At 69.2% G+C, this 230,095-nt stretch carries 193 protein-coding genes and 7 pseudogenes (2 of these 200 running past the window's edge); 100 read left to right on the top strand and 100 right to left on the bottom strand.

Annotated elements, in window-relative coordinates; all coding sequences use genetic code 11:
* Both ACFYQQ_RS21165 and ACFYQQ_RS21160 read left to right on the top strand, forming a co-directional pair.
* Positions 1–968: the 3' portion of an FAD-binding oxidoreductase gene (locus tag ACFYQQ_RS21165; RefSeq protein ID WP_388904956.1), read on the top strand. The gene continues 286 nt to the left of window position 1, outside the view; 968 of the gene's 1,254 nt are visible here — the last part of the coding sequence; its start codon lies beyond the left edge, outside the window; the stop codon is at positions 966–968.
* The gene (locus tag ACFYQQ_RS21160; RefSeq protein WP_355793923.1) at positions 965–2,041 is read left to right on the top strand and encodes a (Fe-S)-binding protein; all 1,077 of its coding nucleotides are present in this window, start codon (positions 965–967) and stop codon (positions 2,039–2,041) included. The genes ACFYQQ_RS21165 and ACFYQQ_RS21160 overlap by 4 nt, the downstream gene beginning before the upstream one ends.
* Before the next feature lie 66 nt (positions 2,042–2,107).
* Here ACFYQQ_RS21160 and ACFYQQ_RS21155 read toward each other — a convergent pair whose 3' ends face one another.
* Positions 2,108–2,824, bottom strand: a complete 717-nt coding sequence (locus tag ACFYQQ_RS21155; protein ID WP_388904955.1) for a GntR family transcriptional regulator — start codon at positions 2,822–2,824, stop codon at positions 2,108–2,110.
* 477 nt (positions 2,825–3,301) lie between these two features.
* The gene (locus ACFYQQ_RS21150) at positions 3,302–4,930 is read right to left on the bottom strand and encodes a right-handed parallel beta-helix repeat-containing protein (protein ID WP_388904954.1); all 1,629 of its coding nucleotides are present in this window, start codon (positions 4,928–4,930) and stop codon (positions 3,302–3,304) included.
* A gap of 822 nt (positions 4,931–5,752) precedes the next feature.
* On the opposite strand from ACFYQQ_RS21150, the gene ACFYQQ_RS21145 reads away from it, so the two are divergent.
* Positions 5,753–7,738 carry a hypothetical protein gene (locus tag ACFYQQ_RS21145; RefSeq protein ID WP_355788066.1) on the top strand — a complete coding sequence of 662 codons (1,986 nt, stop codon included), beginning with the start codon at positions 5,753–5,755 and terminating at the stop codon, positions 7,736–7,738.
* 577 nt (positions 7,739–8,315) lie between these two features.
* Here the strand turns inward: ACFYQQ_RS21145 and ACFYQQ_RS21140 are convergent.
* Positions 8,316–9,239: an SDR family NAD(P)-dependent oxidoreductase gene (locus ACFYQQ_RS21140; RefSeq protein WP_388904953.1), complete on the bottom strand. Its 924-nt coding sequence runs from the start codon at positions 9,237–9,239 to the stop codon at positions 8,316–8,318.
* A 197-nt stretch (positions 9,240–9,436) separates the two neighbouring features.
* Here ACFYQQ_RS21140 and ACFYQQ_RS21135 point away from each other — a divergent pair, with 197 nt between their 5' ends.
* Positions 9,437–10,345: a helix-turn-helix domain-containing protein gene (locus tag ACFYQQ_RS21135; protein WP_388904952.1), complete on the top strand. Its 909-nt coding sequence runs from the start codon at positions 9,437–9,439 to the stop codon at positions 10,343–10,345.
* Positions 10,346–10,430: 85 nt separating this feature from the next.
* Here the strand turns inward: ACFYQQ_RS21135 and ACFYQQ_RS21130 are convergent.
* From ACFYQQ_RS21130 to ACFYQQ_RS21110, 5 genes and pseudogenes are all read right to left on the bottom strand, one after another.
* A pseudogene (locus ACFYQQ_RS21130) lies at positions 10,431–10,730 on the bottom strand (alpha/beta hydrolase); the annotation flags it as partial.
* 204 nt (positions 10,731–10,934) lie between these two features.
* A complete protein-coding gene (locus ACFYQQ_RS21125) occupies positions 10,935–11,387 on the bottom strand; it encodes a nuclear transport factor 2 family protein (protein WP_355793624.1) in 453 nt (150 codons plus the stop codon).
* A 320-nt stretch (positions 11,388–11,707) separates the two neighbouring features.
* Positions 11,708–12,331 carry a DoxX family membrane protein gene (locus ACFYQQ_RS21120; protein WP_355793626.1) on the bottom strand — a complete coding sequence of 208 codons (624 nt, stop codon included), beginning with the start codon at positions 12,329–12,331 and terminating at the stop codon, positions 11,708–11,710.
* Positions 12,332–13,187: 856 nt separating this feature from the next.
* Positions 13,188–14,147 (bottom strand): NADP-dependent oxidoreductase, encoded by a 960-nt coding sequence (locus ACFYQQ_RS21115; protein WP_388904951.1) that lies wholly within the window; start codon positions 14,145–14,147, stop codon positions 13,188–13,190.
* Positions 14,148–14,423: 276 nt separating this feature from the next.
* Positions 14,424–15,011 carry a TetR/AcrR family transcriptional regulator gene (locus tag ACFYQQ_RS21110; protein WP_355782478.1) on the bottom strand — a complete coding sequence of 196 codons (588 nt, stop codon included), beginning with the start codon at positions 15,009–15,011 and terminating at the stop codon, positions 14,424–14,426.
* Between the two features lie 544 nt (positions 15,012–15,555).
* Here ACFYQQ_RS21110 and ACFYQQ_RS21105 point away from each other — a divergent pair.
* The 10 genes and pseudogenes from ACFYQQ_RS21105 to ACFYQQ_RS21060 all read left to right on the top strand — a co-directional run.
* Complete coding sequence (locus ACFYQQ_RS21105) at positions 15,556–16,188, top strand: VOC family protein (RefSeq protein WP_388904950.1); 633 nt, start codon at positions 15,556–15,558, stop codon at positions 16,186–16,188.
* Positions 16,189–16,479: 291 nt separating this feature from the next.
* Positions 16,480–17,763, top strand: a complete 1,284-nt coding sequence (locus ACFYQQ_RS21100; protein ID WP_388904949.1) for an NAD(P)/FAD-dependent oxidoreductase — start codon at positions 16,480–16,482, stop codon at positions 17,761–17,763.
* Complete coding sequence (locus tag ACFYQQ_RS21095; RefSeq protein ID WP_355793365.1) at positions 17,763–18,230, top strand: nuclear transport factor 2 family protein; 468 nt, start codon at positions 17,763–17,765, stop codon at positions 18,228–18,230. The genes ACFYQQ_RS21100 and ACFYQQ_RS21095 overlap by 1 nt, the downstream gene beginning before the upstream one ends.
* Positions 18,227–19,087: a fumarylacetoacetate hydrolase family protein gene (locus ACFYQQ_RS21090; protein WP_388904948.1), complete on the top strand. Its 861-nt coding sequence runs from the start codon at positions 18,227–18,229 to the stop codon at positions 19,085–19,087. Before ACFYQQ_RS21095 ends, ACFYQQ_RS21090 begins: the two co-directional genes overlap by 4 nt.
* A 105-nt stretch (positions 19,088–19,192) precedes the next feature.
* Complete coding sequence (locus tag ACFYQQ_RS21085) at positions 19,193–19,951, top strand: CoA transferase subunit A (RefSeq protein ID WP_388904947.1); 759 nt, start codon at positions 19,193–19,195, stop codon at positions 19,949–19,951.
* A gap of 48 nt (positions 19,952–19,999) precedes the next feature.
* Positions 20,000–20,665, top strand: coding sequence for a CoA transferase subunit B (locus ACFYQQ_RS21080; RefSeq protein ID WP_388904946.1), 666 nt, complete (start codon positions 20,000–20,002; stop codon positions 20,663–20,665).
* 729 nt (positions 20,666–21,394) lie between these two features.
* Positions 21,395–22,351: an alpha/beta hydrolase gene (locus tag ACFYQQ_RS21075; RefSeq protein WP_355792600.1), complete on the top strand. Its 957-nt coding sequence runs from the start codon at positions 21,395–21,397 to the stop codon at positions 22,349–22,351.
* Between the two features lie 531 nt (positions 22,352–22,882).
* Positions 22,883–23,455 carry a TetR/AcrR family transcriptional regulator gene (locus ACFYQQ_RS21070; RefSeq protein WP_355792597.1) on the top strand — a complete coding sequence of 191 codons (573 nt, stop codon included), beginning with the start codon at positions 22,883–22,885 and terminating at the stop codon, positions 23,453–23,455.
* A gap of 124 nt (positions 23,456–23,579) precedes the next feature.
* Positions 23,580–24,563, top strand: coding sequence for a zinc-dependent alcohol dehydrogenase family protein (locus ACFYQQ_RS21065; RefSeq protein ID WP_355788162.1), 984 nt, complete (start codon positions 23,580–23,582; stop codon positions 24,561–24,563).
* A gap of 621 nt (positions 24,564–25,184) precedes the next feature.
* Positions 25,185–25,334, top strand: a pseudogene (locus tag ACFYQQ_RS21060) (CGNR zinc finger domain-containing protein); the annotation flags it as partial.
* A 6-nt stretch (positions 25,335–25,340) separates the two neighbouring features.
* Here the strand turns inward: ACFYQQ_RS21060 and ACFYQQ_RS21055 are convergent.
* From ACFYQQ_RS21055 to ACFYQQ_RS21045, 3 genes are all read right to left on the bottom strand, one after another.
* Positions 25,341–26,441, bottom strand: a complete 1,101-nt coding sequence (locus ACFYQQ_RS21055) for a Gfo/Idh/MocA family oxidoreductase (RefSeq protein WP_355788149.1) — start codon at positions 26,439–26,441, stop codon at positions 25,341–25,343.
* 50 nt (positions 26,442–26,491) lie between these two features.
* Positions 26,492–27,085 carry a nuclear transport factor 2 family protein gene (locus ACFYQQ_RS21050; RefSeq protein ID WP_388904945.1) on the bottom strand — a complete coding sequence of 198 codons (594 nt, stop codon included), beginning with the start codon at positions 27,083–27,085 and terminating at the stop codon, positions 26,492–26,494.
* 494 nt (positions 27,086–27,579) lie between these two features.
* Positions 27,580–27,927, bottom strand: coding sequence for a helix-turn-helix domain-containing protein (locus ACFYQQ_RS21045; RefSeq protein WP_355788154.1), 348 nt, complete (start codon positions 27,925–27,927; stop codon positions 27,580–27,582).
* A gap of 64 nt (positions 27,928–27,991) precedes the next feature.
* Here ACFYQQ_RS21045 and ACFYQQ_RS21040 point away from each other — a divergent pair, with 64 nt between their 5' ends.
* Together ACFYQQ_RS21040 and ACFYQQ_RS21035 are read left to right on the top strand one after the other, a co-directional pair.
* Entirely contained in the window at positions 27,992–28,891 is a 900-nt protein-coding gene (locus ACFYQQ_RS21040) for an LLM class flavin-dependent oxidoreductase (RefSeq protein WP_355788157.1), read from the top strand.
* Positions 28,888–30,204: an FAD-binding oxidoreductase gene (locus ACFYQQ_RS21035; protein ID WP_388904944.1), complete on the top strand. Its 1,317-nt coding sequence runs from the start codon at positions 28,888–28,890 to the stop codon at positions 30,202–30,204. Before ACFYQQ_RS21040 ends, ACFYQQ_RS21035 begins: the two co-directional genes overlap by 4 nt.
* Before the next feature lie 583 nt (positions 30,205–30,787).
* Here the strand turns inward: ACFYQQ_RS21035 and ACFYQQ_RS21030 are convergent.
* The 5 genes from ACFYQQ_RS21030 to ACFYQQ_RS21010 all read right to left on the bottom strand — a co-directional run bounded on the left by ACFYQQ_RS21030 (position 30,788) and on the right by ACFYQQ_RS21010 (position 40,393).
* Positions 30,788–32,746, bottom strand: a complete 1,959-nt coding sequence (locus ACFYQQ_RS21030) for a serine/threonine-protein kinase (protein ID WP_355791019.1) — start codon at positions 32,744–32,746, stop codon at positions 30,788–30,790.
* 71 nt (positions 32,747–32,817) lie between these two features.
* Positions 32,818–34,413, bottom strand: coding sequence for a VWA domain-containing protein (locus ACFYQQ_RS21025; protein WP_356242657.1), 1,596 nt, complete (start codon positions 34,411–34,413; stop codon positions 32,818–32,820).
* 69 nt (positions 34,414–34,482) lie between these two features.
* Positions 34,483–37,083, bottom strand: coding sequence for a hypothetical protein (locus tag ACFYQQ_RS21020; protein WP_388904943.1), 2,601 nt, complete (start codon positions 37,081–37,083; stop codon positions 34,483–34,485).
* Positions 37,084–37,121: 38 nt separating this feature from the next.
* The gene (locus ACFYQQ_RS21015) at positions 37,122–38,498 is read right to left on the bottom strand and encodes a hypothetical protein (protein ID WP_356242664.1); all 1,377 of its coding nucleotides are present in this window, start codon (positions 38,496–38,498) and stop codon (positions 37,122–37,124) included.
* A gap of 101 nt (positions 38,499–38,599) precedes the next feature.
* On the bottom strand, positions 38,600–40,393 hold the full coding sequence (locus tag ACFYQQ_RS21010; RefSeq protein WP_388904942.1) for a hypothetical protein: 1,794 nt from the start codon (positions 40,391–40,393) through the stop codon (positions 38,600–38,602).
* Between the two features lie 948 nt (positions 40,394–41,341).
* Here ACFYQQ_RS21010 and ACFYQQ_RS21005 point away from each other — a divergent pair.
* The 4 genes from ACFYQQ_RS21005 (at position 41,342) to ACFYQQ_RS20990 (ending at position 46,952) form a co-directional block, all read left to right on the top strand.
* On the top strand, positions 41,342–41,950 hold the full coding sequence (locus ACFYQQ_RS21005) for a hypothetical protein (RefSeq protein WP_355788025.1): 609 nt from the start codon (positions 41,342–41,344) through the stop codon (positions 41,948–41,950).
* On the top strand, positions 41,947–44,811 hold the full coding sequence (locus tag ACFYQQ_RS21000; protein WP_356242673.1) for a M48 family metalloprotease: 2,865 nt from the start codon (positions 41,947–41,949) through the stop codon (positions 44,809–44,811). The genes ACFYQQ_RS21005 and ACFYQQ_RS21000 overlap by 4 nt, the downstream gene beginning before the upstream one ends.
* 518 nt (positions 44,812–45,329) lie before the next feature.
* Entirely contained in the window at positions 45,330–46,265 is a 936-nt protein-coding gene (locus ACFYQQ_RS20995; protein WP_388904941.1) for a DUF1996 domain-containing protein, read from the top strand.
* 60 nt (positions 46,266–46,325) lie between these two features.
* Positions 46,326–46,952, top strand: coding sequence for a DUF305 domain-containing protein (locus ACFYQQ_RS20990; RefSeq protein ID WP_355785742.1), 627 nt, complete (start codon positions 46,326–46,328; stop codon positions 46,950–46,952).
* A gap of 175 nt (positions 46,953–47,127) precedes the next feature.
* Here ACFYQQ_RS20990 and ACFYQQ_RS20985 read toward each other — a convergent pair whose 3' ends face one another.
* A complete protein-coding gene (locus ACFYQQ_RS20985) occupies positions 47,128–47,721 on the bottom strand; it encodes a hypothetical protein (protein WP_356242675.1) in 594 nt (197 codons plus the stop codon).
* A gap of 797 nt (positions 47,722–48,518) precedes the next feature.
* A complete protein-coding gene (locus ACFYQQ_RS20980) occupies positions 48,519–48,722 on the bottom strand; it encodes a cold-shock protein (RefSeq protein WP_081220973.1) in 204 nt (67 codons plus the stop codon).
* Between the two features lie 600 nt (positions 48,723–49,322).
* On the opposite strand from ACFYQQ_RS20980, the gene ACFYQQ_RS20975 reads away from it, so the two are divergent.
* Together ACFYQQ_RS20975 and ACFYQQ_RS20970 are read left to right on the top strand one after the other, a co-directional pair.
* Positions 49,323–51,116 carry a GAF domain-containing SpoIIE family protein phosphatase gene (locus tag ACFYQQ_RS20975; RefSeq protein WP_356174907.1) on the top strand — a complete coding sequence of 598 codons (1,794 nt, stop codon included), beginning with the start codon at positions 49,323–49,325 and terminating at the stop codon, positions 51,114–51,116.
* Positions 51,113–51,583, top strand: coding sequence for a response regulator (locus ACFYQQ_RS20970; protein ID WP_355791882.1), 471 nt, complete (start codon positions 51,113–51,115; stop codon positions 51,581–51,583). The genes ACFYQQ_RS20975 and ACFYQQ_RS20970 overlap by 4 nt, the downstream gene beginning before the upstream one ends.
* Here the strand turns inward: ACFYQQ_RS20970 and ACFYQQ_RS20965 are convergent.
* The gene (locus ACFYQQ_RS20965; RefSeq protein ID WP_356242678.1) at positions 51,538–53,985 is read right to left on the bottom strand and encodes an ATP-binding protein; all 2,448 of its coding nucleotides are present in this window, start codon (positions 53,983–53,985) and stop codon (positions 51,538–51,540) included. The two genes, ACFYQQ_RS20970 and ACFYQQ_RS20965, sit on opposite strands and share 46 nt — an antisense overlap.
* A 261-nt stretch (positions 53,986–54,246) precedes the next feature.
* Here ACFYQQ_RS20965 and ACFYQQ_RS20960 point away from each other — a divergent pair, with 261 nt between their 5' ends.
* On the top strand, positions 54,247–54,858 hold the full coding sequence (locus ACFYQQ_RS20960) for a hypothetical protein (RefSeq protein WP_355787990.1): 612 nt from the start codon (positions 54,247–54,249) through the stop codon (positions 54,856–54,858).
* Positions 54,859–54,963: 105 nt separating this feature from the next.
* On the opposite strand, the gene ACFYQQ_RS20955 is transcribed toward ACFYQQ_RS20960, so the two are convergent.
* Positions 54,964–55,377: a MarR family winged helix-turn-helix transcriptional regulator gene (locus ACFYQQ_RS20955; RefSeq protein ID WP_355787988.1), complete on the bottom strand. Its 414-nt coding sequence runs from the start codon at positions 55,375–55,377 to the stop codon at positions 54,964–54,966.
* Positions 55,378–55,430: 53 nt separating this feature from the next.
* Here ACFYQQ_RS20955 and ACFYQQ_RS20950 point away from each other — a divergent pair, with 53 nt between their 5' ends.
* The 3 genes from ACFYQQ_RS20950 (at position 55,431) to ACFYQQ_RS20940 (ending at position 58,518) form a co-directional block, all read left to right on the top strand.
* A complete protein-coding gene (locus tag ACFYQQ_RS20950) occupies positions 55,431–56,207 on the top strand; it encodes an alpha/beta hydrolase (protein WP_355787985.1) in 777 nt (258 codons plus the stop codon).
* Between the two features lie 154 nt (positions 56,208–56,361).
* Positions 56,362–57,816, top strand: coding sequence for an alpha/beta fold hydrolase (locus tag ACFYQQ_RS20945; RefSeq protein ID WP_355787982.1), 1,455 nt, complete (start codon positions 56,362–56,364; stop codon positions 57,814–57,816).
* Positions 57,817–58,065: 249 nt separating this feature from the next.
* Positions 58,066–58,518, top strand: a complete 453-nt coding sequence (locus ACFYQQ_RS20940) for an NAD(P)H-dependent oxidoreductase (RefSeq protein ID WP_355787979.1) — start codon at positions 58,066–58,068, stop codon at positions 58,516–58,518.
* Between the two features lie 103 nt (positions 58,519–58,621).
* On the opposite strand, the gene ACFYQQ_RS20935 is transcribed toward ACFYQQ_RS20940, so the two are convergent.
* The 6 genes from ACFYQQ_RS20935 to ACFYQQ_RS20910 form a co-directional block, all read right to left on the bottom strand.
* Entirely contained in the window at positions 58,622–59,854 is a 1,233-nt protein-coding gene (locus tag ACFYQQ_RS20935) for a helix-turn-helix domain-containing protein (RefSeq protein ID WP_388904940.1), read from the bottom strand.
* Between the two features lie 917 nt (positions 59,855–60,771).
* A complete protein-coding gene (locus ACFYQQ_RS20930; RefSeq protein WP_355784124.1) occupies positions 60,772–61,635 on the bottom strand; it encodes a hypothetical protein in 864 nt (287 codons plus the stop codon).
* A gap of 327 nt (positions 61,636–61,962) precedes the next feature.
* Complete coding sequence (locus ACFYQQ_RS20925; protein ID WP_355784121.1) at positions 61,963–62,376, bottom strand: hypothetical protein; 414 nt, start codon at positions 62,374–62,376, stop codon at positions 61,963–61,965.
* A 256-nt stretch (positions 62,377–62,632) separates the two neighbouring features.
* Positions 62,633–63,607: a helix-turn-helix domain-containing protein gene (locus ACFYQQ_RS20920; RefSeq protein ID WP_355784118.1), complete on the bottom strand. Its 975-nt coding sequence runs from the start codon at positions 63,605–63,607 to the stop codon at positions 62,633–62,635.
* Positions 63,608–63,859: 252 nt separating this feature from the next.
* Positions 63,860–64,246 carry a DUF6221 family protein gene (locus ACFYQQ_RS20915; protein ID WP_355784115.1) on the bottom strand — a complete coding sequence of 129 codons (387 nt, stop codon included), beginning with the start codon at positions 64,244–64,246 and terminating at the stop codon, positions 63,860–63,862.
* A 566-nt stretch (positions 64,247–64,812) separates the two neighbouring features.
* Positions 64,813–65,928, bottom strand: a complete 1,116-nt coding sequence (locus tag ACFYQQ_RS20910) for a serine hydrolase domain-containing protein (RefSeq protein WP_355784129.1) — start codon at positions 65,926–65,928, stop codon at positions 64,813–64,815.
* 162 nt (positions 65,929–66,090) lie between these two features.
* On the opposite strand from ACFYQQ_RS20910, the gene ACFYQQ_RS20905 reads away from it, so the two are divergent.
* A complete protein-coding gene (locus tag ACFYQQ_RS20905; RefSeq protein ID WP_355784112.1) occupies positions 66,091–67,044 on the top strand; it encodes an AraC family transcriptional regulator in 954 nt (317 codons plus the stop codon).
* Between the two features lie 35 nt (positions 67,045–67,079).
* On the opposite strand, the gene ACFYQQ_RS20900 is transcribed toward ACFYQQ_RS20905, so the two are convergent.
* The 5 genes from ACFYQQ_RS20900 to ACFYQQ_RS20880 all read right to left on the bottom strand — a co-directional run bounded on the left by ACFYQQ_RS20900 (position 67,080) and on the right by ACFYQQ_RS20880 (position 70,832).
* Positions 67,080–68,516, bottom strand: a complete 1,437-nt coding sequence (locus tag ACFYQQ_RS20900) for an FG-GAP repeat protein (protein ID WP_356244551.1) — start codon at positions 68,514–68,516, stop codon at positions 67,080–67,082.
* A gap of 246 nt (positions 68,517–68,762) precedes the next feature.
* Positions 68,763–69,236: an N-acetyltransferase family protein gene (locus ACFYQQ_RS20895; RefSeq protein WP_355780835.1), complete on the bottom strand. Its 474-nt coding sequence runs from the start codon at positions 69,234–69,236 to the stop codon at positions 68,763–68,765.
* A 29-nt stretch (positions 69,237–69,265) separates the two neighbouring features.
* Positions 69,266–69,685: an arsenate reductase ArsC gene (locus tag ACFYQQ_RS20890; protein WP_355780824.1), complete on the bottom strand. Its 420-nt coding sequence runs from the start codon at positions 69,683–69,685 to the stop codon at positions 69,266–69,268.
* Positions 69,682–70,458, bottom strand: a complete 777-nt coding sequence (locus ACFYQQ_RS20885) for an MIP/aquaporin family protein (RefSeq protein ID WP_355780821.1) — start codon at positions 70,456–70,458, stop codon at positions 69,682–69,684. The genes ACFYQQ_RS20890 and ACFYQQ_RS20885 overlap by 4 nt, the downstream gene beginning before the upstream one ends.
* Positions 70,455–70,832 carry an ArsR/SmtB family transcription factor gene (locus tag ACFYQQ_RS20880; RefSeq protein ID WP_388904939.1) on the bottom strand — a complete coding sequence of 126 codons (378 nt, stop codon included), beginning with the start codon at positions 70,830–70,832 and terminating at the stop codon, positions 70,455–70,457. Before ACFYQQ_RS20880 ends, ACFYQQ_RS20885 begins: the two co-directional genes overlap by 4 nt.
* An 89-nt stretch (positions 70,833–70,921) precedes the next feature.
* Here ACFYQQ_RS20880 and ACFYQQ_RS20875 point away from each other — a divergent pair, with 89 nt between their 5' ends.
* Positions 70,922–71,428, top strand: a complete 507-nt coding sequence (locus ACFYQQ_RS20875; protein ID WP_355780818.1) for an ArsI/CadI family heavy metal resistance metalloenzyme — start codon at positions 70,922–70,924, stop codon at positions 71,426–71,428.
* Positions 71,429–71,665: 237 nt separating this feature from the next.
* Here ACFYQQ_RS20875 and ACFYQQ_RS20870 read toward each other — a convergent pair whose 3' ends face one another.
* Positions 71,666–74,032 carry a discoidin domain-containing protein gene (locus ACFYQQ_RS20870; RefSeq protein WP_388904938.1) on the bottom strand — a complete coding sequence of 789 codons (2,367 nt, stop codon included), beginning with the start codon at positions 74,030–74,032 and terminating at the stop codon, positions 71,666–71,668.
* Between the two features lie 65 nt (positions 74,033–74,097).
* Between ACFYQQ_RS20870 and ACFYQQ_RS20865 the strand changes: the two genes are divergently transcribed.
* On the top strand, positions 74,098–74,286 hold the full coding sequence (locus tag ACFYQQ_RS20865; protein WP_355780812.1) for a hypothetical protein: 189 nt from the start codon (positions 74,098–74,100) through the stop codon (positions 74,284–74,286).
* A gap of 54 nt (positions 74,287–74,340) precedes the next feature.
* Here the strand turns inward: ACFYQQ_RS20865 and ACFYQQ_RS20860 are convergent, their stop codons facing one another.
* Both ACFYQQ_RS20860 and ACFYQQ_RS20855 read right to left on the bottom strand, forming a co-directional pair.
* Positions 74,341–74,886 carry an AAA family ATPase gene (locus ACFYQQ_RS20860; protein ID WP_355780809.1) on the bottom strand — a complete coding sequence of 182 codons (546 nt, stop codon included), beginning with the start codon at positions 74,884–74,886 and terminating at the stop codon, positions 74,341–74,343.
* Between the two features lie 135 nt (positions 74,887–75,021).
* Positions 75,022–75,621 carry a helix-turn-helix domain-containing protein gene (locus tag ACFYQQ_RS20855; protein ID WP_356244554.1) on the bottom strand — a complete coding sequence of 200 codons (600 nt, stop codon included), beginning with the start codon at positions 75,619–75,621 and terminating at the stop codon, positions 75,022–75,024.
* A gap of 61 nt (positions 75,622–75,682) precedes the next feature.
* On the opposite strand from ACFYQQ_RS20855, the gene ACFYQQ_RS20850 reads away from it, so the two are divergent.
* Positions 75,683–76,513 (top strand): class I SAM-dependent methyltransferase, encoded by an 831-nt coding sequence (locus ACFYQQ_RS20850; RefSeq protein ID WP_355780806.1) that lies wholly within the window; start codon positions 75,683–75,685, stop codon positions 76,511–76,513.
* A 142-nt stretch (positions 76,514–76,655) separates the two neighbouring features.
* On the opposite strand, the gene ACFYQQ_RS20845 is transcribed toward ACFYQQ_RS20850, so the two are convergent.
* Complete coding sequence (locus ACFYQQ_RS20845; protein ID WP_388904937.1) at positions 76,656–77,972, bottom strand: helix-turn-helix domain-containing protein; 1,317 nt, start codon at positions 77,970–77,972, stop codon at positions 76,656–76,658.
* 584 nt (positions 77,973–78,556) lie between these two features.
* Here ACFYQQ_RS20845 and ACFYQQ_RS20840 point away from each other — a divergent pair.
* The 5 genes from ACFYQQ_RS20840 (at position 78,557) to ACFYQQ_RS20820 (ending at position 84,276) form a co-directional block, all read left to right on the top strand.
* On the top strand, positions 78,557–79,081 hold the full coding sequence (locus ACFYQQ_RS20840; protein WP_355794448.1) for a hypothetical protein: 525 nt from the start codon (positions 78,557–78,559) through the stop codon (positions 79,079–79,081).
* Between the two features lie 593 nt (positions 79,082–79,674).
* Positions 79,675–80,868, top strand: a complete 1,194-nt coding sequence (locus ACFYQQ_RS20835; protein ID WP_356175804.1) for an ROK family transcriptional regulator — start codon at positions 79,675–79,677, stop codon at positions 80,866–80,868.
* A gap of 371 nt (positions 80,869–81,239) precedes the next feature.
* On the top strand, positions 81,240–81,467 hold the full coding sequence (locus ACFYQQ_RS20830; RefSeq protein ID WP_388904936.1) for a lasso RiPP family leader peptide-containing protein: 228 nt from the start codon (positions 81,240–81,242) through the stop codon (positions 81,465–81,467).
* A gap of 17 nt (positions 81,468–81,484) precedes the next feature.
* Positions 81,485–83,386 (top strand): albusnodin/ikarugamycin family macrolactam cyclase, encoded by a 1,902-nt coding sequence (locus tag ACFYQQ_RS20825; protein ID WP_388904935.1) that lies wholly within the window; start codon positions 81,485–81,487, stop codon positions 83,384–83,386.
* A complete protein-coding gene (locus ACFYQQ_RS20820) occupies positions 83,383–84,276 on the top strand; it encodes a lasso peptide biosynthesis B2 protein (protein ID WP_356175810.1) in 894 nt (297 codons plus the stop codon). The genes ACFYQQ_RS20825 and ACFYQQ_RS20820 overlap by 4 nt, the downstream gene beginning before the upstream one ends.
* Positions 84,277–84,515: 239 nt before the next feature.
* Here ACFYQQ_RS20820 and ACFYQQ_RS20815 read toward each other — a convergent pair whose 3' ends face one another.
* Positions 84,516–84,674 (bottom strand): hypothetical protein, encoded by a 159-nt coding sequence (locus tag ACFYQQ_RS20815; RefSeq protein WP_355791174.1) that lies wholly within the window; start codon positions 84,672–84,674, stop codon positions 84,516–84,518.
* 628 nt (positions 84,675–85,302) lie between these two features.
* Between ACFYQQ_RS20815 and ACFYQQ_RS20810 the strand changes: the two genes are divergently transcribed.
* From ACFYQQ_RS20810 to ACFYQQ_RS20800, 3 genes are all read left to right on the top strand, one after another.
* Positions 85,303–85,464, top strand: a complete 162-nt coding sequence (locus ACFYQQ_RS20810; RefSeq protein WP_388904934.1) for a hypothetical protein — start codon at positions 85,303–85,305, stop codon at positions 85,462–85,464.
* Positions 85,465–85,621: 157 nt separating this feature from the next.
* Positions 85,622–86,833, top strand: a complete 1,212-nt coding sequence (locus ACFYQQ_RS20805) for a GNAT family N-acetyltransferase (protein ID WP_355791180.1) — start codon at positions 85,622–85,624, stop codon at positions 86,831–86,833.
* 277 nt (positions 86,834–87,110) lie between these two features.
* Positions 87,111–88,616 (top strand): cryptochrome/photolyase family protein, encoded by a 1,506-nt coding sequence (locus tag ACFYQQ_RS20800; RefSeq protein WP_356175816.1) that lies wholly within the window; start codon positions 87,111–87,113, stop codon positions 88,614–88,616.
* A 58-nt stretch (positions 88,617–88,674) separates the two neighbouring features.
* Here ACFYQQ_RS20800 and ACFYQQ_RS20795 read toward each other — a convergent pair whose 3' ends face one another.
* A complete protein-coding gene (locus ACFYQQ_RS20795; RefSeq protein ID WP_355789846.1) occupies positions 88,675–90,246 on the bottom strand; it encodes an alpha-L-arabinofuranosidase B in 1,572 nt (523 codons plus the stop codon).
* 404 nt (positions 90,247–90,650) lie between these two features.
* On the opposite strand from ACFYQQ_RS20795, the gene ACFYQQ_RS20790 reads away from it, so the two are divergent.
* Positions 90,651–91,073 (top strand): hypothetical protein, encoded by a 423-nt coding sequence (locus ACFYQQ_RS20790; protein ID WP_355789844.1) that lies wholly within the window; start codon positions 90,651–90,653, stop codon positions 91,071–91,073.
* Between the two features lie 125 nt (positions 91,074–91,198).
* Here the strand turns inward: ACFYQQ_RS20790 and ACFYQQ_RS20785 are convergent, their stop codons facing one another.
* Positions 91,199–91,645, bottom strand: a complete 447-nt coding sequence (locus ACFYQQ_RS20785) for a GNAT family N-acetyltransferase (RefSeq protein WP_355789841.1) — start codon at positions 91,643–91,645, stop codon at positions 91,199–91,201.
* A gap of 158 nt (positions 91,646–91,803) precedes the next feature.
* Positions 91,804–92,625: an AfsR/SARP family transcriptional regulator gene (locus ACFYQQ_RS20780; RefSeq protein WP_355789838.1), complete on the bottom strand. Its 822-nt coding sequence runs from the start codon at positions 92,623–92,625 to the stop codon at positions 91,804–91,806.
* Positions 92,626–92,962: 337 nt separating this feature from the next.
* Between ACFYQQ_RS20780 and ACFYQQ_RS20775 the strand changes: the two genes are divergently transcribed.
* The 3 genes from ACFYQQ_RS20775 (at position 92,963) to ACFYQQ_RS20765 (ending at position 96,338) form a co-directional block, all read left to right on the top strand.
* Positions 92,963–93,628 carry a hypothetical protein gene (locus ACFYQQ_RS20775; protein ID WP_355795850.1) on the top strand — a complete coding sequence of 222 codons (666 nt, stop codon included), beginning with the start codon at positions 92,963–92,965 and terminating at the stop codon, positions 93,626–93,628.
* Between the two features lie 355 nt (positions 93,629–93,983).
* Complete coding sequence (locus ACFYQQ_RS20770; protein WP_356175447.1) at positions 93,984–94,541, top strand: PadR family transcriptional regulator; 558 nt, start codon at positions 93,984–93,986, stop codon at positions 94,539–94,541.
* A gap of 72 nt (positions 94,542–94,613) precedes the next feature.
* Positions 94,614–96,338: an acyl-CoA dehydrogenase family protein gene (locus ACFYQQ_RS20765; protein WP_356175445.1), complete on the top strand. Its 1,725-nt coding sequence runs from the start codon at positions 94,614–94,616 to the stop codon at positions 96,336–96,338.
* 98 nt (positions 96,339–96,436) lie between these two features.
* On the opposite strand, the gene ACFYQQ_RS20760 is transcribed toward ACFYQQ_RS20765, so the two are convergent.
* The 3 genes from ACFYQQ_RS20760 to ACFYQQ_RS20750 all read right to left on the bottom strand — a co-directional run bounded on the left by ACFYQQ_RS20760 (position 96,437) and on the right by ACFYQQ_RS20750 (position 99,151).
* Positions 96,437–96,814, bottom strand: coding sequence for a fic family toxin-antitoxin system, toxin component (locus ACFYQQ_RS20760; protein ID WP_356175442.1), 378 nt, complete (start codon positions 96,812–96,814; stop codon positions 96,437–96,439).
* Complete coding sequence (locus ACFYQQ_RS20755) at positions 96,814–97,053, bottom strand: hypothetical protein (protein WP_356175439.1); 240 nt, start codon at positions 97,051–97,053, stop codon at positions 96,814–96,816. The genes ACFYQQ_RS20760 and ACFYQQ_RS20755 overlap by 1 nt, the downstream gene beginning before the upstream one ends.
* Before the next feature lie 154 nt (positions 97,054–97,207).
* Positions 97,208–99,151, bottom strand: coding sequence for an AfsR/SARP family transcriptional regulator (locus ACFYQQ_RS20750; RefSeq protein WP_356240903.1), 1,944 nt, complete (start codon positions 99,149–99,151; stop codon positions 97,208–97,210).
* Between the two features lie 147 nt (positions 99,152–99,298).
* Between ACFYQQ_RS20750 and ACFYQQ_RS20745 the strand changes: the two genes are divergently transcribed.
* The gene (locus ACFYQQ_RS20745) at positions 99,299–100,177 is read left to right on the top strand and encodes an alpha/beta hydrolase (RefSeq protein WP_356240906.1); all 879 of its coding nucleotides are present in this window, start codon (positions 99,299–99,301) and stop codon (positions 100,175–100,177) included.
* Between the two features lie 107 nt (positions 100,178–100,284).
* Here ACFYQQ_RS20745 and ACFYQQ_RS20740 read toward each other — a convergent pair whose 3' ends face one another.
* A complete protein-coding gene (locus tag ACFYQQ_RS20740) occupies positions 100,285–101,316 on the bottom strand; it encodes a DUF4331 family protein (RefSeq protein WP_355787615.1) in 1,032 nt (343 codons plus the stop codon).
* Positions 101,317–101,747: 431 nt separating this feature from the next.
* On the opposite strand from ACFYQQ_RS20740, the gene ACFYQQ_RS20735 reads away from it, so the two are divergent.
* Complete coding sequence (locus tag ACFYQQ_RS20735) at positions 101,748–102,857, top strand: PP2C family protein-serine/threonine phosphatase (RefSeq protein ID WP_388904933.1); 1,110 nt, start codon at positions 101,748–101,750, stop codon at positions 102,855–102,857.
* A gap of 759 nt (positions 102,858–103,616) precedes the next feature.
* Here the strand turns inward: ACFYQQ_RS20735 and ACFYQQ_RS20730 are convergent.
* Entirely contained in the window at positions 103,617–104,579 is a 963-nt protein-coding gene (locus ACFYQQ_RS20730; protein WP_355787609.1) for an AfsR/SARP family transcriptional regulator, read from the bottom strand.
* 385 nt (positions 104,580–104,964) lie between these two features.
* On the opposite strand from ACFYQQ_RS20730, the gene ACFYQQ_RS20725 reads away from it, so the two are divergent.
* Positions 104,965–105,414: a spore-associated protein gene (locus ACFYQQ_RS20725; RefSeq protein ID WP_355787606.1), complete on the top strand. Its 450-nt coding sequence runs from the start codon at positions 104,965–104,967 to the stop codon at positions 105,412–105,414.
* Between the two features lie 337 nt (positions 105,415–105,751).
* Here the strand turns inward: ACFYQQ_RS20725 and ACFYQQ_RS20720 are convergent, their stop codons facing one another.
* Positions 105,752–107,473 (bottom strand): MOSC and FAD-binding oxidoreductase domain-containing protein, encoded by a 1,722-nt coding sequence (locus tag ACFYQQ_RS20720; RefSeq protein ID WP_356240909.1) that lies wholly within the window; start codon positions 107,471–107,473, stop codon positions 105,752–105,754.
* Positions 107,474–107,618: 145 nt separating this feature from the next.
* The gene (locus tag ACFYQQ_RS20715) at positions 107,619–108,068 is read right to left on the bottom strand and encodes a MarR family winged helix-turn-helix transcriptional regulator (RefSeq protein ID WP_356175424.1); all 450 of its coding nucleotides are present in this window, start codon (positions 108,066–108,068) and stop codon (positions 107,619–107,621) included.
* Positions 108,069–108,354: 286 nt separating this feature from the next.
* Here ACFYQQ_RS20715 and ACFYQQ_RS20710 point away from each other — a divergent pair, with 286 nt between their 5' ends.
* Positions 108,355–111,186, top strand: a complete 2,832-nt coding sequence (locus ACFYQQ_RS20710; protein WP_388904932.1) for a multifunctional oxoglutarate decarboxylase/oxoglutarate dehydrogenase thiamine pyrophosphate-binding subunit/dihydrolipoyllysine-residue succinyltransferase subunit — start codon at positions 108,355–108,357, stop codon at positions 111,184–111,186.
* A 73-nt stretch (positions 111,187–111,259) separates the two neighbouring features.
* Positions 111,260–112,738 (top strand): DUF488 family protein, encoded by a 1,479-nt coding sequence (locus ACFYQQ_RS20705; protein ID WP_356240914.1) that lies wholly within the window; start codon positions 111,260–111,262, stop codon positions 112,736–112,738.
* A gap of 9 nt (positions 112,739–112,747) precedes the next feature.
* On the opposite strand, the gene ACFYQQ_RS20700 is transcribed toward ACFYQQ_RS20705, so the two are convergent.
* Positions 112,748–113,890, bottom strand: a complete 1,143-nt coding sequence (locus ACFYQQ_RS20700; protein WP_388904931.1) for a TDT family transporter — start codon at positions 113,888–113,890, stop codon at positions 112,748–112,750.
* A 425-nt stretch (positions 113,891–114,315) separates the two neighbouring features.
* Here ACFYQQ_RS20700 and ACFYQQ_RS20695 point away from each other — a divergent pair, with 425 nt between their 5' ends.
* Together ACFYQQ_RS20695 and ACFYQQ_RS20690 are read left to right on the top strand one after the other, a co-directional pair.
* Positions 114,316–115,320, top strand: coding sequence for a DJ-1/PfpI family protein (locus ACFYQQ_RS20695; protein WP_355786203.1), 1,005 nt, complete (start codon positions 114,316–114,318; stop codon positions 115,318–115,320).
* Positions 115,321–115,498: 178 nt separating this feature from the next.
* A pseudogene (locus ACFYQQ_RS20690) lies at positions 115,499–115,993 on the top strand (DUF4383 domain-containing protein); the annotation flags it as partial.
* 215 nt (positions 115,994–116,208) lie between these two features.
* On the opposite strand, the gene ACFYQQ_RS20685 reads toward ACFYQQ_RS20690, so the two are convergent.
* Together ACFYQQ_RS20685 and ACFYQQ_RS20680 are read right to left on the bottom strand one after the other, a co-directional pair.
* Positions 116,209–116,388, bottom strand: a complete 180-nt coding sequence (locus ACFYQQ_RS20685; protein WP_355786206.1) for a DUF6480 family protein — start codon at positions 116,386–116,388, stop codon at positions 116,209–116,211.
* 93 nt (positions 116,389–116,481) lie between these two features.
* Positions 116,482–117,906: a pre-peptidase C-terminal domain-containing protein gene (locus tag ACFYQQ_RS20680; protein WP_355786209.1), complete on the bottom strand. Its 1,425-nt coding sequence runs from the start codon at positions 117,904–117,906 to the stop codon at positions 116,482–116,484.
* A 332-nt stretch (positions 117,907–118,238) separates the two neighbouring features.
* On the opposite strand from ACFYQQ_RS20680, the gene ACFYQQ_RS20675 reads away from it, so the two are divergent.
* The 5 genes from ACFYQQ_RS20675 (at position 118,239) to ACFYQQ_RS20655 (ending at position 123,543) form a co-directional block, all read left to right on the top strand.
* Positions 118,239–119,186, top strand: coding sequence for an ABC transporter substrate-binding protein (locus tag ACFYQQ_RS20675; protein WP_355786212.1), 948 nt, complete (start codon positions 118,239–118,241; stop codon positions 119,184–119,186).
* Between the two features lie 2 nt (positions 119,187–119,188).
* Positions 119,189–120,151, top strand: coding sequence for an amino acid ABC transporter permease (locus ACFYQQ_RS20670; RefSeq protein WP_355786215.1), 963 nt, complete (start codon positions 119,189–119,191; stop codon positions 120,149–120,151).
* Positions 120,152–120,159: 8 nt separating this feature from the next.
* Positions 120,160–120,912 (top strand): amino acid ABC transporter ATP-binding protein, encoded by a 753-nt coding sequence (locus tag ACFYQQ_RS20665; protein ID WP_388904988.1) that lies wholly within the window; start codon positions 120,160–120,162, stop codon positions 120,910–120,912.
* Positions 120,909–122,129: a M20 family metallopeptidase gene (locus tag ACFYQQ_RS20660; RefSeq protein WP_388904930.1), complete on the top strand. Its 1,221-nt coding sequence runs from the start codon at positions 120,909–120,911 to the stop codon at positions 122,127–122,129. Before ACFYQQ_RS20665 ends, ACFYQQ_RS20660 begins: the two co-directional genes overlap by 4 nt.
* Before the next feature lie 124 nt (positions 122,130–122,253).
* Positions 122,254–123,543 carry a cyanophycinase gene (locus tag ACFYQQ_RS20655; RefSeq protein WP_356240924.1) on the top strand — a complete coding sequence of 430 codons (1,290 nt, stop codon included), beginning with the start codon at positions 122,254–122,256 and terminating at the stop codon, positions 123,541–123,543.
* A gap of 107 nt (positions 123,544–123,650) precedes the next feature.
* Here the strand turns inward: ACFYQQ_RS20655 and ACFYQQ_RS20650 are convergent, their stop codons facing one another.
* Positions 123,651–124,526: a MurR/RpiR family transcriptional regulator gene (locus tag ACFYQQ_RS20650; RefSeq protein WP_356175394.1), complete on the bottom strand. Its 876-nt coding sequence runs from the start codon at positions 124,524–124,526 to the stop codon at positions 123,651–123,653.
* Between the two features lie 344 nt (positions 124,527–124,870).
* Between ACFYQQ_RS20650 and ACFYQQ_RS20645 the strand changes: the two genes are divergently transcribed.
* On the top strand, positions 124,871–126,103 hold the full coding sequence (locus tag ACFYQQ_RS20645; protein WP_356175391.1) for a SpoIIE family protein phosphatase: 1,233 nt from the start codon (positions 124,871–124,873) through the stop codon (positions 126,101–126,103).
* A gap of 131 nt (positions 126,104–126,234) precedes the next feature.
* Here ACFYQQ_RS20645 and ACFYQQ_RS20640 read toward each other — a convergent pair whose 3' ends face one another.
* Both ACFYQQ_RS20640 and ACFYQQ_RS20635 read right to left on the bottom strand, forming a co-directional pair.
* A complete protein-coding gene (locus ACFYQQ_RS20640) occupies positions 126,235–126,480 on the bottom strand; it encodes a hypothetical protein (protein WP_356175389.1) in 246 nt (81 codons plus the stop codon).
* Positions 126,481–126,673: 193 nt separating this feature from the next.
* Positions 126,674–127,096: a transcriptional regulator gene (locus ACFYQQ_RS20635; protein WP_355785248.1), complete on the bottom strand. Its 423-nt coding sequence runs from the start codon at positions 127,094–127,096 to the stop codon at positions 126,674–126,676.
* A gap of 360 nt (positions 127,097–127,456) precedes the next feature.
* On the opposite strand from ACFYQQ_RS20635, the gene ACFYQQ_RS20630 reads away from it, so the two are divergent.
* Genes ACFYQQ_RS20630 through ACFYQQ_RS20615 form a run of 4 tightly spaced genes read left to right on the top strand, consistent with a single transcriptional unit; the run spans position 127,457 to position 130,222 of the window.
* On the top strand, positions 127,457–128,047 hold the full coding sequence (locus ACFYQQ_RS20630; protein ID WP_356175386.1) for a sigma-70 family RNA polymerase sigma factor: 591 nt from the start codon (positions 127,457–127,459) through the stop codon (positions 128,045–128,047).
* Positions 128,044–128,865, top strand: coding sequence for a BN159_2729 family protein (locus tag ACFYQQ_RS20625; protein ID WP_388904929.1), 822 nt, complete (start codon positions 128,044–128,046; stop codon positions 128,863–128,865). The genes ACFYQQ_RS20630 and ACFYQQ_RS20625 overlap by 4 nt, the downstream gene beginning before the upstream one ends.
* Complete coding sequence (locus tag ACFYQQ_RS20620; RefSeq protein WP_388904928.1) at positions 128,862–129,599, top strand: WhiB family transcriptional regulator; 738 nt, start codon at positions 128,862–128,864, stop codon at positions 129,597–129,599. Before ACFYQQ_RS20625 ends, ACFYQQ_RS20620 begins: the two co-directional genes overlap by 4 nt.
* Entirely contained in the window at positions 129,599–130,222 is a 624-nt protein-coding gene (locus ACFYQQ_RS20615; protein ID WP_388904927.1) for a hypothetical protein, read from the top strand. The genes ACFYQQ_RS20620 and ACFYQQ_RS20615 overlap by 1 nt, the downstream gene beginning before the upstream one ends.
* A 162-nt stretch (positions 130,223–130,384) precedes the next feature.
* On the opposite strand, the gene ACFYQQ_RS20610 is transcribed toward ACFYQQ_RS20615, so the two are convergent.
* Both ACFYQQ_RS20610 and ACFYQQ_RS20605 read right to left on the bottom strand, forming a co-directional pair.
* On the bottom strand, positions 130,385–131,752 hold the full coding sequence (locus tag ACFYQQ_RS20610; protein ID WP_355793526.1) for a HEAT repeat domain-containing protein: 1,368 nt from the start codon (positions 131,750–131,752) through the stop codon (positions 130,385–130,387).
* A 146-nt stretch (positions 131,753–131,898) separates the two neighbouring features.
* The gene (locus tag ACFYQQ_RS20605) at positions 131,899–132,228 is read right to left on the bottom strand and encodes a WhiB family transcriptional regulator (protein ID WP_355793528.1); all 330 of its coding nucleotides are present in this window, start codon (positions 132,226–132,228) and stop codon (positions 131,899–131,901) included.
* Between the two features lie 575 nt (positions 132,229–132,803).
* On the opposite strand from ACFYQQ_RS20605, the gene ACFYQQ_RS20600 reads away from it, so the two are divergent.
* Complete coding sequence (locus ACFYQQ_RS20600; protein ID WP_355793530.1) at positions 132,804–133,262, top strand: DUF4383 domain-containing protein; 459 nt, start codon at positions 132,804–132,806, stop codon at positions 133,260–133,262.
* Positions 133,263–133,425: 163 nt separating this feature from the next.
* On the opposite strand, the gene ACFYQQ_RS20595 is transcribed toward ACFYQQ_RS20600, so the two are convergent.
* The gene (locus tag ACFYQQ_RS20595; RefSeq protein WP_356170546.1) at positions 133,426–134,649 is read right to left on the bottom strand and encodes a saccharopine dehydrogenase C-terminal domain-containing protein; all 1,224 of its coding nucleotides are present in this window, start codon (positions 134,647–134,649) and stop codon (positions 133,426–133,428) included.
* 131 nt (positions 134,650–134,780) lie between these two features.
* Between ACFYQQ_RS20595 and ACFYQQ_RS20590 the strand changes: the two genes are divergently transcribed.
* Positions 134,781–135,494, top strand: a complete 714-nt coding sequence (locus ACFYQQ_RS20590) for a TetR/AcrR family transcriptional regulator (RefSeq protein ID WP_388904926.1) — start codon at positions 134,781–134,783, stop codon at positions 135,492–135,494.
* Positions 135,495–135,705: 211 nt separating this feature from the next.
* Here ACFYQQ_RS20590 and ACFYQQ_RS20585 read toward each other — a convergent pair whose 3' ends face one another.
* On the bottom strand, positions 135,706–136,428 hold the full coding sequence (locus ACFYQQ_RS20585; protein ID WP_355789535.1) for an SDR family NAD(P)-dependent oxidoreductase: 723 nt from the start codon (positions 136,426–136,428) through the stop codon (positions 135,706–135,708).
* A 364-nt stretch (positions 136,429–136,792) separates the two neighbouring features.
* Between ACFYQQ_RS20585 and ACFYQQ_RS20580 the strand changes: the two genes are divergently transcribed.
* From ACFYQQ_RS20580 to ACFYQQ_RS20565, 4 genes are all read left to right on the top strand, one after another.
* Positions 136,793–137,752, top strand: a complete 960-nt coding sequence (locus tag ACFYQQ_RS20580; protein ID WP_355789538.1) for a chlorophyllase — start codon at positions 136,793–136,795, stop codon at positions 137,750–137,752.
* Between the two features lie 391 nt (positions 137,753–138,143).
* Positions 138,144–138,566 carry a hypothetical protein gene (locus ACFYQQ_RS20575; RefSeq protein ID WP_355789541.1) on the top strand — a complete coding sequence of 141 codons (423 nt, stop codon included), beginning with the start codon at positions 138,144–138,146 and terminating at the stop codon, positions 138,564–138,566.
* Positions 138,567–139,021: 455 nt separating this feature from the next.
* On the top strand, positions 139,022–140,626 hold the full coding sequence (locus ACFYQQ_RS20570; RefSeq protein ID WP_388904925.1) for a right-handed parallel beta-helix repeat-containing protein: 1,605 nt from the start codon (positions 139,022–139,024) through the stop codon (positions 140,624–140,626).
* Positions 140,627–140,847: 221 nt separating this feature from the next.
* Complete coding sequence (locus ACFYQQ_RS20565) at positions 140,848–141,384, top strand: TetR family transcriptional regulator (protein WP_355781332.1); 537 nt, start codon at positions 140,848–140,850, stop codon at positions 141,382–141,384.
* Here ACFYQQ_RS20565 and ACFYQQ_RS20560 read toward each other — a convergent pair.
* Both ACFYQQ_RS20560 and ACFYQQ_RS20555 read right to left on the bottom strand, forming a co-directional pair.
* Entirely contained in the window at positions 141,302–141,625 is a 324-nt protein-coding gene (locus ACFYQQ_RS20560) for a helix-turn-helix transcriptional regulator (RefSeq protein WP_355781335.1), read from the bottom strand. The two genes, ACFYQQ_RS20565 and ACFYQQ_RS20560, sit on opposite strands and share 83 nt — an antisense overlap.
* 12 nt (positions 141,626–141,637) lie before the next feature.
* Positions 141,638–142,162, bottom strand: coding sequence for a cupin domain-containing protein (locus ACFYQQ_RS20555; protein WP_355781338.1), 525 nt, complete (start codon positions 142,160–142,162; stop codon positions 141,638–141,640).
* On the opposite strand from ACFYQQ_RS20555, the gene ACFYQQ_RS20550 reads away from it, so the two are divergent.
* On the top strand, positions 142,149–142,907 hold the full coding sequence (locus ACFYQQ_RS20550) for an SDR family NAD(P)-dependent oxidoreductase (protein ID WP_355781340.1): 759 nt from the start codon (positions 142,149–142,151) through the stop codon (positions 142,905–142,907). The two genes, ACFYQQ_RS20555 and ACFYQQ_RS20550, sit on opposite strands and share 14 nt — an antisense overlap.
* A gap of 27 nt (positions 142,908–142,934) precedes the next feature.
* On the opposite strand, the gene ACFYQQ_RS20545 is transcribed toward ACFYQQ_RS20550, so the two are convergent.
* Positions 142,935–143,696 carry an SDR family NAD(P)-dependent oxidoreductase gene (locus ACFYQQ_RS20545; protein WP_355781342.1) on the bottom strand — a complete coding sequence of 254 codons (762 nt, stop codon included), beginning with the start codon at positions 143,694–143,696 and terminating at the stop codon, positions 142,935–142,937.
* 130 nt (positions 143,697–143,826) lie between these two features.
* Here ACFYQQ_RS20545 and ACFYQQ_RS20540 point away from each other — a divergent pair, with 130 nt between their 5' ends.
* Positions 143,827–144,471: a CGNR zinc finger domain-containing protein gene (locus ACFYQQ_RS20540; protein WP_355781345.1), complete on the top strand. Its 645-nt coding sequence runs from the start codon at positions 143,827–143,829 to the stop codon at positions 144,469–144,471.
* A 207-nt stretch (positions 144,472–144,678) separates the two neighbouring features.
* Here ACFYQQ_RS20540 and ACFYQQ_RS20535 read toward each other — a convergent pair whose 3' ends face one another.
* The 5 genes from ACFYQQ_RS20535 to ACFYQQ_RS20515 form a co-directional block, all read right to left on the bottom strand.
* On the bottom strand, positions 144,679–145,746 hold the full coding sequence (locus ACFYQQ_RS20535; protein ID WP_355781347.1) for an aldehyde reductase: 1,068 nt from the start codon (positions 145,744–145,746) through the stop codon (positions 144,679–144,681).
* A gap of 5 nt (positions 145,747–145,751) precedes the next feature.
* Positions 145,752–146,165 carry a MerR family transcriptional regulator gene (locus tag ACFYQQ_RS20530; RefSeq protein WP_355781350.1) on the bottom strand — a complete coding sequence of 138 codons (414 nt, stop codon included), beginning with the start codon at positions 146,163–146,165 and terminating at the stop codon, positions 145,752–145,754.
* Positions 146,166–146,312: 147 nt separating this feature from the next.
* A complete protein-coding gene (locus ACFYQQ_RS20525) occupies positions 146,313–146,606 on the bottom strand; it encodes a hypothetical protein (protein WP_355781353.1) in 294 nt (97 codons plus the stop codon).
* A gap of 74 nt (positions 146,607–146,680) precedes the next feature.
* On the bottom strand, positions 146,681–148,831 hold the full coding sequence (locus ACFYQQ_RS20520; RefSeq protein ID WP_388904987.1) for a phosphotransferase family protein: 2,151 nt from the start codon (positions 148,829–148,831) through the stop codon (positions 146,681–146,683).
* 453 nt (positions 148,832–149,284) lie between these two features.
* Entirely contained in the window at positions 149,285–150,100 is an 816-nt protein-coding gene (locus ACFYQQ_RS20515) for an enoyl-CoA hydratase-related protein (protein ID WP_355789993.1), read from the bottom strand.
* A gap of 102 nt (positions 150,101–150,202) precedes the next feature.
* On the opposite strand from ACFYQQ_RS20515, the gene ACFYQQ_RS20510 reads away from it, so the two are divergent.
* Both ACFYQQ_RS20510 and ACFYQQ_RS20505 read left to right on the top strand, forming a co-directional pair.
* Complete coding sequence (locus ACFYQQ_RS20510; protein WP_355789990.1) at positions 150,203–151,537, top strand: PLP-dependent aminotransferase family protein; 1,335 nt, start codon at positions 150,203–150,205, stop codon at positions 151,535–151,537.
* A gap of 225 nt (positions 151,538–151,762) precedes the next feature.
* Entirely contained in the window at positions 151,763–152,215 is a 453-nt protein-coding gene (locus tag ACFYQQ_RS20505) for a phospholipase (RefSeq protein ID WP_356170505.1), read from the top strand.
* A 251-nt stretch (positions 152,216–152,466) separates the two neighbouring features.
* On the opposite strand, the gene ACFYQQ_RS20500 is transcribed toward ACFYQQ_RS20505, so the two are convergent.
* The 3 genes from ACFYQQ_RS20500 to ACFYQQ_RS20490 form a co-directional block, all read right to left on the bottom strand.
* Positions 152,467–152,880, bottom strand: coding sequence for a cupin domain-containing protein (locus ACFYQQ_RS20500; RefSeq protein WP_355792946.1), 414 nt, complete (start codon positions 152,878–152,880; stop codon positions 152,467–152,469).
* A 136-nt stretch (positions 152,881–153,016) separates the two neighbouring features.
* Complete coding sequence (locus tag ACFYQQ_RS20495; RefSeq protein WP_355792944.1) at positions 153,017–153,682, bottom strand: SDR family NAD(P)-dependent oxidoreductase; 666 nt, start codon at positions 153,680–153,682, stop codon at positions 153,017–153,019.
* Between the two features lie 74 nt (positions 153,683–153,756).
* Positions 153,757–154,773 (bottom strand): zinc-dependent alcohol dehydrogenase family protein, encoded by a 1,017-nt coding sequence (locus tag ACFYQQ_RS20490; RefSeq protein ID WP_355792942.1) that lies wholly within the window; start codon positions 154,771–154,773, stop codon positions 153,757–153,759.
* Positions 154,774–155,027: 254 nt separating this feature from the next.
* Between ACFYQQ_RS20490 and ACFYQQ_RS20485 the strand changes: the two genes are divergently transcribed.
* From ACFYQQ_RS20485 to ACFYQQ_RS20475, 3 genes are all read left to right on the top strand, one after another.
* Positions 155,028–155,918 carry a helix-turn-helix transcriptional regulator gene (locus tag ACFYQQ_RS20485; protein WP_356170497.1) on the top strand — a complete coding sequence of 297 codons (891 nt, stop codon included), beginning with the start codon at positions 155,028–155,030 and terminating at the stop codon, positions 155,916–155,918.
* Positions 155,919–156,050: 132 nt separating this feature from the next.
* On the top strand, positions 156,051–156,404 hold the full coding sequence (locus tag ACFYQQ_RS20480) for a VOC family protein (RefSeq protein ID WP_355794087.1): 354 nt from the start codon (positions 156,051–156,053) through the stop codon (positions 156,402–156,404).
* Positions 156,405–156,772: 368 nt separating this feature from the next.
* Complete coding sequence (locus ACFYQQ_RS20475; protein WP_355794086.1) at positions 156,773–157,207, top strand: VOC family protein; 435 nt, start codon at positions 156,773–156,775, stop codon at positions 157,205–157,207.
* Between the two features lie 207 nt (positions 157,208–157,414).
* Here ACFYQQ_RS20475 and ACFYQQ_RS20470 read toward each other — a convergent pair whose 3' ends face one another.
* The 5 genes from ACFYQQ_RS20470 to ACFYQQ_RS20450 form a co-directional block, all read right to left on the bottom strand.
* On the bottom strand, positions 157,415–158,815 hold the full coding sequence (locus tag ACFYQQ_RS20470) for an FAD-dependent monooxygenase (protein WP_356170492.1): 1,401 nt from the start codon (positions 158,813–158,815) through the stop codon (positions 157,415–157,417).
* The gene (locus tag ACFYQQ_RS20465; RefSeq protein ID WP_388904924.1) at positions 158,808–159,959 is read right to left on the bottom strand and encodes an MAB_1171c family putative transporter; all 1,152 of its coding nucleotides are present in this window, start codon (positions 159,957–159,959) and stop codon (positions 158,808–158,810) included. Before ACFYQQ_RS20465 ends, ACFYQQ_RS20470 begins: the two co-directional genes overlap by 8 nt.
* A 35-nt stretch (positions 159,960–159,994) precedes the next feature.
* Positions 159,995–160,585: a toxin gene (locus tag ACFYQQ_RS20460; protein ID WP_355793150.1), complete on the bottom strand. Its 591-nt coding sequence runs from the start codon at positions 160,583–160,585 to the stop codon at positions 159,995–159,997.
* Positions 160,586–160,596: 11 nt separating this feature from the next.
* Positions 160,597–161,211: a hypothetical protein gene (locus ACFYQQ_RS20455; protein ID WP_355793152.1), complete on the bottom strand. Its 615-nt coding sequence runs from the start codon at positions 161,209–161,211 to the stop codon at positions 160,597–160,599.
* 247 nt (positions 161,212–161,458) lie between these two features.
* A complete protein-coding gene (locus ACFYQQ_RS20450) occupies positions 161,459–162,469 on the bottom strand; it encodes an NADP-dependent oxidoreductase (protein ID WP_388904986.1) in 1,011 nt (336 codons plus the stop codon).
* A gap of 111 nt (positions 162,470–162,580) precedes the next feature.
* On the opposite strand from ACFYQQ_RS20450, the gene ACFYQQ_RS20445 reads away from it, so the two are divergent.
* Positions 162,581–163,171 carry a TetR/AcrR family transcriptional regulator gene (locus ACFYQQ_RS20445; protein WP_356170481.1) on the top strand — a complete coding sequence of 197 codons (591 nt, stop codon included), beginning with the start codon at positions 162,581–162,583 and terminating at the stop codon, positions 163,169–163,171.
* A gap of 156 nt (positions 163,172–163,327) precedes the next feature.
* Positions 163,328–164,197: a universal stress protein gene (locus ACFYQQ_RS20440; RefSeq protein ID WP_356170478.1), complete on the top strand. Its 870-nt coding sequence runs from the start codon at positions 163,328–163,330 to the stop codon at positions 164,195–164,197.
* A 358-nt stretch (positions 164,198–164,555) separates the two neighbouring features.
* Here ACFYQQ_RS20440 and ACFYQQ_RS20435 read toward each other — a convergent pair whose 3' ends face one another.
* The 6 genes from ACFYQQ_RS20435 to ACFYQQ_RS20410 all read right to left on the bottom strand — a co-directional run bounded on the left by ACFYQQ_RS20435 (position 164,556) and on the right by ACFYQQ_RS20410 (position 171,449).
* A complete protein-coding gene (locus ACFYQQ_RS20435) occupies positions 164,556–165,389 on the bottom strand; it encodes an MBL fold metallo-hydrolase (protein ID WP_355780643.1) in 834 nt (277 codons plus the stop codon).
* A gap of 171 nt (positions 165,390–165,560) precedes the next feature.
* Complete coding sequence (fxsT, locus tag ACFYQQ_RS20430; RefSeq protein ID WP_355780640.1) at positions 165,561–167,582, bottom strand: FxSxx-COOH system tetratricopeptide repeat protein; 2,022 nt, start codon at positions 167,580–167,582, stop codon at positions 165,561–165,563.
* A 253-nt stretch (positions 167,583–167,835) separates the two neighbouring features.
* Positions 167,836–168,579 carry an SOS response-associated peptidase gene (locus ACFYQQ_RS20425; protein ID WP_355780637.1) on the bottom strand — a complete coding sequence of 248 codons (744 nt, stop codon included), beginning with the start codon at positions 168,577–168,579 and terminating at the stop codon, positions 167,836–167,838.
* Between the two features lie 314 nt (positions 168,580–168,893).
* Complete coding sequence (locus ACFYQQ_RS20420) at positions 168,894–169,496, bottom strand: DUF998 domain-containing protein (protein WP_355780635.1); 603 nt, start codon at positions 169,494–169,496, stop codon at positions 168,894–168,896.
* 288 nt (positions 169,497–169,784) lie between these two features.
* Complete coding sequence (locus ACFYQQ_RS20415) at positions 169,785–170,498, bottom strand: SDR family oxidoreductase (RefSeq protein WP_355780650.1); 714 nt, start codon at positions 170,496–170,498, stop codon at positions 169,785–169,787.
* 255 nt (positions 170,499–170,753) lie between these two features.
* The gene (locus ACFYQQ_RS20410) at positions 170,754–171,449 is read right to left on the bottom strand and encodes a type 1 glutamine amidotransferase domain-containing protein (RefSeq protein WP_355780631.1); all 696 of its coding nucleotides are present in this window, start codon (positions 171,447–171,449) and stop codon (positions 170,754–170,756) included.
* A gap of 648 nt (positions 171,450–172,097) precedes the next feature.
* Here ACFYQQ_RS20410 and ACFYQQ_RS20405 point away from each other — a divergent pair.
* Positions 172,098–173,471, top strand: a complete 1,374-nt coding sequence (locus ACFYQQ_RS20405; RefSeq protein WP_355780628.1) for a vanadium-dependent haloperoxidase — start codon at positions 172,098–172,100, stop codon at positions 173,469–173,471.
* A 180-nt stretch (positions 173,472–173,651) separates the two neighbouring features.
* Here ACFYQQ_RS20405 and ACFYQQ_RS20400 read toward each other — a convergent pair whose 3' ends face one another.
* The 3 genes from ACFYQQ_RS20400 to ACFYQQ_RS20390 form a co-directional block, all read right to left on the bottom strand.
* Complete coding sequence (locus tag ACFYQQ_RS20400; RefSeq protein WP_355780625.1) at positions 173,652–174,446, bottom strand: helix-turn-helix transcriptional regulator; 795 nt, start codon at positions 174,444–174,446, stop codon at positions 173,652–173,654.
* Between the two features lie 582 nt (positions 174,447–175,028).
* Entirely contained in the window at positions 175,029–176,456 is a 1,428-nt protein-coding gene (gene rox / locus ACFYQQ_RS20395; protein ID WP_355793140.1) for a rifampin monooxygenase, read from the bottom strand.
* A 492-nt stretch (positions 176,457–176,948) separates the two neighbouring features.
* Positions 176,949–177,440: a hypothetical protein gene (locus ACFYQQ_RS20390; RefSeq protein ID WP_355793138.1), complete on the bottom strand. Its 492-nt coding sequence runs from the start codon at positions 177,438–177,440 to the stop codon at positions 176,949–176,951.
* Between the two features lie 319 nt (positions 177,441–177,759).
* Between ACFYQQ_RS20390 and ACFYQQ_RS20385 the strand changes: the two genes are divergently transcribed.
* Positions 177,760–178,953: a low temperature requirement protein A gene (locus ACFYQQ_RS20385; protein ID WP_388904923.1), complete on the top strand. Its 1,194-nt coding sequence runs from the start codon at positions 177,760–177,762 to the stop codon at positions 178,951–178,953.
* A 177-nt stretch (positions 178,954–179,130) separates the two neighbouring features.
* Here the strand turns inward: ACFYQQ_RS20385 and ACFYQQ_RS20380 are convergent, their stop codons facing one another.
* Both ACFYQQ_RS20380 and ACFYQQ_RS20375 read right to left on the bottom strand, forming a co-directional pair.
* Positions 179,131–180,225, bottom strand: coding sequence for a sensor histidine kinase (locus tag ACFYQQ_RS20380; protein ID WP_388904922.1), 1,095 nt, complete (start codon positions 180,223–180,225; stop codon positions 179,131–179,133).
* A complete protein-coding gene (locus ACFYQQ_RS20375) occupies positions 180,218–180,913 on the bottom strand; it encodes a response regulator transcription factor (protein ID WP_355787541.1) in 696 nt (231 codons plus the stop codon). Before ACFYQQ_RS20375 ends, ACFYQQ_RS20380 begins: the two co-directional genes overlap by 8 nt.
* A gap of 270 nt (positions 180,914–181,183) precedes the next feature.
* Here ACFYQQ_RS20375 and ACFYQQ_RS20370 point away from each other — a divergent pair, with 270 nt between their 5' ends.
* The 3 genes from ACFYQQ_RS20370 (at position 181,184) to ACFYQQ_RS20360 (ending at position 183,962) form a co-directional block, all read left to right on the top strand.
* Entirely contained in the window at positions 181,184–182,302 is a 1,119-nt protein-coding gene (locus ACFYQQ_RS20370) for an endonuclease/exonuclease/phosphatase family protein (protein WP_355787538.1), read from the top strand.
* A gap of 301 nt (positions 182,303–182,603) precedes the next feature.
* Positions 182,604–182,819: a hypothetical protein gene (locus ACFYQQ_RS20365; RefSeq protein WP_355787535.1), complete on the top strand. Its 216-nt coding sequence runs from the start codon at positions 182,604–182,606 to the stop codon at positions 182,817–182,819.
* Between the two features lie 168 nt (positions 182,820–182,987).
* Entirely contained in the window at positions 182,988–183,962 is a 975-nt protein-coding gene (locus tag ACFYQQ_RS20360) for a phosphotransferase (RefSeq protein ID WP_355787544.1), read from the top strand.
* 483 nt (positions 183,963–184,445) lie between these two features.
* Here ACFYQQ_RS20360 and ACFYQQ_RS20355 read toward each other — a convergent pair whose 3' ends face one another.
* Positions 184,446–185,435: an Acg family FMN-binding oxidoreductase gene (locus ACFYQQ_RS20355; protein ID WP_388904921.1), complete on the bottom strand. Its 990-nt coding sequence runs from the start codon at positions 185,433–185,435 to the stop codon at positions 184,446–184,448.
* Between the two features lie 300 nt (positions 185,436–185,735).
* On the opposite strand from ACFYQQ_RS20355, the pseudogene ACFYQQ_RS20350 reads away from it, so the two are divergent.
* Together ACFYQQ_RS20350 and ACFYQQ_RS20345 are read left to right on the top strand one after the other, a co-directional pair.
* A pseudogene (locus ACFYQQ_RS20350) lies at positions 185,736–186,424 on the top strand (STAS domain-containing protein); the annotation flags it as partial.
* 300 nt (positions 186,425–186,724) lie between these two features.
* Entirely contained in the window at positions 186,725–187,939 is a 1,215-nt protein-coding gene (locus ACFYQQ_RS20345) for a globin domain-containing protein (RefSeq protein ID WP_356170444.1), read from the top strand.
* A gap of 279 nt (positions 187,940–188,218) precedes the next feature.
* Here the strand turns inward: ACFYQQ_RS20345 and ACFYQQ_RS20340 are convergent, their stop codons facing one another.
* The 9 genes from ACFYQQ_RS20340 to rph all read right to left on the bottom strand — a co-directional run bounded on the left by ACFYQQ_RS20340 (position 188,219) and on the right by rph (position 200,116).
* Entirely contained in the window at positions 188,219–189,223 is a 1,005-nt protein-coding gene (locus ACFYQQ_RS20340) for a MerR family transcriptional regulator (RefSeq protein WP_355791779.1), read from the bottom strand.
* A gap of 3 nt (positions 189,224–189,226) precedes the next feature.
* Positions 189,227–189,898 carry a HEAT repeat domain-containing protein gene (locus tag ACFYQQ_RS20335; RefSeq protein ID WP_355791782.1) on the bottom strand — a complete coding sequence of 224 codons (672 nt, stop codon included), beginning with the start codon at positions 189,896–189,898 and terminating at the stop codon, positions 189,227–189,229.
* Between the two features lie 156 nt (positions 189,899–190,054).
* Positions 190,055–190,534, bottom strand: coding sequence for a MarR family winged helix-turn-helix transcriptional regulator (locus ACFYQQ_RS20330; protein ID WP_355791785.1), 480 nt, complete (start codon positions 190,532–190,534; stop codon positions 190,055–190,057).
* A 9-nt stretch (positions 190,535–190,543) separates the two neighbouring features.
* Positions 190,544–191,629: an alkene reductase gene (locus ACFYQQ_RS20325; protein WP_355791788.1), complete on the bottom strand. Its 1,086-nt coding sequence runs from the start codon at positions 191,627–191,629 to the stop codon at positions 190,544–190,546.
* Positions 191,630–191,785: 156 nt separating this feature from the next.
* Positions 191,786–192,700 (bottom strand): NADP-dependent oxidoreductase, encoded by a 915-nt coding sequence (locus ACFYQQ_RS20320; RefSeq protein WP_388904920.1) that lies wholly within the window; start codon positions 192,698–192,700, stop codon positions 191,786–191,788.
* A gap of 436 nt (positions 192,701–193,136) precedes the next feature.
* Positions 193,137–194,300 carry an HTTM domain-containing protein gene (locus ACFYQQ_RS20315; protein WP_356170436.1) on the bottom strand — a complete coding sequence of 388 codons (1,164 nt, stop codon included), beginning with the start codon at positions 194,298–194,300 and terminating at the stop codon, positions 193,137–193,139.
* Entirely contained in the window at positions 194,290–194,850 is a 561-nt protein-coding gene (locus ACFYQQ_RS20310) for a DUF5819 family protein (protein ID WP_356170549.1), read from the bottom strand. Before ACFYQQ_RS20310 ends, ACFYQQ_RS20315 begins: the two co-directional genes overlap by 11 nt.
* A 329-nt stretch (positions 194,851–195,179) precedes the next feature.
* Positions 195,180–196,442, bottom strand: a complete 1,263-nt coding sequence (locus tag ACFYQQ_RS20305) for an ice-binding family protein (RefSeq protein WP_388904919.1) — start codon at positions 196,440–196,442, stop codon at positions 195,180–195,182.
* 1,070 nt (positions 196,443–197,512) lie between these two features.
* Positions 197,513–200,116 carry a rifamycin-inactivating phosphotransferase gene (gene rph / locus ACFYQQ_RS20300; RefSeq protein ID WP_356170428.1) on the bottom strand — a complete coding sequence of 868 codons (2,604 nt, stop codon included), beginning with the start codon at positions 200,114–200,116 and terminating at the stop codon, positions 197,513–197,515.
* A gap of 572 nt (positions 200,117–200,688) precedes the next feature.
* Here rph and ACFYQQ_RS20295 point away from each other — a divergent pair.
* Complete coding sequence (locus ACFYQQ_RS20295; RefSeq protein ID WP_356170425.1) at positions 200,689–201,441, top strand: hypothetical protein; 753 nt, start codon at positions 200,689–200,691, stop codon at positions 201,439–201,441.
* Positions 201,442–201,523: 82 nt separating this feature from the next.
* Here ACFYQQ_RS20295 and ACFYQQ_RS20290 read toward each other — a convergent pair whose 3' ends face one another.
* Positions 201,524–204,643, bottom strand: a complete 3,120-nt coding sequence (locus ACFYQQ_RS20290; protein ID WP_388904918.1) for a glycosyl hydrolase 115 family protein — start codon at positions 204,641–204,643, stop codon at positions 201,524–201,526.
* 252 nt (positions 204,644–204,895) lie between these two features.
* Positions 204,896–205,966 (bottom strand): endo-1,4-beta-xylanase, encoded by a 1,071-nt coding sequence (locus tag ACFYQQ_RS20285; protein ID WP_388904985.1) that lies wholly within the window; start codon positions 205,964–205,966, stop codon positions 204,896–204,898.
* 717 nt (positions 205,967–206,683) lie between these two features.
* On the opposite strand from ACFYQQ_RS20285, the gene ACFYQQ_RS20280 reads away from it, so the two are divergent.
* From ACFYQQ_RS20280 to ACFYQQ_RS20235, 10 genes and pseudogenes are all read left to right on the top strand, one after another.
* Positions 206,684–208,006, top strand: a complete 1,323-nt coding sequence (locus ACFYQQ_RS20280; RefSeq protein WP_356170417.1) for an SGNH/GDSL hydrolase family protein — start codon at positions 206,684–206,686, stop codon at positions 208,004–208,006.
* A gap of 426 nt (positions 208,007–208,432) precedes the next feature.
* Positions 208,433–209,122 carry a glycoside hydrolase family 11 protein gene (locus ACFYQQ_RS20275; protein ID WP_388904917.1) on the top strand — a complete coding sequence of 230 codons (690 nt, stop codon included), beginning with the start codon at positions 208,433–208,435 and terminating at the stop codon, positions 209,120–209,122.
* A gap of 229 nt (positions 209,123–209,351) precedes the next feature.
* A pseudogene (locus ACFYQQ_RS20270) lies at positions 209,352–210,032 on the top strand (polysaccharide deacetylase family protein); the annotation flags it as partial.
* A 279-nt stretch (positions 210,033–210,311) separates the two neighbouring features.
* Complete coding sequence (locus ACFYQQ_RS20265) at positions 210,312–210,713, top strand: hypothetical protein (protein ID WP_356170411.1); 402 nt, start codon at positions 210,312–210,314, stop codon at positions 210,711–210,713.
* 239 nt (positions 210,714–210,952) lie between these two features.
* On the top strand, positions 210,953–211,810 hold the full coding sequence (locus tag ACFYQQ_RS20260) for a glycoside hydrolase family 16 protein (RefSeq protein ID WP_355786671.1): 858 nt from the start codon (positions 210,953–210,955) through the stop codon (positions 211,808–211,810).
* A gap of 94 nt (positions 211,811–211,904) precedes the next feature.
* Positions 211,905–212,105, top strand: coding sequence for a transposase (locus ACFYQQ_RS20255; RefSeq protein WP_388904916.1), 201 nt, complete (start codon positions 211,905–211,907; stop codon positions 212,103–212,105).
* Between the two features lie 106 nt (positions 212,106–212,211).
* Entirely contained in the window at positions 212,212–212,694 is a 483-nt protein-coding gene (locus ACFYQQ_RS20250) for a transposase (RefSeq protein WP_388904915.1), read from the top strand.
* 724 nt (positions 212,695–213,418) lie between these two features.
* Complete coding sequence (locus ACFYQQ_RS20245; protein ID WP_355786674.1) at positions 213,419–214,039, top strand: ATP-binding protein; 621 nt, start codon at positions 213,419–213,421, stop codon at positions 214,037–214,039.
* A gap of 388 nt (positions 214,040–214,427) precedes the next feature.
* Positions 214,428–215,540 carry an ABC transporter substrate-binding protein gene (locus ACFYQQ_RS20240; RefSeq protein WP_355786677.1) on the top strand — a complete coding sequence of 371 codons (1,113 nt, stop codon included), beginning with the start codon at positions 214,428–214,430 and terminating at the stop codon, positions 215,538–215,540.
* A gap of 575 nt (positions 215,541–216,115) precedes the next feature.
* A pseudogene (locus tag ACFYQQ_RS20235) lies at positions 216,116–216,428 on the top strand (transposase); the annotation flags it as partial.
* A gap of 38 nt (positions 216,429–216,466) precedes the next feature.
* Here the strand turns inward: ACFYQQ_RS20235 and ACFYQQ_RS20230 are convergent.
* Entirely contained in the window at positions 216,467–217,708 is a 1,242-nt protein-coding gene (locus tag ACFYQQ_RS20230; protein WP_356170407.1) for an MFS transporter, read from the bottom strand.
* Positions 217,709–218,416: 708 nt separating this feature from the next.
* Here ACFYQQ_RS20230 and ACFYQQ_RS20225 point away from each other — a divergent pair.
* The 6 genes and pseudogenes from ACFYQQ_RS20225 to ACFYQQ_RS20200 all read left to right on the top strand — a co-directional run bounded on the left by ACFYQQ_RS20225 (position 218,417) and on the right by ACFYQQ_RS20200 (position 224,674).
* Positions 218,417–219,187 (top strand): TIR domain-containing protein, encoded by a 771-nt coding sequence (locus ACFYQQ_RS20225; protein ID WP_355791385.1) that lies wholly within the window; start codon positions 218,417–218,419, stop codon positions 219,185–219,187.
* Positions 219,184–220,050, top strand: a complete 867-nt coding sequence (locus tag ACFYQQ_RS20220) for a macro domain-containing protein (protein ID WP_355791382.1) — start codon at positions 219,184–219,186, stop codon at positions 220,048–220,050. The genes ACFYQQ_RS20225 and ACFYQQ_RS20220 overlap by 4 nt, the downstream gene beginning before the upstream one ends.
* Positions 220,051–220,085: 35 nt before the next feature.
* Positions 220,086–221,375, top strand: coding sequence for a TIR-like protein FxsC (locus tag ACFYQQ_RS20215; protein WP_356170402.1), 1,290 nt, complete (start codon positions 220,086–220,088; stop codon positions 221,373–221,375).
* Positions 221,257–223,941 carry an FxSxx-COOH system tetratricopeptide repeat protein gene (fxsT, locus tag ACFYQQ_RS20210; RefSeq protein WP_388904914.1) on the top strand — a complete coding sequence of 895 codons (2,685 nt, stop codon included), beginning with the start codon at positions 221,257–221,259 and terminating at the stop codon, positions 223,939–223,941. The genes ACFYQQ_RS20215 and fxsT (ACFYQQ_RS20210) overlap by 119 nt, the downstream gene beginning before the upstream one ends.
* A 9-nt stretch (positions 223,942–223,950) precedes the next feature.
* Positions 223,951–224,043 (top strand): annotated as a pseudogene (locus ACFYQQ_RS20205) (hypothetical protein); the annotation flags it as partial.
* A 67-nt stretch (positions 224,044–224,110) separates the two neighbouring features.
* Positions 224,111–224,674, top strand: a complete 564-nt coding sequence (locus ACFYQQ_RS20200) for a Tn3 family transposase (RefSeq protein ID WP_388904913.1) — start codon at positions 224,111–224,113, stop codon at positions 224,672–224,674.
* Here the strand turns inward: ACFYQQ_RS20200 and ACFYQQ_RS20195 are convergent.
* The gene (locus ACFYQQ_RS20195; protein ID WP_356170393.1) at positions 224,592–225,359 is read right to left on the bottom strand and encodes a helix-turn-helix transcriptional regulator; all 768 of its coding nucleotides are present in this window, start codon (positions 225,357–225,359) and stop codon (positions 224,592–224,594) included. The genes ACFYQQ_RS20200 and ACFYQQ_RS20195 overlap by 83 nt on opposite strands.
* Before the next feature lie 54 nt (positions 225,360–225,413).
* Here ACFYQQ_RS20195 and ACFYQQ_RS20190 point away from each other — a divergent pair, with 54 nt between their 5' ends.
* Both ACFYQQ_RS20190 and ACFYQQ_RS20185 read left to right on the top strand, forming a co-directional pair.
* Entirely contained in the window at positions 225,414–226,625 is a 1,212-nt protein-coding gene (locus tag ACFYQQ_RS20190; RefSeq protein ID WP_356170390.1) for an MFS transporter, read from the top strand.
* A gap of 59 nt (positions 226,626–226,684) precedes the next feature.
* Complete coding sequence (locus ACFYQQ_RS20185) at positions 226,685–226,954, top strand: hypothetical protein (protein ID WP_356170387.1); 270 nt, start codon at positions 226,685–226,687, stop codon at positions 226,952–226,954.
* Here the strand turns inward: ACFYQQ_RS20185 and ACFYQQ_RS20180 are convergent.
* The 3 genes in view from ACFYQQ_RS20180 to ACFYQQ_RS20170 are tightly spaced (each overlapping or abutting the next) and all read right to left on the bottom strand, a layout consistent with a single transcriptional unit that may run on beyond the window.
* Positions 226,940–228,148, bottom strand: coding sequence for an FAD-dependent oxidoreductase (locus tag ACFYQQ_RS20180; protein WP_355793473.1), 1,209 nt, complete (start codon positions 228,146–228,148; stop codon positions 226,940–226,942). The genes ACFYQQ_RS20185 and ACFYQQ_RS20180 overlap by 15 nt on opposite strands.
* The gene (locus ACFYQQ_RS20175; protein ID WP_355793471.1) at positions 228,145–229,524 is read right to left on the bottom strand and encodes an FAD-dependent oxidoreductase; all 1,380 of its coding nucleotides are present in this window, start codon (positions 229,522–229,524) and stop codon (positions 228,145–228,147) included. The genes ACFYQQ_RS20180 and ACFYQQ_RS20175 overlap by 4 nt, the downstream gene beginning before the upstream one ends.
* Positions 229,521–230,095, bottom strand: partial view of a molybdopterin oxidoreductase family protein gene (locus tag ACFYQQ_RS20170; protein WP_388904912.1) — the end only. It continues 1,522 nt past the right edge of the window; the window shows 575 of its 2,097 coding nt (coding positions 1,523–2,097); the start codon falls outside the window, past its right edge — the gene reads right to left on this strand; the stop codon is at positions 229,521–229,523. Before ACFYQQ_RS20170 ends, ACFYQQ_RS20175 begins: the two co-directional genes overlap by 4 nt.

Here is a 230,095-nt window from a genome sequence, read left to right as displayed (position 1 = left end):
CCACGGTCGGCGGCACCATCGCCACCTGCGCCGGCGGGCTTCGGGGCCTCAAGTACGGCGTAACACGCAACTATGTACTCGGACTGGAGGCAGTTCTGCCTACCGGTGAGGTCATCCGCACGGGCGGGAGACTCAACAAGGACGTCGCCGGCTACGACCTCACGAGGCTGCTCACCGGATCCGAAGGGACCCTCGCCGTGATCACCGAGGCGACCGTGGCCCTACGTCCGGCGCCGGAGACCACTGGCACAGGCGTGGCCTACTTCCCCACCTTGGCCGACGCGGGACGGGCCGTCGCCGCCATCATCGCCGGCGGCCTCCTGCCGGCGACGCTCGAGTTCCTCGATCGCACATGTGTCAACGCGGTCGAAGACTTCGCGCATCTGGGACTGCGCACCGACGCCGGCGCACTGCTGCTCTTCGGCGATGACGGAGAGCCGGACGCGACCCAGGCGGCCCTGGCGCGCATGAGTGACGCGTGCGTCGTCGCCGGAGCCCTGGAAGTCACGACGGCGGCGCAGGTGACGGAGGCGGAAGCCCTCCTGGCGGCTCGCCGGTGCACGCTGCCCGCCCTGTCCCGGCTCGGTGCCCTGACGATCCTCGAGGATGCCACCGTGCCGCGGCCGCGCATCGCCGAGATGGTCGAGCGGATCGGCGGCATCGCCGACCGCTACAGCGTCCCCATCGCGACCTTCGGACACGCCGGTGACGGCAACCTGCACCCGACGTGCGTGCTGCAGTCGCCGGATGACACCGAAGCCGTACAGCGAGCCGAGTTGGCGTTCAAGGACATCTTCGCCGCGGCTCTGGAGCTGGACGGAACCATCACCGGCGAGCACGGAGTGGGCGCGGCCAAACTGCCCTATCTGGCCCAGCAGCTCGGCCAGGCCCAGATGTCACTCCTGCGCCGCCTCAAGGCGGCGTTCGATCCCGCCGGCATCCTCAACCCCGGAAAGCTTGGTTCATGAAGGACCCGATTTTCAACGCGGAACAGCTCTCCCGGTGCATCTCCTGCGGGTTCTGTCTGCCGGCCTGCCCCACCTATGCCCAGACAGGCGACGAGGCATCGTCTCCACGGGGCCGGATCACGCTCATGAGATCGCTCCAGGACGGCGAACTCCCCCTGGATGATCCCGTTCTGAAAGAGCAGGCATCGTTCTGTCTCGGCTGCCGTGCCTGCGAACCGGTCTGCCCGGCGGGGGTGGAGTACGGCAGTCTGCTGGAGCAGTGGCGGGATCACCAGTGGAAGGGCACCCGGCGTCCCTGGCTGGCCGCCGCGCTGAGCTTCATCGCCGCCCGCCGGGGCCTCATTCGCTTGCTGGGAACGGTTCGCGGGGCAGCACGCGGTCGGCGTCGCGCCCCGCACGGCGGCCGTGACGGGCAGGACGGCCAGGACTCACTCATGCTGGGGTGCTACGAGCGCATGCTGTTCCCGCGTGTCAGCAAGGCCGCGCAGTCCCTGGTTCCCGGGCTGTCCGTGCCCGCCCGACAGGGCTGCTGCGGCGCCCTGCACGCGCACAACGGGGATCTCGCCGCGGGCGAGCGGTTGGCAGAGCAATTGGGTCGCGACCTGCCGGGAACGATCGTGACGACGTCCGGCGGCTGCGCCGCGCACATCGCATCGGTCCTCGGGCGGGAACGGGTACGCGAGCTGTCCGCCTACCTGGAGGCGCAGACGGTGCAGGGAGACGTCCGTATCCAGGGCCGGCGCGCTCGAGTGACCCTGCAGGACTCGTGCCATCTGCGCAACGGGCTGGGTGTCGTCGCCGAGCCCAGGGCGCTGCTGTCGCAGGTGGCCGACTACGTGGAGCTGCCCTCGGCCGGTACGTGCTGCGGGGCCGCGGGGACCTACGCACTGCTGCGGCCCAAGGACTCGCGGACCATTCTGGACGCCAAGCTCGACGAGGTCGCGGCGGCGGAGGTGGACTACGTCGTGGCGGTCAACCCGGGCTGCCTGAGGCAGTTGCAGACGGGGCTCCGTCGTCGCCGCTCCACGGTGCAGGCCGTCCACATCGCGGACTTCCTCCTGCTGCGCGAGTGAGTGTGGGTGCTCTCACGCCGTGGGGACCGGCCGTCAACCCCACGGCGTGACGGGTCAGGGTCCGGGTCAGGGCCCGTCGGTCAGGGCCCCGGCCAGCGTGTTCTCCGCCTTGCGGATGTGTCGGCGCGTCAGCCGCTCCGCCAGCTCCGCGTCGCCCTGCTCGACCGCTTCCAGGATGGCGGCGTGCTCGGATGCCTCCTGCTCGAAGGTCGCGCGCAGACGCCAGCCGAGTCCCGCCACGAAGGCGGTGAGGTCCTGGAGCTGATCCAGGAAGTTGCACAGGAACGTGTTTCCACACGCGGTGTAGAGCTCGCGGTGGAAGCGACGGTTCGCCGCCCCGAGGCCGTGCGTCTCGCCGGCACCGACAAGCGATGCCGCTTCCGCGAAGGCTTTGCGGGCGCCCTCGTGGCGAGTGGCACCCAGACGCTCGGCTGTCATGCGCACCGCAGCAGGCTCGGTGGTGGCGCGCGCGGTGTACAGCTCGTGGACCAGCATGTCGTCCGGCGAGCGCACACTGACACCCTGGTAGGCGTTGATCACTACCAGTCCGGATGACTGCAGCTGCTTCAGCGCCTCCCTCACCGGGGTCTTCGACACGCCGTACATCTCGGCGATCTCCCGCTCCACCAGTGGCCGGCCCGGCTGCAGGGCACCCTCGAGGATGGCTTGTCGCAGGGCATCGCGTACCCGGTCGGTCCTGGATGCGGGCTGACGCAGGGGCGGGAGAACGACGGAGGCTGGGGGGCTGCCCGGGGCCTGCGGGGTGGCATCCATGTTCGACATATTGGAATCGTGGTATACCGCGACGCCAGGTGCAACCTACACGGACCATTTTTCTCAGTGGGCGAAAACAAGGGGGGCCATTTTGTACAGGTTCGCGGGTACGCGAGCCCTGGAGGACCGTTTCGCCGTCGACACGAGTTCGGCGGAGACCGGGCGCGAGGCTGCGGTTGCCCTGCGTGGCCGTCGAGACCACAGACCAGAGCAACTCCGACCGGCCCACCAAAGACGCCCAAGCACACGGCCGTGGCGAGATGCCGCGCTACGGCCGAGGCGGCGCGCGGCTCCGGTCTGCGACCTCCAGCCTTCGGCGCAGGCCTGCAGAACGCACGTCTGGCCCGGCATCGCCGGGCCAGACTGGGGTTGCACATTGCGACCGTGCCGCGAATCACGCGACACTCACTGCCCGCGGCTGGTGGCCGCGGTCAGGTTGCTATGACGCTGCGCATTACGCCGACAACCATGTCGCAGCTGCGGGCTCTAACGGCCCGAGTGGCGCGGGTTCTTGCGTCGCCTCGTGAAGAAGACCAACGCGGCACCGCCGAGAAGGATGACGACGCCTGCCGCAGCCGGCGCGAGGTCCGCACCGGTCGCCGCCAGGTCTTCGGACCCGTCGTCCTTGACCTCTTCCCCCGTCTTGCCCTGGGCCCCGGTCTGGACGCCGCCCTGCTCCTCGCCCTTGCCACCCTCCCGCACCGGGGCGGGCTCGGTCATGGGCCTGTCCGCGTGTGCTTCCGAGGTGTCGCCGTCCGAGGACTCCCGCTCATCGGTCGACGCCGAGCCGGCGAGCGCAAGGGCACCCCGGTCGGGCTTGGCGCTCGACCGCTGGACTCCGGCGAAGTCGGTGGCCGCCTGCGGGAAGGCCGTGCCCGAGCCCACGGCGGGTGAGCCCTTCTTCAGCCGGAAGTCCGCGGACGCGGGGTCGGTGCTCGCGTTCTCGAACTCGGGATCCGCGACGATGTCGTGGGGACCCTGCACCTCGGGCCTCTTGCCGTTGAAGTACAGGTTGTAGTCGTAGGTGACGTCGACGTTCTTGTGCTTGCTGTTGGTGGCCCCACCCGTGCGGTTGTAGGAGACGTTGTTCAGGATGCGCACGTCTCGGCTGTCCAGGGCGTAGATGCCGGCGTAGCTCTCCATGCGCGTGCTGCGCGCGTTCTTGTACGCCGTGTTGTTGACGATGTCGACGTGCTGGCTCTTGTAGGAGTGGATTCCCGAGCCGCCGTTGTCGAAGGTGACGTTGTTGGCGACCAGGACCCGTCCCTGGTAGTCAGTCCCCGTACCGGAGGGCTTGCCCTTCAAGGTGTCGATGATGATGCCATTGCCGTCGGAGTAGCAGCGGCACTCGGCCCACTTGACCTTGGTCTCATTGTCGTAGGCGACGTTCCCGGTGATCCGGATCTTGTACTGCTTGCCGTCACCCCGGTCCGAGTCCAGCGCTCGCAGGATGGATATGCCGCTGGCTCCGTACACCGTGTACCACGCGTTGGAGTGCACCCGGTTGCGGTCGATCACCACGTGGTCGGCGTCGATCGCCGAGATACCGGCGCCGGGGCAGTGGTGCACGTGGTTCCCGGTGATGGTGAGGTGGTGGGGCGCTGCTCCCGTCTTGGGGTTCTTCGACGCGTTCAGGCAGTTGGTGTTGAAGTCGGGTTCCTTCGGCTTCGAACGCCGTTCCGCGTCCGCCAGGGAAAGACTGGCGCTGTTGCCCTTGATCTCCAGCCCGGTCACATTGATGTAGGAGGCGCCGGAGATGTTGATGCCGTTCCACCCGCGGACCGGGTTGATCACCGGCTTCTGTCCGGGGGCCGCGCGGTAGGTGATGGGCTTGCCCGGACTGCCCGATCGAGTGATGTTCACGACGTCGAAGCCACGGGCGGTCTCGCGGAAGGTACCGCTCATGAGGAGCACTGTGTCACCCGGTCGTGTCAGGTCCGCAGCCTTCTGCAGGGTCCGGAAAGGACTCCCTGCGGACGTACCCGAGTTGCTGTCCGAACCGGACGGACTCACGTAGTACGTGTGGGCGGCGGCGCTTGCCGTTCCCGCACCCGCCAGAAGACCGGCCGGCAGTAAAGCGGCAGTCACGGCCAGGGGCAACTTAAGGGCGCGCATGCGGCGGTGGTTCATGGATGCCTTTCTCGGTTGGGAATGCACCTCGGCCACCCCGCGGGGCTAGGCCAAGGGTCCAGCCTCGACAACAAAGGTCGGGCGTGGGGTCACTATCACGTCGGGACTGGCACACCTGTCGACTGCGCGGACAGCCGTCCATGCTCACCCAGCTGTTTGCACAGCGAAATTCGCCGCAATCCAGGGCAAGCGGTGCGCCGGGGAAGAAACTACATGCGCCGATCTCGTCGACCAAGTCCCGTCCGCGCAACGCAAGTTACGCGTGTGACAGTTTCAGAAGCGGCCGGGGGCGACAAGAGGGGACAGTGCGTAAGCGTTTTGACGGCCCGTCAGGTCGACGCTTCACGGGTCCGGCCCGCTCCTCCCTCGTGGACAGCTCCCCTGATGTCCCCTATGCCTGGGCTCGCCGGGCGAACCACACCACCAGGCGATCGCCTTTGCCTGCCCGGTCCGGATGCGAAAACGTCCCCTGCTACGCCTGGCGCACCTGCCAAATCCAAGTAGATGCCGCCGGAGGGTTGTATCTGGCATCCTGATATACCAGCATGCCGCCATGCCACAAACGTCACTTCCAGTCGTTTGCTCTTTCGCACGTCACTCCTCCTCGATCACCCGCCGCCTCCCCGACCGGGTCGAACGCGTCGGCTCCCTCTGCGAGGAATGAGCGCGCAAGGCTTCCGGCAAGGTCGCGGCCCGCGACTCGCCATCGGCAGCGGCCCGAGAAGTGCGCTGCGCAGGACACCTACCACCGCAGACCGGCCTCAGGGCGACCGGCCTGCGGCCGAGCCCCAGAAAGAAGGCACGCACGTGATCACTCCTTCCCCTGCCCCCAGCAGGGCTCTCACGCTCATCGCCGCCGGCGCACTCGTGGGCGGCCTCATAACCGCCGCGGCATCCTCCACCGCGGTCGCGGCCGACATCACGGGCGACTTCCAGGCCGCATCCCCGGGCTCCGTACCCTCCGGGTGGTCCGTGGCGACGGCCGGCGGAGCGGCCACCGTGGAGGACGTCCCGAACACAGTGGACCGGAGCCTGCGCCTGCGGGACACCTCCACCAGCGCTCCTGTCACGGCGAGCGTCTCCTTCGGAGCCACCTCCTCGACGGTCATCGCGGGTTTCCGGCTGCGCGCGGACCAGTCCTCGGCCACCGTGGGCGTGCACCTCGACAGCGCGGGCGGGCACAGCGTCACCGTCGCCATGGGCGCGAACGGGCGCCTGTACACGTACAACGGCAGCACCAAGGTCGACCTGGGGACCTACGCGGCGAACCGCTGGTACGACATCCGAGTGGTGGCGCAGCCGTCGACAGCGACCGCGGACGTGTACGTCAACGGCGCCCGCAAGGCGACGGCCTTGGCCTTCCGAACGACGACGACAGCCCTGGGAAGCCTTCAGGCGAGCGTCTCCACCGCGGACACGGGCACCGCCTGGCTCGACGACGTGCGCACCGTCACCGAAAGCACACCACGAACCTGGCCGCACATCGGATCAGTCGCCCCGCGTACACCGCGGCAGATCGGTGACTCCAAACTGCTCATCGGCGCGGAGACACTGGACCGTGACTACACCAACTACCGGGCCTTCGCGCCCTACTTGGGAGAGCTGGGTGCCACGCGCACCAGGCTTCAGGCAGGCTGGGCAAAAACGGAGAAGACCAAGGGCGTCTACGACTGGGCCTGGCTGGACACGATCATCGATGACGCCGCCAGCCGTGGCATCAAGCCTTGGGTCCAGCTGTCGTACGGCAACGGCATCTACCCCGGTGGAGGCGGATCGGGACTCGGCGGCCATATCCCCGACTCGGCGGAAGCCCTCGCCGCGTGGGACGCCTGGGTGAGCGCCGCGGTGAAGCGCTACAAGGGCCGCGTCACCGAGTGGGAGATCTGGAACGAGCCGAATCTGGCAGGCATCCCGGTCAAGGACTACACCGACTTCTTCATCCGCACAGCGAAACTCATCCGCGCGGAACAGGCCGACTCCGTCATCTACGGGCCCGCTGAGGCCGGTATCGACGTGGCCTACGTGAAGGACTTCCTGGTCCGCCTCTCGGATCAGGGCAAGACCGGCCTCCTGGACGGCGTCAGCTACCACCCGTACAACCCGAACCCGGACGATGCCTGGACTTATGAGCAGGTCGACAAGGTCAAGGCACTGATCGAGCAGTACGACCCGGGAACGGTCCTGCGGCAGGGAGAGAACGGCGCACCGAGCAGGCCGGGCAGCTTCGGCGCCCTCGGCGATCTGGACTGGACCGAACTCAGCCAGACCAAGTGGGTCGTACGCCGAGTCCTGAACGATCTGGGGCGCGGTATCAGCAGCAGCGTCTTCAGCATCTCAGACCTCCACTACCCTTCGAAGATCAACAGCAAGGGGCTGCTCCAGACCAACAGCGACAAGAGCATCCGATACGCCAAGCCCTCCTTCTACGCGGTTCAGACCGTCGCCTCGATCATCGACAACACGGTGGAGCCCATTCCCTCCTACGGCTGGAGCGCCTCCCCCAGCGCACCGCTCACCGTGCAGGCATTCGCCAAGCGCACGGGCGGTCAGCAGATCGTCGGCGTGTGGTCCGGAACCGCCAAGCCCAGCGAGAGCAACACGCGTACGACGACGGACCTGACCTTCACGGCCGGAAAGTTCCAGGATCCCGTCTACGTCGACGTACGCACCGGCGCCGTCTACGACATCGCCGCCTCCGACTGGTCGCGGCAGGGCAACACCTACACGTTCAAGAACGTTCCTGTGTACGACTCTCCAGTGCTCATCGCAGACCGTTCCACGATCAAGCTCTGACTCTGGGGCCCCTGTCAACGGGCCGAGCCGTCCCGGCGCAACAACGGCCGGAGCGTCTCCGACCAATTCGGCCCGAGGTCGAAGCCGCCCGCGACGTCTCCCTGCGCAGGGGTCGCGCGCGTCGCCATGAGGGCCGCGCTCCCCTGTTGCGGGCGGCCACAGTGAGCCGTCCTGCGACGGGCGCGGTGCACAGCTCACGATGTGATGATTCGTCAGAACATTGACGACTTGTCATTCATTGTCAAGAAGTCGAATGATCGAAACAATAGACAAGCCGCCGGGCAGTGCATCGGAGCAGCAGTGGTCCCCCCGATTGCCCCTGCCCAGCACGCCCGGCGGCGCCTCAGGACGTCGATACCCACGTCATCCCAACCAGCGGCGCTTCCCGCCGTTCTTCGGCGCCCTGCACCTTTGCGTCCAGACGCTGCCCTGCTCACCGCGTCAGCGGGCAGTCGGAGCGTCCGGCATCCCTGGTGACCCCGTACTGGCCGCACCCTGCATGCCTCACCCGGGCACGGCCAGAACTCCCAACTGGTCGACTGAGGCCGCCAGATCCGCCATCGTGTCGTTGCTTACGTCAGTGCAGGACGGCGGCGCTGACATCCCACAGGCGCTCAGCATTCGCGGGGTCGAGTGCGTAGGAGGCGACCCCCGGCACACCCAGTTCCATAGGCCGCGCGTTCACCTGCGGAGCTTCGTTGACGTCTTCGAAGTAGCGGCCGCCGACACCCTCGACCAGCGGGGAGGCGGCGAGGAAGACAGAGGTGGCAGCACCCTGCTCGATGGTCTTGCGGTACGGCTCGGGCGTCTTCAGTCCCCCGGTGTGCCGCTGGAGTTTCGTCGCGATAGCCCCGGGGTGCAGTGCGTTCGCCCGGATCCCCTCACCGGACCAGCGCCGGTCCGCCTCGACGGCCAGAAGCACCTCGGCCGTCTTGGACTGGCCATAGGCGCCGAGCGCGTCATAGGGACGGAACCGGTAGTCGAGGTCGTCGAAGACAACCGGAGAAAAGAGGTGACCACTGGAAGCAACTGTCACCATGCGTGCACCACCGGCTTCCGTGAGTGCCCGGTGCAGCCCCAGGGCCAGGGCGAAGTGGCCCAGATAGTTGGTGGCGAACTGCTGCTCGTGCCCGCCGATACCTCGCTCGAGCTCGGGCAGCATCATGATGCCGGCGTTGTTGAGGAGGATGTGCAAGGGGCCGGCCCAGGCGGCGCAGAATGCAGTCACCGAGCCCAGATCCGCCACATCCAGCCGGGCGACGTGAATCGCCGGATTGCCGGTCTTGGCACGCAGGTCCGCCGCGACCTGCTCCCCGGCGTCGGGACGCCGGACCGCGAGAGTGACCTCGGCACCGGCCAGCGCCAGCGCACGGGCGGTCTCCACTCCGATACCGGAAGTGGCGCCGGTGATCACGGCCCGCTTGCCGGACAGGTCGACACCCTCGATCACCTGCGAGGCAGTCGAATGACGGTCAAAGGGACTACGAAAGAGTTCAGACATCAGTGCTCCTCGTGAAAGACGCGGGTACGGCAGCCGGTCCCGCCGCATCTCGCGGAAACTCACTCGTCGAGCGTTCCCGCCGGCTGTCGCCGTGCCCCGCCACTGTGCGGCACCCGCGGTAGAGCTGCCCAGGACCGGCTGAGACTGGGACTGGCAGGGCCACCCGGACGGGGCAACACCTGCCTACCCTGGAACGCATGACAACCACCGGCGATCCGGGCCCCATGGCCGCGTATCTGCGCGCCCGCAGGCAACTCGTCAAGCCTGCCTCCGTCGGCATTCCCGATACCGGCAACCGGCGCGTGGCGGGCCTGCGCCGGGAGGAAGTCGCTTTCCTCGCCGGCGTCAGCTCCGACTACTACGTGCGCCTGGAGCAGGGCCGCGACCGGCACCCTTCCGAGCAGGTCCTGGTCAGCATCGCAGGCGCACTGCAACTGGATGAAGAAGGCACCGCCTACCTTCTGCAGCTCGCGGCCTCCCCGAGCACCCGCCGTCCCGGTCACCGCCGGCCGGAGACGGTCGGCGAGGGAATCCGCACCCTGATGAACACCTGGCCACTGACTCCGGCATACGTGCACGGCACATACATGGATGTGCTGGCCGCGAATCCTCTGGCCATCGCGCTCTCCCCTTTCAACGGACCCGGCCACAACAGCATCCTCGCCGCCTTCCTGGAGCCGGAACTGCGCGCCCTGCACGCCGATTGGAAGGAGATGACCGCCCGCATCGTGCCCTATCTCCGGTCCGTCGCCGGCCCTGACGTCGCCGATCCACGACTCGTCGAGATCGTGGGCGAACTGTCCATACGCAGCGAGCGCTTCCGCAGGCTCTGGGCACGCCAGGACGTCAAACACAAGGCCACCGGCACCAGCAGACTGCAACACCCCCAGGTCGGCACCCTGGAACTGCACTACGAGAAGCTGCTGATTCCCGGCAGCCGAGGACAGACCCTCGTCACCTACCACGCTCAACCCGGCAGCGACTCCGAAGACCGTCTGCGTCTACTCGCTTCCCTGGGAAACCCGGCCCACGGCGCCGCAGACATCGACACGAACGGTCGAAGGCGGGACGGCACCGCCCGCACTGACGCTGACCGAACCACGTAGCGGAGCCCCTGGTGAGCAGGCGGGACCCGCGTCTTGCGGGTCCTTGCCCCGCTGGCGGGCAAGCTGCGCCGCCGTGCGGATAGTCGCGGTGACGGCGTCGTGGGAACGCCAACGGTCGGGTGGCGGCGGACTGGTAGTCCGCCTGCTTGCAGGGCGTTGCAGGGCGAGGCCGAGGCATCCCCGTCAACGCGGCGAGAGCGCAAGAGGGACCTACGCGGCCTGCGAGTTGAGCTGCGCTCTCGCCTTCATCCGGCGTGAACGCGCGGACGAATACCAGGGCCTTGACCCTGTCGTTGCCAGTGGCAGCGTTGGAGGTGAGGAAGCCTCCGTAGGAGTGCCCCACGCAGATGATGTCGCCATCGATCGCGGTGAGGACTCGGCGCAGATACTCTGCGTTGTACTTGACTCCGCGGAGGGGGTTCGCTGCAACCAGTACAGGAAAACCCTCCTCGATCAGGGGCGCGATGCCCCCGTTCCAGCTCGATGATTAGGCAGAAGCGCCATGAACGAGCACGACGGTTGGCTTGCCTGAGTTTCCTGTCGCGATAGCCGTAAAAGACCTGTCGCGAGCGAACGTGATGAGAATGGCTCAGGCGTCGGGGAAGCCGCCCGGGAGGGCGTCGAGCCGCAGGCGCGTCAAGGTCAGTCGGCGGATCAGCCAATGGCGGCCTTCCTTGCGGTACTCCTCGTGGTAGTGCCCCCACCCGTGAATCCCTTTGGGTGGCCGGTCACCCTCCGCTGGAAAGAAGACGATGTCCTCCATCCCCCAAATCACGGCCGCCTCGATGCCAGTGATCTCGATCTCCGGCATGCACACGCTGTGCACGCTCGTTGCATCGCCCAGCCATGCGCGGGCGACAGAGATGAACTCGTCGACCGACTGATCGTTACCGGCTATGGCGAAACGGCAGTCATCAGTGAACAGTCTCCCGAGCTGCTGCCAGTCACGCGTGTCGAGAAAGCGGCAGTAGCGGGCTTTGACCTTCTTTATTTCTTCGATGTCCGACAGAGTTTTCAGATCCGGCATTTCTTTCTCCGTCACCTCACCGCAGCGTACAACTACGCACACGCAGTAATCCGAGCGTCGGATGTCACGGCGCAGCAGCGCGAGGGCGCCCGCCCGGTCAGCACGACCGGCCGTGGAGTCTGCCGTCGGAGGCAGGGGCCCGGGGCACCACACGCCGGCAGGCCGGCGTATCGCGCGTCGACTCGGCCCACCGTTCGGAACGAGCGCTCTCGGCGGTGACGGCGCCGACCGTCGTCGACCTTCCGTGCAAGGCGACACTCCGGCACTCAGTACGGAGCAAGCGGACGAACACGGGAGGGCAGCCGAGTTGCTAACCGGACTACGCGAGACGGAGCCTACTCATCGCCCGCATCCTGCCCGCGGATCCTCTTGTTACGGGCCCCGACGACCAACGTGGTGACCGCCGCAGTGACACCCATCGTGAGGGGCACCATCCAATGCCGATTGAGCGCATGACCCAGCAGATGGTCGAGCGAGAACCGACCAGGACCCGCGATCGCCAGACCAGTGGCCGTCAGGCCGAGCGAGACCGCGTACTCGTACCCGCCTTCCTGGGCGAAAAAGCCATTCGGCGCGTGCACGGCTGCGGCACCCGCCATCGCGCCTGCCGCCGCTGCGCCGGCCGCTGGTGTCGCCAGGCCCAGTGCCAACAGGGCGCCGCCGCCCAATTCAGAGAGTCCGGCGGCCGCCGCCGACTGTTTGCCGGGGACATAGCCCATCGCCTCCATGGCAGCGCCCGTTTGCTCAAGGCCACCACCACCGAACCAACCGAACAGCTTCTGCGCCCCGTGAGCGGCGAGCACACCGCCCGCACCCAGCCGCAGGAGAAGCAGCCCCAGGTCAGGACGGTCTAGACAGGTGTTACAGGACACGTCGGCCTCCCGGTTCAGCGGAGTACTGGAGATTTCCGGTGTCAATCCCACCATTCCACCAAAGAGCGCGATCTTCCTGCCCGCCATCCACCGGAGAGCAACGACGTGAAAGGCGCACCTGCCTCCAGCGGCCGCCCGGGACGCCCGTACAGGAGGGGCGATGTCGAATGCGGCGTCCGAGGAGACCCCGACGGTGCGGTCGGCTACTGCGCGGATGGCGTGCCGAGAGGTACACCAAGCCTGCTCGCAGGTCCGAATCGACGTCGGGAATCTGTGCGTCAGAGTCAGGCAAGACACCTGGCGAACGGCGGGCATGAGGGCTGCGGCCGGCAACACCCTGATCGCACAGGATGTCTTCGCGTCGGCGCACCGCGTACTCTCGGTTCCTGCCGAGGGCCAGCACCCCGTGCGACACAGGACGGCGCTCTCTACACCTCCGCCTTCGGGCCGTTGCTCATCCTGGGCCAGGCGGGCTACGCGGCACAGCAGGTGCTCTCCTCCATCGCCATCTTGCTGAACGTCCATGGCGCGTCCGCGTTCGCGGAGGAACCGCTAGGCCTCGCCCTCCGTGGCTGAAAGTCCCATCAGGGCCCGCAAGCTGTCCATCCCTCACCAAGTGTGCAACGCGCCGGCCTTGCAACTGGGCTCTCGCCTCGGATGGTTGGCTTGTCCAGCACGCGTCTCCGGGGAGACACGTGTCATGGGTGGGCCCGCACACATCCGGCTCCGGGACACGTGACGCTCTCGCGTCTCGCGCCGTGGTGGCGACGGCGTGCCCGCCCCGTACCGGCGAACTCGGGTGCCCCGGCAACGCGGCGAGAGACCGCGGCCGCCGCATGCGCGCGTCACCCATCACCGGCCAGAAGGCGCCGACGGGGAGGTGCCTGCCGGCATGAGCGAGCCGAAAGCGCCCGGGAGAGGTCGACACCGCACCGATGCGGCCTCAGAACACGAGGATCAAGCGTCCGCGCACACCCCCGGCTTCGAGGAGGCGGTGAGCATGCGCCGCCTCCTCGGGCGGAAAGCGGTCTGCGACCCTCAGCGTCAGCTTCCCTTCGTCGGCGAGCCGGCGGAGAAGGTCGAGCTTGTCCCGACGGCCGTCGTAGTCGTGGACGAACGTTGCAAAGAGCTCCACGCCTTGCCTCTTGGCGGCCTCCTCGAACGCCCGCTGCCCCGTCACCCCGCGCACTGAGGCAAGCCGGCCCCCCTTGCGGATCGCGCCTAGCAGGTGAGCCCCGATGACCGCTGCGTCCACTACCGCATCGACGCCGTGTGGGGCCAGAGCCCGGAAACGCTCGGTCACGCCAGGGCCGCGAGGAACGACTTCGTCTGCGCCCAGCGCAGCGACCAGCTCTGCGTCTGCTGACGACGCATCGGCCAGAACGCGGTGCCCGGCAGCTTTGGCCAGTTGCACCGCGAAACCCCCCACTGCTCCAGCGGCACCCGTCACCGCGAGAGTGCTGCCCGTCGCCAAGTCCAGTTGGTCGAGAGCGCGCAGGGCGGTCAGTCCATTGAGCGGAAGCGTGGCTGCCTCGGCGTCATCGGTTCCCGCGGGCGCCGGTACGACCCAAGAGCCAGGCAGTACGACCTGTTCCGCGTATCCGCCGCCGCTGGGCGACGTCGGATTCACCATGGCCATCACCCTGTCTCCGACAGAGAAGCCGTGGTTGGGCCCGGCTCCGATCTCATCGATCGTGCCGGCTACGTCAAGCCCGGGAATGATGGGCTCGGGACCATGGAACCGCAGGGGTGAGGCACCGCTTCTGATCACAGTGTCCGCCGGGTTGACGGCTGCGGCCCCGACGCGGATGCGGACCTCGCCGGGGCCGGCATGCGGTGTATCTCGATCGACGACCTGCAGTACTTCCGGGCCGCCGAAGCTGAACAGTCCTACTGCCTTCATGGCGGATCCAAATCAATCGTAGGAGGCATGAGTTCTCTTTCGATGCTGTCAGTGCCTACAGCACTCCGCTGGCTGGGAGCCGAGCGACGGCATCGATGGATTTGTGGAGCGCCAGCCCCACGATGGAGTGTGGGGGCGCGCCAGAGCAGCGTTCGGGGCGCCGGGGCGCGTTGTCCGGGCACGCCGGACACCTGCCCGGCTGATGAACAGGCGTGGGAGGCAGAACGGTCAGGTCGGCTCGCGCCTGATGCGCGGAGCTACGTGCCTCTCTTCAGGTCAGGCCGGCTCGAGAGCCGTCAGGACGGTTTCCACGGTTTCCATCAGCGCCTGGCGGTCCGGGGTGATGGCACCCATGACGCGAATTCCCTGCATGAAGGTGAGGAGATAGCGGGCCAGCTCGCGAGCACCCCGGGCGTCGGAGATCTGCCCGTCCGCCTGGGCCTCGGCGATCACCTCATACAGGGCGTCCTCAAGGGAGGACGTCGTAGTGCGCACGTGGGCAGCGATCTGAGGATCATGAGCAATGCGTTCAGTCACCGCGCCGACGATCAGGCAGGCGTGCCGGCTGCCGTCACGCACCACTTCATCGACCGTACCGATCAGGACCGCACGCAGCAGTTCAAGAGCCGGGGCACCGCCGCGCAGGATGTCGATCAAAGGTGTGGAGTACTTCTCCCGGTATCGGTCCATCGCGGCCAGGTAGAGGCCGTCCTTGCTGCCGAACGCGGCGTAGAGCGACCCACGCCCGAGTCCGGTGGCATCCACCAGATCCTGGATCGACGTCCCTTCGTAGCCCTTGCGGCGAAACGCGTTCATCGACGCTTCCACCGCTGCCTGAGTGTCGAATTCCCTCAGTCGTGCCATATCCGCAGACTACGCAATCAGGAACGAACGGTCAAGTAATCGGTCCTGCCCTCCCTCACCCGCATGTACGGCCCCACCTGAGGCGACAGCCACACCGGACCACCGAGCCCCTGATCGGACAGGCGAAGGTGCGCCCGTCCCGGGTGTGAGCTGGGGGCGAGTACGGCCAGGCCAGGCTACTTACCTTTCATTAGTGACTAATGCCCTCATTGGCCGCCCCTGGCGACGGTCGCACCATGAGACGCATGACCGAGCACATCCGCCCCCTCACCGGACCGGCAGCACGACCGCCGTCGCCGATGTAACGGCTGATGACCGTGGTGGCCGTTCGTATGACGGCGGGCGCCGGCCGGCGCAGAGCGCATCCAGGCCGCGGTCAAGGGTCGGCCTGCGCAGGCCATCCCACAGGACCCCACCACACCTCGGCTGTGCGGCACCCGCGGGGAGCCGGTCTTCGCTGACAGGGTCCGATCGCGACCCTCGGCAGCAGTTTCGTCCCATGCGCAGCCGCGCCCGAGCGCGCGGTCAACGTCGGTCCGGCCCGATGGCCGTCTCTACACGAGGAGGAAAGTCGATGGCGTCTCCCGCCAAGCTCGCACACGTGGTCTTGCGAACGCAGCACCTGAAGGAAATGCGGGAATGGTACGTGACCGTGCTCGACGGCAAGGTCATGCACGAGGACCCGGCTTCGGCCTTCATCACGTATGACGATGAACACCACCGGATCGCGCTGGCCAACATGGCCGACCTGGAGGACCCCGACCATGCCGAGCCGCTCCGGCCCATCGTGAGGCGGGAGAAGCCCGCCCCCGTCACAGCGGACACCGACATCTTCCAGGCACTCGCCGGTCCTGCCACCGGGCTGTTCCACATCGCCTTCACGTACGACACGATCATGGAGCTGCTGGACACGTACGAGCGGCTGGCCGCCGCCGAGATCTGGCCGGTCCTGGCGATGAATCACGGCGTGACCACCTCGATGTACTACCGGGACCCCGAGGACAACCTGGTGGAACTGCAGATCGACAACTTCGCCACGGCGGAAGAGGCCGAGGACTTCATGCAGGGCGACGTCTGGCTCCGCCGCCCCGGCGGTGCCCCCATCGACCTCGACGCCCTGGTGGAGCGCTTCCGGGGCGGCGAGTCCTTCGACAACCTGGTCAAGCCGACCTGGTGACCTTCTGAATGCCCCTGCCTCTCGTCTTATGTGCGGGAACTCGAGAGGCAGGTGCCCGCGGCGACCCTCGCGCGGGTCCTGGCTGGTGCGGCGGACGATTCGGACGGACAGCCGCCCGCCGCACCAGCCTCCGTCTCCCCCGCCACCGACAGCACCGGCGGGATGTCGCGCCGGTCACTGCCGCCGCCCGCGGAGTTGCGCGGCGCGACATCACGCGGTGGATCCCGGTCGCGCCTGCTCCCAGAGCATGGCTGTCAACTCGTAACCGCAACAACCCAATTGGAGCACCTCATGCCTAAAGAATCCGAAAACCGCCCCAGTGTCGTTGTCATCGGAGGGGGCTATGCCGGCATCCGCGCGGCCCGGGAGCTCGACGACATCGCCGACGTCATCCTCGTCGAGCCACGCGACTCCTTCCGCCACAACGTCGCCGCACTGCGCGCAACGGTGCAGCCGGACTGGGCGCACAACATTTTCATGTCCTACGAACGTCTCCTCACCCGGGGCAAGGTGGTGCACGAGCGGGCCGCACGGGTCGAGCCCGGCTATGTCGAGCTTGCCTCGGGTCAGGTCCTGCGTCCGGACTTCCTGGTGCTGGCGACCGGATCGCGGTACCCCTTCCCGGCCAAGGACTGGGAGGAGAGCAGCGAGAAGTCCAAAGACAACTACATGAGAACTGCCAAGGAGTTGGAGCGTGCGCAGCACGCGGTGATCCTGGGTGCGGGGGCGGTCGGTATCGAGATGGCTGGTGAGATCCTGGCGCAGTGGCCGGGAAAGAAGGTCACCCTTGTCGATCCCTCCTCGGACGTGCTCGGCGGCAACTACCCGGAGAAGCTGCGGACGGCACTGCGAAAGATGATCACCGAGGCCGGAGTGGACCTGCGCCTGGGAGAGGGCTTGACGAAGCTGCCCGATGAACCGGCCGGGGTGGTGGCGCCGTTCACGGCGCAGACCACCACGGGCCGGACGATAGAGGCGGACCTCTGGGTGCGCTGTTTCGGAGGGGCGGTGCCGTCCGAGTATCTCGCCGGGAGCCTGACCGGAGCGCGAAACGACTCCGGGACGGTGCGGGTGGGCAGCGACATGCGGGTCGAGGGCCACAAGACCGTGTACGCGGTGGGCGACATCGCCGACCTCGGGCTGCCCACCGCGTTCCTCGCCGACATCCAGGCGGAGGTGGCTGCGAAGAACATCCGGCGTCACATCGGCGGCGAGGAGGAGGGTCAGGACGCCGTGTTCGCTGACCCCTTCCCGCACCTGGTAGTGCCCTTCGGCCCCGGCAAGGGAATCGGCTGGCTGGTCCACCAGGAGGACCTGCTCGACTATGCCTCGGTGGCACAGCTAGGGCGACCACCTGCTCGTGGACATGTACACGGACAAGCTGGGCCTGACCGAGGGCGCCTGGAACCTCGGCCACTGAGCCTATTTGGGAACGAACACCCATCGGGTGAGCCGGCATTCAGGAGGTGGAACCCCAACAGCGGGGACGTCACGCCCGGGCGTCACCCTCCCAGGTGGCCTTGTAGAGGCTCACCCAACCGACACCCCCCTTTATCCGAAGGTGAGGCTCAGTGATGGCTGATCCGGCAACGGCCGCGGAGCGGCGGCAGCCTGGTTCCGAACCCGACCTGATGGCACTGCGGGCCCGGGCGGCGTGCCTGGACGTGATCGACGCGTTCTTCAGACGGGTCGACGGCGGCGAGGCCGCGCGCACTGTGGAACTGTTCACCACGGACGGCGAACTGGTGATGGGCTCGTCGTCGTTCTCGGGAGTGGGGCTGGCCGCGGCCATGCGGACCCGGCAGGAGGACAGCGGCAAGCAGGGTGTCCACATCCCCGCCGCCTCCTCCTTCCGTCTGCTGTCGCCCATCGAGGCGGAGGTCCAGACGTACCTGCATCTCTACCGGCAGGCCGACCAGCGTGCGGGCACCTCTCCGAAACCTCGTGCGGTCACGCTGCTCAGGGACCGGTTCGTGAAGGGCGACGACGGCCGCTGGCGCATCGCCCGGCGAGTCGTCGACATCGTCGCCGGAGGCGAATGATCATGCGCCTGTACCGCACACCTGCGGGGCTGGCCCGTGGCGAGGGTGACGAACTCGCCCTCCTGGACCTCCCCCACCTCGATGTCGCCGATCTGCTGTCGGATGGCATCGAACAGGCCCGAAGCGCCCGCGTCCACAGCCGAATACCGTTCCACGGCGCGGTGCTCCTGCCACCGGTCGAGGTTCCGGGGACCGTGGTGATCGCCGGTGCCAACTACCGCGACCACGTGGCGGAGGCCGGCATGCCGACCCCCACCGCTCCGGTGTTCATCACGGTGCAAGGCATGAGCGCGAGTGGGCCGTACGATCCCATCTGGCTGCCGGCTGAGGCACCCTCGCAGGTCGACTACGAGGCGGAACTCGCCGTGGTGATCAGCCGGCCGGGGCGGGACATCCCGGTTCGACGGGTGTGGGATCACGTCGCGGGACTGATCGCGGTCAACGACGTCTCCGCCCGTGACGTGCAGTTGGCGGCGATGACCGACGGAGTCGTCACCGACATCGACGGAGTTCGGAGAGGGAAGTCCTTCCCGCACTTCAAGCCCATGGGTCCGGCCGTGGTCACCGTGGACGAGACCGGGACCGACTTGGACCTGGCGATCCGCACGTATGTCAACGGCGAGGTACGCCAGGACTCCCGTACCAGCCAGATGATCTTCTCCGTTCCGGAGATCATCTCCCATGTATCGGCCACCACTCCCCTGCTGCCCGGCGACGTGGTGCTGACCGGGACACCCGGCGGCGTCGCCCTGGCGAGCGGCGGATACCTGCGCTCCGGTGACGTGGTCACCGTGGAGATCGAAGGGCTGGGCAGACTCCACAACCCCGTGCGCACGGCTCCAACGGTCCACGCCTAGTCAGCGTGTCTGCCGCCGACCAGGTGCCGCCGGCAGACACGCAACCGTGCGCCGGCACGCTGGTGATCGCGCACGTGCGCCCAACTCGAAACGGAGGAAAGACAGATGGACAAGGTGGTCGGCTCGGCACACGACGCGGTGACCGACATCCCCGATGGCGCCACCCTCGCGGTCGGCGGCTTCGGGCTCTCGGGTATCCCCTCGACCCTGATCTCGGCTCTTGTCACCGCGGGTACTTCCGGCTTGGCAGTGGTGTCCAACAACTGCGGTGTCGACGACGGCGGCCTGGGACTACTGCTGCGGGCCGGCCGCATCGCCCGCATGACCTCGTCCTACGTCGGCGAGAACAAGGAGTTCGCCCGTCAGTACCTGGAAGGCGAGCTCGAGGTGGAGCTGGTACCCCAGGGCACCCTCGCCGAACGACTGCGCGCCGGCGGCACGGGCATCCCGGCCTTCTACACCCCCGCCGGCGCAGGCACCCTCGTGGAAGAGGGCGGACTGCCCTGGCGCTACGCCCCGGACGGCAGCACGGTGGTCGCCTCCCCACGCAAGGAAGTACGGGTATTCGGAGAGCGCCGCTACCTCCTCGAAGAGGCCATCACCACCGACTTCGCACTCGTCCGTGCGGCGGTGGCGGACCGGCACGGCAACCTCGTGTTCCACGCCGCAGCCCGCAACTTCAACCCGCTGTGCGCCATGGCGGGCCGGACGACCGTGGTGGAGGCCGACCGGATCGTCGAGCCCGGTGAGATTCCGCCCGACGCCGTCCACCTGCCGGGCGTCTACGTCGACCGAGTGGTGGCCGCCGACGCCGCCGACAAGCGCGTCGAGCGCCGCGCGGTACGCGAGCCGGGCGGCACCTGACTCAGCCCTCGACACGCCACCCCGCCACAACACGACGCAGGAGAGACAGTGACGACCACCGGGACCCACAGCGGCGACCTACGCGACGTGCTGGCCGCACGCGCGGCCAGGGAACTGACCGACGGCCAGTACGTGAACCTCGGCATCGGCCTGCCCACGCTGATCCCCAAGCACCTGCCTCCCAGCGTGCACGTGGTGCTGCACGCCGAGAACGGGATCCTCGGCGTCGGTCCCTACCCGTACGAGGGGGAGGTGGACCCGGACCTGATCAATGCCGGGAAGGAAACCGTCACCGTGCTGCCCGGCGCAGCGTACTTCGACTCGGCGGCGTCCTTCGGCATGGTCCGTTCCGGCCGCATCGACACGACGATCCTCGGCGCCATGCAGGTGTCCGCCCGCGGAGATCTGGCGAACTGGACGATTCCCGGGAAAATGGTCAAGGGCATGGGCGGCGCCATGGATCTCGTCCACGGCGCCCGCAGGGTCGTCGTCGTCATGGAACACACTGCCCGCGACGGCTCTTCGAAGATCGTTCCGGAATGCACCCTGCCTCTCACCGGCCGCGGTGTCGTCGACCGGATCATCACCGAGCTTGCGGTGTTCGACGTGACCTCCGACGGCCTGCATCTGGTGGAACTCGGTCACGGCGCCACCGTCGAGACGGTGCGCGCGGCAACCGAGGCGTCATTCTCCGTCGCTGACCTGCTTAGGTGACCGACATCCAAGTGACCGTCACCTGTAGACAGCCGACGCCCATGCGAGACAGATGCACGTCTTGTGCGTGGCAGCGGGTGCTTCCCGTTGCCGCAGTGGACGGGGTCTCTGCCTGTGATCACGAAGGACTTGAGCACCAGCGGCCCGACGTGTGACCCGCTCGGGAGTATGAGCCGTGCGGTCCAGGCGCACCCAGCCACGCCGCGCACCTCCGCACCACCTCTCGGAGGCCTCATGTCCAACCACCGCCCGCACCAGACGAGTTCTGGGCCTCTCTTCGCGGTGCTGGTGACCAGTGTCAAGGCCTACGCCCTGGTCCTGGCCCGTTGAAGGCGGCCCGCCCGCTCGACGGTCGCGTACTCACGGGTGTGAACCGCGGTGCTCCTTGCTCGTCTGTCGTGGTGTGGCGGATGACCTCCGAGGACGCGCGGCCGTCACGCATGGCGACAGTACGGTCGACGGAGTCGGCCACGGCCCTCAGCTGCATCGGCATGATGACGTTCTGCAGAGCTCCTGCCCTGAACAACGCGTGCCCGCCCTGGTCGACGGTTCGGGCAAGGGGGCCAGACCGGGGAGGGTCCTCCCGGCAGCAGAGCCTCTCCGGAGTCGGCATGCCGAGGGGATGGGGACCCCGGGGCCGAAGGCTCATGTCCACATGCCGTATCCGTCATCTGACTGGAAGATCGGCTGTAAGTGAGTGTGGAACTCCGCCGCTGAAAGGTGCCAGAAATGGGAGAGCACGTCCTTGAGCCGCAGGCCCAGGAAATCGCGGACGCGACAGCAAACCCGCCCTTCGTCTACGAACTCGGTCCGGAGGGCGCCCGCAAGGTGCTCGACGACATCCAGGCTGCCCCGGTCGACAAGCCTGAGGTGGCGGAGGACAAGTGGATCACCGTCCCCGCAGAGGTGGGAGACGTCCAGGTCCGCCTGCTCAAGCCGCTACGTGCCGAGGGCCCTCTGCCGGTCATCCTCTACATCCATGGGGGCGGATGGATCCTGGGCAACTCCGGTACACACGACAGACTTGTCCGAGAGCTGTGCGACGGCGCGAGGGCGGCGGTCGCGTTCGTCGAGTACGACCGCTCCCCGGAAGCCCGCTACCCGGTAGCGATCGAGCAGGCCTACGCGACAGCGCAGTGGATCACCAGGAACGGAGTGGACGAAGGACTCGACGCGAGCCGTATGGCGGTCGCCGGTGACTCGGTCGGCGGAAACATGACGGCTGCGGTCGCGATCATGGCCAAGCAGCGCGGCGACGTTGGTTTCGTCCATCAGTCGATGTACTACCCGGTGACAGATGCCGCGCAGGACACCGACAGCTACCGCGAGTTCGCGAACGGCCCCTTCCTCACGGCGAAGTCCATGGAATGGTTCTGGGACGCCTACATCCCCGGCGGCGGCGAACAACGCAGCGAGATCACGGCGTCGCCACTCCGTGCCACCACGGAAGAACTGGCGGGTCTGCCGCCGGCCCTCGTCATCGTCGACGAGAACGACGTACTCCGTGACGAAGGCGAAGCGTATGCACGCAAGTTGACCCAGGCCGGCGTCCCCACGACGAGCGTCCGCTACAACGGCGTCATCCACGACTTCATGATGCTCAACCCGGTACGACCGACGAACGCCACCACCGCCGCCATGGAGCAGGCGATCCGCGTCCTGCGAAAGGCGTTCACGAGCGGCTGAGCGCTTCTTGCCCGGGCGAGGCTTTCCGATGGTGTGTACGGCGTGCCCGCGCGGCTGAGGCTGTTGCCCTGGCAGAGGCCTTCGTGCTGCTAGTGCACGGCGGCCCAGCCTGGGCAGTGTCCAAGACCCGCACCCTGGAGCCGAGGCATCGGCCGGCTGCCGGGACTGGCGCCGCACCGGGGACCGTCCGGCCGTTCGGGCTGCGTAGCGGGCTGGACAGCAGCAGGAGCAGCCGGTGGCCGGATGAGCTGGACTCACCCCGTGCGGGGGTGCGGGCAGGTCATGAGCCCACCGCCCGGCACGGCCCGGATTCGCCGTACCGCTTCGCGAACCATTCGAGGCGCCACGACCGCTCGTGCCTCCGCAGGTGTCGCTCGCCACGGATGGAGCTGCGTCGACGTACGGGGTCTCCTCTGTGGGCGTGTGGCGGGGCGAACGCAGACCAGCCGCACCGTTGCTCCTCGGTCCACGCGGAGCCGCCTTGGCATCCTTAATCGAACGTACTAGTCTGTTTGATTAGGAGGTGCAGTCATGGCGACACAGATCAGGAAGACGAAGTCGGAGGAGCGGATCCTCACCGCGGCGGCCGATTTGTTCTACGCCCACGGGTTGCGCGGCGTCGGCATCGATCAGGTCCTGGAGATGTCGGGTGTCGCGAAGTCGACTCTGTACGCGCACTTTCGCACCAAGGAGGAACTGATCGCGGCGTATCTGCGCAGGACGGACGACTCGTGGATGGCGCAGCTACAGGCCGCCGCCGCACGAGCGGGTGACAAGCCTCAAGATCATCTGGTCGGGCTGTTCGACGCGCTGACCGATGCGTTCGACCGCCATGGGTTCTTCGGTTGCCCGTTCGTCAGTGCGGCGGTCGAAGCGGACCTCGATTCGGAGGCCCGCGCCATCACCATGCAGCACACACAGCGGCGACACGCGTGGCTGACCGAGCTGAGCGAACAGGCGGGTGCCGAGAGTCCCGGTGCACTCGCCCGGCACATAGGCCTCCTCATCGACGGCGCCCTGACCTCTGGGCGCCTGCTGCAGGACAGGGCCGTGGTGGACGAGGCGAAGTCCGCGGCACGGCGCCTGGTCACCGACCACGTCTGACGACACCGCATACCGGAGCAGCTCACCAGACGCCCGTTGCTCCGCCCGACACGGGGATGCCCCGCCTGCGACGCCCCCCCCCCCCCCCCACCACCAAGATCCGACAGACAGGAAAGGCACAGCCATGCGCGCACTGGTTCTCGAAGAGTTCGACACTCCCCTGGTCCTTCGAGAGATCGAAAAGCCCGCCCCGGGGCCTGGCCAGGTGCTGGTCAAGATCTCGGCCAGTGGCGTCAATCCGCTGGACGCCAAGATCCGGGCCGGCAAAGCACCTCACGCAAAGCGGACGCCTCCAGCCGTTCTGGGGCTGGACATGGCAGGCGTGGTCGAGGAGGTCGGGAGCGGCGTCCTCGACTTCGCCCCGGGCGACGAGGTCTTCGGACTGACCGGAGGCGTCGGAGATGTGCAGGGCTCGCTTGCCGAGTACGCGGCGGTGGACGCCCGTCTCCTTGCACGCAAGCCTGCGTCTCTCACTCTGCGCGAGGCGGCAGTCCTGCCTCTGGTGTTCATCACGTCGTGGGAAGGACTGGTGGACCGGGCGCAGGTTCACGCAGGACAGAAGGTCCTCATCCACGGCGGATCCGGCGGGATCGGCCATGTGGCGGTGCAGATCGCCCGAGCCCGCGGAGCCGAAGTCTTCGCCACCGCGTCCTCCTCACGGCTGGAGGCGGTCGAGCGGCTGGGAGCCACTCCCATCGACTACACGACCACTCCCGTGGAGGAGTACATGGCCAAGTACACCGGTGGAGAGGGATTCGATGTCATCTTCGACACCGTCGGCGGCGCTGTGCTGGACAACTCCTTCAAGGCTGCCCGCACCTACACCGGCCATGTGGTCAGTGCCCTGGGCTGGGGAACCCACGCTCTCGCACCGCTCTCCTTCCGCGGGGCGACCTATTCCGGCATCTTCACCCTGCTGCCCCTGCTCACCGGACGCGGACGGGAGCGGCACGGAGAGATCATGCGTGAGGCTGCCGCCCTCGCCGATGCGGGGAAGCTCAAGCCCATGCTCGACCCCAGGCGCTTCACCCTCACGGACATCGCCGCAGCCCACGAGGCCGTTGAAAGCGGCACCGCGCAGGGCAAGATCGTGGTCGACATCGACTGACCCGACTGACCCGACTGCCGATCGAAGCGTCGAGGGCACACAGGGCAAGCGGGGCTGCCGCAAGTCGTGATCAGGTCCGGGGTACGTGTGTCGGTCACCGAAAGGGCCACCACCGCCGATCGCGGGTTCCGCAGCCCCGCCTGGCGGCCCTCGGCTCTCGGCTCTCGGTTTGCGCATTCCCCCTTGCCAGTGCTGTCCTCAGGCCGACCCCCGGCAGCCCTTGTGGCCGCCCCGCACCTGCAGTAGCTGACATCCTGCGGCCCTGACAGCACGCGCACGGGATCCACAGCGTTGAAGTCCAGTCCCCCAGGCCGGACTGCTCGGCACACCTAACCGGACACACACGCCCTGCGGCGAAAGCGCCGTCCCGGAAAAGCCGTATACGCCCCCCTCCTCATATGGCCCCTGGCGCCAGACGCCGACGGTGCTGGGCGGAAAGCCCGCCGAGGTGCGCAAGGCCGCCCGGCCGCCAAGCCCACGGCACCGGATTTAGGAGCCCGGCCACCTGACGTGTTTCGGGAGTGACGAGGTCCCCGACGGTACGGCCCGGGTCGCCGTGCATCTGCAGGGCGGTGCCGCCTTCGCCCCCGCAAGGGAAACCACACCGGGGATTGCCGCACCCGCCTACTCGTGGACCCGTCGCAGTCCGCCAATCGGCGTTGGTGCGGCATGACAGAGTGCGGAAACCGCCATGAGGACGGCTGGTACAGAGCAGGCGGGCGTCCTCTGCCGTCAGGAAGAAGACGCCCGCCTGGTGGCAAAGCGCGGTAGGACTGCCTATGCGGGACTGTGGCCCACCCGCTCGGCGGAAGAGCGCTCCACCGCGTCCAGGAACCTGTGCCGGCGGAGAGCGTAGGTGAAGTCGGGGACGGTGTGCGTGCCATCCCTCAGATCCCGCGCCAGCTTCGTGTACAGAGCTGCCACGTTGCGGCTGGGCCCAGCGAGACCAGGCGGGATGTCGCTCGTGTACTCGGCAGGGATCTCGAGGGGCGCGACAGTCGCGTCCTCGCCGAAACCAGCCTCGACGGTCAGGTCGGTCACCTGCAGGTTGCCCCACGGCGCGGTCACCACGATGTCTCCGTCGGTGCCGTTGATCTCCCAGCGGAAGTTGTCACCGCGGGAGGCACCTCCGCGGTAGAAGACAGAAGCCGCGGCGCCACCTTCGAGAGTGCCGATGAGAGAGATCTGATCCGGAGTAGTCACCGGAATGACCCTGCCGCCGTCGTCACTGACGGCGACCTCCCTCCGGCCCAGGACGAGGTTGGACGACAGGTGCTCGAACTCGCCGAGGGTGACGTTGAGGGCATCGACGGCGTGGAGAGCGGCGGCGGTCAGCGGCGTTGCTCCCTGGCTGTTGTCGAACCAGTAAGTGTGGTTCTTGGTGGTCTGCGGACCCCACACCATGCCGGAGGCCACCATGGTCGTGCCGATGACTCGTCCGATGCGTCCCTCTTCGATGAGCCGTCGCGCGTATCGCAATTCCGGGTGGTAGCGACCTTGAAGGCCGATCACGGTGCGGACCCCAGCGGCCTCGGCACGGCGGGTCAGCTCGTCGGCCTCGGTGAGGTTCAGCGCCAGAGGCCATTCGGCGTAGACGGTCTTGCCGGCCTCGATGGCCGCCGTGATCAGTTCGCGGTGATACGGGACCTTCACCGCTACCACGACGACGTCAACTCCCGGGTGCGCCAGGAGATCAGCGTGGTTGTCGTAGGCTCCCTGCACCCCGAACTCCTGCGCCGCCGCCTGTGCGGACTCCCGACGCGAGGTGCTGACGGCCCGCAACTCGTAGTCGGGCAGCGCCTTGAGGGCAGGGATGTGGCTGATGGAGGCCCAGCCTCCTTGACTGCCGCCGATGATGCCGACGCCGATGGTGCTCACTGTCGTAACTCCTAGAAGAAGGCTCTGCTGAGCCGGGTGGATGGGGGTGGCTACTTGTCGGCCTTGGCAGGCGGAGTCCAGTTGGGGACGGAGTCCACTCGGAAGCGAGTCAGGACGCTGCTGTCGATGTACCAGTGGCCGTTGATACGGGCATACGTGTCGTGATACTCCCCGTAACCGTGGAAGCCCTCCTTGTAGCTGGAGCCGGGCGGGAAACTCACGTAGTCCTCCATGGCCCAAATCGCCGACGCATGCGTGCCCTTGACCGTGATTTCCGGCAGAAAGCCCTGGTGAGCAGTGGGTGCGGCACCCAACAGCTTCGCCGTGTTCTCGGCAAGCTCCTTGCCGCTGGTGTACTTCACGCCCACATCGATCGTGGGGTGTGCCGTGAAGAGGGCGGCCAGTTTCGACCACTCCTTGGTGTCGAGGTAGCGGAAGTAACGCGCTTTGAGCTGGCGGATCTCCTCCGTGTCTGCCAGTCGCTGCACGGTCGCCGAGTCGGACTTCTCGGCGTGCCTGGGCGCCGGCGCGGATGCCCAGGCGGTCGCCCCCAGCCCGCCTCCCGCCACCAGCACCACCGCGGCGAGCGCGCCACCGGCTCGAGAGCGCCACGCCAGCGGCTTACGAGACCTCTGCTCGTCCATGTTCCCTTCCTTCCACTCCCTGCGCACCAGGGCGAGCACCCTGACGTCCTCGCAGTGAACAGGATCTGGAACGCTTAGTCAAGAAATAGGTGCCACTACAGGCGCCCAGAAGGAAGGAAATCCTGAATGATCATTCCAATAAGTGCAGGTAGGACGCCACCGACCCAGGACTCGCGGCGACACGGACACGACCACCGCCCCATAGCCGCTGCATCGCCCCGCCGGCCTGACATGCCGGCCCGTCCCATCGCATCCATGAGGCGGGCGAGGCCCACCCCTCACCGGAGACGCGAGCGGCACCCAGCGACGGGTCCGGAACCGACCATGGCGCCACACGGTCGGCTTTGCCGATCCCTGTGCAGTGAAGCCTCACGGTGACCGGTCCAGGCGCCGCCGTCCCCACGTCTTACCGCCGCCGAAGATTGCGGCCGACCGGTCCGCGTGGCCGCTTCGTGAGATCCGATTCCGCACACGAGCCGAAACCGGGGGTCGGATTACGTGGCCGGGACTCGCTTCGAGCCCCTGGAGCCTGAACGTCGCATGCTCCACTGCGAGAGAGGCTGCAAGGCATCCACGAGAGCCTGCCCATCCGGCGTGAGCCCGTAAAAGATCTGCACAGGTGTACTGGGGACCACAACCCGGTCGATGAGCCCTGCGGCCTCGAGTTCTTTCAGTCTCTGAGAGAGCAGTCGATCAGAAATGCCTTCGATCATTGCCCGGTACTCGCCGAAGCGCCTGGCCCCTCGGGCGGCAGCCTGCAGTACCGAACCCGTCCAGCGGCGCCCGATCAACTCAAGGGTGCCTTCAAAGCTCGGACAAGTATCGTCATGAATGGAAGTCACTTACATAAGATTAGCGCCTTACTGGTCGCTTTGCCACGCCGGATGGGCCGCCCACCCTGAAGGCATGACCGACTACAAACGACCGCTTTCCTTCGGAGTGAGCTTGGACCCCTCAGACGCGGCCTGGGACCAGACCCGGCACCTCGCCCGTCTGGCGGAAGACCTCAATCTGGATTACCTGGCTGTTCAGGACCACCCCTACCAGCCTGGCCACCTGGACGCCTGGACTCTGATCTCTCATCTGTCCGCATTCACCGAACGTATCTCCTTCCTCACAGACGTCGCCGACCTGCAACTGCGCCCTCCGGTGATGCTGGCCAAGGCCGCCATGTCGCTCAGTGCACTGACCGGCGGACGAGTCCAGCTCGGTGTCGGAGGCGGCGGCATTCCTGACGCAATCGCGTCGATGGGAGGACCCGCACGGCGCGGACAGGACATGGTGGCATTCGCGGTCGAGTCGGTCACACTGATACGCACCGCCCTGGCAGGAGGGGTCGTACGGCTGCACAGCCCGTACCACTCCATCAACGGTTACCACGCGGGTCCGGCGACCCCCACACCCGTCAGCCTCTGGCTCGGTGCCCAAAAACCACGCATGCTCACCGCTGCCGGCCGCCTGGCCGACGGCTGGATCTCTCCGCTCAACATTTATGTCCCGCCTCTCGAGGTGCCGTCCCGGCAGCAGATCATCGACGAAGCAGCTGTGGAGGCAGGTCGCGACCCGAAGGAGCTTCGACGCGTCTACAACGTCCTTGGTGTGATCGGGGATCAGCTGGAAGGGCCCGGCCTCGTCGGCGACGCGCAGCGGTGGGTCGACACTCTCACGCAGTGGGTCGTGGAACTCGGATTCGATACGTTCATCTTCTGGCCCGCTGCTGAGCCGCAGCGTCAGCTCATGGTGTTCGCCGAAGAGATCGTCCCCGCGGTACGCGAACGGGTGGAGACCATCCGGAGCGGACGATGAACATCAGCCTCGGCTCCATACCGTCACAGCTCACAGGAAAAATGGTCACCCCGGATGACCGCCTGTACCCGAGACTCCGATCCACGTACACCACAGTGGGCAGCCCTGCGGCAATCGTCCTGCCCGAATCCGCCGACGATGTCGCGGCAGCCCTACGGTTTGCCACGGAGGCCGGGCTGAAGGTGGCTGTCCGCAGCGGTGGGCACGGTTTGTCCGGCAACGGCACCAACGACGGCGGCCTCGTGATCGATCTACGGGCTTTGAATCGAATCGAGATCATCGACCGCGGCTCCGGCCTGGTCCGCGTCGAAGCGGGAGCGCGTTGGGCGCACGTCGCTGAGGCGCTCACGCCTCATGGGCTCGCAATCAGCTCCGGAGATCACGGCAATGTCGGCGTCGGCGGCATCGCCACCGGCGGCGGCATCGGCTGGCTGGTCCGGCAGTACGGTCTCACCGTCGACCACGTCCGTGCCGTCGAGGTCGTGCTGCCAAACGGCGTCGTCGTGCACGCCGATGCCGAAACCGAGCCGGACCTCCTATGGGTCATGCGAGGCGCCGGCGCAGGTGCCGGAATCGCGATCGCCTTCGAGATCAAAGCAATGGAACTCAGCAACATCGGCTACGCCCAGTTGATGGCGCCGGTGGACCCGGCCGGGAGGACACTTCGGCGCTGGGCCGACGCCATCGCGCAGGCACCGCGGGAGCTGTCGACAGCCGTACTGCTCTCCTCCCGAGGGTCCACCGCCACCGCCTTCATCACGGCGGTCGTGGCGTCGGACGAGCCCTCAGTCATCCGCGAAGCCCTGCGGCCACTTCTCGGAATCACCGACGTGACGATGCGGCAGGCCCAGATCGTGCCTTACACGGAACTCGTTCCATGGCTTCATCTGCATGACAACACCGGGCAGATGCCAACCGACACGACCAACGGGCTCTTCACCGGGCTGAACTCCGAATCGGCGCGCGCTCTGGTGAACGTAGCCAGTGGCCCCCACCCGGCTTTCCTGCAACTGCGTTCTCTCGGCGGGGCCACCCAAGATCCTGCTCCCTCAAGCATGGCGTACAGCCACCGCCACCAGGACATCCTCGCTGTCGCGTCCACCTTCCCCCCGAACGGACGCTCCACGCTGGACGCCGCGTGGAAGCCCGTCACACCCCATGTCGACGGCGCTTACATCAACTTCGAGAGCTCCCAGGACGAGGCCGCGTTCACACGCGCCTACCCAGGCGCCACCGGAAGCCGAGTGATCAACCTGTGGCAGCGCTACGACCCAGAGCGTGTCCTGCGGCCCAAGGCGCTCCGGCGGACCTGAAACCACTGCCGATCAGGCGGACTTCACGGCTAGAGCCCACCCGCATGCCCACGATGAAGCCCGCGCCGGCGCAAGACCAAAGTCCGAGAAGAAAGGCGCCGTCGTCAGATCAACGTCCTGGCGGTGTGTCCGGAAGGGGCGCACGCGGCACCCGTTGACCCTGCATGGTCGGACTCAGTTGCACTTCACGGCAGCCTGACCGGATGAAGGGCACGCTCGAGAAGACCGCCGCCTCCAGGCGGTCACACAAACGACTCGCCGTCGACAGCCCCGGATCGAGCCACTCGGATCCGACGCCCATGCCTGACCGTCGCTGCGGCTGATGTGGAGACTTCGCCGCAAAGCCTGCTGTTGAGCCGATGCTTTGCCGAACGGCGCCGACCGTACGAGGCTGGCCATGAATCGGTCGAGGCTCGTCGTTCGCCACGAGGCGTTGCCGGGTGTCTACGCCTACGAATCCCGGATGGCGGGAGCGGTCTGGACGAGGGAATCCTTCACGGCGGCCTCCTCTGCCCCCACGGATGAAGGAGCGCCCGGCGGGCCGGCCCGGAGCGACGGAGAGCTCCCGCTGCCCCAGAGAACGTCAGAGGCCGGGCCCTTCCACGCCCGCGGCGGTCGGCACCGCGTGCAGCGCTCCGTGCGAGGCGGCGGCGTAGACGGTACGGCTCCCGGGTGCGTACGTCACCGCGAGGATCTGACCGCCGAGGTCGAGGCTCTGCAGGGACGCACCGTCCGTACCGTCGATCAGCTGGAGGCGCCCGTTCCACCCGCCTGCGTAGATGACCGACCCGTCGGTGCACAGCGCGAACAGCTCCTCCCCCTCGGCGTGCTCGATGCGCCACAGGACCTCACCGGTGCGTTCGGCGACGCAGTGGACCATGCCCGCGGTGTCGCCTACGACCACCCTGTCGCCGAGGCGGACGGGCGGGGTCACGACCGGGGCACCGAGGTCCGTCTCCCACCGCGTGGAGCCGTCGCCGGCGGCCAGGCGGCGCAGACCGCCGACCGCGTCGGCGACGACCAGTGCGTCGTTCAGCGCGAGCGGCGCGGCCAACAGGGCGGCCGGCAGTCGTACGGGCCGCTTCCATCGGATGCCGCCGTCCTCGTCGTCGACGGCGAGGAGCTCACGGCCCCCCGCGGCTGAGAGATACACCTGCCGGCCGTCGGCGGCCACCGGCTCGACAGGGCCTTCCTCCGCGCCGGTGAGCGGACCGGTGCGCCACCAGACGCGCCGGGTGACCGCGTCGAAATGGTGCAGGCAGCCGTTCGCGTCGCCGAGGAACACACTCTGCCCCCGCAGCAGCACCTTGATGCCGGAGAGACCGCCGGCGGGAACGGACCACCACGGGGCGCGGTTCCGGGTGTCCCACGACTCCAGGCGGCCCCCCGCGTCGCAGACGAGCAGCAAGGACCCCTCGGCGTGCAGGTCCACGGGGGCGGTGAACTCCCCCAGCAGGTCGTCCTGTTCGCCGGTCGCCGCGTCCAGCCAGCGCACGCCGTCGCCGTCCGCCACCACCACGTGTCCGTGCTCGGTGGCCACCGCCCGGTGCGGCCACTCCCCCACGTCCACGCGCCAGCTCCTGCGGCCCGGCCGGAACGGGACCGTGAGGTCCGCCGCGTTGCCCGCCTCGCCGAGGAACCGGCTGAGTTCGGAGCGGTGGTCCGCGAGGGTGCGGTTCACCCCCTCCGGGAGCCGCAGCGTGCCCGGCTCCCCGAAGCAGTCCGCCACCTCGTCGAGGGTCGGGCGGTCCGCCGGGTCCTCTGCGAGGCAGGCCCGGACGATCCGGCCTGTGGGGTCGTCGGGCAGCCGGGACAGGTCGGGCGCGGCCCCGGAGACCCGTCGCATCAGCATCGCCCGGGCGTCGCTCTCCCCTGTGTAGGGCGGATGCCCGGTGAGTGCGTGCAGGACGATCCCGCCAATGCCGAAGACGTCGGTCGCGGCGGTCGTCCGCGACAGGCCGAGGACCTGCTCGGGTGCGCAGAAGTGGGGATGTCCGATCACCGTGTCCAGGGAGACCGTCACCCGCTGGCCGCGGATGCGAGTCAGCCCGAAGTCGATGATCCAGGGCCCGTCGGGGGTGAGCAGGACGTTGCCGGGATGCAGGTCACGGTGCAACAGGCCCTTGCCGTGCGCCGTGTTGAGGATGGCGATCAGTTCGGCCGCGACCGCGTGGGCGGTGTCGCGGGGCAGGGCGCCGCCGTGCGAGGCGATGATCTGGTACAGCGACAGACCGGGGATGAAGCGGGTGGCGAGGGTGGGCCGGCGTCCGCTGCCGAAGTCGAAGACGAGCAGTTCGGGAATGCGGGCACCACGGCACCGGTCGAGGGCCTTGCTCTCCTGATGGAAGCGCTGGAGGTGCTGGGTGTCCTCCGCGAACTCCGGTTTGAGGAGTTTGACGGCACCGAGGGTTTCGAGACCGCGACCCTCCCCGACCGGGCGGCCTAGGTAGACCGTGCCGAACCCGCCCGTCCCCAGCTTGCCCAGCAGGCGGAACCCTGCGGCCTCCGGAGGATCGACGGCCGGGTCCAACGGCTTCACCATGACGGTTCCTCTCCCGGGGGGGGCGGCACTTGCGGGCGGCGACGGGTGGCACGGAGCGGGGGCACAGGGGGTCACTGCAGGACGACCGACGCCTGGTCCTCCGTTTCGTGGGAGAAGCCGATCCCGCACAGCACGGTCGACTTGCCGAGCTCGCAGGTACCGTTGTCGCGCAGCCGCTCGTCACCCGGTCGCGGCGCCTCGCGGACGCAGTGCAGCGCGAGCACGAGCCGTCCCCCTTCGTGGCGGCCGCGCACGGAGATCCGCGCCCGGACGTTTCCAGCGTCGGTGTCCTGGCTGACCTCCCGGCCGCGCAGCACGACGGTCTGCCGTTCACCCGACCTCAGGTCCGTCACCACGAGTACGCCGGACAGCCCCGGGTTGCGCCGCTTGTACGTCCGCCAGGCTGCCGCCGATCCCAGCAGGGCGACGAGCAGCACCAGCGGGTACAGCCACCCGGGGGTGCGGCCCGGGACCGTGCCCACCACGTCGACGTCGGTGACTGTGGGTCGGCCGGTGGAGAACTTGGCGTACCCCACCGAGCCGCGTACGGTCCGCGTCCACGGCGAGGAGACCTCGGCCCGGATCCGCACCCCGGCTCGGAAGTCGCGGGTACCCGGCAGCACGCTGAATTCGGGCTCTTGGGCCCAGGTGAGCCGCAGGTCGACAGTCCTGCTGCGCCCGGGTGCGAGCGTCACCGGGTCTGCGGGGCCGTCGGCGTGCACCGCCGCGTCGCCGGGAGCGGCCTCCGTGCGGAGCGCCACCCGCAACGGGACGTGGCGCGCGTGCGAGGTGAGGGTGACCCGCACCGTCCGGGAGCGCGGGCCCGTGCGATCACCGGCGGACAGCACCGCGGCGCCCGCGCCCCCCATGTCGACCCCTTGGCCCTTCACGGAGACGGTGACCCGCTCGCCCTGGTCGGCACGGAGCAGGCTCTGCGCCTTCTCCGCGCGTACCCGCTCCTTGGCGTCGTTGAGCTGGGAGCCTAGCGCCGCGGGGTCGACGGGCAGGATGCGCGGCGCGCCAAAGGCACTGCCGAGGACTTCGGACACCTGGGTGCCCTCGGCGAGCGGCAGGCCGTAGCCGACCACGTCGTGGGTGCTGCTCAGCGCGGTGTAGCGCTGTCTGAGCTGCTTCCAGGCTGGTGCGCCGAGCCGGGCGTACGGGCTGCCGGGCGCGTTGACCGCACCGTCGGTGAGCATCAGCACCGCGCCCACTGGCGCCGCGCTGCGGTCGAGCTGGTCGGCCGCGACGTCCAAGGCAGCCCCGTGGTCGCTGGCCAGTTCCTTGGCCTCGCGCGGGAGTTTCTTGCCGACGATGTCGTCCGTCCGGTCGGCCGGGGACATGGGGTGAACGACGCTGGTGGCGCGCCCGAAGGTGACGACCGCCACCTCGTCTGCCGGGGTGAGGGTCTTGAGGAACGCTGCAAGGCGCTTCTTCACGGTCCCGTAGAGCGGCTTCCCGTCCGGTCCCTCGTCCTGCATGGAGCTGGAGGTGTCGACGAGGACGACGTACGCCGCGGGCACGTCGTCGACCTTGAGCGCGCGGTAGATGCCGTCGCGGGGCAACGGCTTGCCGTCGGCCGCGGCGGGTGCCGCGCCGGAGACGGCCAGGGCGCCGGCCGCGGCGAGCAGCAGGACGTGGCGCGCTGTCTCCCTGATGGTGTGCATGAGGAGTCCCCCCTGGGACGTGCGTACGGATGGGAGGTCCCGGCGGAGGCCGGGACCTGGTGGCGGTGCCTACGGACGGGAGTGGGAGAGGCCGGCGTCGAGTCTTCGCAGCCTCCCGATCTCGTCCTCGTTGCGCCTCTGCTTGCCGATGAGCTCCTGCATCTGTCGGGCGTACGTGGCGCTGCGCCGTTTCAGGAAGCCGATCGCGTACAGCAGGTAGGCGTCCCAGAGCTCGGTGTCCGGCCCCCGCCTCAGGGCGCGTTCGAGCAGGCTGTGCTCGTCGTCGGCGCGGGAACGGCCGCCGTAGGACTCCCACACGTCGCGGTAGGCGAGGAGGACGTCCAGGACCCGTTCACCGGTCAGCCCCCGCCGCGCCCAGAAGCACAGCGGCACGTAGAGCTGGTCGTGGCCCGCGCCCTCGCGGCGGGCCGTGTAGAGCTGCGCGGCGAGCGCCTTGCAGTCCTCAGGTGTGTCCCCGGCCTGCCGGGCGGCGCGGTGCAGGGTGCGTAGGCTGAGGGCCGCCGCCAGCTCCGGCCGGCGCTCGGCGATCCGTGCGAGCCAGTGCGCGTCCTGCTCGGTCTCGTCCCAGTGAGGCTGCTGCGTCAGCCGTTCGACGGCCTCGATGACGGCCGGGACGTGCGGACCGGGCCGCTCCAACAGACGGACGGTGAGATCGCGTCCGGTGTCCGCGGGGCCTTTGCCGGTGTCCTCGTCGACCGCCAGGACCTCCTTCAGCAGTCCGTCCACGATCGTGTGCACGTGCCCCCGCAGGGCGGGTGCTTCGAGCTCCGCGTGCAGGGTGGAGGCGTAACCGGTGAGCCGGGTGCTGATGCCCGCGGAGCCCGGCAGTTCGGGTGCGCGGGCGAGTGCGACGAAGGCGGCGGGCAACCTGCCGGTGAGTGCGCACAGCACGTCCCAGCGAGCCGCGGTCTCGGCCCGTGCGCCGTACGGCGGCCGCTCCAGTGCGCGTTGCAGCAGCGTCCGGGCGCAGTCCCCGGACGGGCTGGCCGGACTGTTCCGCAGCGCGCAGGAGACGAGGCCGTGGAAATAGCCGTTGCCGAGGACATCGTCGGCGTGCCCGCACGCCCCCGCGGCCGCCAGCAGGCGGGTGGCGGATTGGGGATGGGCCTCGGTCCACTTCTTCGAGAGCTCGGACCTCGTGCTCCCGGACTCCAACAGGTGGTAGAGCAGCGCGAGTTCCGGGTTGCCGGCCAGCTCGGGGGCCGAGTCGTCGCCGAGCCAGCGCAGCCAGGCGAGGACGCGTGGCGCGGGGTCGGGTTCCGCGCACACGGCATCGACGAGTCGCGCTGCCAGCCCCGGCAGGGTGCGGAGCTGGGACTGGGTGAACTCCATCGTGCCCGGGGTGAACGGGTCGATGGTGGGCAGGAGTTGGTCGACCACCGGGTCCTGGGAGCCCGTCGCCGCATGTCGCCGCACCTCGTCGACGACCGAAGCCAGAGCCCGGTCCAGCGGGCGCCGGCCCTCCCGGGTGTCGGGGGTCTCCTGGCGAACGGACTCGAACCTGCTGCGCGCGCTGTCGACACTTCCCGCTAGGAGGTCGTCGACGATCTGGGTCCAGAACGCCTCGGAGACCTCGGGTTGCGGGAGGTGGCGGGCCATGCTGCCGAGATCGGTGGAGAGTCCGGCCAGTTTCGCCTGGGAGAGCACGGCGACCGAGGCGGGGTCGAACACGTCGTGGCGCAGAGCCTCGTCGATACGTTCGTTGTCCACCGCCCGGCCCTGGCGCACCTCCTGTGCCAGGGCCAGCCCGGGGTTGAGGCGGGACAGGATGTGCAGGGCGTCCGCGTGCACGTGTGCCGAGTCGATGTCGAGGAGCCCGCGGGAGCCGGCGAGGTGCGCGACGACGCGCTCACCGCCGTGCACTTGCCAGGCTCGGACCAGCAGGTCGAAGTAGGAGCGGGCCGCGGGTGACAGACCGTCCAGGTCGGGCAGTCCGCCGCCCCAGGCGAGGCACCTGACTCCCGGGCTCCCATCGTCGGCACCCCAGTACAGGCGCATCGGCACCTGCGATCCGGAGGAGCTGCCCGTGGCGGCGGACAGGGATCGCCGTACGCCGGCGGGCAGCATCGCGACGACACAGTCCAGGACGTGCAGCAGTTCGAGCGGTTTGTAATTGCGGTCCCCCGTCACCACCACCGTGCCGTCGAGCAGGTACGCCGCAGCCGCGGCGAGCCAGTCGCTGCCCGTGGTGATCCGGTCCGTGAAGACGCTGCGCGCACGCTCCAGGAACCGGCTGTTGTCCTCGACGAAGAGCTGCGCCGGTTCGCCGTGGGGCGTCGGCAGACTCGGCGCGGTCTCGAGTGCGGCTTCGGCCAACGCGTGCCAGCTCAGGCCGAGCTCACCGACGGTGGCCGCGTCCACGGCGAAATGGACGATTCGGTAGATGGGCCGGTTCGTCCGGTCCACGGTGCCGGTGCCGTCCAGGAGGAAGACGCCCACCGTGTCGGTCCCGTCCGGTGCCCTGCCCGGTCCGATGGTGATCCACGGGAGTTGGTCGCCGCGTGCGGGGGTGCCCGGTGACCAGTGGTGGACGGACGTGTTGAATTCGGCGCTGCGCTCGCGCGGACAGGCCGCGAGCACCTGGTAACCGCTGTTGGTCCCGGGCTCCTTGCCCCACAGTGCCCAGTCAGCCGTCAGTCCCGGTGGCATGGTGTGGTCTCCTCTCGTGCGGTCGTACGGTGCCGGAGTCAGGTCTGCCGGGGGCCGAGGCCCCGCAGGAACAGGAAGGGTTCGAGGATGTTCACGGGACGGGGCGGCGCGACGAGACGTACGGCGTCCTCCACGGGATTGACCAGCGAGGGGTTCTCGAAGTCGAAGCCACGCTCGGGGTCGATCCAGAAGCCGACGGCGGAGCACACGAAGTAGCCGACGCGCTCGGGGGCGAAGAACAACTCGATCTGCTGCTGGATCTCGCGCAGGCTGCCCTGGGGGAACGCCTGGCACAGCCCGTCGAACAGGCGCTTGGCGTCCATCACTTCGGGCTGGCCCGTGCGCGGATTGAGGCGGACGTTGCCCTGTTCGCAGGCGAAACGGAAGACCCGGTCGTCGTCGAACTTGGCGAGGCAGACGGCGATGCTGTGCGGCAGCTGGTTGCCGTGCCGTTCGCCGCGCATGTTTACCTCGGTGGCCACGCCGCCGAGGACGTCGGTGAAGAAGTCGGCGTTCTGGCGGGCGTCGTCGCCGAGCGGCCCCTCGTCGCCGTTGACCTGCCACTCACGTACGGGGTCCACGACGTACACCATGGCGCGGGCGGCACCCAGGTCCTTGATGAGCTTGCCGCCCAGCGCCGCCCCGGTCTGGGACCGCAGGTCGAAGGCCTCGCCCGGCAGGTCGCGGAGTGTCACCTTGAACTCCGTGGTCTCGCTCCGCTCGCCGCCGCGCCGCCACCGCCTGCGCCCACCGCGCGAGAACCGGGTCCCGGTGAGGTCGCCGGCCAACGTGAAGCGGACAGGGCGCTGCTCGGTAAGGGTGGCGTTCGGGAAGGTCCGCTCGCGGTACAGGATGTGCGCCAGGTCGCTGAGGAACTTCTGCGAAGCGTGGTCCTCGGGCCACATGCTCCATTTGCCGTACATGGGGTCCTGGACGGCGCGGGAGAGGGCTGCCAAGAGGGTCGACTTGCCGCTGCCCATGCCACCCCAGAGGGTGATCGTCGATTCCGGCGCGGACACCGGGTTCTCGGCGCCGGGCTGACCGGTCTCGTGGCGGACGGGCTGGTCCGCGAGCGCTCTCGTCTCGGCCTTGGCCCGCTTATCGCCGCGCGAGGGCTTGTCGAGCGCCTCCACGAAGACCGCGGGTGTGGCCTCCCTCCTGGGCCCCGTGTCCGCGGGCGGCGCGCCCGGTGCCCGCGCCTTGTCGTCCTGCGGGGTGGCAGGGGCCGGGACGGCCGGTGCGGCGGGCGCCCCGTTCGCCGTGATGGGAGGGGCGCCGGCGGCCGGTGGCAGCGCCGCCCGGCCACCGACCAGCGTCGACGGGTCCCAGACGGCGAACGGCCCCTCGTCCGCACTGTCGTGCTTCTTCCGCTGCGGCTTGTCGTCGCCGGTGCGCTCGGCTCGTTCGCCGTCCATGACCATGGTGGGCTCCCCCGGTGCGGGCGGCGGAACGGGATCCCGCCGCACGGTGGTTGTTGGGTACGCGCGCTCCTGGCGCGCGGTGGTGTTCCGGTCGCTCAGCCGGTCGCGGGCAGCCAGTCCCCGCCCGCACCGTCGGTCACGACCAGGCGGATCGGTGCGCCGTCCTCGGGCCGGCAGAGAGCGGGCGCGGCGACGGCGGAGGCGATGAAGCGGGGGTCGTGTCCCGCGGCGAAGCGCCCTTCGGCGCCGAACAGGTCCCAGGCCCGGTCCGCCCACTGCGCGAGGTGGGGCTCACCCGCCAGCCGGTCCATCCACGACGGCTCGTCGACGACCGCGACGCAGTGCACGCCGTCGTAGTGGCGCAGCGATTCCAGCGCTCTCTCCCACTCCACACGGTCCGGACAGATGCGCACGGCCGCGCCGCGCCGCAGGACCTGGGGCGGCCGGCTGTGCGGATGAGGGGGGCGGGAGCCCAGGACCAGGAGGACCCGATGACTCTCCGGCCTCCAGCCCGTGCTCCAGTGGGCGAGCTCGTGCGGTACGTGTTCCAGTCCCGTGGCGAAGTCGTGCCGCAGGGCGGTGCGCTGCCAGTCGGCGAGTTCCTTCGCGGCCGACGTGGCGGATGACAGGCCCACCCGGTGCACGAGTGGGTCGCTGTGGTGGCGCCGGTCGAGCGGCGCGTGGTCCCGGTAGCCGATCAGTCCCACGCGGAGGGCGGTGTCGTCTCCCACGGCATCCCGCACGGCCGCGACGACGGCTGTCGCCTCCTGCAGCCGCTCCTCCACGGCCACGCCCCCGTCGGCCTGCGGGCCGGCAGTCTCCACCGCGAGAACGAGGTCGACGGGGCGAGGCCGGGAGAGCCGTCGCGGCGTGTGTACGGCGAGGGCGGCCCAGGGCGAGGTCTCCGACTCGTGGCGGCCCTCGTAGTCGAACTCGACCCTGCCCGGGCGGGTGAGCCGGTAGCCCAGGGTCACGCGGGCACCGGGCGACAGCTCGAGCCGGTCCACCCGGACGGGCCGCCACCGGGACGGCGGCTCCCCCTCGCCCGCCGAGACGACGGCTGCCACGCTGTGCCCGGCGGTGGCGGCACCGGGCGGCGCCGCCACGGGCACACGGACGACGGGACCGGCGGCGGGTTCAGCGGGACGGCTGCCGGCGGGGAAGAGCAGCCGCCGAACCAGTCCCACGGTGCCGGACGTACCGTCGATGTGAGCGCCCGCGAGCCAGATCGGGTGCCGCAGGGGCAGCCCGGCGACGAGGTCGCCCGGTGTCTGCGGCCAGTGGACCGGCAGCCGCAGGCACAGAAGCGGTTCACCCTGCTCGTTCAGCGCCTCCGCCGCCCGCTCGACAGGTGACCACCCCGCCGCGCGGACGACGAGCACCAGTGGCGCCGAGCGGGCCGCCCACTGGCGCACGAAGGCTCGCAGATGCCGGCCGAGGCTCGCCGCGAGGTCTGCGGGCACCGCCCCCGGGCTCATGGCACCCGCGCCCGGACCGGCGGCCGTTCGGGCCAATGAGGACGTGACGTAGGCCGCCGTGCGGGGGGTGACGCAGGTGCCGTCGGTACCGCCCGCCAGCAGAAGCAGTCGTCGCAGCCGCCCGTCGGGGAGCCCGTCGGCTGGCGGCACGAGGTCGGTCCAGACGGTTTCGGCGACGGTATGGATCTCCGCCTCCGCTCCGTCCGAGCCGTACGACAGACGATTCAGCCGGATCCGCTCGCAGCCGATCTCAAGGAATTCCAGTGCCGGAAAAGCTCCGCGGGCCAAGGACGTGAGAATCCAGCTCAGTCCCGATGTCGTGACGCGGGCGCTTTCCGCGGTCAGCACCTCGTGCCATGCGCGTCGCCACACCTGGGGCGTGGGCAGTGCGCCGCTGAACAGATCGGTCACGGCGCCCCGTTCAGGTACCGCGGGAACCGATCCGTCCTGCGCCCGATCCCCGTCCAGCAGGTCCGCGACCCGTAGCGCGGCACGCAGATTTCCGTTTTCGCCGTCTCTGACCTGGTCCCCAAGCACGATTCCCCCCGCCCCCGCTGCGCTCTCCGGTACGTCGCCGACGCGGCCGGACCACGCGGTGCACCCCGCCTCGGACCCATGACGGCCCAATGCGCGAACACGCAGGTCTGATCAATGTTCCCCCGGAGTCCCCACTCCGCTTACGCGTCACACTATTCGCCGAGTGATGACCGGCGCAGGACTTTCGCCAGCCTTTCAACAACATTCGTCCAGACCACTGAAATATCCATTCTCATGCCGAACAATTGATCGGAATGCACGTCGAATTTCGATTCTTACGGCTTCGGTGCCCCGCAAATACGCCATCGAACACCGGCTCGCTCGGTCGCCGTCTTGGGCCAGCCCCCTTCCCGGGCGCCACTACTGGGTAGTCCTCAAGTCGCCCGCGCTGGACGGGGCGGCTTCCATGCCGTATCCATCCGGATGCACAACCACCGAACTCGCCCTACGGCTCGGCATCTCAGCCGCGTCGGCTTCGGAGCACAGTCGCGCCCTCCGGAAGGCCGGCTTGGTCAGCAGCAGCCGGGCAAACACGGCGTCGGCGCTCGGGCTGCAACTCTTCGAAAGCGCGCAGAATGTGCTCGCAAAGGGCCACGAGACAGTGGGCGCGAGGACGTGTCGTGTGACCGGGTAGCAGTGGGCCGGAGCCTCATGGCACGTATCCGAAACCTGCCCGTGCTCACGTAGCAGATCACATCACGTGATATCACCAGTGCTCCCACTGTGGGCCCTTATAGAAAAAAGCTCCCGAGTGGTGCGCCCGGCCTCCTACCGTGACGGCTTCACCAGCTGTCTCCCTGGGAGGGGTGAAGGTTGTCGACAGTGCTGCCGGAAAACGACCGACGCGTCGTCGGGGCGCTCGCGCACATAGTCGTCACAGACGGGGCGCCTGGCGAACTGCCGGCCTTCCGGGTGATGCGGGACGAGTACTTCAGGCGGGGCATCCGACTGGACCGCAAAGGCCGGGACACGCTGCTCGGCATCGGGGTCGAGACAGCGGTGGCACTGCTGAGCCCGGTGGCGCTGGAAGTCTGCCGACGCCTGTGGGACACGCTGTGCGCAGAGGCCGCGGGAGCCATGGTGCGAGCAGGGCGCGCACGGGCCGAGGAACTGCTGAACGGTCTGCGCGCACGCTTCGGCACGGACACCGGTGAGGATCCGACCGTGACGTTCAGCCCCGAACATCTGCGGGAAGTGCACCGGCGGATCCTGCAGCAGGCCGGAGCCATGGGCCTGCCCGAGGAGCAGCAGTGGCTCATGGCGAATGCCGTAGTCGGCGCCCTTCAGGGCCCTCAGGACACCACGGCCGCACCCGACGCCCCGACGGCGCAGGAGGCCACGCCGGCACCGAACCACGCTGACCAGGAGGGCGCCCCGGAGGGACCCTGCCAGCCGCTCGCCGACGAGGAAACTACGGGAGACGCGGCATGAGCGAGCAGGAAGGAGCCGCCACGGAGGACCCGACCGGCACGCCCGTGACGGTCATCTCGGAACCGGGGCCCATGCGCCGCCGACGCGGGTCCGGGCCGCCCGTAGAGACCACCTTCCTCTTCGTCCTGCTGCTCATCATGATCACGCTCTCCTGTTCGGTGTTCCTCTCCACGCTGCTCACTCCCAGCGCGGAGGCACGGCAGCACGGGCGGGTCCTGACCAGCTGCCTGGAGCGCATGGGCGAAAGCGGTGCGGCCAAGCCGCCGACCGGTCCACTCGATCTGCACACGGCCATCGACGCATCCCGGGGCGAAGCGCAACGAGCGGCTCAGTGGGGGCGGTGCATGGCACCGACGCAGCGTCGTCTGCTCTCGTACCAACTCGGCGGCCTGGGCTTGGTCTTCGGCGCAGGACTCTTGCTCTACCTGGTCCATCCCGCGTGGCACGAGCGGCGTCGCCGGCTGAGCTCCTTGTCCACCGCCGACGCGGCCGACCTGCTCGAGGAACTGGAGCGGCTGCGACGGCTCGCCGGCGTGAACCGTCTGCGTTTTCGCCTCGAACCCTTCAACGCGGTGCCCTGCGCCTTCGTCTTCGGACTGCCCCGAAGGCGCAGACTGGCCATCAGCACTGGCCTGGTGGTCCGCTACCAGACCGACCCGGCCGCCTTTCGCGCGGTCGTCCTTCACGAACTGGCTCACCTGCGGAACCGGGACGTCGAACCCACCTACCTCGCCCTCACCTTGACTGCGTCCTTCGGGATGGTGCTCGGGGCGGATTCGGTGAACCGCCTCGTCAACTCCGGTCCGCTGCGCCTCATTGTCCTCGGTCCCGTTGCGCAGGCTCTGCTACTGGGCGTCCTCACCCTGCTGCTCCTGGCCTCGCTCGTACGCTCGCGCGAGTTTCAGGCGGACGCGCGGGTCGCCGAGTGGGAAGGAAAAACCAGCGCGTTGCCCCGTGTGCTGCGAGACATGCCGGCGCCGCGCCACCGAGTGGGGGCCGGCTTGCGTACGCTGCACCCCACACCGGCCGAGCGAGCACGGCACTTTGCGGGGACGAGCCTGCCCTTCGGACTCGGATACTGGGGTGGCGTCGGCGCCGGGCTCACGGCCACCGTCACCCTGATGGGACTCCGGAATCTGTCCATCCTGAGCAACATCGTCTTCGTGCCGTTGTGGATGAGCGCGGTCCCGGGCGTCCTGGTGGCGGCGGTCGTCGTGGTGGGCCGCTGGCGGTACGAATCCGCCCACCCCCAAGCTGCTCCCCGCCGCATGTGGCCCTACGGTCTCGGGCTGGCCACCGGCACAGTGCTGGGCCCCCTCGCCTCGCCCGACTCGTTCATCGTCTGGACGGACGCGCATGATCTGCTGGCCTGGATTCCAGGATGGATCCTCCTCGTCCTCCTCGCTTCCGTGCCTGCACCCAGGCTGACCGCCGAGGCGGTGGCGTACTGGCACAGGATGACGGCGAGCAGGACGGTGCCGTACTCGGGACGGCACATGCCCGGTGCGCTCACGTGCGCGGTCGCCCTGGCCGCCGTGGGTTACACCTTCCTGACGCAAGCCGTCCTCGTAGGCCAGTCCGTGGTCGGCTTGGCGGACAACCCGGCACTGAACATGCTCAGGCTCTCGGCGTCCTACAACGCTCCGGTCACGCTGATCTCCCTCGTAGCGACGACCGGGCTGGCACCGTTGCTGCTGACCATGGCAGCCGTGATGGCGGCGCTGTCGGTCCCGGCCGTGCTGTGGCGCAAGTCGAGCACGCCCCCGTCGCCCTTGGTACGGCCTGGGCCACCGCCGACAGCGACAACAGCGGCTGGAGAGGTTCGCAGATCTCTACGTATCGGCGTGACCGGATTATCGCTACTGGTGGTGTTCCTGCTTCTGACCTCGGCGCTGGGCCACCGGCTGACTCTGGCGGAACGCTGGCACACCGAGTTCTTCACGCGGTTCTACCTCCTGCACATGGCCGCTGCCGTCGCCACCGTGGTGCTGACCGCTTTGGTGGCCACCGCACGGGCTGGACGACAGCCGCTCCTTCACGGGCTGTTGACAGCCGCGGCGTCCGTTGCCGCGGCGGCGGCGGTCGTCATCGCACAGCCGAGTCTCGGCAACTGCGTCGACGTCCTTGAGGGACCGGTGTCCGCCCGGCGATGTCTCGCACCACCCGTCGCAGCCGGGATGTGGGTAGTCGTCCAGGTCTTGCTCGGCTGGACCGCGGTGGCCACCGCGGTGCTGCTGCTGCCGTGCGCCGCGTTGCGTGAGCGGGCCCTTCGCGCCCGTGGTGCCCGGGCCGGCGCCGGTCCGGCCCGGGATCGGCCGCGGGAACGCCGACGGACATCTCCGTGGCACCGTGCCGCTCTGGCCCTCACCACGGCCGGCGCCTTGTCGGTGGGGGCGGTCACGCTCGTCGAGCACAGCCGGGTCGATCCGGCGTACTTGGCCGGGGTCAGCATCGGCGACCGGGGGTGGGTCGACGGCGGGGACTTCCGTATGCACCTGGCACCCGGCTGGTACGAGTTCACTGGCGCCGCGGCGCACCCGGTGACCGGGCAGAGGACGGTCCAGGCGCAGATGGGACTGCTCAGGCCGGGCTTCGGTCAACGAGGCAGGGTATGGATCGGCCGCACAACGCGCTGGCCGATCGACGACGTGACCGCCTCGATCCTGGCCGAGGGCGGACACCGCACCACGGTCGCCGGAGCACGGGCACTGGTCCTGGACGTGCCGGACAAGAACCTACACGTCGTCCTGATCGAGAAGGGAAGCGAGCAACTACGCCTCGAACTCACCGACCACGACAACAACTTCGCGGACACCACACACCACTTGGACGTCATGCTGTCCACTTGGCAGTGGACGTAAGGCGGCCCACGCCCCGTGGGCGACACGACGTGAGCGCGCCTTCGACTCGCCCGTGACCATGCCCCGCGGGTCACCCACCGTCCGGTCAGCCGAGGTTCGACCGTCGTGCAAGAGGTTCGAGCCTGGTGGTGACCTCGCCGGTCCGGGGCCAGTGGCGGGCGAGGCGCCGGATGGGGCTGCCTCGGCCGGTGGCGACGAGTTGCCGGTTTGCGGGGGAAGGAGCGGAACTGCACAGGCAGTGCCGGCACGTACCAAATTTCGCGCTCCCACCCGGGCGCTCAGGTGCAGGTGGGTACCCCTTCAGCCACGCGCCGTAGATGTTCCACCAGGACGACCGAGCCGACAGCCTTCCGTCCGGCTTGATTTGTTGAAGGCGCTCGGGAGTCGGACCGTACCAATCACTACGAGAAGTATTGACGCCTACATGACAGGTGCCCTTCACTCAGCCCAGGGCCGGAACCGGTACCGGAACCGGTCCCGGCAAACATCCCCCACCTCTTCTCACAAGGAGGAGTGCTGTGCTGAGGAATCCCCCACGCCCTCCCACGGACCGCCGCCGGAAGCACCGCGCCTGGTCGACGGCCCTGGCCGCACTCGGTCTTCTGTTCGCCGCTCTGTACAGCGGCGCCCCTTCGTCCGGTCCCCAGCCCAAGACCGGCGAACTCAACGCCACTCCCCAGGGCGCCCAGGTCATCCGGGTCGCAGAGTTCCTCGCCGAGTGCCCCTACAGCCACCGACTGCCCGACGACCCCATCGTTTTCCCCGGCCTTCCCGGCGCCTCCCACATGCACAGCTTCTTCGGGAGTCGGGTGACCAACGCTCACACGGACGTCACGGATCTACTCGGCTCGTCGTCCACCTGCAGTCCGGCGGTAGACACGTCCTCGTACTGGGTGCCGACGCTCTACCGAAACGATCAGCCGGTGGAACCCACCGGCACCACCTTCTACTACCTCGGTGAAGGTGTCCGGGACGACGTCATCCAGCGCATTCGCCCCTTCCCGCAGGGACTGCGGATCGTAGCCGGAAACGCCAAGGCCACGGGCACCAACGACCCCACCTCCATCGCCCGTTGGTCCTGCCTGCACCACGGCGAGGTCAACCCTTCCAAGGACTTCGTGACCTGCCCTGCGGGATCGATGATGGAGTCCTATCTGGACTTCCCTCAGTGCTGGAACGGCAGGGACCTGGACTCCGCCGACCACAAGAGTCACATGTCCTACCCAGTCAACGGCGAGTGCCCTGCCAGCCACCCCGTTCCCGTACCGAAGCTGCGCCAGGTCCTGCGCTACCCGGTATCAGGCTCCACACAGGGCCTGCGGCTGGCCTCGGGGCCCGGGTACACCATGCACGGTGACTTCTTCAACGCGTGGCCCGAGAACGAACTCGCCCGCAGGGTCACGAACTGCATCAACCCCATCGTCAAGTGCGGAGCCGACGGCAACCCCTCCTGATCGTCGAGCCAAGGCGCCCAGCCCCCGACACGTCAGAGCACGGAGAAGAGAGGAACAGCGATGACGACAAACATCGTCGCTGGAGCAGGTAAGGCCCTCGCCGCCGCTCTGTTCTGCTCGCTGAGCGTGTCGGGGTGTGCCCACTCCCCAGGACAACCCGTTCCCTCCAAGACCTCAACGCTTGACCCCGGACCGCCCTCCCCTGGCCTCGGCCGGCCCCAGGGCCATCCTGCCGCCACGGCGACGACCTTCAACGCCACCGATCTCGGTTGGATACAGCTCATGCTGGCGATGGACCGTCAGACGCAGCAGATCCTGGAACTGGTACCAGAGCAGGGCTCAAGCACTAACCTCAAAGCCTGGGCCGTCGGCACCTCGGACCGTAATAGAGCCGAGCTCTCCTCCCTGCGGGCTTTGCTCGCGGACAGAGGCGCAGCCGACAACAACCCGCACGAGGGCCACGACATGCCCGGCATGGTGGATGAACGCGAGCTGCAAGCCTTGGAGAGTGCCCGCGGAGCACATTTCGACCTCCTCGCGCGGTCCGCCCTGAACGACCACTACAGCCAGGTACGAAAGCTGGCCTCAAGCGTTCAAGGGGCTGAGGCAAGCGCAGGTGTGCGAGAAACCGCTCGTAAGGCGGGAGAGGACGCCGCAAGAGCCCTGCGCCACCTTGGCCGCCTCTGAAAGCGCTGCCGTGCCGTTCGAGGCCCCTGGCCAGGCCGGGCAATCTCCTCGGCGAAACGATCACTGCGGCCTGGAGACCGTAGGGCCTGGCCACGACCCAGCCTCCAGGCGGCCCATCCCCCACCGGCCGACTGTCCCGCCGCTCATCGGCGATCACGCCCCGGCGCGAACACGGTCACATCGTCCGGCGTCGCCATTGGGGCCCGACCTGTTCCCACTCCCGCGCCCAGAGGTCGTAGCGTCGGCGGTCCAGCCGCCACCGTACGGCCCGTCCGGCGGCGTACGTCAGGCCACTGAAGGCAACAGCCGCGCCGGCCCCCAGGAAGGCCGACTCCGCCGCCGCCTCACCCGCCGAAGGTGGTTCCCTGGTGAGCCGGCCCTGGCCGTCGGTCCATACGGGCACGGTCGCACCCGCCTTCCGACCGGCGTCGACCCAGGCTCGGGAGGTATGCGTGGCGCCGTCCGAGGTGGTCCAGCGGACCTGCGCCCGCACACTGATCCGCTGAGGTCCCTCCGCCATCGCGACGGCGTCCATCGTGCTCTCCAGGAGCACTCCCTGATCGGCGTGTAGCGCGGCCCGCCGCTCCGCGAAGGACTGGTCGATGCTGTCCGCCGTCAGCGTGCCGACGAACGCTCCGCCCAGCGAGACGGCCGCCCATACCGCCACGACGACCCTTGCCTCGACGACGTCGGCGTGCCGCCGCAGCGGATTGCTCCGCCACCGCCACATGAGGTGGCGCCTGGTCCTCGCGTACTCCGCCTCCGGCATCGGACTGCACCTCCCGGGTCGTCCCCCTTCAAGGTGCATCGGGCGGGCCGTCCCCGCATGTGCTGAGCGGTCCGGGCCCGAGTGCACGCGGCCTGCCGGCGAGGAGACTGAGGAGGCCGTTTCGTCCCGGCTCCCCCACGGAAGCACCGTGGCAGTCATGGGCAGGACGGGGACGCGCGTTCCGGCGCCCAGGTCAGGGCGGGTACAGACCGAGGAGGCCACAGACTCGTTCGTCCCAGCTGCGACGCCGACGGGGAGCGGGCGGCCTGCGAGCCGGTCACCCATGGTGACCAGGCGGCCGAACCCGGTGACCACAATGCCCCAGCCCGGGTGCGTCTGCGGGGCCATGGCAGCGGCTGTCCCCTACGGCGTCGAGCCGAGGGCGGCACTCGGCTGGGCGCTGACCGCTCGCCGTCGGAGCCGAACGAACAACCCGTCACGGCCGTCAGCAGGAGAGCCGCGGACGCGGCGGGCAGGGCGGACTTGCGGAGGCTGATAGGCATGACGGAGGAGCCTTTGCCACGGGTGCCCTGCACCCCACCGGATTTAGGTGGTCACAGGCAGAGGCTCGGGCGGTGCAGCCGTGAGCAGTGCGACGAGGTACCAGTGGATGGAACCGCGACAGGCGTCCTCGCGCGTCTCGGCCCCTTGAGGGTGCCAAAGTAGCCCGCATTCCGCCGATTTGAGTCACCGGACGCGAGAACGGTGGAGGGGCCCGGTTGCGCCGGGCCCCTCTTCACGCGTGGGGAGTCGACCCGCGGCCCTCGCAGGCTTCGGGCGTCGACGGACGGCTCAGGTCAGCCGCGGACGATGTTCTCGGCCTGGGGGCCCTTCTGGCCCTGCGTGACGTCGAACGTGACGTGCTCGCCTTCGACCAGCTCACGGTAGCCGTTGCCGGAGATGTTGGAGTAGTGGGCGAAGACGTCCGGGCCGCCGCCCTCCTGCTCGATGAAGCCGAAGCCCTTTTCGGAGTTGAACCACTTCACGGTGCCGCTGGCCATACTGCTGTCCTTCGAATTAGCGCCGGGTCCACCCCGGCTGATCTGTGGCGGGCGCCTCTCCGTCACCGGAGTGCACCCGACACCTGTTCTACCCCACACGGCGCACAGATCAACCACCGACTTCGGGTATGTCCTGGGAGCGGTGCGGGAGTTCGCGTATTTTGCCGCTTGGTGGGCTTTTCGCCCCTGCAGCGCCGACCACAGCAGACCCGGGATTCGTGCGCCTAGGCAACCGGTCGCCTAGCAACCTGTACGGCACCTCGCACACGGACGGCCAGAGCGCCAACCCCGTCGACGACGCCGTCCGCACGGGCGCCCGCAGCCAGGTCGAGCGGGTGATCAAGACGACCGCGAAGCTCAAGGCGGCGGCGGAGGCCGAGACGTGCGCCGAGGCCCAGTCCCACGCCGCGGAGGAGAGCCACCAAGGCGTCCCTCCCCCGAGTCGTTCACGGAGCCGGACACGGACGCCCTCCGGTCATCACTGGGCGCGCCCACTTGCTTCGTCCCCTTGATGCCGCATGCCGCCGGGCCGCCGGGCGTGCGCACAGGGGAGAATGCCGGGAAGGAGGCATCCGAACGGTGCGAGAAAGGGGGAGATCCGTGTCCGAGGACGACGCACGTGCCTCGTCCCGGCCTTCGGCCGGCGACGACTGGTCCGCGCGGCTGCACACCCTGTGGCGTGCGGCCGCACAGATCCAGGACGTCACCGCCCTTGCGGACGGCGTGTACCCGGCTCTGCTCGCCCACCCCGACGTGCTGGCCAGTGTGGGCAGCCGCTGGGACGCCCGGGACGTCCAGTACGTGCGCTACTCCAGCGACGTAACCGGGCCGACGATCACTCTGAGTCGTGCCGAGCTCGCGGCGCGCGACGAGCACGTATGCCGTGCCAGTCGAGCCGACGCTGTCCCCCACAGCCCGAAGATTCTGCGCCACGTTCCCCTTTCGGCCGAACCTGCGGCTCGCGGCCCGGAGAGCCGGCTGCTGGCCTCGGCAGGCGCCGTCCACGCTCTCGAATGCGTCATCCCGTTCGGCGGGGCCGACTGGGCGTCGCTGTGGGTGGGTCTCGCTTCGCCGCCGGCCGAGGACTGCGTCTTGGAAGAACGGCTGCTCCAGATCGCGGACGTCCTGATCGCGAGCAATAAGCGGATCGTGGAGTACCGCATACACGACCGGCTTCAGGTCGAGGACGCCTTTCTCGCCGAGGCATCGCTGCAGATGGACGCCAGTCTCGATGTCGAGGAGACCCTGCGGCGGGTGGCCCGGCTCGCGGTTCCGGCCGTGGCGGAGGGATGCGTGGTGCACCTCTTCGGCCCCGGCGACGAACTCAACCCCGTGGCGTCCGCCCACGTGGCCGCCTCCGCCCAGGACTGGCTGGCCGAGGTGTCCCGTGCGGACTCCTGGCTCGCGAAGGTTCTGCGGGCGGGGGCCGAGGGCGGCGCGAGTGAGGTCCTGCGCGGGACGGACCTGCTGGGCGGCCCCTTCGGTACCGGCGCCGCGGCCGAGGGCGCTCCCGTACGTGCGCTGAGCGTGAGTCCGCTGCGTGCACGGGGCCGCTCCCTGGGAACCCTCACTTTCCTGTACCACCGTGACGACGCGGAGATCGGCAGCCCGAGACTCCTGGACGATCTCGCGGGACGCGCCGCCCTGGCCATCGACACCAGCATGCTGTACGAGCAGCGCCGCCGACACGTCCAAGTCCTGCAGCGACACCTCCTGCCCCGCGCACTGCCCGACGTGGACGGCGTGGAGCTGAGCGCCGCGTACGCCGTCGCCGACTCCTCTCTCGACGTGGGAGGGGACTTCTACGACGCCGTTGTCGCCGGGGACCAACTCGCCCTGCTGATCGGCGATGTCTGCGGGCGAGGCGCGGAGGCCGCCGCGCTCACCGGCCTTGCCCGGCACACCCTGCGCACCCTTCTGGAGGACCGCACGCCTCCCGCGCAGGCGCTCGCCCGCCTGAACCGGGCCCTCCTCACCGAGCAGACCACGCGTTTCGTGACCGCCGTGGTCGCCGTCCTGTCGCCCGCGCCGGGCGGCTGGTCGGCCGAGGTGGCCAGCGCCGGGCATCCGCGCCCCTTGGTGCGCGGCGCCGACGGGCGGGTACGTGAGGTCGACTGCTCCGGGGTGTTCCTCGGCGTCCTCGAGGACGCCGACTACCAGCCCACGCACCTGCATCTGTCCGAGGGTGAGGCCCTGGTGATGTTCACCGACGGTCTCACCGAGGCCAAGGGTGCCGACGGCAGCTATTTCGAGGACCACCTCGCGGACGCGCTACGCGAGAGCGGCGCCGCGACCGACCCGGCCGGACGGCTGGTCACCATGTCGGCGGACTTCCGTCGGCACGGCGACGACGACACAGCCGTCCTCGTGGCAAGGCTGAAAGGACGAGCGTGAAGCAGCACGACCACGAAAGGTCCATCGACCACGGCCGCGTACTGGTGGTGGAGGACTCCGAGGAGGATGCGGAGGCCATCCAACGTGCCCTGGCGCAGACCCATCCCGATCTGCGTCTGGAGTTCGCGAACCGCGGCGAACACGTGGTCGCCGGGCTGCAGGAGGCGGACGAGCTGCCCGGCCTGGTTCTGCTCGACCTCAACATGCCCGGTGCGGGCGGGCACACGCTCCTCGCCGCCATCCGCTCCCATCCCGAGTTCTCGGCGGTGACCGTCGTCGTGTTCACCTCCTCCACCGCGCCGGCGGAGGTCGACGCCTGCTATGCGGCAGGGGCGGACAGCTACATCTACAAACCCGTCAACTTCCACTTGTTCCGAACCGTGTTGAAGGGCGCCGTGGACTACTGGCAGCAGACGAGGATTCACGCGGGTTCGGACGGCGGCGCCGGCTCACCGAACGTGAAGTAGAAGGCGGATCCCACACCCGGCTCGCTCTCAAGCCACAGGCGTCCGCCATGCCGCTCCACGATCCGCTTCACGACCGCCAGTCCCACACCGGACCCTCCGCCGTGGTCGCCGGGGCCGTGCAGCCTCCTGAACAGATCGAAGACCTCGGCCTGCCGGTCCGCCGGAATACCGAGGCCGTTGTCACGCACGACGACGGCCTGTTCGGTGCCCGCGCCGTTCGGTCCGTCCACGTTCTCCACGTCGATCGTGACGGTCCTGTCTGGCCGGTCCGCGGCGTACTTGGCGGCGTTGACCAGCAGGTTGACAAGGATCTCGTCAAGCCGGTCCGGGTCGGCGTTCACGTAGGGCAGCGACGGCGGCCGGAGTACCGTGACCCGCTCCTCCGCCAGGCGCGGGCCGGCGACCTCCAATGCCCCGTCGACGGCCTCGTCGAGGGGCAGGTCACGGCGGCGCAGGCCGGCCCGGCCCAACCTGGCATAGTCCAGAAGCGAGTTGAGCAGCTCGTCCATGCGGCCCGCCAGGCGCTCCATGGTCCGCAGACGCGCCACGCTCCTGTCGTCCAGGGAGTCGCCCGCGTCCTCCAGCGTGAACGTCGCCGCGTTCGAGATACCGCGCAGGGGCTCCTTGAGGTCGTGCGCGGCGGCGTGGGCGAACGAGTCGAGGTCCGTGTTGGTCATCCGCAGCTCCTCGTTGAGTTCACCGAGGACGTCCGCGTGGTGCAGCACCAGCCCGGTCAGCATGCGCCACAACTCGCCTGCCACCGCCCGGTCCTGTGGCGTCCACGGACGGCTCCGACCGCGCGTCACGGACCGGAACACCTCACTCGAACCCCTCGGCGTCAGCCGTTCTCCGCGGGGCCCCACGCGGACCGGCACGGACGGGTCGGCCGCCCACTTCCGCGGCAGCGGCCGCTCGTCACGCAACCACGCCAGGTAGTCCCCGGGACGCAGGGGAATCAGCAACGCCCCAGCGGGGACGCCCCCCGCCCAGTCCGGGTCCCCCGTCCCTCCTGCCGAACCCAGTTCCTCCGCCGCGCCCGGTCCGTCGGCCGCGCTCTCGTGTGCCGCGTGCGACTCGGGAGCCGTGCCCCGCTCTCCCGTGATCCCGGGCACACGGGTCGTCTCCGGCGCCGCCCCCTTGGCCAACATCTCCGGCAGTCGGTCCGTGTCCCATACCTCCCCCGTCAGCAACTCCGCTGCCCGCAAGCCGAGTTCGTCGGCCACATCCCGGCGCACGGACGGTCCGGCACATGTGAGGCGCCCACCTCGCATGAGCAGCACCGCGTCCGCCTCCATCAGCTCCTGGACCTGTGCGGCATGCCGCACGAGCGAGGTCTCCAGGTCGGCACCGAGCAGTTCCGCCACTGCCGCCGCGCGTCCGCCCGAGCGCGTCAGCGCGTCCGCACGGTCGCGCTCCTCGATGGCCGCCAACTGAAGCGAGAACGCCGCGCCGAACAGCTCGCACGCCGAACGGACCTCGGGAGCCAGCCGCACGGGGTCTCCCCCATGACAGGCGATGAGCCCCCACAACCGGCCTTCCCGCAGCACGGACACGGACATGGACGACCGCACTCCGATGTTGCGCAGGTATTCCAGATGAAACTCCGACACCGTGCGCAGGGCCGACCCCGAGAGATCGAGCGGCGTGCCGCTGGCCGCCCTGACCCGCGGGTACAGGCGCACCGTCGGATCATCGACGTCCGCGATGACCCTGATCCAGTTCTCCTCGTACAGTCGGCGGGCCTGGGGAGGGATGTCGGTCGCCGGGAACCACAGGCCCAGCCAGGGCTCCCAGCCTTCCGTCACGTCCTCGGCCACCACCTCACCCGGCCCGTCGGCGCCGTCGAACCGGTAGGCGACCACGCGGTCGTATCCCGTCAGCTCGCGTACCTGCCGGACGGCGACCCGGCAGCAGTCCTCGACGGAACCGGCCGACCGCAGGCGCGCCAACGCGCGGCGGATGCCCTGGTAGAACCCGGAGAAGTGGAAGGCCGCGGAGTCCTCTCGGGGCTCGAACTCCATGATGACCAGGCCCTCGCGACGGTGGGCGCTCACGTCGAAGGACCGCCGCTTCGGTCCGGCCCCCACCACGACAGGCAGTGCGGCACCCGTGCCGTCTTCTCCGGTGGTGGCGTCGAGCACCTCCGCCCAGTCGTCCGCGTCCAGCACCTCAAGGACGTTCGCGCCGACCAGGTCGCCGGCCGCGACGCCGAGCAGCGCGCCGCTGTTCTCGGCCGCCGTGTCGACGATCCCCGAGACGACCGCCACGGCCAGGAGCGTGCCGTAGGACTGGACACCGCCCAGGAGGTGGATCGGCTCACGGACGCACTCCGAGAGGTCGAAGCCACCCGGCACGGCCGCCTCGGCCTCCCTAGCGCGCTGTGACAGCCAGTCGGATCCCACCTGCGGCTCCTTCACCAGTCAGTGCCTTGCATATGCCGCATCCTCCCACCCGGAGCGGTTTGCCTCGTGACGGACGCACCGGCACGACGCCGCTCCACGGCCGAGCGGACGATGCCGTTCGGGCTCAGCCGTCGCCGGAGGCTGCGGAAGGCGGAATGCCCAAACGGCCGTTGCCGTCCGCTTCCGGCAGGGAGGTACGGACGGCGGGTGACGCTCAGGCGCTCCGCGCTGTGTGCCCGGCGCCAGTGGTGTAATTCCGGCATGGACGCGACGGTGGCAACCCTGATCGGTACCTCCATCGGCACACTGGGAGGGCTGGCGGGAGGGGTCCTCACCGCCCTTCTCCAGAGTCGGCACGCACGCGCCCAGCTCGACATCGAGGAGCAGCGCCGCAGAGCCGACTTGCGCCGCGAGGCGTGCAACGACCTCGCCAGCGCTGCGCATCAGTACCGGATGCACTGGTGGCAGCTGAACGCCAAACTGGGCAAGGGGGTCGCTGACCGGGAGCTGTTCGACGACAGTGCCGCTCTGTGGACCGAGGTGACGGCCGCACACAGCCGAGCGGCGATCGCCGGGCCCGCGCGCGTCGCCGAGGCCGCGGACCAGTTGCTGGCACAGTTGCACGCGATGGACAGCGCGGGTACGGAGTGGTTCTCCAGCGTCGAGTCCGGCTATCAGCACAGTGTGGACGTACTCCGCGACGAACTCCTCGCAGCAAGGCGTGCCGTGCGCGTCGGAGCGTTCGCGTCCGTCGTCCGGCGGGAACTCGGCAACGACGCACCGTCGTTGCCTGTCCCGCGTGCGCGAGCACGAGAGGCCGCTGACAGCCCCTCGCCCCGTGTCCGGTCCGGTGACAACTCAGACAGCGCCTGAGGCAGTCGCATCGGACGACCCGCACGTGGTGCGGCACAGAACACGGCCTACCGCACCGGAATGAAGCCGGAGAAGCATCAAGACACGAATGCGCGCGCTGTCGTGTCACGCCTCCGTGGTGAGTTCCCGTAGCGATCGAAGCAGTTCCCTACGCTGCGCCTCGTCGAGAGGTGCGAAGAGGTCTTGCAGTACGGAGACCGACAGGCGTCGCCCTTCCGTGAGCGCCTCCCTCCCCGCCTCGGTGAGGGTGTGCTCCAGGCGTCGCCCGCGGCCCGCGGACCGAGTGATGAGCCCCCGGTCCACCAGGCGGCTCGCGAGGGTGCCGAACGCCTGGTCGCTCTGGAATGTCGCCACGGCGAGCTCGTGTCCCGACGCCCCCGGCATGCGGTCGATGGCACGCAGGGCGTCCCACTGGACGAGGCTCACTCCGATCTCGCGCAGCGCGGCATCCATGGTGCGGTGGTTCCGGTACTGCGCCCGCTTGATCGCGAGTCCGAGCGCTTCGAGGTCGGTCGTCATGGTGCTACGGTATCAACATCAGTAGATAAACATGTTGATTCAGGAGGAGCGTCATGAACGCCTCACTTCCCGCAGACCTTCCTGTCCTCCAGGCCGGCGACCCCCGGTCACGCACGGCCCTCGTCCTGCACGGCGGCGGGGGACCCCGGACCGTCGCGCCCGTCGTGGGACGCCTCGCGGCCACCCTGCACGCGCTCGCACCCACACATCCCGGCTGGGAGGGCACAGCACGTCCCGACTCCATCTCCACCATCGCGCAGCTCGCAGCCGCCTACCTGGAACGCCTACTGGAGGACGAGCAGCACGACGTCGTACTGGTGGGATCCTCGATCGGCGGGTGGATCGCCCTGGAAATGGCGATACAGGCCGCCCACGACGAGCGGTACGCAGGACTGATCGGGGCCGTCGTCGATATCGACGGCGTGGGAGCGGAAGTGGAAGGCGAGCCCGTCGCGGACTTCTTCGCCCTCGACGCCCGCGGACTCGCCGAAGCCGCATGGCACGACCCCGAGCGCGGATACATCGATCCGGCCGGCCTCACCGATGAGCAGCGCGCGATCCAGCAGGCGAACGGACACACTATGTCCGCCCTCGCGGGCACGAACATGAGTGACCCGACGCTCCTCGATCGGCTAGGCGCGGTGACGGTCCCCACGCTCGTGGTGTGGGGCGAGAGCGACCGGATCGTCACGCCGGCGTACGGGCGGGCCGTCGCAGCCGCCGTGCCAGGCGCACAGTTCGTCGAGATCCCGCAGGCCGGCCACCTCCCACACCTCGAGGCCCCCGACGCGACCTGGGCGGCCATCACACCTTTCCTGGCGAAGTCCTAGCGCACTCGACATTTGACGGCCTGCGGTGGCACCGGCGACGCGCCTGGGTGCGACCGCAGCCGTACCCGGCCGTGCCCGGGGTGCGACTTGAGGTGGACACGGTGGCGACCGGAGGGCGATGTGGCAGGGCATTCCCTGAGCCGAGGATGGCCAAGTGACCGAGACCATCACGGGGTTGTACCTGTCCCCTCTGGAACTGTGTGCCGTGCTCAGTGCTCTCGCGCTGGTTGCGGCGCGCTGGCTTCCCCCAATTGCCCGCCCGCGCACCACGATCGCGGCCGGAACGGCCTTCGTGCTGTGCGCGATCGTGCTGGGCGTGGCTGGGATGCGCTGGCAGATGCTGCCGGTGCTGGGCGGTGCCGCGCTCGCGCTGCCCTTCGCAGTGGCCGCGCTGCTGCGCCGCCGTGACGGCCGTCCCGCCAGGCGGGCCCGATGGTGGCTGGCGTTGCCGGGATCGACTACCTGCGTCGCCCTGATCGCTTCGGGCCCGGTGAGCGCCTGGGCTTTCCCGGTGCCCGTGTTCCCCGAGCCGTCAGGCACCTTCGCGGTCGGCACCCGCGTGATGCAGTGGACGGACCCACACCGTCCCGAGAGCTTCACCGCCGACCCGCACGACCGGCGCACGGTCGTGGTCCAGCTCTGGTACCCCGCGAAGCCGAACCTCGCAGGGGCACAGCGGGCTCCGTACCTGGGACGCACACAACACGAGGCGCGCATCGTCTCCGACGCCCTCGCCCGTTACGCCGGCATGCCCGGCTTCCTTCTGAACGACGTCCCTCAGGCCCGCAGCCATGCGGTCTTCAACGCGCCGGTGGCCAGCGAGGGCGGACGGTTCCCCGTCGTGCTGTTCTCCCCCGGGGCCGGTGGCGTGCGCACCCAGAACACCGCCTGGGCGGAGGAACTGGCCAGCCACGGCTACATCGTTGCCGGCCTGGACCATCCCTACGACTCCGCCGCCGTCGTCCTTGCCGACGGCCGGACGATCACCACCACGCTCACCTCCACCGGCGACCGGGACAAAGACGAACGGCTGGGGGCCGACTGGACGGCTGTCCGGGCAGCCGACCTCCGCTTCGCCCTCACCCAACTGGAGCGCCTGGACCGGGGCGAGGCCACCGGCCCGCTCACCGGACGGCTGGACACCGGCCGGGTCGCGGTGACCGGTCACTCCATGGGGGGTGCCGCCGCACTGCAGGCCGCCCGCCAGGACCGCCGATTCGACGCCGTCATCGATCTGGACGGGTACCCGCACGGCCCGCTCTCCCCCTCCCTGCACCAGCCGACGCTCGCGCTCACCCAGGCCATCACCTCTGAAACCGACCCGCGGTACCTGCCCCGTCTCACCAAGGCCCTCAGGCTCAGCACCGCGACGAGCTACCGGCTCACCATTCCCGGCGCCGCGCACCTCACCTTCATGGACGCTCCTCTGTATCTGCCACCGATGCCCTCGCTGGTCGGGACCCTGGGCCGCACCGAGAGCCCACGGGTCGTCGCCGCGGCCACGCTCGCCTTCCTGGACGCCACCCTGCGGCACGACCCCGGTGGCCTGCCCCGCGCTCTGTCGACCTACGGAGACCTGAGCGTCCAGCGCCCGGGCAGAGGCGCTTGAGCACCCTCACCGGCAACAACTGCTCCGGGTGTCGAACGGATGGGTTCCGTTCGCATGAACGGCCATCCCGGCATCGGCGCCTGTCGGCAAGACGGCTCGCAGCGGTACGGAGGAGTTGGGCGCGGTGGTGTGGCGTCAGGTGGCGAACCGGCCGCCGGAGGAGGCATCACGCCTGGGGGTGGGAAGGTACGGTGGTTCACGCGCGTCACCGGTTGCGGCGGGCCGCCCTAGCAGGCAGGGTTCGATGCCGTGCCTACCTTGCTGATTGTCCATCACACACCCTCGCCGAACTGCCAGGCGATGTTCGAAGCGGTCGTCCAAGGCGCGACGGCACCGGAGATCGAAGGCGTGCGTGTCGTGCGCCGAGCAGCCCTCGCCGCCACCGCGTCCGACGTCCTGGCCGCCGACGGCTACCTGCTGGGCACGCCGGCCAATCTCGGCTACATGTCCGGCGCCCTCAAGCACTTCTTCGACCAGGTGTACTACCCATGCCTGGACGCCACCCGCGGCCGCCCGTTCGCCTACTACGTGCACGGAGGCAACGACGTCACCGGCGCCGTGCGAAGCATCGAGGCTGTGACGACCGGCCTGGGTTGGCGCCGGGCGGCCGAAGCGGTGACCGTCACCGGGGAACCGGGCAAGACGGACGTGGAGGCGTGTTGGGAACTCGGCGCGACCACCGCCGCCGGCCTCATGGAGTGAGGGCCGCCGCAGGCCCGGGCGCGGGAGACAGAGAAGGCCGCCGGTGCACGCCGCATCGAAAACGCCAACCCCAAGCGCACGTTCCGGTGTCCCTAGTCCACTGTCAGTTGGCGGTGGTTGCGTGGCGTGGGTTGTCGCCTGCGGCGAGGGATTCGGCGAGGATGCGCCAGATCTCCGCGGCCAGGTCGATGTTGGCATCGGCCTGCGCCTGTTCGGCCAGCACCCGCAGCCCCTGCACCCCACGGACGTCACCGGAACGGATCAGCAGCTGCTGACGCAGGATGTCCAGCCGGACCCGGTCCCGGTACGTCATCCGCGGCTCGACCTCGGCCAGCTCCGCCAGCAGCACCCGAGCATCGTCGTAACGGCCCGTCAGGAACGCCAGATCCGCCTTCAACGCCGTCAACTCCTGACGCAGACCCGCAGTCCCCACGAAGGCCAGGGCCGGCTCGGCCGCACGGACACACTCCTCAGCCGCCCCGGGATCAGCCGGCAGCTTCTGCAGATGCAGCCGCCCCGCCGCAAGACGCAACCGCAGCCACAACACCAAATCCAGCGCGCTGTCGAACCCCTCCAGCGCCTGCTGCAAATAGCCCTGGGCCGCCTGGTGATCGCCCTGCGGCAAGCGCACCGCCGCGGCCGTCCACATCGCCTCCGCCCACAACACATCCGAACGCCCCATCACCAACGCGACCAGCTCATCGGCATGCGCCCGCGCGTCCGGCATCCGGCCCGCCTCGGCCTCCACCGACACCAACGCCAGCAACACCCCCGCCCGGTCCTCCACCTCCACACCCCCCTCACGCGCCAACTGGTGCGCGGTCGTCGCGGCATCCAACGCGGCAGGAATCTCACCCAGCGAACGCAGACAGCGAGCGAAACGGGTCAGACCTCGCACCCGCAACGCCACCACCCCGACCACCTCGCCCAGGCCGACGAGTTCCGCGAGGTCCTCACGCTCCCCCGCATGGTCACCCTGCACCCGCCGCCGCCCCGCCAACTGCCACAACGCCTGCCACCGCAACACCGGCGACTCATGCCCCTCCGCCCCCAACGCCTCCCGCAACACCTCCAACGCCGAATCCGAACCCGTAGAAGCAACCAGCGTCAACGCATTCGCGAGCGACCCACCGGCAGGCTCCTCAAAGTCTGCCACCTCAAGACCCAGCCGCTCAGCCAAAAACGCCACAGCCCGCTCCGTCGGCTGACGAGCCCCCGACTCCAACCGCGACAAATACCCAGTCGACATCCCCTCCCCCACCAACGCCGTCTGCGACAACCCACGAGCCACCCGCAAACCACGAAGACGACGCCCAAAAGCAGGCTGACGCAACATAAAACCAATCCCTCACAGACACACAGTCAGAGCCAAGAGGCAAGGACAAGGGCAAGAGCACGGATCGGAGCAGGCGAGACACCGTCCGGGGCAACGGCCAGCCGCCACAGCCGACATGAGGCACGGGCACGGGCACGGGCAGAGAACGAGCAGCGATCGAGGCAAGGGCAGCGGCAGAGTAGGTGCGCGGGAAGAAGCAGGTTCACGGGATCACAAACCCGCCCCGAGCGTAGGCGCGGGGCAACCACCCGGCAATGTTTTGCCACACCCCCTGAACCCCACCTCAGGCCAACCTCACGAGACCTTCATGCGTTCCTCAAGCGGTCCTTGACCAGCAACGCGCAGCATTTCAACCAGAAATGGCACAACCACGCCCCGCAACCACAAAACCACCGACCATCCACGGGAACCGTTCTCGTTCACCTCCACGGGAGACACCCATGACATCTCCGGTTCCCCACCAGCACCCCACCTCACAACCCCACGCCCACGCATCCGCACCGCCACCCAACACGAACACCAACACCGCCGACGAAGACGACATCGGCTGGCCCAAGTAGCACCCCGACACCGCCGAGGCCACCTGTACGCGCCGATCCGCCGTAGTGCGGAGGCTGATCCGTCGAGCCTCCGTTGGGGCCGGGGTTGATGCTCCCGTGCCTCCTCCATTGGGCGGCCTCGCGCGTGGTGAGTATCGGCGAACCCGCAAGCTGTTCGCGCTTGTGTTGGGAGAGTTGGGGTTGGGGCTGCTGCCGCTGAATCTCTGGAGATCTCGACAAGACGAGATGGACAGCGGCCCAGTGGTGGGGCGCTCAGATCGGTCGGCAGCGAGTCGCCTGAGCCTTCTCGTTCATAGCCTCGGGACACGGATCGACGAACGCGGACACGGAGGAACAGTTCTGCTCCTGCGCCTTGCGCTACGGCGCAGGGAAGACCAGGCGGAGGCCGAGTTCCTTCGCCGCTCGGTGGAGACGTGGGTAGAGGGTCTTGCGCAATGTACGTACGGCGTCGTCGTGTTGAGCAAGGAAACGGGCGCGCAGTCGCAGCCGTGCTGCTTCGCGAACGGTTTCTACCGGGCGCATGCATTCTGCGTAGGCACTGCCGAGTTTGTGCTCGACTGCGGGTAACTCGTCCGGGGCCGCGGTCTGTTGCTGAGCGTCGACCAGGGCGAAGAAGCCGTTCTCGTCGCGTACCCGGATTCCGTGTCGGCTCAGGCAGTCCGGCAGGGTGCCAAGAGCGCGCAGCACGGCGGCGTCGCGGCGCAGCGAGACGAGAGTGTCGAACCACTTTCCCTGGAGTGCCGCGTAGGTGTTGCGCAGTGCGGCAGCAGCCTCGGTCCCCTCGGCAAGGCATCGGCGCGCGGCGGGCGTGTCGCTCGACCCGTCTCCGTCGCCGGCCGCGTTCCCCTGGCGGTTCCCGGTGCCCCCTGCGATGTCCTGCTCACTCTGACTCTCGCGACGCGCACCGGCACCCGTTGTCGTGGGGCGGGACACGGAGGCTGCCGGTTGCGGCGCAGCGGCGGGGACCGCGGCGCTCTCACTCATCCCGTGCCGTGCGACGAAATCCAGGTCGGGGAGTTCGTAGTACCTGATGAACGTGAGCGGGGCCTGTGGGGGCAGGTTCGTCTGGTGCTTCCGTGCGCACGATGTCGCGGCGGCGCGCGCCTGTTGCCGTACGAAGACGTCCAGTCCCTGCGTCCAACGGGTCTCCCGGCCGGTCGCGGGCAGGACCATACGCACCGGGTCGTCCGGCAATGCGGTGCTGAGGCGGGCGGCGGACACGCGTGTCGCCGTAGCCGGGGGTGCCGACGGGGCGGAGTCGGTCGAACATGAAGCTGTCAGCACAGCGGCGACGGCGAGGGCGACTCGTAACCCGTCCCGTTGCCTGGCTCGGGTCCGGCCCCCGGTTCGCCTGACGTTGCCGGACTGGGGCCGCTGGCGGACCGGAAACCGATACCGGCCGGTCAGGCGGATCACACTCACCACTCCCCCACGTCTCGCCGTGTTGTGTCTTCGCTGCCTCACCCGTGACCCGGGGGTGCCATCGAGCCGTGTCGATGGCACCCTTCCGGCACGTGGGAGCCGGACCACGAGCGCCCGGTTCTCCGATCAGTGCGTGATCTTGACGGAGTCGCCGCCGTCGAGCTGGCTCGCGACCGTGAACGGCGTGTTGTCCGAGACGTCGGTGCAGAGCCAGTACGTGGAGTCGTTGACGCTGTGGCTGCCGTCCGAAGCCCAGACGTAGCCCTTGCTGCAGGTGCGCCAGACGCCGCTGGAGCTGCGCAACCGGCCGGCGTAGTAGTCCCCGTACGGGGAGGTCGAGTCGTCCGAGTAGGTGAGGTTGAGGTCTCCGCAGCTGCTGGTGGCCGCCTTGTTGCGGACGGTCCCCACGCCTTCGTTGCCCCCGGTGGTGAGTGTCGAGGTCACGCAGGCCTGCGGAGCGGCAGAGGCCGCTGGAGCGAACGTCAGACAGGCCGCGGCGGAGGCGAGCGCGAGCGCGCCCGCAGCGATGGCTCTGGTCATGCTTCCCCTTTTTCGGTCGTTCGGTCTGGGCCGTGCCCGTCTGCGTGGACGCGACCGCGGGTCCGGACGGGCGATGTCTGCCGCGTCCGGAGTGCACGCCGGAGACGTTCGCAGAGGAGGGCGCTCCGGCCTACGGCCTTCGACCGTGCTCGAAAGTCCCCGACCAGACGCCGGATGCCCTTGTTCCGGGGGTATGGGTGAGCCGTGTGGAGTTGCTGTGGCGCCTGCGACGCCGTTCACCTGTCGCCGTCTGCGGTCACGGCTGAAATTCGCCGTATGTGGCCGAAGAGCCACTTGGTGCGGCAGGGATCCGGCGGAGCAGGGCCACCCCGAGCGGAGTCAGGGTGTGCAGCACGATGTTGTGCCACCGTCGGCTGGTGATCAGACCCGCGTCGCGCAGCACGTTGGTGTGATGCGTGGCGGTGGAGGGCGAAACCCCTAGGACCCGCGCCAGCTCCGAGGTGGTGGCACCAAGAACCAGTGACCGCAGCGCGGCGGCGCGGGTCCGGCCCAGGAGGGCGGCGAGCGGTGCGTCGGCGGCGTCGGCCGCGGCCGGTTGCCGGGAGTCGTGCAAGGGATAGACCAGTACCGGGGGCAGGGCGTTGTCGGCCACGGAGATCGGCGACTGCCAGCAGAAGTACGACGGGACGAGGCGCAATCCGCGGCCGTCGAGGTACAGGTCCCGGTCTTCCACGTAGTCGACGTGCAGGACCGGGGCACGCCAGCGCATGGTCGGCGACAGCCCGGTGAGCAGCCCGTCGATGCCGGTGTCGAGGGTCTGTCGGGCCCACAGTGCGCGTTCCCCGGCGACCGCCGCGTGGATACGGTCGTGGTGGGGCGCGATGACCGCCTCGTAGTAGGCACGCAGGGCGTTGGCGAGCGTTTCACGGGTGCCACGCTCGACCAGGCGGGGAGCCCATGACGGGGAGCCGCTGAGCCGGGCGAGCATGCCCACCTCGCGAGAGATGCGGGCGGGTGGCGTGTCCACGAACGCCGCAAGTCCCTTGTCCAGTCCCTCGGCGGACTCGTGCGGAGTGAGCGAGTCGGGGAAGTACAACGCCCGGGGCGCGATCGGAACGAGCAGCCGGCGGACGGCCGCACCGAGTGCCGTGCCGGCCAGGGCCTCCCGGGTGGCGCGGTACCAGTCCGCGTAGGCCCAACGCCCGCGCGTGGTCTGGAGCCTGTGCAGACTGCAGACGATCTCCCAGAGCGGATCCGGTGTGCCCGACACCCGGATACGCGATAAGTCCTCAGGCGTGAAATGAATACGCAGCACGGGATTCGCCCCCGAATCGGTTCTCCTCGGCTCGGGGATCCGCTCGGGCGTCTGCCGTCAGGGAGGATCACAGCTCCCTCGGTTCACCCGGATCCCTCAGAAGCCCTGATACCACTCCCACTTATCAGGCGAGGCAGGGAATGTACAGGCTTGAGTGCCGCGGCCTTCCTTGCAGGGTGTCGGGCGAGACGCGCCTCCGCGCTGCGCCTACGGCTTCCACTCCTCGCGGCATCCTGCGCGGTCCACGTAGCCGGCCACCATGTCCCGCAGCTCGACGCACGGCCAGTCGTCCCCATCAAGGATCGTCACCTGACAGAGGGGGCAGCCCAGGACGTAGGTGGTGGGGTCGGCCGGGTCGCTGTTGCGGCCCACCATCATCTGCGGGGTGTGGCGTTCGAGGCGACGCCGGTTCGCCTGCACCTCCCGCAGCACCCGTGCCGGGCGGTGAGCCGCGATGTGCCGTGCCTCAGCTGCCATCTCCGAGGAAAGGGGCTCGATTCGACTAAGAATTTGATTCAGCTCCGGGTCCGACGCTTGGGCGAGCTGTTCGTCCTCGTCGAGTTGCTCGCCCAGCCACCGCACCAGTTCATCCATGTGACGCCCCTTTCGCCTTCTTCCTACGATCCTTCCGACCACAGCCAGACCGCAGTGCGATCTTCTGTCGTCATTGGCGACACACTGGCCTCTCGTGCGATCTTTCGTACGGAGGCGCGCTTGGACGTCGGCTACTGAAGCACCGCGTACCGCCCCCTGGCAGGACAAGCCGCTCTGCAAGAGGCTGTCTCGGTTGGCGAGCAGATGAGTACCCGTAGTCAGGTGTACTTGGGGATGGAGCGGCATGCCGGTCGCCCCACAGCGGCCGCAGCGGGCTGGGTGATTTGGTACATGGTCGCCACGGCAGCTTCTCGTCATGCTCTGGTGGGACTGACACCGGTCTTCTGCCGTCGGCTCGCGCCAGCAGAGGAGGGCCTCTGAACCTCCGCCTGGACAGGCAAACGCGCTGATCACGGCGACTCATCGGTGGCAGCTGCGCGGACAGTCGCCGCGTAGAGGGGCGAGGATGTTGTGGCCGGTTGCGGCGGGCCGATGCGTCTTGAGACGACGGCTCCCGCCCACGATCGCCCGCCGCTCGCGCCAACCGGCCACCTCCCCGGGGCCTGTCACTCCAAGCCGCTGTACGCGGCCATGACGATCTCCATGCCTCGGTGGTCCTCCTGCCGGTCCCGGTCGAGCATCTGGTTCATCACGTAGGCCACCGTCATGCGGGCGGCAGGATCGCTTACGACCAGCGAACCACCCCAGCCGCCCCAGCCGAAGGTGTCGCCGAACTTGCCGAAGCCCGTGGTCCAGGACATCGAGATCCCCAGCACGCGGTCCTCGCCGCGGAACACCTCCTGCCACGCAGGCTCGCACCCTTGTGGGGACAGCAGCCGCACGCCGCCGGATGTCCCCCCGTTCGCCAGCACCGATTGGACGAGGGCGACGGATCGGGCGTTGCCGAAGCCGTTCACCGCGGGGATCTGGGCACGCCGCCATGCCACCGAGTTCACGTCACTGACCCGAATGGCCACACCGGTGTTCGCCCGGCGCACACCGTCAGGGCCGGGCGGCGCCTCGGCGGTGAACTCGTCGGTCAGTGCCGGTGGCGGGATGAGCGGCGTCACGCGGTGGTCGAGCTTCGCGGAGAGTCCGATATGGAAATCCGCGCCCAACGGCTGGGCCACCTCCTCGGCGAAGAACTGGCCGAGGCTGCGGCCGGTGATGCGGCGGACGATCTCACCTACGAGGAACCCGAAGGTGAGTGCGTGATAGCCGGCTTCCGTTCCCGGTGTCCAGTCGGGCGTCTGCGCGGCCAGCCCTGCCACGACGCGTTCCCAGTCGTAGAGGTCGTCCACCGTTCTCGGACCGGAGAGGTCCGGGAGGCCCGCGGTGTGGGACAGCACGTGCCGTACGAGCACGTTGTCCTTGCCTGCCGCGGCGAACTCGGGCCAGTAGGCGGCCACCGGTGCGGACAGATCGAGCCGGCCGCGGTCAGCCAGGACGAGCGCGCACAGGGCGGTCATGTTCTTGCTCGTCGAGTTCACTCCCACGAGGGTGTCGCGCTCCCAGGCTACGGAGCGGTCCGCATCGGCGTGGCCGCCCCAGATGTCGACCACCGGCTCGCCGTCCACGAAGACGGCAGCCGAAGCGCCCACGTCGTCCTTGCCGAGCAGAACCTTCAGTGCGTCACGGACTGCGACGAAACGCGGTGCGCAATAGCCCTCGATGTCAGTCATGGCGTAAGCCTCGGTCGGCACGCGGGGCTCCGGCCCGACAGTTCCCGCACCGGTTCTGTCGGGCGCGGCGTAGCCGGACATCCGGTATTCAATCAGCACAGCTTCGGCTGCTCCCCCGATGATTGCTGCCACAGGAGCGAGCGAACCAAGGACGGATTGCGGATGCTGGAGCGGTTCAATCAGGCGCTGGACCATCTGGAGGGGTGTCTCGACCGCGAGATCGACATGGCGGAGGTGTCTCGGATCGCCGCGGTGTCGGAGTACCACTTCCGGCGGATGTTCTCCGCGCTCGCCGGGATGCCCCTCTCGGTCTACGTCCGGCGTCGGCGCATGACGCTCGCCGGTGCCGAGGTGCTGGCCGGGGAACGGACGCTGCTCGATGTCGCGGTGCGCTACGGGTACGGCTCGGGCGAGGCGTTCGCACGCGCCTTCCGCTCGGTGCACGGAATCGGACCGGGCGAGGCCCGGCTCGCGGGAGCCGTGCTGACGTCCCAACCGCGCGTGTCCTTCCGCGTGGTCGTCGAGGGGAGTACGGCCATGCGTTACGGGATCGTGGAGAAGGGGCCGTTTCGGGTCGTCGGTCGGAAGGCCACCGTCCCGCTCGTTCACGAAGGGGTCAACGCGGCCGCCGCGGCACACGTACGGGGCTTGGACGAGCAGACAGTCGCTTGCATGAAGGCCATGAATGACGGTGAGCCTGCGGGTGTCCTGTCCGCGGTGGTGTACCTGACGGACAGCCGGGAGGAAGGAGCCGGGGCGGACTTCTGGGTCGGCGTGGTGACCGGCCCGGAGACGGCCTCGAAGGAGTTCGACGTCCTTGAGGTGCCGGCCGGTACGTGGGCTGTCTTCGACGACCACGGGCCGTACCCGAGCTCCCTCCAGCAGTTGTGGCGGGACGTGTTCACGCAGTGGTTCCCCTCCAACCCGTATGTGGCGCGGGCGGGTCCGGAGCTCCTGCGAACCCGCCCGGTCGAGGTCGGGGTAGTGACCGACTCCCAGCTGTGGATTCCAGTTGAACGGGTCGGGGGGGCGCCAAGGCGTGAAGACGGTCACGGTCAGCGTCGAGCCGGCCCGACGCCGGAGGGCTGGGAGCCGGCCACCGCATCAGCTGGGTGAGCGATGCTCCGGCGCCGGGGACGTGCTCAGCTCCCCTAAAACCCCAGCACCTCGCCGTACTTGACGGCCCCGTTGGGCAGCGCGAAGCCGAACGGGGTCAGCGACTTGCCCAGCGGATACGTCTCCTCGGTGCTGCTCGGCACGAACCAGACGCCACCCGACCTGGGCTCACCGGCGTTCTCGCCGGGCGCGCTCACCGCGGTGTCCCGGAGCCCGTCGCGGTTGTAGTCGCCGACGGCGACCTGGGCGCCGAAGCGGTCGCCCGCCTCGGCCGTGCCGGGCATGTTCGGGGTGCTCTGGCTACGGGCCGTCCCTCCGTAGGGGCCGTGCTCGGTGCCGTTCAATGTGACGAAGCCGCCCGCGTCCTTCACGGTGCCCACGTCCTCGCCCGGCACGCCGACCACCAGCTCCGGCCGGTCGTCGCCGTTGAGGTCTCCGGCGGACAGCGCGGCGCCGAAATCGTCGCCCTCCTCGGAGGCACCCCCGACCTCAGGGCTCGACTGGGTGATGCACTGGTTCTCGGTGCCGAAGGCGGCGGTCCTGGAACCCTCGAACAGGAGCACCGCACCACCGAGCCGTTCCGGGCAATGCGTCGTCTCCGACTCGGGGTTGGGCTGGACGAGGCCGACCGCCAGGTCGTCGGTGCCGTCCCCGTCGAAGTCTGCGGCCGCGAGTGCGCTGCCGCGGTCGGCGTCGGCCCACCACCGGGCCGGGTTGCCCTGGCCGTCCCAGCGCGTGATGAAGGTGCCGGAGTCCTCCAGACCCCGCCAGGTCGCCGCGAGATCGTCCCGGCCGTCGCCGTCGAAGTCGCCGGTGGCAAGGTCGCTGGTGGTGCCGCTCATCGAATAGCTGCGCAGGACGGTGGTGGTCACCGGGTCCGCGGTGAGCGGCCCCGGGCGGAACCGGAGCGTGCCGTGCTCCTCACCGTTCTCGCCGTACGCGAGGTCGGTGTCCCCGTCGCCGTCGTAGTCGCCGGTGGCGATGCTGCCGCCGATCCTGCTGTACTCGGACGTGCCCCTGGCCACTGTGGTGCCCTTGACGTTCCACTCCGAGCCGTCGATGACGGTGATGGTGCCCTCGTCCTTGAGCTGATCGGACGTGAGCGACTCCCCGCTCGCGCCGACGACGAGTTCGAAGACGCCGTCACCGTTCACGTCGACGGGCGCTACGGAGGACCCGAAGCGATCGCCCGCCTCCGGCGTTCCGGGTATACCGGCCTCGGCCTGGCTGATTACGCCGGTGGACTGGCTCGGGCTCTGCGGGCCGCCGAAGATGACGCTCACGTAACCCGCCTTGGCCTTGCCGTCCACCGTGGCGTTGGGCATGCCGACCGCGATGTCCGCGTATCCGTCGCCGTTGAAGTCGAAGCGGGGAGTCGTCGCAGCCGTCGCGCTCCCGGCGAGTGGCAGGATCAGACCGGCGGCGGTGAGAGCTGCTACGGCGGCTGTGGCGGCCAGGGTGCGTGTACGCACGGTGGAACTCCCGTGAGTCGAGGAGGAAATGGGGGCGATGGTCTTCGCAGGTGTGACTCACGAGGTGTACGGAGGGTTGTGTGACGGTGGCGACCACGAAAACGCGGTCGATCACCAGCCGTGTACTTGACGGCAGTGAGACGGGGCGCCTCGGCGGGACCGCGTCCTCAGGCAAGCCGGCGAGGTGGAGCACCTCGACCGCTCTCGCGCCTCGTACACGCGGGCTGCCGGGACCCCAGATCCGGCTCAGTCGATGACCGGGCTGCGGCGCTCGATCAGGACCACGTCGCGCCACCGGCCGTTGTGCTGACCGATACGCTCGCGGGTACCGATGACCCGGAAACCGGCCCGCTGATGCAGGGCGAGGCTGGCGATGTTCTCGGGAAAGACGCCGGACTGGATCGTCCAGAGGCCCGCCGCCTCGGTGGAGGCGATCAGAGCGGTCAGCAGGGCCAGGCCCGCACCGCGGCCGCGAGCCTCGGGATGGACGTAGACGGAGTGCTCGACCACTCCGGCGTACGCGCACCGGTCGGACACGGGCACCACCCCTACCCAGCCCACCACTTGGCCTTCGTCGTCCAGTGCGACGAAACGGTGGTCGGGCAGCTTGGCCGCGTCGAATACGTCCCAGGTCGGGGCGACGGTCTCGAAGGTGGCGTTCTGCTCGTCGATGCCGAGCTGGTAGATCTCCAGTACGGCCGTGGCGTGCTCGGGCAGCATCGCCGCGACGTGTACGCCGGTGGCCGTCCTCACGCCGTCCCCTCGGTGCCGAGCTCGGCGAGCAGGTCGCGGATGCGCCGCTCGATCTCGTCCCTGATCGGCCGGACGGCCTCGACACCCTGACCGGCGGGATCGTCCAGCTGCCAGTCCAGGTAGCGCTTACCGGGGAAGTAGGGGCAGGCGTCTCCGCAGCCCATGGTGATGACCACGTCCGAGGCCTGCACCGCCTCTACCGTGAGGACTTTCGGGATCTGAGCGGAGATGTCGATGCCCACCTCCCTCATGGCCTCTACCACGGAAGGGTTCACGGCGTCGGCGGGGGCGGAGCCGGCCGAGCGGACCTGGACCTTGTCACCGGCGAGGTGGGTGAGGAAGGCCGCGGCCATCTGGGAGCGGCCCGCGTTGTGCACGCAGACGAACAGCACGGAGGGGGCGGTGGGAGCGCTCATGAGGACATGGTGCTTTCTTCAGCAGGTCGGGCGGGGGCGGCAAGACACTGCTCGCCGTGCGGGACGACGGCCTCGTCCCCGGTCACGGGCGCCGGGCGGCCGAAGGTGAGGGCGACCAGGACCACGCCGAGGCCGGAGCCGGCGAGCTGAGCGGCGAGGAACGGTGCCACGGAGGCGGGAGCGATACCGGCGAAGGTGTCGGTGAACGCCCGGCCGATGGTCACGGCCGGGTTGGCGAAGCTGGTGGAGGAGGTGAACCAGTAGGCGGCGCCGATGTAGGAGGCGACCGCTACCGGCGCCAGGTGGGCCCGGCCCGCCCGGGCCAGTCCGAAGATCAGCCAGACCAGTCCCGCGGTGGCGACCAGTTCGGCGAGCCACAGGTGCCCGGCGGACCGGTCGTGCGTCGACCACTGCACCAGCGGCCGGGCGAACATGGCGTCGGCGAGGACCGCGCCGCCTATGGCCCCGGTGATCTGGGCGGGCACGTAGGCGGCCACCTCCCGCGGACCGGGGCCCTCAGCGGTACGGCGGCCCGTGTACCAAGCGGCGAGCGTCACGACGGGATTGAAATGCGCGCCGGAGACCGGCCCGAGCAGAGCGATGAGCACGCCGAGGCCGAATACGGTGGCCAAGGAGTTGGCCAGCAGCTGCACGCCGACGTCGCGGGTCAACTCGGTCGCCTGAATCCCGGAACCGACCACGACGGCCACCAGTGCGGCCGTGCCGATCGCCTCGGCCACCGCCTGCCGCACCAGCGGCACCGGGGCGCTCACACGGCCGCCTTGGCGGGCGCGGCAGGGGTCTCCAGCAGGGCGGACAGCTTCGCGAGGGCCTCGGGGAGCACCCAGTAGTACACCCAGGTGCCGCGCCGCTCGGAGCCGACGAGGCCGGCCTCCCGCAGCACCTTCAGGTGGTGGGAGATGGTCGGCTGAGAAACGTCGAACGGGCCGGTCAGGTCGCACACGCACGCCTCCCCGCCCTCGTGCGAGGCGATCAGGGACAGCAGTCGCAGCCGGACGGGATCCGACAGAGCCTTGAACATCCGCGACAGCTCGGCTGCGCCGGCTTCGCCCAGCGGCTCGCGGACCATCGGGGCGCAGCACTCCCCGTCCTGGACGAGCACCGCCAGATCAGCTTGTTTCGGCATGGCTCTATGTTGACATCTGTCTATCCAGGTGGCAACCTCGCTTGTATCGACAGCCGTCGATACAGCATCGTCTGCAAGGGGAGACCGCCATGTCCCGAGTCCAGCTCGCCCTGCGCGTCGCCGATCTGGAAGGCTCGATCGCCTTCTACTCCAAGCTCTTCGCCACCGAGCCCGCCAAGCGGCGCGACGGCTACGCCAACTTCGCTCTCACCGAGCCCCCGCTGAAGCTCGTCCTCATCGAGGGCGAGGCCGGTGAGGAGACCCGCCTGGACCACCTCGGCGTCGAGGTCGCCAGTACCGAGGAGGTCACCGCCGCCACGACCCGGCTGAGGGAAACGGGCCTGGCCACATTCGAGGAGTCCGACACCTCCTGCTGTTACGCCGTGCAGGACAAGGTCTGGGTGACCGGCCCGGGCAGGGAGCCGTGGGAGGTGTACGTGGTCAAGGCCGATGCCGACACCCTGGAGAAGTCCGGCACCGCCCCGGACGCCTGCTGCGGCACCACCGCCTGCTGCACCCCCGAGGAGCAGGCCCTCGACTCCTCCCAGACCTCGACCCAGGCCAAGGCGGCCGCCGGTTGCGCCTGCGCCGGCTGACCGGTGGCCGGCCGGAAGCAGTCGCATCGGCAGCACGCGCGCGACCGCTCGGCGCCGCCGCCGAGCCACCGGCGCAGGTGACTGCACTTGCCCCGAGCTACCGGAAGCCGCACAGAGTGAGCTCTTGCCCGACTGGGACGGGAGACTTCGCTGGACTGCCGAATCCACGAAAGGACCGCCGCTTCCCCAAGGCGGCGGTCCTTCCTGTCAGCTTGCGCGCCAGGTGTCGGGTCGGGGCTATTCGGTGTAGGCCTCGATTTCGGAGAGCTGCGCCGCGGGCCATCCGGTGTTCGCCGTGATCAGCACGCGGAGGTGGCGAGTCGCGGTACCGGGCAGGGTGATCGTCACGGTGTTGCCGCTCGACGGATTGAAGGTGTAGTCCGCTGCCGCCTTGAGTGTGGTGTAAGTGTCGTTGTCAGTGCTGCCCTTGACGCTGAGGGTCTGGATGCGGGTGGCCCAGGCGGACGCCGGGGGCAGTTTGAGGACCATCCGTTTGACCGTCTTGGCGGCGCCGAGGTCGACGGTCACGGATTGCGGGAAGCTGTTGTTCGCACTCTCCCAGTACGTGTTGGCGTTGCCGTCCACCGCGTTGGACGCGCCGTACACGTCCGTGTGGCTCGACTCGCTGACCGGGCGGCTCTTCGCGAGGTTCACCGTGGGGTCGGTCGGCGGGTCCGTCGGAGGATCGGTGGGGTCGGTGGGCGGGTCCGTCGGCGGGGTGCCACCGCCGGGGACGCCGTTGTTGGTCCACTTCGGCGCGGGCCAAGTACCCGTGCAGACCGGCGGGTCGGCGTACCAGCCGCTGTTGCCGCTGCCTCGCGTGATCTGGAAACCGGAGCCGACGCAGTTGTGGATCGGATTGGACTGGCCGATGTTCGTGGCTGTGACGTTGCTGAAGGATGCCGTGCCGGGGGCCTGGATCTGCAGGGCGTAGGTACCGGCCCCGTCGATCCGGACGTGGTCGAAGTGCAGTCCCCGGGTGGCACCCTCGATGTTCATGATCGCGGCGTAGGAACTGTCGAGTATCTCGCTGTCGGTGATGTTGATCGTGGCGTCGAGGGCCTCGTTGAGCCCGCTGAACCAGACCGCGCCGACCCCGAACTGCCAGTTGTAGTCACTGTTCCCGGTCCGGATCAGCGTGTTCCGCGCGGCCGTCGTGGTGCCGGAGACGGCGGTCCCCTGACCGGAGTTGACCCCCGGGTACCGGTTGGCGACGTGCAGGCCGCCGCCGTTGGTGACGGTGTCCGACATGACGTTGTCGGAGATGGTGATGTCCTTGCCGCCGTACGTCACGATGTTGTTGGCGAGGATGGGCAGGATCACCGTGTTGAACGTGAACTTGTTCTTCACGTTCGGGATGTTCTCCGCCCACATGGCCAGTCCGTCGTCCCCCGTGTTGCGTACGAAGGTGTTGGTGACGGTGGAGTTGGTCACGCCCATGTGGAAGTTGACGCCGTCCGCGGTCTGATCCAGGATGCGGCTGTTCTTGATGGTGAAGTTGTCCATCGGCCCGTCCATCCAGGCCCCGCACTTGGTGTGCTGCATCCACACGTTGTCGACGGTGGAGTCGGACATCGCGCCGCCGATGGCGTTGACCTGGTCGTTGTCCTCGCGTTCGCGGATGTCACCGATGATGGCGAAGTTCTTGAGGACCACGTTCTTGCTGCCGCCCTGTGCGGCGTACTTGCCGTACACCCCGACGGCCTTCGAGCGGTTCGAGGGGTCGCGGCCGGTCAGGACGCTGTACCAGGGGCCCGCTCCCGCCACCGTCACCTGGTCGACGACGATGTGGTCCCGCACGTTGAAGGTGCCTTTCGGGATGTAGACCGTCTTGCCCTGGGCCTTGCCGGCGTCGACCGCCGCCTGGATCTTGGCCGTCGAGTCCGTGGCTCCCGTCGGGTCGGCGCCGAAGTCACTGACGACGTCGAGTGCTCCGGACGGCTTGTCCAGCGGCGCGCCCACCTGCTCGAAGTCCGCGAGGTCGATGGTGAACGACGGGGACGCGCTGGTGGAGGACACCTGAAGGCGCACCTTGCTGCCCGCGGGCAGGGTGGAGCCGAACGTGGTGCGCGCCTCGTCGTAGAAGTGGTGCGGGTTGGTGTCGCCGGGGTTGTTGTTGAACGGATAACCGCCGTAGTACCAGCCGTACTTGGAGGTCACGGGCACGCTCTTGAGCTGGCTCCCGTTCACCTTCACATCCAGGTCGGCGTCGCGGCCGGTGCCCGCGGAGTTGTCCGGGAGGGAGTAGCGGAACGTCATGGCGTTCGCCGGTGCGGTGAGCGTGAACTCGACGTACTCGCCCGCCGCGTCCAGGGTGACCGCCTGGCGACCGGAGGCCTCCGACGGAAGGCGGCCGTACAGACGGTCCGGTCCGATCAGGGTGCCGTTGGTGGCGGCGTACTCGGCCTCCTGCTCCTTGAACGGGACGGTGGCTCCGCGGCCGGAGATTCCCACGGGGGAAGGGGCGGGCACGCCGGCGGCGACGGCGTCGGGGGCCGACACCGCGACGGCGGCGATGGTTCCCGCCGCGGCGAGGATCAGGGAAAGGGATGCCGACACGCCACGGCGCAGCGGTCTGCGTTGGGGAAGGGGGGTCACAGGCATGTCCTTCTGAACTCATGGGGGGAGTGCGGACGCAGGAAGGCTATGAGCGCCTGGGTAAGAAGTCCATGACCGTGCGCAAAATCCGTATGCAGAACTGCAAAATATGGATGATCTCAAATCATGCACGCGACGACGGCGGGGCTCAGCAGGTCACCACGGACCTGCGGGACCTTCGAATGCCCTGCGGCAGCGGCGCGTTCACCGAGGACGCGGGCACGGCGGTTGCCGAGCGCGACAACGCACCCTGCTGGTAGCGGATCGATGCGGCCGCAACGTCGCGGAGACCCGTGCCGCAACAGGCCCCCGAGTCAGCGGTCGACGGCCGGCAGGTCGACGAGACCGGTCTCGTTCATGATGCGGTCGACGATCTGATGCAGACCCCTGTCGGCGCCGATGACGGTCTCGACTCCGCCGGGCAGCAGATCACGCACCCGGTACCACTCGCGCAGCTGCGTCTCGGTGACCTCGTCGGCGATGGGTTTGGTGGTGTGCCGCGCGAGGGTCTCCTCAAAAGGAACGTCCAGGTAGTAGCCGCGAGTTGGACCGTGATGGTCGGCACGCAACTGCGCCAGCATCTCGCCGTAGTGGTCGGCGTAGAGGATGCCTTCGACTACGACGTGAAATCCGGCATCAAGGGCGTAACGTGCGGTCAGGTCGATGAGGCCGATGTTCGCCGCTCCGGGCCGGTCGCGCTCTCGAAGCACGATGCGGCGCAGATTGTCCTGGCCGACCAGGGCCAGGCCGCGGCCGAACCGCTCGCGCAAGCCGGCCGCGACGGACGACTTCCCTGAAGCACTGTTGCCGCGCAGAATGATCAGCCGGGTCTCTCCGGTGCCCACCACCACAGCGGCCACGCTATCCAAAGCCAGCCCATACCGAGGACCGTGCCAAGTACGCCCTCCTCACAGGTGACATGAGATCGCGTCATTCAGATACGCGTTCACGGCGAGGACTTCAGGGCGGGCGCGCGAGCACCGTTGCCGCTGACGTCACACGCGTGGCGGTTGCAAGACGCCTGCGATGACCGCGGTCACCGTCCTGCGGACGACGGTGATCTGCGGCGGAGGGCTCGTACGGTCGGCGAACAGCAGGTGCGCGGCTCCGACGAGGGTGGGGGCGAGCGTGTCGATGTCGGCGTCGTCGGCCACGCGGCCGAGGTCCCGCTCGGCGTCAAGGTAGTTGGCGATCATGGAAGTTGCCTGCATGGCGAGCGGGATACCGGTGAGACCGGCCTGGCGCAATTGGGCGCGTAGGCCGTCGCGGAAGGTGATGAGTGCGACGATCGCCACCGTGACCGGGCCGAACAGGTCCTGCAGAGCCTCGGTCAGGTTGTCCACCACGCTCCCGGTTCCCGCGGCCGCGTGCAGAACCGTGGCCCGGTCTTCGATCTCGCGGATGCGGTCCAGGACCAGTTCGGTCAGGAAGGCATCGAAATCGGTGAAGTGCCGGTGCAGTACACCCTTGGCGCAGTTCGCCTCCTCCGTGACAGCCCGACTCGTCAGCGCGTCGGGCCCGTCCCGAAGCAAGACGCGCTCGGCGGCCTCGAACAACTGGCCGCGCACATTGCGGATATGCACCCCTGACGGCATCGCTCTCTTTTCCGTTTCGGTCCGCTTCCCCAAGTGGGCAAGCGCCCATTAGAGTGGGCGCATGCCCATTTTATCGCAGGGCCAGCCGGACCACGCCGGACCCGAACCTCATCAACACCGTTACGTAGCGCAGTCGTTCGGCGCGGACGCGGAACGCTACGACCGCGCCCGACCTGCCTATCCCGAAGCTCTGGTGGAACGGATCGTCACGGCAAGTCCCGGACGGGACGTCCTGGATGTGGGAGCCGGGACCGGCATCGAAGCCCGGCAGTTCCAAGCGGCCGGCTGCACGGTGCTCGGTATCGAGCCCGACGAGCGGATGGCATCCTTCGCCCGGCGCAGCCGAGTTGAGGTCGAGGTAGCCAGGTTCGAGGACTGGCAACCGGCCGGACGGCAGTTCGACATGGTCATCGCCGGTACCGCCTGGCACTGGGTCGATCCCGTCGCCGGCGCGGCCAAGGCGGCCGAAGTACTCAGGCCCGGCGGACGTCTCGCGCCGTTCCATCATGTCCCCCAGCTCCCGGAGGAGGTGACCGACGCACTGGCCGAGGCACACCGCCGTGCCGCCCCCGACTCCCCCCTCGACCTCGGTCTGCTGAAGGGAGCGGCCCTGGACGCATCCCGACCGCTGTTCGCGAGAATCGCCGACGGGATCCGGCAGACGGGCAGGTTCAGCGAGCCGGAGCAGTGGCACTTCGCCTGGGAGCGCGCCTACACCCGGGAGGAATGGCTCGACCAGCTCCCCACCCTCGGCGCCCTTACCCAACTCCCCGCGGACAGACTGACGGAGGTCCTGGACAGGGTCGGGGCCGTGATCGACAGGCTCGGCGGCCACATCGTCGTGCCCTACGTCACCGTGGCCGTCACCTCGACCGGCTCCAGTACAGCCTGATCACCACAGACTTCGGGTGTCGCCGGCCGCCTGCAACCCGACTAGCCCGGTGCCCGCCCGGGCGGGCACCTGACCCAGCGAGGAGGGTCATCCGGAGTGTGCTCCGGGGTGTAGCAGTCGGGAGCGGCGACGCACCTCGCCCTCACCTGTCGTACGGCACCCAGGCTCTCGTGCCCGCGTCGTTCGTGCCGTACCAGAAGTGGGCCATCTTCTTGATGCCGGTGGTACGGAACGGGCGGCCGTGGTCATCGATGCGGACCGTGCCGGTGCGGCCCTGGCAGGACCAGTCGAGTTCCAGATACCAGCGGGCGTCACTGGTCTGTGTGGTCGCGTCCACGAGCAACACCTCGGGGTCTGCCGCGGACACCCGGTAAGGGAAGTGCGCGGCCGGGATGACGCGTCCTGCGTCCGCACCGTTCTTGGACCGCACGATGGGACGGTCGGCATCCAGATCCGCAGTGAACCGTCGCAGCGTGAGATCGCTGCCGCAGCCCTGGTCCGTGGCGTACGCGTACCCCGCGGACGGCTCGCCGCGGCTGACGACACGGACGCGGAGCGCCTCCAGGACCACGGCGGTGGACGACCTCCCCTGTACGGAGATCTGCACCATCGTCTGCTGACCGTGCACCGCGTCCTGGGCCGCTGCCCACGCGCCGGCGTCCTGTTGGACGGGAGGCGGCGGCACTTTGGCGGGCGGTTTGCCGACGACGTAGTCGTGGCGGCAACCCAGATCCCAGACCTGCGAGTCGGCACTCCAGGCGAGAGGCAGGCCGGTGAGCGGCTTCTGAGTCCTCGTCCGGCTGTCGTTCGTCACGGCCGGGGCGGAGGTTCCGTGCCGGGAGCGGGGGGACGCCGAACTCCGCGGAGGAGAGGAACCGTCCGTCGGAGTTACCGAGGCGTGAGGTGCGACGGAGGGGGCTGACCGCGGGAGGGAAGCGCCGGACGAGCGATCCCCCGACGGAAGGGACGTGCCTCCCCAAGTGGCCAGCAAGGCGCAGGTGATGGCGGCCGGAACCAGGACGCGCCGACGGCGGTACCAGGCGCCGCGAGCAGGGTGCTCGGCCGGCGTACTTGAGTCGGAACCAAGTCCTGACTGCGCCCCGACGCAGCTCTCCGCAGCGGGTTCGCGGCCCTCGTCCCGTGAAGGTTCCGGAGCAGCAGCCGGTTTGGGGGCCGCCGCTTCCACTGGAGCGCCCGCACGCGTCTGTTGCCGAGCCTCCACCAGCGACATCCACAGACGGTGCAACTCCAGCCGCTCCTGCGGTGTCGCCTGGCAGAAGGCCGCGAGGCGCTCGACGGGCGCGAAGTCCTGCGGCACCGCGTCGCCCTTGCAGTAGCGGTGGAGTGTGGAGGTGTTCATGTTGATGCGGCGCGCCAGGGAGCCGTAACTGCGGTCCGTACGGCTCTTCAACTGCCGCAGCAGGGCCGCGAACTCCTCGACGTCGTCCCGCTTCGACACCGTTCTCCCGTCGTCCGCCCGCGATCCGGGCACTCGTGTACCTGCACGTCAGATGGTCGGGAATGGTTCCACAGGCCCGCAGGGTGACACGCAGTGCGCCAGGGCTCCGACTACGTCCGCGGCCTGACGACGACGCGCCGGCCTCGTGAAGTCCCTGGCGGTTCCTCGGAGCAGCGGCGGACCGCGGCCCGCTCCAAGTCGGGCGCAAGGGGGGTGACCGATCACTCCCCCGAACCGTCCCAGCCGCGCTGGACGGCATCCCAGGCCGCTCTGTTTCTGCAGGTCAACACCCCTGGGACCGTTCCACCGGTGCGAGGTCGGCGCCAGCTGTTGTCGCGCATCCCCGGCGTCGTCAAAGCTTTGGGCATCGCCCCGGCCGGTATCGAACGAGGCGCCCCAGCAGCACGGCGACGACAGCCGACGTGTGCCTGAGTCGTGGGACACGACCGTCTCCGCTCATGCCACGGGGCCTTCCCGTCCTCGCATCGGACGCGGACCGGGGACGACAAGACAGCCGGCACCGGCGACGCGCTCACCGGAGCCGACCAGAGCCAGCACACCACGGACACGAAAAGGGAATTGACATGAACAGCAAGCCCTCCACACACCGCCGACCGGGCCGCCGCGCGGCGGCCATCACCAGCCTCGTCCTGGCTGTCGGACTGGGTGTGGCGACACAACTGCCGGCACAGGCGTCCGTGCATGCCTCTGCACAGGCGTCCGCCGCTGCGCCGGCGCCGGTCAACGGCACCGCCGGTCAGCCGGTCACGCGGGTCGCCGACTTCTACGGTGCGTATGTCGACGCGAAGGGCGACTACATGGACCCGGACTCCACGCTGGCCTCCACCCTCCGCAAGCACTACCTGACGCCCGAGTTCGCCGACCGGCTGGCCGCGTGGGAGGAGGAGAACGGAGCGGACGGCGTCCTGCGAGCCCAGAACATCCCCGCACGGTGGACGGTCACGGACAACGGTGCCGTGGGCAACGGCCACGAGGTCATCGTCACCCTGACGTTCGGCAGCGGGCAGACGGCGCAGAAGACCAAGCTCTTCGTGCTCCTGGAGCGGTACGACCACATCGCCGACATCGAAACCACGAGCGCCCGTTAGGCAACGGAGACAGCCCCCACACGGCGGCCTGCCCCGCCCCGCCCCGCCCCGCCCTGTTCTGCACGGGACGGGGCGGGGCGGTTCGGGGCGCTGCCCTGGTTCTCTCCCGTCGACACCTGCACCGTCGGGTCAGCCGGTCCCGAAGTCGACAGCCGGACCCTCGACGGTTACGACGACGTCCGACGCTGCCTACGCCTGTGGTGAGGGCGCCTGTCGCACAACACGTCACCCGCATCGATTCCGAGCGACGCACCTGCCCTTCCCGATACGAGGACCCACGGCCCGCTTGCCGATCCTTTCTCGCAGCGCCTCGTACTCACGTGGGTCCGCCGTCGGTGTCCTCTCGTTTCGATCAATGGATGAGCATCCTGATCAAAAACGCCCACTTCGGCGACTCTCTCTAGACAATTTCAGCCAATTGCGGAGCGTCAGAGAGATCACGAAGGCTCATCGGGGCACCCAGAAGCCCCACCGGTCACCCTCTTGCCACTCAACTATTCGAAGCCGAAACCGGTTCGAATTGAAGGCCAGGGTGATATTATCTCCGTTTCGATCTAAAAAATCGAGATGCGGATACCGTGGCTGGGGGACCAATGGCGAACGCGGACGATCTCTTAGGCCGGTTACCTGCGGCCAGCCCCACCCGGGCGACGAACCGCAGGAAGGTCCTCCTCGCCGTGGCGATCAAGTCCGGCACGCAAGCCGACATCGCGCATCGCACCCTGCTCTCACAGGCCACCGTGTCGGCCGCGGTCCGCGAACTCGCCGGGGCCGGCCTCGTGCCCACCGCCAAGGAGCGCGGCAAGGTCTGCCTCTCGGCTGTGAACGGTGTCGGCGTGGGCGTGCACCTCGGGTTCAACCACATGACCGTGGTCGCCCGCAGGCTCGACAAGGAATTCGACCAGGTGACTTCCCGGGTCAGCTCGGAGGGCGTCAGCAGAGGCTGGTCCCGGGCCCTGCCCGAGGTCAGGCAGATGATCGATGAAGCGATCGAGGGAACGGGGCAGCGTCGTTCCGACGTGTTCTCCCTCGGCATCGCGGTACCCCGGATGATCAACCCGCGCACCGGCGAGTTCACCCCGCCGATCCTGCCGCCCTGGCGAGCGGGCGACGATCCGGCGGGAGACCTGGGCACGTGGCTGGGCGTGCGCGCCTTCATCGACAACGACGCCAACCTCGGCGCGTTGGCCGAACAGACCTACGGCACACGGGAGCACGCCGAAACGGTGGTCTACGTGAAGGCGTCGACCGGTGTCGGCGCCGGGATCATCGTGCACAACAGCGTGCTGCGCGGGCACGGCGGCATGGCTGGGGAACTGGGGCATCTCACCGTGGACCCGCACGGCGCGGTCTGCCAGTGCGGTGGGCGCGGCTGCCTGGAGACGGTGATCGGCGCCGACGCGCTCATCGCGCAGGTCCGTGCCGCGCGTGCCCGCAACACCGCGCCCGCACCGGAAACGCTGGAACAGGTCATCGGAGCCGCCCAGGCCCAGGACGCGGTCTGCATGCGGGTGATCCACGACGCCGGCCGGCGCCTCGGGCAGTCCCTGGCCCAACTGTGCAACCTGCTCAACCCCGACCTCGTCGTCATCGGCGGGCAGCTCGCTCAAAGTCCCTTGCTGCTGGAGGGCTGCAAGGAGTCGTTGCGCCGTTTCGCGCTGCCCGGCGCGGTCGCCGAGGACTCCAAATTCGTCCTCGACCTCAGCGAACTGGACACCCGGGCCGAGGCCCAGGGCGCTCTGATTCTGGGACTTCGCGGCATGGAGCACCCGGCCGACAACACCTAGGCCCCGACTATCGAACACGCATCCCACCCGCCGGGGGTGCCTACGCAGATACTCGATGGCCGACTTGCCGCGCGGGCCCCTCGCTTCTTCGATATGACGCCGCGGACCCGCTGTCACCGCCGCGTTCGTTCAAATGAGTGAGCGCCGTTGTCCGAATGAGTCAGGGCCTCTCCGGTGACCCCGTCGGGGGGATCGGAAAATCTTTCGTCACCAGGGGATGAGTGCAAGAACTGCCAGGCCGGAGCACCTTCGATCGCGGGCCTGTTCGGCACCTGAAGCTCCTGGGGGATCGCTACACTTTGGGGCCCCGACGACGCCGGAATGGCCGGCGCACGTGTCTTTCCCGTTGCGATCCTTTTCCGGGGCAGCTGATGCCCCTGACCCGAGGCGGCCTCATGACCTACGAGCCTATTGCCGTATCCCCGTACGAGGGTTTCGGATACCCGCGACAAGCGGTGAAGCCCGGGGCAGCGCCGTCCCCCGAGGAACCGGCGCCTTACGAACCGCCGATGCTGGTCGACCTGGGTCATGTCCGTGAGGTGACGCTGGGCAGTTCTCCCAGCGGGAGTGCCGATGCCAATGCCCAGTACTACTACTGATATCCCGGACAGCTGTCATGCCCCAACCCGCGGCCCCCGCCGCCACGGACCTACGCTGCCCGTCTCCTGTCCTTCCCTCTCCCGACGGGCCCACCATCGCGGGACTGATGCCACCGGCACCGACGCAGCCGTCGCCACGCGGGGCCACTCGGCTGTGGCCAGGCGAAGGCCTGCTGTGGTCCTGGGGTTCGTGGCACCCCGGCGAGGTCCGCACCGTGCAGTGCGCACACACCCGACTGGCCGCTGTCGGCCAGTGTCTCGCCGACGAAGTGACGATGCGTCATGACTTACGCCGGGCTACCCAGGACGGCCGCTGGGAACGTCTGACCCGATGGCCCGGCGCCTACCTGCTCATCCTGCTCCACGACGACGGCCACCTCACCGCGTATACCGACCCGGCGGGGCAGTTTCCCCTCTACTACGGGCGCCACGGCCACAGCACTGTGCTGTCGACCCGTGCGAGGAGCGCGGCGACCCTGTCAGGAGTAACGGACGGGCCCGACACCACCGCGATCGCCGCGCACATCGTCTGCCCCGCAGTTCCCGAACTCACCGAAGGGCGCACGGCGTTCGACGGGATCCGTCGGCTCGGTGGCGGCCAGGCCCTGAGAGTCGCCCCCTCCGGCGCCCTCACCCACTGGACCTACGAGGACCTCACCCCCGACCCCGGCACACGGTTCGAGGACAGCGCAGCCCAGTTGCGGTCAGCCCTCACGCGCGCAGTCACGCTGCGCACCGCCGGCGCCGCCCGGATCACCTCTGACTTCAGCGGCGGCCTGGACTCCACGTCCCTGGCCTTCCTTGCCGCCCGCACAACCAGTCATCCGCCCCTGGACACCTTCGTCTACCACCACCCCGACGCACCCGCCGGCGACCTCGGCCATGCCACGGCATACGCCGAGCAGGCGCCCTCGATCCAACTCGCCGTCACCCGCGGCAGCGAGGACTCCCTGCCCTACAGCGGGCTGTCCGAGCGGGTGCGTGCGGACCAGCCCGACCCGGCGGCGGTCATCGGCGCCCGGCAGTGGCTGCGACTGGACCACATCGCGCGCGGCGGCCCCGGCATCCACCTGACCGGAGAGGGCGGCGACGCACTACTGGCCGCACCACCCTCCTACCTCGGTGACATCGCGGCCACTGCCGGGCTGCGCAGGCTCGTGGGCGACGCACGTGCGCTTGCCCGCATACGCCAACTCTCCCCCGTAGATGTCGTTCTGCGGGCCCGTCGCCTGGCACGCACTCCCCTGCGGCAGTCGATGATCGAACTCGCGGCCCGCTTCGACGAGCCCATGGATAACCCGCCGCGGTGGGTGGACGCGGTCGCCTGGTGGCCTTCCCCGGGACCGGAGACGGCCTGGCTGACCACCAGGACACGCCGGTACCTGGCCGAACTGGCCTTGGAGCGCGCACGATCGGCCGGTCCCGCCTGCTCTTCGCCTCACGCGACACCGGGCACCCGGGCGGTCCTGTGCGAGCTGCGCACTTCCGCCGCCGTGCAGGCGCAGTTCACCGCCACGGCCCGTGAGTTCGGGATCTGGCCACACGCTCCCTTCCTCGACAGCGAGGTCGTACGGGCATGTTCCCGCCTCCCGTTGCCGCACCGGATCGACCCGTTCACCGCCAAGCCGCTGCTGGCGGCCGCCTTGACCGGTCTGGTCCCCGACCCTGTGCTGCGGCGCAGGACCAAGGGCGACTACGCGGCCGAGAACTACCGCGGGGTCCGCCGCTCGGCGGACCAGATCAAAACCCGGCTCCTGCGATCACCACTCGCCGACCTCGGGATCGTCGAACCCTCGCGGGTGATCGCCTCGGTGGAACGGGCGGTCGCGGGCCTGCCCGTACCCTTCCCGGCGCTCAACCGCCTGCTCGGCGCGGACCTGTGGCTGACGGCCGGCGACAGCGGACAGGAGCGGCCATGACGAGACTGAGCGTGTCCGAGCACGTTCGCGAGAGCACCTCACCGCACGGTGGCAGCGTGCTGCTGGACGTGCGGTCCGGCCGCTGTTTCGCGATGAACTCCATGGCCCGCACCCTGTGGCTCGAATGGCGCCGCAGCGGGAACTTCGACTCCGCGGTGCTGGTACTGGCCCGGCGTTACCCGGACCAGCAGCACGACCGGATCCGCGCGGACGCCCGCCGCCTCGCCGACGACCTGATCGGCCGCGGCCTCCTCGCCGCGCACGCCCCGAGCCGGACGCCCCCCGATGGCGAGCTACGCACACACCCGTCCCTGGGCGTCGATGTTCCGCCTTCCCTGGCGGAGCGCGCACCCCTGCCCGGCCGGCGGCCTCCAGACCATGCCGGATGCTCCGGGCCCGACCCGTCCGAGGACGAGGTTCCACCCGCCGCCGAAGTGCCCCTGGCCGCAGCCCAGATGACCATGGCCGCCGAGCCGGTACGGGGCGAAGGCGGCCGCACCCTGCGCGGCGTCGTGACCGCGGTACTCGGCCTGCTCGCACTCCTCGGGGCCCTCCTGCTGATCCGGCTGCCGCTGAGGGCCGTGTCCCGCACGGTGAGTTGGACCGCGCGCACCTGGTGCCGGCGGGAGGCCACGCCGGAGCAGGCGTCAGCCTCCCTCGCGGCGGTACGGCACGCAGCCCAGTGGTACCCGGGACGTGCCGCCTGCCTGGAGTTGTCCCTGGCCACGCTCGGGATGCTGGCACTGACGGGCAGGCGTGCGATGTGGTGCATCGGCACGGCGGACGATCCCTACCGTTTCCACGCATGGGTGGAAGCGCAGGGGGTCGCCATCGCCTCGCCCGACGAGTACGGCAACGCGGCATTCCGCCGGGTTCTCTCCGTAAGTTGATCAGTCAGACGACCAGGCTGCGCGAACGGCGCCTGTTCAGGGCCTCTTTCCCGCAGCCGTGTTCAATTCGCATACGTCTGTCGCTCTGGCGCGACTCCTACCGGATAGTTCCAAGAGCACTGCGGAGAAATCGAGTGGATTCCCCTTCATCGACCGGACTTTGTGCGCTAGCCTGACAAAGTGAAGGGGCGGTCACCGGTCTCCCGGCAACCGCCCCCTTGGAGGGACCTACTCGCCCCTCAGACGCGCGGCAACAGCGTGTCGACCAGCGTCAGATCACCGTCTCCATGAGTCAGCACACTCAGGAGCACGAGGATCATGACGATGATGACCACTCGCACGTGCTGCCAGTGCACAGAGACCGAACAGCGGGTGGTCATCGTCATCTTCAAACCCATTGGACTTCACCTCTCTTCCCCACGCGTCGGCGCCGGTGCCCGGCAATTCGGGAATGCGGCGGCGACTCCGTGTGAAGAACAGTGTTCCCGTCAACCTGCCGCAAGACAATGGCCTTTGACGCGCCCCCACATGCCACAGTGGCCCCAGCCCAGGGGAATCCACTCCGCGCCGCACTTCAATTCGCCTATTTGAAGCGGATAGTGAATGTCGTCGCGGCGCGAACTGAAAATTGAGACCGCTCTCCGCCCCTGGCTTCGGCCCAGCAGACACCGCGGCGGCAGCCCGTCTCGCACTGCCGAACCTTCAACGCTCCTTCCCTCACTTCAGCCCACACCGGGCCATGTTGAGCACCCGATTCGAAGGAGAGCCGAGGGTGAACGCCCCTCACCCCCATCGAATAACGCGGCAATCGCTTCGCAGCGACGCCTTCCGGACGCACGAGCCACCAGTACTCACTCGCCAAAATGTGACACAAGTCACAACGTCCTGCAGGTCTTTGCGAGCGGTGGATCCGGTTGCGAGCGGTGCACCGACTGCTGGTCAAGATCTTTACGCGACGCTCATCGGCTGCGATCATCCTCGTCACGACGCAAGTCGACAAGTATGGGGGTAGGGACCTTGCGCAGCTTGATCGTGAACCTAGTGTTGGTCATCGCTGTCTTCGCCCTGGCGCTGGTAGCGCTCGGCGGTGGCATGGGGGAGGTGGAGCTGAGCATCTGGCTCGTCGCTCAGCTCGCGGCGCTCACCTTCGTGATCCTTCGCTACCGGCGGCAGAGGCGCCTGGGCTAGCACCTCCTGGGCAGTCGGTCGGCGGCCACTAGGGAACCCTCCTCCTCAAGCGGCCCCCGGCCGTAATTCGTTTGACCAAGGTGCGGGTCACCGTTGCACTGTGCCCAGGCGCCGCCACGAGCCGTGGTGCCGGCATCCCGAGGAGGCAGCGGCAACGATGGAGATCCGTTCCACGACCGACAAGGAACTAGACGTCTTTGTCGACACGGTCCATGCCGCGTTCGGGCGCTTCCCCGAAACCCCGGTCGAGGGCGGCGGGCTCTGGTGGTCGGCGCTCGAAGTGGACCGCTGTCTCCTTGCGTTGGAGGCCGACGGGCGGCCTGTCGGTACGGCCGCCGCGTACTCCTTCGAGCTCACCCTTCCCGGGCAGACCCATGTCCCGGCCGCCGGAGTGACCGCCGTCGGCGTCCTGCCCTCCCACCGACGCCAAGGCGTGCTCAGCGCGATGATGCGCCATCAGCTCGGCCAACTGCGGGCCCGTGGGGAGTCCCTCTCCGTGCTGTTGGCGTCCGAGGCCCCCATCTACGGGAGGTTCGGCTACGGACCGGCGACCTACACGTCACGGCTGACGGTTCCGCGCCGGGAGGCCGCCCTGGCGGCTCCCCGGGCACGCGGAGCCGCCGGCGCGGCAACCGGCTCGGTCGAAATCCTCCGTCGTGCCGACTGCGGAGAGATCCTGGAAGAGGTCTACGACCGGTACCGCCGTGCCCAGCCGGGTGCGCTGTCCCGGCCGCACCGCTGGTGGGCCCTGCGAGCCGGGCAGCCTCCGATCTCTCCGGCACCGCGCTACGTCGCCGTACACCGTGACGCAGACGGAGTCCCGGACGGGTACGCCAGCTATTCGATCGGCGAGCCCAACACCTTGACGGTCGACGAGACCATCACCACCGACGACGCTGGCTTCACGGCCCTGGCCCGGTTCGTACTCGGCCACGACCTGGTCACCAAGATCGTATTCAAACATCTCCCGCCGGAACACCCGCTGCGCTGGCAACTCGCGGACTACCGCGCCGGCCAGGTGAGTGAGGACACCGACTGGCTCTGGGTACGACTGCTGGACGTCCCTCGTGCGCTGACCGCGCGCGGCTGGTTCACGGACGGCGATCTCGTCCTCGACGTCGACGACCCGTTCCTCGCCGAACACGGCCGCTACCTGCTGACCGTTCGGGACGGCGAGGCCAAGTGCACCCCGACCGACCTGGAACCCGACCTGTCCCTGGACATCAGCGACCTGGGCTCGATCTATCTCGGCGGCACCGCCCCGAGCAGGCTCGTGCGTGCCGGACACATACGCGCGCACCACCCGGGCGCGGCCCACCTCGCTGACGCCCTCTTCCGCGCCGACCGTCCCCCGCACTGCCTGCACTGATTCTGACCGCGCGTTCGCAGTCTGCGGAGAGCTCCACCCTCCCCCGGCGCCCTGCGGCGGACACGCCTCCGCGGCGACCGCCGTCACTCGTGCGGGTCGCTACGCGGCGACTCGCGCCTGCAGGGGTCAGCCACTCATCGCCCATCGTGTAGAGATGCCCGGTACGGACGCGTGGATCAGCGTCGCCTTGGGCAGTCCCCGAGCCCAGCGCGGCTCGCCGTTCAGGACTGTCCGATCCGCAACACATCCACCGAGGCGACGGAGGCCCAGCGCGCACATGACCACCGCTCACTGGCTCTTCGGCGACCAGCTGGGACCTCACTTCCTCACTCCCGGCGATGACGGCCCCGCGCACGACGCGCCGGTCGTGATCATCGAGGCCCGTTCGGTGTTCCGCCGTCGGCGCTTCCATCGCGCGAAGGCCCACCTCATCCTCTCCGCGATGCGGCACAGGGCGGCCGAACTCGGCGACCGTGCCTCATACATCCGGAGCGACACCTACCGCGAAGGGCTCCACGAAGCACTCGGGAACAGTCCGGTGACGGTGCATCACCCCACCTCGCACGCGGCCCTTCGTCTGGTCCGGTCCCTCGGCACCGTCACCGTGCTTCCGGCCCGCGGCTTCCTGGTCCCCCAACCGGACTTCACCGCCTGGGCCGACGGCCACGGCGGCCGGCATCTGCGCCAGGAGGACTTCTACCGGTGGGTGCGCCGTGGACACCATCTGCTGATGGACGCGGACGCCCCGGCGGGCGGCCGCTGGAACCACGACCACGACAACCGCGAACCCCCGCCCAAGGACGCACGGACCCTGGACGTGCCGCCGCCCTACCGGCCGCGGGAAGACGCGATCGACGAAGAGGTGCGGCACGACCTGGACCGCTGGGAGCGCAGCGGTGACACCAGCTTCGTCGGAAACGACGGACCACGGCGCTTCCCCGCCACTCGGCGTGAGGCGTCGGCCGCGCTCCGGCGCTTCGTCGAGCACCGCCTCGCGGGCTTCGGCCCGCACGAGGACGCCATGCTGCGAGCGGACCCGGTGATGAGCCACAGCCTGCTGTCGTCGTCACTCAACCTCGGCCTGCTGCACCCTGCGGAGTGCGTCGAGAAGGCCGAGGAGGCGTGGCGCTCCGGGCAGGCGCCGATCAACAGCGTGGAGGGGTTCGTCCGGCAGATCGCCGGATGGCGCGAGTACGTCTGGCAGCTCTACTGGTACTTCGGCGACGACTACCGGCACAGCAACGCACTGGGGCACCGCACGCCCCTCCCGGACTGGTTCCTCGAACTCGACGCGGACGCCGTCACCGCCCGCTGTCTGGCCACGACCTTGGCCCAGGTCCGCGACACCGGCTGGACCCATCACATCCCCCGGCTGATGCTGCTCGGCAGTTACGCCCTGCAACGCGGCTGGGACCCGCGGGCGGTCATGGACTGGTTCCACCGCTGTTTCGTCGACGGGTACGACTGGGTCATGCTGCCCAACGTCATCGGGATGTCCCAGTACGCCGACGGCGGCCGGATGACCACCAAGCCGTACACCTCGGGTGGCGCGTACATCCACCGCATGAGCGATCTGTGCACCGGCTGCGCCTACCACCCCACGGAACGCACAGGCGACCGGGCGTGCCCGTTCACCACCGGATACTGGGCCTTCCTCCACCGGCACCGCCAACGGCTGTCCGGCAACACCCGGATGAGCCAGGCAGTCCGTGGCCTCGACCGCCTGCGTGATCTGGACGAGTTGCTACAGCGGTCCCGGGACGAGGGAGACGACCCGCCGTGACGGGCACACCGCGATGAGGGTAGCCGTGCCGCCCGCGGGCGGCACGGCTCGGTGGGTGTCAGGCCCAGGGGGAGGTCACGGCCCAACTGGTGTCGTCGGCCCAGGCGGTGGTGCTGTCCCAGTCGTGGGTGCCACCGTGACTCGCCACGTAGGCACCGTAGTTGTAGTGGCGGACGAAATCACTCGGGTAGTTGGCGGACCGGAGCGAGACGCCCTGGCCGTTGTGGCCGGCCTGTGGGCAGAACGTGGCGTCCAGTCTCGAGAGTGCGCTGTTGTCCAGGGTGTCGACACGCAGCCGGAGATCGTAATGGCGCAGGTACTGCCCCGGATTGTCGACGGACTCGAAGGACACGCAGGAGGCGTCGCCCAGTCCCGGGCGCACGGTCCAGGTGGCGGCAGCCTTGTCGGCGGACGTACTGGAGGCGGAGACCGCTGCGATGACGGCATTGTTGTCGGCGCTGTTGTGCCGGAGATAGCTGTTCGTGCAGCAGGAGGTGGTCGCCCGCAGTGAGACCCTGGCGCCCGGTGTGGGAGCGCCTGCCACAGCGGAGGTGGTGTACCCGGCTGCGTTGACGTTGGCCTGGACGGCGTTCTCGGTCGCCGCCGAGGGGTAGCCGGACGTCATGACGCCCTCGTAGAAGGTGCCGGCCGAGCTGTTGCTGTTGTCGCCGCCGATGCCGAGGATGATCGCGCCCTCCTTCTTCATCGGGTTGTAGCCGGAGGCGTTGGGGCGCGGGCCGTCGTAGTAGGTGGACAGGCCGCCCGACTGGGCGTTGCCGGCGCGGATCGCCCAGTGGTTCGGCCCGCCCTTGACGACGGCGGTGAGGAACCGGTGGCTGACGCTCGGGTCGTTCGCGTTGTAGCCGGGGTTCACTCCGGAGAACAGGCCGTTCTCCAGGTCGGCCATGACCCAGGGCCCGTTGCCCGTTCCGTAGCCCCACACCTTGATGTTGCCGAAGTAGATCGTCTCCATGGTGCCGTTGCCGTTGTCCCGGCTGTTGGTCTCTGCGTTGCCGTAGTCGAAGCAGCAACCGCCGTTGTAGTGGGTGCCGTCGAGGACGGCGTACATGCCTTCGGGCTGGTCTCCGGTGGCGATGCCGTTGGTGCTGTTGTCGCGGTAGCCGGTGCCGGGCGCGACGAAGACGCCGTACGCCTTGTGGCCGCCTACGGTGACGGGTGCCGCCGAGGCTTCGGCGAGATTGTCGTACCCGCCTGCGGCTGGGCCCTGGAATCCTCCGGGCGGCGCCTGAGTGAGGTGATTGCCGCGGGCCGACTGGTCGTAGATGACGGTGATGAGGCAGCTCGTGCCCGCACAGAACGAGTCCTGCGCGGCGGCGTCGGCGTAACCGCCCGCGCCGAGCGCACCGATGTCCCGGGTGGAACCGTCCGAGGCTCGCCTGACCTGGTAGAGGCGGCCGTTGTAGGCGGAGTACAGGGCGCGGGTCGTACTGTGCGCTGCAACGCAAGGCGTGCCACCGGCCGCGTACAGGTCGCATGGCAGCGAGCCGGCGGCCGCGGCACTCCCACCGGCGGAGGCCGGGCTGCCGAGCAGAGTGGCGGCCAGAGCCGCAACGACCGCCAGCAGGGCGAAGGGCCTGAACCGCCGTAAGTGAGCTGGAGTCACTGACATGGGGTCTCCTGAGGTGGGGGGTTCGGTGGAGCCCTGCCGCCGGGGCGGACGGGTCTTTCTGATGTCATGGCCTGCGACATCGGGTGTTCGACGCGTCGTTCGGAGTCTGCCGTGGGCGGTCTGGGCGGTCGTCGCGCAAACACTCGCTGTTCGCCATCTCGAACGTTGAACGTATTCCCGGACAACATTTGATGATAGGAGAGGCCGAAGGGGTGTCAACACATCGCGCACGTCCGATACTTCGACCACAGGGGAGCACAGTTGTCACCAAGGGCACCGCAGCCTTGGACAGGCCGGCGGGACCGATGAGACCGTCCCCTCACCTGCCTCGAACCGCCACCGGCAGAGGTCCGGCTGACGCCGAGCAGAACGAACGCTTTACCCGGCTGCGGCGTCAAAGATTCATGAAGACAACGCGTCGTACCGTCGTCATGCTGCTGAGCGCCGGGCTGCTGCTGTCCGGCTGCTCGAACTCGGGCGGCAACGCCACCGACTCGCAGCATGCCGCGCCCACTTTGCCGGCGCGCACCGGCGTACTCGACGAGCAGCACAAGGGACCGGCTCACCCCAAGGAACTCAAGGCCTATCCATACGACATCTATACGCACTGCGGCATCAAGTGGGCCGAGTTCGGCGGACGTTGGTGGGTACTCGACTCCGTTCTGCCCGGCGCCGAACAGGTCAAGGGCGAGGCGCAATCGCAGGACAGCGAGACCCTGGCCGGGTACATGACTCTGACCAGCCCGGACACGGCCAACTTCGATGCCGCCGGGACACCCACACTGCAGTTCGTGCCGAGCAAGGTGGACCCGCCTGGATGCAAGTAGCCCACTCCCCCGGCCACTCTGTCTCGGCCACCCTGCCGATGGTGTCCCCTGGCAGTGCTCCAGCTCCGGGCCAGGCCCGCGCGCGCTGACGCTGCCTGACTCTCCGGAGCTGTCCGTCCGGCAGATCAGGCCAGGCGCAGGTCGATCCAGGGCACGGTGTCGCCCTCGCGCAGCAGATAGCGTTCGAGCTCGACGAACCCGTGCTGTCGGGCGAAGCGCAGTCCGTCCGCATTCGAGGCCAGTACCACCGTCTCGATCACTTGGGCGTCCAGCGCGCGGGCCTGCTCCAGGGCGCGCTCATAGAGTCGAGTGCCGAAGCCTTGGCGGCGGTGGTCCGGCAGAACGCGGGCGATGACCGTGGCGGTGGCGCCGTTGTCCTGAGTGGGCGGACGCACGGTGGTGCAGCCGATCAGGACGTCACCGAGATAGGCGACCTCCATGCGATTGCGGCCCGTGCGGGCACGGACGTCGTCGAGCGACAGCACGTCGCCGGGGACGATCACGTTGTGGGCATACTGCCAATCGCGAATCGAGGGGTCGTCGTCAACCGCTTGGATACGAAGGTCGTTCATCCGCCCAGCAAATAGGTGCCCGCCGTGGCGCGTCAACCGTCGATGTTGCCGGGATGCGGTCCAACTCGGCGAGACAGGGCCGGCCTTGAGTGGAGCCGTTGACAGGAAGTGGACTGCCCGGGGCGTTGCAGACAGTGAGGCAGCGCAGCAGGCCGCGCTCAGGCGGCGAACAGGTCGAACGTCGAGGAGTGGCGCGGGCCCGCCAGCACGTCGAGTTGCGGGTCCACTGCCAGTACCGCGTGGTGCATGCGCTGCAACTGCGGTGACGGCTCCACGCCCAGGTCGTCGATCAGACGCATCCGCAGCCTGCGGTAGACCTCCAACGCGGTCGCCTGCCGGCCCGCGCGATACATCGCCAGCATCGCCTGCGAATGCAGCCCCTCATGATGCGGGTGACGCGCCGTCAGCTCCGTCAGCTCAGCGATCAACTCCGAGTGCCGGCCCAGCCGCAGATCCGCGTCGATGCGCCGCTCGACCGTCACCAGCCGACTCTCCTGAAGCCGCATGACCTCGATCTCCAGCACCGGCCCCAGCTTCACATCCACCAGCGGCGCACCGCTCCACAACGCCAGCGCCGCACCGAATCGCGCCGCGGACAGCTCGTTGTCGCCCGCATCGAACGCGGCCTGACCCTGGCGGATCCACTCCTCGTAGCGGTTCACATCCACACAGCTCTTGTCGACCTGCAGCAGATACCCGCCGTGCCGAGTGGCCAGAACATCCTTCGCCCCCGACCCGGCACCGGGCCCCATCGCCGTCCCCAACCGCCGCCGCAACTGCAGAATGTAGGTCTGCAGCGTCGTCAGCGCACTCGCCGGCGGCTCACACCCCCACAACTCCTCCATCAAGGTGGGAACTGGCATCACCCTGCCCGGATACAGCGCCAGCAACGCCAGAATCTGCCGCGGCTTGCCCGCCGACGGAACAATCGACGCCCCGTTGACCTCGGCACTCAACGGACCCAGAACCTGAATCAGCATGGCGCCCTCCCCACCTCGTCGAGTTCGTGCCCCAGCTCCAACGCGGCCGAAATACACCGCCACCACGCACGCTAGCCCTCCACCCCCAACGCCAACACGACCCTGTAGCCATCCTCCAGCAGCACTCCACACCACATGAGGCAGCAACCCTGTGAACTCGCCTTGTGCCAGGCGACCTTGAGTGACTGGGGCACGACGTCAGGGGTGGCGGTAGGACCACCCCTGATCCGGTGTTCAGGACCAGCGACCGGAAGCGCGGCCGGCGGCAGGATTCACACCACCGAATCAACGAGGAATCCCAACAAGGAATCGCTCCTACGAATCCAGGGGGACACCCATGCACGAAAACGTGGCCAGGCGCCTGACAGGCCTCGTCGGCATCGCCACTGCTGTCGCCTTCATCGTCGAAGTACCCCTGTACTTCATCTATTCCGGCCCGCCGCCGGACGCGAACGTCCTCGCCAGGCTGTTGATCGGAATCTTCGCCCTGGCCTTCCTGCTCGTCTTCGTGACGGCCTTCCGCGAGCTGGTCAAGAAGGCGAACCCGGCCTATGAATGGGCCGGTACGTTGGTCTTCGCCACGGGACTCGTCTACGCGACGGTCACCCTGGTCTCCAGCGGGCTGGAAGCCGGTGCGGTCATCGCCGCCGACCACTCGATCGACCCGACCATCACCGTAAGCGGCACCTACATCCTCTACGGGTCGATCGACCGCCTCATGCTCGCCCTGTTCCTGACCGCCGTCGGCTACGGAATCTCCCGCACCGACCTGCTGCCGAAGTGGACCAACCGCTCGGCCTTCGTCCTGGCCGGGGTCAACCTGGCCTTCGTACCGTCCCTGTTCTTCGGCAACACCCCCGCGCACTTCTACGCGGCGAACGGGTGGGGCACCACCGCCCTGATGGGCGCCGTCTTCAGCTACTGGATGCTGGCCCTGGGCATCTCCCTCTACCGCAGCGCCACGCGCCGTACGCCCGCTGCCACGCAGGCTCTGCCGCACTGAGTCGGGCCTCATCCACGGTGCCCTGATGCCCACCTCGGGACTGTCCTCCATCCGGCCCGAACGAAGAAGGCCGAGAACGCAGAGACGCATCCCCTCCCTGGCACGAAACAGGGAGGGGATGACGTTGGTGGAGCGAGAGCCCGCGGTCCGGCAGACCCTGCTACTGAACCAGCACCCCTCTGCGTGCGCCCAGTACGCATGTGAGCGAGCGCGCCCGGCAGCCATCAAGGGCCGGCCCTCGCCCCTCCCCCGCGCATGCGGCCGCCGGAAGTGATCTGCGCGACCCGCCCGTGGTGAGCGGCGTCTCACCTCGGCGGCGTTGCTATGCAACGCGGTGCATAGCAGGATCGTGCGCATGGCGCTCGAGCACGCGATCCTCGTTTCCCTGCTGGAGAAGCCGGGCTCCGGCTATGAGCTGGCCCGGCGGTTCGAGCGGTCCATCGGGTACTTCTGGAACGCCACCCACCAGCAGATCTACCGCGTGCTCAAACGCATGGAGGGCGACGGCTGGGTCGACGTCCGGGACGTCCCGCAGTACGGACGCCCCGACAAGAAGGAGTACACCGTCGCCGCGCCGGGCCGCACCGCGCTCTCCGCGTGGCTGCATGAGGCGACCCAGCCCGAGAACATCCGGCACGAACTGGCGGTCAAGGTCCGAGGCGCCGCCTTCGACGATCCGACGGCCCTGATCAGTGAGGTCGAACGGCACCGTCAGGCGCACGAGGACCGTCTGGCCCACTACCTCGCGGGCGAGAAACGCGACTTCGCGGAAGCCCCGGCGAGCGGGCCGCCCGACGCCGAGCGCGAGCTCCAGCACGTGGTGCTGCGCGGCGGCATCGCGTACGAGCGAATGATGATCGCCTGGCTCGACGACGTCCTCTCCACCCTCGCCGGTTTCACTACCGGCCACTGACCGGCCGACAAGCCCCCCGACATCCGTATCCCACCGACATCCGTCCCGCTCCCAGCCGAAAGGCGGCACCCCGTGGCCGACGCGCTGCTGTTCAACCCGCGTACGTACAACCCCAGGCACTTCGACCAGGAGACCCGCAGGCTGCTGCGCGCCACCATCGACTGGTTCGAGGAACGCGGCAAGCGCCGACTGATCGAGGACTACCGCACCCGCGCCTGGCTCGAGGACTTCCTCGCCTTCGCCGCCAGGGAAGAACTCTTCGCCACCTTCCTCACCCCCGCCTCCGCCGCCGCTCCCGGTGAGAACGACAAGCGCTGGGACACCGCCCGCATCGCCGCCCTCAACGAGATATTCGGCTTCTACGGCCTCGACTACTGGTACGCCTGGCAGGTCACCGTCCTCGGGCTCGGCCCCGTATGGCAGAGCGGCAACGTCGCCGCCCGCGCCCGCGCCGCCGCGCTGCTCTCCCAGGGCGAGGTGTTCGCCTTCGGCCTGTCCGAGAAGGCCCACGGAGCCGACATCTACTCCACGGACATGCTCCTGGAGCCCGACGGCGCGGGCGGTCTGCGCGCCACCGGCTCCAAGTACTACATCGGCAACGGCAACGCGGCCGGTCTCGTCTCCGTCTTCGGCCGCCGCACCGACGTCGAAGGCCCCGACGGTTACGTCTTCTTCGCCGCCGACAGCCGTCATCCGTCGTACCACCTCGTCAAGAACGTCGTGGACTCGTCCAAGTACGTCAGCGAGTTCCGCCTCACGGACTACCCCGTGACCGAGGACGACATCCTGCACACCGGCCGCGCCGCCTTCGACGCCGCCCTGAACACCGTCAACGTCGGCAAGTTCAACCTGTGCACCGCCTCGATCGGCATCTGCGAGCACGCGATGTACGAGGCCGTCACCCACGCGCACAACCGCATCCTCTACGGCCGCCCCGTCACCGCCTTCCCGCACGTGCGACGCGAACTGACCGACGCCTACGTCCGGTTGGTGGGCATGAAGCTCTTCAGCGACCGGGCCGTCGACTACTTCCGCACCGCGGGCCCCGACGACCGCCGTTACCTCCTCTTCAACCCCATGACGAAGATGAAGGTGACCACCGAGGGCGAAAAGGTCATCGACCTGATGTGGGACGTCATCGCCGCCAAGGGGTTCGAGAAGGACACCTACTTCGCCCAGGCCGCCGTCGAGATCCGCGGCCTGCCGAAGCTGGAGGGCACCGTCCACGTGAACCTGGCGCTCATCCTCAAGTTCATGCGCAACCACCTCCTCGACCCGGTCGCCTACGAGCCCGTCCCGACCCGACTCGACGCGGCCGACGACGACTTCCTCTTCCGTCAAGGCCCCGCCCGCGGCCTGGGCTCGGTGCGCTTCCACGACTGGCGTCCGGCCTTCGACACCTACGCCCACCTGCCCAACATCGCCCGCTTCCGCGAACAGGCCGACGCTCTCTGCGAGTTCGTGCGCACGGCGGCTCCCGACGAGGCACAGAGCAAGGACCTCGACCTGCTCCTCGCCGTCGGCCAGCTCTTCGCGCTCGTCGTCCACGGGCAGCTGATCCTGGAACAGGCAGCGTTGACCGGCCTCGACGAGGACATACTCGACGAACTGTTCGCCGTCCTGATCCGGGACTTCTCCGCACACGCCGTCGAACTGCACGGCAAGGACTCCGCGACCAAGCAGCAGCAGGACTGGAGCCTGGGCGCACTCCGCCGTCCCGCGGTCGACGAAGAGCGTTCCCAGCGTGTCTGGCAGCACGTCGAAGCCCTGTCGACAGCGTACGAGATGACCCCCTGACCCCCGGGCACCACGTCGGACCAGCCGGCGGAGTACGGCCGTGACGCCGTACTCCGCGAGGCCCACCGGCGTGCACGGTGACCTTGGCCCTCCTGGGCTCAGGTGGCGGTGGGCCAGGTCCGCAGCAGAGCGGCGATCTTCCCGGCGGTGCAGGCGGGATCCAGCAGCAGGTCCTTGAGGGCGACCGCGTCCTGGTGGCCCGGCTTGACGGAAATCCCGGCGGCCTGGAGATACATCACGCCCGAAGCGGCGGCAACGGCCATGTTGGAGCGCTCCAGCCAGCGGCAGCGGCCCAGCGTGTGCACCAAGGCGCCGGCCTTGGCGTAGGGACCGTGGTAAACCGGTTGTTCGAGCAGCTCGGCCCGGTGGCGAGCGATCGCCGCGACCGGAACGCCGTAGTCGTCAGGGGCCGGGTCGCTCGCTCCGGCCACCTCGGTGACCTGCAGGATCCAGGGAACGTCGATGTGCAGTTCCATCAGGCCGCGTGCGCTCCCCGAGCCGTCTGCTGCGCTTCCTCGGCCTCGTCGAAGACCGCCTGGTGCTCGGCCAGGAAGCGGGCCGCCGCATCGACGGCGTGGGCGCGCAGCCCGCTGGCGTCCTCCTGCACCAGCCGGGCCAGGTAATCCCCGACCCCCAGCCCCAGATCCGCGGCACGCTTCTTCGCGAGTTCGGCAACGTCCTCGTCCACGCGTGCGCCCAGCTGTGTCTTCGCCATAGGCCGATGGTAACAGGTGTTACCGGCACGGTCGAGCCGCGAAAGCGCCCCCTCCCCCTGCCTACGACGACCCGGGACCGGCCAGCATGCCCGGCGACCGAGGCCGGCGACCGCGTCCGCCATCTCACCTACTCCTGCTTATTTTGACGAACCATCAGTCAACTGTCGCTCCGATATATCGCTCCACCTCCGCCACGTACCGCGCCACGGGGCCCAGCGTCAGCAGTCCGCTGGCGGCGCCGGCGTGTTCCGCACGGGCGTCGCGCAGTGCGGTCGCGGCGTGTGCGGCGACCTCCCGTTCGCCGAGGCGTACGGCCGCGCGGACGGTCAGGCACCACATGGCCTCCTGCATGTGGTCACGCGGCGGTTCCGGCATCACCCGCAGGGCGGCACGGGCCTCTTCGTCCCGGTTCTGAGCGAGCAGTACGAGCGGTCGCGCCCACGGCAGGTACGGGCCCCAGTCGAGGCGCGGGTCGGTGGGCGCGGGCCGGTCGTGGAGCAGGCGCAGGCCCAGGAGGGCGAGCGGGAGAAGACCGCGGTGCAGGCCTGGCATGCCGGCCGTCCGCAGTTGGATCTCAGCGGCGCGGTAGTGCTCCGCGCCGGTGGCCGCGCTGGGTCCATCGGGTTCCGTGCTGCGTGCGGCGGTGGCCCGGGCCCGGAACCAGGCGGTGAGCACGGGGACGAGCGATGCCTCGGTGGTCGCGGCGAGTTGTTCGGCCGCGTCGGCGTGCGCGGTCGCGGCGTCGAGGCCGCCGGCGGCCGAGGCGGACTGCAGGCGCACAAGGTGGCCCAGTACAGCGAAGTTCGCCAGGTCGTGGCGGGTGGCCAGATCGAGAATCTCGGCACCGATACCGTCCCGCACCGCGGCTAGCCCCGGTCGGGCGAACGACTGCAGGTACGACCCGTTGAGGGCGAAGGCCAGGAGTGCGGGGTCGCCGAGGCCCCGTGCAAGTGCCTCGCTCTGCCGGGCAGCCTGGTGTGCGCGCTCCCGCTCGGTCGCGGACAGATCGGCGCTGCGGCTCTCGACGGCGACCGTGGCCAGGAGTCGGGCTCTCAGGTCGGCGGGACTGTCGGGGCCCAGCGCATGGAGCGTGCGCTCGGCGGCCTCGACGACGGCTCGCGACTGCCCCGGGTCGTCGGCCCGGCTCCAGAGCGCGGGCACGTCGTAGGCACCGATGACCCGGGCGGTCAGCAAGAGGTCCCCCGTGCGCTGGGCGGCCTCAACGGCTGCCAGGCGGTCGCGCCGCGAGTGGACGAGGGCTTCGCCACCCGCCAGCGCGAGAGTGCGGGCCAGATCCACCATGGTGCGCGGGCCGAGCCGGACACCTCGGCCGGGCCACGGGGTCCGTACGTCATCGGCGGAGAGGGGCCCCTTGAGGATCTCCGCCTCCAGGTCCTGCAGGGCCGGACCGGGATCGAGCCCGAGTTGGCCGACGAGCATCGCGCGGGCTCGGCGCAGGGTGGCCAGCGCGTCAGCCCTGCGCCCGGCCCGGTGGAGCGCGCGGGCAAGCAGCTCCCATGCGCGTTCGCGCCAGGGGTGTTCGGCGGCGTGAGCACCCAGCTCGGCCACGAGACCGGGCCCCTCCCCCACGTCGAGAAGGATGCGCGCACGCAGTTCCACCCCCTCCAGCCGCAGCTCCTCGATCCGTGTCCGCTCGCGCTGCGCCCATACGGAGTCGGGCACGTCGGCGTAGGCGGGGCCGCGCCAGTCCGCGAGTACCGCTTCGAGGTCGGTCACCGCGCCGGGGTCGCGCCGGGCCCGGGACAGCGTGTCCTGGAAACGGTGGACGTCCACGTCCTCACGGGGCAGCAGCAGCGCGTAACCGGGGCCCTCGGTGACGATGACCCGCGGTGGAGTGCGCGGCGCACGCTCGGGTTCGAGGGCCCGGCGCAGCGCGGCGACGAAGGTACGCAGGGCGCCGACGGCTCGCTCCGGCGGATCGGACCACAGGTCCTGGACCAGGGTGTCGGTGGTGACCAGCCGGCCCTCTGCGGCGACAAGCCGCCCGAGCACCTCACGATGGCGCGGCCCGCCCAGCTCGACGGGACTGCCGTCATCACGGAGGGCCCGCACCGCTCCGAGCACGTCAATGCGCATGTCCCCATCCTGCGTGCCGGAGTCGGCTGCGCCCAATCGCACTGATCGGCTGCTGATCGCGGGCTGGACCGGACCGTACTGATCGGCTGCTCATCGGCGTCGCGCAGGCTGATCCGGTCAGTTCCCGACCCGAAAGGAATGCCTTCCATGGCCCTCACCATTCCCGGCTTCGATCAGATGCGCGTGCCCGGCGCGGACGGTGTGGAGGTGGCTGTCGCTGTCGGCGGCAGTGGTCCCCCGGTGGTGCTGCTGCACGGTTTCCCGCAGACCCACCTGATGTGGCGGCACGTCGCGGAGCGGCTCGTGGAGCAGCACACGGTGATCTGTCCCGACCTGCGGGGTTACGGCGCCAGCGACAAGCCGGAGGCCACCGATCCGAGCGTGTACGCGAAGCGCACCATGGCCGCCGACGTCGTGGCCCTGGCCGCGACCCTCGGCCATGAGCGTTTCGCCCTCGTCGGCCACGACCGGGGCGCCCTGGTCGCCTTCCGTGCCGGGTTGGACCACCCCGACACCGTCACGCACCTCGGACTCCTCGACATCGTGCCGACCCTCGACATGTGGAACGTCCTGCACGGCGTCCCGGCAGCCGTCGCCTACCACCTCTTCCTCATGGCGCAGCCGCCCGGCCTGCCGGAGACGATGATCACCAACAGTGCGGACGCGTTCTTCGGTTCGTTCCTGGACGCCTGGAGCAATGATCCGGAGGCCGTGCCGGAGGACGTGCGTGCCGAGTACCTGCGAGCGAGCGCGGCGGCGGTGCCGTCGATCGTCGCCGACTACCGGGCCTCGGCGGGCATCGACGTCGTACACGACCAAGCGGATCTGGACGCCGGCTCACAGTTGGCCATGCCCGTGACGGTCGTCCAGCAGGACTGGGGCGCCCGTCTGGGGTATGACGCCGCCGGTGTGTGGAAGGCGTGGGCACCTGACCTGGACCACCGGCTGACCCGAGCGGGGCACTTCATGGCGGAGGAAGCCCCTGACGAGATCGGCGCGGCGATCCAGGACCTCCTGACCCGCTGACTTCCGCAGCGTCGCCCGCTCAGCGCCCTGAACAGTCAAGTCACTGTGCTCTTCGAGTGGTCGCTGCCACGTGGGACTGCGGATCGGTGCGGCTTCGGTCGCACCGGTCAGATCGCGGGCGCCACGTACGGGAAGAACGGAGTGGGAGGGGCGTCGACGGCGTCCTTGCTCAGGCCGACGCTGAGGGCGCTGTTGGTGGTGAGGGAGAACATCACTTCGCCTGCGTTGTCGTTCAGGGCACGCCCGTTGAACTCCGCGAAGCCGAACACCGCCGGTGTGCCGATGGTGTAGGGCAGGGCGTTGGGGAGGATGCGGTCGGCTACCTCCCGGCCGTATTCCTGCGCATCGGTAGCCGTTCGGCGGGCGCCCACCACTGCGGCCACTCGGGCGGCGAACTCCTCGGCGAACGTTTCCGAATCGCCGGTCGGCGGGGTCTGGTTCAGTCGTTCGGCGAGGTCGTCGTCGAACTGCGCGAAGATCGGGGAGACCATCGGAAGTCCGCACCGGTCGACGCGGTGCCATCCGCCGGCGTCGGTGGCGAGGGCCGTGACCCCCCAGACGCGGATGTCCAGGCCGCCTGTGAAGGGCAGCAGCTCGGCGTCCGGTACCTCCAGGACGATGGACCACACCTTCTGCCCGGAGAAGAGACTCTTCACCGAGGCCCCGTCCGAGGGAGGTACGTCGACGTCGGTGCCGTGCTGAAATGCCTGGCCGACCGCTTGCACCACGGCGGGATTCATCCAGAACGGGTCGCCTGCGCGTCCGGCCCACACGCGCAGGCCCTCCAAGGTCTCGAGCGTCTGCCCCGTCGTGCCGGTGAGCAGTGGCGTGCCCGCGGCCGCGTCGTCCGTGGCGTCCGCCTGGACGAGTCTGCGCAGCTCCAGTGTCTGCGTCCCGTCCGCGTCCGCGATCCCGAAACTGAAGCGGTACGTCAGGTCCTCGACGACGTCGCCCGTGCCGTCGATCTTGAACTCGTACCTGGCCTCCGGGTGGTACCCCTCCGGTGCACTCGGACCGGCTGATTCGGAGGCCACGTTCATCACGAAGACCGTGCCTCGTTCGCCCCGGAAGACATAGAGGTCGGAGATGTTCAGACGGGCATCGGCCCTGGCTGCGGGAGAATCCAGATGATGGGACATACGAGTGGCTCCACATCACTGCGGCAATGGAGGACAAAGGCAAGGGGAAAACCGACCAGGCGTGACGTCTGTGACGGCGTCGGCGGCCTCTCGCGGCCTCGGCTGGGCTCCTGTCAGCGCCGCCTGCGCCCCAACACTCGCGGAGGGTGGCGGAGCGTCTCCCAACTGCGAAACGCCTACCTCGCCGGAGCCGTCGGCTGAACGACACCGGTTGGCGGTGAGGTCCCGCTGCCGAACGGATCGCGCGTGCGACTTCCTCGCAGGCGGACGGGCGTCCCCTGCACCACTCGCCATTGTAGGGGCGTTGCCCGAAGTGGGCCCATTGGTGCCAAATGAACGGGTCACTGGCCCGTATCGGCAGAACCCGCGGCGAGTCACCGCAGGGCGTCACATCCGTCGGCTTGCTGCCTTATCCGCTTAAGATCTGAATTGTGACGAGACCTGCACGGATCCGACGCCGTCGGCCCCACGACGGACAGCGCCAGGCCGTCACGCTGTCGCCCGTGCTCGTCACCGTCCTCATCGCCGGCGTCGCCTTCGCCACCCCGAGAGAGATCGCTTTCAGTCGCCTCCTGCCTGCGGCACCCGCTCTGGCGGCAGCCATGTGGCCCGTTCTGCCCACGGTCCTGCTGGGGGCGTTCTGCTTTTTGATCATGATCTGCATCAGCTTCGTCCATCCCGATCTCGGGACGCCGTATACGGCTGCGGCCATCGCCGCAGTCACTCTCGCGGCCGCCTACGCCAGCCATCTGCGGCTACAGCGCGAGGAGACTCTCTTCCAGGTCCGGCTCGTCGCCGACGCGGCGCAGAAGGTGCTCCTGCGGCCGCTGCCGCACCGCATCCGGGACATCGAGATCGAGTCGCTGTACCTGGCGGCCCAGGAGCAGGCGCGCATCGGCGGTGACCTCTACGAGGTGGCCGACACACCGTACGGACTTCGCCTGCTCATCGGCGACGTACGCGGCAAGGGCCTGTCAGCGGTGGGCGCGGCCGCGGCAGTCATCAACTGCTTCCGGGAGAACGCGTACGACCAACCCGACCTGGAAGGGCTTATCAACCGCCTCCAGATCACCATGACCCGCTACAGCGCCGCCATCCCCGCCGACGATCAGCAGGAGCACTTCGCCACCGCGCTGATCATCGAGGTCCCGTACGGTGGCGGGGATGTCCGGGTCCTCAACTGCGGACATCCCCCACCGGTGTTCGTCCAGAGCGGCGAAGTCCGCGTTCTCGAGCCCACTGTCCCGTCGACACCCCTCAATCTCGCGGCGCTCCTCGGAAACAACTACTTCGTGGACACCATCGCCTTCGCGCCGGGCGATCAGATGCTGCTGTACACCGACGGCGTCACGGAAACACGCGACCCCGGTGGCACCTTCTTTCCGTTGCCCGAGTGGATGGGCCGCCACCGCGCGGACCAGCCCCGAGAACTGCTCAACCAGCTCCACACGGACCTGCTCCGCTACAGCGGCGGACGGCTCGACGACGACATCGCCGCCCTCGCCGTGCGCTACCGGCAGACGCCGACCCTCGACCGCTGAAAGCCCTGGACATCCCGGACCAGCCTGCGGAGTGTTGCCGCGGGGCATATCGGTAAGCGCGAACGTCACCGGTCGGCAACCCTGCGGCGTTGCCGATCACGCCTGTGACCTGCGATGATCCAACATCGTCAAAGATCACAGGGAAGCTGCGACATGCGAAGCTCAAAGCCAGGCAGTACGCGTACTCCGGACCGGATGAACTCGAGACGGGCGCTTACGCCGCTCCTGGTAGCGACAAGCATGGCCACCCTGGCCGTCGCAGGGTGCGGCGGTACCGACGACGCAGCGCAAGGATGGCCGGTTCGGGTAGTCAACGGGTCGAAGTGGGATGCACGCGTCCTGGGCTGTCCGATGTGTGGGAAGCGTGGCCTCATCGTCGCGGGGGATCCCGAGCGGGCGCCGGACGACGAAGACGGTGGCCCTTACTTCGGGTGGAACGAAGAGCGCGCGCCGGTCACGTACCGGTTGGTCGTCAACGGAGTTGAGTCGACGTGCCCCGTGATCGACCCTCGCCCCTCGACCACAGAAGAAGAGGGCGCGATAGGCACCCCTTTCATCGTCTATCTGGTGGACGCGAGCGGGAAGTGCGTCGTAGGACCGTCCAGCATGGCCGACTTCTGACGGAACTCGTCGCCCCCGATCAGCGAGCTCAGACACTGCACCTCGCATACGGTCAAGGCGCCCGAGCCACCGCTCGTACCGCATGTCCGCAGGACGGTTGCCCAGGAACCCGTCACCACAGAGCACAAGCCGCCTCGGTCAGTGGGCCGACGCCAGCGGTACGCCCTGCGCGACTCGCTCCCCACGCGCCCCCATGCCTGCTCCCTGCCCGGAGTCCCGAGCAACGGGCCGGGAGACGGTACCGGGAATGACGGCCGGGGTCTCGGGGGTGGCCGTCAGGATCGTGTGCTGCAAGCCTCGCAGCCGTGGTGAGGGCTCAAGCCCCAACTCGCGTCCGAGCGTGGCACGCAGCTGCAGGAAGACGTTCAGCGCCTCGCCGCGCCGCCCCGACCGGTGCAGCGCGATCATGAACTGGGCATGCAGGTTCTCATGCGTGCGGTAGCGGCTGGTGAGAACCGTCAACTCGGCCAGCACCTCGCGGTGTCGGCCCAGTCGCAGATCCGCCTCGATCCGCTGGTCCAGCGCGCACAACCGGCTCTCTTCCAGCCGCTTGACCTCCATCGCCAGCTGCGCTCCGCTCTGCACGTCCGCGAACGCCGTCCCCGACCACAACTGGAGTGCCGACGCCAGCGTCCGTGCCGCGCCGGCGAAGTCGCCGCCGTCCATCGCGCGGTACCCAAGGCCCGCGAGACGTTCGAACTCCCGCACATCACTTCGGCCACCACCGGACGACAGCAGGTAGCCGCCGGGCAGCGTCATCAGCACGTCCTTCGCCCCGACGGTGACAGCGGTTTCAGCGGTCGCGTCGCCCGGGACGGATGCATCGGTCGCGGTGCCGGCGACCGACGCGCTGTCTCCTGCGTCGGTGACCAGGGCCGCCGCGATCAGTTCTCGCAGTTGCAGGACATACGTCTGCAATGTCGTCCGCGCACTTCGCGGCGGATGCCCCGCCCACAACTCCTCGATCAGCGACGCGACCGGCACCACCCGGTCCGCGTGCAGCGCCAACAGCGCCAGCACCTGCCGCGGCTTCGGCGCCGACGGAGCCACCGACACCCCGTTCACCCGCACATCCAGCGAACCCAGCACACCGATGTCCACGCCGTCCCCCAATCCGCCCAGCCCGTCTGACACTCCACCATTCAAAAACAGCACGACCGGTATGTCAATACCAGACCGCCCGCCCTGTTTAGAGAACCCCCCGACCCGCCCTCGACCTGAGGTGCATCCATCCCCCAACATCCCAGGACCGCACCAAGCTTTGGATCGAATCCGGCTAGAGCGACGTCACGCTCGCCAGTCACCAAGCCTCCCGACCGGCCGCCAGAACAAACCGACGAACGCACCCAGCGCCCATAAAAAGAGACCGCATAGTCTCTATTCACGGCCGCTGACCTCCAGGTAACTCAGTTCGACCCCCTTGAAAGTGAGTGCCATCGCACACCTTCGCCGTGCACACTCGGCATCTCCAACACAAGGGGGAAACATGCGATTCACCCGTTCCGTCCTGGGCGTCACCGCCGTCGCGGCCCTGTCCGTCGGGGCCACGACCGCCCTGGCGGCACCGGCCTCCGCCGCGCCCAACACCACCCCGCAGAAGGTCTGCGGCAGCAGCTACAAGACCGTGAACTCGGCGCCCATCGGCTCGCTGGGCACCGTCTACCTGACCTACAACGCCACGAACGGCAACAACTGCGTGGCGACCATCCGCAACAACCCGGGCACGGCCGTGGACATGTCCGCCTGGGTCTACATCCCCGACACCAACGCCTCGGACGAGGACTTCGGACGGTACACGTCGTACGCCGGCCCGACCTACGTCTACGGCAAGGGCCACTGCGTCGACTGGGGCGGCCAGATCGGCGGCATCTACGTGCAGGTCACCGGCTCCAACTGTGCCAGCCTCAAGGAGCACCGGGTGACCACCACCCGCTGACCCGCAGGCAGGACCGACGCTCGCGGTGTCCCGCCGCCTCGCACGGCCAGGTCACCGCAAGCGTCGGTCGAACCCCAGGGCGCCGAGCAGCCTGCCAGGTGTGACACCTGGCCCGCCCGCTGTCACATCCGACAGTGACGATTCTCCTGACATCGACGCTGAATGGGTGTGGTCCCCGGCAGTCGGCGGCCGGGGACCACACCCAAGTACGGGCAGGCACGCGCTGTTTGGGCCGGGCCGGCGGTCGGTCGCCGCCGGCCCGGTGGCGCGTACGGAGCAGGTCTTCCTCGCCGAACGCACTCGGGGACTCGGCACCAGGTCGGAGACGAGCGCGGCCTCACATGTCGAGGACGATGTCGCCGTCGGGCCGGGCGCAGCAGATGAGTACCTCACCGTCCGGCGGGTCCTCCAGAGGCGCGGGGGAATAGGTCACGGCACCGGAGAGCAGGGGTGTTGTGCAGGTGTGACACACCCCGGTGCGGCAGCTCCAGCGGGTGGGGACGTCACAGGCGTCGGCGAGTTCGAGCACGCTGCGCCGGTCGTCGGGGAATGGAGTGGAGATGCCACTGCGGGCGAACGTGACCTGCGGCCCGGTTCCGGGGGCGCCCGGGGGTTGATGGGGCGGTCTGGCCGTTCGGGGGGTGAGGCCGGGGTTGATGGAGGGCAGCGCGGAGAACGCCTCGGTGTGGATACGGGCCGGGTCGATGCCGCCCGCCGTGAGGGCGTCGCGCATATCGGCCATGAACGCGTCGGGGCCGCACAGGTAGGCGGTGGCGTCGGCGGGAAGGGCCAGAGCGGTCAGGGCCTCCCGGGTGAGCCGTCCCCGGGTGAACTCGCCGCCGAGGTGGTCCTCGGCTGTGGCCGCGCTGTAGAAGACGTGCTCGTGTGCGCGCGGGAGGGTGGTGAGCAGGTCGTGCGCCTCGGCGGCGAGGGGGTGCTCCTGCGGTCCGCGGGCGCCGTGGATCCACCAGACCTCCCGGTCGCGGTCGTGGGCGGCGAGTTCGTGGAGCATGGCCAGCACGGGCGTGAGACCGATGCCCGCCGAGACAAGGACCACCGGCTCGGTGCCCCGGGTGAGGACGAACTCGCCGCGGGGCGCGGCGACATCGAGCAGGGCGCCGGGACGCGTCCGGCTGGTCAGGTACCCGCTCACCGTGCCGTGAGGTTCGTGCTTGACGCTGATCCTGTAGCGGCCGTCGGTGAGCGTCGACGACAGGGAGTAGCTGCGCACGGGCACGGGTTGCGCCGCCGAGGGGATACGCAGCGTGAGGTACTGGCCGGCCCGGGGGTCGGGCAGCGGAGTGCCGTCCGGTGACCTCAGGTACAGCGAGGTGACGGAGGCGTTCTCCGCCACCACCTCGTCCACACGCAGTTCGCGGAACCCCGCCCAGGCCGGGCCTTGTTGTGCGTCGGAGCCGTCGGTGGCGAGCAGGTCACGGAAGGAGCCCTGCCAGCCGGGGCTCAGGGCGGGGATGGACAGGGCCAGGCGCAGCTTTTCGGGGTCCCGCCCGGGCAGGTAGAGCAGGGCGTCGGTGGCGGCCACACTCAGCGCGCCCGGCCCGGTTCGGGTCTTGGTGATCGTGTCACCGGCCTCGATGCGACCCTCTCGGATGACGCGCATGTAGAAGCCGGGCCGGTGGTGGCCGACCAGCAGGGCCGGCAGCTGCGGTTCGCCGACGCGCAGCCCCACGCGGTAGCACGTGACCCTGGGCTGGCTGACTTCGAACTCGGCGTCGCCGATGGCATAGCGGTCACCGATGCAGACCTCGTCGTCGCTCAGGCCGTCGACGGTGAGGTTCTCGCCGAACTCACCGTAGGTGAAGTCGTCACGACCGAAGTGCCGCTGCCAGTAGTGGTAGGACTCCAGCTGGTAGACGAGGACAGCGCGCTGTTCTCCTCCGTGTCCACCTCGGTCGCCCTGGCCGTCCCCGTCGATGTTGAGTCGGCGGACCATCACCGCACCCTGTACCGGTTGCTTCCAGACGCCGGTGTAGACGGTCCTGCCCTGCCAGATCACGTTCTTCGGCATGCCGACGTTCACCGACAGCAATGAAGGCATCCCCTGCTCCTCCCTGGTGCGGGGCCTCGCCCACGCCGGCCGGGCGGCGACGGAGCACCGTCGTGGGTGTGCCGGTCACGGATCCGGTGTGACGCGGTGTGTCTCCTCCAGTGTGAGATCTGGACGGACGCCGTGCGAGACGGCGTCACCCTCGCCCTTTCACCGGCAGCTCGCGCCGGGCGGCGTTCCCGTCACCGTCACCGCGCGTCGGCACGGTCATCACCCCGTACCCGAAGTGCCGGCGCACCAGTTCCTGGGCGGTCTTCTCGGCGTCGGCCCACGCGGTGCGCCCGGCCTCGGTGAGGCTGACGTCGACCGTCCTGCGGTCCTGCTCACGGCGGTCACGCTCGACCAGCCCGGCCGCCTGCAGGCCTCGGAGCACGTAGGACATCCGGTCCCCCGATTCCCGCAGCGACGCCGTCAGCTGTGCGACGGGCATGGAGCCGGTCGCGGCTTCGGCGAGGGTGCCGAGGGTGAGGTAGCCGTGGAGCGACAGGCCGTGCCGTACCCGCAACTCACCGTGGAGGAGCCCCAGGGTCCGCAGGACTCGGGCGGGCGCCCACCGGGCGGCGGCCGGCGAATCGGCGTCATGCATGGTTCTCTCCCGAGGGTCGGAGCGCGGGCCGAGCATCCACGGCCTGGCATGCACAACCGGGGTCGCCATCGGAGTGGTCCCCGACCGGTCGGACACGACGCCCTCGGATCAGGACAGGGGCCCGGCTCCGGCGCTCGCCGAACCCGGATGTCCTCAAGTGAGGTAGTTGCGTCCCCTTCAGCTGCCCCCTCAGGCTTCCGGTCGTCCTACCTTCGACAGCGCGATTCGGTCGAACGGGTCGAATACCGGCAAGCGGTACGAAGCACGCGGCGCACGCAACATACGCGTGGGCCCGACGCACGGACCGCGTCCGGCAGCCCGACGCTCCAGACGAGGAAAGAAGGCGTTCTGCGCCGTGACGTCACAACCAGACACGGGTCGAGCCGTGTCCACCGCGGACTTCGGGCCCAACGCATGGGTCGTGGACGAACAGTGGAACCGCTACCGGCACGACCCCCGCTCGGTCGACCAGACCTGGCGCAACTTCTTCGCGGCCCATGACGTGCCCGTGCCGGCTCCTGCGGCGTCCGGGACGGCGGGCGCCGCCCTTCCCGTTCAGCGTGACGGCGGCGACGCGTCGGTGCTCACCGCCGTGCGCGTCGCGGAACTCATCGCCGCGTACCGCACGCGCGGCCATCTGGCGGCCGCCACGAATCCGCTCGCGACAGAGCCCGCTGCCACACCCCGAGAGCTCGATCTCGCGGCGTTCAGGCTCGACCACGCGGACCCCGCGGCGAAGGTCGTAGTCGACGGTTTCGCCGGGCGCACCACGATGGCTCTCCAGGACGTACTGATCGCCCTGCGGGAGATCTACTGCGGCTCGGTCGGCTTCGAGTACACGCACCTCACGGACGCCGGCGAACGGCGCTGGATGCGGGAGCGGGTCGAGGGCCCGCAGCACCGGGCGGACCGGGCCGAGAAGCTGCAGATCCTCTACCGTCTTGGCGCGGCGGAAACCTTCGAGGCGTTCCTGCAGAAGAAGTACGTGGGCCAGAAGCGGTACTCGCTCGAAGGCGCCGAGTCGGCGATCGTGCTGCTCGACGCCCTGCTGCTGCGCGCCATCGACGCGGGCATGGCGGACGCGGTCATCGGCATGGCGCACCGCGGACGGCTCAACGTGCTGGCCAACATCGTCGGAAAGAGCTACGCCCAGATCTTCGCCGAGTTCCTGGACACGGCCGACGTCCCCGGCGTCCGGGGATCGGGGGACGTGAAGTACCACCTCGGCGCGGAAGGCACCTACGGTGCGCTGACCGGCGGAAGCATCGGCGTCTCGGTCGTGGCCAACCCCTCGCACCTGGAGATCGTCGGACCGGTCGCCCAGGGAATCGTGCGCGCCAAGCAGGAGTCGGCCCTGGAGGGCGGCGACCCGCATCCGTTGTTGCCGGTCGTGGTCCACGGCGACGCGGCGTTCGCCGGTCAGGGCGTGGTCGCCGAGACGTTCAACATGTCGCGGCTACCGGGCTACCGCACCGGCGGCACCGTCCACCTGGTCATCGACAACCAGGTCGGCTTCACCACCCCGCCCACCGGCGGCCGTTCCGGGACCTACGCCACCGACGTCGCCCACGCCGTGGACGCACCGGTCCTCCACGTCAACGGGGACGATCCGGAAGCGGTCGTACGCGTCGCGCGTCTGGCCTTCGACTACCGGCAGGCGTTCCACAAGGACGTCGTGATCGACCTGGTCTGCTATCGGCGCCATGGGCACAGTGAGGTCGACGACCCGTCCATCACCCAGCCGGCGATGTACGACCGCATCGGCGCCAAGGCCTCCGTGCGCGCGCTGTACGCCGAGTCGCTGCTCCGTCGCGGGGAGCTCACCGCGGCCCAGGTGGAGGGCGCGCGCCGCAACTACCAGGAACACCTCGAACGGGCCTTCGCCGAGACGCGGACGACGTCGGCCGCCCCGGGAGCCTCCGAGGCCGGCGAGCACCCAGACGCCGAACAGCGGACACCGCGACCGGCAGCGACGTCGATCGACGAACCGACCGCCCGGCGCGTCATCGCCACCCAGACCGACCTGCCGCCCGAGCTCACCGTGCACCCCCGCGTGTTGCCGCAGCTCGCCCGCCGTGCGGCGATGCTCGACGACGGCACGATCGACTGGGCCACGGCGGAGACCCTGGCGATCGGATCACTGCTGCTGGACGGTGTTCCGGTGCGGCTGACCGGACAGGACTCCCGCCGGGGCACGTTCGGCCAACGCCACGCCGTGCTCACCGACCGGCGCAACGGCGCCGAGTACACGCCGCTGAACCATCTCGGCCCGCGCGCGGCACGCTTCTCCCTCTACGACTCGATGCTGTCCGAACTGGCGGCACTCGCCTTCGAGTACGGGTACGCCCTGGCGAGGCCCGACGCCCTGGTGCTCTGGGAGGCGCAGTTCGGTGACTTCGCCAACGGCGCGCAGACCGTCATCGACGAGTTCATCGCCTCGTCCGAGCAGAAATGGGGCCGGCGCTCGGCCCTCACGCTGCTGCTGCCGCACGGCCTCGAAGGACAGGGGCCGGACCACTCCTCCGCCCGGATCGAGCGGTTCCTCCAGCTGTGCGCCCAGGACAACATGACCGTCGCCCTGCCCTCCCTGCCGAGCAACTACTTCCATCTGCTCCGCCGGCACGCACTCGACGGCAGCGGCACACCGCTGGTGATCTTCACTCCGAAGTCCATGCTGCGGTCGAAGGCGGCCACGTCCACGCTGACCGAATTCACGCAGGGCGAGTTCCGCCCGGTGCTTCCGGACCTCGCGGCGGATCCCGCCCGGGTCACCCGTGTGCTCTTCTGCTCGGGCAAGGTCTGCTACGACCTGGAAGCCCGTCGAAGGAGTTCGGGGTCGGCGTACACGGCGATCATCCGCCTGGAGCGTCTGTACCCGTTCCCGGAGCGGGAGCTCGCGGCGGAACTCGCCCGCTTCCCCGGCGCCGTGGACGTGCGCTGGGTGCAGGAGGAGCCCGAGAACCAGGGGCCCTGGTCCTTCGTAGAGCCGCGTCTGCGCCGTCTGGTGAGTGGCCCGGTGGGATGCGTCAGCCGCCCCGCGGCAGCCGCTCCCGCCGTCGGCTCCGCTCGACGGCACGCGCTGGAGCAGGAAACCCTGGTGGCATCGGCCTTCCGCTGAGCAGCGGTCCCGGCGGGGGCCACCTGATCCATCGGCTCGGCGACCCGGGCTGTCCGTTCGCGAGAGGTACCCCATGGACAAGCACGTCACCTGCCGCACGATCGACGAGCAGGCGTCCTCCGCGGACGGCAGGCGCGTACTGGTCGACCGTGACTGGCCGGCTGCCGTCCCCCAGCGGCAGGCGCGCCTCGACGACTGGCTGCGCGAGGTCGCCCCGTCCGGCGAACTGCACCGCTGGTACAGCGCGGACGTCTCCCGTTTCGCGGAGTTCCGCCGCCGGTACCTGGGCGAGCTGGGGGACCCCGGGCATCACGAGGCGGCGGACCGGCTGCGTGAGCTGGCGGCCGGACACGACCGGCTCACCCTGCTGACCGCGGCCCGGGACGTGGACCGCAGTCACGCCGCCGTCCTCGCCGAGTGGCTCACCGCCGCCGACCGGCCGGAACCGGAGCCGATCCGGTCCGGTCCTCGTGCGGCCGTCTCGTCCGCGCTGGCCGATCTCAATGCCGGCGCGCTCGCGTTCGTCATGGGCACGGGGATCGTGTCGACGGCCCTGAGCTCCATCGGCGCCCATACCGCGTCGGCGGTGCTGCTCGTGGTGGCGCTGGCCGGGTTCGCGGTGCTGATCCCCGCCTACGGCTGGCGCCTGCTGCACCACCGGGAGCGGTTCGTCACCGACTTCCTGGGGCCGCGTTCCTTCGCCTTCCTCACCGTCGCCATCTCCTCCAACGTGCTGGCCGCCCGCCTCGTCCTGGACGGCCACACCGCGGCGGCCGGGGCGTTTCTCGCGTTCGGGACGCTGGCCTGGCTACTGCTCGACTACGGCATCCCTCTCGCCCTCATCACGAGCGTGCGCAGGGGCCCCTCGATCGACCAGGTGAACGGCACCTGGTTCCTGTGGGCCGTCGGATCGGAGTCGGTGGCGCTGGCGGCGGCCTCGCTGGGCCGGACGACCACGGGGCACCTGCTGCCGGTGCTGGCCGGGGCGGGCTGGGCCATCGGCCTGGTGCAGTACCTCCTGACCGCCGCCGTAGTCCTGGCCAGGCTCCTGGTCCGGCCGGTGCAGGCGAAGGGTCTGATGACATCCGTGTGGATCTTCATGGGGGCCGCCGCCCTCTGTGTGCTCGCCGGACTGCGCCTGCTCGAACTGCCACCGAGCGGCACGCTGCCGGCGCGTCCGGTCGTACTCGGAGCGTCCGTCGTCCTGTGGTCTTTCTCCACCTGGCTGATCCCGCTGCTGCTGGCGCTGGGCGTGTGGCGGCACGTAGTGCGACGGATCCCGCTGCGCTACGAACTCGGCTGGTGGAACCTGGTCTTCCCGATCGGCATGTACGCGGCCGCCACCTACGCGCTGGGACGCGCGACGCACACCTCGTGGCTGACCACCATGGGCCGCTGGGAGGTGTGGGTCGCCGGCGGCGTGTGGGCCGTCGCCTTCATCGCCATGCTGGCCACGGCCCTCCGCTCCCGCCTCGTCGCCGGCCACGGCGGCCGCCCGGACCCGGACGGCAGGGCCCGGGCGGACCTGACCTCGACGTCCCCCGGCGCGTAGGCGCGGGCCTCAGCCTCGTCCTCGCCAGTTGCCGGAGGCGTGGCGCAGCGAGTGCCAGGCGACCACCGCCCAGGCGGCGACGAGCACCGCGTAGAGGCCCACGGCGCTCCACACGAACAGTTGTGAGCCGGTGAGGGAGGCGATGGCTCCGGTGCCCGTCACGCAGGCGCCGAGCGGGAAGATGAAGGACCACCAGGTGGGTGCGAAGGGCAGGCCGCGTCGGATCTCCCGTACGGTCAGCGCCGTGGCGAGCACCAGCCACAGCATCGCGAAGCCCCACACCCCGACCCCGCCGAGGAGCGCGGCCACGGCGACGCCGTGCACGTACGGAGCGGGCAGCGCGCTAGGCGCCGCCGTGGACAGCGCGCCGAGCGCCGTCACGGCCTGGTCCAGCGCCCCCACCGCGATCCACACGGTGGGCACCACCGCACCGATGGGCGCGTCATGGTGGACGAGACGGCTGTAGACCATCGCCAGCACCAGCAGGACGGCCATGAGCCCGAGCCCGAGCATCGCGTAGCAGCCCAGGAGCATGGCAAGTCTCGGCTGCCCGGCCGGGGCGTGCGGGATGAGCAGCGCGCCTGTCGCGGCGGAGACCAGCGGCGGTACGACCGGCAGCAGCCACCCGCCGGACGCCGCGTCCGCGGTGAAGCGGTGACGGGTGATCATCAGATACGGAACGGTGCACGCGGCGCCCAGACCGAGGACGGTTCCGGCGGACCACAGCACCCAGTCCACGTCCAGCGCGGCACGTGCTCCGATCACCCGCTCCCCCAGCAGGAGGGATCCGGCGCCGACGGTGAGCAACGCCATCGGCGGCGCCCCGAAGAACTGCGCCAGCACCGGGTCGGCGGCGTGCACGCGCACCGCGCGCCTTCGGACATAGCCGATGACGAGGGCGGCCAGCAGCAGCGCGGCCCCCGCCCAGACCACCGTGGCGGCGTCCCGCAGTCCGGTGAAGCTCCGGGGCAGGGTGGCGGCGGCGTTGGCGACGATCCCGGTGCCCATGACGGCCGCGAACCAACTGGGGCTGAGGAGCGCGCGGCCCCGTGCGTCCCCTTCGGGCTGCGCGATACGGGCGTCGGCCGGGCGTTCTGTGCCCGAGCCGCCTTCTGGGGAGAGCGCTGGGGTCGTGCTGGTACGGGGTGTCACGGTGCGGAGGGCCCTGTCTTCTCGAAGCGGGCGCACCGTCGGTGACCGGCCGACCGGACGGCCGTCTCGCGGCAGCTCGCAGTCGCGGCCGACCCCGCCGGCACGTTGATCTCGAAGCTAGGGCGAGAGACCCACGACGTCACAGATCAGGGCGGGCCACGGCGCCCTCACTCCGGGACATGAGGGTCCGCCCTCGTACTCCCGCGACCGCGGATGGGGCCTCCAGGCTCTCCATGTCCACGACCGAGGGTCTTGTGTCCTGTTGGGGGGCATGGCGAGGGGGCCGTTGGCCGTTGAACGCGAGTGGACCGGTGAGCACCCACAGGTGACGGACGATGCCTGGCATGCACATCGACACCAGGTAGTTCGGATTTCAAACTTACTTTGCTATGATCGAACGCGTACAGCCGCGCAGGAGGCTCACCATGACGGACAGGTCGCCCGGCCAGAAGCCGCTGCTGGTGACGGTGCTGGTCTTCCCGGGCGTACGGCTCCTGGACGTCACCGGGCCGATCGAGGTGTTCGCCACGGCCAACGAGTTCGGCGGCCGCTACCGCGTGCGTACGGTGTCACCGGACGGCGCCGACGTCACGACCTCCGCGGGCACTGGCCTGAGCGTCGACCTCGCCGCCCCGGACGTGTCGTACGTCAGCGATGTCGTCCTCGTCCCCGGCGGTCCCGAATGGCCGTCCCTGATCAAGGACGACGCACTGCTGAGCGCCGTCCAGGCACTCGACGCACGCAGCCGCCTCACCGCGTCCGTCTGTACCGGCGCCTTCCTCCTCGCCGCGGCCGGGCTGCTCGACGGGCGCAGGGCGACCACCCACTGGCGCCACACCGACCAGCTCGCGCTGCGGTACCCACGGGTGACGGTGGACCCCGACGCGCTGTTCGTCCGCGACGGCCGCATGATGACGTCCGCAGGCGTCAGCTCGGGTATCGACCTGTCGCTGGCCCTGGTGGAGGAACACCTGGGCGTCGACGTCGCCCGGGCCGTCGCCAAGGACATGGTCGTCTTCATGCAGCGGCCCGGCGGCCAGTCGCAGTTCAGCGTCCGCACCAGCAGCCCGCACACGAGGCAGGACATGCTGCGCCGGGTCCTCGACGCGGCGACCGAGGACCCCTCCGCCGATCACACCCTGTCGGCCATGGCGCGCCGAGCCGGCATCAGCACCCGCCACATGACCCGCCTGTTCCGCGAGGAGCTCGGCACGACTCCCGCCCGCTACGTGGAACAGGTCCGCATGGAGGCCGCCAAGGCCATGCTCGAAGGCGGCGACGACCCCATGGCCTCGGTCGCACGGCACAGCGGCTTCGGCTCTCCGGAGTCGCTGCGCAGGGCCTTCGCGCGCAACCTCGTCATCACACCCGGGGCGTACCGAGCGCGTTTCCGCACCACGGGCGCGACGAGTGACCGGCCCCATGACTGACTCCTCCGAGCTCTGAGAGCCCTCGGACCGGCCTCTCCCCCGGACCCCTCTGCGGACGCTGTCACCCGTTTGCCCTGCAACCGTCCGCGACGGCACGGGCGAATAGGAGACAGCGCCGCCGTCGCACGCGCGCGGCCCCTGGCGGGACACGACGTCCCCGCTTCGGAGAGGACCGGATATGAAGCTCAGTGACGAGTTCCCCGTCGACCACAAACTGGCGACGGTCTACCGCTACAGCGCCGCCGCCTGCGGCCTGATCGTGCTCGCCTTCGGGCTCCTCGGTTTCGCCGACCAGCTGAGCCCGTTCAACACGGACGGGCAGCAGATCGCGGGCATGTCGACCAACGGCGTCCTCAGTCTGATCTCCGTCATCGTCGCGCTGGTGCTCATCGGCGGTGCGATCGTGGGAGGCAACTTCGCCTCGACACTCAACATGTCGATCGGCGCACTGTTCCTGGTGAGCGGCTTCGCCCACATCTTCATCCTGGACAAGCCGGCCAACGTCCTCGACTTCGGCATGACCAACGTCATGTTCAGCTTCGTCATGGGACTGATCATCCTCACCTGCGGGATGTACGGCCGGGTCTCCAGCAAGCTGTCCCACGACAACCCGTACTGGCGCCGCCGCCACGCACGCCAGGCCGCCAAGGAGTCCCTGGCCCGGCGCCGTGCGGTGCAGTCACCCGCCGCCCTGTCCACCGGCGGCGACCGGGCGCTCACGCCGCCCGCGGCCACATCGACCGAGGCACAGGGGGATAGGGACCGAGGACTCATCGGCCCGCGCGAGTTGTTGCTCGTCGCGGGCCGCTGCGTCCTCGACCTGGCCCGCGGCCTGCCTTCGCCGCTCCGCCCCTGCCTCAAAGGGCTCAGAAGGGGATGCGGGAGCATTCAGAAGGAGGTGATGCGAGCGATGAAATAGCCCGCGACGAGCACTGCACCGGCGATGATGAGGCAGATCCACAGCACGGGGTGCTCCCAGGGCCCGCCGTCGGCGAGTTCCTGGTGGGCTTCGGCTGTGGAGCCCTCGACCGGTGGTGTCTCTTCGGGAGGGACGAGTGGGTCCGTCATGACTCCAGCTTGCGGGACGCACCGACACCGTGCACCTGCGAAGCACGTGTGGGGCCTGTGACCTCCCGCGCTCCCCGGTCACGGCGCGTGGGGTCAGCTCTTCGTCAGGGTGCAGGTGTACGCGGAGGTGCCGGATCCTGCGTATGCCTCTACGTCGACGTAGTAGGTGCCCGTGCCGGAGGCGGTACGCGTGAAGGTGAGCGCTTCGTCGGTGCCGGCTCCGTCGTTGACGGAGCGCGCGAGGGTGCTGCCGGTGGAATCGAGCCAGTACAGGTCCGCGTCGTAGGCGGCTGGTACGGAGCAGGTGAGCGAGGCGGTCTGCCCGGAGGCGAGGGAGACCCGGAAGTAGTCGCGATCGTTGGCGGCCTGCATGGCGCCGGTGATCGTCGCGGGTGAGACGAGGGTGCCGGCGTCGTCGGCGGTGTCGCGGGTGTCGTTCGGTTCGCTCTCCACGAGAGCGGTACCGCCGGCCTGGTCGCAGTCCGTGACAGGTGTGCCCGAGTAGAGACTGGCGTCAGGCACACCGGCGGTGACGCTGCGCAGGTAATAGCCGCAGGTGGGCCGGTTCCTGAAGTCGAAGGCGGTGCCCGGCGTCAGGCGCCAGATCTTGAAGCCGGAGTAGGTCAGCGGCTTGCGCTCGACGGCCTGCTCTGGCTGGTGGTCGCCCAGAACGACATAGGCGTCCTTGCCGTACTGCGTGGCTTTGCCGTCGCGGTCGACGAACAGGGAGCCGCCCTCTTCCACGCCCACGCCCCAAGCCGCTCCCCCAGTGGTCAGGCCGTCCTTGACCGCTCTGGCGACGAAGGCCATGGTGCGGCCCATGCGGTCGCGGGTGACGAAGTGGGAGTCGTTGATCACCGCACCGTAGTCGGCCCATTGGAACATGCCGGTGGTGAAACTGACCGCGCGGTCGTAGGGGTTGGCGAGTGCCTGCGTGCTGGTGACGCTGCCGTTGCAGGCGTCGTAGACGACCGGGCTGTTGATGTGGTGCCCGGCGCTGCCGCCGCCGGCTCCGCCGCCCTTGGCCACCACCGACTCCACGGACGCCTCCAGCGCGGTCCCCTTCCACGCCGCGTAGCGACACTGGTCGCCGCCCGCGAAGTAGACGAACTCGGCATTGCGGATGTCGGTGTTGACCTGGCTGTTGCTGCCGTCGGCGGCGGTGGTCAACGTCCAGGTCGTGCAGGAGTTGACGCCTGGAATGGTCATGACGGTGTCACACTCGGGCGTCGCGCTGCCGGAGGTGGGCGCGGAGCCGGCGAGGACGACCACGTCGAGGCTTCCGGTGCCGCCGCGGATGTCGTCGACGGCTCGGGTCATCGAGGCCGCCACGACACCGCCCGCGCCGTTCATGGTGAACGCCGGCCCGTTCCAGGAGGCGCGGCTCGCATCGTTGGCGCTGCCGAGCCTGACGCGGTTGGCGGACGCGTGCGCGGGCTGGGGAACGGTCAGCGGCAGGGTCAGAGCGCACAGCGATACGGCGGCGTAGGCGGCCTTGCGTGCATGACGTGACGTCACGAGGACTCCAGGGGTTGGGAAGTGGGCCTCTTCCCGACGGACGGCGCGCAGCTGTCGGCGCCGGAGAGCGAGGCCCTTCGATGGTGGTAGCGGACGATACAAGTCAACGCACGGCATCGAAAGATGTATGACTGTGCGGCCTTCGATCCGCGAATGCACTCCGGTCGATCCGGCAGAGATCCAGTGCTCCCGACCTCTGCGTGATCACCTGTGCGGCGTTACATGAAAGTAACGCTCGATACATCTAGCCACCATCACGTTCTATCTGTAACTTCCTGCAGTACCGCCGACGGCAGGGGTCCGTCGGCAGAACGATCGAGAGGTCCACCACGATGAACACTCGTCTCGCCCGGAGTGCGGCGACCGCCGCGACGGCGGCCCTGGCTTTCACGACGCTCTCCGCCTGCCAGGACGGCGGCGACTCCACGCCCGCGGCGAACGGGAAGGTCTCGATCGCCGGAGTCGAGATCACCAGGGAGCAGGCCCTGCACGACATGCTCCCCGAGAAGATCCGGGAGGCCGGGAAGGTACGGGTGGCGACCGATGTGCCCTACCCGCCCTTCGAGATGTTCGTGAAGGAGGGCGAGAGCGGGCTGACCGGGCTGGACCACGACCTGGGCCAGGCACTGGGCGGAAAGCTCGGGGTGACGTTCGCCTTCACACCACAGAAGTTCGACGGCATCGTCCCGGCCATCCAGGCCGGCAAGTTCGATGTCGCGATGTCAGCCATCACCGACAACAAGGAACGGCAGCAGGTCGTCGACTTCGTCGACTACTCCCAGTCCGGTTCGGGCATCCTCGTCGCCGACGGCAACCCCGACAAGATCACCGATCTGGACGGACTGTGCGGACGAAAGGTCGCCGTGCAGGCCGCGACCAACCAGCTCAAGCTGCTCAAGACCCGACAGGCCGACTGCTCCGCCGCCGGCAAGGGCAGGATCGACATCCAGACCTTCCCCAAGGACTCCGACGCGCAACTCGCCCTGCGTTCCGGCAAGGTGGCCGCGCAGGTCCTCACCAAGCCCGCCGCGGGCTGGGTGGCCAAGACCGCGGACAGCGGCAAAGCCTTCGACCTGGTCGAGGACCCCAAGGCACCCGGCGGCTACAACGCCTCGCCCAACGGCATCGCCGTCAGCAAGCAACTGCCCGAACTGACCGAGGCGATCCAGAAGGCCCTGCAGTCGCTGATCGACGACGGCACCGTCGCCAAGATCTACACCAAGTACGGCGTGGCCTCGATCGCCGTGAAGGAAGCCACCCGGAACGCGGCGGTGGACTAGGGATGATCGACACCAAGGACACCCTCAAGGCCCCACCCGCCGGCGACCTCGGCGCCCAGGATCTCGAAGTGGTCCCGGTCCGCAACTACGGGCGCTGGATCGCCGCCGTGACCAGCCTGCTGGCGCTCGTCGGGCTCAGCGGCTCGCTCGCGAAGAACGACAACCTGCACTGGGACGTCGTCGGGCACTACCTGTTCGCCGACCTCATCTTCGACGGACTGGGCACCACACTCTGGCTCACCGCCGCAGCCATGGCCCTCGGCCTCGGCGTGGGCACCTTGATCGCCGTAATGCGCCTGTCGTCCAGCCCGGTGCTGTACGGCATCGCCACGGCGTTCGTCTGGGTCTTCCGCGGCACGCCGCTGCTCGTACAGATCATCTTCTGGGGGTACGCGGCAGCCCTTTACAAGTACATCAAGATCGGCGTCCCGTTCACGGACATCACCTTCTTCCAGACCGAGACCAACGCCGTACTCACCCCCGCCATCGCCGCGCTGCTCGCCCTCGGACTGAACGAGGCCGCCTACGCCTCCGAGATCGTCCGTGCCGGCATCCAGTCCGTCGACTTCGGCCAGACCGAGGCGGCCCACTCACTGGGCATGCGACCGGCGCTCACCATGCGCCGGATCGTCCTGCCGCAGGCGATGAGGGTCATCATTCCGCCGATGGGCAACGAGACCATCAACATGCTGAAGATGACCGCCCTGGTCTCGGTCATCTCCGCGCACGACCTCATGTCCAACATCCAGGACGTGTACGCACAGAACTACCAGGTCATCCCCATGCTGGTCGTGGCGAGCCTCTGGTATCTGGCGCTGGTGAGCGTGCTGAGCATCCCTCAGGCGTGGCTGGAGCGCCGCTACGGACGTGGCACAGCACGCGGCGGACACACCTCTCCCCTGCGGCGGATGGTCGGCGGCGCCGTGGGACTGATCGGCAAGAAGGACAAGGAGGACGGCCGATGACCGCGGCCATGGTTCGGGCGGAGGGAGTGCGCAAGCGCTTCGGGCGGCTCGAAGTGCTCAAGGGCATAGATCTGACCGTCGAGCGCGGACAGGTGTGCTGTCTGCTGGGCCCGTCAGGGTCCGGCAAGTCCACGTTCCTGCGGTGCATCAACCACCTGGAGAAGGTCGACGGCGGCAAACTCACCGTCGACGGTGACCTCGTGGGCTACCGCCAGGAAGGCATGCGACTGCACGAACTGCGCGAACGGGAGGTGGCGCAGCGCCGCCGTGACATCGGAATGGTCTTCCAGCGCTTCAACCTGTTCCCCCATCTGACGGCGCTGCAGAACATCACCGAGGCCCCCGTCAAGGTCGGCGCCGTACCCAGAGGTGAGGCGCGCGAGCTGGCGCGGCAACTGCTCGCGCAGGTCGGCCTGGAGGACCGCGGACACCATTACCCTGCCGAGTTGTCCGGAGGCCAGCAGCAGCGGGTCGCCATCGCACGCGCTCTCGCCATGAGGCCCAAGCTGATGCTCTTCGACGAGCCGACGTCCGCCCTGGACCCGGAGCTGGTCGGCGACGTCCTGGACGTCATGCGCGGCCTGGCCGCCGACGGTATGACCATGGTGGTGGTCACCCATGAGATCGGGTTCGCCCGAGAGGTCGGTGACACAGCCGTCTTCATGGACCAGGGCGTGGTGGTCGAGGCCGGTGACCCCCGACGGGTTCTCGTCGAGCCGGAGCAGGAACGCACCCGCGCCTTCCTGTCCAAGGTCCTGTGAACGCGGCGACACGTCAGCAGGAACTCACCGCGGACCTGCTCGACCTGGCCTGCTCTCACAGCTCCCGCTATCTGGCGGATCTCCGGGAGCTCGTCTCCATCGATTCGGGGTCCTACGATCCCGAGGGCGTCAACCGGGTGGCCGACTGGGTGCAGGAGCGACTGCAGCGGATCGGTTTCTCCGTCGAGCGCGTGCGCTGTGCCGCAGTCGGTGCGGCTCAGGCCGGCGACGCTCTCGTCGCCCGCAGGAAGGGCACGCTCCCGGCACAGGAAGGCGGTCGCAGAATCCTCCTCGCCGGCCACATGGACACGGTCTTCGACCGGGGAACCGCCCTGGCCCGGCCGTTCACCTTGCAGGGATCCATCGCCCACGGCCCCGGAGTGAGTGACGACAAAGGCGGTCTCCTGGCGGGACTGACGGCGCTCGAGATCCTCGGTGAGGCCGGATGGACGGCCTACGACGAACTGGTCCTCATCGCCACCCCCGACGAGGAGATCGGCTCCCCCGCCAGCCGCCCGCTCATCGAACGCACGGCCCGCGGCATGCACTACGGATTGGGCCTGGAATGCGCCCGCGAGAACGGCGACGTCGTCATCGGCCGCAAGGGCGTGGCCGACTTCCACATCACCGTCACGGGCCGGGCCGCCCACGCCGGGATCGAACCCGAACGAGGCGCCAACGCCGGCCTCGCGGCCGCCCACCTGATCGTCGAGCTCCAGGCGCTCAACGGCCGATGGGACGACGTCACCGTCAACGTGGGCACCATCAGAGCCGGTGAGCGCCCCAACATCGTCTGCGCCGAAGCCGAATTGCGGGTGGAGGTGCGGGCGACCACCACCGCCGACGTCCGCCGAGTCAAGCGGGCGATCCAGGAAGCCGCCGACCGGCCGGCGGTCGCCGGAACCAGCATCACCGTCGAGCAACTCGACCTGTGCCCGCCCATGGAGGCGACCAGCGCCTCCCGTCACATGCTCGACCTGGCGCGGCACGCCGCGCAGGCCGTGGGGGTGAGGCTGGAGGCGACCATCACCGGAGGAGTGGGAGACGCCAACCTCATCGCCGGAACGGGCGTGCCGACGCTGGACGGGCTCGGCCCCGTCGGCGGCGCGGACCACACCCCGCAGGAGTGGCTCGACATCACGAGCGTCCCGCAGCGCATCACGGTGCTGGCCGCCCTCGTGGCAGCGCTCGGCCACGTCGCCGCACCCTCCCTGTAGCTCGACGCCACCGCCCTGCGGCGCGACGACCGGCACCACCCTGGTGCCCGTCCACGGCCGCAACCCGAACCCGCCCACGAGGGGCGGCCGGCACCTGCCCATCCGACCAGACCGGAGAGCTCCCATGCCTGTACAACACCGCCTCACCCGTCGCGCCGCGCTGGCCGGCAGCCTGGCCCTTGCCCTCCTCGCCACGGCCCCCACAGCGCAAGCCGCCGCAGCCGGCGACACCACCCACGACGGATCCCTGGTCCTCGTCGGCGGCGGCTTGAAGGAGGACAACGCCGAGGTGTACGGCGAGATCATCGACCGCGCGGGCGGCGCAGGCGCACGCATCGGCGTCATCACCGCCGCCTCCGTGCCGGAGAGCCAGGACCCCGATGCCGCGGACCCCGAACGTTGCAGCAACTCCGCCTGCAACGGCGCGTACTACGCGGACCTGTTCGAGAAGCACGGCGCTGCCGAAGCCCAGTGGATTCCCATCGATCTCGACCATGTGGCCAACGCGGACTCCGACGCCGTCGTCGCCCAGGTCGACTCCATGACGGGCTTCTTCTTCGGCGGCGGCGACCAGTACCGCTACATCCAGACGCTGCTTCGCGGCCACGGACAGAAGGACTCGAAGGTCCTGGCCGCCATACGCGCGAAGCTGGCTCACGGCGCCGTCGTCGCCGGCTCCTCCGCCGGCGCGCAGATCGCCTCCGGCCCCGACATGGTCAGCGGAGGCGAATCGTACGAAGGCCTGCGCGACGGCAGCGACCCCGGCTACTTCGACGACCCCACGCACCTCGGCTACATCCCCCGGGGCGGCTTCGGGTTCCTGCGCTCGGCCCTCGTCGAGACCCACACCGGAGCCTATGGACGCGAGGGCCGCGCCTACCGCCTGGCGGCCGACACCGGACACGACCGCGTCTACGCGCTGGAGGAGAACACCGCTCTCGTCGTCGACCATGCCGGCAGCGGGCGCGAGCGGTTCACCGTTCTGGGCCCCAACGGTGCGGCCGTTCTCGATCTACGCCGCGCCCGCGCCGAGGCCTCGCCGTCCGGATGGTCCCTGCGGGGCGCCCGCTACAGCTACCTCACCGACGGCGACCGGTACGACGCACACACGTGGAAGGTCCAGCCCGCCCCGGACAAGTACCGCCTGACGCCCACCAGCAGCGATCCCCTCGTCGCGAACGCGGACGTCTTCCACTCGGCCGCCAATCCCGAGGGAGCCGCCTACTCCTTCCGCACCACCGCCCGTTCACTGGCCCAGTCCCGCGCGCATGACACCGCGACCGCCACCACCTACGAGTCCGGCCCGCGGTTCGGGGTCACCATGGCCAAATCCGCCGGCTTCGCCGCCTGGAGCAGCGACGGCACCAGCGCAGACACCCTCGTCGATCTGCATATCACCATCGCCCCGCGCTGACGGCGCCCCGGCAACCAGGGCACTTCGAGCGAGCAGGGCGCCGCGTTCCCACAGCAACGCGGCGCCCTGTCGCCATGCCGCATGGCGGCAGGCCGCCCGCGGTCACCTCACAGGAGCCCGGCCCGGCGGGCGATGTCCTCGCCGTCCTTCATCCGCTGGTGCGCGTCCGTGCCGAGCCGGTCGAGGACTGCCGAGATCAGCGTCTCGATGAGCGCGAGCGTGGGGGTCAGGCTGTCGTACGGGGAACCGGAGGCGACCTGACTGATGAGCACGACATCGGCGTGCGCCGACGCGGGCGAGAGCCACGGGTCCGTGAAGACGACGACCTTTCCTCCCCGTTCGCGTGCGAGTTCGGCGATGACGGTCATGTCCTCCTCGTAACGCCGGTAGTCGAAGATGACCGTGACATCGCGGCGCGCCAGCTGGGTGAGGAAGGACGTCCTCTCGACATCCCTGTCCGGCAGAAAGGACACCTGGTCGCGCACCTGCATCAGATGCAGCCCGAGATACTGCGCCAGCAGGTGGGTGAAGCGCCCGCCGGCCAGATGAACCCGACGGCGAGGATCCCCCAGCAGCTGCGCCGCCGTATCGAACTCGTGCGCGGACACCTCATGGAAGGTCTGGGACAGCGCCTGCTGGAGCAGGGCCAGCCGCGGCTCCAGCCGCGCCTCGCCGGCAACGGCCTCGCCCGGCTCCTCGTCGGACACCGGGTCCGAGGACTCGTAGAGGGTGATGGGAGACGCGTTGCGGGCGTCCAGCTCTTCACGCAGCGCCGCCTGCAGGTCCGGAAAGCCCCGGTAGCCGAGGCGAGAGGCACAGCGGAGGACGGTGGGCGTCGACACCGCGGCGCGCTCGGCGATGGTCGCCACGGTCTCGAAGACGGCTGCGGGATACCCGGCGAGCAGCACCCGGGCGACTTTGCGCTCTGCCGGGCTCAGGTCACCCAGTCGGCTGCGGATCTCGTCGGCCAGCGTGCCAGTCATCGTGCGGGTCCTCCCCAGATGCGTCAGGTCAAAGCATCCCCGGTGCCCCCGAGCAGCGTGTCAGCTCACACGCGACAGTACAACAGGGCAGATGCCGGTACTCAATGTACTGTCCGTTACGGGTCGCGGATCAGTTCGGGAACGAGGTGTCCCGCGCGCTCGCAGGACCACGGCGGAACCCTGGATCCCCACACGCGACAGCCCCGCGCCGGACCATGGGAGCGAACACGGGTGCCTCGCCATGGGGCTGCTCAGGTGACAGTCGTGGCGGAGCCCCGGCTCCGCCCGCGTTCGCTCCTATCGTGAGGCAGCACAGGGACGATCAGCACAGAGGCGGGCAGCACATGAGCAAACCGCGCATCGACTACGCGGCGGTGTTCCACGCCCTCCCCGGCATGGTGGCGCTGCTGACTCCCGACCTGGTGTACGCCGACGCCAATGAGGACTTCCTCCGGCTGGCCGGGCGCACCCGCGAGCAGCTGGTCGGCCGGTACATCTTCGACGTCTTCCCCGAGAACCCCAATGACCCGGCCGCCGCCGGCATGCGCGAGACGCAGGCGTCGATGCTCCGAGTGGTGGCCACCGGTGAGCGCGACACCATGGCGCTGCTGCGCTACGACATCGAGGACCGCGAGCGCCCCGGCCGATGGGTGGAGCACTTCTGGAGCCCGGTCAACGCCCCCGTGCTCGGCCCGGACGGGAACGTGGTGCTGATCGTGCACCGCGTGGAGGAGGTCACCGAACTCATCCGCGCCCGCGGCGGCACGGGCACCGACAGCAGCCGCGCCCGCGTACTGGAGGCCGAGCTCTACACCCGCGCCCGTGAACTGCAGGAGGTCAACGAGCGCCTGCGCCGGGCCCACGCCCGCGATCGAGAGGTCGCCCTGGCCCTCCAGGCGGCCATGCTTCCCGCGCCCACCCCGATCGGACACCACCGCGCAGCCGTGCGCTACCGGCCCGCCGTGGGCACCTTGAACGTGTGCGGTGACTGGTACGACCTCGTGGACCTCCCCGGCGACCGCATCGCGGTCGCCGTCGGCGACGTGGTCGGGCACGGCCTGCGCGCAGCCTGCGTCATGGGGCAGCTGCGCAGTGCGCTCAGCGCCGCCGCCCGGGTCGCGGACGGTCCGGCTCGGGCGCTGGAGGCTCTGGGGTTGTACGCCCGTTACGTCGAGGGCGCGGAGTCGAGCACGGCGGTGAAGACCTACATCGACTGGGCCACCCACACCATCACGTACAGCAGCGCGGGGCATCCCCCGCCCGCCCTGCTCCACTCCGACGGCATGGTGACCTTCCTCGACCAGGCGACCGATCCCCCTCTGGGCGCGCGCCCGGAACACGTGCCACGTCCGCAGGCCAGTACTTCCTTCACAGAGGGCGCCACCTTGGTCCTCTACACCGACGGCCTGATCGAGCGGCGCCTCGAGGACATCGACGTCGGTCTCGCCCGCCTTGCCGACTCCCTCGTCCGCCACGGCCGATCGGACCCCGAAGTCCTGGCGGACGCCCTCCTGGACGACCTTCTGCCACCCGAGGGCAACAACGACGACACGGCGCTGGTGATCATCCGGCTGTGAGCCCGGCCGCACGCAGGTACGTCGCGGGCTGCCGCCTAACGATCGGGGTGGCCGCGACGGGGAGGACGGTCGGACGTTGGCACTGCACCACGGCCTCACGAACGTTCCGTGCAGGCCGGACTGTCGGCGTGTCAGCCCGCTTCCGCCGCGACCACGCACGAGGTCAGTTCACGTGGAAGCTCGACGCGCATCCCGCAGAAGCAGTGCAGCACCGGGCCGCGGGACGCAGGGGCTCCCAGGTCGATCGTCAGGATGTCGCGTACTTCTTTGAGCGCATCGCCCACTCGGGCCCCTCTGGCGACACGGATGCTCACCTCGTCGGGATCCCACAGTGCGATGGCCGGCAGATCGTCCACCATGAAAATGTGAATGCACACGACGTATCTCCCCAGGGATGCACAACATCACGATGCAATCCGCTCCGGGAGGTCAGCGGCTGACTGATGGTACCGATGACACTCGCGAATGTGGGGCGCTTCGTCATATTCGTCCGTCGCAGCAAAGGCGCCGCCCTCGTCCCCAGGTCGGCTCCTTTCGAGACAGCGGGGGCCGCCTGGAGTGCCGCGGGCCTCAGGTGATGCGGCTGACCTGGAGCATCATCTCGGCGTCCCTGAGCAGCGCGCGCTGACGTGCCTCAGGCAATTGCCGGTAGAGCATCAGCAGTCGGGCCTCGCGTTCGTCCGCACTGGGGCCGGGCACCGGACGTCCGGCCGCCTCGAAGAACTCCCTCGGCGTCGTCCGCACGCCCCACTCCCGGAACACGTCGACCATGGCCCGCAGTTTCTCCGGGGCGATACGGGAAGTGCCGCGCGTCCGGTTCATCCACGCGTTCAGGGTCGGATAGGAGATACCGGCCGCGGACGCCAGGTCCTTCTGGGTCCTCCCCGGGACCTGCGCCAGAAGACGTTCGAGCAGAGCCGCCAGGTCCTCGTCCCGATGTGGACGGTCATGGCCGGCTTCGGTGTCCCGTGAGGCGCGCTGCGGGTTCGTCACGCACAGAGGATCTGCCACAGGATCTACAAGCGCAAGTAGATCGCAGATCAGGGGCGACATCTTCGGGAGTACGCCGGAGTGCGGTAAGGGTAGCCGGACCGCCGCGCACGCCGTGCACCCGCGGTCACGCCCCGCCCAAGTGCTCGCGCCAGGAGCCCTTTTACCCCTGACGCTCCGTGGACGGCTTGACACTATCTGCATCTACACGAAGACTGTGGACCGATTCGACGGCGGACGCACAAACTAGCCGGATGAGTGGGCAGTTGAGCGCTGCCCCGTGAATCTACATCTACATGCGTATCGCAGATGGCGAGGGCGGAGTCCTCGCTTCTCCGCACGACATCGACGGGAGCACCGATCGTGTCCGTACCGCACAACGTCTCCACCCCTCCGGACAGTCCGGAACCCGAGCTGCTGGCCCGGGCCCGCACGGGCGACCGGGAGGCATTCGCCGCTCTGTACGACCAGCACTACCGGCAGGTGTACGGCTACCTGCTCGTCCGCACCCACAACAAACACCTGGCGGAGGACCTGACCCAGGAGGTGTTCACACGCGCCCTGCGTCGCATCGGCTCCTTCACCTGGCAGGGCACGGCATTCGCCGGCTGGCTGGCCACGATCGCGAAGAACCTGTACCTCGACGAACTCACCCTCGGCCGCACCCGGTTGGAGACGGCTGTCGCCGAGTTCCACGAGACGCACTGCACCGGCCCCGGCACGGAGTCCCTCGCACTGCGCGAACTGGAGGCGGTCGAGGCCCACGAAACGCTCCACTCCGTCCTGCACACGCTCAACGCCCATCAACGGCACTGCCTGGAGCTGCGTTTCCTCAGCGAGATGAGCGCCCAGGAGACCGCGCTCGCGATGGGCCGCAGCGTCGGTGCCGTCAAGACGCTGACATACCGTGCGCTGCGCAATCTGCGCGAAGTCACGCAGGCGGTGTCCGCATGAACGGCAACCTTCCCCACGCCGCGGTAGTGATCCGCGCGGTACTGGAATCCGTCCGCTCCGAGCAGGCGACCGTCGCCGCGCACGCCTTGGACCGGGCCCGGCTCCTGGTCGATCCCGAGCGTTCCTTCGGCACAGTGCTTCACCGCACGCCGGAGGGGCACTGGACTCGCGTTCCGCAGCCGGTCACCGACCTGGAACGCCAGGCACTCGCCTGGGACGCCTCCTGTGAGCGCGCCCGCGCGGTGGCGCGCACCATCGAGCGCCACCTCGCGGACCACGCGGGCCCGTACGGGATCCGGGTGGACGGCGACCGCGTGCGGGTCGTGCTGCGTGTCAGCGACAACGCCCAATGGGCGCACTGGCGGGCGTACTTCAGCTTCACGACCGTCCAACGGACCCGTGCGCACGCGGTGACCGCGGAAGGGGAACGCGAAGGCGTCCCGGTGACAGTGGTGGCCCACAGCCCCGCCCCGGCTCCCCCACCCACGAAGCCCTCATCGCCGGCCCGCCCGTTCCGGCTCGGCTCGACCACGTACGACCTGGCCCTCCCGCTGCGCGACATCCACGGGGACGTCTGGTACTTCCACGGTTGCCGCAACCGCGACGGCATGCCGTTGCTGTCCATCGACGGGCGCCCGGAGCGATGCTCCCTCGCCAACGTGGCCGAGCATCTGGGGCCTCTGTCGCCGGTACGCCCCTCCACGCCGGTGCGGATGCCGGCGGCGGTACACGGAGGCAGCGACTCCGACACACCGGCTTCGGTCCCCACCGACCCGCCGTCGGCGCCGGCCGAGAGCCCGGCCGGCCGGTCCCGGTGAACGTCCGACCGTGCGGCCCGACCGACACCGACGCGGGACCGACCGCCGAAGCAGACTCAGGCTCATGGGCAACCGAAGCGGGAGCGACCGCCGGAACCGGCGAAGGCTCACGGGCCTGGGAGTCGAATGCCTCCTGCCGACACCAGGACGCGGACCTGTTCTTCTCCCGCGCCACCAAACGGGTCGCCATGGCCATCTGCGCGGCATGTCCCGTCCTCAAGGCCTGCCGGGACGCGGTCCTGCGGCGAGAGAAGGGACTTCCGCGGTGCCGTCGCAGCGGTGTCGTCGCGGGCCTGACCGGACCGCAGCGCTATGCCTTGGAGGACCGCCCGGGCCGACCGGACCGGTCGGATCGGCCGGATGGGCCGGATGGGCCGGATCGAACGGATCGAACGGATCGAACGCATCGACCGGATCGGCCTCAGACCCGGCTGCCCAAGCCGTCAACGCCTGCTTCCGCCGACCCCTCGGCGGCTCGCGACCAGGTACGCCCGACGGCCAGGGGGCCCCTGCCCTGCGGGACCCGTGCGGCCTACCAGCGGCACCTGCGACGACGCGAACCCGTCGACGACGCCTGCCGCGCCGCCAACGCCCGTAGCGCCGGCCGGTACCGACGGACGGGGTCCACCGCCCCGAACCCCGACGAAGCTCCTCTGCGCGACCACGGAGGGGCCGGCCCGCCCGGTGCCGACGTCATGGAGCCATCCCCCGCTCACCCTCACAGGAGTAGCTGATGCCACCATTTCCGAGGTTCTCCCTTGCCGCGGATCCCGCCCCCGAGAACGTGCGGTCCAGCAGACCCCGAACCACTCGTCCCCTCGGCCGGACGGCCGCCGCCCTCCTGTTCGCCCTGTCCCCGCGCGGTCGCGGGACCCGCCGCAGACCCGCCGACGCCGACCGCCCCCGCACCGACCCCAGGCACCGCCTCGCACGGGACCTGGACAACTGCCGCCAGGAGCGGGACCGCTGGCGACGGCACGCCGACTCCTACGAACAGGAACTCACCCTGGTCTCCCAGGAGCGCACCCATCTGCTGGCCTGGCTCGCGGCACTGCACCCCTCGACCGCCGTCATCACTCCGGCCACCCGGTCCCAGGCCCATGGCACATACCTGTTGTGGCTCGTGGCCGGGGGACGCCAACTGTCCTGGCAGCTCTCGCTCACCGACTTGTCACTGTTCACGCACGTCCCCTACTCGGAGTGGACCGCGGACACCTCACCGGATGACACCCACTCCCCCTGGGACCAGGCCACCCACATCCGCAGGCACACCCACCTGCTGACCTTCGAGGCCTCGCTGCTCAGCATCCCCGGTCCCGCCGAAGGCCGGCCACACGAAGAACCCGGCCCCAACTGAGCGCACCCTCCCAGACTCCGGTCGGCAGGCTCGGGAGGCACGTCGACCGGGCCCCGCGTCCCCCTGCCAGCACCCAGCAGGGGGACGCGCCTGGCCGGGCTTACTCACCGCACAGGCGGTCGCGGGGTACAGCTTCCTGTCACATACGTGGGCAACATGCGTTCATGGACTGGTCGCGTCATCCGGCCGGTTGCGCCACCTGTAGCGCCAGTGCTCGGACACCCTGTGGTCGTCTCTCAAATCTGGGCGGAGCGGGCCGACCCGTTCGTATGCCTCCTCGGTGCGTGGGTCGTCGCGGAGGGCGAGGGCGTAGGCGGCTTCCAGGCGGAGGGCCTGGTCCTCCTCGTCCAGCAGAGCGGCCAGTGCTTCCGTCACCGGGGCCGCCCGGTCGTGGGACGTGGAGAGGGACGCGGCTGCGGCAGCCCGGACGTCCGGGTGGGGATCCCGGAGCAGGGTGAGCAACCTGTCGCGGATCACGGGGACCAGATCACGGGGTGACCCGAAGGACTGCGCGACCGCGGTCCTCACTCCTGGGTCGCGATCCCCCGCGAGGGCGAGCAAGGTGGTCAACACCTGCTCATTTCCGAGGACCTGACGGAGGTTCAGGCAATACGGCACCTCGCTACGCACCCGCGGTTCCTCGTGGCCGGCGTACCGGAGGCCGACGGCTTCCTTCCCAGGGTGGTCCTTGCCCGTGTAGACGTCGAGGACCCTCGCGAGTACGTGGCCGTCGGGCTCGTCGAGAGCCCAAGCCGCCAGGAGATCGGCGTCCTGCTCGGTGTCCTGCCGCTGGTGAATGTTGGCCAGGTAGTCCCGGTTCCACAGGACACTCGCGAGAAACCGGCGGTGGACCGGGTCGGGGTGGTGACGCAGGTCGGCCAACGCGGACCAGGCCTCCGGGCTGCGGCGGTATGCCAGGACGTAGCCGGCGGTGGACCAGTTGACATGCGTCTCGTCCGGATGAGGGACGGCCCGCGCCACCACCTCCGCCACCGACGGCTGGACGCCGAACGCCCGCTCCAGCGAGGTGAGGACGGCAGCGTGGCCGGCCCTGACGGTGAGGCCGCCGAGCGAAACCTCCTCCACGTAGGTGTGCCCGTCGTCCGTGATCACGCGCTGGACGGCCTGCCCCGTAGCGCCCGTGCGGCGGCGCAGCTCCTCCGTCGCCCCCGTCTCGAACCAGTGCCGTGCGAGGTCGAGGAGGCGCTGACGGGTGCTCTCGGCGATGCGCAGTCGGGGGTCCTTGCCGAGAACGGCCTCGACCATCACCGGGGAGCCGTGGTCGACTGCCCGTAGGAGCGGTGTGGTGCCGTCCGGCAGCTCGTGGTCGGAATCGGCTCCGGCCTCCACCAGTGCTTCGGCGATCTCGTGGTCGAACCCGGCCACGGCGGCGCAGAGCAGCGGGAGGCCGTCAGGGCCCAAGATGTCCGGATCGGCCCCGTCCGCGAGACAGGCCTGCACCGCGCTGAGGTCCTTCGCGGTCACCGCCATCACCAGCCGGGCGTCCACGTCACGACGTGCTGCTGTCACATGCCCCCCATCGAGTCCTGAAGGACCACGGTACGCGCATGACCCGATCGGTGAATTTCATTTTCCGGATGCGTCAGGCGGACGTCGGCCGCCCCCCAGCGCTCGACGGCACGGGCGTTGACGGTGTCCGGCACGAGGCAAGTCGTTCAGGCGGTTCGTTTCTCCTCGCCCGCGTGAACGGGAAGCGGCCGGGCCGCCCTCTCCTGCTCGGTGCGGGCGGTCTCCAGCAGCAGACGCCATGAGGTGACCGTCGGGCGCCGCCTCAGCAGGCTCCGGCGTTCACGCTCGGTCATGCCGCCCCAAACGCCGTGCTCGATACGGTTGTCGAGGGCGTGAGCAAGGCATTCCGTACGGACCAGACATCCGCTGCAGAGGACTTTCGCACGGTTCTGGGCCGCGCCTTCGACGAAAAGTTCATCGGGGTCGGCGGTGCGGCACTTCGCCCGTGTTTCCCACTCGCGCTCGACCCTGCTCATTCGGCGCCGCCTCCCTGTACAAGTCCTGTCCCTCCGCCTCGTGGAGGGCTCTGCGCAGACCATATGCCCAGCTCTGGCAGAACATGACTTCCTCAGGAGTTGCAACTCTTACGGGGGACGGCCCCGTTGACAACGCGGTCGGGCACACTTCGCAGGTGGGACGTTCCTTTCACGGTGCCCGCAGGGCAATTGAACCCACCGCACCGAGCTCTGACAGGCCTCGAACTGTCCTCGCTCCAGCGGGTCTCTGGGCGCGGTCAAGCGTTTCTCCACCATGGCGCGACGCCGAGGCTGGTCGTTTCGGACACCGTGTCAGGCACCGCCGATCCCCCGTCACGTCCCGTCCGGTCAGAACAGGCCAAAACCCGGGCGATGCCCCGCCCTCCGCACCGCGCCGGAGACGCCCCCGGCGGGTGAATACGCGCCATCCACCGCGCCCTGCGACACCCGGCGGCCAGGGGCCTCCGATTTCACCGGCGCCGCGGGTTCATTGTTCGGGCCGATAGGGGTACTGGCCGTGTCACGCGCATCCAGCGGCCACCCACGGCCCGGCGCGATACGAAGAGGGCAGGCTCATGACCACGCACGCACACCCGACGGCTTCCCCCCGCACGCAGGTACAGAAGGCCGCGCAGTTCGTCGGCGCCGTCTTCCTCCTCGTCGGCGTCCTGGGCTTCATCCCCGGCATCACCACGAACTACGACAGCATGGAGTTCGCCGCCCACCACTCCGGCGCCGAACTACTGGGCATCTTCCAGGTATCGGTCCTGCACAACCTGGTCCACCTGCTCTTCGGGATCGCCGGCCTGGCCCTCGCACGTTCCGTCGGCACCGCCCGCAACTACCTCGTCGTCGGCGGCGCCGTCTACCTCGTGCTGTGGCTGTACGGCCTGCTCATCGACCACAGCAGTGACGCCAACTTCGTCCCGGTCAACACCGCCGACAACTGGCTGCACTTCTTCCTGGGCATCGGCATGATCGCCCTCGGGTTCTTCCTGACCCGCGGCGCCGGCGCCACCCGCACCCGTCGGTGACCAGCCGGACGTCAAGCCCGGTGAGCAGCGGGCATCCGACGTCCGTACCCGTGAACGGCGGTGGGGGGGGGGGGGGGGGGGGCCCGCCCCCCCCCCCCCCCCCACCGCCGTTCACTGACGTCGCGGACCTCCGCACGCGTCGCCGTCACACTGGACCCTCGGCTCACGCCTCGTCGCGCATGCCCCAGGGCGAGCCGTAGTCGGTGAGCAGGTCGAGGAACGGCCGCGGGGGCAGAGCTTCGGGGCCGAGAATGCCCGCGCCGGACCAGGCGCCGGTGGCGATCAGTTCGAGGGCGACGACCGGGTTGACGGCCGTCTGCCAGACGACGGCTTGAGAGCCGTACTCACGCATGGACCACTGGTTGTCGACGACGTGGTAGAGGTACACCTCGCGCCGTTCGCCGTCCTTCGTGCCGGTGACCCAGGTCCCGGCGCAGGTCTTGCCCGTCATCCGGTCCCCGAGGGTGGCGGGATCGGGCAGGCACGCGGCGACCACGTCACGCGGCGAGACGCGCACCGGCCCGTCCTCGCCGGGCACGGTGACCTTGTCGGTCGAGTCCAGGCCCAGCTCGTGCAGGGTCTTGAGCCGGGCGATGAAGTCGTCCCCGAGGCCGTACTTGAAGGTGACGCGGCGCGCGTCCACCCAGCGCGGGATGAGCAGCACCTCCTCGTGCTCCACGTTCACGCACTCGACGGGCCCGATCCCCTCGGGGAACTCGAAGACCTCCGGCTCGCTGAAGGGCGCGGTGGTGAACCAGCCGCGCTCCTTCTCGTAGATCACCGGCGGGTTCAGACACTCCTCGATGGTCGTCCAGATACTGAAGGACGGTGCGAACTCGTACCCCTCGACGGCCAGGTTCGCACCGTCACGGACGCCGATCTCCTCGATCTCGTCGAACAGTTCGTCCGCCGCGTACCGGGCGAAGACGTCGGACAGGCCGGGCTCGACCCCCATGCCCACCAGAGCGATACGCCCCGATGCCTCCCAGGGGTCGGCCAGGTCGAACTGCGCGTCGCCGAGTTTCACGCCGCACTCCTCGTACGGCCGCGAGGCGTGCGGAGCGGACAGCGACATCGCCATGTCCATGTAGTGCGCGCCTTCGGCCAGAGCCGCCCGGAACAGGGGCATCACGAAGCGCGGGTCGGTGGCGTTCAGAAGGACGTCGCACCGGTGCTCGCGCAGCGCGTGCCGCACAGCCGTCTCGTCGGAGGCGTCCAGGCGCAGGGCGCTGAACCGGTTCTCCCCCTCCGGCAGCGCGTCGACCGCCGCCTGCGCGCGGGAGGGGTCGTAGTCGGCCACGACCATGTGGGTCAGGAACTCCCTGCGCGCCACGATCCGGGTGACGGCTCCGCCGACACCGCCCGCGCCGACCAGAAGCACTCTCATGACAGAGACCTTTCGTGCGGGAGGCTGCTGCCTCCGGGGTGCCCCGATGCAACAGCACCCCGAGTTGTAAGGTCAACCGTGTTGGCGTAAGGGCCACGCCGGTGACGGCCGGGTGACGGAGAGGGCGGAACATGCCGAAGAAGGTGGTGCCCGAGGAGGCGCGGCGCAGGCGCAGGCCCACGCGGCAGGGCGCGGTGCTCTCCGAGGCCCTGATCGTGCAGACCTCGCTGCGTCTGCTGCGCGAGCACGGGCACGGCGGACTGACCGCCCGGCGGCTGGGCACCGCGCTGGGTGCGGACCCGAGCACCCTGTACCGCTACTTCGCCGGGATGGACGATCTTGCGAGAGCCATTGGCAACGAACTGATGGGCCGGGCCCTGGACGGATGGTCGGCGGTCGGTGACTGGCGGGCCGACCTGCGCTCCCTCGGCCGGGCCCTGCACTCCTCCTACCTCGCCCACCCGCAGGCGGCGGTCCTCACCGCCAGCCGGGTGAGCGGGCGCCCGCGCGAGATCGCGGTGGACGAGGCGATCCTCGGTCTGCTGCGGGGCGCGGGCCTGCCGGATGCCTCCGCGGTCCGCTTCTACCACGCGTTCATCGACCTGGCGCTGGCCTTCGCCGCGCTGGACGCGGGGTCGCTCGCGCTTCCCGCGGAGGCCCGCAGCACCGATGAGCACATGTGGGGGTCGATCTACGCCCGCCTGCCGGCCGCCTCACATCCGAACATCGCCGCGACCGCGGACCTCCTCGCGGCCCGTATGCCGCACAGCGCCTACCCGGTGGTCCTGGAGACCCTGCTGGACGGCATCGCCGCGGAACTGGAGACCGTACGGCCAGGCGAGTGATCGGGCGCGCCCGGTGTGCCTCTCGGTGCGCGCGTGGCGGTCACCGCTGATACCGCCTCGCCCCTGCCGGTACGTCGTCGAAGCGAGCGCAGACACTCAGGTCAACGCCGTGCCAGGGGGACCCAGTTGATGCCGGACGCCTCAGCGGCACCGTCCGCGCGCGACAACGACTTGCGCAGCAGGGAAGCCCGGCTCATGGGTTGCGCACTGCTCAGAGAGCCGTGCCCGTCTCCTCGGCCAGCGTCCGCAGGAGGCGGTCCTGGAACGCCTCGTCGTGGACGGCGTGGTGAGGCTGCGTCAGCTCTTGGTGATACCAGTACCCGCCGGTCGTCAGGGCCTGCGGGTCGTCGCTGACGGCAAGCCATTCCTGCGTCCGGTGACCGAGCTCCAGGTCGTCCGGAGCTCCCGGGCCGCCCATCTTCGTCGGCACCCAGCCCGGGTCCACCGCGTTGCTCAGCACACCCGGCCGCAGACGGGCCACCGCTGCGGCCAGCGTCGTGACGTACAGCTTGCTGTCGGCGTACGAGCCCGCGCTCGCCCCCAGCCAGTCCACTCCGTCGAGCACAGGCCGCCCGCTGAAGTGCGAGCCGCTGCTCAGGTACACCAGCCGGCGCGGTCCCTCCAGCAGAGCCGTGAGGAGGTAGGGGGCGATGACGTTGACGGGCATGACCGGACGTCCGCTCCACACCCCGGCGTTGTGGATGACCGCGTCCAGCGGATCGGCGCCGTTCAGCTCCGCGGCGATGCGCCGTACCGCATCGCGATCGGTGAAGTCGCCGACAACGATCCGGGCGCGGCCGATCAGTCCCCCGAGGTCCGCGGCGCGCTCCTCGTTCCGGGCGTGGACGACCACGTCGTGCCCCTGCGCCAGAAGTGTCGTGGCCGCCGCAAGGCCGAGACCGTCGGCGGAACCGGTCACCAGGATCCGGCTCATCACGTTTCCTCTCTTCTGCATGGGCTGCGACGAGCGGCCCAGCGGTGGTGTCTCGGTCAGGACCGTGCGAGCGGCTCGCCCGCTGGAAGAGCGGAGAGTGCCGTGACTCGGCGCGCGGCCGTCGGCCGGAATTCGGCCATCCGCCTACCGCACCCGCCCGTCGACCGCCGAGTCAGCATTGTCCACCTTCGGACCTCCTTCTTCATCACTTGACAAAGCGGAACGTCGTTCCGGATAGTAAGTGGAGCGATGTTCCGTTTCATGTCGACCGAGTCGGGTCGATCGAGGCGGACGCGCTTGCCCATCCGCCTGTCGTGATCCAGCTGGGCCGACAGCGCTGCACCCCGGTGAAGGGAACCCCGCCATGAACGCGACCACGCACACCTCCGCCTTCGACTCGCCCGCCCCCGTGCTGTCGTACAGCCCGGTGATCCTGTCCGTACCCGGCCGACCCGTGGACCTCCAGGTCCGCGTCTCCGCACCCACGACCGGCACCGGCTTGCCCGTCATCCTTCTCTCCCACGGCCACGGCGGTTCCAACAACCTGTCGTCGCTGAACGGGTACGCCCCTCTCGCCAACCTCTGGGCGGCAGCCGGGTTCGTCGTCGTCCAGCCCACCCATCTCAGCTCCCGGACCCTGAGCCACCGCCTCACCGACACTCCTGGAGCCCCGTTCTTCTGGCGCTCACGCGCCGAGGACATGAGCCACATCGTCGACCGGCTCGACGAGATCGAGGCCGCCGTGCCGCAGTTGGCCGGGCGCGTCGACCACGAGAAGATCGCTGTCGCCGGGCACTCGCTCGGCGGGCACACCGCCGCCCTCTTGCTGGGTGCCCGGACCACCGACCCCGACACCGGGGACGAGGTGGACCAGCGCGAGCCCCGGATCAAGGCCGGAGTACTGCTCGCCGCGCCCGGAAGGGGCGGCGACATCCTCAAGGGACCGATGGCGGAGCACGTGCCGTTCTTCGACGGCACCGACTTTTCGACCATGACGACACCCGCCCTGGTCGTGGCCGGCGACGAGGACGACTCCCGGCACTTCACCGACATCGGCCCCGAGTGGCATGCCGACCCCTACCGCCTCGCCCCGGCGCCCAAGACCCTGCTCACGTTGTTCGGCGCCGAGCACCTGCTGGGCGGCGTCTCCGGGTACGACGCCGCCGAGACCACCGACGAGAACCCCGAGCGGGTCGCCACTCTGGCACATCTCACCTCGGCCTACCTGCGTACCCTGTTCGAGCCCGGTGACGATGCCTGGCAGGCCGCGTGCCAGGAGCTGACGACCGGGTCCGACCCGGCAGGACGAGTGGAATCCAAGTAGTGGGATGGGGTACTACAGGGTTCTCGGGCACAGGAGTTGACGTTCCGGGACGCCAAGGCCGGGTCCATCCCGCCCCGATCCAGGACCCGGCCCCGGGTCTCCTGCTCCCGGCCTCCCGCAACGGCCTTCCCACCCTCCTCGCGGCACATCTCGACCACAGGCGCGGAGGCGGGCCAACGGCCTGGCCCGCCCGGCCTCCCAGAGCGCCGACAACCCACCGCGACAACTCCGTTCGGCGCTCCGATGATGCGGGTATGCCAGCTGTCGCGCGCATGTCGTGCCCGCGTATCCGGGGTTGATCGAGGGGGCGTCAGTGCGAGACAGGGCGGCTGAATTGGGGCTCGGTGGCATCCGCGGCGACCACGCGGTCATCAACCCGACGATGGGCGCCATGTTCCAGGTGCTGCGGGGATTCCTGCTGTGTGTCTGGATCGCCCTGATCGTCACCACCATCGTCAACCCGTCCGCGGTGGACGGCAATGCCGCCGTTGCGACGGTGGTGGTGGCCGCGGTGTACGCGCTGAAGTTCGCTTGGCGGCTGCTGACCGCCCGACTCGGTGTGAACAGGTGCTACCTGTGCGCGGAAGGCGTGGCGGTCACGGGCCGTTTCGGGCGCGTCCGCGACTCCGTGACGTGGAACGAGGTCACCGGGGTGCAGCAGACGACGGTGGTGGGTCTCCTGATTGGCGCCCACCGCATCGAGATTTTCAGGAACCGCTTTTCGGCGCCACTCTGGCTGGTGGCGCCGGGAGCGAAGTCCGCCCTCGTGCAGGCGCTCCTCTACGAGGGCAGGCGCAGCGGCGCCCTTCGGTGAGATCCACACCGTGAGCTGACGGTCTGTCAAAACGTTGACAACTCGTCCGGGGTTGCATCCGAATCAGGACTCTGCCAACGTCACTCACGCAACTCGCCCCCCACGAAGCGAACTTGGGGGTGACACCGGGATTCGGAAGCCGTCGAGGACATGCGGCTGCCGACTCCGTCGCCCGTAACCGGCCTCCTGGCCGGACGCCGGCGATCGCATGAACCTCGCTCCGCCGAGCACGCTGCGCCCGGCGGGCGCGCAGATCAGGGATCGCCACGCCCGTGCCGGACCGAGCAACACCCGGCCGGCGCCGCTTCCTTGAAGCCGTGAACGCGCGACGCGGTGTTTCCAACCCCTTGATCACTCGTGAGGTCTCGCGCGAACGAACCGTGCCCTCGTCGACCCCACCGGGGACGGAGTGGGCGGGATGCGTCCGTGTGAGCATCCTCGAAGAAAAGGCAGCAATGAAACGCACAGGCGTATACGCAGTGTCAGCACTACTCGCCGGATCGGCGCTACCCCTCGGCCTGGCCGGGTCTCCTGCGGCGCAAGCCGCCTCCCGGACGTACTACGTAAGCCCGAGCGGCTCCGACGGGAACACCGGAACGTCCCCGGCCAAGCCCTTCCGCACCCTCCAGAAGGCCGCGGACAACACGGCACCCGGAGACACCGTCTCCGTCATGAACGGCACCTACACCCAGCGCCCGGGCGGCTCCGACGTCCTGGTGATCTCCCGTTCGGGCCGCTCCGGAGCGCCCATCACCTTCCAGGCGCACCCCGGACACCACCCGGTCATCCATCCCGTGACCGCCTGGAACGGCATCCGGGTCAACGGCGCCTCACACATCGCCATCCGCGGACTGGAGGTCAAGGGAAACAACGCGAACATCTCCCTCGCGGAAGCCGAACGCGGCGCCAGCACCAAGCACGGCAAGTACAACACCAACTGCGTGTCGGTGGAGAAGAACAGATCGACGGGCTCGCGCCCGCACCACATCGAGATCGCGGGCAACACAGTCCACGACTGCGCGGGAGGCGGAATCAGCGCAGGCGACGCCGACTACGTGACGATCGACCGCAACCACGTCTACTCCAACTCGTGGTACACCGTGTTCGCCACCAGCGGCATCTCGATCCTCGCCGCGCGTGACGTCGACCGGGGCGACTCCGGCACCTACAAGATCCGCATCACCGACAACGTCGTCCATGACAACGAGACGAAGGTGAAGTGGGAGCACTGCAAGTGCTACTCGGACGGTAACGGCATCATCGTCGACACCCTCAAGGACAAGGCGAAGGCCGGAGCCACCGGTCCCGACTACCAGGGCCGGGTACTGGTCGCCAACAACGTGTCCTACGACAACGGCGGCTCGGGCATCCACTCGTACAAGAGCCAGCACGTGGACATCCTGAACAACACGGCCTACCAGAACGGCCGCAGCACCCGGATGGACAGCTACGCCAACATCTACGCGCACAACAGCACGGACGTCAGAATCCTCAACAACGTCGCCTACGGCCGTGCCGGCCAGGCGACGAACTCCAAGTACAAGAACGTCGACGTCACCTACGACTACAACGTCTACTACGGCGGTCGGGCCCCCGAGGTGAAGGGGCCGCACGACATCGTCGCCGATCCTCGATTCGTCAAGCCCGGAACCGATGCCGGAGCCGACTTCAGGCTCCGCGAGGGCTCCCCCGCCATCGCCTCGGGCAAGGCGGTTCCCGCCGTCACCACCGACATCACCGGAGCCCGCCGGTCTGGCGTCCCCGATCGTGGGGCGTACGCGAGTGACGCGGTGGCCGATACCTCGCCTACGGCGGCGGCGACCCAGGACGACGTCTCCTCGCCGCAGCCCAGCACCCCGGTCGGCGGGCCCTCCGAAGGCCAGGAGCCGCGCCGCTCGGACGAGTCCGCAGGCGGCGAGGGCAATGACGCCCGACCCGCCACCGCCGGTGAGGGACTGGCTCAGACCGGAGGCGGCCTGGTGCTGCCGCTCGGCATCGCCGCGTTGACGCTGATGTTGGGTGGGGCGCTCATCCTCCTGATCCGGCGCAGGCGCGCCTGACACCTGGCACGACCCTGAGCCCCGCTACCCGGGCACCCCGTGCCCCCCTTCCGCCCGGGTAGCGGACCTCCCTAAGCACCCCTGCCGGTGCGCTCACGGCCGAAGTACCCTGTCAGACTTACGTCATGGCGGCTCACACGGACAGGACCGATTCCCCTGACGCCACGACAGCGGTACCCGATCCGCCTCGCGTCGCCTGGCGCAAAGACATGAGGCGCCGCGTGCTCGACGCCGCACGCGACCTGACGTGCAGCTCCGGCTGGGACCAGGTGAGCCTGTCGGCCGTCGCCGGCGCAGCCGAAGTGTCCCGCCCTTCCGTGTACAAGGAGTTCGGCAATCGGGCCGGCCTGGGACGAGCACTGGTGGTCAGGGAGACTCAGGAGTTCCTGGCACAAGTCGCCCAGGCCCTGTACCCCGGGGAAACGGACACTCGCGCCTCCCTCAGGTCGGCTGTCCACTTCGTCCTGACCGAGGCCCAGTCCAACCCGCTCGTCAACGCCGTCGTGGTAGCTGCTCGGGAGGGATCCGACAGCCTGCTCCCCTACCTGACGGCACGTGCGGACCCGATCTTCGACGCGGCCCAGGGCCTCTTGCGTGAGTGGTTCGGTGAACGCTTCCCCGAAACGGACACAGATGTCGTCGCCGTGGCGGCGGACATAACCGTGCGGATGACCATCAGCCACCTGATTCTTCCCGAGGCCGACCCCGGGACGACGGCAGACCGTCTGTCCCAGGCTGTCCTGAAAGTCTTGCGCTAGCCCCATCGCGGTAGGTCCGGGGTGACATTCCCGTCACCCTTTTGAATGCGGCACTCAGAGCACTCTCGGAGCCGTAGCCGACCCTGCGGGCGATCGTGGCCAGCGTCTCGGTCCCCTCGCGCAGGCGTGCCGACGCCAGTTCGATGCGCCATCCGGTGAGGTAGTCGAGCGGCCCCTGGCCGACTTCCGCCTTGAACCGTGCCGCGAGGGTGGAACGCGAGACCGCGCTCTCGCTCGCCAACTCGGCTACCGTCTACGGGCGTTCGGGAGAGCCGTGCATCAAGGTCAACGCCCTGGCGACCACCGGGTCCGCCAGACCGGCCGGCCACCCCGACACCGCGGGAAGGTTCCGGGCGAGGTGCAGGCGCAGCACGTGGATGAGCATGACGACGGCGAGATGTTCGGCCACGAGGGTCGAAGCCATGGGCCGGTGCCGAAGTTCCTGGTCGATCTGGGACAGCGCCCACTGCAGAGTGTCCGCCTCGCCCGACCCGGCAGGGACGTGGATGACGGGAGGAAGCGCGTCCAGCAGCAACGCGCGCGCTCGGTCACCGAATGAGAAGCCTCCCCCGATGAGCAGAACGTCGTCACCTTCTCCCGTACGTGCGACGCCGTTGTCGGCCGAGGCGAAGATCGGCCCCGCGGCCACCGGACGCACGTCCGCGTGGCTGGCGAGCGTGAACTCCAGCGGGCGCGTCAGCAGGTAGCAGTCTCCCGCGACGAGAGAGATCGGTTCGTCGAGCCCCGCCACGTTCAGGAGACACGTGCCGCGCCGCACGGCGTCGAATTTGACACCGTCCGGCGCCGCCGAAGCGGTCGACCTGGCCGACCTCTCGTCCGTGGCCGCCTTCGCGCGTGCATGGCAAGGGCCGCTGGACGTCCTGGTGGCCAATGCCGGCATCATGGCGATCCCGGACCGGCAAGTCACCGCCGAGGGCTGGGAATTGCAGCTGGCCACCAACTACCTCGGCCACTTCGCCCTCGCCGTCGGACTGCACGGCCACCTGCGAGCGACCGGCAACGCTCGTATCGTCGTCGTGAGTTCCGGCGCCCACCGGAACGCGCCGCTCGACTTCGACGACCCGCAGTTCGTCCAACGCCCCTACGATCGCTGGGCGGCGTACGGGCAGTCGAAGACCGCCGACGTCCTGTTCGCCGTGGGTGCCCGCCGGTGGGCGACCGACGGCATCACCGCCAACGCGCTCAACCCCGGCTGGATCAGCACCAACCTTCAACGTCACCTCGACGACGCCACGATGCGGGCTCTCGGGGCGATCGACGAGGACGGCAACATCATCGAGCAGCCGGACTACAAGACGGCCGCACAGGGCGCCGCGACCTCCGTGCTGCTGGCCGCCTCTCCTCTGGTGGAGGGCGTCACCGGGCGCTACTTCGAGGACAACCAGGAGGCGGCGGCCGTGCTGCCCGACCAGGCGGACCGCGTCGGCGGCGTCGCGCCCCACGCCCTCGACCCGCACGCCGCGGACCGCCTCTGGGAGTACGCCACCCGCACCATCCACTGAGCGGGGAGCGAACCGTTATGAGTGGATCTACCACTGACTGCCGTCGGGGCGGATGAGCAGTTCGCTCATGACGACACGTGCGGGACGGGTCACGACGTAGGTGATGGCGTCGGCGATGTCTTCCGCATGCAGGAGGGTGGCATCGGCGAAGGCGTCCTTGCCGGCCTCCAGGATTTCCGGACGGATGTGCGTGAACAGTTCGGTGGCGACGGGGCCGGGTTCGATCAGGGACACGCGGACGTGGCGGCCGGTCACCTCTTGGCGCAGCGCTTCGGTGAAGGCACCGACGCCGTGCTTGGTCAGGCTGTAGACGGCGGAGCCTGCTATGGGAACGCGGCCGGCCAGGGAGCTGATGTTCACGATGTCGGCGGTTCCCCGGGTGCCCTCAGCCGCGACGAGCAGGTGTGGCAGTGCGGCGTGGGTGGCGTACAGCAGGCCCCGCACGTTCAGTGCGATCATCCGGTCCCACTCCTCGACGGGGGCGCTCTCGGCGGGGCCGAGCAGCATGATTCCGGCGTTGTTGACGAGAGTGTCCAGGCCGCCGAAGGCTGCGACGGTCTGCTCGACCATGGCGGTGGCCTGGGCCCGGTCGGTGACGTCGGTCTGGATCGCGAGGGCGGTGCCGCCGTCGGCCTCGATGCGCGCGACGAGTTCGTCGAGACGGCCCTTGCGCCGAGCGGCCAACGCCACATTTGCGCCCCGGGCGGCGAGTGACAGGGCGGTGGCGGCGCCGATGCCGCCACTCGCTCCGGTGACGAGCGCGGTCGTGCCGGTGAGTGAGGAGCCCATGGCTGTCCCCTTTTGGTGATCGGTGCGGGATGACCTCCGAATGATGACACCACCGTAACGCTTACGGCAATGTCGCGCGACAGCACCCAAGGCGCGACGGTGGCGTCATACGTGGGCTAAGCTGACAGGCGTGAACAGTGACGAGATCGCCCAGAGCACCCGACGCCTCAAGTTGGAAGCGGCTCCCGGGGGGCTGTGCGTCGTACAGGACTTGCTGAATTCCGCGAGCATGCCGGCGGCCTCGATCCCTGACCTCCTGTCCGACGAGACCTCGGCGCGGGACTGGCTCGCCGCGTCGTTGCGGACGTGGCAGGAGCAGACCGGCCGGACCGCGCCTCACATCACGATCGGCGGCGACGACCCGGCCGCGCTCCGCGATCTCCGCGGCCTCGTGCGTCGCTGGTTCACCGAAGACGTCGATGGCGTCGACGAACAGGCGCCGCGCCCGATGGAAGCCGCCATCGCATACCGCGACGGCCGCCTGACCTACGAGCCCAGAGGCGACGGCGCCGCCGCCGTCGCGTCACTGGTCCACCTCGAGGCGCTGCTCGCCTCCCACACCGGCACACTTAGTCGCCTCAAGACGTGCAGGAACCCGGACTGCGGGGCGGCTTTCTACGACCGGTCGCGCAACGGCACCCGCGTCTGGCACGACATGAAGACCTGCGGCAACGCCCTGAATCTGCGCGCTTCTCGCGCCCGCCGACGACACTCCCCGGAGCCGGAGGTCCACCCGTCCCCGCAGACCGGTGAGGCCGTCGAAGTCTCTCCCTGACAGCGGTTTCCGAACGGCTTTTTCGTACGAGTACGGCTGTTTCGTACGAGCGCCTGAAGGGTGCTCGGTGTCCGCGCTGGAGACGACGGACCGCTGCGCCCGCTATGGGCCGTGCTCGTCGCCCGCGGTGGCATCGTCGGCGAACCTGCCGTCGGCGGCGTCGCGGGCTGCGGAGTTCCGCGCCGCCGTGTCTCCGCGGGAGGCGGATCAACCGCCGTCGGGCAGGGTCAGTCCCAGCCTCAGCTGACTGTCCGCGGTCGCAATGATGGTCTCGGTGATGTCCCGGGGCTCCCAGCCCAGCACCGAGCGGGCCTTCTCGTTGCTGATGACGGGGATCCTGCCCTGGAGAGCGGCGGCATCCCGAAGGGCCGGTTCGGTCTTCGCGGCCTCTCGTACCTGCTCGACGGTCAGTTCCACGGAGGGCAGCAGCGCGGCCGCCGAGGGGAGGTGCTCGCAAAGGATCCGCGCCATGTCGAAGAGGCTGACCGCCGGCCCTCCCACGGCGATGAACCGCTCTCCGGCCGCCTTGGGGTGCAGCATGGCGCGCAGGTGGAGGTCGACGACGTCACGCACGTCGACGACACCGAAGTACATGATCGGCACCACCGGCATCTGCCCGGTCAGCATGCGCTTGACCAAGCCGACGGAGGCCGATGGACGGTCGCCCAGCTGTGGTCCGAAGATGCCGGTGGGATTGACGACCACCAGCTCGATGTCCCCGTGCGCTTGTACGTAGTCCCAGGCGGCGCGCTCGGCCAGCACCTTCGACTTGTGGTACGCGGGCAGACCCTCGGTGTCCGGATCCGTCCAGTCGGTCTCCGAGTACTGGTCGTCGGGCTTCAGGGTGTATCCGACCGCGGCGTAGGAGGACGTCATCACCACCCGGGGAATCCCGGCCTCGCGGGCCGCGGAAAGGACGCGCAACGCGCCTTCGCGGGCGGGGAGGACGACCTCTTCCTCCGACTCGGGCGGGGTGAACGGGAAGGGCGACGCGTGGTGGAGCACGTGCCCCACCCCCTTCATGGCCTCCGCCCAGCCCTGATCGGCGCTGAGATCGGCCTCGGCGAACTCCAGTCGGCCCGCCGGGTCGACCCCGGCCTGCCGGAGCACGGCCCGTACCGCTGTCTCCTGTCCGGCTTCCCGGACCGTCGCACGGACGCGGTAGCCCTCGCTCAGCAGCCGCACGATCGAGTGGCTGCCCACGAGTCCTGTGCCGCCCGTGACCAGCACCGTTCCTTGTTCCGACGGCGAGGTGGTGAGGTTGTCTGTACCCAACTTGTTCAGTCCTTCTGCATGAATTGGTCCATGACGCGCATGACGTCCTCGATCGCGCGTCGCTCGGCGTCGGCGTCCCCCCGGACACGGGCGTCCCACAGATCCGCTTTGCGGCGCAGATAGGTCAGCCGCAGTTGCAGCCGCTCGATGTCGGCGGCCAGTTTCTCCGCCTGTGAGGCGAACAGATCGCGCTGCTCGGCCGCCGCCGCATCTCCCTCGGCGAGCAGGTCCAGGTAGCGGCGCATCCCGCTGACCGCCATCCCTGCCGAACGCAGGCAGGACAGTACTTCGACCCGCTCCACGGTCGCCGGTCCGTACCGACGGTGACCGCTGGTCTCGTCCCGGCCGACCGTTCCCAACAGGCCGATCTTCTCGTAGTAGCGCAGCGTGGGCTCGCTGAACCCGGACCTTCGCGCCATCTCTTGGATGGTCAGATCCGCCGCTCGCTCTCTGGTCGCTCCTGCCATGCGAACAGCCTCCGATACTTCAAGCGCTTGAAGTCAAGCTGACCCGTCCACGACTTATGCGCCACCGACAGCACCGACTGCCGGCGGGCGCCGCAAGACTCAGGGCGCGTCGCTGGGAGTGATCCGCCCGACCCATGAATCCGACGTCAGGGGCGACCACACGACGTCGATCTCGACACCATGAAGGGTGAGAATGAGGTCTTCCAGCTGCGTGGAGACCGCTGCCCGCACGTCCTCGGATGCCGACTCGGCAGCCATCGACACCTTGCCGCATCCGCCGCGCGCGTCGTCGGCGCCGAACGTGTAGGGCCAGTCGTTCCGGCCTCTCAGCAGGATGACCTCGCCGGGGATCCCGAAGGCCGGCCGCTTCTTCGTCCTGCGTCGTCTGACCACGGGGCCATTCAACCCGACGACACATCACCCGACGGGAACGCAGGGTCGGCGCACTACTCAAACGATGCGGTGTCTCAACCCGAGAGCACGATGTCAGCGGCCAGCGCGTGGCCCCCGCGCCGGAGTTGCCCGCGGCTTGTGTTCGCCGGGCGAAGCGCCAGGTGGAGATGTGAATTGACCGTGCGGGCGCTGCTCAGGCCAAGGGACGCCTGCGCCGCGGACAGCGTCATGGCGTAGGAGTCCACGGCCCGGCGCACGTTGGGCATGTCGGTTCCCTCGCCGGTGACCAGACGGTCGAGGTCGACGTACGCGGACCGCACGATCTCGATCCACCGGTAGGTGCGAACGTCCTGCTCCCAATGGTGGGTGTACTGCGGTGCCAGCTTGCCCGCCCAGCGCCGGAACATCCGCCCCTTGACCTCCGCGCTGTGCGGGGTCAGATGCAGATGCCGGACCAGGTCGTAGAGGGGGTCACCGACCATGGCCATCTCCCAGTCGATGATGACCAGGCCGCGCCCGCTCTCGTCCCGTACGAGGTTCCACGGGTTGAGATCGCCGTGCAGCAAGACGGTCTTGCGCGGGCTGACCGACCGGCTGGAGAGAATGGATTTCAGGCGCCCTGCGTCGGGAAGCCCCAATACGCGAGCCAACTGCCGGGATCGCGTGGGGAGATCGTCCACGAGTTCCACCAGCCGGTCGCTCAGCCAGGCGTAGAAGGTGCCGTCGCCGACGGTGGCATCCAGCGCCGCGGCGTCGATGGCGGTCAGCGCGCACAGTTGGTCGACCAGGTCGTCCGCCTCGCTCAGGCGCAGACCGTTCACCGGGTGGCTCGGCAGTTCGGGCACCTTCACGCCGTCGGGGCAGGGCGCCGCGTAGGAGTGCACCTCGAACGGCTCACACACCTCGCTGACTCCGCGGGCGAGAACCCGAGGGGCCCGCACCACGCCACCCAGCGCCTCGATCGAATCGAGGACCTGGTGCTCGTCGAAGTAACACGGCTCCCTGCGGCTGTCCGCCGAGGGAAGCCTGCGGCGTACGACGAGTGGCTTCTGGACGCCGCTCACCGTCACCACGGTGTTCAGGTGCCCGGTGCCCCGGAACACCTGGTGAGCACGCGCCGCACCTTCGGCGACCAGGGCCTCGACCACGCTCTCCTCACTGAGCTCGCCGGGCCGTACGTACTGCACGGACACAGCCGGCCCGGATCGGACGCGGTGGCCGGGCTGACCCGCGTGCCAGCGGCGCAGGACGCTCTGGATCTCCTTGAGGCCCGGCACCCGGCCCAACTTGAGGGGCGCGCACGCGGCTTCCAGTGCCCGCCGCACCGCGACCGCCGCGCCCTTCAGATCGCTTGGACCTTGTTCGGTACCCAACGATTTCGCCGCCCGGATCACGTCGGGGTAGACGGACTGCGCGCGCTCGAACGCGACGTAATGGCGCAGGTCGCTCTCCACCCCGTTGGTCGCCGCCGGCCTGACCCCTCGCATCGCCGTGTACCAGGCGTCCTTGACCTCCTCCCACTGGTGGTCCGGGTACTGCATGCGCACCAGATGCGTCGCCAGGTCGTGCAGCGGATCCCCGTAGGTGGCCAACTCCCAGTCCACGCCGATTAGAAGCGGATCGCCCTGGTGGGAGAAGATCACGTTGTCACGGTGCAGGTCGGTGTGGAGCAGGCTGAACGGCCGACGGGCCATCGGCGGAACGCGCCGCGCGAACGAGGTCATCGCGTCCTCGGGAACACCCAAGGCTGCGAACAGCCCACCGAACTGTGCCCAGTTGGGCTTCCTCACCTGCTGTTCGGTCCGCAGTGCGAGAGTACGGAGAAATCCGCGGCTGTCCTTGTTGTCGGGCCAGCCCGACGGCAACGCAGGCAACGCCTCCCGGCGGACCCGCACCATCTGGACCAGCAGCTCCGCCAGCGCGTCGATCAACCGCCGCTCCACCGGCCTGCCGTTCCTGCAGATGCTGGAGAGCGGTACGCCCTCCACGAAGCTGTGCACGGCCACGTCACCGATTTTGCCCAGACACCGTGGCACGTGGGGCAACGCCCCCTGCAGCGCGCCCAGGATCGCGGACTCGTCCTGCCACGTCCTGACGACCACAGGGGAAGGGTCGGGCAGTCGGCGCCGTACCGTCACCGCCACTCCAGGCTCACTGCCGACGCAACGCGCCATCGCTTCCGTCAGTGGCACCCGGAAGTTGCGGTTGTGGAAGCCGCCCGTCATCTCACCGTGGCTCAGGGCGTGCTCTACGAAGTCCCTGAACACGGACCGCTCAACGGCCGCAGCCGACTCGGCCACAGGCCGCTCCCGAAAAATGAACTCGCGAACACACGGACACGCACGACACCGATGCCGAGACGCCAGGGTAAGACCCACTCACCTGCCGCACAGCCCGTTGTTCCTTCCGTGACCCGAACGTATGAAAGCAATCCCCCGCCCGGGCGTCTGCACCAGCGGCCCCGGCGCTGCGGACGCTCGGGCAGTGTGAGGGGAGAAGGAGGGTGCGACCGCCTACGGACCTGCACGGACCGGGGGCAACCGGTACAGCCCCATGACGCACGGGGCGACCCGCACGGCACCTCACACCCGTGCCCTCAGCCACCAGCAGCCGACCGACCGCACGGCCAGCCATGGGTCATGGCTACATCGACCCTGCACCGGCCGTCGAGCAAGCCTCTACTCCTGCTCTCGCGCCGGGGTGTCACGGCCGTCAGGGGATCGCCGCGCGGCTGCGCGGTCGAGGAACCGCCGTAGCCCGGTTCGTACTCCCTCGGTGGGCACAGTCGCGGCGAAGCACGCTGCCTCGACCGCGAGTCCTTCGTCGATGGGGAGGTTGATCCCGCGGGTGACCGCTCGCAGACAGGCCGATACGGCCGTTGGCGCGTGCCGGATGATTCGGTCCGCCAAATGGTGTGCTGCAGCGAGGAGTTCGCTGGCCGGGACGACGGTGTTGACGAGCCCGATCTCCGCTGCCCGCCCGGCCGTGATGGGGTCGCCGGTCAGGATCATCTCGAGGCCGCGCTTGCGGCCGACGTGCCGCGGCAGCCTCTGGGAACCGCCGAAGGGCGGCGGGAATCCCAAGGAGATCTCGGGCTTGGCGAACATGGCGTGTTCGGCGGCTATCGCCAGCGGAGCCGCCTCGGTGATCTCACAACCCGCTCCGTAGGCAAGCCCGTTGACGGCGACGATCACAGGCTTGGGGAATTCCTCGATACGCCGGGTCAGCGCGTGCCCTCGTCGGACGACCTCACGGAGTGCGCGCTCGGGTCCGCCGGCGATGCTCGCCGTCAGAGAGGGGATGTCCGCGCCGGCACTGAACGCGTGGCTCCCCGCGCCGGTCAGGACGACCGCACGCACGGCGTCGTCGGCGTCGAGGAGGTCGAGACTCCCGAGCAGCGCGTCGATCGTCGGGTGGTCGAGGGCGTTGAGCTTGCGTTCCCTGTCGATGGTGACGGTGACGACGTGGCCGTCCCGGTCGATGTTCACGGTCATACCGCTGCTCCGTTTCGCCTGGGATGGGACGCACCGAGGCTAGGACCGCTAATCTGGGACGCTCCACACATTGTCCTGGATACAGGCGGATGCGGGAGCCAGATGCGGCCACCGTCCTACAAGGCGATCGTCGACGAGTTCGCCGCGTCGATCAGGTCCGGCGGACTTCCGGCGGGCACCCGGCTTCCGACACACCGGGCTCTCGCCCGCGAGCGACGGGTCGCCCTGGCCACGGCCACGCGCGTGTACGCCGAACTCGCCGCCTTGGGCCTGGTGGTGGGCGAGCCGGGACGTGGGACGTTCGTACGCACGCAGTCGCACTACGACGGCCTCGAAGCGTCGCGTGTGCTGCCGGTGCCGCGGGTCGCGGACCTGTCCTTCAACCAGCCCCTGGATGAGGACCAGGCCCACACCCTGCGCAAGGCATTGCGCGAGCTGTCCGTCTCGGGCGAGGTGGAGACTCTGCTGAGGCAGCACCCGCCTGGCGGCCGCCTGGGCGAACGGGCGGTGGTGGCCACCTATCTGCTCGACCGCGGCATCGACGCGGCGCCTGCGGACGCACTGCTCACGAGCGGCGCCCAGCAGGCGCTCGACTGCGTGCTGCGTTCCCTGACCAGGCCCGGTGACGTACTGGCCGTCGATGCCCTCAGCTACCCCGGCATCAAGCTGCTGGCCGCTGCCAACCGGCTTGACTTGGCTCCGGTCCCCGTCACGGAGGATGGCCCTGACCTCGCCGCGCTCGACCGGCTGTGCCGCACACGCCCCGTCCGCGCGATCTACGCGATGCCCACGCTGCACAATCCCCTCGGCTGGGTCCTCGACCCCGAACGCCGCGACCGCCTCGTCACCATCGCCCGCGCCCATGACTGCCTGATCGTGGAGGACGGGACCTACGCCTTTCTCGAGACGGCACCGCCTCCTCCCTTGCAGGCCCTCGCCCCCGAACGCACCTGCTACGTCGCCGGACTGTCCAAGAACGTCGCCGCCGGTCTGCGGTTCGGCTTCGCGGTACTGCCCGGCCGCTACAGGGACCCGGTCACCAGAAGCCTGCGCCTGGCCGCTTGGGGCGCCCCAGGTCTCATCACCGCGCTCGCCACCCGCTGGCTGGCCGACGGCACGGTCGCGCGCTGGGAGGAGGAGCGACGACACGACGCTGCCGTCCGGCAGGACATCGCCCGCACCGCGCTCGCCGGCATGCGCCTGACGGCGCATCCGGTCTCGTACATGGTCTGGCTGGGCCTGGAACCGCATCAACGCCCGGACAGCGTCGCGGCGTTGCTCGCCGACGAGGGCATCCTCGTGTCCACCGCCGATGCTTTCGCGACCGGTCCCGTCCGCCCGGCAGCACTCCGGCTGGCGCTCGCCACACCACCGCGGCACGAGCTCGGGTCCGTGTTGCGGAGCCTCCGCGAGGTGATCGAGGCGATACCTCCGTGACACCCATCCGGCAGCAACAACCCCCATTGCTACAGGGCGAGTTGAGCAGACTTACCCCTTTCCGACGAAGGCGTCCGTCCACCTCCGCTCGGCAACTCCTTGAATCCGGATGGAGTTCACGAACCTTTGGGGCGCGAGAGGTGTGAAGAGGTGCCCGGGATGCACATCATCTTGACATGAACCTGCGGTCCGACACGCGGACCGCAGCCTCGTGGAGGTGTGGGAATGCACCGCAGACTCGCCACCGGACTCGCCGCCTCGGCGCTGGCCGTCACCACCGTCATCGCCGGCGCCGCGACCGCGGAAGCCGCGCCCGCCGACAAGCCGCAAGTGCTGTCGAGCTGGACGCAGACCAGCGCGTCGAGCTACAGCGCCTGGACCGCGGCCCGAGCCAACCAGTCCACGTGGAGCGCCTACGGGTTCGACTGGTCCACCGACTACTGTTCCAGCTCGCCGGACAACCCCCTCGGCTTCCCCTTCAGCACCTCCTGCGCACGGCACGACTTCGGCTACCGCAACTACAAGGCCGCCGGCACCTTCGCCGCCAACAAGCCGCGGCTCGACAGCGCACTCTACGAGGACCTCAAGCGAGTGTGCGCCCGCTACACCGGCGCCACGAAGACAACCTGCGACAGCACCGCCTGGACGTACTACCAGGCCGTGAAGCTCCTGGGCTGACAGGCCCGGTACTTCAGGCAGATGGGACCCGCCGGTGTATCGGCGAGCGTTCGCGGAGCGCCCGCCGATACGTCGTGCCGCCGGCACAGCGCCAACCTGTCACCCGCCCGGGCCGGGCACGGCGCGCCCCGCCCGCGCCCCGAAGTCGTGCCACCAGGGTGCCCACTCTCCGCGCGGATGCCGACCGACCTCGCTCGTCGATCAGGCCAGAGACGGGGTTGGCCATCAAGTCCGTTGCTGCAGAGGAAACTTCACTGGTTGCGGGTGCGGGTGCCGTCGTACTGCTCGTCCGTCACGGGCTCCGCCCACCGGGTTTCCTGGGTGCCGTCGCCTGTGCCCTCCCACATCGCGATGTGCTCCATGAAACGGTCGGGAGCTGCGCCGTGCCAGTGCTCCTCGTCGGGCGGGCAGCTGACGGTCTCGCCGGGGTGCGCCTCGAAGACGGTTCCGTCGCGTACGCCGATGAGGGCGATGCCCGAGACCACGTGCAGCGTCTGACCCACGGCGTGGGCGTGCCAGTTGGTGCGGGCGCCGGGTGAGAAGCGGACGAGATTCGCACGCATCCTCGACGGTTCCTGCCCGGCCACGATGACGTCCCACCAGACGTCCCCGGTGAACCAGTCGGCCGGGGCCTTGCTGGTGGACTGGGGTTTGATGAACTCCACGATGGACCTTTCGCTGTGTCTTCGTTCGTGTGTTGCGTGGTTCTACTGGGCGGCGTCACCGCCATCGACGGGCAGCGTGACACCGACGAAGAAGGCGGCGCCGGGGCCTGGGCATGGGCGCACGCGTCGGCAGTGATCAGGTGGGCAGCGGTTCGGCGTAGTGCCGGAATCCGTCGCGCTCAGTGTGCAGGGCGTACAGCCGTTCGGCCAGGGCCTGCGGACTGGAGTGCTCGGCCTCGGGACGGATCGCGCCGGGGATGATCAGCTGCGCGGTGTGGATGTGCTCCGCGGCGAGCGCGTCGTGCAGCATCGCTGCATAGGCGCTCTCGCCGGCGAACGCGATGGAGGTGCCGGCACGGTCGGGGTGCGGGCGTACCGCGCTGCCGCCGTTGACGAAGAGCAGCGTGCCCCTGCCGAGTGCCCTCATGCCGGGGAGGACGGCGTTCACGCAGGTGACGGGCCCCTTGACCGAGAAGGCGAGCGGGTCGTCCAGATCAGTCGCCCGGGTGGCGAGGACGGGCTTCATGAAGTCGGCGCGTGGCACCGGGCTGTACTGGAGGATCTCCACGGGCCCGAGGTCCTCGGCCGCCGCCTCGAGGGCCGCGGTGAGTGAGGCGGGGTCGAGGACGTCGGCGGTGTAGCCGCGGGCGTTGATCCCTTCGCCGGCCAGTGCGGCGACGAGGCCGTCGAGGCGCTCGGTGCTGCGGGACATCAGCGCGACGCCGTGTCCGGCGGCGCCGAAGCGGCGGGCACAGGACAGTCCCAGTCCGGGACCGGCGCCGACAAGGGCGTAGGTGGTCACGACGAGTACTCCTGAACGTGTGGAACCGGTTCTGGGCAGGCCGGCGGCCGGCCCCTGCGAGGTGTGCGGGCAGGTCAGGGCTTGAGAAGGGCCTTGATGGCGCGGCGCTCGTCCATCGCCCGGTAGCCCTCGGCGACCTGGTCGAGGGGCAGGGTGAGGTCGAAGACCTTGCCTGGGGCGATGCGGCCGCTCAGGACGCGCTCGATCAGGTCGGGCAGGTAGCGGCGTACGGGGGCGGGGCCGCCGCGCAGACCGACATGGGAGAAGAACAGCTCCTGTCCGTCCACGGCCACCTCGTGGGGGACCCCTACGAAGCCGACGGTGCCGCCGGGGCGCGCCGTGTGCAGGGCCTGCTGCATGGCCTGCGCGGTGCCGACGCACTCCAGCACGCTGTCGGCGCCGATGCCGCCCGTCAGCTCCTTGATACGGGCGATGCCGTCGTCCCCGCGCTCGCTGACGATGTCGGTGGCACCGAACTCCAGGGCGAGCTTCTGCCGGGACTCGTGGCGGCTCATGGCGATGATGCGTTCCGCGCCCATCTCCTTGGCTGCGATCACCGCGCACAGTCCGACCGCGCCGTCGCCGACCACGACCGCGGTGGAGCCGGGCTTCACCTCGGCGGCGTCAGCGGCCCACCAGCCGGTGCCCAGGACGTCGGAGACGGCCAGCAGGCCGGGCCAGAACTCCTCCCCCGGCACCTCGTCGGTGGCGACCAGGGTGCCCTGGGCGTTCGGGATGCGCACGTAGTCCGCCTGGCACGTACTCATGAACTCCCGGTGCAGGCAGTTCGACTGGAAGCCGTTGCGGCAGTTCGCGCAGCTGTTGTCGGAGGTGGCGAACGAACCGACGACGAACTGGCCCGGCTTGACGGCGGTGACCTCGGCTCCGACCTCCTCGACGAAGCCGACGTACTCGTGACCCATCGGGTGCGCGTCACCGATCGGCTCCAGGCCGCGGTAGGGCCACAGGTCGGAGCCGCATACACAGGTGACGGCCGTGCGGATGATCGCGTCGGTCGGCTGGAGGATCTTCGGGTCGTCCAGGGTCTCGAATCGAACGTCGCCGGGGGCGTGGATCACTGCTCCGCGCATGAGGGATTCCTTCGCTTGTGGAGGGGTGGGCGCCGGGATGAGCCGGCAGGCACCTCGTACGGGTGCGGACCCGGCACCGGTGGTGGGGCCGCCTGAGGCCGGGTGCGGGCCGCCCGCCCGGTCCACCGGCACGACCTGGCGGAAAGCACCACGTCACCCAGGTAACCCGCTGCCGGGGCCGGTAGCCAGTCATCAGCAAGGGGTGTACCGGCAGTACATCCCTCCGGCCGCGCGCAGGACGTACCGTCGATGTCGTGGACAACCGAGCAGAGGTCCGCGAGTTCCTCACCTCGCGGCGAGCCAAGATCACCCCCGAGCAGGCGGGACTGCCCTCCGGCAGCCGCCGCCGTGTCCCTGGCCTGCGCAGGAGCGAGGTCGCCGCGCTCGCCGACATGAGCGTGGAGTACTACGCCAAGCTGGAGCGCGGCAGTCTCGCGGGCGTCTCCCCCGCCGTCCTCGAAGCGGTCGCCCGGGCCCTGAAGCTCGACGACGCCGAACGCGCCCACCTCCTCCATCTGGCCCAAGCCGCCGACGGCTCCGACGCCCTGACCCGGCCCCGCCGCCGCAGCCCCCGGCAGTGGCAGCCGCGCCGCAGCCTGCAGTGGACCCTCGACGCGATCACCGCCGGGCCCGCCTTCGTCCGCAACGGCCGCATGGACGTACTCGCCGCCAACCAGCTCGCCCGCGCCTTCTACGACGACGTCTACGCCACGCCGTCGAACCAGGCGAACCTCGCCCGCTTCAACTTCCTCGACCCCGCCTCCCACCGCTTCTATCCCGACTGGGACCAGGCGGCCGACGTCGTCGTCGCCATCCTGCGTACGGAAGCCGGCCGCAACCCTCATGACAAGGACCTGCACGACCTCATCGGCGAGCTGTCCACCCGCAGCGACGAGTTCCGCACCCGCTGGGGAGCCCACGACGTCCGCCTCCACGGCACCGGCACCAAGCGTTTCCATCACCAGGCCGTCGGCGAACTCACCCTCGCTTACGAGGGGTTGGAGATGGCCGCCGAGCCCGGCCTGACACTGACCATCTACACCGCCGAACCCGGCTCACCCACGGAGCAGGGCCTGCGCCTGCTCGCCTCCTGGGCCGCCACCCAGGAGGGCGGAACACCCGCACAGGAGCACGCGACAGGCTGAAAGCAGCGGCATGCCCCGGTCGCATGCCCTCTCAGAGGGCTACGGCGCCACGATGTGCTGGAGGTCGCCGGCCGTCCCGGTCGCCGTGCGGGGCAGCCGGTCTACGTGCCGGCAGGATGGCAGGATGGCCGCATGGAACGAGTGCTTGGCATCGGCGGACACTTCATGCGCGCCGCGAACCCGGCTGCCCTGACCTCCTGGTACCGCGACTGCCTGGGTCTGGACATCGACGAGAACGGGCAGTGGCACCAGGAAGCCGGACCCACGGTGTTCGCGGCCTTCGAGTCAGGGACCGACTACTTCAACTCCCCCACTCAGCAGACCATGTTGAACTTCCGGGTCCGCGACCTGGACGCGATGCTCTCGCAACTGCGCTCCAAGGGCGCCGACGTGGCGGAAGAGACACAGGACATGGACGGCGTCGGACGCTTCGGCTGGGTCACGGATCCAGAGGGCAACAGAATCGAACTGTGGCAGCCTGCCTGACCCTGCTCGGATGATTCAGTGATCGAACTGCTAGGCATCTTCGCGCACCCCTCCGAGGTAGCCGTTCTCACCCCCGTCATGCCGCCGAGGCTGATGACGTCATCAGTGCCCTGCGCGCGAACGCAACCATGTAGACGGCGCACGGCACTGTGCTTTACGCGCAGATTGCATTCCCACGCAGCGAGGCAGCGGCGACCAAGGAACCGAACACCGCCGAGGTGACGATGACGGCGATCCGCAGGCCACCGCTGGGCGCATCCCCCCATCTCGGCGCGTCAGGCAACCCATCTCGCATGGGGCCCTGCGGCAGGCCATGCGGCATTGCCACCCGAGGCCCGGTGAAGTGCACACGCCACTATGGTGGACCGATGTCGTCCATCAAGCAGTTCCAAGTCACCTTCGACTGCGCGGACCCTGAGCGGGTCGCTCGTTTCTGGTGCGAGGTGTTGGGGTACGTCGCACCGCCGCCGCCGGATGGATTTGCCACCTGGGACGATTACAACCGCGCGCTACCAGCCGAGCGCCGGGGGGCATGGTTCGCATGCAGTGATCCCACGGGCGTCGGCCCCCGGCTGTACTTCCAGCGGGTTCCCGAGGGCAAGGTCGTCAAGAACCGGGTGCACCTGGACGTGCGCGTGGGGACCGGGCTCATAGGCGAAGAACGCCTCGCCGTACTGGAGGCCGAGTGCACACGCCTGGTCGCACTCGGCGCGGTACGCGTGCGCTTGATGGCGGCCGACGACGAGAACGAGTCGTGCATCCTGATGCAGGACATCGAGGGCAACGAGTTCTGCCTCGACTGAGGCGTCACAGCGTCTCGTTGCCCTGTCCGCACGAGGCCAGGACGTCTGCCGCTGCCCCTCTGACCCCTGCCAGGGGGCAAGGCCCAGATCACCGGGTCAGCGGCTCCGGTCGACGAGCCATCTGGCCCCGGCTGCCCCATCGGTTGGTATCAGCGACAGGAGCGTAGCCGTGTCCCCGTCGCAGCGAAGGCGACGGCGTAGCTGCACTCACCGAAGAGCGGCCTCGCGCTCCGCCTCGGTGAGTGGTGGCTCCGTCAGAAGCTTCATCTTCGGGCCGGTCAGCATCGGCACCAGCATGTCTGGTGAGAAGAGCCGGGTCGGGGGCTTGAGAAGGCTCATGACGTCCAGGAGGGCCGCGAGCGCACGGGGGTTGGATGCTCCGGTTTCCACGCATCGGTCGACGTAGCGGGCGAGGAGCCGCTCCACGCGGTTCGGGGGCGTTGCGCTGGCTCCGGGATACAAGGCGTCCTGTCCTACGGCGAGGTCCCAGGCCGCACCGACGGGGCGGGCAGCCGCACGCTGTGCCCGTCGGGCGGTGCCTGGTGCGGTGAGCGGGTGGTCGCGCAGGACGTCCCGGACGGCGAGGGCACACTGGGCTGCGACGGACAGACCGTGTCCGTACACGGGGTTGTACCCCGCGATCGCGTCGCCGAGGGCGATGAATCCGTCAGGCCACGCCTTCATCTTCTCGTAGTAGCGGCGTGTGTTGGCCGTGCTGCGGGAGGTCTTCACGTCGCCGATGGGCTCGGCGTTCTTGAGGAGCTCCCCGATGACGGGGTCGCCGAGACTCAGCGCGAAGTCGATGAAGGCGTCGTTCTCCGCCGTAGGTTCGCCACCGCGGGTGCCGCACAGCGTGACGATCCAGCGGTCGTCTTCGATCGGGAGGATGATGCCGCCCCGACCGGGCGCCTTGGACGGGTTGGCCTGGACATTGACCAGGGGGAAAGTGCGGGCCGCGGTGCTGCCGGGTGCTTTGTAGAGGCGGGTGGCGTACGCGACGCCGGCGTTGACCTCACGCTGCTCGACCGCGGGCAGACCGAGATCCTGCAGCCAGCGAGGGGCGCTGGTGCCGCGGCCGGAGGCATCGACGACAAGGTCGGCACGCAGCGTCTCTTGCGTGTCTCCGGTCTTCACCTGGACGCCGGTGACGGCCTTCGCCGTGCCGTCGAGGGCCAGCACGGTGGTGTTCTCACGCAGTCTTATACGGGGGTCATGGAGGACGCGGTCAGTGAGGACATGGTCCAGGAGCGGCCTGGAGCACACCAGGTTGCGATGCGGCACGTTCTCGAAGCGCCGGAACCACACCTCGTTGGGGGCTCTGGACACCATGTCGCCCATGATGCGGACCAGTCGTGCGCCACTGGCGACGAGCATCTCGACCACGTTCGGCAGCAGTTCCTCAAAGGCCTTGACGCCCCCGCTCCACACGAGGTGCGCGTGGTGAGCCTGGGGAATGCCGCGACGCGGCTCGGGCTGCTCGGGGAGGACGTCACGTTCGAGTACGGTGACTTCGGCGAAGTCGGCGAGCGCGGCTGCCGCGAGGAGCCCCGTTGCGCTGGCGCCGATGACTATGGCCGTGGGCCGGCCCGTGGTGTCATGGTCAGACATGTCTGCTCGCACCTTCTGTACTTATCGTCTGCTGGCGTATTCGGTCGAGGGCGCGAGTCTGGCCCAGCGCCTGCGCGATGTCGTCGATGTGATTGGTGACGTCCGGGCCGATCTGCGGGGGCTGAGTCTTGGTGTGATGAGGTCTCTGGCAGCAGTAGTCGTCGACTGCCGCCTGGATGGCGAGGGCTCCGGCAAGGCCGCGCGCTTGAGATGCATCGTGTTCCGCGGCCGCGGCTCTGTGAGCCAGGTCGTACGCGGCGACGTCGAAGTAGGGAGCGAGGAGACGCAATGCGTCGTGGATGCGCTGCCGGCGTTGGATGAGGCGCAGATCGACGGGGGCTCTCCAGCCGACCCGGGCCTCGGCCGCGGCGGGTTCGATCACGCGCACGGTACGCCACAGAAGATTCAGACGGGCGTAGTCGCGCTGATCGCGCCCCCATTGATGGAGGAAAGGCCCGGCCTGCGGGACGAGGAAGCCCAGGGCGACGAGGATCGACTGCAACAGGGCGAAAGGCGGTGCGACTTCGGTACTCATGAAGTCCAGGTCGTGCCCGGTCCAGCGGGCCGTGACAGCCGCGTACTTCGCCGCATCGAAGAAAAGTCCCGACAGGAAGCCGAGCTGCAGGAAGACCACTCCCGTCTTGAGCCAGCGGTTGGTGACCTGAGGGAACCACTTCCACAGCATGTACGCGGCGGTGAGCGAGGACACCATGTGGGTGACGACGTAGAGCAGGGTGTGTTCGCGCATCCACAGCGTTGTCGCGTAGTAGGTGTCCAGGTCGTAGATGCGCGGTTCGGGGACATCGGCCAGGAAGAACGTGATCCAAAGAGCTGCGATGATGCATGCGTAGATCAGATAGATGGCTCGCATGCGGCGGTCGCGCCGCTTCGACGGTGGTTCCCTCCAACGCATGATCATGGTCATGCTCGTCGCACAGAACGCGGTGAGGAAGGAGTACGCCCAAGGAGCCGCAACGTTGGGGATTCCGGTCCAGACGTTCAGCCGGTGGATGTTGGCGGGCGTGATGACAACCAGCACGGCTGTGGCGCAGGCGAGAAGGATGGTCGTCGCCCGCACGTCGACGTCTCTCCAGGCCCTGACGAACGTGGGCATCTTCGCAAGCAGGGCTGTCGCCAAGAGCACGGTGGGAAGGACGTATGGAATGTGGAGGTAGGGACTCACAGAAGGCGTCCCCGGTTGAGGAGTGAGAGGTTCAGTCGTCCTTCGACGGTGGTGGGACTGACCGGCCGCTGGGCGTAGGGACCGTTCATCCAGGTGCGGACGTCGCGTGCGAACAGCAGGCCGAAGGTCTCCGCATCCATTTCGTGAGCCTCGACGGACTCGGCGCGGGCTGCCACCGTCATGAGCGCGTCGCGTGAGACCTCCTCCGCCCCGAGGATCTGGGTCACGGCACGCGCGATCGCTTGGGGCGCATGGTCACCTACTCCTCCCCGCGCGGCGGTCTGCATCCCGGCCACGTGGTGCCCGCAGTCTCCGTTTTCCTCATGCCACAGTTCGTGCCCCAGGATGACCAGTTGGGCTTCCGGCACCATGCCGCTCTCCACCACGATGATGGACCGGTCACCGAGGTCGAGCCGCATACCGGAGACGGATACATCCATGGGGAACGCCCGGAACACGAGCTCGATGGGGCGGCCTGTACGCGCACTCATCGCCTGGCAGAAGGTGCGCATGACGACATGCGGATCGGCTGGCCGGTCCATGGCTTTGGACGCCTCCCGGCCGAGCGAGGCCAGCAAGGCTTTCATAGGGCGCGTAGTCATCCGCTGGTGTCTCCCGCCTGCGGCATCACCGACCTGATCACGCCGGCCAACAGAGCCTCCAGCTGTGTCGGCGTCACCGAGCCGTGGTGCCGGAAGTCAGCAGCGGCGACACCGTACTTCTTCAGCAGGGCCTGGACCGGATCCCCATCTGCGTTCTCGAGCCTTTCCACGACTGGAAGAAGGACGCGATTCAACGCCTCAGCCGCGTCGTCGGTGAAGAATGCCTCCTTCTCGCCGACACCGAAAAACCCGACCAGCCCATGCAGGATCTCGATGTTGGGAGCCTTCTTCCCGTCGATGATCAGACGCGCCCACCATTCGGAGACGGAGAGGTGCTTCATCAGCTCGAGGACGAGCTCCGGCTTTGATGTACGGGTGCGCTTCATGTACGCGACGGCCACCGTCTTGATGCGGGCGCAGACACGCTCTTTGACGTCGTCGCTCGGCGGGGTCCCCCCAGCCAGAAGCATCCGGACGGTCGCCTCCGGCAGCGCGGTGCGCTCAGCCAGGTCACGAGGGTCGAGCAACTGCTGCCGGTCCAAGCCCTGTTCGGCGATGCACTCGTTCAGGCGCCGAAGCGTTTCAGGGAGAGAACAGTTCGATTGCTCCACCGAATCGCCCCCGAGCCTTCGTAGTTGGCCTTGCCGGCCCTCACCTTAAGGGCGACCGACGAGCGAGGCAACGATCGTTGGGAAATTACCAAGCATCGTTGTTCCGACTCTGTGCGAGTCAGGTTCGCAGCAGGTGCCGGGGCTTCACAAGGCGCAGACGCCCGGGCCGCCCGGGCTTACCGGCCTACCGACGACAGGCGAAGACCCTTCAGGCCGACGTCGGACGCGGCGGAGAACCCCTTCGTCCCTAAGCGACCGTGAGTACGATCTTGCCCCGGATGTGTCCTCGGGCGGCGCGCTCGTGGGCCGCGCGGGCGTCTGCCAGTGGGAACGTGCTGTCGATGGCGACACGGACCGTGCCCGCCGCCAGCAGTCGGCCCAGTTGGGCGAGCTGCGCCCCGTTCGAGCGGACCTGGGCGCTCGAGACCGTGACGCCCAGTTTCGCGATCTCCTCCTCATCGAACTCTCCTGGCAGCACGGGGAATTGGGATCCGCCGCGCTTGAGCGTGCGCAGGAAGCGCGCGCTCTCGGGGCCACCGACAGCATCGAGAACGAGGTCGACGTCACGCACGACTTCCTCAGGGCGACTCTTGGTGTAGTCGATGAACTGGTCGATACCGAGTTCGCGCAGGAACTCCTCATGCGCGCCCGACGCAACGGCGATGACGCGAGCCCCCTTCCACCTCGCCAGCTGTACGGCGAGGTGGCCGACGCCGCCCGCCGCGCCGTTGACGAGCACCGTCGTGTCCGCGTCGAGCGCCGTCGGACGATGCAGGGTGCCCTGGAAGGGGGAAGGGTGATCGTGTCCGAGGTCGATGAGGAACTGCCACGCGGTGAGCCCGGACATGGGCGCCCCGGCGGCGTGCACGTGGTCGAGGCTCGCCGGCTTGTGCGCGAGGTCCGACGCCGGCGCGGCCACGTACTGCGCGTAGCCGCTGCCGTCGAAGCTGGGAAAGCGCAGCAGGCCGAAGACCTCGTCCCCCACGGAGAAGTCCTCCACGTCAGCCCCGACGGACTCGACCACGCCCGATACGTCCGTCCCTGGAATCGCGGGCAGACTGACCGTCGATTCCGCCTCCCCGGGCATCGTGGTCAGTCCACCGCGCAGGTACCAGTCCGGAGGATTGACGCCCGCCGCGTGAACGCGGACAAGCACCTCGCCCGGCCCCGGCTCGGGGACTGGCGCATCCTCGTACCGCAGAACCTCGGGTCCGCCGTGCTCACGGAGGCGGACCGCTCGCATCGTGTGTGTCGGCATCGTTTTCTCCTGCTCGCATCGCGGGATACGCTTATTCGGATCAGCGATCCATATAAGTGGACCAGTGATCCGAATATACGGACCACTGATCCGGATAGTCAAGAGGGACACATGCGGGCCGACGCCAGGAAGAACCGGGACCACCTGCTCGCAGTCGCGGGCGCCGCGCTCACCGAGCAGGGGGTCGACGTCTCGCTGCGCGACATCGCCCGCAAGGCCGACGTCGGACTCGCGACGCTCCTGCGGCACTTCCCCACGCGCGAGGCCCTCCTCGAAGCCCTGCTCCATACGAGTTTCGAGGAACTCACCGCCAAAGCGGCCGAGTTCGAGACGTCAAGCTCCCCCGAGCATGCTCTCCTCTCCTGGCTGCGCGACTGCATCGCCTGGACGACCGAGTACCGGGGCGTGACCGTGCTGATGGCGGCTGCCATCGAGGACACCGAGTCCGCACTCCACGCTTCGTGCGTCACCCTGCGCGCAGCCGGTGCGCGGCTCCTCAGCCGCGCTCAGGAGGCTGGCGTGGCGCGGCGCGACATCGACGGCGCCGACTTGTTCGCGCTGGTGGCCATGCTGGCCTGGCTTGGCGACCAGCCCTCTCTCGCGCCACGCGCCGACCGCCTCGTCGACGTGGTCGCGGGCGCGATTCTGACGAACCAGGGGGCAGGCGCGCCGACGAGCGAGACGTCGGCCCCAGCCCCGTAGCCGGACCGCTCCGCACCGACCCCCGCTTGCGGCCGAACGGCCGTGCGTCGAGGGCCGGTCGGCCCTCCCCCGGCGCGGCCCACGGACCGATGCTGGGTGGTGGGGACAACGGCCCGCACCGCCATGCCCCCATCAGACCTATGAGGAAGGCACGCGATGACCCCCGCGATCACCGTAGGAGTGGACGGTTCCGCCGAGAGTCTGGCGGCAGTGGACTGGGCCGCCGAGGAGGCCGCCCTCCGCGGAACACCACTGCGCCTGGTACACGCCTGGCTCTGGCAGCCCCTCGACGTGCCCGTCGTACAGGACCCGGAGACGCAGGCGAAGTCCGTCCGCGGCATGCTGCGTGAGGCCGAGACCCGGGTCGCCACCCGGCATCCGCAGCTGTCGGTGGCCTCCGAGGTCGTGTCGGACACCGTGGTGCCGGCCCTGCTGGCCGAGGCGGAGCGCGCCGAGATGCTGGTGCTCGGCTCCCGGGGACATGGCGCGCTGGTCGGCTTCCTGCTGGGCTCCTACGGACAGCAGGTGATCGCCGCGGCTCCCCGTCCTGTCGTCTCCGTCCGCGCGCCCCAGGGCGCGGAAGTGCGCCACGCGGGTGACATCGTCGTGGGCCAGCAGGGTTCCGGGGAGGACGGCGCCGAGGTTCTCGGCTTCGCCTTCCGGGAAGCGGCGGTCCGAGGCGCCGCCGTACGTGCGGTGCGGGCGTGGAGCCTGCCTCCCGTCTACGCGTACAGCCCCGGGTCGTTGCGGCTGGCCGATGAGGCGGGCGGGCTGGTGCAGTACGAGGAGAAGGCCTTGCGGACGGCTCTCGCGCCGTGGCGTGACCGGTTCCCCGACGTTCCGGTCATCGAGCATGTCGAGATGGGCAGCGGCGGCCAGGTGCTGCTGGCCGCCGCCGCGGAAGCGCGGCTCGTCGTCGTCGGACGCCGCGTACGGCACTCCCCCATCGGCACGCACATCGGCTCCGTCGCACACGCCGCCCTCCACCACGCGCCGTGCCCCGTGGCCGTCGTGCCCCACGCCTGAGCACCCCGTCTCCGCGCTCCGGCTCCTGATGTGTCTGGCGGGAAGTCGGAGCGCGGACGTGGACACCCGACCCCGTAAGGGCCTACGGACTCTCCATGCCGTCGGCGTTGTCTGCGACCGACCGCCCTCTCTCTCCGTCGAGCAGGTATCAGCCGCGTTGAGGCGATCTCCGACTGCGCCCGTGTCCTGACCCTTGCAGACCGACCCGCGCGGTGGCGTGGCTCTGCGTTCCTGCGAGGCGTCCTGAGAGCGGCAGCTCAACGCCGGTCAGAGACATGGCCGTTCGATGGTCACGGCGTGCCGGTATGTGTGCTGTCGACAACGCGTGTCCTACGCCACCGCCCTGAAGGGACAAGTCCTAGTCGGGCGTCCCAAGCCCTCGGCCTCTGCCCGCGAGGTGCTGTGCTTGGCGCTCGTGGACACCGGGGAGCCAGTCCCTGCCGTACGTCGCCGTGGGGCCGATCCGTGGGTCGCTGGGGACGCGAGCGTCACGCACGGCCTGTACGTACGCGCGGTCCCGGTCGATGCGGGCACGTACCTCGTGGCGTCGGCCGACGGACCCGTGGCCGGGGATCACGGCTTCGACGCCCTTCGCCGCGTCGTCGAGAACGCTCAGGGCGGCGAGGTAGGTCTCGACGGGGTCCACGGTGTCAGTCAGGTCGAGCATCGGAATGAGGACGTCGGACAACATGTCTCCGGCGACGAGGACACCGTATTCCTCGATCAACAGTGCCGCGTGGCCCGAGGCATGCGCGTCATGGTCGATGACCCGGACGAGCGGGCCGTCCCAGGGAACCTGCGCACTCCCGGCGGGCAGTCCCCCGATGCGGCCGAGGAGGTCCAGCGGTACCTGATCGACGATGTCCGGCGGCATCAACGCCTTCACGCGAGCCGTCGCATCCTCGCCGGACAGCCGCTGGCGGACGGTGGCGGCGCAGCGAGCTGTGCCGTATCGAGGCGCCGGGCCGAGGAGGGAGTGCCAGAGCAAGTGGTCCCAGTGGGGGTGCGTCGAGAACCCCGCCACGACGGTCCGGCCCGCGTCGGACAGGTCGTTCGCGAGGCAGGTCATCTCCTGGCCCGTCACCCCGGCGTCGATGAGCAGCACGCCGCCACGGCCCTGGACGACAACGGCGTTGCTCCGCACGAACTCGCTCTCGTGGACCAGCACACCTTCCGCGACCTGCTTCAGCACGGGGGCCCTCCGCTCGTGGTTTGCGTCCGCTACGTAGAGACCGTAGTGCCTGCCGCGCGCCCTCGCTGCTGTTCACAGCGCACGTACGGCGCTTCATGCACCCGGATGGTCAGTGACCACGGTCGAGCGGGCGGCCGTGCAGGGCGGCTGATGTCGCTGCGCCCCGTCCGGTCACCGTTCGAGTTGGTCCACCAACGCGAACGCCTCCACTGTCTTGGGGTGCGTCCTGCCCAGTTGGGTGCGCAGGTTCTGCGCGCCGCGGCGAGCGAACTCGACCGCGGAGGAGTCGTCCAACGCGTGGAGTGCCCGAGCCTTGAACAGCAGCGCGTACCCGATGTACAGGTGCCCGGGATCGTAGATGGCCTCGCGTATGCGCAGTGCCCGCGAGATCAGCGGTACGGCTGTGGCGGGGTCCCCGAGGTCGAAGTGGACGGTGGCCAGGGCGACCAGGTCGAAGCTCACGTAGGGGGACTCCGGACCGTACGCCGCCTCGTCGATACGCAGCGCCCGCTCGGCCAGAGGCAACGCCGTCGCGTGCTCGCCCAGCATGCACAGCGTCCGCGCGAGCGTCGCGAGATCGGTCGCGATGGCGGGACTCTGTGCCGGCAGGCTCGCCTCGTGCAGGCTCAGCGCGCGCTCCGCCAGCGAGCGTGCCGTCCCGGGCGCTCCGAGATCCCGGTGGATCTGTGCCAGGGCGATCAGGTCGAAGGCGACCTCAGCGTCGCGTCCGCCCAGCGCTTCGTCGAGCGCGAGAGCGCGTTCGCACAGGGGCCGCGCCAGGTGGCGGTCACCGATCTGCAGGAGGAACTCCGAGGCGAGCCGCAGCAGCACCGCCGTCTCCGCGGCGCATTCGGCGGGTGGTTCGCCCTTGGTCACGGTCAGCACATGTGCGAGCAGCCGGTGCCAGCGTGGACGGGCGTCCGGGTCGCCGTGGATGTCGTGCGGCACAGCGGCCAACAGGGCACGGCACAGCCGGACTCGGGCGGCGGCGAGCGCCTCGCCCGTCATCGAGGCCCGGATCGCCGCCTGGACCAGACGGTGCAGTACGAGGGCGGATTCCTCGCGCCGTGCGAGACCCAGGCCGGCTAGTGCGCCGACCGTCGTGTCCCACGTCAACGGGTCGGCTGCCGCGGTGATGAGCGGTTCCGAGCCGCCGGTGAACAGGTCCAGAGGGATCGGCTCCGGCGCCAGCAGGGCGCACAGCTCCAGCAGCCGCACCGCCTGTGGCTGCTCGCGCTCCAGCCTGCGCACGCTGAGTTGCCACAGCGTCGATACGACCACGGCCGGCCGGTCCGCCAGCTCACCCCGCGCGATCATGTCGTCCAGTCGCGAGGTGAGCAGCGCCAAGTACTCCTCCGGCGACGTCTGGTTGTAGTCCATGTAACCGGCGGCCTGTTCCAAGGCCAGTGGCAGGTCGCCCAGTTGTTCCGCGATGCCGGCGGCGGTCTCCGCGGATGTGCAGGGCACCCGTCGCACCAGGAGTTCCACCGATTCCTGCCTGCTGAACAATCCCAGGTCCACCACACCGGCCGTGCCCGACCAGCCGCTCATCCTGGTCGTGACGACGACATGGCCGTGTCGCGCGAGGTCTCCCGAGGGCAGTGCGTGCACGAGGGTGCCCGGCTTCTCGCCGTTGTCCAGGATGATCAGCCAGGGTCTGCGGTCTCCCAGTTTGCCGTAAACACCGGGGACGACCTGGTCCGCGCTCACCTCCACCAGCCCCAGCTCCCGTGCCAGAGAGGTGAATTGGGACGCCACCAGGTCGGGGTCCTCCGCGTCGATGAAGGCCACGAACTGGTACTTCGACCGGTAGCGGTACGCGTACTCGACGGCGAGCTGCGTCTTTCCGACACCGCCCAGCCCGTGTACGGCCTGGATCGCGACGCCGTCCGAGGCTGTGAGGCGCTGCCGCAACTCCCTCAGCGTGGCGTCGCGGCCGGTGAAATGGGTGTTGCGGGGTGGCAGCCGGTACGTCCCTGGCGGGGTCGGGCGCGGTGTACGGCCACCGCGCGGCTGCAGCCACAGCTCGATGCCCGCGAGCGGGACGAGCAGCAGGAGCACCACCCAGGGATGGACGCGTACGAAGTCGAGCGGGCCGGGCCAATGGCTCTGTCCGGAGGCGGCGTTGAAGGCGAGGCTGCCGAGGAACAACACGAGCAGACCGGTCACCGTGCCGACCAGTCTCCGGCCCATGGGTCCCCCTCCGGTCGGGACGGCGGCCGCGACGACCACGGCCAACGCGATGGTAACCGAGCAGCCTTCTCGCCGAACGATGATTGCCCCGGGGCCGGAGGACGCCGGCGGCCCACCACTGGGCCGGTGAGGTACGGAGCGGAAGACCGTACTCGAGCCCTTCGTGCCCGGTTCCGGTGCCGCCCCCCCTCAACCGAGATCAGGTCGCTGGGCCCGGACGGAAATCGGACACAACCGCTTCCCCCGAGCCGGACTACGGTGCGATCTCCTCGAGAAGTTGCGGGCCGTTGTTGCGGACGTTGTTCACGCCCGTGGTGACCGGGCGAGCGTCGAGGTGGCCTTCCGCGGGCTGGGTCAGCAGCGCGCGCAGTTGGTCGGGGTTCTGGTGACGTGGGTCGAGCCACTGGTCGTAGTGGTCCGGGGTGAGCGCCAGCGGCATGCGCGGATGTACGCGTCCGGCCGTGTCGGTGGCCTCGGTGGTGATGATCGTGCAGGTCACCAGCCAGGCGGCCGGGTCGTCGTCCTGGTCGACCTCCGGGTTGCGCCAGTACTCGTAGAGTCCGGCGAGCGCCATGACCTGGTCGTCCTCGGGGTGGATGAAGTACGGCTGCTTGCGGGCCTTGCCCGTCCCCTCGTCCTTGATCTGCTCCCACTCGTAGAAGCCGTCGGCGGGCAGCAGGCAGCGGCGTTTGAGGAAGGCGCGGCGGTAGGCGGGCTTCTCGTGGACGGTCTCCACCCGGGCATTGATCATGCGGGCGCCGACTTTGATGTCCTTGGCCCACGACGGCACCAAGCCCCACCGCAGCGGCCGTAGTTGTCTGCTCTCCGGTGCGGCGTCCTCGTGTCCGCGCGGGGTGCGCTCCAGGATCGCCCACACTTCGTCGGTCGGCGCCACGTTCCAGCTGGGCGCCAGAGTTTCCTCGGGGGGCCAGTCTGTGACGTGGAAGAGCTGGACAAGGTCCTTCGGACTACGGGTGGAGACGTATCGACCGCACATGTGGCCACTCTGCCACCGACGCCGCCGATAGGTGAACGGTCCGGCAGCCGACGCAGCGCCGTGTCCCCCGGGGGCCGCGGGGTGACCTAGGCACGGAGCGGACAGTGACGCTCGCGGGAGCGGCGGGACCTCGACCCGTCGAGAGTTGTAGCGGGAGGTCCCGGCCGACGCCGTGCCCGTGTACGACCGACCGCCCTCGAACCTGGGCCTGGCTCTCGGGCCGTGGACTGGCTCTTCGGCACCTTCTGGGGCACCACGCCGGTCAGACAGTGGACTCCCCGGCTGAACAGCCGGGCAGCGGTGAGCCGCCTGTGTCAGGCCGACGGTGTCCTCGCATTCCTCGATTCGAGCAGGCACGAGGCAACCACGACGAAGGGCCAGCAGGACTGAAGGGCTGTCACGAAGCGCTCGGCCACACCCGCGGCGCCATGGCGCTGTGTCTCGACCACGAACCACGCCGCACCCACGAGCATGACAGCGGTCACCGTGAAGGACGGCACCCGTCTCAGCGCCCACGGCGCACTGCCGCGACCGTCGGCCGCCAGGACCGGCCAGACCGCGAGTAACGCGAAGCCGACTCCTGCGACGGTTCCGTGGCGCAGCGAACCTCCGCTGTCCGGCGCCGGGATCACCGCCACCAGCAATGCGGCGACTCCGCCCCCGGCGAGGGCGACTCGGCCCGCGACGGCGGCGGGACGCAGCCCCCACGCGGTGAGCATGTGGCACACACCCAGCGCCAGCAGACCGCAGGTCATCACCCAGGAGCCTGCCGCCCCGTAAGCGGCCAGGACACTGATCGTCTGCCTGACGGGGTCGTAGGCCGAACCCTCCATGTGAGCCGCGACCACCCAGCCTGCGGTGAACAGGAGGGGTCCGGAACCCGACGAAAGGACAAGCCATTTCGGAACATTCGTCACGTAACTAACCTATAAGCCGCACTTGCCTGGTCTCTGGCGCGCTGTCACGTCAGGTCGGTGTGTCTCGGCCCCTACTTCGCGTCCGCGTCAACGGCGGGCGGGACGGCGAGGCTCGTAGTCACGGAGACCTGTGCCTGGCGTCCGCCCGCCTGTTCCTGACGTCCGGGCCTCGACGTGTCGACAGGCCGACACGACTGCCCACACCACCTTCGCCGCAGCGACCGGGACAAGGTACTCACCCGTGCGCCAGCAGACTCCGACCCTTGTCGCCGGGACTCCGACGCACCGTCAGTGGCCTGCGCTCTGACCGCCGTCGACGTGGGAGATCTCGCCCGTGACGAACGGGGCCTGCTCCAGATAGAGGATCGCTCGCACCACGTCCTCGACCTCGCCCATCCGGTTGACCGGGTGGAGGGCCGCCATGGTGCCGCCAGGATCGGTGGGGTGCATCGACGAGCGGATGACTCCTAGAGCGACGGCGTTGACGCGAACACCGCGGGTGGCGTACTCGATCGCCAACGACTTCGTGAGGCCGTTCAAGGCCCCTTTGCTCAGGGAGGCCAGTCCACCCGTCACGCGGGCGTCGGCGCTGTCGACGAGGCTGGTGGAGACGCTCACGACGTGCCCGCCGCGGCCGCCCGCCAGCATGGCCGCGATCGCACTGCGCGTCGCCTCGAACGCGCCGCGCACGTTGATCCTCATCACCGACTCGTAGTCCTCGTCGGTGTACTCGGTGAACGGTTTGGCGACGAAGAGACCGGCGTTGTTGACCAGCGTGTCGACCCGGCCGAAGCGTTCCATGGCCGCGTCGACCACCCGTGCACCAATACCCGGCTGTGCCAGGTCGCCGGGCACCGACAGCACCTCGGGGTCAGTGGACGACTCAAGGGAACGTGCCGCCGCGGTGACGGCGTAACCGAGGCCGCGGTAGGCCCCGACAAGCGCCGCGCCGATACCTCGTGAGGCTCCGGTGACGATGGCTACTTTCCGCTCACTGTCCATACGGGGTCGCCCGCTTCGTTTTTTCAGCGATGGGGAGTACGCGCGAGCCGGTCGAGTGCCGTGCTTCCACGCCGACACGGTCGAACGGGCCATGCACCCGTCTCGACGAGAACTACCGGGACATCGCCCCCTTGCGAGGCCGAGAGCGACAACAACCGCTTCGCCCGGTGTCCTACGCATGTTGATCGGCAGGCGATCTGCGTCCGAATCGACGTCACCCCTGCACGATTCAAGAGCCGCGAAAGTGGACAGCGCCTACGAAAGCGTTTTCAGCAGCCGATCCGCGAGGACGGCCGCCGAATGCGGGTTCTGCCCGGTGATGAGGTTGCGGTCTTCCACCATGTAGGGCTCCCATATCGGCCCTCGGCTGTAATCGACGCCCACCTTTTCCTTGAGCTCGTCCTCCAGCAGCCACGGCGCCCTGGAGGCAAGACCCACCCCTTCCTCCTCCTCGTTGGTGAAACCCGTGACCCGGTAACCCTTGAACGGAGAAACACCATGGATACGGGTGGAGAGAAGGGCGGCCGGCGCGTGGCAGACGATCGCGAGCGGCCTGTCCGAGGCGAGCTGCGCCGTCAGGATCCTGCCCGCGTCGGCATCCAGAGCGAGGTCGGCCATCGGTCCGTGTCCGCCGGGGAAATACAGGGCGTCGTAGTCCTCGACCCGGACGTCCGAAAGCTTGAGGGGCCGACGCATCACCTCTGCGGACCGAATGATCTCCTCCAGGTCAAGGGCGCCCTGTTCACCTCCCGCCATCGAAGGCCGGAGGCTCATCATGTCGACATTCGGAGTCACCCCGTTCGGTGTCGCGACCACGACTTCATGTCCGGCTTCCGTAATCGCCTTGTACGGTGCGGCGAATTCTTCCGCCCAGTAACCGGTCGCATACCTGGTGCCATCCTTGAGCACCCAGTACGTGGCTCCGCTCACCACGAAGAGCACCTTCGCCATGAGGATCGCCTCCCAAAAATTAGACTCTCTCCACACTAAGGACACCCCCGTTCGGACGCATGTGGGCGGCGTCGACGTCATCACACGTCGTCCCGTTCAGCTACTCCCCACACCGGTACGGATGTCGCACGGCCGCTCACTCAGAGAAGCGGCGGTGACCCGGTCGAGGCCGAAGGGGGTGGGTGATGGTGGGCGGTGAGTACGCCGCCGCAACCGACGTCGGCGTGACCTGACCGCCGACACTGCTCACCTTCCCGGGAAGTCCAGCGGGCGCTAGCCGTTCCCGCAGCGTCCACCGCGCACCCCCGAAGGCGCCCGTCAAAGTCGTCGCGTCCTCCGGCGTGGGCCGAATTACCCGACGCGGACCGGGACTTCGCGCCCGCGGGTGAGTGGCTAGGCGGAGCCTCGGCTTCCTGCGCGTTCCCCGCGCCCTTCGCATCCACGCGAGCCCATACCGCCAGGGTTTACCCGTGCCGCCTGTAGACCCTGGGGATGACGGTGGTGTCAATCACCCACCGGATGTGCCCATACATGGGCCGCGCATACGTTGCGGTGCGCAAGGCAGAGCACCTCCGCACATCGCACCTCCGTACCGCAAGCCTGAGCGGTCGAGGCATCGGCAGAGAGGAACTCCCCAGCATGTTCCGTATGAGAAGAGCAAGACGCAGCCGTCTGCCCGCGACAGCGGTGAGTCTCGCGACCGTTCTCGCCACGGCCGTGAGCGCGCTCGCTCTCACTCCCCAGCCCGCGGCCGCAGCCCCGAACTACGTCGGCGACCCCGTCCTGTACTGGAACGAGGCGTTACTGGGCGCGATCAAGACCGCCGGCGGCGCCCCGGGCCCGATCTCGCGTGCCGCCGCCGAGCTGAACGCGGCGATCTACGATGCCGAGAGCTCCTACCAACTGCGCTGGCACACCATGACCTCGGACCCCTACCTCCAGGCGGTCAACTACGCGGCCTGGTCCGAGGGACCCGGCGAGGAGGAGCGGGTGGTGGGGCGCACGGCCTACAACATCCTGCTCAAACTGTTCCCCGACCAGACGACCTACCTGGACAACAAGTTCAAGGAGCGGTTCGGCACGAACCCCACGGACTTCGACCTCCTGGACGCCACGGTGGTCAGCACGGTGGCGAACAACATGTGGAAGTTCCGGACCGCCGACGGCTCGGACAGCCAGGCCGTCTACACCCCGGACGGCAAGGTTGGCGCCTGGAGGCCCACCAGTTACCCGGACCTCCCGGACTCCGGCTGCAACAAGGGAAGCCAGGCCGCCATCCCGGAATGGGGCAAGGTGAAACCGTGGGCTCTCACGTCCGGATCCCAGTTCCGGCCGTCGACGCCTGGGCAGTACGCCTCTTACCAGGACCTGATCAGCAGTCCCGCCTACGCCGACCAGGTGCAGCAGGTCCGCAGCCTGGGAGCCGCCGGGTCCACGACACGTACGACCGACCAGACCGCGGCTGCCTGGTTCTGGGCCAACGACGCGAACGGCACCTACAAGCCCCCGGGGCAACTGCTCGACATCACCGCTCAGGTGTCCCGTTCACGCAGCCTGACGCCCTATCAGAACGCTCGTCTGTTCGCGCTGGTGTCGGTCGCCATGGCGGATGCCGGTATCGCCGAATGGGACGTCAAGTACCAGACACCCATCGACCTCTGGCGTCCGGTCTCGGCGATCCGCGAAGGGCTCGGGGACACCGCCTGGAAGCCGCTGTCGGGTACGACGCCGTGCTTCCCGGCCTGGGCGTCGGGTCACTCCGCGTTCGCTGCCGCATGGGCGGGGATCATGCGGCAGTACTTCAGGAGCGACGACGTCACCTTCACCGCCTCCACCGACGACCCCAAGTCGCCCGTCAGGCACCGCACGTTCACGAGCTTCAGCCAGGCTGCACGCGAGGCCGCGGACAGCAGGGTCTGGCTCGGCGTCCACTACCCGTGGGACGCCGATGACGGTCTGACCCTGGGCGAGAACATCGCCACCTGGGTCTTCACCCACAAGATGCGGGACACGAGACCGTAGTCGCCCACGACCACCCCAGCATGGCGAGCGCCCGACCACGCGAGAGCGAGGTGGGGCGCCCGCCCGTCCGTGGGCAGGGCGCGTCACCCGCACCGATGGGGCCGGGTGAAGGCAGACCCCGCACGTGCACCGGATCGACAGTGCTCACCGTGGTCGCGTGCCGGTCTGAGGCCGGCCTAGTCACGCAGGACCCGCGTTGTTCGGGAGCAGCCCGGCGTTCTGTGCGTGCAGCACCGCGCTGAGCCGGTCCGCGGCGCCCAGTTTTCGGTAAAGAGCCTCCAGGTGCTTGTGCACGGTGCGCGAGGAGATTCCCAGGCGGCGCGCCATGGCGTCCGCCGACATCCCGGTGGCGAGAAGGTGCAGAACGTTCAGTTCACGCGGAGTCAACGGCACCGCGAGGGAATGGTTGGCGTGCTGCCCGCGGTCACCGACGGCATCCGCTCGCAGAGCCGTCAGGAGGGAGCGATGGGTCGCCGCCGCCTTGAGCAACGGCTGCACGCGTGCGGCGTATCGCAGGTCGTACGAGGAGAAGTCCTTGCCCGAGCGATGCACCACGAACCCGCTGACGTGCGGGCCCGTCCCGGGGAAGGGGATGCCGAGCATGTGCCGCGTCCCGAGCGCCTGACGGAGTGCGTCGGCCGTGGCGCTGTGCCGCCAGACCCGTGCACCCGCGATCCGGGCGGCGCTCAGCGGCGTCCGGTCCTGGTCTCCTGTGTAGCGGTCGGCGAAGGGGTAGCCCTCCCGGATGTGACGCTGGACCGACTCGTCATGACGGAGGTCCTCCGGGCGCGCTTGGGGCGGCCAGAGCCCGACTCTGCCCAGCTCACGGGTCCAGGGTTCCTCCTTGACGACGACCAGCTCCGCGTCGAACGCGGCGAGCAGTTCCTCGGTGAGCAACGGCCAGACGAGTTCCGGGTCTTCGGTGTTCATCACCTCGACCGCCAGATCCAGCATCCGCACGTGCCGATCCCGCATGACAGCTTCCCTCGACAACCGCAGTTGACTCGCGGATCCACGGTAACTCCGGCGCTGTCCATACGTAGTTCTCCCCATGGCCCAACTGCCCGTTTCGCGCCATGATCGGTCATCGGTGGACCGGCGGCCGAGGTCTGCCGGTCAAGGGGAACAGCGGATGCGTGCGGGACGACAGTCCGAGGTGGGCTGCTTCGACGCGCCGCGTTGGCGCCGCACCGCCTAGCGATGGCGCGGTACTCGACGGGGCACGGACTGCCACGCTGGGCCTCTGCATCGTCGCGCGGGTCGCGGCGGCCACAGAACGGCACGGGGCACGACGCACTGTGTCACCGTGCTGCACGGGGTAGAGCACGGCGACCAGGCGTCGAGGTTCGCTCGCGTACCTGCTGCACGAGGCAGGACGCGGGCGCCCGTGCCGAGCAGGGGACTCGTCTCCCCGCGCGACTGCGACACGAAGCCGGAGGCGCCAAGGGCCGCTGCCCGGGGAGTTTGAGCGAACCGCCGCTCACTGCCACGCCCGTGAGCACCTACGCTCCGAGCTGCGCGGACGCCCTACCAGCTCGTCGAGCCGCCCTCGCGCGGTCACGTGGCGGCAGCGCCGAACCACCTGGGCAAGTGCCCTTCCAGGTCCCGTTGGTCTTGACCGACCCACGCCACGTGGCCGTCGGGCCTCAACAGCACGGCAGGTACGTCCAGTTCCGGACCGACGTCCACGACGTGGTCGATCCGGTCCGCCCAGCCCGACGCCGACAGCCGACCGGTCTGGTCCAGCAGCAATCCACGGCCACTGTGCATGAGTTCGTAGAGGCGCCCGCGCTTCAGTGCCATGTCCCTCATCCGTCGGCCCAGCAGTGGATGCCCCTCTCCGAAGTCATAGCGGACGCCGATCGCGATGATCTTCTCGATCAGGTACCGGTTCACGTTCTCGAAGTCCATCAGCTCCGCCACCAGCCGGCGCACCGCTCGCGGACCCGGCTCGGTGGACATCAGTTCCATCTGGGCGCGTGTGGTGACCAGGACGTCGGCCGCAACCGGATGCCGTTCGGCTGCGTAGCTGTCCAACAGCCCCTCGGAGGACCAGCCGTTGACCCCCGCGGCCAGCTTCCAGCCGAGGTTGAACGCGTCCTGAATACCGAGGTTGAGGCCCTGGCCGCCTGTCGGCGGGTGGATGTGTGCCGCGTCACCGGCCAGCAGCACCCGATCGATCCGGTAGCGCTCGGCCTGTCGAGTGGCGTTGCCGAAGCGGGAAAGCCAGCGCGGTGAGTGCACGCCGAAGTCGGTCCCGGCGGTCGCCCGCAACTGCCGCCTGAACTCTTCCAGGGTGGGCGGGACCGTGCGGTCCTCGGCCACCTCCGCGGCCGGCACGACGACGCGGAACAGCCCGTCACCGAGAGGCATGGCACCGAACCGCAGCTGGGTCTTGCGGACTTCGGTCATCACGGCCGTCAGCGTCTCCTGCGACTCCGTCAGCTCCATCTCGCCGAGCAACGTGTCGACGCTGCTCGGCTCACCGGGGAAGCCGACGCCGAGCAGCCTGCGTACCGTGCTGCGGCCGCCGTCGCAGCCGACGAGGTAGGACGAGCGCAGCCGCGTGCCGCCGGCCAGCTCGACGCTCACCCCCTCGTCGTCCTGGGCCAGCCCGACCAGTTCGCAGCCGCGGCGGATCTCGGCCCCCAGCTCGGCGGCGTATTCGTGCAGGAGTCGCTCAGTGACCGGCTGCGGAATGCCGAGGACATACGGATGCGAGGTGTCGAGCCCATCAGGCGACGGCTTGCCGATGCCGGCGAAGAAGCCACTGACCGGGGACTGCCTGCCGTTCGCGAGAAACCGCTCCAGCAGGCCGCGCTGGTCCATGATCTCGATGCTGCGCGCGTGCAGTCCGAGCGCGCGCACGACCTTGGTCGGCTCGGTCTCTCTCTCCAGCACGACGGTCCGCACACCGTGCAACCGCAGCTCGCCGGCGAGCATCAGACCGGTCGGTCCGCCTCCGACGACGATCACGTCAATCATGAAACCCCCTGTTCGACGAGCGGCACATGCGTCGGCCCCGCCGCACTGCCCGGCGATGCGGCCACCCGTAACTCCGTCCCGCGCGCGTCCCTGTTCGCTTCGCGGCTACTACTTGGCGACTCAGTGTGCCGCGAGAGACATATTCGGGTATTTAAGACACGCTTCGCGAATACCTGATCCCGTCAGATATTCGCCCTGGTCGGGTATTCTCGCGCATTCCCCGGCCCTTGCCGCAAGGCCCCCATCCCGCTATATGTTGAGAGTGGCGAGGTGCGATTGCCCCGTCCCCGGCCTCCCGTCACCAGATGTGAATGCACGAGCCCGCCGGGCGCCGACATGCCGCGTACAGCGCTGCCGAGGACGCCGCAAAGTCTCGACGGGCCCGCGGACGCTACGACGAAATGGACTCGCAGTTCCTCCTACGCCTGTGGGACGTCCGCCGGGAGTGCCGCTGCGACGGCGAACGCACGGAAGGGCGGCATCGCCGTCACGTCACGCAGTGCGCACGTGGAGCACATCGAGGTAGAACCGGTCCCGGTGCGGCACGTCGTTGTCCCGCCCGGGCAGGCTGAACACCGCACAGGCGTCAGCTGGTTGGGTGAGCAGGCTCCACTGCCGGCCGAAGGTGAGGGCGCTGTTGATCTCATGTCGGCAACCCGCAGCGTCCAGGGCTGCGATCAGGTCCTCCCGCAGCACGGTCGCCGAGCACGGTCCGGCACCCGGCCGGATGAGCGGCGGAAGCTCGACCGTCGATCCAGGCCACAGCCGTAGTCCGATCCCGCTGACGTGCCGCCGCGTGACAGAGAGATCCAGACTGCCCCAGGCGTACGGATAGCCGTCGATGTCCGGGCCCTTCAGTCTGATCGCGGGGTGCGGGCGCCCCGGGCCGAGGAGCTTTTCGGCTTCGGTCAAGGGCATCCCGCAGTGCAGCGGGCCGATCTCTCCGGTGCCGGCGAATTCGACGAGCAGGTCTGTCAGCGTCACGCCGACGACTGTCTCAGCTCCCCACCCGATCCGCACGCCGGTATCAGGGGCTCAAATCTGCATGCGCGGGCTCCCCTTGGCAGGAGACATCGAGGAGGTAGGTGTTGAGGGGGGACGGACGCAGTAGCGGGAACATGACCCCAGCGCCGCCATGTTCCAGTTGCCGCGAGGTCGTGGCTCACCACCTAACTGCCCCATGCAGCAGTCCCGTTGAGACCTCGCCCGTGTGTATATCCTTCGCCCGGGGGTCGGCCGGGTGGGAAGCGCCCGGCTGCGGAGCGGGGGGATCGCCATGCCAAGGGGCCACGACCGGCCACGGATGACAGCCACGGGGAACGACCACCGGGTCACCCCCGCCGAGCTCTTCTTCGACCTGGTCTTCGTGTACGCACTCACCCAGGTCACCGCCCTGATGGCGGCCGGTCCTTCGCCGCTGCGGGTGGTGGGCGCCATGGTCGTCCTGGCACTGCTGTGGTGGTGCTGGTGCTGCTTCACCTGGCTGGGCAACGTGGTGAGGGCCGACTCGGGGGCGATGTTCACCGTACTGGTCGCGGTGATGGCGGTCGTCCTGATCGTCTCCCTGACCGTGCGGCCGGACATCTTCGCCGCCAGGTCCGAAGGCCTGCCCACGGCGCTCCTGTTCGTGCTCTGCTACGGGGCGGTGCGGCTGTTGCACCTCGTGTCCTACTGGGTCTCGGGATCCGGAGACGCGGCGCTGCGGCGGACACTCCGCCGCACGGCGCTGCTGTCGGTGGCGCCGCCGCTGGCGCTCCTGCTCGCCGGCACCGCGTTCTCGGACTTCTGGCAGATCATGCTGTGGCTCGGCGCGGTGGTGGTCGACTACCTCGGGGTGTACGTCACCGGCTCTTCAGGCTGGCGCGTCAACTCGCCAGGGCACTTCGCCGAGCGGTACGGGCTGATCGTCATCATCGCCCTCGGCGAATCGATCGTGGCGATGGGCGGGGGCCTGGCCGGGTTCCCCATCACGGCACCGGTGCTGGCCGCCACTGCCGCGGGGCTGCTGGTCTCGGCGGGGCTGTGGCGCCTGTACTTCCGCCAGGTCGTGGAGGTGGCCGAGCACCGGCTCCGCGCGCTGGACGGTGACGACAGGACCCGATTCGCCCGCGACGCCTACACCTTCCTGCACCTACCGCTGGTCGCCGGGGTCGTTCTCATGGCCCTCGGGATGAAGAAGGTTCTTCACCAGGTCGCCGACAGCGACCACTACGGTCTGGCGGAGCCGCTGCACGGCTTGGTCGCGTGGGCGCTCACGGGAGGCGCGGGGCTCTTCCTGGTGACGACGGCGGCGATTCTGGCTCGTGCGGGGGGCCGCTGGTCCGCGCCTCTGCTGAGTGGCGGCGCGGTCTGCCTCCTGGGCGGTGCGGTGATCGCTCTGGTTCCCGCGCTTGTGGCGTTGGGGCTGCTGAGTGCCGTCATCACCGGCCTGGTGGTGTTGCACGGCCGGTCGGTGGCGGCCCTGACAGCGGAGCCGGCGGCGGTTTCGGAGGCGTAGTACCGGTCACGTCGCTCCTTCCGGCACCCCATTCGAGGGCGACGCCTGCACCTCGGATCGGCGACCGGTACGCGTCCCCGCGCGAGACATCACGGCGCGGCGCGGGGTGCGATGGCCGCTGACGTCACGGCCGTTGAAGATGCGCACTGTGCGAGCAGCGCAGCAGCCCACCAACCGCTACGTGGCGGCGTAAGGGGCTGCCCTCGGCAGTTCGACGGTCACGCGCATCCCGCCGTCAGGGCGTGGGCTGAGAGTGAGCGTGCCGTCGTGTGCCTGCGTGATGGTCTTGACGATCGCGAGGCCGAGACCGACGCCCGCGTGGTCGGTGTGTACGCGCTCCGTACCGCACTGGAAGGGTTCGGTGAGGATCGAGGCCAGTTCCGGAGTGACTTTCGCGCCGGTGTTCTCGACGGTGAGCACCACGGTCTCGGGCCGGTTGCTGGTGTTGATGCTCACGGTGCCGTGTTCGGGCAGGTTGTGGACGATCGCGTTGTGCACGAGGTTCGTGACCAACTGCAGCAGAAGCGCGGGCGATCCGTTGGCGGGGGTGATGTCACCGGAGGTCTCGACGGTGACGCCATTCCGTTCGGCAAGAGGCAGCAGCGTCTCGGTGGCTTCCTCCGCCATGAGCGACAGATCGACAGGCTCCCGGGGGAAGGACCGCTGCTCGGCGCGGCTGAGCAGGAGGAGCGCCTCGACGAGGTCGATCGCCCGGGTGTTGACGGCGTGGAGGCGGTCGATGACCTCGTCGGTGTCGTGGTCGGGGTCGCTACGGGCCACGTCGAGAAGCGTCTTCGAGATCGCCAGCGGAGTACGCAACTCGTGCGAGGCGTTGGCCGCGAACCTGCGCTGTTCGGCGACGTGCGCTTCGAGTCGGGCGAGCATCGTGTCGAAGGCGTCGGCGAGTTCACGGAACTCGTCCTGCCGGCCGGGCAGTTGGATGCGGTGGGACAGTGTTCCGTTCGTGGCCAGGCGGGTTGCGTCCCCGATGCGCTTGAGAGGGGCGAGCATGCGGCCTGCCAGCACCCATCCGCCCAGGAGTCCGAACAGCAGCAGGAAGAGCAGCACCGGCCCCGCCGACTGTACGAAGGTGTGCAGGACGAACGAGCGGTCCGGAGCCAGACCGTAAGGGGTTCTGGCCGGACGGTCGGGCACGTAACGCAGCAGAGATCCCCACGCCGCCACAAGGAGCAGCCCACCGGCCAGCATGGAGAACGCGGCGTAGCTGAGGGTGAGTTTGACGCGCACACTCAGCCCGGGCTCCCTATCCACACCCGTCTCCCTCGCGACCGGTGTCGGACGCCGTGTCGATGCGGTAGCCGACACCGGGCACGGTGGCGATGATCCAGGGTTCCCCGAGTCGCTTGCGCAGCGCCGAGACGGTGATGCGCACAGCGTTGGTGAACGGATCGGCGTTCTCGTCCCACGCCCTTTCCAGGAGCTCTTCGGCGCTGACGACACCGCCCTCGGCCCCTACGAGGACCTCGAGCACGGCGAACTGCTTCCTGGTCAGTGCGACATAGCGACCGTCACGGTAGACCTCGCGGCGGAACGGATCCAGCCGCAGGCCTGCGATCTCCCGTACCGGAGGTCTGGCGTAGGCACGCCTGCGGTCGAGTGCCCGAAGTCTGAGGACGAGTTCTCGCAGCTCGAACGGCTTGGTGAGGTAGTCGTCGGCGCCGAGTTCGAAGCCGGAGACCTTGTCGTCGAGCCGGTCGGCGGCGGTGAGCATGAGGATCGGCATGCCGCCGTCGGACGCGACGATGCGCTTGGCGACCTCGTCGCCGGACGGCCCCGGGATGTCACGGTCGAGGACGGCGATGTCGTACGTGTTGACGCTCAGCAGTCGCAGCGCGGTGTCACCGTCACCCGCGATGTCGGCAGCGATCGCTTCCAGGCGTAGACCGTCGCGGATGGCTTCCGCCAGGAAGGGTTCGTCCTCGACGATCAGCACACGCATGTCCTCGATGCTACGAGCCGACGCATATCGCCGGCGTATCGAAAACGCCATACGCGCGGGCAACACCACATCGCCTTGACTGCCGGTGCGGCGCGAAGGACACCTGCTCAGGTCCCTCGGCCGGACGCCGCGAACCGCGGAGCCGGCTCCCCCTCGACAGCGGCTCACGAGGGGCGCGGCAGGACCTGATCACGGTTGCCCACGTAAGCATGACGAACCCACCCAGGATCCGAGGATGCAGCAGTGACCGGCAGCGAACGAGGACCGGCGATGACACAGGTCGACACACCGGAGGACGAACAAGGCGGGGCCCGCTCCCGGGACAGCGAGAACGGTACGTGGCGGGCGGGCGTCCGGCGGAGTGTCGGCGCCGCTGCCTGGCGCACGGGGATCCGGCGTGTCATCCGCCTCAGTTCCCGACCGGGTCCCTGGAAACGCGGGCTCGTCCCGGCGGCGCTCGCACTGCTGCTGGGCCTCGTCATGATGCTTCACGCGAGGATCCCCAACCGGATCGGGAACCTCGGCAGCCTGGTGGAGACGTTCCTGCCGTGGTTCGGACTGTTCATTCCGGTGCTGCTGGGCGCGGCAGTATGGCGTCGCTCGGCCTCCGCGCCGGTCGCCCTGCTGCTCCCCGTCATCGTCTGGCTGAACCTCTTCGGCGGACAGCTCGGCGACAAGTCCCGCGAGGGCGACGGTCTCATCGTGGCAAGCCACAACGTGGGCGCCGAGAACACCGACCCGGTCGGTACCGCCCGTGACCTCGCCGCCTCCGGTGCCGAGGTCCTGGCCCTGGAGGAGCTGACCGGCCAGGCCGAGGTCGTCTACACAAGGGAGCTGGCCGAGGCGTACCCGCACCACACCGTGCTGGGCACGGTCGGGCTGTGGAGCAAGAAGCCGCTGTCCGACACCCGCCCCGTGGACATCAGAATGGACTACGGGCCGCTGGCGGCCACCAAGCCGGCGGAGCTCACGATGGAGTCGAACCGAGCGCTGCGCACCACGGTGGCGACCGACCGGGGTCCACTGGCCGTGTACGTGGCACACCTGGCGTCCACACGAGTGAACCCCAAGGCGGGCTTCGGCACGGCTCAGCGGGACCGAGGCGTCCAGGCACTGGCCGAGGCCGTCGCGGCGGACCCGACCGAGCGAATCGTGCTGCTCGGCGATTTGAACGGCACCGTCAAGGACCGTGCGTTCAATGGCCTCACCTCGCAGCTTCGCTCGGCACAGGACGCGGCAGGGGCAGGCTTCGGCTTCAGCTGGCCGGCGAAGTTCCCGGTGGTACGGATCGACCAGATCCTGGTCCGAGGCGTCGAACCCGAAAGGTCGTGGACACTGCCGTCCACGGGCAGCGACCATTTGCCGGTGGCGGCCGAGATCAGCTGGTGAGTACGAAATCGGCGGACGGCCTCGGGGACGGTGGTCCTTCCCTGTCTCGGCGTAGCTTCCCGTCGACGTGCCGCCGGCTTGATGGCGACCGGGTCGTGCGTACGAGGCGCACCGCCCCCCCACTCCCTCGCCTCAAGTCGCCGCGTCCCGCAAGTGCCACACTCTGACCGCCCGGTTGACCGGCGTGCTGATCCTTGGGCACGCACGTTCTGGTTCTGGCCGAACAGGGTGGAGTACTGGCGCCTCGGCACGGCAGCCTTACAGTTGAAGCCGTTCACCCATCCGAGGAGAAGCGCCACTCGTGCACGAAGCACCGATCTACGCCCAGCTGATCTCAGAACGCGGCGACATACCGCTGCAGGTTCGCAACGAGGCCCGCCGTATCCAGCGCGAGCTCGACTGGGTCCTCAACTGGGACCACCCGTCCGATGGACTCCTGCCCAGACTTCCTGCGGTCTCGCCGACGAACTCGCCCCCTCGGCAGCTCGGTTCCGGCTCTCCCGACTGGTTCGCCTGACGCTCACGTCTTCGCCTGGCGCTGCTCTACCGCAGCGCTGTGGGGCCCCCTACGGAAACGACGTGGAGAGCTGCACCGAGACGGCGCCCGGGCTTCCTCTCCCGACTCTCCCGTACAGTACGCGGGTTGTCGTGGCGGAGAGGCGGTACGGGCGTGGCACCTCGGGCAGTGACGCGGGAGCGGTTGGCGGGTGCCGCGCGGGCCGCGTTGGGTGGCGGGCGGCGACTTGCAACGGTCGAGCGGGTCACCGGCGGCAGCAAGAAGGGCGTCTACCGTCTGGTGATGGACGACGCGACGACAGCGATCGCCTACCTCTGGAACGACGCCGAGAACTACTGGCCGGCGGCCGAGGGCGACGACGACCTCACCGACCCGTTCTCCCCCGGGCTCGGGCTGGAGCTGTTCGAGGCGGCGCACGCGCGGCTGGCACGGCTCGGAGTCCGCGTACCGGCGATCCGTCTCGTCGACCGTGACGGCGCCCACGGCCCGGCCGATCTCGCGATCGTCGAGGATGTACCGGGCGAGAAACTCGAGGACCTCCTTACGCGCCACCCGGACGCCGCTGCCCCGGTGTTGGCCCGGCTCGGGGAGGCGCTGGACGCGATGCGGCGTCATCGGGCGCCGACGTACGGCAAGGTCGCCGTCGTCGAAGGCGGAGGTGCCTCACAGGGGCAGTCGTGCGAGGAGGTCGTCCTCAGCCGGGCGCTGCGGGACCTTGCCGAAGCGGCGGCGCGTGACCCGAGGATCGCGGGAGCCCGCCATCGGCTGGAGGAGCGCCTGCTGGGTCTGGCCGACGCGGTTCGGCCACGCGCGGAGTACGGGGTCGTGCACGGCGAACTGGGGCCCGACCACGTACTGGTGGACACGGACGGGACTCCCGTCGTGATCGACATCGAAGGTTGCATGTACTTCGACGTCGAGTGGGAGCACGTCTTTCTGCGCCTTCGACTGCACGACGCCTACGAGGCGTTGAGGGTGGACGGACTGGACGAGGACCGGCTCGCGCTCTACCTGCTCGCGCAGCGGCTCTCCCTGACCGCCGGACCCCTGCGCCTGCTCGACGGGGACTTCCCCGACCGAGCGGCGATGGCGGGTATCGCCGAGCACAATCTCACGAAGGCTCTGGCACTCGTGCGTGCCTGACCGTCCAGCCCCCGCTCACGCGGCTGATCATGAGGCGATTTCCCATGTGCACGATCGTCCGCAGGTCGCGCGGGAGGGTCACCCCCACGTAGCGGTCATGCCAGGCCCGTCAAAGCCCGGTACCCGTCTTGGCGTGAGCAGGTGTGGGCATGCGTAGTTTCTGCCCTCGACTAAGCCCCACCCAGTCGGGAAGGGGTGGCCCGCCACGCAGGCGTGCTTGCACTGCGGTGGCCTCGTCGAGGGCCGGTGTGCTGCCTGCGCTCGCCCCCTTCGGCCGCGGCGCCGACACCTGCGTGGGTGTACGCCGGAGCACGGCGGTATCGGCGGCTCGGCGGCAGGCGTCACCTCGGCCCTACCTGGTCTACCGGCGACGAGCCGTACCGGCCGCGGTCCTACGGCCGCGGGTGGCCGACGGCGCTCGGCCGCCGGCCTCCGATGAGCCGCAGGGCGGAAGGAGGCGCGGGCCGGTGCCATGCGCCGAGGTCAGACAATGTCGAGTACGTCCGCCACAGGGCGGCGGGGGGTGACCGGTCCTCCCGGCCCGTAGCCGAGCCGAAGCACCATCTGCACATGGCCGGTGCCCTCGCCCGGATCGCGCGCCAGCAGGCGCAGCTCGCGGTCTTCGAGGGCATGGGAGGTCAGGGACGTGGCCAGTCCGGCCAGGGTGGCTTCCAACAGGACCCGCTCCAACGCCTGACCGGCCCGCAGCCAGTCGGCCGGGGCGTCGCCGTGGGTGCTCAGAAGGGCCAGGTGCGGCACACGCTCGAAGCTGAGGGTGCCGCGGTCCGCGACCGGCCGGCGTCCGGCGAAGTCCCGGACGGGAGCCTTGCCCGTCCATTTCCGTGGTCCGAACGCGTACTCGGGGACGCCGTCGACGGCCAGGTCGGCCTCGGGCCCTCGCCGGGTCCAGCGGACCAGGTCCTCGTCGGCTCCGGAGGTCATGACGTCGCGGCTCTCCGCGTCGTGCACCAGGTCGAGCACGGTCTCGGTGTGCCAGTCGCCAGGGAACATCAGCTTCGCCCCCTCCCGCGCGGCAGCGCCCCGCAGGGCCGCCCGCACCTCCTCGGGCACGTCCTTGTCGGCGAAGGGGTGGCGGCTGGTGTGCCGCTGCCCGATCACCGGGTACAGCCGGGCCGGCCCGTCCTCCGGTGAATGCCCGTCCGGTTCGGCCAGGCGCACGGCTGCCAGCAGCGGCGCATCCTGTCCCTCGGGCAGCAGTCGGGTCTCCGCGACGAGGCCGGCGTGCGCCGCGGCGACGCGCAGGTTGAACAGGGCCGCGCCACAACCGATCCGCAACGCCCGGTCGTCGGGGTCCGAGTAGGGCATGGCCCGCTCGGGGTCGGCGTACAGCAGGACGAGACGGTGGCCGGTCAGGAAGCGGAAGCGCCAGGGCTGCGCGTTGTGCATGGACGGCGCCTCGGCGGCCTTCCCCACCAACTGGGCCACTGTCGTCTCGTCGAGTCGCGATGCCATGGCATCCTCCTCATGTGCTCGGGATGCGGCGGGTTTCCATCCTGGTCACCCCCACAGCCGGAACGGTGTGCGGGCGGGCACCACCGCGGCGGCGACCGACTCTCCGCCGTCGCGTCGGGCGACAGCCGGCTGAGCCTGCCAGGTCCCTGTCCACTCCCGATCCTGCGCCCTTTCGGGGGCGTCAACCAGGGCCGGTCGGCCCTGGTGGCGTCACCATCTGGTCCACCAGCGGGCATCTGATGAGATTGCCCCGACACCGCGGCCGGCGGTCTTGGTGCCGGCAGATGGTGTCGCACAGGCCGTTCGACACTACTCAGCGGACCGGGCGGCCGGGCTGCCGTCCTGCTCTTTCTCTCCCGACTGCTCTACCACACCCCCACGGCCGTCCTGGGCGCACTCCTGGTCTACGCGACCGTCCGCATGATCGACCTCGCGGGCTTCCGCCGGCTGGCGTCGCCGCTGGCCCTCGGCTGCCTGATCGGCGTCCTCACCGTCGACATCCTCTACGGGGTGCTGATGGCCGTCGGCCTGTCCGTGACCGAACTGCTCACTCGCGTGGCCCGCCCGCACGACGCCGTCGAGGGCCTGGTGCCCGGGATGCCCGGCATGCACGACGTCGACGACTACCCGCAGGCACGCACCATCCCCGGGATGCCCGTCTACCGCTACGACTCCCACTGTTCTTCGCCAACGCCGAGAACTTCCGGCGCCGAGCCCTGGCGGCCGTCGAGGACACGGAGGAGGTCCACTGGTTCGTCCTCAACACCGAGGCGAACGTGGAGGTCGACATCACGGCGCTGGACGCCGTCGACACACTCCGCCGCGAACTCACTCGCCGAGGGATCGTCTTCGCCCTCGCGCGCGTCAAGCAGGACCTGATGGACGACCTGACGGCGTACGGACTGGCGGACACCGTAGGCAGCGACCTGATCTTCCCCACTCTGCCGACGGCAGTGAGCGCCTACCGGGAGTGGCGCGGAGGGCACTGAACCACCGAGGCGATCACCCCGACCTAGTGCCGCCTGCGAAGACCCTCCCCGCCGCCCCGTCCAAGGCGCCGACCAGCGCAATCGCGGCCGACAGGGCCGACGGGTGACAGTCCTGGGGCCGTGCGGCCCTGCGGCGGAGCCGGTCCGTGGGGCCGATGCGCCCCGATCGACGGGGCCGACCGGCCCTACTTACCCCGCCGCCACCAAACCCCGCCGAAACGCCGTGCGCCGCCTGCTAAACAGAACGCACCGCCCGATGCGAGCGGCTCCCTTTCCCTCAGTCCCTGCCCGGGAGGCTCCATGCTGTCCGCAGAATCCACCGCAGTGGTCCGCGCCACCCTGCCCGCCGTGGGCGGCGCCCTCGACGAGATCACGACGCGCTTCTACGACGCGATGTTCCGCGACCGGCCGGAACTGCTCGACGGGATGTTCAACCGCGGCAACCAGGCGAGCGGAGCGCAGCGGCGCGCCCTGGCCGGCTCGATCGCCGGGTTCGCGACCGCGCTGCTCGACAATCCGGACATCCGCCCGGACACGCTGCTGGACCGGATCGCGCACAAGCACGCCGCTGTCGGGGTCACCGACGACCAGTACACGATCGTCCACAAGTACCTGTTCGGCGCGATAGCCGAGGTTCTCGGCGACGCCGTCACCCCCGAGGTGGCGGCCGCCTGGGACGAGGTGTACTGGCTGATGGCCGGCGCCCTGATCGCCCGGGAGGCCCGCCTGTACCAGGACGCGGGCGTGGAACCGGGCCAGGTGTGGCAGCAGTGGACGGTCGTCGAGCGCCGCACCGAGACCCCTGACGTGGTGTCCTTCCTGCTTCGCCCCGCCGACGGGCGACCGGCCCCGCGGGCGCGCGCCGGCCAGTACGTCAGCGTGCGGGTCCCAGCCGCCGACGGAGTGCGCCAACTGCGCCAGTACAGCCTGTCCTCGGACCCCGGCGGGGACCTCCGGCGGATCACCGTGAAGCGCGTCGCGGGGACGGACGGCGCGCCGGACGGTGAGGTCTCCAACCTGCTGCACGACCAGGTCCGCGAGGGCGACGAACTGACACTCTCCGCACCCTTCGGCGATGTCTTCCTCGACGACCCGGCCGATACGACCGCTCCGGTCGTGCTCGTCTCGGCGGGCATCGGCGGAACCCCGATGACCGGCATCCTGGCCCATCTCGCCGCCCTCGGCTCCACGCGGCCGGTGCTGGTCCTGCACGCGGACCGCTCCCCCGCCGACCACGCCCTGCGCGCCGAGACGGCCAAGCTGGCCGGACAACTGCCGGGCGCCCGCGCCGTCTTCTGGTACGAGCAGCCCGGCGCGGAGGAACCCGACGCCCGTGAGGGCCTGATGAACCTCGACGGTGTCGAACTGCCCGAAGGAGCCAGGGTGTTCCTGTGCGGTCCGCTTCCCTTCATGCGTGACGTCCGCGCACAGCTGCTGCGCGGCGGGGTTCCCGCACAGCGCATCCACTACGAGGTCTTCGGCCCCGACCTGTGGCTGCCCGGCCCGGAAGCCTGAGTCGCGCCGCGCCCGAGGGGCTGCTCGTGGCCCGGTCGAACGCGACAGTCACCGCAGGGGCCACTGGTCCTGGCCCGATCGGCCGACGGTCCTTGCCGACTGGGCACACCCGTCAATGCCCGATGAGCGCCGCAAGACGACCGAGCGAGGCCGACCGGCAGTGCGCGAGGTTCCTCGACATCGGATACGCGGCGTCCAGGTCACCGGTCGTGTCGGCCCCCGCGTCCGTTCAACGCACCGGGCGGGGGCGGGCTCGGCTCGGGTTCCTCACGCGTGCGATCACCGTGTCCCTCGTAGCCGAAGCAGATACGTCGCGGTCAGTGCCACGGCGCGGTCCGCGTCATGCGACAGCTCTTCGAGAGCACGTGATGCCCTCGTACCGGGGATGTCCGCAAGCGCCTGGGCCAGACGGGCGCGTGCGGGCGCCTCCGTGGCTTCCCCGGCGAGGCGGTCGACGAGCCCGGCCGCGATCCGGGCGGCCGTCGCGGTGTCACCGGCCAGCGCGCCCAGTGCGTCGGCCGCGTCGACGTCGTTCCGTCCCTCCACGATCATGTCGATGAGGGTGGGGATCGCGTCGGCCACGCCTCGTGTCCCGAGCGCCAGCGCGGCCTGGCTGCGGACCGCCGCGTCCGAGTCAGTCAGGGCGTCCCGGAGTCGGGCGGTCGCCTCGGCGTCGGGCATCTCGGCCAGGGACCGCACCGCCCGTTCCCGTACCTCGGCAACGGGCGAGCGGAGCCCCTTCGCCAGCAAGGCCGTACCGCCCTCTCCCGCTCGCGCCAGCGCCCACCTGAGAGCTCCGGCGACGTTCGGCTCCGTCTCGCTCAGCACCGCCTCGACCAGGGCTTCCACCGGCACCGCGACCTCCTCGACCGAGGAGAGGGCAGCGCGCTGGCGTGCGTCGGCACTCGTCGACCCCAGGGCGCGGAGCAGCGCGACGACCTGCAGGACGTCCTCCCAGCCGCCGGGCTCAGCTGCGTCGATGCGCTGCAGTCGCGTGAGCAACTCGGTCTCGACGGCGATGCGTTCACGGGTCTGACGGATCAGGTCGTCGACCAGGCCCGACGGGGTGAAGGTGGGATCGTCCAGGGCACGTCCGATCTCACGCAAGGACATCCCCAACGACCGCAGGCTCTCGACCTGGAAGATCCGCTGGACGTCTTCCGCCGAGTACTCCCGGTAGCCGGAGCCCGTACGGCCCGAAGGACTCACCAGGCCCAGCGACTCGTAGTGCCTGAGCATGCGGGCACTGACCCCGGACCGTCGCGCCACCTCACCGATCAACACGCTCTATCCTCCCTCCGGGCCTGACACGCCCAGGGCCACGACGCGCTTCGCCTCCTCGATGGCGAACTCGAAGCCGGCGTCCGGGTCGCGCAGCAGCCGCTGTGTGGCGAGTGCGTGCGCACGTACTCCCGGGTCAGGGTCCGTCGCAGCGGCGCGCAGACCCGGCACGATGACGTTCCCCAGCGCGACCAGAGCGCGGCTCAGGCTCAGCTGGGTCTCCCGCTCGCCGCGCCCGAGCTGCGTCGCCAGCGTCGTGGCCAGGGCGGACTCCTCACCTTCGGGCACCAGCGCGACCGCGGTGCGCCAGGCGGTCCGCGCCACCTCGTCGTCGGCGTCGGTCAGCAGCGCGCTCGTGATCGCAGACCAGGCCTGCCGATCTTTGATCTTGGACAACGTGTGCAGTGCCTGGCTCCGGGCCTGCGGGTGCTCCGAGTGGACCTCCCGAAGCAGCCCCGGAAGCGTCCTGGACGTGGGATGGCGGGTGAGCGCCCAGGTGAGCATGTCGCGGACGAAGAACTCGGGCTCGGTCGCGGATCGCTCGATCAGCTTGTCGACGAAGCGCGGGTCGGGCGCCGTACCCGCCGCCAGTGCGGCCCGTAGCCGCACGGACGAACGGCCGTCCTCCAACGCCCGGAGCAGGTCGGTCGCATCGGTGTCCTGCCTCGTGGTCGTCATCGAGACCACCTCCTCGCCGCCCAGTGAAGGCCTTGCCACGGTGTCAAGGTCAACCGCGACCGGTCCCTCCCGGGTACGGGATCGCCAGGACCGCACCGGCGGTACCCATCACGAGGGAGCTACAGCCCAACCACCCCGCCCGTAACCCACAATGCGTCACTCGCTCGACGGAGCCCCGCGGCCGCGCATTCTGATCGACCGCTCGATCGCGGATGCCGTTCTGGTGAAGCTCTCGATCTGTTCCGGTGTCAGATCTCCCACCGAGAGCTCCTCCAGGGCGCGCCACATGTCGGCGATGGGCTCACGCAGGGCGCGTCCGGCGTCGGTGAGCCGGACCACCATCACGCGCCGGTCGTGTTCGGCCGGTTCCCGCGTGAGGAGTCCGGCGTCCTGCATGCGGCGCAGCGACTTGGAGACGGTGGAGTGGTCGAGTCCGACGCTCTCCAGGAGTTCGGACTGGGTCTGGCCGTCGCGGTCGAAGAGCTGCATCAGGAGCAGTTCCTGCCCCGGGTGGAGATTCATCGTGCGGAGCATCGCGGCGGCGTGGCCGCGGTGGACGCGGGCGAGCTGGAAGACGGCGTAACTGAGACGTCCGTCGCGGGCCGTGCTCGGAGGCATGGAAACGGGTTCGGTCATCGCTTCTCCTCAAGCGCCCCCGCGGGTGGGGTAGTCGGTGTAGCCGGTCTCGCCGCCGCTGTAGAAGGTGGTGGGGTCGGGGCTGTTCAGCGGCGCTCCGGAGCGTACCCGCTCGACCAGGTCGGGGTTGGCCAGCGTCAGCGCTCCGACGGAGACGATGTCGGCCCGGCCGTCGGTGACGTCCCTGGCGCGTGCGGCCAGGTCGGCGCCGGCACGGTTCAGCATGAGCGCTCCCGGCCACAGAGCCCGGAGGGTGTCCAGGAACTGGTCGTCGCCGGTGTGGAGCAGGTGCAGGTAGGCCAGGTTCAGCGGCGCGAGGGCGCTCAGCAGCGCCGGGTACAGCTCGTGCGTGTCGCCCTCACGGATGTCGTTGTACGGGTTGCCGGGAGATAGGCGGATGCCGGTGCGGGCGGCGCCGATCTCGGCGGCGACGGCCTCGGCGACCTCGACGGCGAAGCGTATGCGGTTCTCGACCGGGCCCCCATAGCGGTCGGTGCGCTCATTGGCATGGCCGGACAGGAACTGGTGGACGAGGTAGCCGTTGGCGCCGTGGATCTCCACCCCGTCGGCGCCGGCCGCGACGGCTCCTGCGGCGGCGCGGCGGAAGTCGTCGACCGTCGCTTCGACTTCGTGGGTGGAAAGTGCTCGGGGCTGCGGCATCTCCCGTGGTCCGGACGCCGTGAACATCTCGCCCAGGGGGCGGATCGCGGAGGGCGCCACCGGCTGGCGGCCGTGCGGGGTGTTGTCGGGGTGCGCGATCCGCCCGACGTGCATCAACTGCACGACGATGCGCCCGCCGGCGGCGTGCACGGCGTCGGTGACCTTGCGCCATCCGGCCACCTGCTCCGCGGAGTGGACGCCCGGGGTGAGCAGGTATCCCTGCCCGTCGGGCGAGGGCTGGGTGCCCTCGGTGATGATGAGCGCGTTGGAGGCGCGCTGGGCGTAGTACTGGGCGTTCAGCTCGGTCGGCACGCCCTCGGGGGTGGACCGGCCGCGCGTCATCGGCGCCATCACCAGCCGGTGCGGCAGCCGGATGTCACCGGCGACGGTCGGTTCCCACAAGACGTTCAGGTCGGTGGCTACGGGGTTGGGCATGGCTTTCTCCAAGGGCAGAGGTGGTTGCGGTGATGCGCGACGACCGCGCAGGCGTACGTACCGGTCGAAGGCGGCGGTACACAGTTGTGCGGTGGCCCGGCGGCGCCTGGGCGCGGGCCGGGCCTCGCAGGGCGAGGGGCGCAGCGCGTACGGCCGTCAGTCGACGGTGAGGACGAGCTTCCCGCGGCCGTGACCGGCGTCGCTGACCCGCTGCGCCTCGGCGGCGTCGGCAAGGCGATAGGTGGCGCCGACGGTGGTCACCAGATCGCCGTCGGCGGCCTGCCGGGCGAGTTCGGCCAGCCGGTCGGCCGATCGGCGCTGCGGACCCTCGGCGAAGACGACACCGAGTTCACGAGCGCGGAAGTCGGCGGTGGTGACGACCCGGTCGGTGCCACCGCGCAGGGTGATGGAGTCCTCCAGCGCACCCTTGCCCGCGGCGTCGAACACGGCGTCCACGCCGTTCGGGGCGAGTGCGCGGACCCGCTCCACCAGTCCCTCCCCGTAGACCAGCGCGGTGGCGCCGAGGGAGGTCACGTACTCCTGGTTGGCCGGGCCCGCGGTGCCGATGACGTGGGCGCCGCGTGCGACGGCGAGCTGGACGGCGATGGTGCCGAGCGCGCCGGAGGCGCCGTGGATCAACAGGGTCTCGCCGGCCTTGACGTCGAGGAGATCCAGGACCCGCTCGGCGCCGTCGCTCGCCACCGGCAACGCGGCGGCGTGCGTCCAGTCCAGGGCGGCCGGCTTGGGGGCGAGGACGGTCGCGGCGGCCAGTGCGTACTGGGCGTAGGCGCCGGTGTCGGACCAGCCGAGCACCTCGTCGCCCACCTTCAGTCGGTCGACGCCTTCGCCGAGGGCGTCCACGACTCCGGCGATCTCCCCGCCGGGGACGGCGGGCAGCGTGGTGGGGAAGATCGCCTCCATGATCCCGGAGCGGATCTTCCCGTCGACCGGGTTGACGCCCACGGCCCGGACACGGACGCCGACCTGGCCGGGGCCGGGCTCGGGGATCTCGGTCTCCGCCTCGTGCAGGACCTCGGTGCCGCCGAACGTGTCGAAAACGATGGCCTTCATGACTGGTGTCTCCTTGGGCTGAGTGGACCCTCGACCGCCTTATGTGGCCGACCACATAAAAAGTAGCACGCCTTATGTGGCTAGCCAAGTAATATCGTGGAGTGGCTGGTCAGCCGGGCAACAGACCTGTAGACACGGGCCTCGTAGAGCCGTGGGCGGCTACTCGACGCACACCGCAAGGCTCGCGCGACGGCGGCCACGGCGAGCACGGCGAGCCGAGTGCGGGACAGCCGATCCTGCGGCATCCGGGCTGCGGCAGATCGGATCCACTTGGCCAGGTGATCGGCGAACCGGTCACCTTTGGTTCCAAGATCAGGCGCAGGCCGCACCGGAGGCCGGTCACGGGGCCGTCGGCACCGGGCGCAAGCCGGAGCGGAACGGCCCGACCTGCGCCTCGGTGCGGCCGCCGACAGGACCACTCAGTGCGGCAGGAGCCTCAGACGTCGGCCGCGGCCGGACAGCGGTCTGCCTGCTTCGGGACCGCTCCGGCGCGTGCGGGAAGGGACGGCTGGGCGGCTCCGGACTGTCGCCTCGCCCTACGGTAAACGTCCCGTGCGGCGACGTAGAAGCGGTCGGGCAGGAACACGGCGTCCGCGATGATCATCGCGCCCGAGAACAGCGGTAGCCCCATGAGCACCGCGATTCCGATGTGCATGCCCAACAGCGCCGTGAGCACCGGGTATTTGAGCCTGCCGAACAGCGCGAACGGAAACGCGACCTGGAGCAGGACGGTCAGGTATCCGGCCACCGCGATGGCGGCTCGATGCCCGTCGGCCCAGTGGGACAGCGCGGGCCAGGGCTGAAAGAGTTCGAGGTTGAGAACGTAGTGCAGAGCGGTTCCGGCGCCCCAAGTGCCGCCCTGCACTTTGTACAGGCCGGCCGCACCGTAGAGGAGGCAGACCTGGAGGCCCATCACGACGAGTCCGCTGTTGTGCACGACCGTGACCAACGTGGTTCGCGCTCCGCGGAGTTGCGGAGCGGTGTCAGGCCACCACCGGGCCCGCGCGCTCGTTGCGGGCCTGCGGCGGATCCTCCTCGCGTCCAGGGACCAGTGCCGTCCGCAGGCCGTGAAAACGAGGTAAATGGCCATCAGGAGAACGAGGTTGTCACCTCCGTCCGTCATGAAGATCGATCGCGCGTGGAACGAGGCGACGACGACGGCGAAGAGCACGGACATCGCTCGGGTGCGCCACCCCACCATGAACAGAGCGCAGATGGCGAGCGCCGACGTGTAGCAGAGTTCGAAGTAGAGAGGGCTGTCGGAGAGCGTGAGCACGCTGACCCAGCCGGTCTGGTCGAAAAGCTGCCGCGCGAGCGCCGGTGTCCAAGGTGAGCCCGGGCCCCAGATCACGTCGCGGTGGGGGAACTCGCGCAGAAGGAAAAGGAGATAGAGGAGGCCGTACCCGATGCGCAGGACGGATACCGCGTAGAGCGAGAGGGGCCGATCGGTGAGCAGCGTCCATGCGTGGCGGGCAGGGACGGCGAGTCGTCTCGCCAGGTCGGGGAGCGGACGCCCTGACGCCAGGACGGCGCGGCGTGAGTGCGGGGACGGCGGGGGCTCGTCCGGAGCGGCCTCGTGTCGAATCAGGTCACTTGCCATCGGAGGCTACCTTCCACCAGGGCAGAAGCCGTGTCTGGGCATCCGCGGAAGCGGCACGACGGTCTCGGCCCGCGGCGTCGGGAGCGGTGACAGGCTGGGTGACCACCCTGAGCTGGATCGATTCGAACGGCTTCCCGATCACGTCTGACATCCGGTCGGCGGCGATGTTGCGCAGGTACTGCTGCATCATCTCGGCTCTGTCCGAACGCGAGACGTCGTCGGCTCCGTGCAGTTCGACGTAGGACGTCCATGACCGGCGCAAAAGGTTCTGCGCCGTGTGACTGGGGAAGGCGTTGTGCCGGATGGCGGCTCTGTCCACCGCCGTCAGACTGATCCAGGGGCTCACTTGGACCGAACCGTTCCGGGTGGTGTGGGCAGTGCGCGCGAAAATCGTGCGGTTGACGGAGTCGGGGTCCGGGGCGAAGAGCCGCCAGTTCTGCTCGAAGAGTGGGTAGATCCATGCGTCCACCTGGGATCTGTAGCGCTGAGAGACGACGTTGGTGGGCGCCACGTGCAGAAACACGAGCGCGACGTGCGCCAGGGCCACCATCACGCAGAGAATCACGGCGGAGTTGAGGGCACCCCTCCCCGCACGTCTGCCCAAGCGGCGGGTCCCGCCTTCTCCCGTTGGTCCGCGCGGCACGTCCGCTGGTCGGGTCGCGTCGTCAGTGACCGACGTCGGGCCATGGGCCCGACTGCCTTCCCGTTCGTGCTCCGCTTCGAGTCCGCCCAGCACTGCCTGCCCTGTCCTTCTCGTCGTCTGCTCGTGGCCGTTCCGGGCCGGCCGATGAACCGATGGGGCCGGCACGCGGCGGGGGCCGGAAGGTTCCCCGCCGCACACCGTGTCAGTCGCGGGCGCGTGCGGCGCCCGCACTGGATTCAGTGGCTGCCCGACTTCTCCGGCTTCTCGCCGTAACCGCCGTGCTTCTCGGGCTTGCTGCCGTAGCCCTCGTCGTTGTGACCGTGCCCCGGCTTGTCGCCGTACCCGCCACCGGAGTCACCGCCGCCGTGGCCACCGCCGGTGTGACCGCCGTGCCCACCGCCGGTGTGACCGCCATGCCCACCGCCGGTGTGACCGCCATGCCCACCGCCGGTGTGACCGCCATGCCCACCGCCAGGTCCGCCACCGGTGGTGCCGCCGCCCGGCGTGCCGCCTGTGGTGCCGCCGGTGGTACCGCCGCCCGGCGTGCCGCCCGTGGTACCGCCAGTCACCACACCGCCGAGCAGGCCACCCAGCACACCGCCCGTACCGCCCCCGGTGGTACCGCCTGTCACAACGCCGCCCAGCAGGCCACCCAGCACGCCGCCGGTCGTTCCGGAGGTGGTCCCTGTCGTCGTGCCCGAGGTGGTCCCCGTGGTCGTGCCGGACGTGGTCCCCGTGGTCGTGCCGGACGTGGTCCCGCCCGTGCAGGTGGCGCGCGTGATCCTGTTGGTGTCCAACGTGACCGAGCCGTTGCGTGCCAGCGCCCGCCCGTCGATGCTCGCGCCGGTGTTGGCGCTGATCGACGTGAGAGCAAGGATGTTGCCGACGAACGTCGACTGCGTACCGAGCGTGGCCGAACTACCGATCTCCCAGAAGACGTTGCACGCCTGTGCCCCGTTGATGAGGGCGACCTCACTGGCGGACGCCGTCGTCAGACCCGAACCGACCTGGAAGACCCAGACCGCGTTGGGATCACCCTTGGCGTCGAGAGTGAGCGTGCCGGTGAGGCCTAGGGTCGAGGACGCCGTGTAGACGCCGGGCACCAGCGTCAGCCCTCCGGCGTCCGGCGGGAGGGCCCCGTCAGTGGCCTGGCCCGCGGCATTGTCGAAGGCCGCCACCAGGTCGGATTGGGCCTGCTGCGCGACGGCGTCCGCCGAATGCTGAACTCCGTTCACCAACCCTGGCGGGAATCCGCTGATCGCTGTTCCGGGACTGACGCCGACATCTCCCGTGATGACGGAGGGGCCGGTATTGGTGACCGATTGGCCTGCCAGCACCGCGAAGCTGTCGGCGGCGCCGAGCGGCACGGGAGTGGCGAGGGCGACTGCCTGCGAAGGCGCCACGGCCACCACCGCCGCTGCAACGGCCATGGTGAGAGCTGTCGTGAGCCACGGGGCGGAGGTGCGCCGTGGTGCTACCTCAGAAGTTCTGAGCTTCATCGGGAACCGATCTTCTGTGCGAGACGGCGGCTTCCGGGTCATACAAACGCCCCGGAAACCCTCAGTGATGCCGTCGGCGCATTACTCACAAACAATTGCGAAATGGGGGATATCGAGCGCGGGTCGCGCACTCATAAGCATCTACCGAGGCCGCAAGATCTTGAATCAAGAATCACCTGGCACCCACTCCCCATTTTCCCGAAGAAGAATGGTTTCCTCTTTCTGAAAATGATTAAGCGTAATGAGTATTATTTGCAGTTCAAAGTGATTCCATGGCCCGCGAGGCCGTATCTGGGCCCCGCGCCGTAAAGGGGAGCGTTGGCGGCTCACCTCTCGGACCACTCCTGGGGGGCCCACGGGGCGGTGCCGCTCGAGACCTGAGGCGAGCCGAAGTCGCGGACCCGGTTTCGCCGCGCGCTTTCCGCAAGGAAGCCACGCCAGCTGGAGCAGGCTCCGCTCGACAGCTGCGCGGGCGACCGGCGCAGCTCTCCACTCACCGGCTCCCCTACCTTGCCCGCCCCTGATTCGCCCCTCCCGGCACCTTCCCAATTTTTGATCTTGAGACGGGACGGATGATTCCATACGAACGACTCGATCAATTCTCGACTTCGCGGATAATGATCATTTGTCGGGCATGAAGTGTCGGGCCCGCGTGAACGGCTGAGGCGATCACCGCGGACTCTGAAAGTGTCTCGCGGATCGCGGAAGACTCGGCCTGCCGCCTGGAACACCTGCGGCGCCCGTGGCCGCGCGTACTCTGCGACCGCTTTCCCGGCAGCTCGCGAGTCGAACGATGACCGGACAGTCCCGCCGGCCGACTGAAGCACGGCGCCGTCCCCTTCCCGAGAGCTCGGCGAACGGGGGCTGATGGAACAGCGAGGACCGTTCGGAGACGTCACAGGCCGGTCGCAAGGGGATTGCGTACGGCCTCCCATTGGCCCCCGGTCCCCGCAGACGCGCAACAGGAGCAACCATCGCAGAAGCCGCCACGCCAACAAAGGACTTGGCCGGAGAGCGGCAACCTTCGCGGGCCGTCACGGCGAGGGACCGGGAGGCATCGCCCCGGTCGGTCAGGACAGGATCTCGATGTACCCGTCCGTTCCGTGTACGCGGATCCGTTGCCCGTCCTGGATCAGTCGGGTGGCCCGCTCCACGCCCACGACGGCCGGCAAGCCGTACTCCCGGGCGATCACCGCGCCATGGGTCATCAGACCACCGACCTCCGTCACCAGGCCTGCGATCCCGACGAACAGCGGCGACCAACTCGGGTCCGTATAAGCCGTGACCAGGATGTCCCCGACCTCGAGATCGGCCTGTGCCATGTCGAGGATGACGCGGGCCCGTCCCTCGACACTCCCGGCGGAGACCGGGAGGCCGATCAGGGCGCCGGCCGGCGCGTCGTCGCGTCGGTAGGCACCGTTGAGGGCCTCGCCGTCGGAGGTGAGCACCCGAGGCGGAGTGAGCGCGTGGTACGAACGGAACTCCTCCTTGCGCTGCTCGATGAGCCTGCCGTCCGCCTGGTGCGAGCGCACGACGTCGTGGAGTTCCTGGAACGTGAGGTAGAAGATGTCCTCCTTGCCGGCGAGGACACCGGCCTGCACCAGACGCTCCGCCTCCCCCAGCAAGGCCTGCTTGTAGACGAAGGTCCGGCTGATGATCCCGTACTTCGGGTACTCCCGGTAGCCGATGAAGGTGCGGACCCGGTCGATCATCTGCTTCGCCTCGTCGGCCTTCCGGTCGCCGTCCGGCAGGGCCCGCAGGCGGGACAGCACGTCCTGTTCCTTCTTCCGCGCTTCCTGTCGCCCGTGCTCGAAGCGCCGTGCGGCGGCGCCCGGTTCGAAGTTCCTGACGTTGTCGAGGATGACCGGCACGAGTGTGGAGGGGCGTTCGCGCCAGCGCGGCCTCGTGATGTCGATCTCGCCCACGCAGCGCATGCCGTACCGGTCGAGGTAGGCCTCGATGGCGTCGCGTGCCTCGGTTCCGCCCGGGAGTTCCACCAGCTCGTCCAGGAAGCCCTCGCCGTCGACGTCCCCCAGGAACGCGACGACCTCCGGGTGCGGGCGGATCACGTCCGCGACGTCGAGCAGCGCAAGTCCCATCTCCGACGTGATGTTGTCGGGGGCGGACAGCGTGAGGGTGTCGGCGGCGTTCTTCTCGCCCAGCCACTCCCCCAGCTTGTCGTTGAGCCACCACGTGGCCTGCATCCCCGCCATGATCACTTGGAAGCTCAGCGGATCGCCGAGTACACGCTTGTGCTCCTCGAAGGCCTCCAGCAGGAACTCGAACAGCGCAGGGCCGCTCTTCGCCGCGATGTCGCGTCGCAGTTCGGCGATGGACGCCTCGCTCCGCTCGATCAGCTTGGTGACGACGGCCGGATCGGTCTCGATCTCGATCGGGGCGGACGCGCTTCCGATCGGCGGTCCCCCGGGATCCGTGTCAGGGAGCGACGGGATGAAGTCGTCGCGCTCCAGTACGGTTTCCAGCGCGTCCCTGATCAGCGGATCGGATCTCCCCGCCACGTCCAGCATGCTGTCGCGGCTCGTCGGCGAGGCCAGACGGCGGGCCACGTCGACGAACAGTCTGCCGCCCGCGGTGTGCATCGGCACCATGGCCGTCAGCTGCCACATCGAGAGCCCGAGCGGCTTCATGGGATCGGTCATCATCTGCTGATGACCGACGGAGACGTAGACGTGATTCTCCTGGTCATCGCTTTCGGGGACGGGGAACAGCGTCGTGATGGGCCGGCTCTGGACGATGTGGAAGCCTTCGTCGTCCAGGCACCACTCGATGTCCTGCGGGCCACCGAATCGCGCCTCGATCCGCCGTCCGAGCCGCACGAGGTCGAGCACCTGCGCATCCGTCAGCGCCGGTTGCTCCTGCCGACGGGACTCGATCGTCACTTGCTGCGTGCCGCCGGACGGCAGGGCGTGCACGGCACGCTCCTTGGCGGCGATCGTCCTGGAGACGACCTCGCCGTGCCGCACCTTGTAGACGTCCGGATTGACCAGTCCGGAGACCAGGGCCTCGCCGAGGCCGAAGCCGGCGTCCACGGTGGCGGTCTTCCGGTTGCCGGTGACGGGGTCGGCCGTGAACAGGATGCCGGCCGCGTGCGGGAAGACCATCCGCTGTACGACCACGGCCATACGGACCGTACGGTCGTCGACGCCGTTCCGCCGGCGGTAGGTCACGGCCCGCTCGGTGAACAGCGAGGCCCAGCAACGGCTGACGTGCTGGAGGACCGCCGTCGGCCCCACCACGTTGAGGTACGTGTCCTGCTGGCCCGCGAAGGAGGCCGTCGGCAGGTCCTCCGCGGTCGCGCTGGACCGGACGGCGTAGGCGTCGTCCTCACCGTGCCGGGCGAGCGCCTGGGTGATCGCACGGGCGAGATCGTCCGGAAGAGCGATCTCCTCGATGGTCCGGCGGATCTCCGCACTGAGCGTGCGGATCGACTCCCTGTCGTCCGGGTCCACCCGCGCCAGCTGGTCCAGCCGGTCGTCGAGCGACGGCGTCTCGGCCATGATCCGGCGGAAGGCGTCCGTCGTCACGCAGAACCCGGCGGGCACGCGCACACCTTCGACACCCAGAAGTCCCCCCAGGTGCGCCGCTTTGCCTCCCACGACTGCGACCTGGGACTCGTCGATCTCCTGAAGATCGACCACGTACTGCTCGCTCACTGCGACACCTCCGCCGCGGCCGCGCTCCGCCGCATCGCACTCGCCGATCGCCTCACCGGCGTCTCCCTCTCCGTCGCACCTCGTGTCGGGCACGTCGTCGGCCCGGTCGGCCTTCCCTCCGACGAACCGGCCTGCCGCTCCGTCCGGCCGGGCGACGCACACCTCTGCGCCTCCGCCTCGACCGCCCTCCATCGCACCGCCAAACCCACTATCGGTTCGACTCCACCGCGTCCCCCGTACATCGACACCAACACGCGCACGCAGTGCCCCTCATTTCCGCAGGTTGTGGCCACGGCGGACGATTCTGCGCCACCCCCTGGGCCTTGCCGCAAGCCCCCCTGTGCGCTATAACTTGGGAGAGGCAAGGAGAGAACTCCTTGCCTTTCGTGTTTTCCGGCCGCCGCATCGACGGCTTCTCCCCGGCGCCGTGGCGTTGTCCCACCGCAGCCGGGCGTCAGCCCTAACGGCGTACCGCCGACATAATCAGACGCGAGCCGAGCGCCGCGCCGCCAGGACGGAACGCCGCCCGAGCCACCGCGTCGGGATCTTGCCCGGCTTGCCATACTGCCCGGATGGAGATGCGAGCCGTGGCAGCGGCACAGCGCTGGCTGGCCGACCAGGGCGTCAGCCGGATACGCGACGGGTGGGTGAGCGACGAGAGGCCCGAGCTGTTGCTCACGGCCAACCAAGTGGCACATTCCTGGGCCGGTGATGTGTTCGCCGAAGATCTGACGACAGCCGAGCAACTCCGTTTGGCCTTCGGGTTGCTGGACCTGCTCGATGAGTACTGGGTCACCTGCGAGATCCGGTTCGCGAACGAGGGCCCGGAGGGGCCCTTGCCGGCCGACTTGCTGTGGGACGGCTACCGTCAGCGGCTGGAGGCGGATCGGGACGCCGAGGCCGTGACCTACTCGCTGTGGGTGGACTGGTTCGAGGACCACAAGACTTCCGCCACGGCGTTCGCCGAGGTCCTCGGCAATGACATCGACCGAGTGGTGGCGGAGCGATCGCAGGCCCCACTCCGCCGAGCACGTCGGGTTCTGGAGTGTTCGGGTCCGGTGCGCTGGACGGTGAAGGAGCCGGCCTACCGCACCGCCGCGGGGCTCCCAGCTCTGCACCCGGCCCTCTTTCGCGGCCTTCGGGCCGGCTTCCACGACGTCTACGGCGACCTGGAGCCGGCTGCCGCGCTGTCCCTCCTGGACCGGTTGGACCTCCCCTCGGACACCGAGCACGTTGACGAGCTGCGCCACGTACTCGCCGCGGGCCACAAGAACCACTACCGCAGTCCCGGCGCCTGGGACGACGCGATTCGCTCCTGCTCCTGAGTCGTCGGCCCGGCGGGCCGAAGGCATCGCCTGTCCGACACTCTTCGACGGTCATCCCCTCCGCGCCCGTCGCACGCGTCGGTCAGCGAACGCGGTGGCTCTCCGGCGGGCCCAGGTACGTCGGCGGCAGGCCGCCCGTGTCGACGATCAGACGTTGCACCACGACCGTCGGGTCGACCATCCAGAAGACCAGCTTGTGCGCGCCCGCCCGGGTGATGGTGTGCGTCGTCGACGTCCGGTTGACGTTGTCCGACGTGTGCCGCTCCCAGCGGCGGTTCAGCGTGCCGTCGTCGGGGCCGGTCGCGGCGATGACGTCCACGGTCTTCGGGACGGCGTCGTCGAAGGAGACGGCGTAGCGCAGTCCGGGGCGGGCCAGCGCGGGGTTGCGCGGGGAGAGGTGGGCCCAAACCGTGACCTCGCCGGGGGTCAGCAGCGTCACGTCGTACTCCAGTCGTGGCCCGCCATGGCCGGGCTTCTGCTCGGGGGCCGTGACGGGGGCCGGCGTCATGCCGGCTCCGGTGCGGCCGATCCCCGGGATACGCAGCCAGTCGACGCCGGTGGCGCCGACGGCGCGGGTGTAGTGCTCGGCGTTGACGGCCACGTAACCGCCGGCCTCGACGAAACCCTTCAAGCCGCGCGGCGAGGTGTGGTCGGCCACCGCGCGGACGGTGACGGTACGGCCAGCACCCTCGACCGTGAGCGTGCCCTCGGAGCGTCCTGCGGGAGCCTTCGACCAGTCGACGGTGACGGTCACCCGCGTCTGTTTCCGCACCGTGCCGCGCGGCCGGTCCGCCCTCAGCCAAGGAACGGACGACACGACCCGGTACGGGAAGGGGCTGGTCCCGCGGTTGAAGATCTCCAGATGCTGCGGGGCCCGGGTCTGATACGGGCTGAAGTCCGCCAGCACCGGATCGGTCGTCGCACGTGGCCACCACTCCTGCGAGTCATCGATCGCCACGCCCATCTCGGCGGCCCGGGGCACCTCGATACGGCGTACCGCCGGGAACAGGACGTCTTTGAGAGCCACGTTGTCGAGTTCGGGCTGCTGCCAGGGCGCGTTGGGGCCGTAGCGTTCCACGTCGCCGTAGTCGATGTGCGGCTGGAGCTGGAAGTCCTTCCACTTGCCGTCCGCGATCTCCTCGTTGAAGACGTCTTGGAGGCGGAAGTCCTCGCGCAGGCCGGCTTCGGCCCGGTCCGCACGGTCGTTGGTGGCGGCGCGGCCCTGGGGGGCGTAGCGCAGGTTGGTGAACTCGGCCTCGCGCAGCTCGTAGAGGTTGGCCGTGGCCTGCACGTTGTACCCGATCAGTTCGAACCAGGCGTCCTTGGCGGAGTCGGGCAGAGCGCCGGCGACGCGAGCCGCTTGCTTGCGGAGCTGCCGCCACTCCTCGGTCACTCGTTCCAACTCCGCTCCGTAGAACGGTGTTTGCTGGTCGTTGTACACGACGGCGGTGTCGTCGGTGGCGAGGTCCTTGGCGGGGTCGAGGGTGATACGGCGATTCAGGAGCTCGGGCTTGCGGCGGTGCTGGAGGCTGCCGTAACGGGCGAGGACTTCGGCGATCGCGTCGGCGTGCCTGTCACCGAAGTGCAGGGCGGCGTAAGCCCGTTCCCAGGCCGGGATGCTCTCCAGCCCCCAACGCTGCGGGTTCCAGGCGTGGTCGAGGAAGTACTGGGTGGGCAGCTCGTTGCCCTTGAGGTCACCGGCGTTGGTCATCCACAGCGTCGTGTTGCCGTACGCGACGGCTTGGTGGAGCTGGTCCCACAGGTTCGGCAGGGAGGTGGTGTCGACCCACTTGTAGTTGCGGCCGTCACCGACGTAGTCGAAGTGGTAGTAGAGGCCGTAACCGCCGGAGCGCGGCGGTTCGGCCGGGTCCGGGTGCTTGCGGATGTTGCCCCAGTTGTCGTCGCAGAGGACGACGGTGACGTCGTCCGGCGCGCGCAGGCCGCGGGTCCAGTACCGCTGAACCTCCTTGTAGAGCGTCCACACCTGGGGCAGGGAGCTCGCGGAGCCGGTGAGTTCGGCGATGATCTGCCGCTGGGTGGCGATGATCTCCTGCATCAGCTCGATGCCGTCCCCGTCGGGCAGGCCGGTGTCACCGTTGCCGCGCATACCGAGGGTGACCACGCCCTCGAAGCCCTGGTCGACCATGCGGCGGATGCCGTCACGCCAATACGCCTCGATCGCGGCGCGGTTGCGGCGGAACGACCACTCCCCCGTGCCGCCGTAGGGATCGCGGCCCGGGGTGACGATGTTCCCCTCGGCGTCGCGCTTCGCGGCCACGGCGTGTCGGTTCCACTCCTCGATGCCGCGCATCATCGGGGCCTCGTGGCTGGTACCCATGACGATGCCGTACTCGGCGGCACGGGCGTGGTTCTGTGGGTCGTCCTCGGCGAAGGCGCGGCCCCAGACGGCCGGCCAGAGGTAGTTGCCCTTGAGGCGGAGGACGACTTCGAAGACCTTGGCGTAGAAGTCGGCGTTGAAGCCTCCCGGATGGTTCTCGGCCTTACCCGGACCGAAGTAACGGGGCGCCCAGGTACCGAGGTTGGGGTTCTCGTCGTTGATGAACACACCGCGGTACCGCACGGCCGGTGTGCCCTGGCTCCAGGTGCCGGGGCGGACGAAGACGGCGGACCGGCGGATCGGCTGAACGTCGTCCCACCAGTACCACGGCGAGACGCCGATGCCGCGGGAGACGTCGTAGACGCCGAAGACGGCCCCGCGCTGGTCGCTTCCGGCGATGACGAAGGCGCGGTCCACGCCCGGCATCGGGTCTTCGACGGTGGTCTGCAGGGAGGTCTCCCACTTGTCCCGGATCGCCGACACATCGAGCTTGCCGGCCCTGATCAGACGGTCGAGGAGGGAACTGCGGCCGATGGTGCCGACGATCGCGACTGCTCGGGCGGCGCCGCGCTCGTCGGCCGGTCGTACCCCCGTGACGCGCTCGATGTCGGCACGGAGGTCGGCGGCGGCACGGCGGACCCCGTGGTGGTCCGCGGCGTCGACCAGGACCGGAACGGCACGGCCGGAGACGACCAGGGGGAAGGCGCCGGGTTCGGAGCGGAAGGTGACGTAGGCGCCGGGGTCGGTCGGTCGCAGGACCTCCGCCGCGGCGGCGGAGGCGCGTTCCGCCGCCGGCAGGGAGACGCCGAGCCCGACAGCGGCTCCCGTACCGAGGACGGTTCTTCTGCCGACGTTCCGCGCCATGAGGGCACCCTTCTGCGGGAGATGTGGAAAGCGGGATCGTGCATGCCGCGACGGTTCCCCGCCGTTGACAGCGAGCGGGGGGCCGACGAGACAGCAACAGGCCTGCCGGGTATGCGCGGTGAGCGAGACCGTCTCGACTGCGGCCCAGGATGAGAGCGTGTGGACGGCACGTGGCCCGGTGGAGCGACTGGACAAGACGGAAGGGGCAGGTGGAGATGCCCCCGGCGGCCGCGCCTGCGTGTCGGTGCGGGCTTATTCGGCTGCCGCGGACCGGGGCCTGCCGTCGGCCAGCTCGGACTGCATCGCTCGGTAGGCGGGCTTCGCCCGGTAGTCCTCGTCGAGGATGTTGGCGGCGCCCTGGCCCTCGAACGTGCCCGGCACCCAGGAGTACCTGTCGGTGAAGCCCCACACGGTGAAGGAAATGCAGTGCGGAGTACTCAGGCAGGCGTCGAGGAGTACCCGGTAACCCTCGGCCTGGGTAAGGAGTTTGGTCTCGTCGGCGGGCAGGATCATGCGTACGTCCGCCTCCGTGACGGCCGTGTCCAGACCGAGCTTTTCGAAGCGGGCGAGGTTGGCCCCCATGTCGGTGGGCAGGCCGTACTGGATTCCGACGTGCCCCTGGAAGCCGACTCCGTCGACGGGGACGCCCTCGGCACGCAGCCGGCTCATCAGATCGAGCACGGCGTCGCTCTTCGGCCCGATCCATTCGCCGTTGTAGTCGTTGTAGAAGAGCTTGGCGTGGGGGTCGGCCTGGTGAGCCCAGCGGAACGCGTCGGCGATGTAGCCGGGGCCCAGCTCACGCAGCCAGATGCTGTCGCGCAGTGTCCCGTCGTCATTGAACGCCTCGTTGACCACGTCCCATTGCCAGATGCGTCCTTTGAAGTGGCGCACCGTGTCCGTGATGTGGCGGTGAAGGATGTCGCGCAGCTCATCGGCCGTGAAGTCGCCGGACGTGAGCCAGGACGGCAACTGGTTGTGCCAGACGAGCGTGTGGCCGCGGACCTTCTGGCCGTTCTGCTCGGCGAACCGGACGAGCCGGTCCGCGGCGGCGTAGTCGTACTCCCCCCGCTTCGGTTCGATCGACTCCCACTTCATCACGTTCTCCGCGGTCACCGTCGAGAACTGGGTGCGGGTGAGCCGACGATAGGTGGAGTCCTCGGTGAGGGCCGTCATGTCGACGGCGGTGCCGATCCGCAGATGGTCGTCGACGGCGAGCTGCCGCAGGGAACGGCCCTGTGGGCCGGCCCCGTCCTCGGCACCAGCTGCGGAGCCCGCCGTGGCGAGCGGCAGTAGTGCGAGAGACGAGGTCACGGCGGCGGCCATGACGAGGCGCAACTTCTTCACGTGCACTCCTTGAGCGGCTGGGCACAGTGGGCCGGGCAGCCGAGTGGCGGTGCGGACGGGGTGACTGACAGGTGATCGCCAGCTCGAAAAAGCATCGGGATCTCGAAAGTTTCGTACGTTCCGAAAAGGCGCTGCGTCAAGCTATTGGCCGACCGTCCGACCGTCAACCCAGGTAGCGCGCCAATCTTTAACGGTCCGTTGAGCGCTACAGCCAGGCAGGACGATTGACCGACTGGTCAGGCGGACGTAGATTCGGCGCATCCATTCGCGCTCCATTTCGAAACATTCGGACCGCCTAGTCGTCCGCCTCTTCCGCTGATCTGCAGGTCCCGCCACCTGCGGACGCCGCAGAAAGGCGGCCACGTGGTGTACCGAAGTCGCTGCGTGTTCATCGCGCGGCCCGGTTGACCGCTGATCCACTTGCCGCCCGAGCGCTGGGGTCGAAAGACGACGCGCAACCGTGTCGCCGACCGTATCCTCCGCAACCGCGTTCGGGTCTGCACCATTTGGAACCGGACGCCGCCGACGCCGTCATGCACCGCCGCGAGCACGGGCCCAGCCGGTCCCGCACGCCCCGGGACGCGCAGAGATTCTCTGATGCCCGGTCAATCGGCTTTCCCTCAGGCCGTACCAGCCCTCAAGAGCAGGACCAGAAACGGCACACAGCCCCGTATGGGCAATGGAAGGAATCCCTTCATGAAGCGCATGCCCTACCTGGCGAGCACCGTCGCAGCGGCCCTCGTCACGGCAGGCCTCGCCCTGAACCAGACACACAGCACATACGACGCGCAGCCCGACAGATCCTCCGCCGCGCGGTCCGTCTCGGCGACGACCTCGGGTGGCCACTGGGTGGACGCCTGGGCGTCCATGCCGCAGCTGACCGAGCCGGGCAACATGCCGCCCGCGCCGTTCACACAGGCCGATCGGGTATTCAACGACGCCACGCTGCGGCAGACCGTGCACGTCGCGGTCGGAGGACAGCGCGTGCGGCTCCGCTTCTCCAACGCCTTCGGCGGCACCGATCTGCCCGTCACCGCCGTCTCGGTGGCGCGCCCGGCGGGCGGAAAGGCGGGCGTCGACGCGATCGTGCCCGGCAGCGACCGACGGGTGACGTTCGGCGGGCAACCCGGTTTCGACATCCCACTCGGCGCCCAGGCCGTGAGCGATCCGCTGGACTTCGACGTCCGTCCCGGAAGCAACCTCACCGTGACGCTGTACCTCGTGCGGGGACAGACTTCCACCTCCGTCACCTCCCACCCCGGCTCCCGGACCACGTCCTACATGCTCGCCGGTGACCACCTGAACGACGCCGAACTGCCCGGGACCACCACCGTCGATCACTGGTACTTCCTGAGCGGTCTGGAGGTGTGGTCCAAGCGTCACACTTCGGCCACCGTCGTCCTGGGTGATTCTTTGAGCGACGGCCGCGGGTCCACCACCAACGGCAACGACCGCTGGCCGGACCAGTTGCAGACACGGCTGCAATCCCGTCCCGACACGGCCGACGTCGCGGTCGTCAACGAGGCCGCCGGCGGTAATCGTGTCCTGCGCGACGGTCTGGGCCCCAACGCCCTTGCCCGGCTGGACCGCGACGTCCTCGCCCGGAGCGGCGCGAACCGACTGATCGTCTTCGAGGGTGTGAACGACATCGGCACCGCGGGCACCTCCACGGCGGACGCACAGCAGATCACGGCCGAACTCGTCGGTGCCTACCGGCAGATCATCACCCGTGCCCACGCCCAGGGCATCCGCGTCTACGGTGCCACGCTCACCCCGTTCGGCGGAAACGTCTACGACGACCCGGATGGCGTCCACGAGTCCGCCCGGCAGGCAGTCAACCGGTGGATCCGCACCAGCGGCCGGTTCGACGCCGTCGTCGACTTCGACCGGGCGGTCGGCGATCCGCACGACCGTCGCCGGCTGCTGCCGGCCTACGACACGGGTGACCACCTCCACTTGAACCCGGCCGGGTACAAAGCCCTGAGCGACAGCGTCCCCGCCGCCCTCTTCCACCCGTAGCGGACACCGTGAAGCCCGCGCCGCGTCAAGGACTGCGGGCGTATTGGCAGTTCGGGCAAATGATGCGCACCATCCGCAGTCGCAGGTAGCGACGGTTCGGGGCGGATTGTGTCCGAGGAAGTCCAACTCCTGATTCAGCACCCTGATCAGCTCCCGAAATATTTCGAATGATGGCCTGCGGCATCCGTCACAAAGTTTCGATGAAGTTTCGGAAACATTGCCATTGACCGCCGTTCCGGGCCGGGCGCATACTCACCAGCGATCGGGACTTTCAAGGCGCACAAGCCTGTCGCGATTGGCATGTACCTGTCACTCGTCGCGGCCGGCCTTATGCGACCGCCTCGACTCCACCGTGCTCTCGACGGATCCCCGCACGTGTCTCGCCACCTGGCACCCCCACCAGTCTCACCAGGAGGAACCATGGACATGGACAAGTCTCTTGCCCACCCGATGAACCGCAGGGGCTTCATCGGCCGCGCCGGCGCCCTGGCGCTCGGCGCGTCCGCCTCGGGACTGCTGTTGCCCAGCACAGCGCACGCCGCCACCGTCATCACGACCAACCAGACCGGCACCAACAACGGCTTCTACTACTCGTTCTGGACCGACGGCGGCGGCTCGGTCTCCATGACCCTCGGCTCGGGCGGGAACTACAGCACCTCGTGGAGGAACTGCGGGAACTTCGTCGCCGGCAAGGGCTGGAGCAACGGCGCGCGCAGGAACGTGAATTACTCGGGCAGCTTCAGCCCGTCCGGCAACGGATACCTGGCGTTGTACGGGTGGACCTCGAATCCCCTCGTGGAGTACTACATCGTCGACAACTGGGGCACGTACCGGCCCACGGGGACCTACAAGGGCGCCGTGACCACCGACGGCGGCACGTACGACATCTACCAGACGACGCGCTACAACGCCCCTTCCGTGGAAGGCACCAAGACCTTCAACCAGTACTGGAGCGTTCGGCAGTCGAAGAGGACGGGCGGCACGATCACGACCGGCAACCACTTCGACGCCTGGGCCCGCTACGGGATGAGGCTGGGCAGCTTCAACTACTACATGATCCTCGCCACCGAGGGTTACCAGAGCAGCGGGAGCTCCAACATCACCGTGTACGGGTGACCTGCGGGTCGCAGGGCCGGGGTTCCCGGTGTCCCGAACCCAAAGACTCGGGGACTCGGAATCCATGCCATCCGGCCCTGCGACCGGGCTCCCTCGTACAGCCCGACGGCGACAGCGACGTCAACCGCACGAGCCCTCTTGTCGAGACGGGACGGCGCTCACGCCAGTCGGCCGTCCGATGCCCCCCACCGCGGCCGCCACACCGCGGGCACGAGGAGGACCACACCGCATGCGAAACAAGCCACGTATCTTGGCCACGGGACTCGCGGTCGTCGCGACAGCCGTGGCAAGCACCGTCACGTCCGCCGCCGAAGCCGCCCCGGCTCACGCCGCTGCCTGCACGGGCTACGTCGGGCTCACCTTCGACGACGGGCCGTCCAACGCCCACACGCCGGCCCTGCTCAACGCGCTCAGGCAGTACGGGCTGCGCGCCACGATGTTCAACGAGGGCCAGTACGCCGCCGCCTACCCCGCCCAGGTACGGGCCGAGGTCAGCGCCGGCATGTGGATCGGCAACCACAGCTACACCCACCCGCACCTGACCCAGCAGTCCCAGGCGCAGGTCGACTCCGAGATCTCCCGGACTCAGCAGGCGATCGCCAACGCGGGCGGCGGCACGCCGAAGCTCTTCCGGCCTCCCTACGGTGAGACCAACGCGACGGTGCAGTCGGTCGAGGCTAAGTACGGCCTGACCCAGATCATCTGGGACGTCGACTCCCAGGACTGGAACGGCGCCAGCACCGACGCGATCGTGCAGGCCAACGCCCGGCTTGGCAACGGCCAGATCATCCTCATGCACGAGTGGTCCGCCAACACCCTTGCCGCGATCCCGCGCATCGCACAGACGCTCGCGAACAAGGGCCTGTGCGCGGGAAGGATCTCTCCGCAGACCGGACGGGCCGTGGCCCCCTGACACAAACGGCGTCGGCACCGCCGCACGTCCCAGGCGCTGCGGGAGGGCAGTTACAGGGCCCGCCCGCACGTCCTGTTCGCAAGAAGGTGTGGGCTGGTCCGAGGCTCACCGGGGCTGACCACCGAGTGATGTGGAGCGCGTGGAAGGAGTACTCGCGGACGACGTCGATCACAGATACGGTGCCCCCGAAGTCAGATACGGGGGCGAATCACGTTGGAGCGACGGAAGCTGATCGGGATCGGGGCAGGGCTGGCGGTCCTGCCCGCCTGGTGGGCCGTGCGTCAGGTGTCGAACGGGGACAAGGAGGACTGGCGCACCGACACCGCGCCGCTGGAGCGGGCGTTCCCGCTGCTGGGCCCGCTCTCCGACGCAAGGTGGGTGAGCAGCCGTGACGACGATCGGGGCCTACCGTCGCCGGAGCTCGTGATCTCGGGCTTCGCCCGGCTGACACCGGCGAGGTTTTCCGAGCTGACAGCGGCCCATGCTTTCGTCTCCGAGGGTCCAACCAATGACTTCTCTTCGTGGTTCGAGAAACCGCTGAAGGGTGAGGGGCCGGAGCACCCGCAGTGGATCCGGTCGGACGAGCTGGATCGCGACGGCAGCGGCCACTCCACCAACCTGTGGTTCGACCGTCGCAGCGACACCGTCCGCTTCTGGGCACTCAACCCGTACGGCTAGAGAGACGTCGCAGGTCCCTTACGACCGTAGCTTCCACAGCCTCCCCCGCGTACCAGCTTCGGCGCTCTCGCACGGTAGCCGCCGCCGGGCCACCAGACTCCCCCACCGCGTACTCGGCAAAGGGCCTTTTGTACTGTAAGCGGGACGTGCGCGGACCCGGGCCTTCCCGAGACCGGTCACCTTCACGGCGATGAATAGACCACGTTCACCGTCCTTCCATCGCTTTCAGGAGCAGCGCGATGAACCGTCGTACACGCTTGGCGCTCGTGCTCGCGCTGGGCGGACTACTCGTCGGATGTAGCTCCGCTGCCGACACCCCGTCAGCCTCGTCGACCGAGGAGCAGCCGTTCTGGCAGGCCGAGTTCGACGGTGCGGCGGCTACACGCCCATCCGAGAAGTCCTGGAACACGGAGACCGGGAACCGGGACGCCGAGGGGTGGGGCAACAACGAGCTCCAGTACTACACGGACAGCCCGAAGAACTCGGCTCTCGACGGTTCAGGTCATCTCTTGATCTCCGCACGACCAGCGCCCTCGGGGTCTGAACTGCCCTGCTACACGCAGAAGTTCTGCGACTGGACGTCGGCGCGTCTGACCACCGAGGGAAAGGTCGCGCTGACCCGAGGACGCGTGGAGATCCGCGCGAAGATACCCACAGGTGAGGGGCTGCTTCCGGCGATCTGGATGCTCGGCAACAACGGAGTCGAGTGGCCCGGTCAGGGCGAGATCGACATCTGCGAAGTAGTCGGTGGAGAGCCACGAACGGTGTACGGCACGGCGCATGGCCCGACCTACTTCAACGAGGACGGGATCGGCGGCTCCACGACTCTCCCGGCCGACGCCTCGAAGGCGTTCCACACCTACGCCGTCGACAAGCAGCCGCATCGGATCACCTGGTCCGTCGACGGGAAACCGTACTTCACGCTGACGCCTTCGAAGTTGCCCGCACCTCGCGACTGGGTCTTCGAACAGGACATGCACCTCCTGCTCAATGTCGCCGTAGGTGGCGACTGGCCCGGCCCTCCCAACGCCTCGACACCGTCGCCCGCAACGATGACGGTCGACTATGTGCGCTTCTATGGCAAAGGGCGCGCTTAGAGCTCGTAACGCGATCTTGTTGAAGCGTGCTGATGAGGCGTAACCGGTGTGACGATTCGGCCGTTCGCGGGGTGTGGGTACTCGAAGTTGGATCGTGGACGATGAGTTGTGGGCGCTGATCGAGCCGTTGCTGCCGCCGTGGCCGGAGCGGTCCCCGGGGCCACGACCGGTGGCAGATCGGCTCTGCCTCCAGGGCGTCCTGTTCGTCCTCGACAATGACATAGCCTGGCAACTCCTGCCCCTGGGGCTGGGGTTCGGCTCGGGGCAGACCTGCTTGCGGCGTCTGGAGCGGTGACAGCAAGCAGGAGTCTTCGACCGGCTGCACCGGGTTCTGCTCGCAAAGCTGAACGTGGCCGGCGAACTCGACTGGTCACGTGTGTGCGTGGACGGCTCTCACGTCCGTGCGAAAAGGGGGGCGCCGACACCGGTCCGTCGCCGGTCGACCGGCTGAAAACGGCAGCAAACGCCACCCGATCTGCGACGGACGTGGCACCCCGCTCAAGGTCATCACGACTGCGCCCAACGTTAACGACGTCACCCGGACCCTCACCCTGGTCGACGGCGTCCCGCCCGTCGCGGGCCGCCCCGGCCGGCCCCGATGCAGGCCCGAAGCCCTACTCGGCGACAAGGGCTACGACTCCAATGCCCACCGCGACGAGTTGCGTCGCCGACGGATCCTGCCCGTAATCTCCCGCAACGGATCACCGAACATCAAGGGCCTGGGCAAGCTCCGCTACGTCGTCGAGCAGACCTTCGCTCTGCTCCACCAGTTCAAACGCCTCGCCGTCCGCTGGGAGCGTCGCACCGAACTCCACGAGACCCTCGTCTCCCTGGCCTGCAGTCTCATCTGCTGGCGACGGCTTCGGGAGTCCAAAAACGACTGACCGGTGTCACGGCAGGCCAGGGCCCCAGCGGGCTGCTTCAGAACGTTGGTACCCTCCGCACCTACGGCGAGGCAGGGGAGACGATCATGGGAGCGGTGCCGTCGAGCCCTCCGAGCCGCCGGTTCAGAGGAACTGGCCTCGGTGTCCTCTTCGGTGGACTGACCGCAGTGGTTTCCACTGCTGCCATAGGGAATGCGTGGGCTGCTTGTGACATCGGCAATGGCGTAACCAATGGCATGACCTTGCTGGTTCTTGCGCCTCTCATATGGATCGCCGCTGCGGTTCCGTTGGTGATCCTGCACAGCACCCTCGGAAGACGTCATCGCAGGACAGCCCTGGCTGCAGGGCTCGTCTTCGCCCTGTGGTGCGCCTGGTTCCTTGTCACATGGCTCGGCATGCCGGACTCCTACCCCGCCCCGTTGTGCCCGGGCAATGTCCCACCCTGGTGGCCGAGCTTCATCCCAGCATGACTCCGGCGTAGCCCGTGAACGGCCTCGGCACCGGCAACCTCCCAACAACGCCCCCGGCCAGCCCTGGCACGCCGGCAAGATCGTGTTATGAGTTCTTAGATTCGAGAATCACGGTGCCCGCTTGTCGAACGATGCGCCCGAGAACACCGGATCGGCAGGAGGCGGTCGATCGTCCGGTCCGCCGCCGCCTTGGGCACCCCGCACAGGGGCACCGGCCAAACAACCTGGGCTTCAGATGGTTTCATACTGAGCTGGTGGACACATCAAGGACCTCCTGGCGCAACACCACGCACGACTGGGCGAGCGAGGTGGACCTCGACCATCTCGCCCAGATCCGCCGCAACCCGGGCGAGCTCGCTCCCAGCGGCCTCCGGCACCTGATCCTCGAAGTCGTTGCGTACGCGGCCGACGAGGCTGAGTGCAACGAGGGTGGACGCTGTACTGTCACCCTTCATCCCGATGGTTCGGTGTCTGTGGCCGATGACGGACGGGGCACCGACACTCGCATCGGCGAGGATGGCCGGGTCGTCAAGAAGCCGATCATGGCCTCGAAGGATCTCAGGTTTTTCGACCTCCCCGACGCACAGCTGCTTCCGGATGGTCATCCGCGTCGAGGCATGTCCGTTGTCGCGGCGCTCAGCGAGTGGCTCGTCCATATCAACCGTCGCGGCGGCGGGGCATGGACTCAACGCTACGAGAGCGGCGTCCCCGTGACCGATCTGACCCAGATCACCAATGACGGAACGACAGGGACGCTAGTCCACTTCCGCCCGTCAGCGGGGACGGCGAACGCGCTCACACCGCAGGACCTACAGTGCACCATGTCGTGGCCCCACCTATCCGTCACTATCGACGATCAGCGCGTCCACCAATAGGGCTTTCGCTGTCATTCGACAGCCAACCTAGATCGCTCGCGGCTATGGGGAGAGATGGCGAGCGGTCCCGCTTTCCGCATCCGCGAGTGATCCGACGCGCCGTGCAGCGCTCCGGCATCACCCTCGACCACGTCCGCGAAATCACCGAGACCGTCCTCCACCCCCAGGGTGGCCGTACCTGAAGCCCAGCAGCGAGAACGGGCATCGACAACATCCCAGTCCTGCTCATAACCAGTTGCCTGTCAGTGACCGGGGTGGATGCAATGAGCGGCATGGCCACCCGGGTGCTCCTGCCGCGGCAGGAGGAGGCGAACGCGTACCACCCCCATCGCGCCAGTCCCCGTCCGACCCCATCGCAGCCGCATCGTCATAGAGGAGACGTCAGCGCATGAGCAGGCCGTCAACAGCGCTCACAACCGACCGACTTGCGGCATCATCCGTCCGGCTCGGCGTTCTCGTCCCGTTGTCTCGGCCGGGATGGTCGGAGGCGGGCCGGCACTTGTTGGCCGGACTCCAACTGGCTGTTGCTGAAGTCAATGAAGCCGGTGGCATCGCTGGACGACCTCTTGAACTGGAGGTCCGCGACACCGCGGCAGATCCCCAAAAGGCCGCAGCGGCCGTGGATGCTCTGGCCGAGTCGGGTGTCGTTGCCCTGGCGGGGGAATACCACAGCGTCGTGGCCCGCTCCGTCGCCGCGCGGGCGGACCTCCTGGGTCTGCCGTTCCTCTGCTCATCCGCGGTTCTCGACGCCCTCACCGATCAGCCGACGGAGTGGGTCGCGCGCCTTGCACCGGCACAGTCCCACGGTTGGCGGATCTACGCTGACTTCCTCCTGGGCGCGGGCCATAGCCGCATCGCCGTAGCAGCCGAGCCGAGCGTCTACTGGGCGTCAGGGACCCGCATTCTGCGGGACTGTCTCGCGTCGCACGGCTGTACGGTCATCGAGCTCGGTCTGCCCACCGGCACCCCTGGCGCCCTGTGTGACGAACTTGTCCGCAATGACGCTACGGCGCTGCTTCTCCTGGTGGGCCATCCGGAGCCGGCCGTGTCGATCGTTCAGGCGGTCCGCCGGGACCAGCGCCTGGCTGACCTCTTGATCGGCGCCCCTGCCGGGCAGCCCGAGTTCGCCGAGTGGGTGACGCTCCTGGGCGAGAACGGCAGCGGAATCCCGTTCCTGCGCTATCTGCCCGAGACCCCGCCCCCTCTCGGGGCACGCGTCCGAGCGGCTCTGCAGGAGCGACTGGGCGAAGCCCCCTCCTTTGTGGCGTTCGAGGGTTACGACACAGTCGTCGTCCTTGCCGATGCGCTGCGTTCGTACGGAACGGAGCGGAGGCGCATCGCCGAATCCTGGTCGCGCGTCGTAGTCGAAGGCACACGCGGGCAGATCAGGTTCTCTCGCCCGCCGGGGATCAACGTGTGGCAGTGGGCCTGGGCGCCGGTCCAGGTCGTCGATCGAGACCCGGCCGCTCCCAATCGCCTCCGCGTTCTGCACTGGGGATGAGCGCGCAAGGAATCAGGACGCCGAAACCAGGGCAGCGGAGCAGCCGGCGTCCAGCCCACCCTCCGGACAGCGGCTGTGCGCCGCGCGGCCGTCGACCGCTCCCCTACCACCACCCCGGCGGATTTTGTCTCACAGTGGCAGCGCGGCATCCGGCCGGGCGGCATGGTAACCGACCCGGACAAACCGGAACATTCGGCTTGCCCAGGGCGGTTCAGTCAGCGGTCGGTCCTAGCAACTGCGGTGATTCGCTGATGGAGAATGCTGTCAGCGGCGGAGCCTCCTACGCAGCCAAAGAAACCCGATCACTCCACCCACGACGACCAGGTACAGGGTCAGCGGTCCGTCGTTGAGGATGAGTCCAGGCATGGCGATGACGGCCACGATCAGGAGCCATCCGCATCCGGCCAACCCGATGTCCGCTGCATCAGGACGACTCCCTTCGTTGTCCACCCGTTCCCCATTCGCTGACTGGTATCTGATCGGCACACTATTTGGACAGCTGGCGTGCGTAGCACCACTGTTTGAAACCGTACGCCGCCCCGTCAGGCTCGGTGAGCGACTGCGCCGTCGTTGAAGCCATCATCCGCGGGCTGCGCGGGCGGCCACGTCACCTGGCCGCTCCGGCTGTTCACCGACCGCGGCTACGACTACGACAAGTACCGCCGACTTCTCCGGGCCCGCGGCATCACACCAAAGTTCGCTCGCAAGGGCACCGCGCACGGCTCCGGGCTGGGAAAGACCCGCTGGGTCGTCGAGCGGACCTTCGCCTGGCTCCACCAGTTCAAACGACTCCGGATCCGCTACGGGATACGCGACGACCTCCACCTCGCACTCCTTCAACTCGCCTGCAGCGTCATCTGCTTGAGGAAACTCCGAACCTCATTCTGAAACGATCAGTTAGCGGCCCCCGGCCGGGGGGGCGGGAGTCAGCCTGCGGTCTTCGTGAAGTCCAGGTCGGCGTGGCGGACGGCGTGGGAGGCGGTGGAGACCGTGGCGCCGAGCATGCTGATGCAGCCGAAGAGGAGGAAGGTGGGGCCGGCGCCCCACCCTTCCACCAGGAGGCCGAAGAGCGGGAACATCACCGGGGTGATGCCGACCGCGCTGAGCGCCTGGACGGAGGCGACCCGGCCCTGGAAGGCGAGGGCGGTGTTGGCCTGCATCAGGGCAAGAGCCAGACCGCCGCAGAGGCCGGAGACCAGGCCGGAGACGAGCGCCACGGCGACTGCGAGGGCGAGGTTCGGCATGACGCCGATCAGGCCGATGCCGGCGGAGGCGACGAGCAGGGTGATGTTGTGCCAGTGGCCGGCCCGGGGGAAGCGGCCGCGCACGACGAGCAGGAACGAGGTCGAGCAGACGCCGGCGCTGAGGGCGGCGTTCACCCAGGCACCGCCGGAGGGTCCCCAGCCGCGTTCCTCGGCGAGCATGATGACGCCGATCGCCATGGGCGGGATGCAGCCGATCATGGAGAGCAGTCCGGAGAGGACGAGTGGGCCGACGACGGGCTCGTGGCGAAGGTAGGCGATGCCGTCGAGCAGGTCGCGGCGGACGGTGGAGTCTGGGGCGGGCTGTTCCGCGGGCGGCAGCGGGGCGAGCCGGACCGCGACCAGGAGGAACAGCGAGAGGGTGAAGAGTGCGCCGGTCACGGCGAACGCGGCGGCGGGGCCGCCAAGCCCCATCGAGAATCCGGTGAGCGGCGGGCCGGCGATGTGGCCGGACCGCTGCACCAGATTGCGCAGGCTCTGCAGCCTCATCAGCTGGTCGCGGCCGGTGAGCCGGGGCGGCATGGCTCCGACTGCCGGCATGAACAGGGCGTCCACGACGCCGAAGACGAGGGCGAGCGCGACGAGCAACCAGAGGCCGGGGGTGCTGAACGCGAGCGCTGCGGCGGCCGAGAGGATCACCACGGCGCGGACCGCGTCAGAGGAGATCACCACCCTGCGCGGGCCGAACCGGTCGGCGATCACCCCGCCGCCGAGCATGAGGATCGCCCGGGGTATCGCGCCGACCGCCATCACCAGGCCGACCTGGGCCGGTCCGGCCACCTTCTGTGCGGCCCAGCCCAGCGCCACGAAGTAGGCGGCGTCGCCGACCACGGAGAAGGTGTAGGCGATCAGCCAGCGCAGGACGTTGCCGTCCCGGTGCACCGGGGTGGAGGGGGTATCGGCCACGGCGGGGGCGGGCGGGGCCACGTCGTGAAGAGGTTCATCTGCTCGCGAGGTCACAAACGCGCATGATCTCCCACAACGTTGGCCCGTACAACGGAATTGCCGGCCGGAGGTTGACTCTCCGGCGGCGGCGCGGACCACCACCGTCAGCCGCTACCAGCGGACCAGGAGACTCCGGGCGTCGCGGATGAGGCCTGCGATCCAAGTACCGGTGGGGCCGTCCGGAGCGAGCTCCGGGAAGCGACAAGGCGTACTCCTCCCGCGCCAACCGCCCCACGGAGTACCTATGGGGGCCGGGAAGCCGCAGTGACGCCCTGACCTGGCTGGCTTCCGACTCGCATCGCTCATCCTCTGGCTCCGCGAGCAGTGATCATTTGTCAGACACCGCCTAGGCTGGCTTTCCGTCACCAGTCACGAGGTCGATGGCATCCGCGTCGTGGAGCAGGGCCCGATTGACCTGGCTGCAGTCGCTCCAGTCGACAACTGCGGCGTACGTGTCGAGGTGATCCGCCGGACGCTGGTGTCGTCGTAGCGCAGTTCGTCTGTCGGGTCGGCAGAGGAGCCCGTAGTCGGACGGCTGCGTCACCTGCTTGTCGGTGTGGTTGCGGAGACTGTGCGAGTACTCACGCGCCCCCGGGGAGCCCGAGTAGCTGGCGCACGGTGCGGGTAGCCCTTGGGGGCGGATGAGGCGGGCGGGGCCGGGGGGCAGACGTGCTGAAGATCTTTCTGAGCTGGTCGGGTGAGCCCGCCAAAGAGTGCGCCAAGCTGCTCCACAGATGGCTGCCGCGTTTTAACGCGGCGATCAAGCCGTTCGTCTCCTCCGAGGACATCAGGAAGGGAGACCGTGGTCTTCAGCGGATCGCCGAACAGCTGGAGGGCTGCTCGTTCGGGATCGTCTGCGTCAATCGGTCCAACCGCGACGCGCCCTGGATCAACTTCGAGTCCGGGGCGCTGTCGCGCCAGGTCTCGGAGGGCAAGGTGATCCCGTTCCTGTTCGGAGCCACGACACTGCGAGATCTGGTCGACAGCCCGTTGCAGCAGTTCCAGGCCGTGGTAGCGGAGTCGGAGAGCGATGTGCTGGCCATGGTCAAGGCGATTAACGCCAGGTGCGAGCCGGCGGCGGACGAGGTCGCCATCAACGAGCTCTTCGAGTTGATCTGGCCCAGGATGCAGGCGGGTCTGCAGGAGATCGCCGCGCGCCCCGTGGCCGGGAAAGAGTCCGAGGTGTCACCGCCGCGGCCCGCAGAGGAGATCCTGGACGATTTGTTGATCCTGATCAGGGAGCAGGTGAACAGGATCACCGATCTGGAACGGGCAGTGCGGGCGTTGAGTCCGGACAACCCCCGGCGGACGCCATTTAAGGGCCTGTTCGACGATGTGAGCCTGACGCCCGTCGATGGCGTCGAGGAGGCGGCGTCCGGCGGGGAGTCAGAGCTCTCGCCCCTGGACAGGGAGCGACAGCAACGGCAGAGGGAACGGTGATCGGCTATAGCCTGCGCGTACTCCTCCACACGCCGCAGGGTCTGCGTTTGCTGGCTCGCGAATGCGCTGTGCAATTCGGTTTGGTGTCCGGTGCCACCCAGCTGTACCTGGCGTTCTGGCCGGACAGTTCCCTGCCGCGCTGGCCGGCGTTGCTGGGTATCGTCGTACTGGCCACAATCGGCGGTGTGCTGCGGTCCTGGCCGCGGTCCACCGTCAGCCGCGAGTTCACCGGTCCGGGCTTTACAGTGACTGTGCAGGTCGGCGATCTCTTTGACCGCGAGTCTCATCTGGTCGTTGGGTTCAACGACGTATTCGACACCGATACGAGTGACGAGCGGCTGATCGTCCGGCGCAGCGTCCAGGGGCAGTTCCTGCACCGTGTCTACGCCGGGGACCTCGCACGCCTGGACGGCGACCTCGCCACGGCGCTCCGCGAGGTGGGCCCGGTGGGATTGGAGGAGCGGTCGGCGAAGCGAGCGGGCAAGCTGGTGCGCTATCCCGTTGGGACCGTCGCCGTGCTGGATGGGCAGGGCCGGCGGTTCTTCTGCGCCGCATACGGGCGGATGGGTGCCGACCTGGTCATCTCCTCCGGGGCGGACCAGCTCTGGCACACCCTCTGGCGGCTGTGGACCGCCGTTCATCTACACGGGCAGCGGGAAGCGGTCGCCATGCCGGTCATCGGGGCGGGCCTGGCCCGCATCGACAGCATGGACCACAAGGCGCTGCTGAAACTCATCCTGCTGTCGTTTGTGACCAGGTCGCGGGAGAGTGTCGTCTGTAAGTCCCTCACGGTCGTGGTACATCCGGGGGACTATGACAAAGTAGACATGCTGGAACTCGGCATGTTTCTGCGAAGCCTGTGACCCGGGCCGGTCGCCGAGACGAGGGGGCGTCACCGATGGACGATCCGTGCGGTTACAGCAGGGCGCCCTATTTCTTCCTTAGTTACGCCCACACGCCGAAGCGCGGTAGCCAAGGCGACATGGATCCGGACATGTGGGTGTGGCGGCTCTTCCGCGATCTGTGTGATCACATTCTCCAGTTGACGGCCGAGCCTGCGGGTTCCCCGGTGGGTTTCATAGACCGGACCACGACCGTCGGGGAGGGCTGGCACGAACGGCTTACGGAGGCGTTGGCGACCTGCCGGGTGTTCGTCCCCTTGTACTCCCCCCGCTACTTCAGAAGCGACATGTGCGGCAGGGAGTGGTACGCCTTCTCCCAGCGCATGGCACTGCAAACGGCCCGCTCGTTCGGCGAGGTGGCTCCGATCGTGCCTGCTCTGTGGGTTCCGGTGCACCCGGCTCAGTTGCCCTTCACCGCGGCCGCGCTGCAGTTCAACCACAGTGGTTTCGGAGCCGCCTACGCCGAGGAGGGCTTCTACGGGCTCATAAAGTTGAAGTACCTCCGAGACGAGTACGAGAGGGCTGTCTACCTGCTGGCGAAGCGGATCGTGCAGGTCGCAGAGGAGACGACACTGGCTCCTGGGCACAGCCCGTCGTTCGACTCGTTGCCCAGCGCCTTCGGCGCGTCCGGCGCGGAGCAGACGCTGAAGATCGTCATCGTCTCCTCTCCGGGAGAGGGCGCAGTCGATGACGATGACCGGGGTGGTGGCAAGTCCGCGGTGCCGGACTGGAATCCGTACGAGCACGCACGGCCGCTCGCCGAGTTGGCCGCCTACCTGGCCCGGAACCTCGACTACCGGGCGACCGTCCTGTCGTTTGACGACGTGTCGCCGGAGGATCTGCTGACCGGTGGGGCCCTTTCCGGACCCGCGTTGCTGCTCGTGGACCCGGGGGCGCTACTTGAACCGGAGCGGCGTGAACGTCTGTCAGCCCTGGACTCCAGTGTCCCCCCATGGGTCGGGGTCATGGTCCCCGGGAGCGCCCCTCAGCCCGGTGTACGGGACCAGGAGCATCCCGGCCCACCTGACCTGGAGACCGTGGCTCCGCTCATGAGCAGGCGTTGCCGCGCCGTCTCCCGGGTTGCGGTCACGGGGGTGGCGACGGCGGAGATGTTTAGCGAGGTTTTCCCGAAGCTCGCGAAGGCGATGAGCGCGCAGTTCGCGACGCATGCCCCGTCCTACCCGCCGGCCGGGCCACCGGGACGGCCCTCCTTATACGCCGATGGTCCCGAACTTGCGGCTGGAACGCGGCATGAGCAGGAGGCGCACGGTGACTGGAGGGCGTGAGGGACGCATCGTCACCTTCTACTCGTACAAAGGTGGAGTGGGCCGCACCATGGCCGTCGCGAACATCGCATGGATCCTGGCTTCCAACGGCCATCGGGTGCTGGCCTGCGACTGGGATCTTGAAGCCCCGGGCCTGCACCACTACTTCCGCCCGTTCCTGCCTACCGCCGCGCTGGGCTCCACGACCGGAATCGTCGACCTCTTCGCCGATCACGCCGTACTGGCCAGGGGCCGCGGGCCGAGGGGCAGGGACCTGTACGCCCAAACCGCGCGGGTGCGCCCGCACGCCCTGTCAGTCGAGTGGGCCTTCCCGGGCGGCGGTTCCCTGGACTTTCTGTCAGCCGGCCGACAGAACGCGGAATATCTCGGCACGCTGGCCTCTCTCTCCTGGGACTACGTCGGCGGCCCGTTTCTCAGCGCGTTGCGCGAGGACATGCGGCGCAACTACGACTACGTGCTGATCGACAGCCGTACCGGGCTGAGCAACGCCGTCGAGATCTGCACCGTGGATCTGCCCGACGTGCTGGTCAGCTGCTTCACCCTGAACGTCCAGAGCATCGAGGGAGCGGCCAGGACGGCCCGGTACATCGGTCACAACTCCCCGGGTTGGGAGATCCGGATCCTGCCGGTGCCCATGCGGGTGGGCGGGCCCGACATGTCGAGGCTCGCGGCCGGACTGCAGCGGGCCAGGAACTCCTTCGAGGGCCTGCCGTCGGGTCTGTCGAGCGCGGCCGCCGACCGGTACTGGGCGGAAGTCGCGATCCCCGACCAGCCGAAGTACGGGTGCGAGGAGATCCTTGCCGTCTTCGGTGACGTCTCGGGCGAACCGAGCAGCCTCCTCACCGCCTACGAGCGGCTTACATCGGCGATCACGGACGGTCTGGTCGACCGGTTGCCGGTGCTCGACGAAAGTTTGCGAAAGCGGCATCTGGCTTCCTTCACCCTTCCCGTCCCGGCGCGGGCGGTGCCCGTCGTGCTGGCGCACGCTCCCGCAGACCGGTTGTGGGCGGAGTGGATCGGCTGGGCGCTGCGCGGCGCGGGCTTCCAGGTGCTGCCGCCGGATTCCGGCGCCCTTTCCGGAACTCCAGTCGTCGTCGTGGTCTCCCCCAATTTCCAGGGCTCGCCGCGTACCCGCACGATGCTGGCTGTCTCGAACGGTTCGGACGGCGCGCCGGGCGAAGCCGCCCGGGTGGTGCCCGTCATGGTCGAGCCGGTGGCGCTGCCACCGCGACTGGCCGGTCTCGTGCCGGTTGACCTGACCGGGCTGGACGAGGCCGGTGCCGCAGCGGCAGTGCTCCAGGCCCTCGATCAGCCAGCCCCGTGGGACGGGGTGCTCGATCCTGCCCGTCCGAGTTTCCCGGCGCGTCAGCCGGTGGTGTGGCGGGTGCCTGGCCGGGACACCGCTTTCGTGGGCCGTGACCTGGTGCTCGACCGACTGCATGACAGCCTCGCGGTCAGCAGGTCAGTGGTGGTGCTCCCGGACGGCGGGCTCCCTGGTGTGGGACGGCGGCGGCTCGCGGTCGAATATGCACACAGGTTCCGTGCCGACTACAACCTCGTCTGGTGGATACCGGCCGGCACGGCGCACGCGGCGACGGCGTCGCTCGCCCGGCTCGCGGAGGCGCTGTGGCCCGGCACGCTGCTGGACGGAGTTGAGGCGGCCTGCGCCCGGGTGGTGGAGGCGCTCGCCGCCGACCGTCCGCACGGCAGGTGGCTGCTGGTGTTCGACGACGCGGGCGGTCCCGGCGAGTTGGCCGGCCTGGTGCCGTCCGGCTCCGGCCGAGTATTGATCACCTCACGCTCTGCGGTTTGGGCAGAGGGCATGGAGACCGTTCAGCTCGGCGCCTTCAGCCGGGAGGAGAGCGTTGAGCTGCTGCGCGGACGGGTCTCCGGCTTGAGGGAGCCCGACGCGGACCGGGTGGCCTCGGCGGTCGGGGACCTTCCGCTCGCCGTGGCCCAGGCCGCAACCTGGTTGAGCGAGACGGAGACGTCCGCGGCGACTTACCTGCGTGAGCTGGCTCGAGCCGGAGCCCTGCCGGCGTCGCCGATCACGGCCTGTTGCCGAGTCGCCCTCGCCGGTCTTCGTGAGGTGTCTCCAGCCGCAGCCCGGCTGCTGCAGGTATGCGGCGAGCTCGCTCCGACCCCGCTGCCGCTGGACGTGCTGGTTCGCAGCGAAAGCCTGGCGGGAGTGCTGTGGACGGGCCGGTCCGGCCGGGCCGATCCGCTGAGATTCATGGCGGTTCTCCAGGAGGCGGGCCGTAGTGGACTGCTAGAGGTGGACAGGCAGGCCCAGACACTGCGGATGCACCGAGCCATACAGTCCGTGGTCCAAGCGGAGGTCGCCCCAGACGACCGAGAGGCGGTCCGTCATCACACGCACCTCGTACTGGCGGAAGCGGTACGGAGCCAGCCGGACAACGCGCTCGACGACGAGGCACCGGAAGGCCTCCAAGCGTTGTGGCCGCACTTAGACCACACGGAGGCGGAACATTGCGCTTCACCCGAGATCAAGTCCGCACTAATGCGGCGGGCCTTACGCAGTGCTCCGAGGGGCGCTGCCGGCTAGGCCGTTTCGATTAGATCATCGGATCGTTGGACCGGGTGTGTCGCGGAGTTCGCCTCGGTCGCCACCAGGGAGGCGGTCCCGGAGGCGGTGCTGCGGCGCCGGCTGCTCCTGGTGCTGTTCGCGCTGGGCGCGAACATGGGCGTCAAGCGGGTCGCGGTCACCGACAAGCATGGCGAGAGCGAGGCTGTCCTGCGCTGTCCTGCGCCGGGTACGGCACCTGTTCGTCAACCGCACCAACCTGCGCGCCGCCCTGGTCCGCCTCGTCAACGCCACCTTCGCCGCCCGCGATCAGGCGTGGTGGAGCGAGGGCACTGCCTGCGCGTCGGATTCGAAGAAGTTCGGGTCCTGGTCCAGCAACTTCATGACGTCGAGAAGAAGTCGCTGTGAGACAGTTTTTGATCAACCCTGGCTAGTGCGCTCTCTCGCGCTGACACGCGCCCCCGCCCAGCGGTATCTCGCTGCCTTCATCGTCATAGCCAGACGCGCGATAGGCAAGAAGCCGTCCGTACGGCATTGGTTCGAGGAGTCGTGTTCCCTGGCCGCGCGGGCCCGCGCCGTCCTCGGCGGTAAGGGCATGGGCGATGTGTTCTCCGAGACCCGCGAAAGGCCGGGACGGCGTCGGCGTCGGCGTCGGCGTCGGCCGGACCGAACTACGCGGGCGGGTCCGGTGCCGCTGCTACGTCCTGGGCACGTCCGGGGGTGTAGCCGAAGGCGCGTCGGAAGACGTCGATGAACGCGCTCGCCGAGGACCAGCCGCACCGGTGGGCGACCGTGGTCACCGGCACACCGTCGGCGAGGAGTATCAGGGCGTGTGAGAGGCGGAGTTGGGTGCGCCACTGGGGGAACGTCATGCCGAGGTCGCTTTGGAACTGCCGGGACAGGGTGCGGGAGCCGGCGCCGACCTCTTTGCCCAGAGCCGTGAGCGTGCGGTTGTCCGCCGGGTCCGCGTGCAGGATCGCGCACAGCGCCTTCAACTGCGGTGCTCTCGGTGTGGGTACGTGCAGGGGCCGCTGGGGGGCGATCCGCAACTGGTCGCAGAGGACGGCACGCAGGCGCCGGTGCTCGGGTGTGCCGTCCGCCGAGTCGCCGGTGCAGGCGAGGATCAGTTCCCGCAACAGTGGGCCGACGCTGAGCACGGTGGGTCTGTCGGCGGCCAGGGGGCGGGTCTTGGCTGGGATGCCGATCAGGTGCAGTTCCAGTTCGCCGTGTGCCTGGTGGGAGTGCACGGTGCCGGCCGGTACCCAGATCGCCCGGGTGCCGGGGGCGATCCACGAGCCGACGTCGGTGGTGACGGTCAGGACGCCGCGGCCCGCGTAGACGAGCTGGTGGTCGTCGTGGCGGTGGGCGTCGATGCCCGCCCCCGGGGCTAGTCGGCGGGCGCTGGTCGGTGCCACCGGCAGGTGGCGGATCTGCGTCATTAATTGGCAGTTTATCGGAAGCACGACAGGCGGGCCACAGACGACGATAGCGGCATGCCAAAGAACAAGTCGATCGTTCTGCTGTCGGTCGGACACGCCTGCGTAGACGTCTACCAGGGCGCGGTGGCGGCTCTGGTCCCCTTCTTCGTCGCCGAGCGCGACTACACCTACGCGGCGGCCTCGGGCATCGTCTTGGCGGCCAGCCTGCTGTCCTCCGTCGTGCAGCCCCTCTTTGGAGCACTCACCGATCGGCACGCCCTGCCCTGGCTGCTGCCGGTCAGCACCGTCGTGGGGGGACTGGGGGTGGCCCTGTCCGGGATCGGCGGTTCGTACCCGCTCACGCTCGCCTTTGTGGCCTTGTCCGGCATCGGCATCGCCGCCTACCACCCGGAGTCCGCGCGGGTGGCACGGGCGGCCAGCCAGGGCAGCCACAGCTCCATGGGATGGTTCTCCCTGGGCGGCAATGTCGGCTTCGCCGCTGCTCCCGTCCTGGTGAGCGCCGTCATCGCCACCGGCGGACTGCGCTTTTCCCCTCTGCTGATCCTGCCCGCTCTGGCCGGCAGCGCTCTGACACTGCCGGTGCTGCGGGCGCTGGAGGGAACGCCGTCCGCAGCCGGCGGCAAGAGCACTGCGGAGGGAACGAACGACTGGCCCTCGTTCCTGCGGCTGTCGCTGGCGGTGGTGTGCCGGTCCGTCGTGTTCGTCGGCATGAGCACCTTCGTCGCCTTCCATGTCCGTGAGCAGACGGGCGGCGGCACCGCGGCGGGCACGGCCGCGCTGTTCGTGCTCTACCTCGGCGGCGCCGTCGGCACCGTCGCGGGCAGCAGGCTCGCGCACCGCTGGGACCGGGTCACCGTGGTGAGCACCTCCTACCTCGTCACCGTCGGGGCCGTCATCGGTGTCGTCTTCATACCTGGCCCCGTGGTCTACCTGTTCGTCGCTCTCACCTCGATAGGCCTCTACGTCCCCTTCTCCCTGCAGGTCACCCTCGCCCAGGACTACCTGCCCACCCGCGTCGGAACCGCCAGCGGCATCACGCTCGGCCTCATGGTCAGTGTCGGCGGCCTGACCAGCCCTGTCATCGGCAGCATTGCCGATGCCACCACGCTGCGCACGGCCCTGACGCCCCTGATCGCGATGCCCGCCCTGAGCTGGCTGCTGTTCCGGAGTCTGCCTGAACCGGCCGTACCCAAGCTGCTGTCGCGAGACGACGGGGCTGCCGCCCCGGAGACCGAGAACTCCACCCCCGAGCACAGCGGCAGGTGAGCATGCCGACCGCCACCGCAACCGCCTGCCAGCGAGTCACGGAAGGACGACAAGATGCCATGCGACCTCCGGTAACCCGGCCGGCGCCCTCGGGCGCGAAGCCGCTGGAAGCGGCCCACGAGACCTGCCCGCTGGCCCCGTGGGGCTGCCGCAGCACATTGCCGCAACCCCACTGGCGGCTGGTGTCGGAGCACGCCACCTCGGACGGTCACGTCGAGTACTGCCGTTGCAGCTGTGCGGCGTTCGTGATCCTGCGCGAGGGTGAGGTGGCGGCCTTCACGGCACCGGACCGTGCCCGGGGCGTCTCGTCGGGATCAGGGCAGCAGTAGCTCCTCCAGATCCGCCGGAGGCGGATGGCCGACCAGGGAAGTGAGCCGGGAGCGGGAGCGGGTGTCGCCCGCCAGGATGCCGCCGAGCAGCGTACCGGTGTCCGGCTGCAGGAAAATCTTGGCGTAGCGGGCAGTGCCTTCGGAGAAGGTCACCTCGACCGTCCCCCGGGGGTCCTGGGGGTGGTTCGTGGTGCCGAAGGTGGCAACGTGAACGCCCAGGAGCTTGAGGGCTGTTGCGTCGTCGGTCCGGCTGAATGGATCCGCGTCCCGGCCCACGAGCTGCGCCGCAACGGACTCGGCCATGGCGTAGCCGGGGGCGACCAGACCGTGGCAGCGGCCCTGTACGGCGGCGCACTCGCCGATGGCCCAGACGCGCGGGTCGGCGGTTCGGCAGTAGGAGTCGACGAGGAAGCCGCCGCGCTCGCCGCGGGCCAGGCCGAGCAGCCCGGCCAGTTCGTCGCGGGGACGGATGCCCGCGGCGAAGACCACCAGGTCCGCCTCCAGCGTGGTGCCGTTCCCGAGCGTGACCGCGCCCACGCTGCCGTCGGGCCGGGCATGCACTTGCGTGACTGCGGTGCCGCAGTGCAGGCGGAGGCCGTGTGCATGGGCCTGTGACTGAAGCACCTCGGCGGCGGCGGGGTCGAGCTGCACGGGCATCAGATGGGGTGCGGTTTCCACCACGTGGGTGCGTGTGCCGAGCCGGCTCAGGGCGTGGGCCGCCTCCAGACCGAGGAGACCGCCGCCGACCACGATGCCCCGGCTGCCGGGGCGTGCCGTACGGCGGATGGCGTCCAGGTCCTCGAAGGTGCGGTAGACGAAGCAGTGCGTGAGATCTCGGCCCGGGACCGGGGGGACGAAGGGGCGGGAGCCGGTGGCCAGGACCAGGGCGTCGTAGCGGATTCGGTGCCCGCCTGACGTGTGCACCGTGCGTGTGGTCCGGTCGGCACGGACGATGGGCTGCGCCAGGAGCAGTTCTATGCGGGGGTCGGCGTGAAAGTCCCGGCCGGTCAGGGTGAGGTCGGCCCTGCTGCGGCCGGTCAGGTAGCCGGACAGGGCCATGCGGTCGTAGGCCGGGTGGGGTTCCTCGGCACAGATCACGATGTGCCAGTCGCGTGCGGTGTCCAGGGTGCGCAGCCGCTCCGCGAGCCGGTGCCCGATCATGCCGTGTCCCGCGATCACCAGGGTCGCGGTCATAGGGTTCGGGCCTCCTCGTGCCGCGGCTGTCGCGCCCACCGTGCGCAGAGCTCCGCGACCTCGCGTCCGCAGCCGCCGCAGCCGGTCGTGGCCCGGGTGGCGGTGGCGAGCGCGGTGACGGTACGGGCGCCGGCCCGCCATGCTTTGGCGAGGGCTTGGCGCTGGACGTTGTTGCACAGGCAGACCAGGGCGTCCTCGGGCGCGTCGAGGTCCGTCGAGGCGGGTTGCGGCGGCCCGCCGAGGATCAGCCTCAGCCGGTCGCCGGGCAGCGGCCGGCCGTGCCGGTGGAACTCGCCCAGGGAGGCGATGGCGTCCGGCAGGCCGAACAGTACGGCTGCGACGAGGTGTTCGCCGCGCAGCGTGACCTTGGCGTAGCGGCCCTGGTTCCGGTCGGTGTAGGTGAGGCAGCGCACCGCCCCGTCGGCCCGTGTGTCCGGTGTGCCTATGCAGGCCACCTCGGCGATGTCGGCACGCAGCCGGAACACCGTGGGCGTGCTGCGGTGCGGGGGCGCGTCGTGCCTGGTGAGGATTCGGGCGAGGCTGTCGGCCTGCGCCCAGGCGGCCTCGATGCCGCCCAGAGTCTGGCCCTGGTGCTCGGCGCAGTCCCCGATGGCGTGGATGTGCGGGTCGTTCGAGCGCAGCCGGTCGTCGACGAGGATTCCGGTTCGCACGCGCAGTCCGGCCGCCCGGGCGAGGCCCACGTCGGGCAGCGTGCCGGTGCACAGGACGAGCGTGCCGGCAAGCGGGGTCCCGTCGTCGAGGAGTACACGGCCGGGTTCGCGAGCGGTGACGGTGCGGCCGCCGCGCACAGTGACACCCGCGTGTACCAGGGCTTGGGTGAGCAGGGCGGAGGCGGTCTCGCCGAGCCGTTCGTACAGGGGGTGGGGGGTGCTGCAGACGAGCGTGGTGGCTGTGCCGCGGGCGGCGAGGGCGGCGGCGGTCTCCACGCCCAGTGGCCCGCCGCCGAGGACGACCACGTGGTCACCGGTGATCCGCGCGCAGTCCGCCGCGGTGCGCAGCACGGTCACGCCGGGCCCGCTCGCGCCCCGGAACCGGGGTACGGCGGTGCGTGCCCCGGTGGCGAGGACCAGGACGTCGTATGGGTGGATGATCCCGGATGCGTGTACCTGGCGTCGCGCGCGGTCGATGTGCGTGACCGTCGTGCTGCAGCGCACCTCGGTGCCGGGTGGGGGTGGTAGGCGCAGTTCCTCTGGAGTGGCCCGGCCGGTGAGGACGTAGGACAACAGGGGGCGGTGGTAGGTGGGTTCCGGTTCGGCGCCCAGGACTGTGACGGGGCCCTGGTGGCCGTGGTGGTACAGCCGGCCGGCGAGGCGGTGGCTTGCCGGGCCGCCTCCGACGATGAGGATCCGGCTCATGGCGTGGCCTCCGGAAGCGCTTCGAGGCGTACGGCGCTGAGCTTGAACTCGGGCATGCCGCTGCGTGGGTCGAGGGCGGGGTGGGTGAAGAGGTTGGCTCGGCCCTCGCCCGGAAAATGGAACGGCACGAAGAGGGTGTCCGGGCGCATCGTCGCGTCGAACCGTGCGCGGGCCGTCATGCTGCCGCGGGCGGAGGTGATCCGGGCGAGGCCGTGGTCGGCGAGGCCGGCGCGGGCGGCGGTGTCGGGGTGTACGGAAATGAACGGCTCGGGGACAGCTCCGTTGAGTTCGGCGACGCGACGCGTCTGGGACCCGGACTGGTAGTGGGCGAGGACCCTGCCGGTGAGGGCGTGCATCGGGTACGCGGTGCTGGTGTGTTCGGCGGGGCCGTGATGGTCGACATCGGCGAACCGCGCTCTGCCGTCGGGGTGCGCGAACCGCTCCAGGAAGAGCCGGGGCGTGCCCGGGTGCGCGGGTTCGGTGTCGGGGCAGGGCCAGTGGAGGGTCTCGCCGGCCTCCAGGCGCGGGTAACTGATCCCGGAGTAGTCGGCGCGGCCGCCCCGGGATGCCG

The sequence above is a fragment of the Streptomyces sp. NPDC005496 genome, assembly GCF_042872045.1.
Taxonomy (GTDB): Bacteria; Actinomycetota; Actinomycetes; order Streptomycetales; family Streptomycetaceae; genus Streptomyces.
Note: the sequence above shows the minus strand (reverse complement) of the source record. Positions and strands in the feature narration are given on the sequence as shown.

What these genes read in the sequence shown, in the direction of transcription:
- ACFYQQ_RS21160 (WP_355793923.1), top strand. Translation starts at nt 965, where the DNA reads ATGAAGGACCCGATTTTCAACGCGGAACAGCTCTCCCGGTGCATCTCC.
- ACFYQQ_RS21155 (WP_388904955.1), bottom strand. Translation starts at nt 2,824, where the DNA reads ATGTCGAACATGGATGCCACCCCGCAGGCCCCGGGCAGCCCCCCAGCC.
- ACFYQQ_RS21150 (WP_388904954.1), bottom strand. Translation starts at nt 4,930, where the DNA reads ATGCGCGCCCTTAAGTTGCCCCTGGCCGTGACTGCCGCTTTACTGCCG.
- ACFYQQ_RS21140 (WP_388904953.1), bottom strand. Translation starts at nt 9,239, where the DNA reads ATGTCTGAACTCTTTCGTAGTCCCTTTGACCGTCATTCGACTGCCTCG.
- ACFYQQ_RS21135 (WP_388904952.1), top strand. Translation starts at nt 9,437, where the DNA reads ATGACAACCACCGGCGATCCGGGCCCCATGGCCGCGTATCTGCGCGCC.
- ACFYQQ_RS21120 (WP_355793626.1), bottom strand. Translation starts at nt 12,331, where the DNA reads ATGGCGGGCAGGAAGATCGCGCTCTTTGGTGGAATGGTGGGATTGACA.
- ACFYQQ_RS21115 (WP_388904951.1), bottom strand. Translation starts at nt 14,147, where the DNA reads ATGAAGGCAGTAGGACTGTTCAGCTTCGGCGGCCCGGAAGTACTGCAG.
- ACFYQQ_RS21110 (WP_355782478.1), bottom strand. Translation starts at nt 15,011, where the DNA reads ATGGCACGACTGAGGGAATTCGACACTCAGGCAGCGGTGGAAGCGTCG.
- ACFYQQ_RS21105 (WP_388904950.1), top strand. Translation starts at nt 15,556, where the DNA reads ATGGCCGTCTCTACACGAGGAGGAAAGTCGATGGCGTCTCCCGCCAAG.
- ACFYQQ_RS21100 (WP_388904949.1), top strand. Translation starts at nt 16,480, where the DNA reads ATGCCTAAAGAATCCGAAAACCGCCCCAGTGTCGTTGTCATCGGAGGG.
- ACFYQQ_RS21095 (WP_355793365.1), top strand. Translation starts at nt 17,763, where the DNA reads ATGGCTGATCCGGCAACGGCCGCGGAGCGGCGGCAGCCTGGTTCCGAA.
- ACFYQQ_RS21090 (WP_388904948.1), top strand. Translation starts at nt 18,227, where the DNA reads ATGATCATGCGCCTGTACCGCACACCTGCGGGGCTGGCCCGTGGCGAG.
- ACFYQQ_RS21085 (WP_388904947.1), top strand. Translation starts at nt 19,193, where the DNA reads ATGGACAAGGTGGTCGGCTCGGCACACGACGCGGTGACCGACATCCCC.
- ACFYQQ_RS21075 (WP_355792600.1), top strand. Translation starts at nt 21,395, where the DNA reads ATGGGAGAGCACGTCCTTGAGCCGCAGGCCCAGGAAATCGCGGACGCG.
- ACFYQQ_RS21070 (WP_355792597.1), top strand. Translation starts at nt 22,883, where the DNA reads ATGGCGACACAGATCAGGAAGACGAAGTCGGAGGAGCGGATCCTCACC.
- ACFYQQ_RS21065 (WP_355788162.1), top strand. Translation starts at nt 23,580, where the DNA reads ATGCGCGCACTGGTTCTCGAAGAGTTCGACACTCCCCTGGTCCTTCGA.
- ACFYQQ_RS21050 (WP_388904945.1), bottom strand. Translation starts at nt 27,085, where the DNA reads ATGGACGAGCAGAGGTCTCGTAAGCCGCTGGCGTGGCGCTCTCGAGCC.
- ACFYQQ_RS21040 (WP_355788157.1), top strand. Translation starts at nt 27,992, where the DNA reads ATGACCGACTACAAACGACCGCTTTCCTTCGGAGTGAGCTTGGACCCC.
- ACFYQQ_RS21035 (WP_388904944.1), top strand. Translation starts at nt 28,888, where the DNA reads ATGAACATCAGCCTCGGCTCCATACCGTCACAGCTCACAGGAAAAATG.
- ACFYQQ_RS21030 (WP_355791019.1), bottom strand. Translation starts at nt 32,746, where the DNA reads ATGGTGAAGCCGTTGGACCCGGCCGTCGATCCTCCGGAGGCCGCAGGG.
- ACFYQQ_RS21025 (WP_356242657.1), bottom strand. Translation starts at nt 34,413, where the DNA reads ATGCACACCATCAGGGAGACAGCGCGCCACGTCCTGCTGCTCGCCGCG.
- ACFYQQ_RS21020 (WP_388904943.1), bottom strand. Translation starts at nt 37,083, where the DNA reads ATGCCACCGGGACTGACGGCTGACTGGGCACTGTGGGGCAAGGAGCCC.
- ACFYQQ_RS21015 (WP_356242664.1), bottom strand. Translation starts at nt 38,498, where the DNA reads ATGGACGGCGAACGAGCCGAGCGCACCGGCGACGACAAGCCGCAGCGG.
- ACFYQQ_RS21000 (WP_356242673.1), top strand. Translation starts at nt 41,947, where the DNA reads ATGAGCGAGCAGGAAGGAGCCGCCACGGAGGACCCGACCGGCACGCCC.
- ACFYQQ_RS20990 (WP_355785742.1), top strand. Translation starts at nt 46,326, where the DNA reads ATGACGACAAACATCGTCGCTGGAGCAGGTAAGGCCCTCGCCGCCGCT.
- ACFYQQ_RS20985 (WP_356242675.1), bottom strand. Translation starts at nt 47,721, where the DNA reads ATGCCGGAGGCGGAGTACGCGAGGACCAGGCGCCACCTCATGTGGCGG.
- ACFYQQ_RS20980 (WP_081220973.1), bottom strand. Translation starts at nt 48,722, where the DNA reads ATGGCCAGCGGCACCGTGAAGTGGTTCAACTCCGAAAAGGGCTTCGGC.
- ACFYQQ_RS20960 (WP_355787990.1), top strand. Translation starts at nt 54,247, where the DNA reads ATGGACGCGACGGTGGCAACCCTGATCGGTACCTCCATCGGCACACTG.
- ACFYQQ_RS20955 (WP_355787988.1), bottom strand. Translation starts at nt 55,377, where the DNA reads ATGACGACCGACCTCGAAGCGCTCGGACTCGCGATCAAGCGGGCGCAG.
- ACFYQQ_RS20950 (WP_355787985.1), top strand. Translation starts at nt 55,431, where the DNA reads ATGAACGCCTCACTTCCCGCAGACCTTCCTGTCCTCCAGGCCGGCGAC.
- ACFYQQ_RS20935 (WP_388904940.1), bottom strand. Translation starts at nt 59,854, where the DNA reads ATGTTGCGTCAGCCTGCTTTTGGGCGTCGTCTTCGTGGTTTGCGGGTG.
- ACFYQQ_RS20925 (WP_355784121.1), bottom strand. Translation starts at nt 62,376, where the DNA reads ATGACCAGAGCCATCGCTGCGGGCGCGCTCGCGCTCGCCTCCGCCGCG.
- ACFYQQ_RS20915 (WP_355784115.1), bottom strand. Translation starts at nt 64,246, where the DNA reads ATGGATGAACTGGTGCGGTGGCTGGGCGAGCAACTCGACGAGGACGAA.
- ACFYQQ_RS20910 (WP_355784129.1), bottom strand. Translation starts at nt 65,928, where the DNA reads ATGACTGACATCGAGGGCTATTGCGCACCGCGTTTCGTCGCAGTCCGT.
- ACFYQQ_RS20905 (WP_355784112.1), top strand. Translation starts at nt 66,091, where the DNA reads ATGCTGGAGCGGTTCAATCAGGCGCTGGACCATCTGGAGGGGTGTCTC.
- ACFYQQ_RS20895 (WP_355780835.1), bottom strand. Translation starts at nt 69,236, where the DNA reads ATGCTGCCCGAGCACGCCACGGCCGTACTGGAGATCTACCAGCTCGGC.
- ACFYQQ_RS20890 (WP_355780824.1), bottom strand. Translation starts at nt 69,685, where the DNA reads ATGAGCGCTCCCACCGCCCCCTCCGTGCTGTTCGTCTGCGTGCACAAC.
- ACFYQQ_RS20880 (WP_388904939.1), bottom strand. Translation starts at nt 70,832, where the DNA reads ATGCCGAAACAAGCTGATCTGGCGGTGCTCGTCCAGGACGGGGAGTGC.
- ACFYQQ_RS20875 (WP_355780818.1), top strand. Translation starts at nt 70,922, where the DNA reads ATGTCCCGAGTCCAGCTCGCCCTGCGCGTCGCCGATCTGGAAGGCTCG.
- ACFYQQ_RS20870 (WP_388904938.1), bottom strand. Translation starts at nt 74,032, where the DNA reads ATGCCTGTGACCCCCCTTCCCCAACGCAGACCGCTGCGCCGTGGCGTG.
- ACFYQQ_RS20865 (WP_355780812.1), top strand. Translation starts at nt 74,098, where the DNA reads ATGACCGTGCGCAAAATCCGTATGCAGAACTGCAAAATATGGATGATC.
- ACFYQQ_RS20855 (WP_356244554.1), bottom strand. Translation starts at nt 75,621, where the DNA reads ATGCCGTCAGGGGTGCATATCCGCAATGTGCGCGGCCAGTTGTTCGAG.
- ACFYQQ_RS20850 (WP_355780806.1), top strand. Translation starts at nt 75,683, where the DNA reads ATGCCCATTTTATCGCAGGGCCAGCCGGACCACGCCGGACCCGAACCT.
- ACFYQQ_RS20840 (WP_355794448.1), top strand. Translation starts at nt 78,557, where the DNA reads ATGAACAGCAAGCCCTCCACACACCGCCGACCGGGCCGCCGCGCGGCG.
- ACFYQQ_RS20835 (WP_356175804.1), top strand. Translation starts at nt 79,675, where the DNA reads ATGGCGAACGCGGACGATCTCTTAGGCCGGTTACCTGCGGCCAGCCCC.
- ACFYQQ_RS20830 (WP_388904936.1), top strand. Translation starts at nt 81,240, where the DNA reads ATGCCCCTGACCCGAGGCGGCCTCATGACCTACGAGCCTATTGCCGTA.
- ACFYQQ_RS20825 (WP_388904935.1), top strand. Translation starts at nt 81,485, where the DNA reads ATGCCCCAACCCGCGGCCCCCGCCGCCACGGACCTACGCTGCCCGTCT.
- ACFYQQ_RS20820 (WP_356175810.1), top strand. Translation starts at nt 83,383, where the DNA reads ATGACGAGACTGAGCGTGTCCGAGCACGTTCGCGAGAGCACCTCACCG.
- ACFYQQ_RS20815 (WP_355791174.1), bottom strand. Translation starts at nt 84,674, where the DNA reads ATGGGTTTGAAGATGACGATGACCACCCGCTGTTCGGTCTCTGTGCAC.
- ACFYQQ_RS20805 (WP_355791180.1), top strand. Translation starts at nt 85,622, where the DNA reads ATGGAGATCCGTTCCACGACCGACAAGGAACTAGACGTCTTTGTCGAC.
- ACFYQQ_RS20800 (WP_356175816.1), top strand. Translation starts at nt 87,111, where the DNA reads ATGACCACCGCTCACTGGCTCTTCGGCGACCAGCTGGGACCTCACTTC.
- ACFYQQ_RS20795 (WP_355789846.1), bottom strand. Translation starts at nt 90,246, where the DNA reads ATGTCAGTGACTCCAGCTCACTTACGGCGGTTCAGGCCCTTCGCCCTG.
- ACFYQQ_RS20790 (WP_355789844.1), top strand. Translation starts at nt 90,651, where the DNA reads ATGAAGACAACGCGTCGTACCGTCGTCATGCTGCTGAGCGCCGGGCTG.
- ACFYQQ_RS20785 (WP_355789841.1), bottom strand. Translation starts at nt 91,645, where the DNA reads ATGAACGACCTTCGTATCCAAGCGGTTGACGACGACCCCTCGATTCGC.
- ACFYQQ_RS20780 (WP_355789838.1), bottom strand. Translation starts at nt 92,625, where the DNA reads ATGCTGATTCAGGTTCTGGGTCCGTTGAGTGCCGAGGTCAACGGGGCG.
- ACFYQQ_RS20775 (WP_355795850.1), top strand. Translation starts at nt 92,963, where the DNA reads ATGCACGAAAACGTGGCCAGGCGCCTGACAGGCCTCGTCGGCATCGCC.
- ACFYQQ_RS20770 (WP_356175447.1), top strand. Translation starts at nt 93,984, where the DNA reads ATGGCGCTCGAGCACGCGATCCTCGTTTCCCTGCTGGAGAAGCCGGGC.
- ACFYQQ_RS20760 (WP_356175442.1), bottom strand. Translation starts at nt 96,814, where the DNA reads ATGGAACTGCACATCGACGTTCCCTGGATCCTGCAGGTCACCGAGGTG.
- ACFYQQ_RS20755 (WP_356175439.1), bottom strand. Translation starts at nt 97,053, where the DNA reads ATGGCGAAGACACAGCTGGGCGCACGCGTGGACGAGGACGTTGCCGAA.
- ACFYQQ_RS20750 (WP_356240903.1), bottom strand. Translation starts at nt 99,151, where the DNA reads ATGCGCATTGACGTGCTCGGAGCGGTGCGGGCCCTCCGTGATGACGGC.
- ACFYQQ_RS20745 (WP_356240906.1), top strand. Translation starts at nt 99,299, where the DNA reads ATGGCCCTCACCATTCCCGGCTTCGATCAGATGCGCGTGCCCGGCGCG.
- ACFYQQ_RS20740 (WP_355787615.1), bottom strand. Translation starts at nt 101,316, where the DNA reads ATGTCCCATCATCTGGATTCTCCCGCAGCCAGGGCCGATGCCCGTCTG.
- ACFYQQ_RS20725 (WP_355787606.1), top strand. Translation starts at nt 104,965, where the DNA reads ATGCGATTCACCCGTTCCGTCCTGGGCGTCACCGCCGTCGCGGCCCTG.
- ACFYQQ_RS20720 (WP_356240909.1), bottom strand. Translation starts at nt 107,473, where the DNA reads ATGCCTTCATTGCTGTCGGTGAACGTCGGCATGCCGAAGAACGTGATC.
- ACFYQQ_RS20715 (WP_356175424.1), bottom strand. Translation starts at nt 108,068, where the DNA reads ATGCATGACGCCGATTCGCCGGCCGCCGCCCGGTGGGCGCCCGCCCGA.
- ACFYQQ_RS20705 (WP_356240914.1), top strand. Translation starts at nt 111,260, where the DNA reads ATGGACAAGCACGTCACCTGCCGCACGATCGACGAGCAGGCGTCCTCC.
- ACFYQQ_RS20695 (WP_355786203.1), top strand. Translation starts at nt 114,316, where the DNA reads ATGACGGACAGGTCGCCCGGCCAGAAGCCGCTGCTGGTGACGGTGCTG.
- ACFYQQ_RS20685 (WP_355786206.1), bottom strand. Translation starts at nt 116,388, where the DNA reads ATGACGGACCCACTCGTCCCTCCCGAAGAGACACCACCGGTCGAGGGC.
- ACFYQQ_RS20675 (WP_355786212.1), top strand. Translation starts at nt 118,239, where the DNA reads ATGAACACTCGTCTCGCCCGGAGTGCGGCGACCGCCGCGACGGCGGCC.
- ACFYQQ_RS20670 (WP_355786215.1), top strand. Translation starts at nt 119,189, where the DNA reads ATGATCGACACCAAGGACACCCTCAAGGCCCCACCCGCCGGCGACCTC.
- ACFYQQ_RS20665 (WP_388904988.1), top strand. Translation starts at nt 120,160, where the DNA reads ATGGTTCGGGCGGAGGGAGTGCGCAAGCGCTTCGGGCGGCTCGAAGTG.
- ACFYQQ_RS20655 (WP_356240924.1), top strand. Translation starts at nt 122,254, where the DNA reads ATGCCTGTACAACACCGCCTCACCCGTCGCGCCGCGCTGGCCGGCAGC.
- ACFYQQ_RS20650 (WP_356175394.1), bottom strand. Translation starts at nt 124,526, where the DNA reads ATGACTGGCACGCTGGCCGACGAGATCCGCAGCCGACTGGGTGACCTG.
- ACFYQQ_RS20645 (WP_356175391.1), top strand. Translation starts at nt 124,871, where the DNA reads ATGAGCAAACCGCGCATCGACTACGCGGCGGTGTTCCACGCCCTCCCC.
- ACFYQQ_RS20625 (WP_388904929.1), top strand. Translation starts at nt 128,044, where the DNA reads ATGAACGGCAACCTTCCCCACGCCGCGGTAGTGATCCGCGCGGTACTG.
- ACFYQQ_RS20615 (WP_388904927.1), top strand. Translation starts at nt 129,599, where the DNA reads ATGCCACCATTTCCGAGGTTCTCCCTTGCCGCGGATCCCGCCCCCGAG.
- ACFYQQ_RS20605 (WP_355793528.1), bottom strand. Translation starts at nt 132,228, where the DNA reads ATGAGCAGGGTCGAGCGCGAGTGGGAAACACGGGCGAAGTGCCGCACC.
- ACFYQQ_RS20600 (WP_355793530.1), top strand. Translation starts at nt 132,804, where the DNA reads ATGACCACGCACGCACACCCGACGGCTTCCCCCCGCACGCAGGTACAG.
- ACFYQQ_RS20595 (WP_356170546.1), bottom strand. Translation starts at nt 134,649, where the DNA reads ATGAGAGTGCTTCTGGTCGGCGCGGGCGGTGTCGGCGGAGCCGTCACC.
- ACFYQQ_RS20590 (WP_388904926.1), top strand. Translation starts at nt 134,781, where the DNA reads ATGCCGAAGAAGGTGGTGCCCGAGGAGGCGCGGCGCAGGCGCAGGCCC.
- ACFYQQ_RS20585 (WP_355789535.1), bottom strand. Translation starts at nt 136,428, where the DNA reads ATGAGCCGGATCCTGGTGACCGGTTCCGCCGACGGTCTCGGCCTTGCG.
- ACFYQQ_RS20580 (WP_355789538.1), top strand. Translation starts at nt 136,793, where the DNA reads ATGAACGCGACCACGCACACCTCCGCCTTCGACTCGCCCGCCCCCGTG.
- ACFYQQ_RS20575 (WP_355789541.1), top strand. Translation starts at nt 138,144, where the DNA reads ATGTTCCAGGTGCTGCGGGGATTCCTGCTGTGTGTCTGGATCGCCCTG.
- ACFYQQ_RS20570 (WP_388904925.1), top strand. Translation starts at nt 139,022, where the DNA reads ATGAAACGCACAGGCGTATACGCAGTGTCAGCACTACTCGCCGGATCG.
- ACFYQQ_RS20545 (WP_355781342.1), bottom strand. Translation starts at nt 143,696, where the DNA reads ATGGGCTCCTCACTCACCGGCACGACCGCGCTCGTCACCGGAGCGAGT.
- ACFYQQ_RS20530 (WP_355781350.1), bottom strand. Translation starts at nt 146,165, where the DNA reads ATGGCGCGAAGGTCCGGGTTCAGCGAGCCCACGCTGCGCTACTACGAG.
- ACFYQQ_RS20520 (WP_388904987.1), bottom strand. Translation starts at nt 148,831, where the DNA reads ATGACGGGCGGCTTCCACAACCGCAACTTCCGGGTGCCACTGACGGAA.
- ACFYQQ_RS20515 (WP_355789993.1), bottom strand. Translation starts at nt 150,100, where the DNA reads ATGACCGTGAACATCGACCGGGACGGCCACGTCGTCACCGTCACCATC.
- ACFYQQ_RS20510 (WP_355789990.1), top strand. Translation starts at nt 150,203, where the DNA reads ATGCGGCCACCGTCCTACAAGGCGATCGTCGACGAGTTCGCCGCGTCG.
- ACFYQQ_RS20505 (WP_356170505.1), top strand. Translation starts at nt 151,763, where the DNA reads ATGCACCGCAGACTCGCCACCGGACTCGCCGCCTCGGCGCTGGCCGTC.
- ACFYQQ_RS20490 (WP_355792942.1), bottom strand. Translation starts at nt 154,773, where the DNA reads ATGCGCGGAGCAGTGATCCACGCCCCCGGCGACGTTCGATTCGAGACC.
- ACFYQQ_RS20480 (WP_355794087.1), top strand. Translation starts at nt 156,051, where the DNA reads ATGGAACGAGTGCTTGGCATCGGCGGACACTTCATGCGCGCCGCGAAC.
- ACFYQQ_RS20475 (WP_355794086.1), top strand. Translation starts at nt 156,773, where the DNA reads ATGTCGTCCATCAAGCAGTTCCAAGTCACCTTCGACTGCGCGGACCCT.
- ACFYQQ_RS20470 (WP_356170492.1), bottom strand. Translation starts at nt 158,815, where the DNA reads ATGTCTGACCATGACACCACGGGCCGGCCCACGGCCATAGTCATCGGC.
- ACFYQQ_RS20460 (WP_355793150.1), bottom strand. Translation starts at nt 160,585, where the DNA reads ATGAAAGCCTTGCTGGCCTCGCTCGGCCGGGAGGCGTCCAAAGCCATG.
- ACFYQQ_RS20450 (WP_388904986.1), bottom strand. Translation starts at nt 162,469, where the DNA reads ATGCCGACACACACGATGCGAGCGGTCCGCCTCCGTGAGCACGGCGGA.
- ACFYQQ_RS20445 (WP_356170481.1), top strand. Translation starts at nt 162,581, where the DNA reads ATGCGGGCCGACGCCAGGAAGAACCGGGACCACCTGCTCGCAGTCGCG.
- ACFYQQ_RS20440 (WP_356170478.1), top strand. Translation starts at nt 163,328, where the DNA reads ATGACCCCCGCGATCACCGTAGGAGTGGACGGTTCCGCCGAGAGTCTG.
- fxsT (WP_355780640.1), bottom strand. Translation starts at nt 167,582, where the DNA reads ATGGGCCGGAGACTGGTCGGCACGGTGACCGGTCTGCTCGTGTTGTTC.
- ACFYQQ_RS20425 (WP_355780637.1), bottom strand. Translation starts at nt 168,579, where the DNA reads ATGTGCGGTCGATACGTCTCCACCCGTAGTCCGAAGGACCTTGTCCAG.
- ACFYQQ_RS20415 (WP_355780650.1), bottom strand. Translation starts at nt 170,498, where the DNA reads ATGGACAGTGAGCGGAAAGTAGCCATCGTCACCGGAGCCTCACGAGGT.
- ACFYQQ_RS20410 (WP_355780631.1), bottom strand. Translation starts at nt 171,449, where the DNA reads ATGGCGAAGGTGCTCTTCGTGGTGAGCGGAGCCACGTACTGGGTGCTC.
- ACFYQQ_RS20405 (WP_355780628.1), top strand. Translation starts at nt 172,098, where the DNA reads ATGAGAAGAGCAAGACGCAGCCGTCTGCCCGCGACAGCGGTGAGTCTC.
- ACFYQQ_RS20400 (WP_355780625.1), bottom strand. Translation starts at nt 174,446, where the DNA reads ATGCGGGATCGGCACGTGCGGATGCTGGATCTGGCGGTCGAGGTGATG.
- rox (WP_355793140.1), bottom strand. Translation starts at nt 176,456, where the DNA reads ATGATTGACGTGATCGTCGTCGGAGGCGGACCGACCGGTCTGATGCTC.
- ACFYQQ_RS20385 (WP_388904923.1), top strand. Translation starts at nt 177,760, where the DNA reads ATGACAGCCACGGGGAACGACCACCGGGTCACCCCCGCCGAGCTCTTC.
- ACFYQQ_RS20375 (WP_355787541.1), bottom strand. Translation starts at nt 180,913, where the DNA reads ATGCGTGTGCTGATCGTCGAGGACGAACCCTTCCTGGCGGAAGCCATC.
- ACFYQQ_RS20370 (WP_355787538.1), top strand. Translation starts at nt 181,184, where the DNA reads ATGACACAGGTCGACACACCGGAGGACGAACAAGGCGGGGCCCGCTCC.
- ACFYQQ_RS20355 (WP_388904921.1), bottom strand. Translation starts at nt 185,435, where the DNA reads ATGGCATCGCGACTCGACGAGACGACAGTGGCCCAGTTGGTGGGGAAG.
- ACFYQQ_RS20345 (WP_356170444.1), top strand. Translation starts at nt 186,725, where the DNA reads ATGCTGTCCGCAGAATCCACCGCAGTGGTCCGCGCCACCCTGCCCGCC.
- ACFYQQ_RS20335 (WP_355791782.1), bottom strand. Translation starts at nt 189,898, where the DNA reads ATGACGACCACGAGGCAGGACACCGATGCGACCGACCTGCTCCGGGCG.
- ACFYQQ_RS20330 (WP_355791785.1), bottom strand. Translation starts at nt 190,534, where the DNA reads ATGACCGAACCCGTTTCCATGCCTCCGAGCACGGCCCGCGACGGACGT.
- ACFYQQ_RS20325 (WP_355791788.1), bottom strand. Translation starts at nt 191,629, where the DNA reads ATGCCCAACCCCGTAGCCACCGACCTGAACGTCTTGTGGGAACCGACC.
- ACFYQQ_RS20320 (WP_388904920.1), bottom strand. Translation starts at nt 192,700, where the DNA reads ATGAAGGCCATCGTTTTCGACACGTTCGGCGGCACCGAGGTCCTGCAC.
- ACFYQQ_RS20315 (WP_356170436.1), bottom strand. Translation starts at nt 194,300, where the DNA reads ATGGCAAGTGACCTGATTCGACACGAGGCCGCTCCGGACGAGCCCCCG.
- ACFYQQ_RS20310 (WP_356170549.1), bottom strand. Translation starts at nt 194,850, where the DNA reads ATGGTGGCCCTGGCGCACGTCGCGCTCGTGTTTCTGCACGTGGCGCCC.
- ACFYQQ_RS20305 (WP_388904919.1), bottom strand. Translation starts at nt 196,442, where the DNA reads ATGAAGCTCAGAACTTCTGAGGTAGCACCACGGCGCACCTCCGCCCCG.
- ACFYQQ_RS20295 (WP_356170425.1), top strand. Translation starts at nt 200,689, where the DNA reads ATGGAGATGCGAGCCGTGGCAGCGGCACAGCGCTGGCTGGCCGACCAG.
- ACFYQQ_RS20290 (WP_388904918.1), bottom strand. Translation starts at nt 204,643, where the DNA reads ATGGCGCGGAACGTCGGCAGAAGAACCGTCCTCGGTACGGGAGCCGCT.
- ACFYQQ_RS20285 (WP_388904985.1), bottom strand. Translation starts at nt 205,966, where the DNA reads ATGGCCGCCGCCGTGACCTCGTCTCTCGCACTACTGCCGCTCGCCACG.
- ACFYQQ_RS20280 (WP_356170417.1), top strand. Translation starts at nt 206,684, where the DNA reads ATGAAGCGCATGCCCTACCTGGCGAGCACCGTCGCAGCGGCCCTCGTC.
- ACFYQQ_RS20275 (WP_388904917.1), top strand. Translation starts at nt 208,433, where the DNA reads ATGGACAAGTCTCTTGCCCACCCGATGAACCGCAGGGGCTTCATCGGC.
- ACFYQQ_RS20260 (WP_355786671.1), top strand. Translation starts at nt 210,953, where the DNA reads ATGAACCGTCGTACACGCTTGGCGCTCGTGCTCGCGCTGGGCGGACTA.
- ACFYQQ_RS20240 (WP_355786677.1), top strand. Translation starts at nt 214,428, where the DNA reads ATGAGCAGGCCGTCAACAGCGCTCACAACCGACCGACTTGCGGCATCA.
- ACFYQQ_RS20215 (WP_356170402.1), top strand. Translation starts at nt 220,086, where the DNA reads ATGGACGATCCGTGCGGTTACAGCAGGGCGCCCTATTTCTTCCTTAGT.
- fxsT (WP_388904914.1), top strand. Translation starts at nt 221,257, where the DNA reads ATGCCCCGTCCTACCCGCCGGCCGGGCCACCGGGACGGCCCTCCTTAT.
- ACFYQQ_RS20200 (WP_388904913.1), top strand. Translation starts at nt 224,111, where the DNA reads ATGGCGAGAGCGAGGCTGTCCTGCGCTGTCCTGCGCCGGGTACGGCAC.
- ACFYQQ_RS20195 (WP_356170393.1), bottom strand. Translation starts at nt 225,359, where the DNA reads ATGACGCAGATCCGCCACCTGCCGGTGGCACCGACCAGCGCCCGCCGA.
- ACFYQQ_RS20190 (WP_356170390.1), top strand. Translation starts at nt 225,414, where the DNA reads ATGCCAAAGAACAAGTCGATCGTTCTGCTGTCGGTCGGACACGCCTGC.
- ACFYQQ_RS20185 (WP_356170387.1), top strand. Translation starts at nt 226,685, where the DNA reads ATGCGACCTCCGGTAACCCGGCCGGCGCCCTCGGGCGCGAAGCCGCTG.
- ACFYQQ_RS20180 (WP_355793473.1), bottom strand. Translation starts at nt 228,148, where the DNA reads ATGACCGCGACCCTGGTGATCGCGGGACACGGCATGATCGGGCACCGG.
- ACFYQQ_RS20175 (WP_355793471.1), bottom strand. Translation starts at nt 229,524, where the DNA reads ATGAGCCGGATCCTCATCGTCGGAGGCGGCCCGGCAAGCCACCGCCTC.